The 230,686-nt window shown below is 51.4% G+C and carries 170 protein-coding genes, 2 tRNA genes and 7 pseudogenes (1 of these 179 running past the window's edge); 131 read left to right on the top strand and 48 right to left on the bottom strand.

Going from position 1 to position 230,686, the window contains the following annotated elements; all coding sequences use genetic code 11:
• Nucleotides 1-1,345 carry the 3' portion of a hypothetical protein gene (locus METMA_RS0101210; protein WP_156830435.1) on the top strand. The gene continues 98 nt to the left of window position 1, outside the view, so only the last 1,345 of its 1,443 coding nucleotides appear in the window; its start codon lies beyond the left edge, outside the window; its stop codon occupies nucleotides 1,343-1,345.
• A 425-nt stretch (nucleotides 1,346-1,770) separates the two neighbouring features.
• Here METMA_RS0101210 and METMA_RS0101205 read toward each other — a convergent pair whose 3' ends face one another.
• The 10 genes from METMA_RS0101205 to METMA_RS0101170 form a co-directional block, all read right to left on the bottom strand.
• Nucleotides 1,771-3,267, bottom strand: a complete 1,497-nt coding sequence (locus tag METMA_RS0101205; RefSeq protein WP_051114316.1) for a SpoVR family protein — start codon at nucleotides 3,265-3,267, stop codon at nucleotides 1,771-1,773.
• A gap of 2 nt (nucleotides 3,268-3,269) precedes the next feature.
• Entirely contained in the window at nucleotides 3,270-4,535 is a 1,266-nt protein-coding gene (locus METMA_RS0101200) for a YeaH/YhbH family protein (RefSeq protein WP_020157228.1), read from the bottom strand.
• A gap of 17 nt (nucleotides 4,536-4,552) precedes the next feature.
• The gene (locus METMA_RS0101195; protein WP_020157227.1) at nucleotides 4,553-6,475 is read right to left on the bottom strand and encodes a PrkA family serine protein kinase; all 1,923 of its coding nucleotides are present in this window, start codon (nucleotides 6,473-6,475) and stop codon (nucleotides 4,553-4,555) included.
• 307 nt (nucleotides 6,476-6,782) lie between these two features.
• Nucleotides 6,783-7,091: a hypothetical protein gene (locus tag METMA_RS26140; RefSeq protein WP_081917967.1), complete on the bottom strand. Its 309-nt coding sequence runs from the start codon at nucleotides 7,089-7,091 to the stop codon at nucleotides 6,783-6,785.
• Between the two features lie 125 nt (nucleotides 7,092-7,216).
• Nucleotides 7,217-9,616: a fatty acid cis/trans isomerase gene (locus tag METMA_RS0101190; protein ID WP_020157226.1), complete on the bottom strand. Its 2,400-nt coding sequence runs from the start codon at nucleotides 9,614-9,616 to the stop codon at nucleotides 7,217-7,219.
• 134 nt (nucleotides 9,617-9,750) lie between these two features.
• The gene (locus tag METMA_RS0101185) at nucleotides 9,751-10,350 is read right to left on the bottom strand and encodes an MBL fold metallo-hydrolase (protein ID WP_020157225.1); all 600 of its coding nucleotides are present in this window, start codon (nucleotides 10,348-10,350) and stop codon (nucleotides 9,751-9,753) included.
• Nucleotides 10,351-10,420: 70 nt separating this feature from the next.
• Complete coding sequence (locus METMA_RS0101180) at nucleotides 10,421-10,828, bottom strand: 4a-hydroxytetrahydrobiopterin dehydratase (protein WP_020157224.1); 408 nt, start codon at nucleotides 10,826-10,828, stop codon at nucleotides 10,421-10,423.
• 67 nt (nucleotides 10,829-10,895) lie between these two features.
• A complete protein-coding gene (locus tag METMA_RS26135; RefSeq protein WP_036295246.1) occupies nucleotides 10,896-11,093 on the bottom strand; it encodes a DUF1289 domain-containing protein in 198 nt (65 codons plus the stop codon).
• Nucleotides 11,090-11,707, bottom strand: coding sequence for a CDP-alcohol phosphatidyltransferase family protein (locus METMA_RS0101175; RefSeq protein WP_020157223.1), 618 nt, complete (start codon nucleotides 11,705-11,707; stop codon nucleotides 11,090-11,092). Before METMA_RS0101175 ends, METMA_RS26135 begins: the two co-directional genes overlap by 4 nt.
• Nucleotides 11,704-12,456 carry an endonuclease/exonuclease/phosphatase family protein gene (locus METMA_RS0101170; RefSeq protein ID WP_020157222.1) on the bottom strand — a complete coding sequence of 251 codons (753 nt, stop codon included), beginning with the start codon at nucleotides 12,454-12,456 and terminating at the stop codon, nucleotides 11,704-11,706. The genes METMA_RS0101175 and METMA_RS0101170 overlap by 4 nt, the downstream gene beginning before the upstream one ends.
• 197 nt (nucleotides 12,457-12,653) lie before the next feature.
• Here METMA_RS0101170 and METMA_RS0101165 point away from each other — a divergent pair, with 197 nt between their 5' ends.
• Together METMA_RS0101165 and METMA_RS0101160 are read left to right on the top strand one after the other, a co-directional pair.
• Nucleotides 12,654-14,021: an NfeD family protein gene (locus tag METMA_RS0101165; RefSeq protein WP_027146937.1), complete on the top strand. Its 1,368-nt coding sequence runs from the start codon at nucleotides 12,654-12,656 to the stop codon at nucleotides 14,019-14,021.
• Nucleotides 14,021-14,761 (top strand): slipin family protein, encoded by a 741-nt coding sequence (locus METMA_RS0101160; protein ID WP_020157219.1) that lies wholly within the window; start codon nucleotides 14,021-14,023, stop codon nucleotides 14,759-14,761. The genes METMA_RS0101165 and METMA_RS0101160 overlap by 1 nt, the downstream gene beginning before the upstream one ends.
• A gap of 51 nt (nucleotides 14,762-14,812) precedes the next feature.
• On the opposite strand, the gene METMA_RS0101155 is transcribed toward METMA_RS0101160, so the two are convergent.
• Entirely contained in the window at nucleotides 14,813-15,076 is a 264-nt protein-coding gene (locus METMA_RS0101155; RefSeq protein WP_020157218.1) for a DUF2024 family protein, read from the bottom strand.
• A gap of 273 nt (nucleotides 15,077-15,349) precedes the next feature.
• Here METMA_RS0101155 and METMA_RS0101150 point away from each other — a divergent pair, with 273 nt between their 5' ends.
• Nucleotides 15,350-15,910 (top strand): MarR family winged helix-turn-helix transcriptional regulator, encoded by a 561-nt coding sequence (locus METMA_RS0101150; protein ID WP_020157217.1) that lies wholly within the window; start codon nucleotides 15,350-15,352, stop codon nucleotides 15,908-15,910.
• Nucleotides 15,911-16,090: 180 nt separating this feature from the next.
• Here METMA_RS0101150 and METMA_RS0101145 read toward each other — a convergent pair whose 3' ends face one another.
• Both METMA_RS0101145 and METMA_RS0101140 read right to left on the bottom strand, forming a co-directional pair.
• Entirely contained in the window at nucleotides 16,091-16,519 is a 429-nt protein-coding gene (locus tag METMA_RS0101145; RefSeq protein ID WP_020157216.1) for a VanZ family protein, read from the bottom strand.
• Entirely contained in the window at nucleotides 16,506-17,834 is a 1,329-nt protein-coding gene (locus METMA_RS0101140; RefSeq protein ID WP_027146936.1) for a pyridoxal-dependent decarboxylase, read from the bottom strand. Before METMA_RS0101140 ends, METMA_RS0101145 begins: the two co-directional genes overlap by 14 nt.
• A gap of 432 nt (nucleotides 17,835-18,266) precedes the next feature.
• Between METMA_RS0101140 and METMA_RS0101135 the strand changes: the two genes are divergently transcribed.
• Nucleotides 18,267-23,390 carry a diguanylate cyclase domain-containing protein gene (locus tag METMA_RS0101135; RefSeq protein WP_156830434.1) on the top strand — a complete coding sequence of 1,708 codons (5,124 nt, stop codon included), beginning with the start codon at nucleotides 18,267-18,269 and terminating at the stop codon, nucleotides 23,388-23,390.
• 224 nt (nucleotides 23,391-23,614) lie between these two features.
• Complete coding sequence (locus tag METMA_RS0101130; RefSeq protein WP_020157213.1) at nucleotides 23,615-25,054, top strand: hypothetical protein; 1,440 nt, start codon at nucleotides 23,615-23,617, stop codon at nucleotides 25,052-25,054.
• Nucleotides 25,055-25,106: 52 nt separating this feature from the next.
• Here the strand turns inward: METMA_RS0101130 and METMA_RS23645 are convergent, their stop codons facing one another.
• From METMA_RS23645 to METMA_RS0101110, 3 genes are all read right to left on the bottom strand, one after another.
• Nucleotides 25,107-25,403 (bottom strand): hypothetical protein, encoded by a 297-nt coding sequence (locus METMA_RS23645; protein ID WP_020157212.1) that lies wholly within the window; start codon nucleotides 25,401-25,403, stop codon nucleotides 25,107-25,109.
• 69 nt (nucleotides 25,404-25,472) lie between these two features.
• Entirely contained in the window at nucleotides 25,473-27,071 is a 1,599-nt protein-coding gene (locus METMA_RS0101120; RefSeq protein WP_020157211.1) for an alkaline phosphatase D family protein, read from the bottom strand.
• 757 nt (nucleotides 27,072-27,828) lie between these two features.
• Nucleotides 27,829-29,271 carry a flavin monoamine oxidase family protein gene (locus METMA_RS0101110; RefSeq protein ID WP_020157209.1) on the bottom strand — a complete coding sequence of 481 codons (1,443 nt, stop codon included), beginning with the start codon at nucleotides 29,269-29,271 and terminating at the stop codon, nucleotides 27,829-27,831.
• Nucleotides 29,272-29,535: 264 nt separating this feature from the next.
• On the opposite strand from METMA_RS0101110, the gene METMA_RS0101105 reads away from it, so the two are divergent.
• The 3 genes from METMA_RS0101105 (at nucleotide 29,536) to METMA_RS23640 (ending at nucleotide 33,440) form a co-directional block, all read left to right on the top strand.
• Nucleotides 29,536-30,918 carry an ethanolamine ammonia-lyase subunit EutB gene (locus METMA_RS0101105; protein WP_020157208.1) on the top strand — a complete coding sequence of 461 codons (1,383 nt, stop codon included), beginning with the start codon at nucleotides 29,536-29,538 and terminating at the stop codon, nucleotides 30,916-30,918.
• Nucleotides 30,915-31,670, top strand: a complete 756-nt coding sequence (gene eutC, locus METMA_RS0101100) for an ethanolamine ammonia-lyase subunit EutC (protein ID WP_020157207.1) — start codon at nucleotides 30,915-30,917, stop codon at nucleotides 31,668-31,670. The genes METMA_RS0101105 and eutC overlap by 4 nt, the downstream gene beginning before the upstream one ends.
• An 843-nt stretch (nucleotides 31,671-32,513) precedes the next feature.
• Entirely contained in the window at nucleotides 32,514-33,440 is a 927-nt protein-coding gene (locus METMA_RS23640) for an HvfB family MNIO-type RiPP peptide maturase (RefSeq protein ID WP_232216302.1), read from the top strand.
• A gap of 353 nt (nucleotides 33,441-33,793) precedes the next feature.
• Here METMA_RS23640 and METMA_RS28160 read toward each other — a convergent pair whose 3' ends face one another.
• Nucleotides 33,794-34,039, bottom strand: coding sequence for a sigma factor-like helix-turn-helix DNA-binding protein (locus METMA_RS28160; RefSeq protein ID WP_408605827.1), 246 nt, complete (start codon nucleotides 34,037-34,039; stop codon nucleotides 33,794-33,796).
• Nucleotides 34,040-34,408: 369 nt separating this feature from the next.
• Here METMA_RS28160 and METMA_RS0101085 point away from each other — a divergent pair, with 369 nt between their 5' ends.
• The 11 genes from METMA_RS0101085 to METMA_RS0101035 all read left to right on the top strand — a co-directional run bounded on the left by METMA_RS0101085 (nucleotide 34,409) and on the right by METMA_RS0101035 (nucleotide 48,060).
• Complete coding sequence (locus METMA_RS0101085; RefSeq protein ID WP_020157204.1) at nucleotides 34,409-35,104, top strand: response regulator transcription factor; 696 nt, start codon at nucleotides 34,409-34,411, stop codon at nucleotides 35,102-35,104.
• A 385-nt stretch (nucleotides 35,105-35,489) separates the two neighbouring features.
• Nucleotides 35,490-37,235 carry a multicopper oxidase family protein gene (locus METMA_RS0101080; RefSeq protein ID WP_156830432.1) on the top strand — a complete coding sequence of 582 codons (1,746 nt, stop codon included), beginning with the start codon at nucleotides 35,490-35,492 and terminating at the stop codon, nucleotides 37,233-37,235.
• 45 nt (nucleotides 37,236-37,280) lie between these two features.
• Entirely contained in the window at nucleotides 37,281-37,955 is a 675-nt protein-coding gene (locus tag METMA_RS25620; RefSeq protein ID WP_051114315.1) for an SCO family protein, read from the top strand.
• Nucleotides 37,956-38,014: 59 nt separating this feature from the next.
• Nucleotides 38,015-39,646: a hypothetical protein gene (locus METMA_RS0101070; RefSeq protein WP_020157202.1), complete on the top strand. Its 1,632-nt coding sequence runs from the start codon at nucleotides 38,015-38,017 to the stop codon at nucleotides 39,644-39,646.
• Between the two features lie 93 nt (nucleotides 39,647-39,739).
• Nucleotides 39,740-40,438, top strand: coding sequence for an SCO family protein (locus tag METMA_RS0101065; protein WP_020157201.1), 699 nt, complete (start codon nucleotides 39,740-39,742; stop codon nucleotides 40,436-40,438).
• Nucleotides 40,439-40,576: 138 nt separating this feature from the next.
• On the top strand, nucleotides 40,577-42,241 hold the full coding sequence (locus tag METMA_RS0101060) for a type 1 periplasmic-binding domain-containing protein (protein WP_232216301.1): 1,665 nt from the start codon (nucleotides 40,577-40,579) through the stop codon (nucleotides 42,239-42,241).
• Nucleotides 42,242-42,541: 300 nt separating this feature from the next.
• A complete protein-coding gene (locus METMA_RS0101055) occupies nucleotides 42,542-44,689 on the top strand; it encodes an FAD-dependent oxidoreductase (RefSeq protein ID WP_027146935.1) in 2,148 nt (715 codons plus the stop codon).
• Nucleotides 44,690-44,709: 20 nt separating this feature from the next.
• A complete protein-coding gene (locus METMA_RS0101050; protein ID WP_020157198.1) occupies nucleotides 44,710-45,822 on the top strand; it encodes an inorganic phosphate transporter in 1,113 nt (370 codons plus the stop codon).
• Between the two features lie 166 nt (nucleotides 45,823-45,988).
• Nucleotides 45,989-46,552 carry a sigma-70 family RNA polymerase sigma factor gene (locus tag METMA_RS0101045; protein ID WP_020157197.1) on the top strand — a complete coding sequence of 188 codons (564 nt, stop codon included), beginning with the start codon at nucleotides 45,989-45,991 and terminating at the stop codon, nucleotides 46,550-46,552.
• A 15-nt stretch (nucleotides 46,553-46,567) separates the two neighbouring features.
• Nucleotides 46,568-46,837: an anti-sigma factor family protein gene (locus tag METMA_RS27345; RefSeq protein ID WP_020157196.1), complete on the top strand. Its 270-nt coding sequence runs from the start codon at nucleotides 46,568-46,570 to the stop codon at nucleotides 46,835-46,837.
• A 176-nt stretch (nucleotides 46,838-47,013) separates the two neighbouring features.
• On the top strand, nucleotides 47,014-48,060 hold the full coding sequence (locus tag METMA_RS0101035) for a methyltransferase domain-containing protein (RefSeq protein WP_020157195.1): 1,047 nt from the start codon (nucleotides 47,014-47,016) through the stop codon (nucleotides 48,058-48,060).
• A gap of 83 nt (nucleotides 48,061-48,143) precedes the next feature.
• On the opposite strand, the gene METMA_RS0101030 is transcribed toward METMA_RS0101035, so the two are convergent.
• From METMA_RS0101030 to gcvT, 6 genes are all read right to left on the bottom strand, one after another.
• On the bottom strand, nucleotides 48,144-48,647 hold the full coding sequence (locus METMA_RS0101030) for a lipocalin family protein (RefSeq protein WP_020157194.1): 504 nt from the start codon (nucleotides 48,645-48,647) through the stop codon (nucleotides 48,144-48,146).
• A 3-nt stretch (nucleotides 48,648-48,650) separates the two neighbouring features.
• Nucleotides 48,651-50,027, bottom strand: a complete 1,377-nt coding sequence (locus METMA_RS0101025) for a cryptochrome/photolyase family protein (protein WP_020157193.1) — start codon at nucleotides 50,025-50,027, stop codon at nucleotides 48,651-48,653.
• Between the two features lie 265 nt (nucleotides 50,028-50,292).
• Complete coding sequence (locus METMA_RS0101020) at nucleotides 50,293-51,420, bottom strand: PhnD/SsuA/transferrin family substrate-binding protein (RefSeq protein WP_020157192.1); 1,128 nt, start codon at nucleotides 51,418-51,420, stop codon at nucleotides 50,293-50,295.
• A 2-nt stretch (nucleotides 51,421-51,422) separates the two neighbouring features.
• A complete protein-coding gene (locus METMA_RS0101015; RefSeq protein WP_020157191.1) occupies nucleotides 51,423-54,119 on the bottom strand; it encodes a SpoIIE family protein phosphatase in 2,697 nt (898 codons plus the stop codon).
• 1,434 nt (nucleotides 54,120-55,553) lie between these two features.
• On the bottom strand, nucleotides 55,554-58,448 hold the full coding sequence (gene gcvP, locus METMA_RS0101010) for an aminomethyl-transferring glycine dehydrogenase (RefSeq protein ID WP_027146934.1): 2,895 nt from the start codon (nucleotides 58,446-58,448) through the stop codon (nucleotides 55,554-55,556).
• A gap of 4 nt (nucleotides 58,449-58,452) precedes the next feature.
• Entirely contained in the window at nucleotides 58,453-59,541 is a 1,089-nt protein-coding gene (gene gcvT, locus METMA_RS0101005; protein WP_020157189.1) for a glycine cleavage system aminomethyltransferase GcvT, read from the bottom strand.
• A 291-nt stretch (nucleotides 59,542-59,832) separates the two neighbouring features.
• Between gcvT and METMA_RS0101000 the strand changes: the two genes are divergently transcribed.
• Both METMA_RS0101000 and METMA_RS0100995 read left to right on the top strand, forming a co-directional pair.
• Entirely contained in the window at nucleotides 59,833-60,549 is a 717-nt protein-coding gene (locus tag METMA_RS0101000) for a helix-turn-helix transcriptional regulator (RefSeq protein WP_020157188.1), read from the top strand.
• Nucleotides 60,550-60,839: 290 nt separating this feature from the next.
• Nucleotides 60,840-61,451 carry a DVUA0089 family protein gene (locus METMA_RS0100995; RefSeq protein ID WP_020157187.1) on the top strand — a complete coding sequence of 204 codons (612 nt, stop codon included), beginning with the start codon at nucleotides 60,840-60,842 and terminating at the stop codon, nucleotides 61,449-61,451.
• Nucleotides 61,452-61,524: 73 nt separating this feature from the next.
• Here METMA_RS0100995 and METMA_RS0100990 read toward each other — a convergent pair whose 3' ends face one another.
• Complete coding sequence (locus tag METMA_RS0100990; RefSeq protein WP_369798170.1) at nucleotides 61,525-62,172, bottom strand: TMEM165/GDT1 family protein; 648 nt, start codon at nucleotides 62,170-62,172, stop codon at nucleotides 61,525-61,527.
• A gap of 83 nt (nucleotides 62,173-62,255) precedes the next feature.
• The gene (locus METMA_RS0100985) at nucleotides 62,256-63,206 is read right to left on the bottom strand and encodes a ZIP family metal transporter (RefSeq protein WP_020157185.1); all 951 of its coding nucleotides are present in this window, start codon (nucleotides 63,204-63,206) and stop codon (nucleotides 62,256-62,258) included.
• A gap of 315 nt (nucleotides 63,207-63,521) precedes the next feature.
• Between METMA_RS0100985 and METMA_RS0100980 the strand changes: the two genes are divergently transcribed.
• A complete protein-coding gene (locus METMA_RS0100980; protein WP_020157184.1) occupies nucleotides 63,522-65,834 on the top strand; it encodes a TonB-dependent receptor in 2,313 nt (770 codons plus the stop codon).
• Between the two features lie 451 nt (nucleotides 65,835-66,285).
• On the opposite strand, the gene METMA_RS0100970 is transcribed toward METMA_RS0100980, so the two are convergent.
• On the bottom strand, nucleotides 66,286-67,740 hold the full coding sequence (locus tag METMA_RS0100970; RefSeq protein ID WP_020157182.1) for a beta-barrel assembly-enhancing protease: 1,455 nt from the start codon (nucleotides 67,738-67,740) through the stop codon (nucleotides 66,286-66,288).
• A gap of 171 nt (nucleotides 67,741-67,911) precedes the next feature.
• On the opposite strand from METMA_RS0100970, the gene tusD reads away from it, so the two are divergent.
• Both tusD and tusC read left to right on the top strand, forming a co-directional pair.
• Complete coding sequence (tusD, locus tag METMA_RS0100965) at nucleotides 67,912-68,301, top strand: sulfurtransferase complex subunit TusD (RefSeq protein ID WP_020157181.1); 390 nt, start codon at nucleotides 67,912-67,914, stop codon at nucleotides 68,299-68,301.
• 5 nt (nucleotides 68,302-68,306) lie between these two features.
• On the top strand, nucleotides 68,307-68,663 hold the full coding sequence (gene tusC, locus METMA_RS0100960) for a sulfurtransferase complex subunit TusC (protein ID WP_020157180.1): 357 nt from the start codon (nucleotides 68,307-68,309) through the stop codon (nucleotides 68,661-68,663).
• A 61-nt stretch (nucleotides 68,664-68,724) separates the two neighbouring features.
• On the opposite strand, the gene ettA is transcribed toward tusC, so the two are convergent.
• The 3 genes from ettA to METMA_RS26125 all read right to left on the bottom strand — a co-directional run bounded on the left by ettA (nucleotide 68,725) and on the right by METMA_RS26125 (nucleotide 71,479).
• Nucleotides 68,725-70,389, bottom strand: a complete 1,665-nt coding sequence (ettA, locus tag METMA_RS0100955) for an energy-dependent translational throttle protein EttA (protein WP_027146932.1) — start codon at nucleotides 70,387-70,389, stop codon at nucleotides 68,725-68,727.
• A 64-nt stretch (nucleotides 70,390-70,453) separates the two neighbouring features.
• On the bottom strand, nucleotides 70,454-70,927 hold the full coding sequence (locus tag METMA_RS0100950; RefSeq protein ID WP_020157178.1) for an SRPBCC family protein: 474 nt from the start codon (nucleotides 70,925-70,927) through the stop codon (nucleotides 70,454-70,456).
• A gap of 342 nt (nucleotides 70,928-71,269) precedes the next feature.
• Nucleotides 71,270-71,479: a cold-shock protein gene (locus tag METMA_RS26125; RefSeq protein WP_020157177.1), complete on the bottom strand. Its 210-nt coding sequence runs from the start codon at nucleotides 71,477-71,479 to the stop codon at nucleotides 71,270-71,272.
• Between the two features lie 743 nt (nucleotides 71,480-72,222).
• Here METMA_RS26125 and METMA_RS0100940 point away from each other — a divergent pair.
• Nucleotides 72,223-74,616 carry a caspase family protein gene (locus METMA_RS0100940; RefSeq protein ID WP_020157176.1) on the top strand — a complete coding sequence of 798 codons (2,394 nt, stop codon included), beginning with the start codon at nucleotides 72,223-72,225 and terminating at the stop codon, nucleotides 74,614-74,616.
• A gap of 40 nt (nucleotides 74,617-74,656) precedes the next feature.
• A complete protein-coding gene (locus METMA_RS0100935) occupies nucleotides 74,657-76,153 on the top strand; it encodes a serine/threonine-protein kinase (protein WP_020157175.1) in 1,497 nt (498 codons plus the stop codon).
• A gap of 67 nt (nucleotides 76,154-76,220) precedes the next feature.
• On the opposite strand, the gene METMA_RS0100930 is transcribed toward METMA_RS0100935, so the two are convergent.
• Complete coding sequence (locus METMA_RS0100930; RefSeq protein ID WP_084254065.1) at nucleotides 76,221-79,031, bottom strand: autotransporter family protein; 2,811 nt, start codon at nucleotides 79,029-79,031, stop codon at nucleotides 76,221-76,223.
• A 288-nt stretch (nucleotides 79,032-79,319) separates the two neighbouring features.
• Between METMA_RS0100930 and METMA_RS0100925 the strand changes: the two genes are divergently transcribed.
• Entirely contained in the window at nucleotides 79,320-80,534 is a 1,215-nt protein-coding gene (locus tag METMA_RS0100925) for a glycosyltransferase (protein WP_020157173.1), read from the top strand.
• Here METMA_RS0100925 and tssJ read toward each other — a convergent pair.
• A complete protein-coding gene (gene tssJ / locus METMA_RS23630) occupies nucleotides 80,518-81,021 on the bottom strand; it encodes a type VI secretion system lipoprotein TssJ (RefSeq protein ID WP_198014445.1) in 504 nt (167 codons plus the stop codon). The genes METMA_RS0100925 and tssJ overlap by 17 nt on opposite strands.
• A gap of 351 nt (nucleotides 81,022-81,372) precedes the next feature.
• On the opposite strand from tssJ, the gene tagH reads away from it, so the two are divergent.
• From tagH to METMA_RS28300, 21 genes and pseudogenes are all read left to right on the top strand, one after another.
• Nucleotides 81,373-82,884: a type VI secretion system-associated FHA domain protein TagH gene (gene tagH / locus METMA_RS0100915; RefSeq protein WP_020157171.1), complete on the top strand. Its 1,512-nt coding sequence runs from the start codon at nucleotides 81,373-81,375 to the stop codon at nucleotides 82,882-82,884.
• A 73-nt stretch (nucleotides 82,885-82,957) separates the two neighbouring features.
• Nucleotides 82,958-84,295: a type VI secretion system baseplate subunit TssK gene (gene tssK / locus METMA_RS0100910; protein ID WP_027146930.1), complete on the top strand. Its 1,338-nt coding sequence runs from the start codon at nucleotides 82,958-82,960 to the stop codon at nucleotides 84,293-84,295.
• A 6-nt stretch (nucleotides 84,296-84,301) separates the two neighbouring features.
• Nucleotides 84,302-85,642, top strand: coding sequence for a type IVB secretion system protein IcmH/DotU (icmH, locus tag METMA_RS0100905; RefSeq protein WP_020157169.1), 1,341 nt, complete (start codon nucleotides 84,302-84,304; stop codon nucleotides 85,640-85,642).
• 17 nt (nucleotides 85,643-85,659) lie between these two features.
• Nucleotides 85,660-89,205 carry a type VI secretion system membrane subunit TssM gene (gene tssM / locus METMA_RS0100900; RefSeq protein ID WP_020157168.1) on the top strand — a complete coding sequence of 1,182 codons (3,546 nt, stop codon included), beginning with the start codon at nucleotides 85,660-85,662 and terminating at the stop codon, nucleotides 89,203-89,205.
• Nucleotides 89,206-89,207: 2 nt separating this feature from the next.
• A complete protein-coding gene (gene tagF, locus METMA_RS26120) occupies nucleotides 89,208-90,749 on the top strand; it encodes a type VI secretion system-associated protein TagF (protein WP_020157167.1) in 1,542 nt (513 codons plus the stop codon).
• 89 nt (nucleotides 90,750-90,838) lie between these two features.
• Entirely contained in the window at nucleotides 90,839-91,894 is a 1,056-nt protein-coding gene (tssA, locus tag METMA_RS0100890; RefSeq protein WP_020157166.1) for a type VI secretion system protein TssA, read from the top strand.
• Nucleotides 91,895-91,945: 51 nt separating this feature from the next.
• Complete coding sequence (gene tssB, locus METMA_RS0100885) at nucleotides 91,946-92,476, top strand: type VI secretion system contractile sheath small subunit (protein ID WP_020157165.1); 531 nt, start codon at nucleotides 91,946-91,948, stop codon at nucleotides 92,474-92,476.
• 3 nt (nucleotides 92,477-92,479) lie between these two features.
• Nucleotides 92,480-93,976 (top strand): type VI secretion system contractile sheath large subunit, encoded by a 1,497-nt coding sequence (gene tssC, locus METMA_RS0100880; RefSeq protein WP_020157164.1) that lies wholly within the window; start codon nucleotides 92,480-92,482, stop codon nucleotides 93,974-93,976.
• A gap of 97 nt (nucleotides 93,977-94,073) precedes the next feature.
• Nucleotides 94,074-94,559, top strand: coding sequence for an Hcp family type VI secretion system effector (locus tag METMA_RS0100875; protein WP_020157163.1), 486 nt, complete (start codon nucleotides 94,074-94,076; stop codon nucleotides 94,557-94,559).
• Between the two features lie 97 nt (nucleotides 94,560-94,656).
• A complete protein-coding gene (locus tag METMA_RS0100870; RefSeq protein ID WP_020157162.1) occupies nucleotides 94,657-95,451 on the top strand; it encodes a type VI secretion system accessory protein TagJ in 795 nt (264 codons plus the stop codon).
• 29 nt (nucleotides 95,452-95,480) lie between these two features.
• On the top strand, nucleotides 95,481-96,518 hold the full coding sequence (locus tag METMA_RS23615) for a M35 family metallo-endopeptidase (RefSeq protein ID WP_020157161.1): 1,038 nt from the start codon (nucleotides 95,481-95,483) through the stop codon (nucleotides 96,516-96,518).
• Between the two features lie 10 nt (nucleotides 96,519-96,528).
• Entirely contained in the window at nucleotides 96,529-96,855 is a 327-nt protein-coding gene (locus METMA_RS0100860) for a hypothetical protein (protein ID WP_152564971.1), read from the top strand.
• Between the two features lie 14 nt (nucleotides 96,856-96,869).
• On the top strand, nucleotides 96,870-97,262 hold the full coding sequence (locus METMA_RS0100855) for a hypothetical protein (protein WP_020157159.1): 393 nt from the start codon (nucleotides 96,870-96,872) through the stop codon (nucleotides 97,260-97,262).
• A gap of 34 nt (nucleotides 97,263-97,296) precedes the next feature.
• A complete protein-coding gene (tssE, locus tag METMA_RS0100850; protein WP_020157158.1) occupies nucleotides 97,297-97,800 on the top strand; it encodes a type VI secretion system baseplate subunit TssE in 504 nt (167 codons plus the stop codon).
• Nucleotides 97,801-97,802: 2 nt separating this feature from the next.
• Nucleotides 97,803-99,680, top strand: a complete 1,878-nt coding sequence (gene tssF, locus METMA_RS0100845) for a type VI secretion system baseplate subunit TssF (protein ID WP_020157157.1) — start codon at nucleotides 97,803-97,805, stop codon at nucleotides 99,678-99,680.
• Nucleotides 99,644-100,657 (top strand): type VI secretion system baseplate subunit TssG, encoded by a 1,014-nt coding sequence (tssG, locus tag METMA_RS0100840; RefSeq protein ID WP_027146928.1) that lies wholly within the window; start codon nucleotides 99,644-99,646, stop codon nucleotides 100,655-100,657. Before tssF ends, tssG begins: the two co-directional genes overlap by 37 nt.
• Nucleotides 100,658-100,713: 56 nt before the next feature.
• The gene (gene tssH / locus METMA_RS0100835; RefSeq protein WP_020157155.1) at nucleotides 100,714-103,446 is read left to right on the top strand and encodes a type VI secretion system ATPase TssH; all 2,733 of its coding nucleotides are present in this window, start codon (nucleotides 100,714-100,716) and stop codon (nucleotides 103,444-103,446) included.
• Between the two features lie 123 nt (nucleotides 103,447-103,569).
• A complete protein-coding gene (locus METMA_RS0100830) occupies nucleotides 103,570-104,598 on the top strand; it encodes a M35 family metallo-endopeptidase (protein ID WP_020157154.1) in 1,029 nt (342 codons plus the stop codon).
• A gap of 146 nt (nucleotides 104,599-104,744) precedes the next feature.
• Complete coding sequence (locus METMA_RS0100825; protein ID WP_232216300.1) at nucleotides 104,745-105,224, top strand: hypothetical protein; 480 nt, start codon at nucleotides 104,745-104,747, stop codon at nucleotides 105,222-105,224.
• 475 nt (nucleotides 105,225-105,699) lie between these two features.
• A complete protein-coding gene (locus METMA_RS0100820) occupies nucleotides 105,700-106,551 on the top strand; it encodes a hypothetical protein (protein WP_020157152.1) in 852 nt (283 codons plus the stop codon).
• Between the two features lie 108 nt (nucleotides 106,552-106,659).
• Nucleotides 106,660-107,039 (top strand): annotated as a pseudogene (locus tag METMA_RS28300) (IS982 family transposase); the annotation flags it as partial.
• 178 nt (nucleotides 107,040-107,217) lie between these two features.
• Here the strand turns inward: METMA_RS28300 and METMA_RS26805 are convergent.
• Nucleotides 107,218-107,361, bottom strand: coding sequence for a hypothetical protein (locus tag METMA_RS26805; RefSeq protein ID WP_156830431.1), 144 nt, complete (start codon nucleotides 107,359-107,361; stop codon nucleotides 107,218-107,220).
• 186 nt (nucleotides 107,362-107,547) lie between these two features.
• Here METMA_RS26805 and METMA_RS0100805 point away from each other — a divergent pair, with 186 nt between their 5' ends.
• A complete protein-coding gene (locus METMA_RS0100805; RefSeq protein WP_020157149.1) occupies nucleotides 107,548-108,120 on the top strand; it encodes an OmpA family protein in 573 nt (190 codons plus the stop codon).
• Nucleotides 108,121-108,129: 9 nt separating this feature from the next.
• Here the strand turns inward: METMA_RS0100805 and METMA_RS25615 are convergent, their stop codons facing one another.
• Nucleotides 108,130-109,581, bottom strand: a complete 1,452-nt coding sequence (locus METMA_RS25615) for a serine/threonine-protein kinase (RefSeq protein WP_020157148.1) — start codon at nucleotides 109,579-109,581, stop codon at nucleotides 108,130-108,132.
• 556 nt (nucleotides 109,582-110,137) lie between these two features.
• Here METMA_RS25615 and METMA_RS26800 point away from each other — a divergent pair.
• From METMA_RS26800 to METMA_RS0100750, 10 genes are all read left to right on the top strand, one after another.
• Complete coding sequence (locus METMA_RS26800; protein WP_156830430.1) at nucleotides 110,138-110,500, top strand: hypothetical protein; 363 nt, start codon at nucleotides 110,138-110,140, stop codon at nucleotides 110,498-110,500.
• A gap of 28 nt (nucleotides 110,501-110,528) precedes the next feature.
• The gene (locus METMA_RS0100795) at nucleotides 110,529-110,906 is read left to right on the top strand and encodes a hypothetical protein (RefSeq protein WP_036247058.1); all 378 of its coding nucleotides are present in this window, start codon (nucleotides 110,529-110,531) and stop codon (nucleotides 110,904-110,906) included.
• A gap of 77 nt (nucleotides 110,907-110,983) precedes the next feature.
• Nucleotides 110,984-111,475: a hypothetical protein gene (locus METMA_RS0100790; RefSeq protein WP_156830429.1), complete on the top strand. Its 492-nt coding sequence runs from the start codon at nucleotides 110,984-110,986 to the stop codon at nucleotides 111,473-111,475.
• Between the two features lie 27 nt (nucleotides 111,476-111,502).
• Nucleotides 111,503-112,729 (top strand): caspase family protein, encoded by a 1,227-nt coding sequence (locus METMA_RS25610; RefSeq protein WP_051114314.1) that lies wholly within the window; start codon nucleotides 111,503-111,505, stop codon nucleotides 112,727-112,729.
• Nucleotides 112,730-113,116: 387 nt separating this feature from the next.
• Complete coding sequence (locus tag METMA_RS0100780) at nucleotides 113,117-113,419, top strand: hypothetical protein (RefSeq protein ID WP_020157144.1); 303 nt, start codon at nucleotides 113,117-113,119, stop codon at nucleotides 113,417-113,419.
• 352 nt (nucleotides 113,420-113,771) lie between these two features.
• Nucleotides 113,772-114,689 (top strand): lysozyme family protein, encoded by a 918-nt coding sequence (locus METMA_RS25605; protein ID WP_051114313.1) that lies wholly within the window; start codon nucleotides 113,772-113,774, stop codon nucleotides 114,687-114,689.
• A 24-nt stretch (nucleotides 114,690-114,713) separates the two neighbouring features.
• The gene (locus tag METMA_RS0100770) at nucleotides 114,714-115,316 is read left to right on the top strand and encodes a DUF1176 domain-containing protein (protein ID WP_198014444.1); all 603 of its coding nucleotides are present in this window, start codon (nucleotides 114,714-114,716) and stop codon (nucleotides 115,314-115,316) included.
• 246 nt (nucleotides 115,317-115,562) lie between these two features.
• Nucleotides 115,563-116,513 carry a hypothetical protein gene (locus METMA_RS0100765; protein WP_020157141.1) on the top strand — a complete coding sequence of 317 codons (951 nt, stop codon included), beginning with the start codon at nucleotides 115,563-115,565 and terminating at the stop codon, nucleotides 116,511-116,513.
• Between the two features lie 659 nt (nucleotides 116,514-117,172).
• On the top strand, nucleotides 117,173-118,855 hold the full coding sequence (locus METMA_RS0100760) for a DVUA0089 family protein (RefSeq protein WP_156830427.1): 1,683 nt from the start codon (nucleotides 117,173-117,175) through the stop codon (nucleotides 118,853-118,855).
• 137 nt (nucleotides 118,856-118,992) lie between these two features.
• Nucleotides 118,993-120,345 (top strand): tetratricopeptide repeat protein, encoded by a 1,353-nt coding sequence (locus tag METMA_RS0100750; protein ID WP_020157138.1) that lies wholly within the window; start codon nucleotides 118,993-118,995, stop codon nucleotides 120,343-120,345.
• A 19-nt stretch (nucleotides 120,346-120,364) separates the two neighbouring features.
• Here the strand turns inward: METMA_RS0100750 and METMA_RS0100745 are convergent, their stop codons facing one another.
• Nucleotides 120,365-122,266: a serine/threonine-protein kinase gene (locus METMA_RS0100745; RefSeq protein ID WP_020157137.1), complete on the bottom strand. Its 1,902-nt coding sequence runs from the start codon at nucleotides 122,264-122,266 to the stop codon at nucleotides 120,365-120,367.
• Nucleotides 122,267-122,304: 38 nt separating this feature from the next.
• On the bottom strand, nucleotides 122,305-123,768 hold the full coding sequence (locus tag METMA_RS0100740) for a type VI secretion system contractile sheath domain-containing protein (protein ID WP_020157136.1): 1,464 nt from the start codon (nucleotides 123,766-123,768) through the stop codon (nucleotides 122,305-122,307).
• A 170-nt stretch (nucleotides 123,769-123,938) separates the two neighbouring features.
• On the opposite strand from METMA_RS0100740, the gene METMA_RS0100735 reads away from it, so the two are divergent.
• From METMA_RS0100735 to METMA_RS0100720, 4 genes are all read left to right on the top strand, one after another.
• Complete coding sequence (locus tag METMA_RS0100735) at nucleotides 123,939-125,879, top strand: type VI secretion system Vgr family protein (protein ID WP_027146924.1); 1,941 nt, start codon at nucleotides 123,939-123,941, stop codon at nucleotides 125,877-125,879.
• Nucleotides 125,880-125,892: 13 nt separating this feature from the next.
• Nucleotides 125,893-126,477: a DUF6931 family protein gene (locus tag METMA_RS0100730; RefSeq protein ID WP_020157134.1), complete on the top strand. Its 585-nt coding sequence runs from the start codon at nucleotides 125,893-125,895 to the stop codon at nucleotides 126,475-126,477.
• A gap of 32 nt (nucleotides 126,478-126,509) precedes the next feature.
• Complete coding sequence (locus METMA_RS0100725) at nucleotides 126,510-126,803, top strand: PAAR domain-containing protein (RefSeq protein ID WP_027146923.1); 294 nt, start codon at nucleotides 126,510-126,512, stop codon at nucleotides 126,801-126,803.
• Between the two features lie 491 nt (nucleotides 126,804-127,294).
• Nucleotides 127,295-127,606, top strand: a complete 312-nt coding sequence (locus tag METMA_RS0100720; RefSeq protein WP_020157132.1) for a hypothetical protein — start codon at nucleotides 127,295-127,297, stop codon at nucleotides 127,604-127,606.
• Nucleotides 127,607-127,718: 112 nt separating this feature from the next.
• Here the strand turns inward: METMA_RS0100720 and METMA_RS23600 are convergent, their stop codons facing one another.
• Nucleotides 127,719-128,441 carry a DUF2231 domain-containing protein gene (locus tag METMA_RS23600; protein WP_020157131.1) on the bottom strand — a complete coding sequence of 241 codons (723 nt, stop codon included), beginning with the start codon at nucleotides 128,439-128,441 and terminating at the stop codon, nucleotides 127,719-127,721.
• Nucleotides 128,442-128,886: 445 nt separating this feature from the next.
• On the opposite strand from METMA_RS23600, the gene METMA_RS25600 reads away from it, so the two are divergent.
• The gene (locus METMA_RS25600) at nucleotides 128,887-131,469 is read left to right on the top strand and encodes an EAL domain-containing protein (RefSeq protein ID WP_020157130.1); all 2,583 of its coding nucleotides are present in this window, start codon (nucleotides 128,887-128,889) and stop codon (nucleotides 131,467-131,469) included.
• 124 nt (nucleotides 131,470-131,593) lie between these two features.
• Here METMA_RS25600 and METMA_RS0100705 read toward each other — a convergent pair.
• A tRNA-Leu gene (locus METMA_RS0100705) sits at nucleotides 131,594-131,680 on the bottom strand.
• A 94-nt stretch (nucleotides 131,681-131,774) separates the two neighbouring features.
• Between METMA_RS0100705 and queA the strand changes: the two genes are divergently transcribed.
• The 12 genes from queA (at nucleotide 131,775) to galE (ending at nucleotide 144,909) form a co-directional block, all read left to right on the top strand.
• Complete coding sequence (gene queA / locus METMA_RS0100700; RefSeq protein WP_020157129.1) at nucleotides 131,775-132,809, top strand: tRNA preQ1(34) S-adenosylmethionine ribosyltransferase-isomerase QueA; 1,035 nt, start codon at nucleotides 131,775-131,777, stop codon at nucleotides 132,807-132,809.
• A 129-nt stretch (nucleotides 132,810-132,938) separates the two neighbouring features.
• A complete protein-coding gene (mfd, locus tag METMA_RS0100695) occupies nucleotides 132,939-136,400 on the top strand; it encodes a transcription-repair coupling factor (protein ID WP_020157128.1) in 3,462 nt (1,153 codons plus the stop codon).
• Between the two features lie 207 nt (nucleotides 136,401-136,607).
• On the top strand, nucleotides 136,608-136,832 hold the full coding sequence (locus METMA_RS0100690) for a DUF2845 domain-containing protein (RefSeq protein ID WP_232216298.1): 225 nt from the start codon (nucleotides 136,608-136,610) through the stop codon (nucleotides 136,830-136,832).
• Nucleotides 136,833-136,838: 6 nt separating this feature from the next.
• Complete coding sequence (locus METMA_RS0100685; protein WP_020157126.1) at nucleotides 136,839-137,057, top strand: hypothetical protein; 219 nt, start codon at nucleotides 136,839-136,841, stop codon at nucleotides 137,055-137,057.
• A 140-nt stretch (nucleotides 137,058-137,197) separates the two neighbouring features.
• Entirely contained in the window at nucleotides 137,198-137,716 is a 519-nt protein-coding gene (locus METMA_RS0100680) for a CsiV family protein (RefSeq protein ID WP_020157125.1), read from the top strand.
• Nucleotides 137,717-137,719: 3 nt separating this feature from the next.
• Nucleotides 137,720-138,781 carry a glycolate oxidase subunit GlcE gene (gene glcE / locus METMA_RS0100675; RefSeq protein ID WP_020157124.1) on the top strand — a complete coding sequence of 354 codons (1,062 nt, stop codon included), beginning with the start codon at nucleotides 137,720-137,722 and terminating at the stop codon, nucleotides 138,779-138,781.
• Nucleotides 138,782-140,005 carry a glycolate oxidase subunit GlcF gene (gene glcF / locus METMA_RS0100670; protein WP_020157123.1) on the top strand — a complete coding sequence of 408 codons (1,224 nt, stop codon included), beginning with the start codon at nucleotides 138,782-138,784 and terminating at the stop codon, nucleotides 140,003-140,005.
• 197 nt (nucleotides 140,006-140,202) lie between these two features.
• Nucleotides 140,203-141,558, top strand: coding sequence for a tRNA (N6-isopentenyl adenosine(37)-C2)-methylthiotransferase MiaB (gene miaB, locus METMA_RS23590; protein WP_020157122.1), 1,356 nt, complete (start codon nucleotides 140,203-140,205; stop codon nucleotides 141,556-141,558).
• A 12-nt stretch (nucleotides 141,559-141,570) separates the two neighbouring features.
• The gene (locus METMA_RS0100660) at nucleotides 141,571-142,542 is read left to right on the top strand and encodes a PhoH family protein (protein ID WP_027146921.1); all 972 of its coding nucleotides are present in this window, start codon (nucleotides 141,571-141,573) and stop codon (nucleotides 142,540-142,542) included.
• Entirely contained in the window at nucleotides 142,542-143,003 is a 462-nt protein-coding gene (gene ybeY, locus METMA_RS0100655; protein ID WP_020157120.1) for an rRNA maturation RNase YbeY, read from the top strand. The genes METMA_RS0100660 and ybeY overlap by 1 nt, the downstream gene beginning before the upstream one ends.
• Complete coding sequence (locus METMA_RS0100650; protein ID WP_020157119.1) at nucleotides 143,000-143,854, top strand: HlyC/CorC family transporter; 855 nt, start codon at nucleotides 143,000-143,002, stop codon at nucleotides 143,852-143,854. Before ybeY ends, METMA_RS0100650 begins: the two co-directional genes overlap by 4 nt.
• Nucleotides 143,855-143,859: 5 nt before the next feature.
• Nucleotides 143,860-144,909, top strand: a complete 1,050-nt coding sequence (gene galE / locus METMA_RS0100645) for a UDP-glucose 4-epimerase GalE (protein WP_020157118.1) — start codon at nucleotides 143,860-143,862, stop codon at nucleotides 144,907-144,909.
• A gap of 295 nt (nucleotides 144,910-145,204) precedes the next feature.
• On the opposite strand, the gene METMA_RS23585 is transcribed toward galE, so the two are convergent.
• Complete coding sequence (locus tag METMA_RS23585) at nucleotides 145,205-146,326, bottom strand: D-alanyl-D-alanine carboxypeptidase family protein (RefSeq protein ID WP_152564965.1); 1,122 nt, start codon at nucleotides 146,324-146,326, stop codon at nucleotides 145,205-145,207.
• A 927-nt stretch (nucleotides 146,327-147,253) separates the two neighbouring features.
• On the opposite strand from METMA_RS23585, the gene METMA_RS0100630 reads away from it, so the two are divergent.
• The 15 genes from METMA_RS0100630 to METMA_RS0100560 all read left to right on the top strand — a co-directional run bounded on the left by METMA_RS0100630 (nucleotide 147,254) and on the right by METMA_RS0100560 (nucleotide 160,700).
• Nucleotides 147,254-148,858: a protein adenylyltransferase SelO gene (locus METMA_RS0100630; RefSeq protein ID WP_020157115.1), complete on the top strand. Its 1,605-nt coding sequence runs from the start codon at nucleotides 147,254-147,256 to the stop codon at nucleotides 148,856-148,858.
• A 334-nt stretch (nucleotides 148,859-149,192) separates the two neighbouring features.
• Nucleotides 149,193-150,545, top strand: a complete 1,353-nt coding sequence (locus tag METMA_RS0100625; RefSeq protein ID WP_020157114.1) for a Na(+)-translocating NADH-quinone reductase subunit A — start codon at nucleotides 149,193-149,195, stop codon at nucleotides 150,543-150,545.
• Nucleotides 150,545-151,747, top strand: coding sequence for an NADH:ubiquinone reductase (Na(+)-transporting) subunit B (locus tag METMA_RS0100620; protein WP_020157113.1), 1,203 nt, complete (start codon nucleotides 150,545-150,547; stop codon nucleotides 151,745-151,747). The genes METMA_RS0100625 and METMA_RS0100620 overlap by 1 nt, the downstream gene beginning before the upstream one ends.
• On the top strand, nucleotides 151,740-152,588 hold the full coding sequence (locus METMA_RS0100615) for a Na(+)-translocating NADH-quinone reductase subunit C (RefSeq protein ID WP_020157112.1): 849 nt from the start codon (nucleotides 151,740-151,742) through the stop codon (nucleotides 152,586-152,588). The genes METMA_RS0100620 and METMA_RS0100615 overlap by 8 nt, the downstream gene beginning before the upstream one ends.
• Nucleotides 152,585-153,265: an NADH:ubiquinone reductase (Na(+)-transporting) subunit D gene (locus METMA_RS0100610; RefSeq protein ID WP_020157111.1), complete on the top strand. Its 681-nt coding sequence runs from the start codon at nucleotides 152,585-152,587 to the stop codon at nucleotides 153,263-153,265. The genes METMA_RS0100615 and METMA_RS0100610 overlap by 4 nt, the downstream gene beginning before the upstream one ends.
• On the top strand, nucleotides 153,265-153,873 hold the full coding sequence (gene nqrE, locus METMA_RS0100605) for an NADH:ubiquinone reductase (Na(+)-transporting) subunit E (RefSeq protein ID WP_020157110.1): 609 nt from the start codon (nucleotides 153,265-153,267) through the stop codon (nucleotides 153,871-153,873). Before METMA_RS0100610 ends, nqrE begins: the two co-directional genes overlap by 1 nt.
• 12 nt (nucleotides 153,874-153,885) lie before the next feature.
• A complete protein-coding gene (gene nqrF / locus METMA_RS0100600) occupies nucleotides 153,886-155,106 on the top strand; it encodes an NADH:ubiquinone reductase (Na(+)-transporting) subunit F (RefSeq protein WP_020157109.1) in 1,221 nt (406 codons plus the stop codon).
• 61 nt (nucleotides 155,107-155,167) lie between these two features.
• Complete coding sequence (locus METMA_RS0100595) at nucleotides 155,168-156,217, top strand: FAD:protein FMN transferase (protein WP_020157108.1); 1,050 nt, start codon at nucleotides 155,168-155,170, stop codon at nucleotides 156,215-156,217.
• Nucleotides 156,218-156,221: 4 nt separating this feature from the next.
• Nucleotides 156,222-156,401, top strand: a complete 180-nt coding sequence (gene nqrM / locus METMA_RS0100590) for a (Na+)-NQR maturation NqrM (RefSeq protein WP_020157107.1) — start codon at nucleotides 156,222-156,224, stop codon at nucleotides 156,399-156,401.
• 94 nt (nucleotides 156,402-156,495) lie between these two features.
• The gene (locus tag METMA_RS0100585) at nucleotides 156,496-156,894 is read left to right on the top strand and encodes a CBS domain-containing protein (protein ID WP_020157106.1); all 399 of its coding nucleotides are present in this window, start codon (nucleotides 156,496-156,498) and stop codon (nucleotides 156,892-156,894) included.
• Between the two features lie 23 nt (nucleotides 156,895-156,917).
• On the top strand, nucleotides 156,918-158,369 hold the full coding sequence (gene sbcB / locus METMA_RS0100580; protein WP_020157105.1) for an exodeoxyribonuclease I: 1,452 nt from the start codon (nucleotides 156,918-156,920) through the stop codon (nucleotides 158,367-158,369).
• Nucleotides 158,370-158,527: 158 nt separating this feature from the next.
• Complete coding sequence (locus METMA_RS0100575; RefSeq protein WP_020157104.1) at nucleotides 158,528-159,091, top strand: SRPBCC family protein; 564 nt, start codon at nucleotides 158,528-158,530, stop codon at nucleotides 159,089-159,091.
• A 20-nt stretch (nucleotides 159,092-159,111) separates the two neighbouring features.
• A complete protein-coding gene (locus METMA_RS0100570) occupies nucleotides 159,112-160,062 on the top strand; it encodes a YVTN family beta-propeller repeat protein (RefSeq protein ID WP_027146919.1) in 951 nt (316 codons plus the stop codon).
• Nucleotides 160,063-160,067: 5 nt separating this feature from the next.
• Nucleotides 160,068-160,397 (top strand): YqcC family protein, encoded by a 330-nt coding sequence (locus METMA_RS0100565; RefSeq protein WP_020157102.1) that lies wholly within the window; start codon nucleotides 160,068-160,070, stop codon nucleotides 160,395-160,397.
• Between the two features lie 15 nt (nucleotides 160,398-160,412).
• On the top strand, nucleotides 160,413-160,700 hold the full coding sequence (locus METMA_RS0100560) for a hypothetical protein (protein WP_020157101.1): 288 nt from the start codon (nucleotides 160,413-160,415) through the stop codon (nucleotides 160,698-160,700).
• A 33-nt stretch (nucleotides 160,701-160,733) separates the two neighbouring features.
• Here the strand turns inward: METMA_RS0100560 and METMA_RS0100555 are convergent, their stop codons facing one another.
• The 5 genes from METMA_RS0100555 to METMA_RS0100535 all read right to left on the bottom strand — a co-directional run bounded on the left by METMA_RS0100555 (nucleotide 160,734) and on the right by METMA_RS0100535 (nucleotide 166,344).
• Nucleotides 160,734-161,162 (bottom strand): YcgN family cysteine cluster protein, encoded by a 429-nt coding sequence (locus METMA_RS0100555; RefSeq protein WP_020157100.1) that lies wholly within the window; start codon nucleotides 161,160-161,162, stop codon nucleotides 160,734-160,736.
• Nucleotides 161,159-162,178, bottom strand: a complete 1,020-nt coding sequence (locus tag METMA_RS0100550) for a M14 family metallopeptidase (RefSeq protein WP_232216297.1) — start codon at nucleotides 162,176-162,178, stop codon at nucleotides 161,159-161,161. The genes METMA_RS0100555 and METMA_RS0100550 overlap by 4 nt, the downstream gene beginning before the upstream one ends.
• Nucleotides 162,175-163,608, bottom strand: coding sequence for a hypothetical protein (locus METMA_RS0100545; protein WP_020157098.1), 1,434 nt, complete (start codon nucleotides 163,606-163,608; stop codon nucleotides 162,175-162,177). Before METMA_RS0100545 ends, METMA_RS0100550 begins: the two co-directional genes overlap by 4 nt.
• A gap of 94 nt (nucleotides 163,609-163,702) precedes the next feature.
• Nucleotides 163,703-164,539, bottom strand: a complete 837-nt coding sequence (locus tag METMA_RS0100540) for a PHP domain-containing protein (protein ID WP_027146917.1) — start codon at nucleotides 164,537-164,539, stop codon at nucleotides 163,703-163,705.
• A 2-nt stretch (nucleotides 164,540-164,541) separates the two neighbouring features.
• On the bottom strand, nucleotides 164,542-166,344 hold the full coding sequence (locus METMA_RS0100535) for an ABC transporter ATP-binding protein (protein WP_020157096.1): 1,803 nt from the start codon (nucleotides 166,342-166,344) through the stop codon (nucleotides 164,542-164,544).
• A 122-nt stretch (nucleotides 166,345-166,466) separates the two neighbouring features.
• Here METMA_RS0100535 and METMA_RS0100530 point away from each other — a divergent pair, with 122 nt between their 5' ends.
• From METMA_RS0100530 to METMA_RS0100500, 7 genes are all read left to right on the top strand, one after another.
• Nucleotides 166,467-168,341: a transglycosylase SLT domain-containing protein gene (locus METMA_RS0100530; protein ID WP_020157095.1), complete on the top strand. Its 1,875-nt coding sequence runs from the start codon at nucleotides 166,467-166,469 to the stop codon at nucleotides 168,339-168,341.
• A gap of 80 nt (nucleotides 168,342-168,421) precedes the next feature.
• A complete protein-coding gene (fabA, locus tag METMA_RS0100525) occupies nucleotides 168,422-168,937 on the top strand; it encodes a 3-hydroxyacyl-[acyl-carrier-protein] dehydratase FabA (RefSeq protein WP_020157094.1) in 516 nt (171 codons plus the stop codon).
• Between the two features lie 11 nt (nucleotides 168,938-168,948).
• Entirely contained in the window at nucleotides 168,949-170,169 is a 1,221-nt protein-coding gene (gene fabB, locus METMA_RS0100520; protein WP_020157093.1) for a beta-ketoacyl-ACP synthase I, read from the top strand.
• A 75-nt stretch (nucleotides 170,170-170,244) separates the two neighbouring features.
• Nucleotides 170,245-171,099 (top strand): tRNA 2-thiocytidine(32) synthetase TtcA, encoded by an 855-nt coding sequence (gene ttcA, locus METMA_RS0100515; RefSeq protein ID WP_020157092.1) that lies wholly within the window; start codon nucleotides 170,245-170,247, stop codon nucleotides 171,097-171,099.
• 5 nt (nucleotides 171,100-171,104) lie between these two features.
• Nucleotides 171,105-171,836, top strand: a complete 732-nt coding sequence (locus tag METMA_RS0100510) for an SAM hydrolase/SAM-dependent halogenase family protein (protein ID WP_020157091.1) — start codon at nucleotides 171,105-171,107, stop codon at nucleotides 171,834-171,836.
• Between the two features lie 18 nt (nucleotides 171,837-171,854).
• Nucleotides 171,855-175,460: a hydantoinase B/oxoprolinase family protein gene (locus tag METMA_RS0100505; RefSeq protein ID WP_020157090.1), complete on the top strand. Its 3,606-nt coding sequence runs from the start codon at nucleotides 171,855-171,857 to the stop codon at nucleotides 175,458-175,460.
• A gap of 85 nt (nucleotides 175,461-175,545) precedes the next feature.
• Nucleotides 175,546-175,636, top strand: a tRNA-Ser gene (locus tag METMA_RS0100500).
• 381 nt (nucleotides 175,637-176,017) lie between these two features.
• On the opposite strand, the pseudogene METMA_RS28295 reads toward METMA_RS0100500, so the two are convergent.
• Nucleotides 176,018-176,239: pseudogene (locus tag METMA_RS28295) on the bottom strand (IS982 family transposase); the annotation flags it as partial.
• Between the two features lie 51 nt (nucleotides 176,240-176,290).
• Here METMA_RS28295 and METMA_RS26105 point away from each other — a divergent pair.
• From METMA_RS26105 to METMA_RS28155, 5 genes and pseudogenes are all read left to right on the top strand, one after another.
• Nucleotides 176,291-176,638 carry a DNA topoisomerase gene (locus METMA_RS26105; RefSeq protein WP_456297451.1) on the top strand — a complete coding sequence of 116 codons (348 nt, stop codon included), beginning with the start codon at nucleotides 176,291-176,293 and terminating at the stop codon, nucleotides 176,636-176,638.
• A gap of 60 nt (nucleotides 176,639-176,698) precedes the next feature.
• Nucleotides 176,699-177,767: pseudogene (locus tag METMA_RS27670) on the top strand (transposase); the annotation flags it as partial.
• A 20-nt stretch (nucleotides 177,768-177,787) separates the two neighbouring features.
• Nucleotides 177,788-178,279 (top strand): DUF5710 domain-containing protein, encoded by a 492-nt coding sequence (locus METMA_RS28290; protein ID WP_232216296.1) that lies wholly within the window; start codon nucleotides 177,788-177,790, stop codon nucleotides 178,277-178,279.
• Nucleotides 178,276-178,941, top strand: coding sequence for a toprim domain-containing protein (locus tag METMA_RS28285; protein WP_027146913.1), 666 nt, complete (start codon nucleotides 178,276-178,278; stop codon nucleotides 178,939-178,941). Before METMA_RS28290 ends, METMA_RS28285 begins: the two co-directional genes overlap by 4 nt.
• Nucleotides 178,942-179,276: 335 nt before the next feature.
• A pseudogene (locus METMA_RS28155) lies at nucleotides 179,277-179,378 on the top strand (IS3 family transposase); the annotation flags it as partial.
• 757 nt (nucleotides 179,379-180,135) lie between these two features.
• Here METMA_RS28155 and METMA_RS0100460 read toward each other — a convergent pair.
• The 4 genes from METMA_RS0100460 to METMA_RS0100445 all read right to left on the bottom strand — a co-directional run bounded on the left by METMA_RS0100460 (nucleotide 180,136) and on the right by METMA_RS0100445 (nucleotide 181,987).
• Nucleotides 180,136-180,999, bottom strand: a complete 864-nt coding sequence (locus tag METMA_RS0100460; RefSeq protein WP_020157084.1) for an AraC family transcriptional regulator — start codon at nucleotides 180,997-180,999, stop codon at nucleotides 180,136-180,138.
• Between the two features lie 284 nt (nucleotides 181,000-181,283).
• Nucleotides 181,284-181,415 carry a hypothetical protein gene (locus tag METMA_RS27955; protein WP_020157083.1) on the bottom strand — a complete coding sequence of 44 codons (132 nt, stop codon included), beginning with the start codon at nucleotides 181,413-181,415 and terminating at the stop codon, nucleotides 181,284-181,286.
• 12 nt (nucleotides 181,416-181,427) lie between these two features.
• Complete coding sequence (locus tag METMA_RS0100450) at nucleotides 181,428-181,727, bottom strand: type II toxin-antitoxin system RelE/ParE family toxin (RefSeq protein WP_027146912.1); 300 nt, start codon at nucleotides 181,725-181,727, stop codon at nucleotides 181,428-181,430.
• Nucleotides 181,715-181,987 carry a CopG family ribbon-helix-helix protein gene (locus METMA_RS0100445; protein ID WP_020157081.1) on the bottom strand — a complete coding sequence of 91 codons (273 nt, stop codon included), beginning with the start codon at nucleotides 181,985-181,987 and terminating at the stop codon, nucleotides 181,715-181,717. Before METMA_RS0100445 ends, METMA_RS0100450 begins: the two co-directional genes overlap by 13 nt.
• A gap of 304 nt (nucleotides 181,988-182,291) precedes the next feature.
• Here METMA_RS0100445 and METMA_RS0100440 point away from each other — a divergent pair.
• From METMA_RS0100440 to METMA_RS0100290, 27 genes and pseudogenes are all read left to right on the top strand, one after another.
• Nucleotides 182,292-182,587: pseudogene (locus METMA_RS0100440) on the top strand (transposase); the annotation flags it as partial.
• A 61-nt stretch (nucleotides 182,588-182,648) separates the two neighbouring features.
• A pseudogene (locus tag METMA_RS28280) lies at nucleotides 182,649-183,581 on the top strand (IS3 family transposase).
• Between the two features lie 587 nt (nucleotides 183,582-184,168).
• The gene (locus METMA_RS0100425; protein WP_020157078.1) at nucleotides 184,169-184,414 is read left to right on the top strand and encodes an MbtH family protein; all 246 of its coding nucleotides are present in this window, start codon (nucleotides 184,169-184,171) and stop codon (nucleotides 184,412-184,414) included.
• Between the two features lie 391 nt (nucleotides 184,415-184,805).
• Nucleotides 184,806-185,981: a cupin-like domain-containing protein gene (locus METMA_RS0100420; RefSeq protein WP_232216294.1), complete on the top strand. Its 1,176-nt coding sequence runs from the start codon at nucleotides 184,806-184,808 to the stop codon at nucleotides 185,979-185,981.
• A gap of 10 nt (nucleotides 185,982-185,991) precedes the next feature.
• The gene (locus tag METMA_RS0100415; RefSeq protein ID WP_020157076.1) at nucleotides 185,992-196,254 is read left to right on the top strand and encodes a non-ribosomal peptide synthetase; all 10,263 of its coding nucleotides are present in this window, start codon (nucleotides 185,992-185,994) and stop codon (nucleotides 196,252-196,254) included.
• A 148-nt stretch (nucleotides 196,255-196,402) separates the two neighbouring features.
• On the top strand, nucleotides 196,403-198,586 hold the full coding sequence (locus tag METMA_RS0100405; RefSeq protein WP_152564963.1) for a TonB-dependent receptor family protein: 2,184 nt from the start codon (nucleotides 196,403-196,405) through the stop codon (nucleotides 198,584-198,586).
• Between the two features lie 133 nt (nucleotides 198,587-198,719).
• Nucleotides 198,720-200,039: a PepSY-associated TM helix domain-containing protein gene (locus tag METMA_RS0100400; RefSeq protein ID WP_020157073.1), complete on the top strand. Its 1,320-nt coding sequence runs from the start codon at nucleotides 198,720-198,722 to the stop codon at nucleotides 200,037-200,039.
• 52 nt (nucleotides 200,040-200,091) lie between these two features.
• A complete protein-coding gene (locus METMA_RS0100395) occupies nucleotides 200,092-201,534 on the top strand; it encodes a cytochrome P450 (RefSeq protein WP_020157072.1) in 1,443 nt (480 codons plus the stop codon).
• Nucleotides 201,524-206,230 carry a non-ribosomal peptide synthetase gene (locus METMA_RS0100390; protein ID WP_081917699.1) on the top strand — a complete coding sequence of 1,569 codons (4,707 nt, stop codon included), beginning with the start codon at nucleotides 201,524-201,526 and terminating at the stop codon, nucleotides 206,228-206,230. Before METMA_RS0100395 ends, METMA_RS0100390 begins: the two co-directional genes overlap by 11 nt.
• Nucleotides 206,231-206,276: 46 nt before the next feature.
• A complete protein-coding gene (locus tag METMA_RS0100385; protein WP_020157070.1) occupies nucleotides 206,277-210,683 on the top strand; it encodes a non-ribosomal peptide synthetase in 4,407 nt (1,468 codons plus the stop codon).
• A complete protein-coding gene (locus METMA_RS0100380) occupies nucleotides 210,655-213,084 on the top strand; it encodes a penicillin acylase family protein (protein WP_084254057.1) in 2,430 nt (809 codons plus the stop codon). The genes METMA_RS0100385 and METMA_RS0100380 overlap by 29 nt, the downstream gene beginning before the upstream one ends.
• Nucleotides 213,085-213,162: 78 nt before the next feature.
• Nucleotides 213,163-214,860, top strand: a complete 1,698-nt coding sequence (locus METMA_RS0100375; RefSeq protein WP_020157068.1) for a cyclic peptide export ABC transporter — start codon at nucleotides 213,163-213,165, stop codon at nucleotides 214,858-214,860.
• Nucleotides 214,861-215,074: 214 nt separating this feature from the next.
• On the top strand, nucleotides 215,075-216,505 hold the full coding sequence (locus METMA_RS0100370; protein ID WP_020157067.1) for a diaminobutyrate--2-oxoglutarate transaminase: 1,431 nt from the start codon (nucleotides 215,075-215,077) through the stop codon (nucleotides 216,503-216,505).
• Between the two features lie 204 nt (nucleotides 216,506-216,709).
• Entirely contained in the window at nucleotides 216,710-217,120 is a 411-nt protein-coding gene (locus tag METMA_RS0100365) for an ExbD/TolR family protein (protein WP_027146906.1), read from the top strand.
• 280 nt (nucleotides 217,121-217,400) lie between these two features.
• Nucleotides 217,401-218,762: an efflux transporter outer membrane subunit gene (locus tag METMA_RS0100360; protein ID WP_020157065.1), complete on the top strand. Its 1,362-nt coding sequence runs from the start codon at nucleotides 217,401-217,403 to the stop codon at nucleotides 218,760-218,762.
• On the top strand, nucleotides 218,762-219,955 hold the full coding sequence (locus METMA_RS0100355) for an efflux RND transporter periplasmic adaptor subunit (protein WP_020157064.1): 1,194 nt from the start codon (nucleotides 218,762-218,764) through the stop codon (nucleotides 219,953-219,955). The genes METMA_RS0100360 and METMA_RS0100355 overlap by 1 nt, the downstream gene beginning before the upstream one ends.
• On the top strand, nucleotides 219,952-223,026 hold the full coding sequence (locus tag METMA_RS0100350) for an efflux RND transporter permease subunit (protein ID WP_020157063.1): 3,075 nt from the start codon (nucleotides 219,952-219,954) through the stop codon (nucleotides 223,024-223,026). Before METMA_RS0100355 ends, METMA_RS0100350 begins: the two co-directional genes overlap by 4 nt.
• Nucleotides 223,020-223,525, top strand: a pseudogene (locus tag METMA_RS0100345) (transposase); the annotation flags it as partial. The gene METMA_RS0100350 and the pseudogene METMA_RS0100345, both read left to right, overlap by 7 nt.
• A 40-nt stretch (nucleotides 223,526-223,565) precedes the next feature.
• Nucleotides 223,566-224,492 carry a DMT family transporter gene (locus METMA_RS0100340; RefSeq protein ID WP_020157062.1) on the top strand — a complete coding sequence of 309 codons (927 nt, stop codon included), beginning with the start codon at nucleotides 223,566-223,568 and terminating at the stop codon, nucleotides 224,490-224,492.
• A complete protein-coding gene (locus METMA_RS0100335) occupies nucleotides 224,493-225,155 on the top strand; it encodes an HAD-IA family hydrolase (protein ID WP_020157061.1) in 663 nt (220 codons plus the stop codon).
• A gap of 376 nt (nucleotides 225,156-225,531) precedes the next feature.
• Nucleotides 225,532-226,176 carry a glutathione S-transferase family protein gene (locus METMA_RS0100330; protein ID WP_020157060.1) on the top strand — a complete coding sequence of 215 codons (645 nt, stop codon included), beginning with the start codon at nucleotides 225,532-225,534 and terminating at the stop codon, nucleotides 226,174-226,176.
• 181 nt (nucleotides 226,177-226,357) lie between these two features.
• Nucleotides 226,358-227,236, top strand: a complete 879-nt coding sequence (locus tag METMA_RS0100325) for an O-acetylserine/cysteine exporter (RefSeq protein WP_020157059.1) — start codon at nucleotides 226,358-226,360, stop codon at nucleotides 227,234-227,236.
• Between the two features lie 144 nt (nucleotides 227,237-227,380).
• Nucleotides 227,381-228,076 carry a CTP synthase C-terminal region-related (seleno)protein gene (locus METMA_RS0100315; RefSeq protein WP_020157057.1) on the top strand — a complete coding sequence of 232 codons (696 nt, stop codon included), beginning with the start codon at nucleotides 227,381-227,383 and terminating at the stop codon, nucleotides 228,074-228,076.
• Between the two features lie 37 nt (nucleotides 228,077-228,113).
• Nucleotides 228,114-228,419: an NIPSNAP family protein gene (locus METMA_RS0100310; protein WP_020157056.1), complete on the top strand. Its 306-nt coding sequence runs from the start codon at nucleotides 228,114-228,116 to the stop codon at nucleotides 228,417-228,419.
• Between the two features lie 124 nt (nucleotides 228,420-228,543).
• Nucleotides 228,544-229,164 carry a LysE family translocator gene (locus METMA_RS0100305; protein ID WP_020157055.1) on the top strand — a complete coding sequence of 207 codons (621 nt, stop codon included), beginning with the start codon at nucleotides 228,544-228,546 and terminating at the stop codon, nucleotides 229,162-229,164.
• Between the two features lie 388 nt (nucleotides 229,165-229,552).
• On the top strand, nucleotides 229,553-230,104 hold the full coding sequence (locus METMA_RS0100295) for a class IV adenylate cyclase (protein WP_020157053.1): 552 nt from the start codon (nucleotides 229,553-229,555) through the stop codon (nucleotides 230,102-230,104).
• A gap of 32 nt (nucleotides 230,105-230,136) precedes the next feature.
• Nucleotides 230,137-230,538: a thioesterase family protein gene (locus tag METMA_RS0100290; protein WP_020157052.1), complete on the top strand. Its 402-nt coding sequence runs from the start codon at nucleotides 230,137-230,139 to the stop codon at nucleotides 230,536-230,538.
• The last annotated feature ends 148 nt before the right edge of the window (nucleotides 230,539-230,686 follow it).

Here is a 230,686-nt window from a genome sequence, read left to right as displayed (position 1 = left end):
AGAAACATCGAGTGATTTGGTAATAACAGTCTCAATTCCCGACAGTGTGCCTTTGTATAGCCTTGCCAATGCCAGCAGCGAAACGTATACGAGGGCGGTTAGCACCAGCACAGGCCAGCAGACATCCCCGACAATGCACAGCGCCATAGCGTCAGCCATGGTACAGATTCCTAATGACGGGGAAACGACAGCAACATTTCATAATACCTTTCACACTGCGTCTGGAGCATTTTCGGCCGAGCCTCTTTTTTCAAAAGGGGCAGCCATTGGCCATGGTTCGGTAGTCAATCTCACAAACACAACATCCTCTTTTCTAAACCTTAACTGGGACTTCACGAAATTTAATTTAAAGACAGAGCCTGTTTCTGCTTTTGCTTATATTAGCGATACGATCAATATCACACAGCTGTCGGCATCGGGTTTGCGTACAACGTCCAGCTACGGATTTTTTACTTTTGTGGAAAACGGGAAACACACAACGGAATTTTTAGGTGATTTTAATGTAGCCGACTCTCTGAGAAACTGGTTTGACGACAATATAATGCATTTTCAGAATCAACTCATGTTAAAAGAAGATGCGCAGGCTCTGAATGTGGATATTCCTTTACTGACCCACAATGGTTTAGTGGTGCTGGGTATCGATAATACCCATACCGAGATATCATATGAAGCACCTCCAGCAGCTGCCTATCAGGTCGAAGACAAGATAGGGCATTTTGCACCAGATAGTAAAAGCGGCCAGGTTCATTGGGATGCGGACCGCAAGATATTATCGTTTGATGATTTATCCATTAATACGCTTACCAATGAGTTCAATCAACATTACGAAAATGATCCACTAAATGGCGGCATGCTGGAGATTGATCCGTTACAACTCATAACCAGTTATGACGGTCGCGAGTATTTTGCCGGTAAAGAGCTAAGGCTTGTCGATAAAAACGGGAATGTCTTGTATAGGGCTAGTCTGCCGAATCTGGTTTTCGATGATCGATTATTCGAAAGCCAAGGGTTTAATATGTTTGCTCCGATACTTAATATTCTTGAAGCCGATGAAAATAACTCAAATTGGTTACGTGACTATCTTAGCAAGACTGGACTTGATTCTCTTTTATTGCCTGAGTTATTTATCGGTTTTGATCCGGTTGATAATGCCGGAAATATCTGGAAGCATAATTTCAATGCTGCCGCGAAAACCATTCTGTCTTTCGGCGGCGCACCTTTAACAGCCCCGACAGCGGTTCCTCTGCCAAATAGCTTTATTTTGTTTGCTTTGGGATTAGCGGGTTTATCTATTATAGGCCAAAGCCGAAAACGTAAATTTTCTTATTCAGTCAGTATTAGCTGATAAACCACGGAGGGCGTTTTTATAATTAGATGGTTGAGCGCGGTTTTGTATGTTGGATAGAGTCCTTTGCGAAAGCCTGATGCGCTTAAAGCTTTGCAATCGGCTGTCGTAACCAGCGCTGGCTATTTATAGACCATATTTTGCCAGCGCACTGTTGCTGTTGCTACAGTGCGCTGTATGAAGCGATAAATGCCAGGGTATCTGTTGTCCTAATACTCAGTCAGCCTTGTTCTGACGAGTAAAATTTGCGGAGTATCCATAGCATGCGAATAGTGCGAATACCCTGAAGGGCACAAGTACCCATAGGGCATAAATGAATTCGCACCTACAGTTTATCCGCCATAATTAAATTGACTGAGTACTAGAAGAGGGCTGCAGGTTGTCGCAGGCTCTTGAACGAGCCTGTTCAGTACTCGAGATTTAAGTTACAGATTGCATTCAAATGCAGTAAACACAGATCCATCCTCTTCAAGTGTTTCAAGACGGACATCGAATCCCCAGAGTCTTGCGACATGTTTCAGCACCTCATCAGCATTTTTAGCTAATGGCATTCGGTGATACTGGGTATGACGTAAAGTCAATGAGCGGTCGCCTTTGCGATCAACATGATAAACCTGGATATTGGGTTCATTGCTGCCCAGATTGTATTGTTCAGATAATGCCTGGCGGATATATTGATAACCGTCTTCATCATGGATGGAGGTCACTGCAATCTCTCTTTCCCTGGAATCATCCAGGATAGAAAACAGTTTGAGGTCGCGAATGACTTTAGGCGACAAATACTGGCTGATAAAACTTTCATCCTTAAAATTTTGCATGGCAAAATGTAACGTTTTATTCCAGTCGCTACCGGCTATTTCCGGGAACCAGTGTTTATCTTCTGGCGTCGGGTTTTCACAGATCCTGCGGATATCGCTCATCATGGCAAAACCCAGCGCGTAGGGGTTGATGCCTGAGTAGTATTTGCTGTCGAAAGGTGGCTGATAAATTACATTGGTATGCGATTGCAGGAATTCAATCATAAAGCCATCCGTCACCAGCCCTTCATCATAAAGCTGATTCAGGATCGTGTAATGCCAAAACGTGGCCCAGCCTTCGTTCATTACCTGAGTCTGTCGTTGAGGATAAAAATACTGGGAAATTTTGCGGACGATACGGATAATTTCGCGTTGCCAAGGTTCCAGGAAAGGTGCATTTTTCTCGATGAAGTAAAGGATATTCTCCTGGGGTTCTTCGGGAAACCGGGCTTCTTCTTCAATTTCATCACGCAACACTTCCTTGGTGGGGATAGTGCGCCATAATTCGTTAACCTGAGATTGCAGATAGGCTTCACGATCCCGTTGCCGGGCTTGCTCTTCCTGCAGCGATAATTTCGATGGGCGTTTGTATCGATCCACGCCAAAGTTTTTTAAGGCATGACAAGAGTCGAGTATGGCCTCAACCTGTTCTTCTCCGTAACGTTCTTCGCAGTCCGCAATATAGTTTTTGGCAAACAGCAGATAGTCGATAATGGAGTCCGCGCTGGTCCAGGTCGTGAATAAATAGTTCTTTTTGAAAAAGGAATTATGCCCGTAGGCGGCATGCGCGATAACCAGCGCCTGCATGGTCATGCTGTTTTCTTCCATTAAATAGGCGATGCAAGGATTGGAATTGATCACGATTTCGTATGCCAATCCCATCTGGCCTCTTTTATAACGCTTTTCGTTTTTAGCGAATTCCTTGCCGAATGACCAATGACTGTAACCAATGGGCATGCCAACTGAAGCATAGGCGTCCATCATTTGTTCGGCTGTAATAATTTCCAGTTGAACCGGGTAGGTATCCAATCCGAAATTATTGGCGATACGGGCTATTTGTGTGTGATATTTTTCTATCAGCTCAAATGTCCATTCCGATGTTTCCGAGAGGGGCTTTCTACTCATGCTCATGCGCTTTGCTTCTCAAAAAGTTTGCGGAATACAGGATAAATATCAGCGACTCCTGCGATACGCTGCATGGCGAAATTGCTCCATTTGCTTTTCAGAGTCAGATATTCATGCCAGAGGTTCTGATGCCTGTCTTCGGTAATTTCAATATAAGCATAATATTGCATATAAGGCATGATCTGCTCGGATAGTATTTGCGTGCAGTCTTTTGAGTCGTTATCCCAGTTATCGCCATCTGAAGCCTGCGCGGCATAAATATTCCATTCGGAAGTTGGAAAACGTTCCTGAATAATCTTGCCCATCAGATTGAGCGCGCTGGATACGACCGTACCACCGGTTTCCCTGGAATAAAAGAAGGTTTCTTCATCGACTTCGCTGGCTTCGGTATGGTGGGAAATGAAGACAACCTGGATTTTTTCGTACGTTCGGGTCAGAAACAGATATAACAACATGAAGAACCGTTTTGCCATGTCTTTTTCTTCAGGCCCCATGGAGCCCGAGACATCCATAACGCAGAACATGACTGCTTGAGTCGTGGGTTTGGGCCTGTCTATACGGTTGTCATAACGCAAGTCAAAGGTATCGATAAAAGGAATCTGATCCACTTTTCTCTTGAGCCGATTGATTTCCTCGCGTAGCGCAATAACCACGGCATCGGTCTCACTATGGCGCTTGAGCAAATCCTCCAGTTCCGTTTCGGCTTCGGCAATACTGTTGATATGAGGGGCGCGTAGGGCGATGCGCCGACCCAAGGCCCCTCGTAATGAACGAAGAATATTGATATTGGTGGGAATTCCTTCGCTGGTATGTCCTGCCCGCACCTTTTTGGTTTCGTGTATAGTCGCCAGTTTGGTCTTGACCAGATTAGGCAATTCAAGATCTTCAAAAAAGAATTGCAGAAATTCTTCACGGGTCAGCTCAAAAACGAATTCATCCAGTCCTTCGCCGGTGTTGGAGGCTTGACTGCCTTGACCTTGTCCGGCGCCATCCTCGGGGCGCGCGATTTTATCGCCCTGCCGAAATTCTTTATTGCCTGGATGAATGCTTTCCCGATAGCCACCCTGACCATGATGGAAGAAAGGTTCAGAGGTGTCTCTTGCGGGGATAGAAACCTTTTCACCTTTATCCAGATCGGTCACGCTACGCTCGGTTACAGCGTCGGCAACGGCTTTTTTAATCTGGTTGCGAAAACGGCGAATAAATTTCTGCCGGTTAACGGCACTCTTATTCTTTCCGTTCAGGCGTCTATCTACAATTTGAGTCACAAATTTCTCCTCATGGTTTAAGACGATTTACGTACTCTTAAATACCATTCGCTGAGTAAGCGTACCTGTTTTTCTGTATAACCTTTTTCAATCATGCGATCAATAAACTCTTCATGTTTTTTCTGATCTTCAGGCGATGCCTTGGCATTAAAGGAAATAACCGGTAACAGATCTTCAGTGGTTGAAAACATTTTCTTTTCGATTACCGTGCGCAGTTTTTCATAACTGGTCCAAGCCGGGTTTTTACCTCCGTGTTTGGCACGCGCTCGCAAGACAAAGTTCACAATTTCGTTGCGAAAATCTTTTGGATTACTGATGCCCGCAGGTTTTTCGATTTTTTCCAACTCCTCATTCAAGGCGCTCCGATCGAACATTTCGCCGGTATCGGGGTCCCGGTAATTGGTATCCTGTATCCAGTAATCGGCATAAGTGACATAACGGTCGAAAATATTCTGACCGTATTCCGAATAGGATTGCAGATAAGCCGTTTGGATTTCCTTGCCGATAAACTCTATATATTTCTGTGTCAGGTAGCCTTTAAGATAAGACAGATACCTTTCTTCAACATCCGCAGGGAACTGTTCACGCTCGATTTGCTGTTCGATGACATACAACAGATGAACCGGGTTGGCCGCGACTTCGGTATTATCGAAGTTGAAAACCTTGGATAGAATCTTGAACGCAAAACGCGTGGACAGCCCCGTCATGCCTTCATCGACACCGGCATAATCGCGGTATTCCTGATAGGACTTGGCATGGGGATCGGTATCTTTGAGGTTCTCGCCATTGTAAACCCGCATTTTGGAGAAGATGTTGGAGTTTTCAGGTTCTTTCAGTCGGGATAACACGGCAAACTGCGCCATCATTTGCAGCGTGCCGGGTGCGCATGGGGCATCATGCAGAGAGCTGTTTTCGAGCAGTTTGTTGTAAATCTTTATTTCTTCCGAAACGCGCAGGCAGTAGGGCACTTTGACGATATAAATGCGGTCGAGAAACGCCTCGTTGTTTTTATTGTTCCTGAACGCCAGCCACTCCGATTCATTCGAGTGCGCAAGAATAATGCCCTGGAACGGAATTGCCGGGAACCCTTCAGTACCTTTGTAGTTGCCTTCCTGTGTTGCCGTCAACAGGGGATGCAGAACCTTGATAGGAGCCTTGAACATCTCGACGAATTCAAGCAAGCCCTGGTTGGCCCGGCACAAACCGCCGGAATAGCTGTAGGCGTCGGGATCATCCTGAGAATATTTTTCCAGTTTACGGATATCGACTTTCCCTACCAATGATGAAATATCCTGGTTGTTTTCATCGCCCGGCTCGGTTTTGGCAACGGCAATTTGTCTCAGGATGGATGGGCGTATGCGAACGACTCTGAACTGGCGTATATCGCCATTGAATTCATGCAGGCGTTTAGTAGCCCAAGGCGACATGATTGTGTTGAGGTAGCGTCTGGGAATACCATAATCTTTTTCAAGAATGTCGCCGTCCTCCTCGACATTAAATAGCCCTAACGGCGATTCGAACACAGGGGAGCCTTTAATAGCGTAAAAAGGCGTTTGCTCCATCAGCGACTTAAGCCTTTCAGCCAGGGATGATTTGCCGCCGCCGACCGGGCCGAGCAGATAAAGGATTTGTTTTTTCTCTTCCAGGCCCTGTGCCGCGTGCCTGAAGAAAGAGACTATTTGCTCAATCACTTCTTCCATGCCATAAAATTCGCGGAAAGCGGGGTAAATTTTTATGACTTTATTGGAAAAAATCCGACTGAGTCGGGAGTCGTTATGCGTGTCCAGCAGTTCCGGTTCGCCGATAGCGGCCAGCATTCGCTCTGCGGGACTCGCATAGGTTAGAGGATCTTTTTTGCACAGATCCAGGTATTCCGGAAGCGTTAATTCTTCCTCCTTCAATTCTTCAAATTTTGATGTATAGCGCTCAAATATACTCATCACAACCCCCACAATGGTTTGTCCTGTTTTATAAATACAACACCAATATAGACCATGTATTTGCTCATTATCTCCATGGGCGCAATTAATTTAAGCTGAACGGGAGGTCTATGGTTCAACTCGTGCCATGAAAAGAATGCTACAAACTCATGGTAATGGTTACATATACAAGAAATAGTTACTCACGTGTAGTTCTTTACGGAGTTCCTCTTCATTAGAGACTCAAAGATAGTCTTTCGGTGAATAAACGGCCGCTTTAACGGAACCTGCTTATAGTCTTTCAGCAAGACCTTCCGGCAAAAGTCGGCTATTCCATATCGTTTAAGTATAAAGATTTAATCAACTCTCTTTCTTCGGGAGCAAGCAAGAGCCACGGGTGCTCTTTTTCGTAGCGGCTACGATCGGGAAGTGGCTGTTGCCTGCGATCCAGTACGCGCCGGTCTTCGGTGCGCCTTTCCTTCATACGGCGATCAGACTTTGGCCATGCCAGATAATTCTTCTGTATATTTTCCACCCATTCCGGTGAGCCGAATTGATAAGGACAGGTACGTCTGTCAGTTATGCGTCGGTTTGCCAAGGTGCGCCGTGAGCCTCTGCGCGAATCAATTATGTCCATTGTTTTCTACCTTCAGGTACTGAGCGATTTTTATCAAGGACAGGCTGATACATTAGAAAGTTCAACTAATCCAGGCGGCTAAGCCGACAGGAATAAGACAGGTCAGCTTGCCGGTTTATTTACTGTTACAAATTTTCATACCGGTTCATATCGAAAAGTCCGGCGGTTTCAGGCTGTTCATTCAGGTACTTCTGATTAAACCAATCATAGTATTGCCAAATCCGCGGATTATTGCGGCGGATACCATAACGCCCGTAAAGCAAGTCTTTTTCTGACTCGGTTCGGGTATGTTTCAGTTGCTCGATGAAATCCGGCAACTGCTGTTTTTGCACGCTCAAAAATATATTCGGATAACTGCCGAGAAACCCGGGTACAACGGTCAACGTATCTTTCTCAGGCTCTCGCCTCAGGTTTTCAGCAAATATAAACGAGACGTTCAAAAGTTTTTGGTTGCGGATCAGCGTGTAGACGAGGTCCTTGTCAGGGTTGTCTGTTGTTACGCGCAAAAATGATACTTCAGGCAGGGCTTGAATTTCATGACCTTTTAAATTGGCTAATTGGCGTATCATGGCATCTGTTTGTCGCTGATCGTCAGTGCTGTTCTTTCTGATGCAGGGCTCTTGCATGCAGCGATTAATCAAGTCGGGCTCTCCGGCCGCAGGGCCCAGGCGTTGCTGGATTTTTTCAAAAAACTCCTTTTTGTAATCATTGGTCTCATAACTGATAGCCGTTTCTTTGCTGATGCCATACAAGGGCTTTTCGAAGAAGCTGAACAGTTTGGCATCGATGCCTTGATACCAGGAATCACGCATCGCTTTTCGGTACTGCACTGGCATAAACCGGAGGAAATTATTTTCAGCCTCCATGCGTAATGAATCCATATACAAGCGCGTGGTTACCTGGTGTCCTGCCGTGCCGTAGACGTTGAAACCGGCCACGAGCAGATAATGAATGCGCTCAAACAGGGGGTAGTCGACGACCCAGGCTGTCAGCGGTGTTTTGCCCACCAGTCCCTTCACAACAGTCGCGTTGTCAAAATGCCGAAAGACCGTTAGCAGGGCATTATCATTATGACCGTCGCCATCCCATATCAGATTGAAATCGACATCATGATGCCTTAGCAAGGCCTTATGAATAAAGGTTTCTTTCTTATCGACATATTGCTGCTGCAGCTTATTAACGTCGAGCCATGAGATTAAGCCGATCTTTTCGCCTTCGGAAGCGGGCATGCGCAGGTAGTGATTGTTTTCGGCCAGGAATTCAGTGCTTTCCTGCATAAAGTCGTTTTGAGGTTTGATGAAGGCTATCCAGAACTGATCACGGATAACATTAACCGCGGCCTGCCCCCGGCAAACCGGGCCTTTGATGAAACCGGAGAAAAAATACTGGGCATCGTCGAGCAGGAATTGATAGCGCGAAATAGCCGGCAGTTCGCTGAAGGTATTAAACGGATTGGCGGCTGACTGAGGGTCATACCCTGGCAGTTTCGTTATTGTGAAGTCGGGTTTGAAAAATAGCTCCTGTAAGCGTCGCATCCTATTGTCGCTCAATTCATAAACAAAATGGTTTTTGTCGACAATAGTGGAGGTAATGGGGCGCAACCGATAATAAAACCGGTCGATGCCGGGATCATCGAATGGACGAATGCTTTTCAGTTCTTCTATGGCTTGTCCCGGCGGCGTTTTGGAACGGACCAGCTTATAAAATTCGTTAGCCGGATGACCCTTAAAATGCATGTCACCGATATACAAATGTTCATAAATATAGCGGGCGACCAATTGCGACTTTAATGACGGGGCATTAAAAAATAGTTCCCATTTTTCAATCTCAGCTTCGGCCGCGGAAGATAAGACATGCTGAACATCAGGTTTAGTTCCAGCCTGTAACCAGCTTAAAAGCGTATTTTCCTGATCCCGGGTAAGCGGAGGCAGGCCATAGGGCATCCCCCAAAGCGGATGATCTTGCCGGTATTTTTGAAATTCATCGGGACTGGGGCATTGTAATGATCGCTCCAGATCAAGTTCAATGGACTTTGGCAATTTGCCGCTGGATGGCAAGGGATTGTCACGCTTTAACTGTAATAATTTAGCAATCAGCGAGTTGTTCAGGTTGGTCTCGGGCGATGGGGCTTGTTCGTTCAGAACGGGAAAAAAACCTTTTTCCCGCCAGCCTGCGGTCGTGGTTTCGTCAATGTATAGCCTGGACGGTTCCTGGGCGATTAATCTTTCATGATCATATACCGTTTTTTTGCTCGCGCCTCTGTCTACCCCTTCAAACGAACTAAGCTTAAGCTGGCAAGGCGAGTCATAACAGGAATGACAAGCGACGCAACGCGAATCCAGGATGGGCTTGATGTCATTATAGTAGGAGACCTGGCGAAATGACTGGGGGGGTATAAGTATTTGGGATTGGGTCGCCGTGTTGCCTGTAGTTGCAAGATTGACATGGCTATAGATAATAATAAAACAGCTTAAGAGGATAAAAAACAAAAGACTGTATAACTTTAGGCCAATAATTCTAACCATTACTAGATCACTGAATTCCGTTGTCAGGGGCTAATGCATAACGTGTGGGGTTGGGTTCTGCAGGAACTCTTGTTTTGGTACAGCCAAGACAAGCCCGGTCAAGCTATAAAATTATGCCAGGTAGACGATTGATGTTAAAGGGATCTGGCCAGGCGATGCAACGCTTCGGCGCCATGGTTGAACAGCGGCCAGCCATCGCCGGTTAACACGGCTTTAATGCCTGGCAAATCAGCCAGGCGTTTGACCGAATGAATAGCCTTGTCCACGTCCGTCAGCTTGCTTTCCGGCAACAGGCATAATTCACCGCCGACATGACAGCGAATCAAATCGCCTGTTATCAGTGTAGTATGTTCCAGAACCAAGGCAAGCTCTCCCGGTGTTTTAGAGCCCTCAAGCTCATAAGCAACCAAACCGGGAACGATCTCTTCGTTATCATAAAGCCAGCGACTGCAGGACAGAGGGAATGTATCTTCCTCGGCAGCGGGGCCGCAAAGCACAGCGCCTGTAATGCTGGCAATATGTTCGGCATCGCGGCAATGGTCGCTATTGGTAATGACGATGAAACCGGCACCGCCCAGTCTTTGTAGATGGCTGTGATCATGTTCGGATAAGGGCAAAGGGTCGATCAGAACATTGCCGTCATCGCGTATCCAAAGCACACTGTGAAAGTCCAGATTGCGTTCTGGATCAAAAACCGACCAGCCAAACAGGTCTTTTCGATGTAATTGTTTCATGATGGCGCTCTTGTTTACTTCAAAAATTCCGATTATCGATAATGGCTATCTGTCCGGCATGGGGCATGGTTTACCAGAAATTAAGTCCCAGGCCCAAACCCTGCCGGTACTTATTTTTAATTGCATTGTCTTCATGCGCGGGTTGAGTAAGGGTATCAGTTTTAGAGGCCATTATAAAATCATTAAGGTGCAGGCCTTTTATCTTTCGAGACCACCAGCAGACCGTTACTTGTCCCCGCTCCGTTGTAATAGAAGGATGATGGCCTTCCAGTTCAGCCAGAGTGCCGACCTTATTGGTAAAAGACAAGGCTTCTTTAAAGTTGTTAAACCTGAATGTCCGGGACAGATGCCGGACGCCGTCCGTTTCAATTATTATCCAGTTCTTCAATTGCGGCATAAGTTCGTCAATTTCTTCATGAGTCAATAAAGGCGCACCAATTTCGCAGGCTTCACATTTTTTACTGGCCAGGACATTCATAGGTAATCCCCTTTTTTATAATTAACCAATAATAATGACAAGATAACGCTTGTTTGGTTGCGCACTCTTAAAAACAATTGCTGTTCTTGCGCTGCTGTTGACGAATTTTTGCCTTTTCAAGCAACTGCAGGCGGGTTTTCTCGTCTAGTTGGGTCCAGATGATAATTTCATTGAGAGCACGAAAACAACCAAGACAGATATCATCATTATCCAGGCAGCATTTGCGGATGCATGGTGAGTAGATGCATTCCTGGGATGAGCTCATTGATTGTGCCGATTGGGTTGTGAAGATTTCCGGGTTAAGTTTTTTAAAACATTCCAGAGGGACGAAATGTTTGAGCGCTTCTCGGAGAGCAGCAGCGTAATGGCAATTTCTTCGGCGGCGGCAAGCACACAAATGATGGATGCGATTCGGAATGGCCAGGCCGGACCACCCAGAAACAAGATATACAATGTCAGCGCCATCGTCGCCGCCGCGAATTTGACCATCCATGTATGGTAGCTGGTAAAGGAGCCGAATTTGATTATGCCTACGATGGCAGGCAGCAGATAGCTGCTGATTATCAGAATGACATAAATCAATTCACGCTTAACCACATTGGGCCACAGCCACCAGGCACTGATGGCGATAATTAAATAGATGATGACATCGGCCCAGCTGTCGAGCATGGCGCCAAATTGAGTCACTTGCCCGGTCAGGCGTGCGGCGATGCCGTCCAGTGCATCGGAAAGAAAAGCGACCGCCAGTAAAACCAGAAACGGGTTTTCGTAGCCGTGCCAGGCCAGCCATAACAGCACCGGTGCGATCACAAACCGGAAACAGGTCAACAAATTGGGCAGGGTTAATAATTCCGGGTTCGGCTTCAGGTTCATAGTCATAACTGAAAAGTTGCAGACAGCGGGGCATGATCCGACAGCAAACGCCAGGGCAACTGGCCCAGCCGGTTGCAGACAACCGGTTCAAGGCCTCGATAATAAATTCTATCCATCGGTAAAAAAGGCATCCAGGCAGGAAAAGTTCGTGCATGACGCCCATGTAAAGTCCGAAATACCTCTTTTAATTTCAAATGGTCATGAAAATGGCGCTCGATCAACCCCATCCAGTCATTAAAATCGCCGGCTACGATCAACGGCGCATCATGCGGTATATGGCTGTCTATGCGGTTACATAATGTTTCGACCTGACGCCGGCGCTCAGTTCCCATAAGGCCGAAATGAATACAGACGATATGGACGGTTTTATTGACAGCGGGAACGTTGATAACGCCATGCAAAAGACTGCGACTGGCCCAGGGATAAGGTGAAACATTCACATTTTCCCAGAACTCCAGATCATATTTGCTGAGAATGGCATTGCCATGATGACCCGCGCTATATATGGCGTTTTTACCGTAGGCAAAATGCGGCCAGCCGCCATCGGCCAAAAATTCCGACTGGGAAAGGTCAGGCCAGTCCAGTATCTTTTTTTCATGTAAGCTGTGTTCGCCCTGTGTTTCCTGTAGAAACAACAGATCGGCGCCTGTGCCAATCAGTGCTTCGCGTATCTGGTGCAGAACGAATCGACGATTGCCGATATTGAAGCCTTTATGGATGTTGTAAGTCACCACGCGTAACTGGTTTTTACTCATAAAATCCTGTGGGATAGAGGCAGTGCATGGCTAAACATTTACCCCGATTAAAACTAAAAATCAAGCCCATGTTGATAGGCGCCGGTTTATTCGAACTAATGCGGCTTTTTTTGTTCAATGCTATAGTGTTGAGGACTAGCAAAAATACCGAATCCACTTTGCTTTTAGGTATCAGATGGTAGAGGAAAACAATGATTATGACGATGATGAGACAGGCTATCTTTGTTTTCCTGATGATTCTGGCTCCCATGCTGCAAGCCGAAACAGACGACGACATCCAGCCAGACAAAGCCGCAACCGTTATCCAGCTTGAGATTAACGGGGCGATAGGCCCTGCCATCACTGACTATATCAGTAGAAATCTCGATAAAGCCGCCGAAGAGGGCGCTGTTTGTGTGCTTTTTCGCATGGATACGCCCGGCGGACTGGATACTTCCATGCGCGACATCATCAAAAAAATCATCGCTTCGCGGGTCCCTGTTGTCACTTATGTTGCTCCCGGCGGCGCTCGGGCCGCCAGTGCCGGTACCTACATTCTCTATGCCAGCCACGTTGCCGCCATGGCGCCTGGCACCAACCTGGGGGCGGCCACGCCGGTGCAAATGCTGGGTCCAGGCGGTTTTGATGATAAGGATGACAAAGATGCCAAGGATGAAACGCCAGGCGCAGCAAGTTCCATGACGCACAAAATTGTCAATGATGCCGTGGCTTATATCCGCGGATTGGCTCAGATGCGCGGAAGGAATGCGGACTGGGCCGAGCAGGCGGTGCGCGCGGCCGTGAGTATTCCCGCCGAAGAAGCGCTGGCCAAGCAGGTCATTGAAATAATCGCAACCGATCAGGTTGATTTATTAAAGCAACTGAATGGCCGTAAAATCAATGTGTTGGGCCAGGACGTCACATTATTGACCGATGGGGCTGTGATAAAACGGATAGATCCTGATTGGCGCAGTGAACTGTTATCTGTTATTACCAACCCTAATATCGCCTACCTGCTAATGCTGATCGGCATTTACGGGTTGATTCTGGAATTTTCCAATCCCGGTGCCATCGTGCCGGGCACAATCGGCGGCATCTGTTTATTGCTCGCATTATTTGCCTTTCAGTTATTACCGATTAATTATGCCGGCGTGGCGTTGATTCTGTTGGGAATCTCGTTAATGGTTGCGGAAGCCTTCGAGCCCAGTTTCGGCATTCTAGGCTTTGGCGGTTTACTGGCTTTTATCGTGGGTTCGGTGATTCTTATCGATACCGACCAACCGGGGTTCGGTATTAATCCGGCTATTATCGGGGCTGTTGCCCTGAGCAGCGCCGCCTTTTTTATTCTTACTTTGGGGTTATTGTTTAAGTCCAGGCAGGTGCCGGTCGTCAGCGGCAGGGAAGGGTTAATAGGTGAGACAGGCATGGCTCTCGAAGACTTTACCGGCGCCGGCATGATTCGTATTCATGGTGAAATCTGGCAGGCCCGTAGCGCCAGCGCGATAGGCAAGGAACAGAAAGTCAAGGTGACGGGTCTGGATGGCCTGACTTTATTGGTTAGTCCGATTAAAGAGGAGTACAAATAATGTTTGCATATTTCTGGTATATCGTCGGCGGTATCGTATTGATTTTTTTAATCAGCGCCTTCAGGGTTCTGAGAGAATACGAGCGCGGTGTCATTTTCTTCCTCGGGCGTTTTTATAGTGTGAAAGGCCCCGGGTTGATTATCGTAATCCCATTGATTCAGCAGATGGAGCGTGTGGATTTGCGGACTATCGTCATGGATGTGCCGTCCCAGGATGTTATCTCCCACGATAATGTCTCTGTAAAAGTTAATGCCGTGGTCTATTTCAGGGTTATCGAGCCCGATAAAGCCATTATTCAGGTTGAGAACTTTCTTGAGGCGACCAGTCAGTTGGCCCAGACGACATTGCGTTCCGTCCTGGGGCAGCACGAACTGGACGAAATGCTGGCACAACGAGACCGGTTGAATATGGATATACAAACTATCCTGGATCAGCAGACCGATGCCTGGGGCATTAAGGTGGCCAATGTGGAAATCAAGCATGTTGACCTTGATGAAAGCATGATTCGGGCGATAGCCAAACAGGCTGAAGCCGAGCGTACCCGTCGCGCCAAAATCATTCATGCGGAAGGTGAAATGCAGGCATCGGAAAAACTTTTGTCCGCGGCTAATATCCTTGCCCAGCAACCACAGGCCATACAGCTTAGGTATCTGCAAACCCTGACTGAAATTGCCGGGGATAGATCATCGACGATTGTTTTTCCGCTGCCTATAGATATTGTCAATAATCTTAAGAAATAATAAAAATCAAGGGGGGGATACGCTCAGAAGGCGTAGCTGAGCCCTGTATTTTTATTTCGGACAACCTTCCAGTTTATAAATTGCATAGCCCTGTTTGTCGATTTGCGCTCTTAGATCAGCAGGCGCTTCCGCGCTGTGACAAAAGCAGCAGTTCGCTTGCGTGACGGTAGCGTTTTCTTGACCTATGCTTTGCAGCCATTGTTTGGCATAATTCAAGGCCTTCTCTTGATCTTTCTCATCAAGGACTACATCGAAATGCATAATCCTGCCTTTCTCCGTTTTTGCATAAGTGTCGAATACATGTGAAATAGACATAACTTCAAGTCCTATAAAAAAAACCGGCGAACAGTCGCCGGTACAATAACTATGCTTAAAATTAGGATATTATAATCATCCTTGAGGAGTGAAACTCCTAAGTCGGTATTTATGCGGTTTGGCAACACATAAATAATGGCTTTTGATTGCATAACAAAAAAAATCAGGAGACATTCTCGCTTAAATTTATTATGGTATCGATTCGATACGGGGCAAGAATATGTTAAGATATCTTTCGTTGTCAACTGTGTGACAAATGTTTATATGGGTTCTATGGAAAAAGTTGATGTATTTGAACTGATTGAACGGATGGCGGCGCTGATTCGTTCCGAGGAGCGCAAGAAATGTACGGAACTGGGGCTCCAGCCTGTGCATTTACAAGTATTGGATTATTTATCGCGCTGCAACCGGTATAGCGACACGCCCGCGGCTGTTACTAATTATCTGGGCATGACGCGAGGAACAGTCTCACAAACACTGCTGTTGCTGGTAAAAAAAGGTTTCATAAAAAAGACGCCTGATGCGAATGACCGGCGCATGGTGCACCTCGAGCTTCTGCCGGAGGGCGAGTCCATCCTGAAGCAGGCCCGGCCTTCGGAATTATTCAATCAAGCTTCGTCTATATTGAAAGAGATTGATTTCAGTAGCCATGAAGAAGTTTTTGTCAAAGCGCTTTCGGCACTGCAAAAAGCCAATCGATCGCAATCCTTTGGCCTGTGCAAAACGTGTAAATATTTCATGAACACTCCGGAAGGTTATCGCTGTGGTTTAACGAAAGGACCGCTAAGTCAAAGCGATAGTGAAAAAATCTGTCAGGAGCACGCTGTTTCGTAGATCACCCTATTTTGCCACATCCTACTAAGGATTTGGTCGTCAATAATGTCCCTGTTTAAACATAGGATGTGCCGCCTAGAGCGCCTACTTTTGGTCAGCACATCTCATGTAAGATTCCAGTTTCAGGAAGTCATTTTTAGCCAAATCCCACGATCGGATGTGGCTATGTGACTCTGTGTTTTATTCTTCATCCGGCTCACGGCCTTTATTAACGGAAACCCACGCTTTATAGGCCAGCACTCCCATAATCGCACCGATAAAGTTAAAGCTGACATCAGTCAGAGAACTGTAACGTCCCGGTACGAAACTTTGGTGCCACTCATCCAGCAAGCCATAACCCATCGTTACGATCAGCGCGGATCGAGTTCTGCAAACAGCATTGGAAACCCAATCACGCAAGCTCCAAAGCCACAACCAGGCAAGTCCGCCGTATAGCGGCAGATGCAGAAGGTTCTGAAAATTGGGTGATATCCAAACAAGCGGACTTAAACCATTGTTTGCTGTGCCTTGGCCTGAAATAGAGGAAAGCCAGAAAATCCCGGCCATATAGAGCAATGGCCAAACAATGCAGGCACGCGAGTTGCCGGCATTGAAATCAAGCCCAAGCATCTTGCTTCAAGTCATTCAGGAAGCGATCGAGCACAGCCTTCCTGGCATGGGGCATGACCACTACATGCGCGTAAGCTTCACGTTTGCCGGCCATTTCCAGTTCCATCGTTGCCAGCGAGTACCGGTTGACAATATCGTCGCTCGGTTTTCGAAAATAAACCGTATTAGACCGATCGTTTGCGCGCATTGGTTGAAGCTGGGCAAAATGAGATTCCAGCTCTTTCATAAGATAATCCGTATTGCGAAGCATTGCGCGAGCATCTTCCGCTTGCTTGGCAAAGGCTGATTCGGAGCTGAAAAAATAGAACTCGGCTGGTTTGACCCCATCTCGGGAGCAAGTGATAGTGCCGGGAATATGGCGGATGTATTCGGGGTCATGCACTTTGCTGAAAGAAGCATGGAATTCCTTGAAAATGTGTGACCCCGTCATAAACAGGCCTGCGGGCGCGGGGAAGCCAAAAAATTTATGACACGATACAGCAAGCGCGTCATAGCGCGGCTGTCGCTTACCGGACGTGTCGGGGGCTGTCATATAAGACATGTCGGCCGCGAATTTTGTATGCGGAAGATAGCCGCCGAACAACGCCGCGTCCAGATGGAGAAAAGCTTCCCGCCCTTTCAGCTTGGCCCGGATGGCATCAATCGGATCTATGGCGCCTTTAAATGTGGTCCCTATGGTTGCCACGACCAAGGCCGGATAATTCCGATACTCATCAAGCTGCTGCGCGAGAGATTCAACGTCCATGCTGCCGTCGGGATTAGTACCGACTTCTACCCAATCGAGTAATAGAAGATCCCTCAGGATTTGAATGGAGTAATGTGCTTCCTTGGTAAAATATATTTTTGGCACCAAGCCAGTGCGGTTCTTGAGAATGGTGCGGCCCATATACAATCCATGCATATTGCTGTCTGTGCCGCTATTGGTGAGAAATCCCCAGGTCTTCTCCGGGTTAAAACCATAGATTCCAGAAAAACGGCTTATGAGTTCTGTTTCCATCGGGTGGGTGTTAAATGGAATGGGACTTTCCTCATAAGGATCGCCGACATTGTTAAACGCAAATTGATTAATGCCTGCATTGAACAATTGTCCGCGCCAATCGAAAAATGCCTTCGGCGGCGTGTTCATGTTGACGGGGTAGCCCAGAAGAAGATCCTTGTTCCGGGAAAGGTCCTGCATGGCTTGCAGGTCGGTTGATGCAACTTGCGCCTCTGAGGAGGCAAGCGGGTGGGCGGTAAGATAGGCATTAGGACTGCAACCTGCCAGTATCGCACTAGCTCCAGCATAACCGAGAAATCTACGCCGAGTAACCATCATACAATGCTCCTCAAGAACTAAAGTTCAAGTTTACCTGAATCTGTGCCGACGGAAACAGGAGATTTTAATAACCGGGCGTAACTAGCCCGGATATTTCATAATAACCACAGAGGACACAGAGAACACAGAGAACACGAAGGAAATCAAGTTGTTGCCATTTTCTTCCCGTGACTTCATGAATTACTACGGAAACATAGGCAAATATTTGAATTTCAAAGCCTTCGTGGTGAAATATTCAAGCTAGTACTCAGTCAATTTAGTTACTGATGTTACGCGGCCAGCTGAAGTTAGATCGATTCAATTTACACGCAGCATCAGTCAATAACTCATCTCCGCCATGCCCCCTGAATAAGGGCCAGGCTGCATCAGCCCCGCGCTTTCAAGCGTCAAACTCCCGGTTGTTTGCTCAATGCCGGCAAGGTTTTGTTTTTTATGGATTATCTGCTACGCTTGTTGATTCAATCATGTCATTTACAGAGCTCACTTTTGCCGGCCATGGATCGTTATCAAATCAAGGAATGCATACACGATAGAGGCTGGTACCGGCTCTATCGGGCTGTGTGCCGGCGGCACTGCCATGAAGTGATGCTTAGATATCTGGCCGACAGCCATCCTGGGCCGGCCATGCTGGCCTGTTTCCGTTCGGAATATCAAATCTTGCGGCACTTGGCCCTGCCGACCGTGATCAATGCCCTGGCCCTGGAGGACCACGGCCGGCAGCTGATACTGGTGCGCGAATATTTTCCGGGACAATCCTTAAGGGAGTACGCGGGCGGGCAGGCATTGCCGATGGATGCCGTTTACCGCTTGATGGCGGCGCTCGCCGAAACGCTGGACGCGATCCATCGGCGCGGCATCGTCCACGGCAATCTCAATCCCGACAATCTGTTGCTCGATCCGGAGCAGATGCAGCTAAAGCTGATCGGCTTCAGCTGCGCGAAATTCATCGACCAGCTCGATGAGGAAACGAATCCGTCCGCGCTGCCGGTGCGATGCATCGATTATCTGGCGCCGGAACAAAGCGGACGCATGAACCGGCGCGTCGACGGCCGCGCCGACATTTATGCGCTGGGGATCATCCTGTTTGAATTGTTGACCGGTCGAACGCCGTTTGCATCGGACGATTCCATCGGCCTGATTCATCGCCACATTGCGCAAAGCATCCCCGACCCCCGCCAGTTCCGCCCGCAACTGCCGGAAAGCCTAGCGCGGGTCGTCATCACCATGCTGGCCAAGGATCCCAATGACCGTTATGCGACGGCGGCGGAGTTATTGGCGGATATTGCCGGCTGCCGGCAGGCGATGCTCGCCGGCGGGGCTGTCGACTCCGACCGGCCGGCGATCTTGAGGATTTCCGATCGTTTGTACGGGCGCGACGCCGAGCTTGCGCAATTGGCTGAAGCATTTGCCGGTTCGCGGCGCGGCCAGGCCGTGTTGTGCCTGGTCGCCGGCCGGTCCGGCGTTGGCAAAACGCGGCTGTTCGAGGCCTTCGGCCGGCAGGTGCTGCCGACCGACAGCTATGTTGTCGCCGCCAAATGCGATCAATACCAAGCCAATCCCCCGGCGCGGATTTTTCCCGCGGCTTTCCGGGGATTGCTCCAGCAATTGCTGGGCGAGAACGAGGAAACGCTGGCTGACTGGCGGCGGCGACTGGTTGACGGATTAGGCGGGGAAGCCCAACCCGTCGTCGAACTGGTCCCGGAACTGGAACTGCTGCTGGGGCCGCAGCCGGTCCTGCCGGAGCTGCCGGCCGGCGAGGCCAATACCCGGCTGAAGCGGCTGTGGGTGCGGTTCGTGCAGACGTTTTGCCGGCCTGACCGGCCATTATGCCTGTTCCTGGACGATGTGCAGTGGGCCGAGCCGGCCTTGTTTGAGTGGCTGGAGTCCATGCTGTTCGACATCAGGCATTTACTGCTGATAACGGCTTACAGGGACAATGAGGTAACGCCGGATGGCGCGCTGATGGCCCTGGCGGATAAATTGCGCAACAACGGCCGTCCGGTCGAGACTGTCGAGCTGGCGGAGCTGCCGGCCCCGGCGTTGGCGGAGATGATCGCTGATTCCATCCCGCTCGGCGAAGGTTCGGCCGCTGAACTCTGCGACGCGATATACGCCAAGACCCAGGGCAACCCGTTCTTTTTCGTCCAGTATCTGCGTGAGTTGCAGCAAGATGGCGTCTTGACCTGCCAGGCCGGGTCCGGCAGCTGGCGCTACGATAGCGATAGGATCAGCGCCATCGGCATCAGCGACAATGTCGCCGAATTCATGTTGATGCGTTTCGCTTCGCTGGACGAGCCGGTGCGTGAGCTGCTGAAAATAGCCGCCAGCATCGGCAGCGACTTTGACGCCGGGTTGATCGACGCCGTGTTCGGCGGACAAACCTCTCCGCGGGAGAATCTGGCGGCCGCCGAGGCATTGGGGTTGCTGGTGAAACTGCCCGGCGACGGCAAAACAGGCAAGGAACGTTATGTTTTCTCGCACGATCGCGTGCAACAGGCTGCCCATTCATTGTTGGCCGGGCATGAGTTGTTGGCCAACCGGTTGAAATTAGGCCGCTATTGGGCCGGCAAGGCTTTAATCGGCCATGACCGGGAATTGCTGTTTCGGGCGGTCGAGCATCTCAATGCCGCGCAGGTGTTGATTGTCGAAAGCAAAGAGAGGCGCCGCCTGGGCGTCGGTAACTTCAAGCTGGGCCTGTGGACCAAGCGTCGGGGCGCGTTCGAGCAGGCGCTGTCCTTTCTGCGGCATGCCTCGGCGATACTGGCCGAGAATTCGCTGGACTTCGGCGGGCTCGCGGCCGTGATGCGCCATCGCGCCGAATGCGAGCATCTTTGCGGTCATCATCAAACGGCCTTGCAGCTTTTCGGGCAGGCCGTCGAGTTGGCCCGGTCCGACCTGGAAAAGGCGCGCGTCTTTGAACTGACGATCCAGTTTCATGCGGATCTGGCGCAGTTCGACCAGGCCTATCAGGTCAGCCGGCAGGCGGCGGCCTTGTTCGGTATCGATCTGCCGGCACGCTTCAATCGCCTGGCCTTTTTGGCCGACTTCCTGCGCCTGAAGTACCGCTTGCGGGCGTTCACTGTTGATGATTTGCTCGCGCTGCCGGCCGTGCACGACGCCAGAATGGACATCGCCATCCGCTTGCTGTCGGCCACTTTAAAGGTGGCCTATCAGTTGCAGCCGGAATTATGCGCGGCGATATCGGTGAAACAGGTCGGTCGCTGCCTGCAACACGGCAATAATGCCGAGGCGGTGATCGGCTACATGGTGTTCGGCGTGATTTTCCTCGGCGGCGTGCTGGGCAATCATCAGGCCGGCTACGACTACGGACGTTTGTCGCTGGGCCTGTTGGACCGCTACGCCAATCAACGACAAAAAGCCGAAGTCCATTTCGTCTACGGCTATTTCGCCCATTCCTGGACGCATCCGGCGGCGGATACCGAAACCTACTGGCGCGTCGCGCTCGAATCGGGATTGGAAAGCGGTGACTGGTTCCATAGCGGCTGCGCCTGTTGCGGACTGGCGCAAAGCCAGTTCATGCGCGGGGTGCCGCTGGATACGCTGTGCCATGACATTGACCACATGCTGGCGACGCTGAAACGCATCGACAGCCGCGAGCATGCGGGCGTGCTCCGGGGCATACGCCAGGCGGTCCGGAACCTGCGCGGCCATACCGATGCGCCGGATTCGTTCGGCGATGCCGGTTTCGACGAAGCCGCGTTTGTCGAGTCCTTGGCCGAGTACGGCTCTCGGCATTTCGCGCATTATTATTTCGTCAATAAAATGCAGTGCCTGTATTTGTGGGGCGAATACGACCGCGCCCTCGAACTGAGTCGGATCTCCGCCGGTTATCTGAAGGATTCGGCGGGCATGCTGCATGCGGTCGAACATCATTTCTATACGGCATTGATCCTGGCCAGGCTGTATCCGGGCAGGTCGCGCGACAGTCGCCGCAAAACCTTGCGGACTGTTCGCCGCACCGAAAAAAAACTGCGGCGTTGGGCGCGGCGCTGCCCGCAAAATTTCCTCAGCCGCTGGCATTTGCTCGGCGGCGAGATTCATCGCCTGCGGCAGCGTCCGGCCCTGGCGGTGGTGGCGTATCAGCAGGCCGCCATCGATGCGGAAGCGAACGGGCAATTGCATCTGGAAGCCCTGGCCAATGAACTGGCCGCCGGGGTGTACGCGGAGTTGGGCCAGGACAGGCTGGCGCGCTTTCATTTTGAAGAGGCCGGGTATTGTTACCGGCGCTGGGGCGCGAGCGGTTATTTGCAGCGCTTCAATTCCGTCCACGGCCAGGCCCGGTCTTCGTCTCATGCCGCGCCGGCCCGGCAAGGCACCGCCCATGTTCTGGATACCGTGACATTGATCAAGGCCGCCGAAACCATTGCCGCGGAGCGGCGCATGCCGCTTTTGCTGCAAACCCTGATGCATATCGTGATCGAAAATGCCGGCGCCCAGCGCGGCGTTTTGCTGTTGCAGGAAGAGGGCGGGCTGATGGTTCAGGCCGAAGCGGAGATTGACGTGCGGGACGTGACGGTGCTGCAGCGGCTGCCACTGTCGGCTGCCGCCAGCCTGCCGCATAGCGTGATCAATTTCGTGGCGCGCAGCCGGGAAACCGTGGTGCTGGAAAATGCCGGGCAGAGCACCGTTTATGGTCGTGATCCGGCTATCGTCGAGCGCCGGGCACGCTCGCTGCTGTGCGCGCCGCTGCTGCTGCGCGGCGAACTGCGAGGCGTGCTGTATCTGGAAAACAATGCCGCCGATGCGGTGTTTACCGGCGAGCGCGTGTTTCTGTTACAGCACTTGAGCGGCCAGATCGCCATTTCCATCGACAATGCGCAAGGCTACCAACTGCTGGAAGACAAGGTCGCGGAACGCACCGCGCATATCGAAACCCAGAAAGCGGCTCTGGAGGACACAAATCGCGAACTGCAGGCGCGTAATGCCACGATTTCGGCGCTTAACCAATGCCTGCAAAGCGAAAACCAGGAGCGCCGGTTGGCGGAACGGGAATTGCAGAAAGCCAATGAGGAGTTGCAGCGCCTGGCGACGGTGGACGGCCTGACCCAAATCGCCAATCGCCGCCGTTTCGACGCCTGCCTGGAAAGCGAATGTCTGCGTTTGCAGCGCGATAAAACGCCGCTGGCGCTGATTTTGTGCGATATCGACTATTTCAAGGTGTTTAACGACCGCTACGGGCATCAGGCCGGCGACGCGTGCTTGCAACGCGTCGCGCAGGCGATTGCCGACGCGTTGCGGCGTCCCGCCGATCTGGCGGCCCGTTACGGCGGCGAGGAGTTCGCGGTGATCCTGCCGCAGACCGATGCGCAGGGCGCGATCCAGATTGCCGATTCAATCCGCCAGGCGGTGACCAGTTTGCGCATCCCGCACCAAGGCTCGCAGGTGGCCGAATGCGTGACCGTCAGCATCGGTATCGCCAGCGCAATGCCCGCGTATCAAATTTCTCCGTCAGCGTTGATCAAGGCCGCCGATGATGCGCTTTACCAAGTCAAGAAAAGCGGCCGCAACGGCATCGTTCAGATAGCGCTCGCCTGACAGGCCGCGCGCTGCTTTCATGCGCAATGGCCAAATCATGACGCTTAATCTGCTATTTTCCCGATTGTTGCTAAGCTTAGGAGCGTGAATGTTATAACTCCCGAGACTGACTTGTCCTGCCGTCCATCCTCAGCAATGGCGGGTTTTATTTCATTCTCGTTCCTTCTCCGGCAGACGCTAAGTGCCTGCCGTCGCCCATTACATGCAATTATCGGGAGTCAGCGATGCAGTTCAGAAACAACAGGCCATTGATCATATTTTCGGCAGGATTGGCGTTACTGCTGGGGGCGGGAGCCGCCCAGGCCCTGCAGCAAAAAACGGCGGCAATGGTGGACCCGTTCGCGGTCAATAACGGTCAGATTCCGTCCAGGGTCGAATACGAGGGGCCGCTTTGGCGGTTCAATCACGCCTATCCGCAAACGCCGCCGAATGCCGAGCAGCCGTGGCAAAAAGTTTTGAATGGCAAGCCGCTGACCAAGGATAACGCCCATGCCTATATCGAGGCGCTGAAAGAAGCCGTCACCCGGGACATGCGGGTGATGGTGACGCGGCCTAAGGAATGGAACGCCACGACGCATGAGTGGTACAGCATGCCGTGGGCCGGCGCTGCCGTGGATAAAACCGGCTGGGAGGGCAGGGAAGCGATTTACGGTACTTATACCGGGCAGATCCTGCCGGCTTCGACGTATGCAGAGTCCGGGCTGAAAGTCGATATCCGCAATTACGCCACCATTTATTACAACGATGTTGCCGCTTACACGCTGCACCGCGTCTGGCAAAAATGCCGGTCGGGGCAGGGACGTTGCGTGCCGACGCTGCACAACAATGCCGCGCAATTCGATGAAGGCTCGCTGGTGGTCAAATCCGCCGGCGTTAATGCTTCCGGCGAACAATGGCCGGTGATGCAGGGGGCGGCGAAGTGGCAAATCTATCGTCCGCCGTTCAACCTTGACGGCACCGTTCCCAACGAACCGCCGGTAGTGAGCGATATTTATGTCGGCATTTTCGACATCATCGTCAAGGATAGCGTCGCCGCGCCGGAAACCGGCTGGGTGTTCACCACGCTGGTTTATGACAAGGACGCGTCGGGCAAGGATGCCTGGGATAAAATGGTGCCGCTCGGCGCGATGTGGGGCAATGATCCTGAGGTTAATTCCGCGCGGAATCCCGGGCAGCCATTGTTGGAAACCTATATCAATCCCGCGGCGCCGGCTTATGCCAAAGTCACCCTGGGGTATGGCGGCCGCATGTCGGGGCCGTTCGACATCGCCGTTAAAACCAATGTCGAGGTCGATGGCAAGATCGTCGCCAAACTGCCCAGTTCCTCCTGCCTGAGCTGCCACGGCACCTCCAGCTTCCTTCCCGGATCATTTCAGCCGCTGACCTTCTTTTATCCGGTGAAAATGCCGGTGATCGAGGGCCAGCCCTGGAACATGTACACGCCCGGCTCGGACGAGTGGAACGAATGGTTCAAGAATCGGCCGGGGACCGTGCCGCAAAGCCAGAAGCCGGGCGCGGTGGCGCTGGATTACAGTACCTTCATGGAAGCAGTGCTGATGAACTATGCCGCCGTCGAATCCGAGAAAAAACCTCAGATGCTGAAAAGTATGGGAGAGGATTTCTGGGCGACCTGGCGTAACTGGCAGAAAGCGAGAAGGCATTGATACGATGACGGATGTTACGCGCGGGGTGGCGTAACATCCGTTCCATGGATATCTACGGCTTTTCCTCGAATGCGTCCGCCGTGGCCGGGTCGGGCTTATGGGGGCGATGCGTGAGGTTGGGGCAGAAGCGCCGTTTTTTGCCTTCAAACTCCCGGCTGCAGTCGGTCAGCCGGTGCTGATAACATAAAACACAGCGGTTCAGCCGGCGCTGGTATCGGCAATAAGCCCACATGACCAGATGGTCAAGGCGGTCGAATTCGGCTTTATTGCCTATGGCAAGCACATATTGCTTGACGTGTAACACGGCATAAAGGCGCCGCGCTTGGTTTATCAGCGTGTCGTTATCCATGTTTAATCACTTCTCCAGTCGGGTTCGTCAAGTTGTCGCCAGCGCCCATCGGTTTCCACGCAAGCCGTTTCAGGCTGACGGATAAATGTCCTGCGTGAACAGGGTGTCGCCTTCGATGTCTTTCAAGGCGACTGTCATCACCCGGCTGTCGCCGTCGATATCGACCTGGCCGAAGAACTGGAGTCCCGACAAGGGCGACTGGTTGGGGCTGGGCGAGGCTTTTTGAAAGATCAGTTGCGGCCCGAACGTATCGTCAAGCGGATGCGGACAGAAACTTCCGGCATTCAGCGGGCCGGAAACGAACTCCCAAAACGGTTCGAAGTTTTTGAACCGGGCTTTGCCGGGATCGTAATAATGCGCGGCGCAATAGTGGACGTCGGCGGTAAACCAGACCGTATTGGCAATGCCTTCCTGTTTGATGAAGGCCAGCAACTCCGCGATTTCAAACTCGCGCCCCAAAACGGGTCCGTCGCCATTGGCGAAGTTTTCAAACTGGCGCCGGTTTTGTTCATCGAGGCCGTCCGGCAACTGTAAGCCGATCGGCATGTCCGCGGCAATCACTTTCCATACGGCCGTCGAATTTTTCAGCCCGGCTTTCAGCCAGTCCAATTGCTCGCGGCCCAGATAGGCGGTATCGGCGTCGGGTTGCGTCTGGCGGTTATAGTTATTGGGTCCGCGATAGGAGCGCATATCCAGCACAAACAGTTCCAGCAGCGGGCCATACGGCAGTTTGCGGTAGATCCGCTGGCTTTGGCTTGCCGAATAGTAGCGGATGGGCGCATATTCCAGGGCCGCGACGGTGCCTTGCGTCTTGAGTTCGGCGATATTCTTTTCGACATAGCGGGCATCGCCCTGCAAGTTTTTCGAGGGCGACCAGTTGTTGGTGATCTCGTGATCGTCCCATAGCCAGACGCATGGGACTTCGGCATTAAAACGGCGCAGGTTATGGTCCAGCAGGTTATATTTGTAACGGCCGCGGAACTCGTCCAGCGTCTCGGCAACCTTGGTGACTTCCGGAATGACGATGTTGCGCCAGACGTCACCGGTCTCATGGACGGGCTGGGATTCCGAAATAGGGCAGTCGGCATAAATGCTGTCGCCGCAATGGATAAAAAAATCGGGGTCGGTCAGGCGCATGGTTTCATAGATTCTCATGCCGCCGATGTCGGGGTTGATGCCCCAGCCCTGGCCGCAGGTATCGCCGGACCACAGGAAGCGGATGCTTTTCATATGCGCCGGGGCGGTACGAAAATAACCGTGGCCGGCCTGGCTCAATGCCCGGTGATTATTGCTGTCATGAAACATGACCTGAACGAAGACATCCTGTCCGGCAGGCAGTCCGGTTAAATCGATGCGGGCGGTATAGTCGTTATGTACGGTGGCTAAGGGGCCTTGTATCAGCTTTGCATCGTTAAAGTCGGGATTAAAACTGTAGCCGACAAGCATCCGGCCGGGGCGGTCGGCCCGGCTCCAGACGATCGCCCGGTCCGACAGCACGTCTCCAAATTGAACGCCATGCGTCAATTGGGGTTGGACGGACAATGACGTCGGATTCAAGGCGGCGGCAATATTGCTTAATCCGGTGCATGAAGGGGCAACGCCGGCGCCCACGGCAAGACCTGCGTTTTTGATGAAGTTACGGCGGGATTTTTGATAGTCATTCAACATAACACAAGCTCTGAATTTGAAAATCAGGCTGTATTATTCAAGCGGGTTATGACAGGGTAATGACGGTTGAAAATAAAACCGGGACGTGGTGTGGTGTTTCGGGTCGAATGAATTCGCTCTCACAGAGAGCTGCAAACGCCTTGGTATCAACCGATATCTGGAATAGCGGGCAGAAACGATTATAACCTGATGTTACGCACGGACGGTTTCATCCCGTTTGCCGCGCCGAGCACCGGAGCTTTCGCCGAGAACAGCCCGAAGGGGCGCGGCAGGGAAGCCGCGCGTTGCCAAAGGGACAGGAGTCCCTTTTGGCAACCCTCGGCGAAAGCGAGGAGCACAGGGAGCAAGCGGCAACGGGCGGCCTTTTCTTTGGTTACTTTCTTTTGGCCGCGCAAAAGAAAGTAACTCGCCTTCGGGTGCGATAAACCCGATTAAATAAAACCGTCGCGCTAGCGACACTTTATTAAATTGATCTAAATTCAACTGGCCGCGTAACATCAGTTATAACGACAATTTCAGGCTTGAGCAGTAGACCAGGTTCAACCATGGGATTGGGCTAAAAATGACTTGCTGAAACCAGAATCCTGCATAAGATGTGTTGACCAAAAGTAGACGCTCCAGGCAGCATAGTGAAGCGCATCGCCCGCGAACGATGCGTCTCCTGTCGTCTGCGCATCCTGTGTTTAAACAGGGATATATTTACGGCCGGATCCATAGGCCGTAAAAGCGCGAACGTAACCCCGAGGCATCGTTGGTATCAATCTTGCCGCAAAATGTCTTTCACCGCGCGCATGGCGGCATGGGTTGCGCCGTTGGAGTGGGTGTCCTCGGTGAAATCACCGGCAAAATAAATGCGGCCCTGGGGCTGTCTTAACGAATCGGAAAGGCTGTCGTAGCGCGAGCGGCCCACAGGCCAGGACGCGATGGCGCGGGGATGATAGCGGTAAAAGGTCATTTGCCTGAACGCTTGCCGGAAACCGGGCCACTGTTTCTCGAAGGCGTCCAGCAAGGTAGCCTGAATATCTTCCGGGCTGCTGAGCCGGGAATTGAACCGTTCGGCATAAGCGCCGGTGACCAGTAGGTTCAATAGCGCATCGTTGCCGTTTTCAAAGTTGCCTTCATAAATCACGCCCAGGGGGCCATCGGAAAGGATAGGCAGAACGCTCTCGCCGTCATGCGTCCAGAACCGGCTGGCCTGGCGGTCTACCCGCACATGGGCGGTAAAGTAGGCGCCGCCTGCCTGCGTTTGTATCGCCTGTTGCCGTTCCGCGGACAGCGACGGGCTGAACTGGATATCGTTGAGCCTGAATAAGGGCACCGCGACAATGACGTGACGGGCGCGGTAAACATATTGCTGAAAGCTGCCCTGGTCGGTCGCGGTGACTTCGACGCCGGAGTCGGTCGATCTGATGTGGGTAACGAGCTGATTAAGCCGTATAGTGTCCTTGCCGATAAAGTCGGCGATCGCTTCCGCGGCGCGCTGGTTGCCGCCTATGACGTGATAAGGCGCCTGTCCTTGCCCTGAAAAGATATGCCATTCGGCGATGCCGTCGAGCGCGCTGATTTGATCCCATGAGGTGGCATACTCGGGTTCGGTTTCGATGCGGACAAATTCCAGGGCCTTGGGGGACAGCCCGCTGGTGGCTTGCATCCAGTCGGCGAAAGATATGTCCTTGAGCGCCAGGATTTCATCGGGCAGAGGCCGGCTGTCGAGCTGCTTATAGAGCGAGGCCATTTTCCGGTCCCAGTGTTGGTAGGCGGCCATTTCCCCGGCGCCAATCACCGATTCAAGGAATGCCAGGTTGGAATCGTGCAGGAAAGGATACAGTTTGCCATGATAGTAAAAGCTTGAAAAACTGGTGTAGAAAGTCTCCAGCGGAATATTGAGCTCGCGCATGATGTCAACGGCCGGGTTGCTTTCCCAGAATTCCTCCAGCCCTATCTCCGCATGGGCATTGTCGGCGTATGTGGCGGTGCGGATGCGGCCGCCGATATGCGGACTCATCTCGAGTATGACAGCGGATTTGCCGGCTTTTTTCAGATAATAGGCCGAACTCAAGCCGGACAGGCCGGCCCCCACGATCAGCACGTCGGCGCTATTGTCCCCGGCCAGCGCCCAGCCGGGCCGGAAACCGAGCGTGAGAATCAAAACAGCTAATAATGTAAAGCGGTATACGCGGGAGGGGAATTTAACCATCATTTGCATCGCCATTTGGGTTGGAATTAAAAACAGTCTGTAATTATGCACTCAAATGACTGAATGTGTGACACAGCGGCTGCAAGACCGATTGAATAGTTGGCTTAAATGTGGCTGCCTGATTCGGGCGCCAAAAGACTTGTCAGGGACGGGGAAAATTCAATTTCGCGGGGGCGCGCTATTCAGGTTGTCACATTCGAGTCATATTGTTGTCATATGCTCGAGGTTTATCGAATGACAAGGTAAAGGTCAACAACCGGGCAAGACATGAACTATTCCACGACCGTGCACGCTAAGAATTTCAACTTCCGCAATCTGCGGACCTTGATGGCCAAGGCCTCGCCCCGGCGGGCGGCCGACGAACTGGCCGGCCTGGCCGCGGATTCCGATCTCGAGCGGGCGGTCGCCCAGCGGCTATTGGCCGAAGTGCCGCTAAAGACTTTTATTGAGGAGCCGCTGATCGCGCCGGAACACGACGAGGTTTCCCGGCTGATCCTGGACCGGCATGATGATGAGGCCTTTGCTCCCGTCGCGTCCTTGAGCGTCGGGGCATTTCGCGATTGGCTGCTGGCGGACCGTGGCAATTTGTCGGCGCTGGCGGCCGGGCTGACGCCGGAGATGGTCGCTGCGGTCAGCAAGATTTTGCGCAATCAGGACCTGATCGCCGTGGCGCGCCGCTGCCGGGTGGTCACCCGCTTCCGCGACACGATCGGCCTGCCCGGGCGCCTTGCCACGCGCCTGCAGCCGAATCATCCCACGGACGATCCGCGCGGCATCGCCGCCAGCATCCTGGACGGCTTGCTCTACGGCAGCGGCGACGCCGTTATCGGCATCAACCCCGCGACCGATCATCTCGACAATGTCCATACGCTGCTGAACCTGCTCGACGAGATCATCAGCCGTCATGAAATCCCGACACAGTCCTGTGTGCTGTCCCATGTCACCACCAGCATGGAACTGATGCGGCGCGGTGCGCCGGTCGACCTGGTGTTCCAATCCATCGCCGGCACCGAAGCGGCCAATCGCGGTTTCGGCATCGATCTGGCTCTGTTGCGGGAAGCCCGGGCCATGGCCGAGTCGCTGGGGCGCGGCGGCCGCCATCTGATGTATTTCGAAACCGGCCAGGGCAGCGCGTTGTCCGCGAACGCTCATCACGGCGTCGATGCCCAGACTTGCGAAGCGCGGGCCTACGCCGTCGCCCGGGAATTTTCGCCGCTGCTGGTCAACACCGTCGTCGGCTTTATCGGCCCCGAGTATCTGTACGACGGCAAGCAGATCATTCGCGCCGGCCTGGAGGATCATTTCTGCGGCAAGCTGCTGGGGCTGCCGATGGGTTGCGATATTTGTTACACGAATCACGCCGAGGCGGACCAGAACGACATGGACAACCTGCTGACCCTGCTCGGCGTTGCCGGATGCAGTTACATCATGGGCGTTCCGGGCGCCGACGATATTATGCTGGCCTATCAGAGCACCTCGTTCCACGATGCCCTGTATCTGCGGCAAGTGCTGGGCCTGAGGCCCGCGCCGGAGTTCGAGGACTGGCTGGAGAGGATGGGCATTTTCGATGGCCGGAACCGCCTGGCGGATGGGCAGGCTGCCACGCCATTGTTGAGTCATTTCCCGGTGCTTTCGGAGGAGCCGACATGAATGATTCCTGGCACACGCTGCGTCGGTATACGCAGGCCAGGATCGCCCAGGGCCGGTCCGGCTGCGGCCTGCCGACCTCGTCCTTGCTCGATTTCCAGCTCGCCCATGCGGCGGCCCGGGATGCGGTGCGCCAGCCCTGGGCGATCGACCGCTGCGTGCGGGCGGTCGAAGCGCTGGGGCTGGAAGCGCTGAGCCTGGCGACGCCGGTCGCCGATCGGGTGCAGTATCTGCAACGGCCCGATCAGGGGCGCCGCCTTGACGAGGCGAGCCGGGAGCGGCTCGAGACCCGCAGTCGCGAGGCGATCGATGTGGCGCTGGTCATCAGTAACGGTCTGTCGTCGACCGCGGTCGACCGCCACGGCCCGGCGCTGCTGAACACGATCGTCGAGGCGTATCGGCGCAACGGTCTGCGGCTCGGTCCGGTCTGCCTGGTGCCCAACGGCCGGGTGGCGCTGGCGGATGAGATCGGCGCATTGCTTGGCGCGCGCCTGGCCGTGATCATCGTCGGCGAGCGCCCCGGACTCAGCGCCGCCGACAGCCTGGGCATCTATTTGACCTACGCACCCCGGATCGGCAATACCGATGCCGAACGCAACTGCATCTCCAATATTCATCCGCCCGAAGGCCTGTCCTGCCAAGATGCAGCGGCGAAACTGGCTCATCTGAGCCAGGAAGCCCTGCGGCGTGGTCTTTCCGGCGTAGGGCTCAAGGATGACATGCCGAAATGGCTGCCTGATTCAACATTCACCTGAGAGCCGGTCTCCCGGCTTCTGGCCGATGGTTTAAGATTCGAGCCCCTGACTTTTGCCGATTGATGAGCGGTGATTTTTCGTCGTGATGTTCAACTATAGCCGTGCCGCTTTCAATGAAGTTACTGGTATTTGTCTGCGGAAATCCTTCGATATTCCTGGTTTCGGCATGATTTTGCGTTTTTAAAAAATTGTAAGTAATCGCTTCCGGGTTCGACTGATGCATTAGAAAAGCGATTTGTCTCTCTATAGCGGTGCATGGGCACGGTCTTAGGATTTAGCTAAAAATGACTTCCTGAAATTAGAACATAGGATGGGTTGAGCAAAACCAGGCGCTCCAGGCGGCGCAGTGAAGCGCATTGCTCGCGAACGATACCCTAAAGGGCACAAGTGCGCCTCCTGTCGTCGGCACATCCTATGCTTAAATTAGGGAAATGATTGACGACCCAATCCTTATTGGCAGTTTTTTAGTAGCGCACTGGCTGAATCCAGTCCGTTTAGTATGCAAAATTAGCGGAACGCAAGTACCGGCTCAGGTCAATCAACAAATGAACGAATGCGATATAGCGGTATGAAGGCGTCAATTGAATGGTTTCGCATCAATACTTTGGATTAGGAAGTGGATTTGGTTTTTCAACGAATATTTTTGTTATGGTGATCATTGAATCATTCATTGATAAAGATGTCTTTGATCTTAAAAATTGATCGTAAAAGTTATGTTGTTAACAACCGTTGCCTTCATGAAAAAAAGCGATGGCTGTGATTTTCGCTGGAAAAGTCGCCGTTGAGTACAGGTTATCGTGCTTAAATTATTAATTAATAAGCATTTTTACATGGATCATAATTATGAAAAAAGTCATGTCTTCTTTGCGTTCATCCGGGGTTACTGGTGCTGGACTAGGTTTTCGGCGAGAGTTCTTGAGTGATCTTGAAAACGAGGTTTCGCCTGTCATTGACTTTTTTGAGGTATCACTGGAAAACTGGATGGATGTCGATGGCAGGCTTGGTATGATTTTTCGGGATTTCACCGAACGGTATACTTTTGTAGCGCATGGTCTTTCGCTGTCTTTGGGCGGTTCGGCTCCGCTGGATGTCGATTTTTTGCGCCGGATGAAAAATTTTCTAGACCAACATCAGTTTGCGTTTTATACGGAACATCTGAGCTTTTGCAGTGATGAAGGTCATTTGTACGATCTTTATTCTATTCCCTTTACCGAAGAGTCCGTGCAATACGTGGCTAACCGGATTCGCTTGGCACAGGACATTCTCGAGCGGCCTATTGCGATTGAAAATGCGGCATATTATGTTAAGCCCCCGTTAGCGGATATGAATGAATTAACCTTCATCAACGCGGTTTTGGAGGAGGCCGACTGCGTTTTTCATCTGGATGTCAATAACGTTTATGTTAACAGCATCAATCATGGCTATGATCCCTACCTGTTTTTGCAAGGCTTGCCCGGCGCACGTATCGTTTATGGCCATATTGCCGGGCACGAAACAGATAGTTCCGGCGCTCTTGTTGATACGCATGGGCAAAAAGTGATCGATCCGGTTTGGAAACTATTGGCTCTGGCTTATGAGTCTTTTGGCGTATTTCCTACCTTATTGGAAAGAGACCTCAATATTCCGCCGCTTGCCGAATTATTGACCGAGGTTGAACAAATCGCCGCGCTACAGGATTTTTATAACAGGGACTTAATAGGCGGTTTGTTAAAAACTGATAACGGAGGATATGCGGCCGAACTTAAACTCCGGTTTCAAGCCTCGCAATGACGTTTTCAATACGTCCGCGCCGCTGGCCCCATTCCCTTGTCAAACGGCTTGTCGGCATGATACATGACGCGGCATGCCCGGTTACTCCGCAACTGATTCATCAACCGCTTGGCCGTCTGGTTAATAAATGCCAACCAGCGGATTGTCTTGCCTGGTTAAGCTGAGGCGCTTCGACGCGGCGACCACGCGAGCATAAAAAATGAATAAATCGAGCGGTATTCAGGCTTTAGGTGTTGAGCTAAGGTTCAGGCTGTTTTTGCAAGGTTGCCAACTTTGCTTGAATACGGTTGCGGACATCATCCGGCATTAAAATATCCTGACAATGCCTATCGATGGCGCCTCAGCATTTGCCTTTACGCCTTATCAATCCAATGAGTTTCCAGACATAATCCGAGTTTCATCCGAGTGCGCGATAATGCAACATATAATTGGTTTATCGTAGCGATATTCAAAATCTTACAACAATCTTCATTGGTCAATCCGTCAACGACGCGCAGTATAAATAAATTAGCCATGGTTTCCGGCAAATGGGTGAGACATTTGTGAAAGACTTGCCGGAATTGCTCTTTCTGGACTAAATCTTCCGCTACCGCACTCAGAACGAACTCTGATTAGCACAATTCAGGTTAATCCGTCTTGAACCGCCAGGTCCGGGTAACGTTTGATGCGAATGTTGATTCCTTGGGCAGCCTTTGCACGGCAGCTAATTAATGGCGATCGAGCTCATGATAGTATAAGGCGTTTATGCGTCCTTTATTTACGCAATCCATTCTGACTGACATTGATTCTTTAAGCTTGAGAATGTTCGGTTTAATCAGGTTGTAAGCAGTGTCAGTCAATGGTGCCGTATAAAGACCAATAATATTTTCTACATATTTTTGTAAGATTTTAATGATTGATGCGACCAATTAAACTGGATTAGCAAATTTTTATTAATGTTATCTTAAGTTCGTCCCAGGTCGATAAATATGCATGCTGATAATGATAGTATCACCCAAAAACAAGCTAAAACGGTCATGCTGGTTGATGATCAGACATTGTATAGGGAAGCCTTGGCCAGCCTGATCATCACATGCCCTCATCTGGATGTAATCTCTCAAGTTGGGTTTAATGAACAAACCTTGGAGACAGCCGGCGATTTGAAACCTGATATCATTTTAGTGGATCCTTGTTACAACCACGAAGATAACATTCCATTCATTCATCGGTTAGTGTCAGGGTGTAAAGAGAGCCATATTTTGTTGATTTCATCGCCTTGCCGCAGCAATGTTTATTTTGATTTTATTCGGGCCGGTGTATCAGGCATTGTATTAAAAACCCAGAGCGCCGGAATTTTGCTCAAGGCAATAGATAGAGTTTTATCCAATGAGTTATGGTTTGATCGAACCTTATTAACTTCCGCCCTGCAAGAAATTGAAAAATCGAATCAGATTGCAGAGTTGCAAGAAAATGGCCTGGCTTGTTTATCGAAACGTGAACGGGAAATCGTTAACCTGGTTGTAAATGGGCTTAATACATTATCGATCGCGAAAACCCTGCATATCAGTGAAAAAACGGTTCGCAATCATATTTACTCGGTCTATGGAAAGCTTGAAGTCAGGGATCGACTGGAGTTGGCCCTTTTTGCAACCCGCAACGGAATCTCTCCGGCATCCTCTCAATAAATAGTTTTATTAAGGGCATGATGTTTGCGCTCTATCGATAATGCATCGCTTGATTCCTGCTATCGATTTCTCTGCTGAATCCTCCTCAATCTCGACTTTTGCTTGCCTGAATAAAACTCAAGTTGTTCTCCAAATCTTCAACTGGCGTTTGAAAAATAGGTGAATAGCACTCAGTACATTAGGTTATCTATCATGAAAATAATGGGTAATCTATCCTAAAAAAAATGAGCCAAATCCCTCAAGACAACGGCTAAACCAAAATGTTAGATTGCTAGTGACCGGAATCAGCTTCACGTTCCGGTCTTAAAAAATCAACAAGAAAAAGCGCTTTTCGGGAATTTGAAAAGCAAATAATTTTATTGAAAAGATTGTGGGGGGAATGTTTATGGCAACAAGACGCGATGTTTTAAAGTTTGGAGCGGCCGGCGCCGGTTATAGTCTTCTGGCGCCTAAAATGAGTAAGGCTGATCTGGTATTTCCCGACGGGTTTATCCCGAGTATCGTGGAAGCGCCCAGTCCACCGGTAAGGCCATTTGTCGTACCGTTGAATGTGATGCCGATAGCCAAAAGCGTGAGTAAGAATTTTTTATCGACCGCGGCGGGTGGCGGAATGGCGCCCGATCCCCAACGTCATCAACGGTATCATGAATTTGAGCCGAAGCAGTTTTACGTCAATTATCTCGAAGAATTCCTGTGGCAGTATCACACGGATTTTCCTTACAATCTGGGATCCTGGTCCTGGGGCTTCCGCGAGCCGGGCATGTCGAAAGGCATAACTCCCGGCATGACCTTTCATTGTAAGTATGGCGACCCGGTATTCGTGCGGCGCATCAATAATTTACCGACGGTAGGCGCGGGAAATGTGCGCTTTGCCCTGCCCAGTCCAACGATACATTTGCATAACGCCCATACGGCGTCGGAAAGCGACGGAATACCACAGGATTATGTCAACCCCGGCGAATTTTGGGATCACCAATACTGCAATTTCCCGGCAGGTTTCGACAAGCGTGAAACCCTGTCCACCCTGTGGTACCACGATCATCGCCTGGATTTTACCGCTCCTAACGTGTATGCGGGTTTGAACGGTTTTTATCTGCTTTTCGATGAAAAGGATGCCAATGATGAGACAAAAAAGGGCACCTTCCGCTTGCCCAGCGGCAAATACGATGTGCCGCTGATTCTGCATGATGTCCAGTTCGACCAGAACGGGCAGGCCGTCTGGGACTTTTTCAATCCCGAGCCGACCGGTAATGACCTGCCCAGCGCGCTGTATACAACGCACGGCATGATAGGCGACCGCTTTACCGTCAACCGGATCATCCAGCCCTATTTCACCGTCGAGGCGCGGAAATACCGTTTCCGTGTTCTGAACGGCGGCCCGTCCAGATTATATGACTTGTATCTGCAAAAAGAAGGCGGCCCGGACAAGGGTGAGCAATTCTTTGTGATTTCAACGGACGGCAACCTGCTTCCCCAGCCGATAGAAACCGACAAGATCAGGCTCGGCGTTGCGGAGCGGCACGACATCATCATCGATTTCTCCAAATACAATCCCGGCGACTCTATCTACCTGGTCAATCGCATGGAAATACGCGAGGATGGCGCGGGTTGGACCGGAAGACAGCTGGACCAGGGCGATCAAATCATGCGTTTCGATGTCGTCGCGGCCACGGGCCCCGATCCCAGCCGCATACCCGACCACATGCGCACGCTTCCGCCCATCAGCATGGGTAATGTCAGAAGGGAACGCCTGTTCGTTTTCGATTACGACAACGGTTTGTGGACGATCAACGGCAAATTGATGGACCCTAACAGACCCGACGCCTTGATCGAACAGGACAGCGCCGAGATCTGGACGTTCAGAAATGCCGGGAACACCTGGATGCATCCTATTCACAGCCACTTCGAAGAGTTCCAGATACTGGAAATAAACGGAAAACCGGTGGATCGCAATGATGTTCGGCATGCCAGAAAAGACGTGGTCATGCTGGGACCTAACGAGGAAGTGAAATTTTACTCGCGCTGGCGGGATTTTCTCGGCAAACACGTCATGCACTGCCACAACGTCGTGCATGAAGATCATGCGATGATGATCCGGTGGGACATTGTACCTCCGGGTGAGGGCGATTAACTATGCCTGTTGTAACTCACAGAATTTGACTCGCACGAGGTATTTATGAATAACAAAAAAGACCAGAAAGTTTCAGCCCATCCGATTTCCAAAATGGAACTCAGAGACCTGCTAGTAAAAGCCCTGTTGCCGCCTCCGACCCAGGGCAGGGGCGGTAATCAGTTTCCTGATGTGGAAGTGACTTCGCACACCGGCAAGGCTTACCGTTTTTACAGTGATCTAATACGCGACAAGGTTGTATTGGTGCAATTCATGTCCATCGACAGCCAAAAGCATTTTCCATCGCTCGAACATATTTCTCAGATAGCCCAGCGCTTGGGGGATAAATTGGGAAAAGAGTTCAGTATCTATTCGATTACCACCGATCCTGAAAAAGATACCGTGGAGAGGCTTGCCGCCTATGCCGGGGAACATGGTATACCGGCGGGATGGCATCTGCTTCGTCCCTCGGAAGATGATTCCAAAACAATCAGCGGCCGGTTTGCCAGGCACCTATCCAGACACCATCACCATGAGGGCATTAATATGCGCATGGTTCACTATGGAAACGGCAGCGTGGGCTTATGGGGCGCTTTTGCCACTGACGCGGACCCGGATATGGCGGTAACGCGCCTGGGCTGGCTGCAAAACGGCAGCCCGGCAGGCAGTGGGATTAAGCGCGCCGGGCCCGTGGACCTGACCCGGCTCAAAAAAGACAAACACAGCAACCGCGATGTTTAAATCATCTTCGTCTTATCAATCCGCGATTCCAGAAGTACTTTAAGGAACGGAGTTCAACTATGTCAGAACAAAAATTCAGTTACAGCCGTCTGCTGTTAGCCATGACGGTTTCCTTAGGCAGTGTTGCCGCGGCGAGCGCCGCGGACTGTCTCATGCCTCAACCGATGCCTCCCGAAGCTCAGGAATCGGTAACGGTAACCGACGGCGTGAAAACAACCACCATTATCACTCCGGAAAATACTATTTTCCCGAGTCAGGACCCTTTCGCCGAGCCGCCGGGAAGCAATCATCTGCCCACCGTCTACAAGAACGTTTGCGATAGCAACGGCGTCGAAGTGCCCAATACCCTGCCGTCCACGCCGGAGCATCCCTATAACCTGCATCCCGATCCTGTCGTTTCCGAAATCGATAAAACCTCGCCTACGGACGACTTGGCCATGGCTTTCAAGAAGATTAAGGACTCGAATGGGTCAAATGCCGCTGCCGTGCAGAAGGCTATCGACGTACTGGAAGGCAATCCGATTCCGGGTCGGAATTATAGCGGCATGCCGATGTTGCATTACAACGGCCCTGATAAAGTAAAGCATGTTCAGCCCATCTTTGAAAATGGCGTCAAAGTTGGCGGTATTGTCGAGATTCATCAAATCTGGTTCGACAGCCATATCGAATCCGACACCAACATGATCGATCCCAGCGATGTGTTGGACGTGCCCTGGACCATACACTATAAAGTCGATACGCTGAACCGCGGACATGAGGATTTCGCGCCCATGGTGATGTATTTCGACGACCCGGCTCTGAGTCCGCCGGGGATGCCACCGATGCCCAATGTCTTGATGGACCAGACATTTTTTCCGATGGAGGACGGCACCCGGACCGAGTATGAAATAAAGATGGCGCCGGGCAAATATTATAATTTGAGCTATCACTGGGGCTGGCGCAGGCATCCGCCAAGGGTTCAGGTTGCCGAAAACGCCCGAAAAATGTTAGCGGGCAAGACATTGGTGCAATGGGAAACCTCTGTTTTCGGCGAACATCCGACGGCGAGCGAAGCGGACAAATTGGCGGCGATCGCTAAAATTGGCGATCTTGCGCCCGCCAAGCGCATGTGGAACACCTTGCGGTCAATTAAATCGAATGGCAGTGCTTCGCCAGAGGATATCGCGGCGCTCGATCGCGCATTCTATCAATGGCAGGACCGGAATAAACTGCCGGACGGCGTAACAGCCGATCCGGATAGCGACTGGACGCTGCTATTCGTCAACAATACTATCTATGGCCAAATGAAGGGTATTACCGATGACAGCGCTGTCATCTATCCCGATTGGAAACTCAGAGGCAAAACAGTAAAAATCAAATTGCTGAACGGGGACCATTTCGACCATGCCTACTTCAATGTCGATTTCGGCGGCAGGCGCGGTTGGGAAAATACCTTCCAGTCCACCGAAGCCATCGGAGGGGCTGGACAATGGTTCACTTTCGGACGCGCTCACTGGTGGGTTAATGCCGGCATGCCCACATCAGGCAAGCCGAGCCTGATAATAACACCGCCCGCAACGGGTTCAGGCGACAGCACTGTCGTCGGCGAGCATAATCTGGTCATGCAAATGAATTTCGAACCTTCGCGGCGCATACGCTGGTATCAATTCGACCCTTTGCATCACGATATTGCGGTGTGGTCGATTCATTAACCGTATGATTTAAAGCTATAACATAACCGTTGGAAATCGGCGGCGCTCTTGTATTGAACAAGGCGCCGCTTATCTGTTTTTATAGGGGGGATAATGCATTTACGATATCAATGGTTTCTTGGAATTGTCTTTTTATGGCTTTATGGGGAAAGCGCATTAGCCGGCGATATCATGCAGGGCTGGATGCTATCCGATCCCAAGCCCATGGCCAGCGAGAACCCGACTCGACAATCCAGCGAAGAGCATGCAAAACCTTCGGTTAAAAACTATACGCGTAGCGAGGCCAGGTACGACATACCTGACTTGCAAATGGTTGATAAGGAAGGCAGCGCTGTCGACCTTCGCCAATTGATCGATTACGGCGGGCCGGTCATGGTACAGTTCATCTTTGCAACCTGTTCCACCATTTGTCCGGTGCTAAGCGCTTCTTTCGCCAGCGCCCAGCCCGAACTGGACGCATTGGCCGGCGATGAATACCGCCTGATTTCCATATCGATCGATCCCGAACAGGATACGCCCGAGAGACTGTTCGAATACGCCAAACGCTTTAAAGCCGGAAAAAACTGGCATTTTCTGACCGGCAGCCGTGACGATGTCTCCAAGATATTGAAAGCCTTCGAAGCCTCTTATACCGGAAATAATAAAATGTACCACAAGTCGCTTACTTTCATGCGCTCCGGGCCCGGTGCCAACTGGATACGAATCGAGGGGCTCCTGGGCAGGAACGATATGGTCATGGAATATAAAAGCCTGATCGGGTTACCCGGCCCGTCTAAGGAACGGGAGTTATAAAATTCACGTTCCTAAAGATTAATGGCCAGTCGTTTTTCGGCATTATTTCTCTATTCAGCAATAACTAAATTAATGGACGCCAGATTGACATCATCCTCGCTCATAAAAAAGGGCTTAAAACTTTTTTTTGTAATTTTATTGCCGCTCGGTGGCTTATGGATTGCGCACCATTATTTTAATGTCTTCCGATTCGATAATTCAGCGATCGGTGAACGGATTTATAATCAAGGCATCGACTCTTCCGGCAAGCCGCTGCAAGGCCAAACCGAGGGCGACATTGAATTTAAAGATGCCCATTTCAATTGCGCTCAATGCCATCGGCGCAGCGGTTACGGTTCCAGTGAAGGCGGCAACTATGTTTTGCCGGTAACCGGCGCCAGCCTTTTCAATCCCCGCCGTTTCGATCGTGCCGATCTGTTCAAAAAATTATTCAAGGAAAGCCAGTCCAAACTCTTTTGGGCAAGAATGCGTTCTTCTTACCAGCGGCCGGCCTATACGGATGAATCCTTAGCGCTTGCCATACGCGAGGGCATCGATCCTTCAGGAAGAAAATTAAGTTCCTTGATGCCGCGTTATAAAATCAACGATCACGATATGGCGGGCTTGACGGCCTATTTAAAGAATCTTTCTTCGCACAACGATCCCGGCGTGGACGAAAACACGATTTATTTCGCGACTGTGGTCAGTCAAAACGCCAATGCCGACAATAAGAACGCGATGCTATCGACCATCGAAAAATTCGTGGAATGGTTGAATCTGGAAACCAAAGGCAATCTGGATCATCCCAATTTTTCGCCGAGTTATCGTTCCGATTTCGCCAAGGCCTTCCGCATCTGGAATCATGAGGTTTGGGAGCTTTCCGATAACCCCGCGGAATGGCCGAAAGAATTGGCGGCGCACTATCAGAAAAAACCGGTATTTGCCTTAATCGGCGGCATGGCGGAAGGCAACTGGGCGCCGATACACGAGTTTTGCGAAAAAAACAGCGTGCCTTGCCTGTTTCCGTTAACCCAGTTACCGCCGGTTGAACAACCGGGCCATTATTCCATTTATTTCAATCAAGGGCTTTTATTGGAAGCCAAAGCGATCGCCAAGTATCTGCTGAAAGAAAAAAAACCGGATCCGGCAGCGCCTATTGCCGTGCTTCATGCGGACGATGCGGAAGGAAGCAAACCGGCGCGGGTTTTTATCCAAACGCTTAGTGCCGACAAGGCGCTCGCCGTTGAAAGCATTCCTGTAAAGGATATGGAAAGTTTTCGGCTTGAATGGACAAAATATATGGAGAGCCACCCCCGGATCGGCAAGGTTGTCGTTTGGCCCGGCAAACTGGGAAGCGCGATTTTAAGCGAACTGGCAGCCCGGGCTCAGACGATAGAGCAAATTTTTCTGCCGTCGGAACTCTTGCAGGCAGATTTGACCAGCGTTTCAAAAGAGCTTGCGCCAAAACTCTATTTCAGCTATCCCTATGAACTGCCCACCGCCTATCATCCACGCGCATTCAGAGTCAGAGCGTGGATGAATACCCGAAGACTGCCAATTTCCAATGCCAGAGTTCAATTCAACACCTACTACGCATTAAATTTATTGCAGTATGGGCTCGAACATGTTGTCGATCATTTTTCGCGCGATTATCTGCTTGAATACATTGAACATGAAGCGGAAAACGCGCTAAATCCCGGCACATTTCCGAGATTAAGTCTTGGCCCCGAGCAACGGTTCGCTTCCAAAGGCGCTTACCTGGTGCAATTGGATGCTTCGGGAATGCAGCCGGTTAAACCTGTCAGCTCCTGGATCGTTCCATAGCAATCAAATGCTCCGAGAGCGCTTCTTGCATTACGCGATCAAAGTCATATTTTTGACGTCTTTAACGTTAAAAAAGGTGTCAAGCCGCCGCATAAATTCAGGGCAAAGGCGAAGACATATCGCTCAATTTTCTCGTCTTAATTTTTTCGTTCTGTAAGCAAATATCTTATTGATCGACTAACAGGCATCATTCATTGTTATGCAAAGGAATCCACGCTTGATTATTCAATTAGAGAGAGCCGGCCGGTTACAAACATCAGTATTAATAAAGCCGTCATTCGAACGGGCAGGGAGCGCATCTTGAAAGCATCAAGAATTGTGTTGCTCTTGGTCATCGCGGCTTTGATGGCGGCTTTTTTCATCTTCGATCTCGGGCAATACCTGACTTTGGAAGCCTTGAAATCGCGGCAGGCGGCCATTGAATCCTACCGCAGTGCCCATCCCGGTTTATCTGTCGTGATTTATGCCTTGCTCTATATCGCCGTTACCGGCCTGTCGCTGCCCGGTGCCACGGTATTGACCCTGGCGGGTGGGGCCGTTTTCGGTTTACTGTGGGGCACGGTGATCGTGTCCTTTGCCTCGAGCATCGGCGCGACGCTGGCTTTTCTGGCCGCGCGGTTTTTGTTCCGGGATGCTGTTAAATCGCGTTTTGGCACCCGTCTGCAAGCGATCGATGAGGGCATTAGCCGCGACGGTCCTTTTTATCTGTTTACCCTGCGCCTGGTGCCGCTTTTCCCGTTCTTCATGATCAATCTGGCGATGGGGTTGACGGCGCTTCGTGGCTGGACATTCTACTGGGTTAGCCAGGTCGGCATGCTGGCCGGGACGCTCGTCTACGTCAATGCCGGTACCCAGTTGGCGAAAATCGAATCGCTGTCCGGTATATTGTCGCCAACCTTGCTGGGCTCATTCGCGTTATTGGGACTGTTTCCGTTGCTGGCCAAAAAAATCGTCGAAACCGTTAAAGCGCTTAAGGTTTACCGTCAATGGCATAAACCCGAACGTTTCGATAATAACCTTATCGTGATCGGTGCCGGTTCCGGCGGACTGGTGACAGCTTATATCGCGGCGGCCGTGAAAGCCAAAGTCACGCTGATCGAAAAGCATAAAATGGGCGGCGATTGCCTGAATACCGGTTGCGTGCCGTCGAAGGCGCTGATCCGTTCGGCCAAATGGCTGTCTCATCTGAAGCGCTCCGAAGAATTCGGCATCAAACAGGCCAGCGCGGAATTCGATTTCGCCGACATCATGGAACGGGTGCAGTCGGTCATTAAAACCGTCGAACCGCACGATTCGATCGAGCGTTACACGGAACTGGGTGTTAATGTCATCGAGGGCGAAGCCAAAATCATGTCGCCCTGGGAAGTCCGGATCAAAACCGCCGATGGCCTTCAAGTCCTGAGCACGCGATCGATTGTCATTGCCGCGGGCGCGCGCCCGTTTGTGCCGCCCATCCCCGGTATTGACACTATCGGCTATGTGACGTCGGATACCATCTGGCATTTGCGGACATTGCCGCAACGCCTGCTGATACTCGGCGGAGGTCCGATCGGCAGCGAACTGACCCAAAGCTTTGCCCGTTTCGGCAGCCAGGTCACCGTGGTCGAAATGGCGCCGCGCCTGCTGATGCGTGAAGACCCCGAAGTATCCGAAGCGGTCATGGCGCGTTTCAAACGGGAAGGCGTCGATTTACGCCTGGAACACACCGCGAGGGAATTTATTGTCGAAAACGGCGAAAAAATCCTGATCGCCGAGTACCAGGGTAAGCCGGTCAAAATTCCGTTCGACCAGGTGTTGGTCGCGATCGGCCGGGCAGCCAATATTAATGGCTACGGCGTCGAAGAATTGGGTATTACCTTGTCGCCTCGGAAAACCATCGCCACCAATGGCTTTCAGGCAACTAATTATCCGAATATCTACGCCGTCGGCGATGTGGCGGGACCTTACCAGTTCACCCATACGGCCGCGCATCAGGCCTGGTATGCCGCCGTCAACGCCTTGTTCGGCCAATTCAAAAAGTTCCGTACCGATTATTCGGTGATTCCCTGGTCGACCTTTACCGAACCTGAAGTGGCTCGGGTTGGCTTGAACGAACAAGATGCCAGAGAACAGGGCATTCCTTATGAGGTCGTGACTTACGGCATCGACGATCTCGACCGAGCCATTGCCGACGGCGAGGCGCACGGCTTTGTCAAAGTCCTGACCCGGCCCGGCAAGGACAAGATTCTCGGCGTTACCATCGTCGGCGAACATGCGGGCGACCTGATCGCCGAGTTCGTCCTGGCGATGAAACATGGTATCGGACTGAACAAAATGTTGGGCACGATCCATATTTATCCGACCTTGGCCGAAGCCAACAAATACGCGGCAGGTGCCTGGAAACGCGCGCATGCGCCGCAAGGCGTGCTGCGCTTGCTGGAACGCTTACACGCGTGGCGGCGCGGGTAACTCAACCGGGAGGTATTGATATGACACTGTTATTGCTGATGATGGCTGTAGGTTTCCTCAGTTTCGCCAATGGCGCCAACGATAACTTTAAAGGCGTCGCGTCCTTGTACGGCAGCGGCGCGGCCACTTACCGCGTGGCTTTGTTCTGGGCCACGTTGACCACTCTGGCGGGTTCACTTTGTGCCTTGTATTTAGCACAAACGCTATTGATTAAGTTTTCCGGCAAAGGCCTGGTCATGGATAACCTGATCCAGTCGATTCCTTTCATTACCGCGGTGGCCGCGGGCGCCGGATTGACTGTGATTCTGGCGACTCGCGTCGGCTTTCCCGTATCCACGACGCATGCCTTGCTCGGGGCCATGGTCGGCAGCGGTTTGCTGGCCTCATGGGGTGAAATGAATCTCACCGCGTTGCAGCATGATTTCGTGCTGCCGTTGCTGTTAAGCCCATTGGTTGCTGTAGTGCTGGCGATGTTTGTCTATCTGGCGTTAAAGCAGGTCCGGCAACGGTTGGGTATAGGCGAGCCGCTCTGTTTATGCGTGGAAAATGAAGCAGCTTTAAACAATGGCGTGGGAGCCATGACCATGGCGCAAAATCCGTCGATTAATCTCAGCATCGACACCGAAGCGGCCTGCGCCGACCGTTATTCGGGCAAGGTGCTGGGCATCAATGCGCAAAGCGTGGTGGATAAACTGCATTTTTTGACTGCGGGTTCCGTCTGTTTTGCCCGCGGCCTTAATGACACGCCCAAAATCGCGGCATTGTTATTGCTGGCGCCCTCGCTAAGCATGCACTGGGTCATCATTTTGGTCGCCGCGATGATGGCTTTAGGCGGTGTCATCAATGCGCGGCGCGTCGCCGAGACCATGAGCCACAAAATCACCGAAATCAGTCACGGGCAAGGTCTGGCCGCCAATTTGACGACCGCCTTGCTGGTGATTTTTGCCAGCCAATTCGGCATGCCCGTTTCCACCACGCATGTGTCGGTGGGCTCGCTGTTCGGTATCGGTCTGACCAACGGCAAGGCGCATCATCGAATGTTTGTATCCATTATATTGTCCTGGCTGTTGACCTTGCCCTGTGCCGCCTTGTGCGCCGCTGCTGTTTACGGCATGACCGGCGCGTTTGGCTGATCTATGAGCGGTCGGTTAATGGCGCGGAATGAGAAGTGCAATTATCCGCATGAGAATTGCTGTGGATAATTATTTAATTGTTTTGCCTTATACTTGGCATTCAATTTTCAACATTGTCTTCATTAGGAATGGATCAAATAATTTTAATAACAACGGGGTTAGTAAGATGACGCATAAATTGTCAACCCCTGATCAATGGTTGGATTTGCATGGGGATATTCTCTATCGCTATGCCTTTGCCCGGGTTCGTGTTCCCGAGATTGCTGAGGATTTGGTGCAGGAAACGCTGCTGGGTGCTCTAAAAGCCAATGCCGGCTACGCCGGAGAAGCATCCGAGCGGACCTGGCTGATCGGCATCCTGAAGCATAAGATAATCGACCATTTTCGAAAAGCCTCCAGGGAAAAGACGCAGGGATTTGCGGATCAATTTTCAGAGGATGCTAACAACGATTATTTTGACCGGCAAGGCGGTTGGCAAATCGATTTATCTTCCTGGTCCAAACCGGATGTCTCGTTGGAGCAGGAGCAATTCATCGACATTTTGCAGCACTGCATCGACCGGTTGCCGACCAAAATGGCTCAATTGTTTATGCTGCGTGAACTGGATGGCATGGCGAGCGAGGATATCTGCAAAATGATGTCCATTTCGACACTCAACAATTTTTGGGTGATTTTGTCGAGAGCGCGGCTTCAATTACGCCATTGTCTTGATCTGAAGTGGTTCAATTAAATAGAGGCTAATGAAATGCTAACCTGTAAAGAAGCCAGTTTCCTGGCTTCAAAAAAACTGGATGGTAAACTCGCTTGGCGTGAGCATTTAGGGCTTTACTTGCATATTTCGCTTTGCAGCCTGTGCCGACGTTATCTTCAGGATGTTAAAAAGCTGCGTTCAATCATGCGGGCAGCCGGAAAATACGATCAACTGCTATTGCCTGAATCGGTCAGGCTTTCCGCACAATCCCGAGAGCGCATTCAACAGGCTTTAAGAAACGTGTTGCAGAAAATGGAGCAATAATACTTACAGTTTTTGCGCTTTTTTATCATGATATTTAGAGTTAGCCGGGCCAGTGTAAAAAATATTTGCCCACGCTTGTAAGTAATCTTGCGTTTAAACGACTCAAAAAAACATGCGATACCCTGTGCCATTTACGGGTTATTGCAGAAATAACCCGATTTATATCCGGAGCCCATATGACCGATGCCGCCATCAGTGAATCTGTTCAAAATTATTACGGGGAGGTGCTTAAATCCAGTCAGGATTTGAAAACCAGCGCCTGTTGCACCGTCGACGCCATGCCCACGCATTTGCGTTCCTATCTCTCCGACCTGCATCCGGAAGTGGTTTCACGCTTTTACGGCTGCGGTTCGCCGCTGCCCCCGGCGCTTGAAGGCCGTACCGTATTGGACCTGGGATGCGGTTCAGGGCGCGATTGTTACTTGTTGTCCCGGTTGGTAGGCGAAACCGGTCGGGTGATCGGTGTCGATATGACACAAGCGCAGCTCGACGTTGCCAGGCGCCATTGCGACTGGCATGCCGAGCGTTATGGCTACGAGCGTTCCAATGTCGAGTTCCTTCAGGGCCAGATCGAGGATCTCGCATCGATCGGCATTGCCGACAATGCCATCGATGTTGTCGTGTCGAACTGCGTTATCAATCTGTCGCCGGATAAAAAACAGGTGTTGGCGGAAATTTTCCGCGTGCTCAAACCCGGCGGCGAACTTTACTTTTCCGATGTCTATGCCGACCGGCGCATTCCGGCTGCGCTCAAACTGGACCCGGTTCTGCTGGGCGAATGCCTGGGCGGCGCTCTGTACTGGGAGGATTTTCGTCGCATCATGCAGGATCTGGGCTGTCCCGATGTCCGTATCGTCAAGGACAACCCGATCGCGCTCGACGATCCGGAAGTCTCGGCAAAAATCGGCATGGTCAATTTTCGTTCGATCACGGTCAGGGCTTTTAAAATGCCGTTGGAAGATCGTTGCGAGGACTTTGGGCAGGTCGCGGTCTATAAAGGCACTTTGTCTGAACAACCCCATTTTTTCGATCTGGATGACCATCATCATTTCGAAACCGGCCGGCCCTTGCGCGTCTGCGGCAATACCGCCGACATGCTCGGTGCCAGTCGCTATGCCGGGCACTTCGACATATGGGGCGATAAATCCACGCATTTCGGCCTGTTCGATTGCGCGCCGCCCAATAAAAGCCTGTCCGTCGAGTCTGGAGCAGCCTGTTGCTGAAGCCCGCGCACGCCCATGGTAGAACCGGTACGGACGGAGCGGTTCAACGGTGTCAACAAAGCCGGAAAAGAGGCTTTAAGTCATCAGGGATAGATTAAATTCTCGGTGGCGAAGCCCATCGATTGCGCCTGGTCGAGCAAGGATTGCAGGATGTCCGGGGCGAGGGTAGGTTCGCGCGCGAGGATCCACAAATAATCAAAACTGTTACCGGCAATCATGGCATAGCCGTAGTTGGCTTTGTCCAGGGCAATGATGTTGTAGCCGCCGTAGAACGGGCCGAAAAACGAGACTTTCAAGCGCCCGACATCCGTCGATTCGATAAAGTAGGCTTTGCCCTCGGCCGATTGGCGCTGCCCCGTGTCGGCGTTGTAACCGCTGTTCAGCACCCGCAACCCGCCATCGTCCCTGAGGCTGTATTCGGCCGTGACGTCGGTGAGACCGCGTTCAAAACTGTGGTCGAGGCGGGCAATTTCGTGCCATTTGCCGAGGTATCGGTTGACTTCGAAACCGGTGACGGGTTTGACGCCATGCGGCAGGCCGGTGCAACCGGAAATCAGGATCAGAAACAGCAATAGTAAATAAGGCATGGTTTAAGCTCCGGGTTTTTGAAGACTCTGAAACAGCGCTTTTGTCTGCCGGCTGCGCAGAGTGTGATCGATGATCGGCGCCGGGTAGTCGCCAGGCTGAGGTTGTCGGTGCCAGTCATGAATGACGGCGGCCGGGAAGGGCCGCAGTTCGGGCAGCCACTGCTTGATGTAAAGGCAGTCGGCATCGAATTTTCGCTGTTGCAGCCAGGGATTGAATAGGCGGAAATACGGTTGCGCATCGCAGCCGGTGGAGGCCGCCCATTGCCAGTTGCCGTTATTGATGCTTGGGTCGTAATCAAGCAGGTGCCGGGCAAAATAGCGCTCGCCCCATCGCCAGTCGACGAGCAGGTCCTTGGCCAGGAACGAGGCGGTCAGCATGCGCACGCGCGTGTGCATCCAGCCGGTTGCGTTCAACTGCCGCATGCCGGCGTCGATAATCGGAAAGCCGGTGCGTCCGCAGGTCCAGGCCTGAAAGTCATCGGGATTATTGCGCCAGGGCAGCGCGTCGTATTGCCGGTGGAAAGCCTGGCCGAAAACATGCGGAAAATGGAAGGCAATATGGGTAAAAAAGTCGCGCCAGTACAGTTGTCTGAGTAATGGGTGCTCCTCGCCCAAAGTTTCCATGATGCCGTAATAAGCCTCCCTGATCGAACAACAGCCGAATTTGAGGTAAGCCGATAAGCCGGTCGTGGCCGCCAGGGCCGGAAAGTCGCGCCGCCCGGCATAGTCGCGGTGTTGATCCATGTCGTCCAATAGCGCCAGGGCGGCTTGGCGTCCGCCGCGTTGCGCATTATGGTGCGGTTTTTTAAGCGTCTGGGCCCAATCGGCATTGCTGTCGATGGCGGTCGAGTTCGCCAGCCGTCCCGGACTCAAGGCGCGAGGCAAGGCGACGGGGAATTGTCGGGCCCGTTTATAAAACGGCGTGAATATCCGGTAGGGCTCTTGATTGTCTTTGCAGACCTGTTCCGGTTCGGTTAATAACAGATCGCTGGCGCTGTAAAAGTCAAGTTCAAGCTGTCGGCAACATTGCTGCAGTTGGGCGTCGCGCTGCAGGCTGAACGGGGTGTAATCGCGATTGACAAACACGGCCTCGATCGACTCCGCGATTTGCAGCCGGCTGATCACGTTTTCAGGCCGGTCATGGAAATAATACAAGGTGCCGGCCTGTTCGGCGATTTGCTCTTGCAAGTCGTCCAGCGCCTGCAGCATGAATTGCAAGGCCGGCTGGCTCTGGTACGGATGCGGTTCGATTTGCCGCGGATCGAAAACAAACGCCGGTATGACCCGTTCGGACTGCGCCAATGCAGCGCTCAGGCCGGTGTTATCGAACAGGCGTAAATCGCGGCGAAAAATGAACAGGGCTTTTTGATATCGTGCCATCTGGAGTCTACAGGTTTTTCAGGATACCAAGGTAGACAGTTTTCAGCTGCATTTCGTGAACTGCCGGAGAAAAATTGTTTTTTACCGGTGAAAATGCCTGTGAATGGATGAGCCACAGGCACGCTGGCATTCAGCCGGACCGGCTATGGACAGGGAGGATAGCTTCATGGCGCGGAACGCGCGTTGACGGGGGCCGGGTCCAGGCGGAGGCAGGCGCCTGGCCGTCCAGGCGTTTACCCGCGCCCGGACGGCCATTGAGGCGTGTTTAGCTTTCTACATAGCGGTCGAAAACCATTTGCAGCATATTCAATTCGCCTTGCTCCGGTTTGCACCAACCTTGAAATTGAAGGTCCTGCAATATTTGTTTGCCCTGCTCATCGTTCTCCATGTCTTGCAGGATAGGGCCTAAAACATCGCCTTCGGCCTGCAGGTAAGGGGCGATGCTGAATAAATGAAAGGTAAAGTTGGTGTCGCTGGCATCCAGTTGCCGTACGTTTTTGCGGCTTAGCGATGACAGGTTCTCGTAGGTTTTTTTCAGTACAAACAAAAGATCGGCCTGTTTCCTGATCAGCATTTGCAGCGCCTTGATTTCGTTGCCGGAAAAATGATAGTTGAATTTTGCCGAATCAACACCGCTTTCATCGCATAAAAACCGGCCCAACAGATAAACGAAACTGGCTTCCGTGGCGGTGACGACATTGGCGGCTTTCATATCGGACAAGGTCCGTTTATCGTCGGAACGGCTGAGTATGACGACTTCATCCGCCTCGGCGATCGGCCGCATCAACGGAATAAAGCCTTTTTTCATCATGGCGCAGGCTTCGAAGGGCTTGCTGAACAAGATATCAGGCGTAATATTTTTAACATCCTGGGCTTGTTCAAAATGGATGACTTTTTGCATGCGCCGTTGCAGATAGGTATTCAATAAATACCAGCCGCTCAATTGGCTGCCGGTCTGCAGACTGGCGACAAAATTCAGTTTTGATTTGTTTGCCGGCGTTTCGCTGTCGGCATCGGCCTTGTGAATATGCGCGGGCGGCGCCGGATCAATCATTTTGGTGCCGGAGGTCTCCTGACCTGTGGCACCTTCGACAAAGCGTCCCAGGCCGGTGATTTTAAACAGCATGCTGACCATTCGGTTGAGATTCTGCACTTGTACGCGCGTGCCGTTATTTTCCCATTCCTCGAAAAGCTTCAGTAATAACGACAAGCCCATGGAATTGACACGTTCAATATTGCTGAAGTCGAGCATGACAGAGGCGTCGGCAGGTATTTCGACGAACACGCTGAAGGCGGGCGTGGCATGCGCGTCGATGGAGCCCGCGCAATCAAAGCGGTATTGGTTGTCGTTCTTGGAAGTCTGTTTGATTGTTAGTGAAGATGAAATTGTCATTATTAGACTCCTACCTTGTTTTCAGCATCGTATTTGCTGTGGTATAGAAACTGAAATCCGGAACTGGTATCCATGTTAACCGGACTGCTCAGATCCCATAATGTGGTGACTTGTGTTTTTTGTTGTGGAAAGATGCGCACTTGAAAATAATCCGACAAACGCCACAGCATATACAGCCCGGCGCCGCCTATGCCGGCTTCAACGCCTGAATCCATGGCATGGGAGATGCTTTTCAGGAATACGGCGGGCGTCAGTGTGCCCCAGTTATCGGTCACCATCAGGCCGATATGTTTATCGGTCAGGACGACATCGATGCGCACTTCTTCATGTTCCGAGAGTTCGCGCGATACGCCTTTTTGATAATAGGGCACGCCTTTGCCGTCGCGTGGCGCCGCATACAGGCTGTTTTCAATCATCTCATCCATGGCCACGACCAGGCTTTCCAGGTGCTCTTCCTGAAGTATTTGCTGGTCGGCCAGCCAGGCCTGTATTTCCTCCATGATAAACAGCTTGTCTTCAGTATGCGTTAATTGAAAATGTTTTTTTAGTGGGGAGGTAGGCAACAAGGTATACAAGTCATCGTTAACCGAATAGTGATGCTGATTCAGCAATTTTTCCCAGCCTATATCCACGCAGATCTTGTTATGGCGCGGCAGGACGCGGCAAATGCCATCCTGGCTGAATCGGGACAGAAGGTCGGCATATTCCTGCTCGGCAAAAAACACCACAAATTCACGGGAAATGCGCGGGATGGGATGATCGCCGCGACGATAGAAGGTATCGGAGAGACGGATGATGTCGCTGGCTTCTTCCGACGAACTGGCTACCGGCATAATGCGGTCACTATGGCTGATCAGCATGATGGTGATGTCGTCGGTAAAGGCTTGTCCGGCGCAATGCTGGTTCAATGCTCCCATCAGGCGGCTGCGTAAAACTTCCGGTTCGGCATCGCCGCACTGGTTAAGAATGTGCTCCAGCCTGTCGTATCCGAAGGCCTCGCCATCCGGCGATTCCTCTTCCACCAGACCGTCGGTAAACATGAAAATCCGGTCGCCCACTTCCATCTGCAATTCAAGGGAAGGCGTGAAATAATCGGAATCGATGCTTTTGCCCAGCGGCAGGCCCGACGCTTCCAGTATTTCCCAGCGTTGCTGCTGGTGCCGCCAGAGATAAGGCAATACATGCCCGGCATTGGCAAAAATCAGTTTGCCGGTAATAGCGTCGAGCGTGACACAGGCCATTGTCATCAATAATGATTGATGCGCCGTGGCCAGCATGGTTTCGTTTAACGATTGCAGAATTTCAGCCGGGTTGCTGACTCCCGTGTGTATCAGGGGATAAACACCGGCCTTCGCGGCACTCACCATGGTGCCGGCCGCAACCCCGTGGCCGCTGACATCACCGACCAGCAACACAGTCTTGTGTCCGTCGACGACATAATAGTCATAATAATCACCGCCTACTTCACTGGATGTCAGCAGGTTGGCTTCTCCCAGGATACCGGGCAATTGGATGGTGGGGCTTGGCAAAATGGAGCGTTGCAATGTCGCCGCAAGGTCGACTTCGCCTTTTAAACGGGCGCTCATCTGTTCCAGTTCGGCGTGTGTCTGATACAGCTGGAGTTCTGCCTGTTTACGCTCGGTAATATCCAGTCCCGTGGCCAGGAACATGATCGGCCGGCGGGATCTTGAGTCATGAACGACCGTCGCGTGCCAAACAACATTGATGGTCTCGCCGCTACGAATCATCATCTGCGTTTCAACTTCATCCGCGAATTCGATGGAACCGTCCATCATGCCGTCAAACAGCTGCCTCAAAACCGCTTGTTCATGCTCTGGAATGAACTGCCCGAAGAAGTCCTTGCCCTTGATTTCCTCTTCTTCCCAACCAACGCTTTGTTCAGCATGATGGTTGAACAAGGTTACTTTGCCTGCCGGATCAAGGCCGATAATCAGCGCTTCCGCCGTGTTGATCACGTTGTCGGCGAAGTTCTTTTCTTCCTGAATTTTAAACGTGGTTTCCTGCAGTTTTACAATCAGAGGCCTGAGTAATACGGAGCCCACCAGCGCCAGGGTACCTAATGCGATAATAAAGATGATGTTTTGCAGACTCATCGTGTTACGCAGTTTGTGTTCGCCCAGCTTTTGATAGGCCGTGGTTGCTTTTTCAATGCCGTCCAGTACGCGTGGCGACAATTCGTTGTGCAGTCTGAACAGGGTCGCCTGATTCAGTGGTTCTTTCCTGGTCGAGGCATTGACTATGGCTTTTGAAGCTTCGAGATAATTGTTAATCCGGCGGCTCAGTTCGATGGGTTCTTCAAAAAATATTGAATTCAGTTCCGCCGGTAATTCACCTTTTTCACGCACCAGTTTGGCGCCCCTGCGCACAAAACGGTCGCCATTTTGCAACGTGGCAAGATTGTCTCTGAGTAGAACCTGATCATTGATAATCTGGCTGCGGATAGCGTTAATCTTACCGGGATCGGTGACGTGGTTGAGTTGCAGGGTTAAAAAGTTGATGTCGCTGACTAAATGGTTTTGATCGCTGCTCAGCCTGACCAAAGCGATATTCCCTTCCTGTTCTAATAAATCCGTGGTCAGAATGAAGTAGGTCAAACAGTTAACTAGCGCCAGAACCGACAAAACGGTGATGTACTGGCTCAGCAAATAAGTGATTATTCGTCGAAAAGTTTGTTGCATAAGGGTTCCTCATTTTTTTATTATTATTTCTTTATCTGTTTTTTTAATGATTTCTAATTAATCCAGACAATGAGTGCCCGACCTCAAAAGACGAGGCAGGTAAATATCCCGGCACACTGGTTTTAACTGGCTATATGCATGTCTCGAGTAAAGGCGACATTCACAAGCCGGTATTTGGCAATAAATATAAGTTATCAATATCATTATATTTATTTTAAAAACATCTGGTTTTCATGCCGATTTGGAGAGGCATCCGGACGGCAAATTTGGATTCAAATTATTAAAAAACAATGTATGCGTGGACCCTTCAATACCACGGAGGCGTTTAAACGCTCATATCCAGACGCTTCCGCACTGATAAAAATCAGACTGTTTCCGGTCTTTAACAAAGCGAATACGGATACTCGCCAAAAAATTCAGCTAAATTGGCATGGGATGCCAGTGATGACAAACCGATGGCGGCTAACTGCTTACCGATAGCATTTAATGCTTAGGGCAGTTTTACGAGCCTATATCGTGTAAAAATGTAACCCTGCATGTCTGGCGCTAGAGCGATTACCATGCAACGCGAATACACAACTCAGACTTCACCCCTCTGCCGGCAATATTGCCGAGCAAAGCAAGGACTTATGTCTGCGTACCCGATGGGGTCAGTCGGTTCGAAAAGCCTTTGAATCAAGTGCTGTTATCTGGCCATGCGGGAATTCCGGTTCCACTAGGCGCTCTGGCATTCTAGAGCCAAAGTTGGCGGTCTGATCCAGCTTGATGAAGACTTTTAAAAATTGTCGGAGTTTATCTCTCTTTTTATTTGAGGCTAATTTGTGAGCAAAACCCTTCTTGTCGAAATGGTTGTGTTTTATTTCACTACTTTAAAGCGTTAGGCAAGCACTTCTGTATTTATCCGCATGCAGGTGGAAGCTTCTTATCAGCGCTTTTTCCGTGTATGGATTGGCTTCGCCTTAACTTTTTGACAGCCCTGTCGGCTCTTAAGCCCGGGACTTAAGACGCATGGATTTAACGGGCTGCGTTTCATGTTGTTGAAACAGAGCATAAACCCAAATGAAGATATTTTCTAAAATGGTTGTTGAGAAATGTGAACCGCATCACAAATTAAGAGTGGGCTCAGTCATTAATCCTGGTCGGAAACAGCGGCTGAACAGGCGAGGGAGAAACGGGGCAAACCCGTTTAATGGCAGGTTATTTTCTGGTAGTTCGGTCGGCGGAATAGGTGCTTGTTATTAACCTTACTGATTATAATGTTTTTATTGCGGTAAGTGTAGTAATAAATTTCTTGGCTTACACGGTGCATACCTCGGTCTATTACGGATAATGCTGCTTGTCAATAATGACTGAAAATGCTTAAAGATTCCTTAAATTTTTAAAACGCTTCGGTGTGGCTTTTAAATGGCGCGCAAACAATTCAGCCAATACCGTTTACTCATAATCCTCTAAAGGCGGGCAGGTGCAGACTAGATGCCGGTCGCCATAAACGTTATCGATGCGTCCCACCGGCGGCCAGTATTTGTCGTCGTGTTGGTGGCCGGCCGGGAAGAAAGCCTGCTGTTTGGAATAAGGCCGCGTCCATTCCTCCAGCAACAAGCGATGGGTATGCGGAGCATTGCGCAGAATATTGTTTTCGGCGTCGGCCGTGCCGTCCTCAATGGCTTTAATTTCCTGACGGATCGTAATCAGCGCATCGCAAAAGCGGTCGATTTCGGCTTTATTCTCGCTCTCGGTCGGTTCGATCATCAGGGTTTCGGGCACCGGAAACGAGACGGTCGGCGCATGAAAGCCAAAATCGATCAGGCGCTTGGCGATATCATCGACGGTAATATGGCACGATTTCTTGAAAGCACGGCAGTCAATGATGCACTCATGCGCGACCCAGCCGTTTTTGCCGGTATACAGGATGGGGTAATAAGGTGTCAGGCGCCTGGCCATGTAATTGGCATTCAAAATGGCCGTCAACGTCGCCCGTTTCAGACCGGCCGCGCCCATCATGGCGATATAAGCCCAGGAAATGGTCAGGATGCTGGCCGATCCCCATGGCGCCGCCGATACTGTGCCGATCGTGCCGTGTTTGCCTTTGGCCGGATTGACGCCCTTGACCACCGGATGCTCGGGCAGGAAAGGCGCCAGGTGCGCGCGCACGCCGATCGGGCCGACGCCGGGACCGCCGCCGCCATGCGGAATGCTGAAGGTCTTGTGCAGATTGAGATGGGCGACATCGGCGCCGATTTTGCCGGGCCGGCTTAAACCCACCAGGGCGTTGAAATTGGCGCCGTCCAGATAGACTTGACCACCATGCTGGTGGACCAGATCGCAGATAGCGCGGAACGATTGCTCATAGACGCCGTGCGTGGACGGATAAGTAACCATCAATGCGGCCAGCTTATCGGGATGCTCGGCGATTTTTGCCTGTAGATCGTCCAGACTGATATTGCCGTTTTCATCGCAGGCCACGACCTCGACTTTAAGCCCGGCCATGGTGGCGCTGGCGGGATTCGTGCCGTGCGCGGAAGCCGGTATCAGGCAGATGTTGCGCTGGCTTTCGCCGGTAATCTCATGGTATTTGCGGATGACCAGCAGGCCTGTGTATTCGCCCTGGGAGCCGGCATTCGGTTGCAGCGAAATCGCGTCGAAGCCGGTCAGATCGCAGAGCATATCCTCCAGTTCTGCGAACATCTGCTGATAACCGTGGGTTTGATACAGCGGCGCGAACGGGTGCAGGCTGTTGAATTCGTGATAGGAAATGGTCTGCATCGCGGTGGCCGCATTCAGCTTCATCGTGCAGGAGCCTAGCGGGATCATCGAACGATCCAGGGCGATGTCGCGGCGTGCCAATTTGCGCATGTAGCGCATCATTTCGGTTTCCGAATGATAGCGGTTGAACACAGGATGCTCGAGAATGGCGTCGGTGCGTAACAAGGTTTCGGGAATGCATTCGGTTATGGCCGCATCGAGCGCATTGATGTCGGGCAACGTGGAAACAGGCGATGCAAAAACCTGCCAGAGCGCTCTTAAATCATTGCGCGTGGTGGTTTCATCCAGCGCAATGCCGACATGGTCGGGATCGACGATGCGTATGTTGATATTGGCTTCGGCGGCATGCGCGGCGATGCGTTTGGCCCGATTCGGCGTATGCACCAGCAGCGTGTCGAAATAGCATTCGCTGATGACGTGGTGGCCGAGTTGCCTGATGCCGGCCGCCAGAATCTCCGCATAGCGGTGCACGCGTCCGGCGATCAGGCGCAAGCCGTCAGCGCCGTGGTAGATCGCATAAAAGCCTGCGATAACGGCCAGCAGCACCTGCGACGTACAGATGTTGCTGGTGGCTTTATCGCGGCGGATATGCTGTTCGCGCGTTTGCAGGGCCATGCGCAGCGCCGTCTGGCCGTGGCTGTCTTTGGATACGCCGATGATGCGGCCCGGCACGGAACGTTTATAGTCGTCCCGGGTGGCAAAAAACGCGGCATGCGGCCCGCCGTAACCCATCGGTACGCCAAAGCGCTGCGAATTGCCGACCACGATATCGGCGCCGAAGGCAGAAGGCGGCTTCAGCAGCACCAGGCTCAGTAGATCCGCCGCGACCGTGACCAGCGCCGATTTGCTGTGGGCGATCGAGGCCGCTTCGCCGAGATCATGGATTTCCCCATGCGAGCCCGGATATTGCACGATCAACGCGAAGAAGTCGTGACTCGCCAGACCATGATGCGGATCGCCGACGATAACGTCATAACCCAGGGAACGAGCACGGGTCTGAATGACGGCGATGGTCTGCGGATGGCAGTCCTGATCGACGAACACGCTGTTGGCCGCGCTTTTCGACAGGCGCCGGGACATGGTCATGGCTTCGGCCGCGGCGGTGGCTTCATCGAGCAGCGAAGCGTTGGCCAGTTCCATGCCGGTCAAATCGATCACCATTTGCTGAAAATTCAACAAGGCTTCCAAGCGACCCTGGCTGACTTCGGACTGATAGGGCGTATAGGCGGTGTACCAGCCGGGATTTTCCAGCATGTTGCGTTTGATCACGGCCGGCATGATAGTGCCGTAATAGCCCATGCCGATCATGGATGTGCAGACTTTGTTGCGCGCGCGCATTCTACGCAGGTATTTGAGCACGGCGCGCTCGCTGATCGTTTCCGTTAGTTTCAGCGGTTCGTCGTTGAGAATATCGTCCGGAATGGCTTGCTCGATGATGTCATCCAGTTCGCTCAAGCCGAGTTCGGCGAGCATGTCCTGAATTTGCTGTTGATCGGGGCCGATATGGCGGTGGATGAAATTACCGCGCATTTCCAGTTTGTCCAGGCTAAGACGAGGTGAGGGCATGGTTTTATCTCTTGTAGCGATGAGGGATAAAAGGCAATTCTGTAAGCGTGACCGGAACCTGATGATCACGGACCCGTGCGTATAGTATGCTGCCTGCATCCGGCGCCGGATTGTGCAGCATCGCCATGGCGATCGGCCGGCCGAGGCTGGGGGAAAAACCGCCGCTGGTGACATGGCCGATGGCATCGCCGGTTTCATTGGTAATAATGCAGCCTTCGCGCACCGGTATTTTGCTTTCGACCAGTAGGCCGACACGGCTCTTTTCCGTGCCCTGGCGTAGTTGCGCCAGAATTCTGCCGGCACCTGGAAACGTGGTGTGACCTTTTTTAACCAGCCAGCGCAAACCGGCTTCCACGGGCGTGATCGTTTCATCAAGCTCATGCCCGTACAGGCAAAGTCCTGCTTCTAGTCGTAAGCTGTCGCGTGCGCCGAGGCCGACGGCTTCCACCGTCTCTTGAGCTAGCAGCAAGCGGGCCAGACGTTCTGCCTGCTCGCTGGCCACCGAAATTTCAAAACCGTCTTCGCCGGTATAGCCGCTGCGGCTGATCGTACATTTGACATCATGGATTTCGGCTTCACAGGCGTGCATGAACGATAAGCCGGCCGCCGTCGTGGAAAATTTCTGTATGACTGCTATTGCGGCAGGTCCTTGCAGGGCAAACAGTGCCTGATCGTTCAACTCCTTAAAATGACAGCGGTCAGTTAAATGAACTTTAAAATGTTCAAAATCTTTGTCTTTACAGGCTGCATTGACAATGACCATGAGCCCGGAAGTTAGACGTGTTGCGACAATGTCGTCAATAATGCCGCCATTGTCGTTGGTCAAAACGGTATAGCGTTGCTGATAGGGGGCAAGTCCGGTGATGTCGCTGGGTGTCAGTTTTTCCAGTTCGCTGGCGGCTGAATCCCCCAGAATCAGATATTGGCCCATGTGGGAGATGTCGAAAAAACCGGCATAATTGCGGCAGTGCCGGTGTTCATGCAGGGTGCCTTTGCGGTAATGCACCGGCATTTGGTAGCCGGCAAATGGCACCATTCTGGCGCCCAGTTCAAGATGAAGATTGTAAAGCGGCGTTTGATTTAACGTGGTCACAATTATGTCTCCGCGTGTCGGCAATAACCTTAGTGTAACGCCGGGGGCAGGTGAAACCAAGATAATCAGCTAAACTTATAATTCCATGATGTCGATTCAGAGTTTTACGATTACAATAGCTCTAACCCATCAATTTGAGTTGACTCATAAATATATTGCCTTCTTCCGAGGCCTGGCTAAGGACGAGTTGATTAGCCTATGCATGTGTCAAATCGCCTGAGCATGATTAGAACAGTTCGCTACCTTATGGCAGCGAAAAAATAAACAATAATACGCAATCGTAATATACCTATGACCAACAAATCTGTACCTCCTGATCCGGCAAATGCAAATAATCCGCCGCGAGTCGAGCGCCGTAGGCAATTTCGTCGTGCTTCCGATTACCAGGCCGAACATTTTCAGAATATCTTCTCTTCGTTCGAAACTTTCGGCCGCCATGTCGTGTTGTTAGATAGCCAGGCGCGGGTGCTGTACCACTCGAAAAAAGTTGACGAGCTTCTTGAAGACGATGCGGTACCTCTGCGGCTAGAACCGAAATTCACTTTGCTAGACTCGCATAATGCGAATCAATTCAAGGCATTTCTCAAAGGGTTGGCGGAATCAGTTCCCGGCACTGTCAATTCCTCCCAGTCAGACAATCTTCGGCGGACCAGAAGTTGTATTCTGCTGTTGGAACGTAGCGACAGTTCGCCGTTGTTATTGAGTTGTTTTCCGATGCAGCCATCGCCAGTTGATGAAGACGGACTGAAGATCATGGCGATATTATGCGATCCCGGTTGTTATTCCGAGGAACAATGGCGGGCATTTCAGGATTTATTCAGTTTGACGGCTGCTGAATTAAGGTTATGCCTGGCCTTGGCTGACGGTTTATCGCTGGCTGAATACAGTCAAAAATACGATGTCACCGACAATACCGCCCGCAGTCAGTTGAAAAAAGTTTTCGAGAAAACCAATACCCGCAGGCAAGGGGATTTAATGCGTTTGATATTTTTGCTGACAAGACTGTAAAAAGGATGGTTTTTACGGTTTGCCGCTTATTTTATAACTCCTGCAACTGACGGGTCTTTCCGTCCCTCTTCGGCGTTGCCTACAGGAATGTAGGTAAGGGGTGTGAGCACGACTGCATTAACAGAAATACTGCCTCGATTGCGAGGTATATTTCTTTCCCGTTTTTAACGCTAATAAAATAACCATTTTTTTCACTATCTGCTAATATTTTTCCAGGATCTGCCAATAATAAAACTAAAAACAAAATAGTTAACCGGCGGACTTTTAGGTGTTGTTTAATTGGGGGTTTTGTGAAAAAAACTTTGCGTTCCGTTCTGCTATGTTTAACCCTGCTCGGGGCTAATGCGGCGAGTGCTGCGTCGTTCAAATTCAGTTTCGATGGCAATTTTGAAAACCATAACGATATTGCAAGGATAAATTTCTCGCTCGTTAATGAAGCATATAACGTAAAGCTATGGACTGATTCGTTTCAGGATGGGGCTAACTTTGATCCAATAACAGCGTTATGGAACCAAGCTACGGGCGAGTTGATTGATGAGAATGATGACAATCCTGCAATTGCCCGGGATCAAACCAGATACGATTCAGGATTGGCGTTTTTCTCTCTTCCTGCGGGTGATTATTTTTTTACTGTCGCGGCATTCAGCAATTGGGCGCAAGGGGACAATATTTCAGCTGGTTTCCTGTTTGATGGAGAAACGCCAATTGCGTTAGCTGACTGGGACCAGCCAGCGAACTTTCAGAATATGGGAGCATTTTGGCGGGTTAATTTAACCTATGATGATAAAGTTGTTATCAGCGGAGTTCCTGTGCCAGCGGCTGTCTGGCTGTTTGGCTCGGGTCTAATGGTATTGATGGGTTTCAATCGCAAACGCGCGCAGGCGTTAGCGGCATCGGTTTAACCTGTTATCTTCCCACGCAAAACCGCCTTTCGGATAAGCCAGAAGGCGGTTTTTTTTATTGCCTTTTTTGTGGTCAGCCGGTGTAACTGACATAGGCCCTGTAGCCCGCAAGCACAGCCAGTATCAGAAAAATGGCACCACTGATTTTGTGCAGCAGCACTAATGGGATTTTTTGCAGAATGGTACGGCCGGCCAGAATGCCCAAGGCCGATGTAGAGGCCAGGGCGATGGTGGAACCCAGCCATACGGCAATCGGAGAAGCGGTGCTGCTTAAGGCGACAACGGCCAGTTGCGTTTTGTCGCCGAATTCAGCGAAGGTGATCAACAGGAACGTGGTGAAAAAAATGCTGTGACCGCTTTTTTCCTTGATTTCTTCATCGTCATCATCTTCGTCCACGCGCAGTGCATGGATGCCAAAGGCGGCAAACAGGAAGGCGACAGAAGCAGCGACGATATATTCAGGCAACCACTTGGCGATGGCTATACCGAAAACCACGGCCAGTGTGTTCAAAAAAGCGAAGGCGCCAATGGCGCCGAACAGAACCGGCATGGCTCTATGTCTTGATGCCAGGGTCATGCAGACCAGTTGGCTTTTGTCGCCGATTTCGGCCGCCACGATCAAGGCAAAGCTGGCAGTGGCTGTTGCCGAGATTTCAGCGAAATTGCTGGAAGCCAGTAAAGACAAAAAGTGCTGTAAATAGTTTTGAAGAAGGTTTTGCAGATTGTCCAATTTTTGTCTCTGTGGATAGCATAAAGGCGACCGGCGGATCGCCTTTATAGTTTATGGTGGATATGGAGTAGTTATTAGCCGAGTAAATTATCCAGCACCATCATGATGATGAAGCCGATCATTAAGGCAAAAGTCGCATAACGTGAGCGGCCATTAGAATGCGATTCCGGAATGATTTCCTCGCTGATGACAAACAGCATGGCGCCGGCGGCAAATCCCATGGCAATTGGCAATACCGGTTCAAACAGGGTGACCATGGTGATACCCAGCAGGCCGCCGACCGGCTCTACCAGGCCGGTGACTGTTGCGATGCCGATGGCTTTCCAACGGTTATAACCGAGGCCTACCAGCGGTAAGGCAACGGCCAGGCCTTCAGGAATATTTTGCAGGGCAATGGCGACAGCCAGAATCACGCCGTTTTTGATTTCCCCTGAACCAAAGCTGACGCCGACCGACATGCCTTCAGGAAAATTGTGAATCGTTATGGCGATAATAAACAGCCAGATTTTATTTAATGACGTCAGTTGCGCATCGGCAATGGTATCAAAATGAACATGAGGCAATTGACGGTCGGCATAATGCAGAAATAGCCCGCCGACCAGCATGCCGATGGATACAACGTAGATGCCGTTGCCGGGCCAGATCAAGTTGCCATAGTCCATGCCGGGAACCAGCAGGGAAAAGGCCGTTGCCGCGAGCATCACGCCGGCCGCCGCGCCAAGCATGGTATTGAACAGATTGGTTGAAATATTTTTGAAAAACAGGGCGGGAAGGGCGCCAAGGCCAGTTGCCAGACCAGCCAGAATGCTGGCGAAAAAGCCGATGACTACGATTTTGTCGAAAGCTAAATACAAAGCGCCGAATATAACTAGCTGGGATAACAAAAACAGCCCGGCGACAATAGCCCAGCGCTTTAATGGCGGCATGGCCTGCAGCTTTTGATAATTTTCGCTGGATTTTATACGAGCTATTTGATGTTCAAGAGAGCGTTGCAATTTTGTGACAGTATTAATAGTGATTGTCATAAGCTTTGCCTAGGGTAACTGGTCGGAATAATTGTAGTTATTGTGTTTGGCATTATATCTAAATACCTTAAGGTTGTGTGGTTGTTAAAAATCAATGGTTAATCCTACGGCTCGAGGTTAATTTTTATTAGCCGTTATTGACCTATTCATGCAACGATGTAGAGGCGTTATGAAGGCAATAAATTGATGCCTATAGATACTACGGCAAATCTTCACATAACGCATTGACTAGGAATATTTCCTTTTTTTCAAGCCCCCCTATAACTTATCCATTGGTTTGACTATCATTTCGCGCTCAACTAATTTGGGGGTGGAATGAAAAAAATTATTTACGGAGCGGTGGGGCTGTTTAGCTTGTCCTCACTGACTGCTGTTATGGCGGAAGAGCAACCGAAAATCAAGCTTGAAACCGTTGATGTAATAGGCGTTACGCCATTGCCGGGCAGTGGCGTCGATGCCGATAAGATACCGGCCAATATCCAGACAGTGACATCCGAGCAATTGGAAAAGGCGCAGAGTCTGTCACTGAATGAATACATCAGCCGCTATCTGGGCAGTGTGCATATCAATGAAGCGCAGAACAATCCGCTGCAGCCTGATGTTTATTACCGCGGCTTTGTTGCCTCACCTTTGCTGGGCTTGCCGCAAGGCTTGTCGACTTATTTGAACGGAGTCCGGTTTAATGAGCCTTTCGGCGATACGGTTAACTGGGACCTGATTCCTAAAGGTGCAATCGATACGATGACACTGGTGCCGGGTTCCAATCCAATATATGGTTTGAACACGCTGGGCGGCGCCATAGCGGTCAAAACCAAAACCGGCTTTACCGCGCCCGGCCATCAACTGGAAATCTATGGCGGGTCATGGGACCGGCATTCGGAAGAGTTAACCAGCGGCGGCAACAACGGTACCTGGGGCTATTTCCTCGACGTGCACAATTTCGGCGAACAAGGCTGGCGTGATTTCTCTCCCACGCGCGCCAAGCAGGTGCTGGGTACATTAAGCTGGCAGAATGATCGGGGAGAACTGGATCTGACGCTGGCCGCCAACGATAACGACATGAAGGGTAACGGCGCGGCGCCGGAGCAGTTGCTGGAGCAAGGCAGAAAAGCCGTGTTCACGCATCCCGATCAAACCATCACCCGCCTGTTTTTTTCCGAACTGGCCGGTAGCTATGATGTGACCGATGAAATCGAAGTGAGCGGCAACGCCTATTTTCGGCAGAACCGGATCAAAACCTTTAACGGCGATGACAGCGATTTTGATGGCTGTGAAGATGACAGCGGTTTTCTGTGCGATGAATCAGGCGAATTTCCGGTTATCGACATCAACGGCAACCTGGTGACCGAAGATGAAAGCGTTGAAGGCGCCACCAACAATACCAGCGCCACCAATATGCGCAGCCGTGGCGGTACTCTGCAGTCGATGTTCAAGCATGATTGGTTTAATCATGAAAACAATTTGATTGTCGGCGCCAGCTATGATTACGCCGATGTGCATTTCAATTCCGACACGGAACTGGCGCGTCTGACCGATGACCGCGGTACGGTGGGCAGCGGTATTCTGGTTAAGGATGCCCGGGTGCGCTTGAACACCACTACCGAGACTTATGGCTTTTATCTGAGTGATACCTTCTCGGTAACTGACGATCTGGCCGTTACCCTGGCCGGACGTTATAATCATGTCGGCATCACTATGGCCAACCAGTTCATCGACGGCGAAGACAAATTGAGCGGCAAGCATAGCTTCGAGCGCTTTAATCCTTCAGCCGGCTTTACTTATCAGATTCTCGACAACGTCGGCATGTACGGCAGTTACAGTGAGTCTTCACGGGCACCGACGCCGATGGAATTAAGCTGCGCCGATGAGGACGATCCTTGCCGTCTGCCGAATGCGTTTGTAGCCGACCCTCCACTGGATCAGGTTGTCGCTAAAACCTGGGAAGGCGGTTTTCGTGGTAATTTCGATCAGTTTCTGGAAAGAGGCGATATGAAATGGAATCTGGGTTATTTCCATACCGTCAACCATGACGATATCATCTTTAACCGTGGCGGCGACAGTATCAGCGAGGGGTTCTTCAGCAATGTCGGACAAACGCGTCGTTACGGCATAGAAGCCGGCACTACGCTTAACTATGCGCAATTATTCAGTAATATTGATGACTGGCATTTTGCGACCAACTACACTTATCTGAATGCACGCTTTATGGACGGTTTCACTATTCAAAACCCGCTGGATAATGACGAGGCGGCTCAAGTGAAGCGCGGCAATCGGATTCCGGGCATGCCCGAGCATATCTTCAAAGCGTCGCTCGGAGTGGATTTATGGAAGCGCCTGTCGTTGGGTATCGATGGTCTGTATAGCGGCGATCAGTTCTTTAGAGGCGACGAGGCGAATACCACTGCCAAGTTGGCCGGCTACTGGCTGTTCAATGCCAAGGCGGAGTATAGGGTCAACAAACACCTGGCTTTGTTCGGCAGGGTCGACAATATTTTCGATAAGGACTATGCCTCTTTCGGTGTCTATGGGGAGGCTGATGAAGTATTGGGTGATGCTTTCGATAGCGGCCGCTTCGTCTCGCCTGGCGCACCAAGAGCCGGATGGATTGGCGTGCGTTTGAGCATATAAGGTTCCAGATTGAGCAGGGATGCTCGGAACTTATGGCAAGGATTTTTGTATAAGTTACAGGCAATAAAAAGCCCGCATGAAGCGGGCATATTTGAGCTTTATTATTTTTATTATCTTGTTGCGCGTGGCACAACTTTACTCAAGCAGAATTACTCATTTTATTATTGTTATCAATAGCCTGAAAGGCTAATCCTCCTCTTGGCCGGTGATTAAACCGGGCTCACTCCGTTAAGCTGGTGACGATTCTATATCAAAAAAAATAGTAGTGTCTATCAAAAATAATGATTTTTGCGGATAAATAGTATCGCCTCGAAAATACTTAATGAATACAGGAGGTTATACTATTTTAGAGATTGCTGATAGAGAAAATCACTGGCAAAGAGTGCTTTTTATTAAGCAGCCGTTAAGGATGTCTATGTTCGACCTTTATCGGCATGTCTCATTGAGTATTTCACTGGCGACGGGCTTCCTCTTCCTCGTTCATAAAAAAATTCAGCCGCTCGTTAAGAATAGAGGACAGATAAAAATTGAGTCCTTTTGATTTTTGGGCCAATTTGATATGCAGGATGGCGTCCCTCGTTTGTCCTGTCGTATAGTAATATTCCGCGAGGTATCGGTGTGACTCGGCCGGTTGATCCAAATCGCTATAGATTTGCGCCAGGAGTTGCAAATACATCGGTTTTTGCTGGGTTTTAGGCGTTAACGCCAGCAGGTTTTTCCGGGCCGACTCGGCTTTGCCGGCTTTCAACAGGGACGTTATATACTCAAGTTTGATGGCGTCGTTATTGGGGAATCGCTGAACCGCCTTTTGATAGAGGTCGAGTGCTTCGGGGTATTGCTTCGCCTCAAGCAGCGTGCGGGCCAGTGCCGCCGCGTATTGGGGCTGATTGGGGTGGTCATGGATCAGTTGTTGAAAAATGGCTTCAGCTTCATTGAATTTCTGCGCATGAAGCTGGGCTAAACCCATGCCATAACGGGCAACGGTACGTTGCTCTTCGGTACCTTGCGTTAGGCGCGATTGAAAATATTTGCCGGCAGCGGCAATATCGGTTGCTGTTATTACGCGCAGTTTGGCTTTGGTGAGCTGATAGCCGAGCGAATCCGGATATTGTTTATACGGATAAGTTTCCGCGCGGCCTCGGGTATCGGAGATACGCGAAGTGGTCACCGGGTGGGTTCTTAAAAATTCCGGAACATCATGGCCATAATAACGGCTTGACTGTTGTAAGCGCTCGAAGAACGTGGGCATGCTGCGAGGATCATAGTGCGAACTGGCCAGTGTCTGCATGCCGACCCGATCGGCTTCCGCCTCGTTTTCGCGGGTAAAATCAATTTGAAACTGAACGCTGCCGGCCTGAATGGCCATGAGCGCGGCTTGCCCGAGAGCCGGTGATTGCGTGCCTAATAAAATGGCGGCCAGTGTCGCGGCGGCGGTAGGAATCGATAAACGGCTGGCGGCCTCAAAGGCGCGGTATAGGTGGCGCTGGGTGACGTGAGCAACCTCATGCGCCATGACCGAGGCCAGTTCGCTTTCGGCTTCAGTCGTTAAAATAAGTCCGGAATTCACGCCGATGTAGCCCCCGGGACCGGCAAATGCGTTGATCTGATTTTCCATGACCACAAAGAAATGGAAAGGATAGCCCGGGGTATCGCTATTGGTGGCGAGCCGTTGGCCGATGGACTGAATATACTGCTGTATTTCAGGATCCTGGCTGATAGTGATCTGGCTGTGCAGACTTCTGAAAAAGGCCGCGCCGAGTTCTTGTTCCTGTGCCGGGGTAATCAGCGTGCCGGAAGAATCGCCCATGTCAGGCAGTTCAATTTTATCAATCTCAACAGCTTGCTGGGCTGCGGGAAACAGGGCAAGGCCCAAGGCTAGCGTTAAAGCAGATGGTTTAAATTTCATGGCGATGAGACTGAGTAAGGCAGGATTGGTTCCGGTAACAATGAAATGACGGCTTGTCAGCCAGCGATTGGTATTTTATAAGATTATAATAGGCGTGGGTTACCGCTATCAACAGCACTCTCTGATAGAACTCAGGACCTATTTGTTCCATGTTTAACCATTTCTTTAATCATGAAATTCGCCATTCAAATCAATAACAGCCCTTATCAGTCAAATACAGGTCATACGGCTTACCAATTTATCAAGGCCGTGCTGGCGCAAGGACACGAAGTATTTCGGGTGTTTTTTTACCAGGACGGTATTTATCACGCTTTTAAATATGCCACGCCACCCGATGACGAGCTTCAGTTTACGGCGCAGTGGAGCGAGCTGGCGCGGCAGTACCAACTGGATTTGGTCGTTTGTATCTCTGCCGCGCAACGGCGCGGATTATTATGTGCCGATGAGGCCAAAAGGCAGGGCAAGATGGATAACGATCTGGCCGAGGGCTTCCGCATTTCAGGATTGGGGCAGCTGGTTGAAGCCACGCTGGAAGCTGATCGCTTTATTGTCTTTGGTTGAGAAAAATGAAGAAATATTTGTTCGTATTGCGCAAGCCGGCGCACAGCGGCGCTCAGGTTCAGGAAATGCTGGATATTATCCTGACGACGGCGGCATTCGATCAGCAGGTCGGTATACTGCTACTCGATGATGGTGTTTTTCAGTTAAAAAACGGCCAGCAGCCCGATATCGCCGGCATGAAGGATATCGCGGCTATCTTTAAAGCGCTGGAGATCTATGAGGTGCATGATGTTTATACGGAAGTCGAATCTCTGCGGGAGAGAGGATTAAAACCAAAGGATTTGTGCTTGCCGGTTCGGGAGTTTTACAGAAAGGATATAGCCAGTTTGATGAAACGGTATGATGTTGTATTTTCGGGCTAGGCAATCAATCGAACACGGAGCGGGGTAGTGATCCCGCTCCGCGCTGTTAAGGGTTGATCGATCAGGCTAGCTTTTTGTATTTCAACCGGTGAGGGTTGTCGGCATCGCTTCCCAGGCGGCGATGGCGGTCGGCTTCGTAATCTTCATAGTTGCCTTCAAACCAGACCACATTACTGTCACCTTCAAATGCCAGCATGTGCGTGGCGATTCTGTCCAGGAACCAGCGGTCATGCGAGATAACCACGGCGCAGCCGGGGAAGGCGAGCAGGGCTTCTTCCAATGCGCGCAGGGTTTCAACATCGAGGTCGTTGGTCGGTTCGTCGAGTAGCAGCACGTTGCCGCCGGTTTTCAGCAGCTTGGCCAAATGCACGCGGTTGCGTTCGCCGCCGGACAGATCGCCGATGCGTTTTTGCTGATCGGCGCCTTTAAAGTTAAAGCGCCCGACATAAGAGCGCGAAGGAGTTTCATATTTGCCGACCGTGATCATGTCCAGTCCATCGGAAATTTCTTCAAAGACGGTTTTGTTCGGGTCCATGTCGTCGCGTAATTGGTCAACATAAGCCAGTTCCACGGTTTGGCCCATGGTCAGAGAGCCGGAGTCGGCTTGCTCCAGGCCTGCCATCATGCGAAACAGCGTGGTTTTACCGGCGCCGTTAGGTCCGATAATGCCGACGATGCCGCCCGGCGGCAGTCTGAAGTTCAAGTTGTTGAACAGCAATCGATCGCCGAAGCCTTTGCTGATGTTGTCGGCCTCGATTACGACATCACCCAGGCGCGGACCGGGCGGAATGTAAATTTCCTGGGTCTCATTGCGTTTCTGCACCTCTTGCGATGACAGTTCCTCGAAGCGTGCCAGACGGGCCTTGCTTTTGGCATGACGGCCTTTAGGGTTCGAGCGTACCCATTCAAGCTCGGCTTTCATGGCTTTTTGGCGGGAGGATTCCTGCTTTTCTTCCTGTTCCAGTCGCCGGCCTTTTTGTTCCAGCCAGCTGGAGTAATTGCCTTCCCATGGGATTCCCGAGCCTCTGTCCAGTTCCAGAATCCAGCCTGCGACATTATCTAGAAAATAACGGTCATGCGTCACCGCGACAACGGTGCCGGGATAGTCATGCAGAAAGCGTTCCAGCCAGGCGACCGATTCGGCGTCCAGATGGTTGGTCGGTTCATCCAGCAGCAGCATGTCAGGATTAGATAGCAGCAGCCGGCATAAAGCGACACGCCGTCTTTCTCCGCCGGATAATTTTGTCACATCCGCATCCCAGTCCGGCAAGCGTAGGGCATCGGCGGCGATTTCCAGTTTTCTGTCCAGTTCCCAAGCGCCTGCAGTCTCAATTTTTTCCTGCAGATCGGCCTGTTCCGCCAGTAAGGCATCGAAATCGGCATCGGGATCTGCAAAGGCATTGCTGACTTCGTTAAAACGATCCAGAATCGCTTTGATTTCGGCAACGGCTTCTTCAACATTGCCGCGTACGGTTTTATCAGGATCCAGTTGTGGTTCTTGCGGCAGATAGCCGATATTGATGCCTTTTTGCGGAATCGCCTCGCCTTCGATTTCCTTGTCGATACCCGCCATGATTCTCAGCAGCGTTGATTTACCGGAACCGTTTAAACCCAGCACGCCGATCTTCGCGCCGGGAAAGAAGGATAAGGAGATATCCTTGAGTATGTATTTTTTGGGCGGGACAATTTTGCCTACCCGATTCATTGAGTATATGTATTGCGCCATATTTTTGCGTATCAGTTGTAAATTGATAAAGGGTAACCTGATGCGGCCTATTATTCCATTTTATTTATGAATTTTTAACCGTTGCCAAATGCCGAATTAAACTTTCTTCCCCAGACTTCATCACGCGTGCATGGTTCCATTCAAAAATCGGCGCGGCTACTGCCGCAAGCCGGTTCATCCAGGGTTTGCAGGTTTGCACCTGCCATTTAAACTCGACTCTGGTCTGGCGGGTAACAGAATCCGAATATAATTGGCAGCGGCCACAACCTTGTAAATCTCCGCTTACGTTTACAGTGACAAGACGGAGAGGCTGTATTTCGGTAACACGTAAATTTACTAACAAGCTGTATGGCAGGCTGGTACGCCAGCAATACTGTCTGACATTATTGAGGCCGGTTGCATCCCCCGGTTCTATTTCTTCAACGGATGCCACGTATTTCCACCAGGACGGCCAGTTCTCGGTATCGATCAGGCGCGACCAGACCGCTTCAACGGAAGCGGGAATCAGCCAGGTTGTGTTTAAGGAAAACTCGGGCATGGCAAAGGCTCTGTAATTGGATATTGATATAGTATGATTTTTCAGTGATAACACAAATAGCCGCACGGCTTGGAAAAGCCGGTAATCGGAATGTGATTCGATCAGTTTGGATCAGCGATAACATAAAATGGTAACGCTAAAAGATAAGGACGTAGCAGCCTTGCCGGGGCAAAAATGCCGGCTATGGCTTTGAAATATGCGGAGTACCCGTTAATAAACCTAAGTGATCTTTGGGTTTGCTGACGGATGACCGGTAGATTTTACCGAGAAAGGGGTTGCATTATTGCTATTTACTAAACTAAAGCCCAAAAGTCAGGCGACTCTTGGGCCGATTTAGATTTGTTACGCTGGGGTTACATTTTCAGCTTGCGGGCCTTTTTGGCCTTGGGTTACCTGCATGGTAACTTTTTGGCCTTCGCGCAAGGTTTTGCGGCCGGTGCCGTTAATTGCACTGTGATGAACAAAAACATCTTTGCCACCTTCTTGTTCAATAAATCCAAACCCTTTTTCATCATTGAACCACTTAACGGTACCTACGACTTGCTCTGACATATTACACTCTTAACTTAAAAAAATCGCCAATTTCAGTTGGCGTTATAAATCCCAGCCTTAACAATAAAGCCGGCTCAAACTTTTTACCGCAGCCAATAGTAGCACTAAAAATACTGGCAGAGCAAAACATAAAAAATTAATATTTTGATCAAATTGAAGACCGCTGTTATCCGGGCTGAAAAGCGGGATGCAGAAAAAATCCGGACCAGTAAAAAATGCGCATAAAAGCTGACTACAGTATAGATAAATTAGTATTTTTAGCAATGTATTTAATGCTCGAGGCATATATTTTTCAATATCAAATTTGCATTAAATAGCCTTCATGCGACTTTAAAACCAAGCGATGAATTAGCCGTATTTACAATTTTTAAAAATTAATAATCAACTTTCTAACTAAAAAGCTCGATTAAAGCCAAATCAGCTGTTAAGTATCTAACAGTTTTTCTATGTCTCTGTTCCCATCTCTTGTCATGGATGCTATAAACAAATTCGACTGATTTAAGGGCCATTCGGGCTTGGTCGGCCGGATGAAAATATATCGCATCTGAATCATTTTCATGCGGATCCCGGTATGGTCGAACAGCTGAAGCTGATCTGCTGAAGGGCTTGGCTGAAGGAGATGTTAAGGGGGGGTGTTGTGATGGTTAACCATATTATTAGCCAGCCACATGATATACAATCTTGTCGGGGTTTATTATCTGTTTGTGCGAGTCAATCGCTAATAATATCGGGGCAATTGAAAAATGATTCCTATAAAAAAAATAACCACTTCCGCAGTCTGTGTTGCACGGACTGCAAAGCCCAAATATTTCTTTCTGTTTTTGTTTTTTACCGTGCTGATCGGTTGCCAGGCCGGTCCCGGCAGTGACCTTAACAGTTCGAAGGCAACAGAAGGCTTTTCGCCTAAGGACACCGACAAGCTTTTCATTGTCGATTGCTTGTTGCCGGGGCAGGTTCGCAAGCTCGGCACGCAGATGACCTACATTTCCAGCCGGCGCCCCATCAGAACGACAGCCGGCGAATGCGAAATTCGCGGCGGCGAATATGTGGCTTATGACCGCGCCAATTTCGCCTCGGCGTTGAAAGTGTGGTTGCCGCAGGCGCAACAGGGCGATGCCGAAGCTCAGGTGACACTGGGGGAAATCTATGAAAAAGGCCTGGGCGGCGCGGCCGATCCTGCTATGGCGGCGCAATGGTATTTAAAAGCGGCCGAGCAAGGCAATTCCAGGGCTCAGGTTAACCTCGGCTATCTTTATGAGAAAGGCCTGGGCGTAAAGAAAGACATTCCGACCGCGTTGAACTGGTACCGCAAAGCCTCAGGACTGGAGAACTCGGACTTGCAATTTGCATCGGTGACTGAAGCCGCCGTGGCCGATACTTATAAAGGACAATTGGAAGAATTACGCCAGGAATCGCAAAGTTATGCGCAAGAGGCCAAAAGCCTGCGCAAGCAGTTGGATGAGACCCGGCGGCAGTTGTCCGGGCAGCAGCGAAAATTGTCCGACCTTCGCAGACAACTCAACAACACGCGAAATAAACTGGAGCAGGAACGCGGAAAATCCAATCGCAATGATGTCCTGATCCGGTCGCTGGAAAAGGATTTACAAGAAAAACTATCCAGCGTGAGCGATCAGCAAACCAAAGTTTCCCAACTTGAAACAAAGCTCAGCACGGAACAGCAGCAGGCCAAGGCTGGGAAGAATGGCAGCGTTTCGGCCCCCGATTCCGGGCATCAACAACAGGTGGCGAAATCCAGACAAAAACTGGAGCAGTTGCAAGAGCAGCTGAAATCGCTGGAAGCGGAATACTACAATACATCCGTCCGCATCAAAATGGATATGAATGCCATTGAAAATAAAACGCCGCAAACAGGCTCCACGCAGGAAAAACTTGCCTTCGAAAAATTACGTGGCAAACTCAAACAGGACAAAGGCGAATTGCTGGCTCAGGGGTTGCAAATCAAGGAACTGAAAAAGACGATCGGACAAGAGCGGCAGACCCTCGCAAGTCTTGAAAAGGCGCCGGACGAGATGTTAGCGAAAAACGGCCCGGTCATCGACATCATCGATCCGCCGATGACGCTGACCCGCGGCATTCCAAGCTATCAGCTAAGATCCATCGACCGCAGCAAAAAAATTGTCGGCAAGATCGCTGTTGCCGATAGCCTGGAAACGCTGCGCATCAATGACCAGGTAACACCGGTCGACGCCGACGGCATATTCCGTTCCGATATCGCTATTGACAATGCCTTGACGCCGGTGAAGATCGTGGCGGTCGATAAACAGGGTAAACGCAGCATCGTGACGTTCAACTTGCTGGCTAAAAGCCAGGCCGTGGCCGCCGATGAACAAGCCTTGCCGGTCAAGGCCAGTTCCAAAACTTATCCGTCCGTCGACTTTGGCCGGTTTTATGCGCTGATTATCGGCAATAATGATTATTCGCAGCTGCCGACGCTTAAAACATCAATTAATGACGCGAAAGCGGTCGACGACATGTTGCGGACGCGTTACGGCTATAAAACCACGCTATTGATTAATGCCAGCCGGCATCAGATTATGACAGCTTTCAATGATCTGAGAAAAGTGCTGACCGAAAAGGATAATCTGCTGATTTATTATGCCGGTCACGGTGAGATCGATAAGAGCGATCAAAGCGCCTACTGGCTGCCAGCCGATGCGGAAACGGACAATAGCGCCAACTGGCTGTCCAGTCATAATATCACCCGGTATTTGAGCATTCTTTCGGCCAAGCATATCCTGGTCATCGCCGATTCATGTTATTCCGGTGCCATGACCGAAACGGCAATCGTGCGCCTGCCCGATGAAATGGCTGAGGAGAAACGCGAGAAATGGCTGAAATTCATGAATAATCGAAAAGCCAGAACCGTGATGACCTCCGGAGGCGTCAAACCGGTACTGGACTCGGGCAGCGACGGCCATTCGGTATTTGCCAATGCTTTTCTTAAGGCGCTGGGAAGCAATAACGGCTTGCTCGAGGACTATGAGCTTTACAGAATCCTCTCCGCTAAGGTCAAGCAGTCCGCATCACAGATCGGTTTTCAGCAAAGTCCGCAGTATTCCGCCATGCAGCATGCCGGGCACGAGGGCAGTCCGTTCTTTTTCGTGCCGCGCAGCTAAAAAGGATAGATTGTTTTATTTGATTTAGAGATATGTAACCATGAATCCAGATGATTTAGCCGATGACGCGACGCAAATCGCGCCGGCAAGAACGATGCGTCGGCCATCCGATGCGTTAGACACATTAAGGCATGCGCCCGAGCAAAATGATGATGCGACGGTTCTGGCCCAGCCGGCAAAAAAGCCGGTTCCGGTCGATGACGCCACTGTCCTGGCCACGGCCACTTTCAGAGAGACAAACAGGGAGGAAAAGTCCGAAGCCTTGACAGTAGGCGCGGTACTGAACAAGCGCTTTGTGCTCAAGGAGGTTCTCGGCAGCGGCGGCATGGGTACCGTGTTCAGGGCGACCGATCTGCGCCGCCAGGAAGCCCAGGACCAGCAGACCGATATTGCGTTGAAAGTGTTGAACGAGGAATTCAGGGATGACCCCGAACTGTTCATTGCACTCCAGCGTGAAACGAAAAAATCGCAGATGCTGGCCCATCCGAATATTGTCAACGTTTACGATTTCGATCGCGACGGCCGCAATATTTTTATGGTCATGGAAATTCTGGAAGGAAAGTCGCTTTCTCAATATATACGCGAGATCGCTCCTCAGGGCGGCATTCCGTTCACCAAGGCCTGGCCTATCATTAAAGGGCTGGCCTTGGCGTTGGGTTATGCGCATAAAAAGAACATCATCCATTCGGATTTCAAGCCCGGCAATATCTTCATCACCGACAGCGGCGAGGTCAAGGTGCTGGATTTCGGCATCGCCTGCGCAGCGGTAAGATCGGACCGGCAAGGCCATGACGAGACGGTTTTCAATGCCCGCGACTTGGGGGCGCTGACGCCGGCTTATGCCAGCCTGGAAATGTTTGAAAACCGCGAGCCCGATCCGCGCGACGATATTTACGCGCTGGCTTGCGTCAGCTATGAACTGCTGGCCGGTAAACACCCTTTCGGAAAACTGTCCGCCCAGAAGGCGATGGAAGTCAACCTGCAGCCGCCGGCGATTCCGGGGCTGAAACGCCGGCAGTGGAACGCCCTAACGCATGCCCTGGCGCTGAAAAGAGAGCAGAGAACCGTTTCCATCACGCAATTCTTTGATGAGATAGAGCCCAAATCGCCCTGGCCGCGTATCCTTGGGGCGGCATCGATTGTGGCGTTGATTGCGGCGGCCGGCGGTTATGTCTATGTTTATCAGAATCTGGATACCTTGCCGGAAGTGGTTGAACTGACACCGGAGCAGCAGCTCCAGGTCAAGGATCTGCTCGAACTGGCGGAAATCCATTTTGAAGTCGGTTACATTACCGCGCCTTCAGGCAGCAATGCCTTATGGGCGTATCGCCAAGCGCTGTCCATCGATCCTTATAATAAAGAAGCCAAGCAGGGACTGGAGAAGATTGCGAACTTGATCGAAGAACAGGCGAACGAATTATTCGATCAGCAAAAGTTCGATGAAAGTTTGGCAAAAATTGAAGAGGGGCTGGAGGCATTGCCTAAAAAACAAGGCCTGCTGGCATTGAAAGAGCAGATATTGCAGATGAAGCGATAACAATAGGGCTAAAGTTTGAGCATGATAAACCTTAGGGGCGACCGGTCGGGCCGCCCCTTGTGCTTTCCTAAAAAGGAATCCTGACCCCTAATTCCAACAGATGATAGGAAAGGTCGGATTGCCCTACGCGGGTTTCATAGCGGAAAAAGGCCGACCGGCCTTCAGGCAGGGTTGCCGCAATTGAAGCGCCGAGGTTGAAGTAATCGCGGTCGGGGCTGTCGGTCAGGGTCGTGAAATAACCCGTGCCGGCCGGCGCGCTGACAAACTGGGACTGGATGGCGCGCGCACTGTCTTCAAATTGATGCACCCATTCGAAGCGGGCGCCCGGCGCGAGAATGCCCCAGGGCATGCTGATCGACTGGCTGAACTGGCTGCCCAGCGTCGTCGTCAACGATGAAATCGATTGGTCCGCCACACTCAGGGCAAATCCCGCGCCGCCCTGTTCGTTATATTGATCGATCGTGGTTTCGATATATTCGCCGCGAATATAAGGGCTGATAAAGAAATTAGCTATATAGATATCCTTGCCGAAGCCCACGCTGCCACCGTACTGGTCGCCCTGCGGGTTGCTGGTCGCCGAACTGATCATGCCGGGATAAATGATACGCCGGTCCATTTCGTAATCATGAATGGCATAACTCATGACCCAGTCGACATAAAAATCCTTGGGCAGAAAATAACTGCCATAGATAGCGAAGTCGCCGGATTGCGTGGTCATGTCGCCGCCGTTGTTATCAAAATCCGTATTCGTATGACCGTAACCGGCCGCCATGCCCATGATCAATGCGTCGGTAAACCGATAATCGACCCCCAGCGTAATGCCTTTGGTTTCAAGTTCAAATCCCTTTTCGCGCCCGGTCTTGTTTTTATCGCCGACTTTGATCTGGCCTTTCAGAAAGAAACCTAGCGGGCTATCCCTGAACGGCTCGTCGCCGGCCGCGCCACCTAACGCATTGTTGAAGGCATGCTGCGCCAATTTGCCTAGCGCCACGTTTTCGCCGTCGACATCCATGGAGAAGCCGAGCACGGAGATGCCGCTGCCATTTTGCCTGTTTCGCAGTTCAACGATGCGGCCATGGATAACCTGTAGCTGTTGCGACCCGAAATCGACGGCAGCCGATCCCTGGGAGGCTATTTGCTCGGGGGCGATGGCATCGAGAATTTGCCGTATTTCATCATTGCTCAGTCCGGACAGATACAATTCGTCGCAACGCTGCCTGAATTCGCCGGTTGCCGCGGCGCATGACTGATCCAATGCCGCGGCGATCGACCGTTGGTTGGGCGTGAGGTTGTCGAGCGCGCTCAGCTGCGGCGTGGTATTGGTTATCGTGACATTGATTGTGTCAATGGCGCCGAGCGCGGCGCCTGTCGGGTTGGACAGGCTGATCGAAAACAATTCGTCCTGTTCGGTCGTGTCGCTATCGGCGGCGGTATCGATCGTGATTGTTTTCGGACTGGCATCGCCATCATTCCATATCAGCGTGCCTGATTTCCCGGTATAGTCGCTGCCGGCAAGGGCAGAGCGGTCCGTGGTGGCGTAATCAACACGCACCTCGCCGTCGACGCCGCCTGATCTTTCCACCGTTACCGTGATCGCATTGCCTTCGGTTACCGTATCCTGCGCTACGTTGAATGCTACGGTGCCCGGCGCCGTTTCATCCATTATCGTAACGGTTGAACTGCTGGTGCCTAATGTCAGGGCATTGGTGGGATTGCTTAAATCAATGCTAAAGCTCTCGTTCGGCTCGGTTATGGAATCGGCGCTGATTGGAATGTCGATGGTTTTTGTGCCGGATTCGCCGTCGGCCCAGCTCAGGGTGCCGGAGACGGCATCGAAATCCTGGCCGGTAACCGCCGTGCCGTTATGAGTGTTATAGTCGACAGTGACGCTACCGCTCGAACCATTTGAGCGCGTGGCCGATACGGTGACATGCCCGGATTTCTCATTGACGCTGTAGGTCGCGCTGTCGAGATTGACGACACCGGCATTGTCGTCATCGAGGATCGTCACGGTCGTGCTGCTGGTGCCTAGACTGAGGCCAGTGCTGGGATTGCTCAGATTCAAGGTAAATGTCTCGTCCGATTCTACGGTCGAGTCGGGGGTTATCGGGATAACGATGGTTTGGGTGTTGGAGTCGCCGCCGGCCCAGTTCAGGGTGCCGGAGACGGCATCAAAATCCTGGCCGGCAACCGCCGTGCCATTCGTTATTGAGTAATCAACGGATATGGGGACTCCACTAGGCGCAACGGAGTTGACTGAGCGCGTAACCGAGACAATGATATTACCGTCACTTTCGGTAACGCTGTATGAGGCGCTGTCCAGGCTTACCGTGCCGTAACTATCATTATCGGCAATGTTGACAGTGGCGGTACTAGTGGAGGTCACCAGGGTTTCCGGGCATTCAAGACCTATTTGTCCAAGACTTAACTGGATGTCTTCAGGCCCCTCTACTAAACTATCGTCAATAATGTTGAGGCTAACGTTTGCCGTAGCTGTTGTCAGTCCATTCGGATCAGCACTTTCCGAAAAAGAAAACGTACCATTCAAATTGTAATCACTGCCTTCCTCTGCCGTTCCTCCTGCAGTCATGACGCTGCCTGAAATCGTACCGCAGCCATAACCGTAATCGCCCGATTGCTGAGTAAGGGTAATGCCCACTTGCAGCGTTCCATCCGCCTCATTTACCGTATAGGAGTTAGGCGTAAAATCCAGCGTCCAAGCCTCCACGGACAGCGGCGTCAACGCCATCATACTCCAGGCGGCCAATATTAACGGCTTGGAACCATACAAACGTAGCGGTTGATAGACAGCATTTTTCGAGTCCGGTTTCTCAGGGTAAACGGACGGGTGCTTAGGGTATGCCAAGGGCAATTGCATAATAAGGGTAGCTCCTCTATAACAGGCGGAACGTCATCCGCCGACAGCGTTATTTTTTTTATTCATCGCTGACGAATATAATGAATCTTAGCAGAATACTGACAGCTGAGCATGACTTATATATGATGCCGGCAATTGCAAAAATCCCATTGATAAATTTTCGTTAACGAAGATTGGCTGTCTGCAAAGGATCATTGCCTGGATCTTTCTCACGGTTGGAAAAAATAAAAGAATGTCACTAAAAACAAGCTCTTTTTCGTCGCTATTGTTGTTCCGGGCTGTCAGGACATGAGCAAAATTCTCTATGCCTGGGAATTGGGCGCGGGGTACGGCCATATCGGAGCTTTTCTTTCCGTGGCAAAACAATTCCAGGAACGCGGGCATGAGGTCATTTTTGTCCTGAAGGATCTTGCGCATGCCCATACGCTGCTCGGTAAGTACGATTTTTCCTATGTTCAGGCCCCCATGCGCTGGCCGGGGGGCGCCGCCGTGCCGCCGGCGATAAACTATGCCGGTATCTTGCGCAACACGGGTTTTCATGAGCCGGCAGGGCTTTTGGCCAGAACGCAAGCCTGGAAAACGTTGATAGCGTGTCTGAAACCGGACATTTTGCTGTTTGACCACGCACCGACGGCGCTGCTGGCTGCCCGCGGCCTGGCGATTCCGCGTGCTTTGTTCGGCACCGGCTTTTATTCGCCGCCCCGGCTCAGCCCGATGCCCACGATGCAGCCCTGGCTGCACGTGCCGGAACAAGAACTGGTCAACAGTGAAGCGCTGATCGTAACGATGATAAATTCGGTGATGGAGCAGGTCGGTGGGCGGAGGCTGACGGTTCTGGCGGATTTGTTCGAAGTCGAGGAGAATTTTCTCTGTACCTTGCCGGAACTTGATCATTATCAGGGACGCAAGCAAGGCGGATATTGGGGGCCGTTCTTTACTGGGTCGGAAGGCATTGAGCCGGTATGGCCTGGCGTGGGGGATAAACGCCTGTTTGCCTATCTGAACAGGGACTATGCAGGCCTGGAGCCGTTGCTGCGGCAATTGCGGACTTCGTCCTGGTCGGTGCTGGCCCATATACCGGGTACGACCCCGGCGTTTATACAAAAAAACAGCGGCGCCAATCTGCATATCTCGGCGCAACCGGTGAACATGCGGCAAGCGGCGTCACAGTGCGAAACGGTTATTTGTCATGCCGGCGCCGGCATTGTCGCGGCCATGCTGCTGGCCGGCAGGCCGTTGCTGATGTTGCCGATGCATCTGGAACAAGCGTTGACGGCAAGAAATGTGGCCTCGCTCGGCGCCGGCGTGTGTATTCCGGCCGAGACGAAAAAGCCGAATTATCGTTCAGCGGTTATGGAAATTTTATCGAACGGCAAATATACGAAAACGGCGGAAAAATTCGCCGGTAAATATGCGGGGCTGGTTCCCGAGACCCAGGCGCTTCGTATTGTCGAACGCTGCGAGGCGCTAATAACGGGTACCCGGGCTATCGGGCAATGCTGACGCTGGTTTTGTCGAGATTGACAGTGAACACTTCATTCTGGTCGGCCTTCATTTCGATAAAGGCTTTCCATTGCGCCTGATCGAGATCGCGGAAGGCCGCAAGCACGGCTATATAACGAGCGCCGGGTTGTCGCTCCTGTTTGTCGCTGATTTTTTGTCCGGGCCTGATTTCCAGTTCTTCGCGGTATTTGATATCCTTGCCAACCTGAGCCTGATCATTTTCATATAAAGCGAAAAAATCGCTATTATTAAAGGCAGCAATGCTTTCAAACTGATAAATGCGTATGACCAGCGGTGATGCCCGGCCTTCAATATCCGGATTCAGCTCGTTAGTGGCGGCAAGATTAAGCTCAACCATGAAGGGCTCCGGCGTTGCCGTACTCGAGACATCTTCCTGGAATAAACTGCATCCGCTTAGAATGAGTAGACAACAAATAACCAGACAGGGCAGCGAACCGCTGCGTGTAAAACTGTTAATGCCAAGCACGATTTAGCCTCGAGTTCATCAATGAACGGTCAGGGTGAAGTCCGCTTCTGATCACAAATTAGATGAATTTGTAATGCTTAGGAACGGAAAAACAAGGGATTTTGAATGCGTTCGATTCTAGCGTTAAAGCAGCCAGCCTGCAAGGTTTTGCTGGCGGACCTCCTGGTCAAGACCCCTGCGTTCAGGGTTTTTTTCCGGTATCGATGGCGGATAATTTGATTTAAGGCGGCTTGGAAAAATTATAATAATCACGGTTCAGGTTGTATATTAGCTTTCCCGGAAGGTTTTTGATTATCTACGGTTAGAGTTTGTTAAACGGATAAGCATCATAAATTCAGGAGTAGGGTAGGTATGTCGTTATCGCTAAAAATAATATCATTCAAAGGGCAGCCCTTCGGCGCCGGTACGGAGGTTGTTTTCGACAGCAACGGGGGAACGATCGGGCGTGCCGACGAAAATACATTGGCGCTGCCGGATCCTGAAAAGTTTGTGTCCAGGCGACATGCGTCCATCCTGTTTGAGAATGGTCAATATCTGTTCAAGGACTCCAGTTTAAGCGGCACCTATATCGACGATCAGGAATCGCCGCTCAATAACGCGACCCAGGTGCTGGCCGACGGCATGCGCCTGAGGATAGGCGAATATGAAATTCTGGTTTCCATGACGCAGGAACAGCAAGCGGACGACTTGGCTTTCGAGCCGGACGTATTCGCTTCGTCGTTTACGGACTCGCCTGTCGCCGAAAATCCATCCTACGAGCCCGCCCCTTTCGCACCGGTAGACGATATTTTTAACGCTACATCCCAAGACGATCCGCATCTGGACGCGTTTCTTGGCAACACGGCCGACACGCCTTTCCCGATATCCGATAACCTGTTGCAGCCGGACCCTGATGACCAGGGGCAACCGAAATTCGACAGCCTGATGCAGGCTAATATAGCGACAATCCATGACAGCTATATTCCGCCCGCCCCGTTCGCGGCTCCGCAAAGCGCTAATGAAATCCCCGACGACTTTAATTTCGAGGAATTATTCAATTCCGAGCCAGGTGCGCCAGCCGATGAGCACAGCTGGTTTCAAGGGTTTGAGCCGGAAACAGCCGAGCAATTGCCGCCGGAGACAGCGGAAATCGAACCCGTGTCCGAGGATCTGCTCGGCAAGATGCTGGAGCCGGAAGTGCCGGTGTCCGGGGCCCCGGTCCCGGACCGGGATTTTACTCAGGACAAGCCGGCGGCGCCTGTGCAGGCCCCGGTTATGCAAACCTCGGCAGCCGTTCAGCCCGCTGGCTTGGATGAGTTGTTCAAGGTATTTTTGCAAGGTGCCGGAGTAGAGAAAAAAGACTTGCTGGAGCAGGCGGCACCGGAAACCATGCTCCGGATCGGCTTGATGTTCAGAAAACTGGTCGAGGGTACCGTGGCGGTGCTCAGGAGCCGCGCGGAATTCAAAAGCCAGTTCCGCGTCAGTATGACGACCATAAGAACAACCAATAACAATCCGCTTAAATTCGCCGTGACCACCGAGGATGCCTTAACGCATCTGGTCAAAAACGGGCAGGGCGGGTTCAAGGGTTCGGTCGAGGCGATCGATGAAGGCTTCAATGATATCATGAGCCATCAGATGGCCATGCAGGCCGGCATCCAGGCGTCCCTGGCGCAAATTTTAAGACAGTTCGATCCGAAACTGATCGAAAAACAGTTTGAGGAAGGGCTGGTTTTGCAAAAAAAATCAAAATGTTGGGATAAATATACTAGTCTTTATCCACGGGTGGTCGAACAGGCGATGGAAGATTTTTTCGGCGATGCCTTTGCCGAAGCCTATGAAAAACAAATGAAGCAGTTGAGCAATCTACGGACGGAAAAATAAAAATAACAATATTCCAAATTCAGGGTTTTTGGATATGATATTTGCAGTATAAGTGCGGGGGGCACGAAAAATAATGTCAGAGAATAATAGAGTAATCTGGTCGCAGGGGATGTTCTTGCGCCCGCAACATTTTCAGCAGCATGACCGCTATATCGAAGCCTTGGTGCGGGGGCGGTGCGGTGTGGGCCGGGTCTATGACTGGGGCATTGCCCGACTGAAAATCGACCAGCGGCAATTGGCGATGGGCAAGTTTGCGCTGGCCGAATGCAGCGGAATTTTCCCGGACGGCACGCCTTTTAACCTGCCGGCCGATGACGAACTGCCCCAGCCTATCGACATACCGGTCGATGTGCAAAACAGCATTATCTATCTGTCCCTGCCGGCGCGCCTTGAAGGATCCATCGAAGTCGACAGCGCTGAAAAGCCCAATAATCTGGCGCGCTATCACGCCGTGGAAACGGAAGTCAGGGATCACAATACCAACAGCAACGAAGTTTCCGAGGTCATGATTGGCCGGTTGCATACCAGCCTGATGCTGGAAAAACAGGAACGTGCCGGCCATATCTGCATAGGCGTGGCCCGGGTCATCGAATCGCGCGCCGACAAGAACGTGATTCTCGACGAAGAATTTATCCCTCCCAGCCTTGATTGCCTTGCCAATCCGAAAATCATCGGCTTTATCAAGGAGATCTGCGGTTTGCTGCATACCCGGGGCGAGGCGCTGGCCGGCAGGGCGTCGGAAGCGGGGCGCGGAGGCGTTTCGGAAATTTCCGACTTTTTATTGCTGCAGGTCATCAACCGGCTGGAACCGCTTTTCGAGCACCTGCAGCATCTGCCCGGCATGCATCCGGAGGATTTCTACCGCATTGCGCTGCAAGTGGCCGGCGAGCTGTCGACTTTCTCCAAACCCAAAAAGCGTCCCGTCAGTCTGCCTGTTTACAAGCACGATAACCTGCAACTCACCTTCAGCTATGTCATCGAGGAAATACGCGACTGCCTGAGCCTGGTGCTGGAGCAAAACGCCATACCGATCCCGCTGACGCCGCCAAAATACGGCACACGCGCGGCGAAAATACCCGATTACAACTTACTGAAAGACGCCTTCTTCGTATTGGCCGTGAATGCACAGGTGCCGGTTGAATTGTTGCGCAGCCAGTTTCCGACTCAGGTTAAAATCGGCCCGGTCGAACAGATTCAGCAACTGGTCAGGTCGGCGCTGCCCGGCATCACCGTGCATCCGTTACCGGTCGCGCCCCGGCAGATTCCCTATCATGCGGGCTTTTCCTATTTTGAATTGAACAAGCAGAGCGAGTTTTGGCAGCAAATGCGCAAGTCCGGCGGCTTTGCCATCCATATCGCCGGCGAATTTCCGGGTCTTGAACTTGAATTTTGGGCAATTAAAAACGGGTAACACAGCGTGAATAATGGTGATCCTTTCGGCAACTTTCTAGACGACGACAAAACTGTTCTGAAACCTTCGCCGGGTCTGCGACGAAAACCCGCTTCGGAGCCCCCGCATCCGGAACAGACGGCACCGGCCTTTGGCCCCGGTGCTGCCGAGGTACTGACCCAGCGGATCAATCTGCAATCGGGCGACAATCCGCTGGTCGGCAGCGCCATGGCGCTATTGTCGCTGGTGACGCAGCTGCGTAACTCCGCATCGCATGCCGACATACCGGGGCTTAGAAATAAGCTGATCAGCGAGGTAAGAAACTTCGAGACCCAGGCCCTGCAGGCTGGCTGCCAGCCCGAGCACGTGCAGGCCGCGCGTTATGCGCTGTGCTCGCTGCTGGACGAATCGATACTCAATACGCCGTGGGGCTGCAATAGTCTCTGGACCACACAGAACCTGCTGGTCACCTTTCATAAGGAATCCTGGGGCGGCGAGAAGTTTTTTCAGATACTGAAGAATTTGATCGCGCAACCCGGCACTTACCTGCATTTGCTGGAGTTGTTTTATTTTTGCCTGAGTCTGGGTTTCGAGGGCAAGTACCGGGTGCTGGAGCACGGCTCGACACGGCTTGAAGAAGTGCGCGAAAACCTGTACCTGGTTATTCGCCGGCAAAGAGGCGACTTTGAAAAGGAATTGTCCGCGCACTGGCGCGGTATTACCGACAAGCGCAATGTGCTGGCCAAATATGTGCCTTTGTGGGTTGTGGCCTCGCTGACCGGCTTAATCCTGATGCTGGTATTCCTGGGGTTTCTGTATGCTGTCAATCAGGCTTCCAATCCGTTGCTGAGCCAGTTGTATAAGATTAAGGACGATCTCGATGCCAGGGTGGCCGCCAACAAACCCCGGCCGCAAGCACAGCCGGAAGTCGTGCCGGTCAGAAATATTATCGACGATATCAGCGCGTTTCTGGCGCCTGAAATTCAGCAGAATAAAGTCACTGTAGACTCGGTTAACGGCAAAACCGTAATCAGAATCATGGCCAAGAGCTTTTTTGCCTCCGGCAGCGACCAGGTTCAGACCATGTATTATCCGTTGCTGGAAAAAATTGCCCAGGCGCTGGCTACCGTCACCGATCCTATCACCGTGGTCGGGCATACCGATAATGTGCCCATTTTCACGGCCCGCTTTCCTTCCAATTGGGATTTGTCCAGTGCCAGAGCCCAGACCGTGGCGGCGTTTTTAAACAGCCGGGCCCGGTTTAGCCAACCGATTGCCTCGGAAGGGCGCGCGGATACGCAAAGTTTGGTTCCTAACGACAGTCCGGAGCACCGGGCCATGAATCGGCGTATAGAAATCAATTTTTAAGAATTTTAAGGTCAATCGTGAAAAAAATTATCGATTTCTTCAAGAAAAAATGGGTGATACAGCTCATTGGCATTATCGCGCTGAGTCTGGTGTTATGGTTTTTCGGTCCATTGATCGCGATAGGCGGCAAGGTTCCGTTTGAATCCGAGGTGTCGCGGTTAATCGCCATTCTGGTTATCGTGGTGCTATGGGGCGCCAATAACCTGCGTATTCAGGTCAAAGCCAACCGCGCCAACACGCAGATGGTCAATGAACTGGTGGAGACAAAAGGAGCCGATCCGTTGCTGGTCGATCATGAGTCGGCCGAAGAAATCGGCGTGCTCGGGCAAAACTTCGATGCCGCCTTGCAAACCCTGAAGCAGACCAAAAACAAGTCGTCGCAAGGCAGGCAGTATCTCTATGAGCTGCCCTGGTACATCATTATCGGTCCGCCGGGTTCCGGCAAAACCACGGCCTTGATCAATTCCGGCCTGGAGTTTCCATTGTCGGACCGCTTCGGTAAAAGCGCCATCCAGGGGGTCGGCGGCACGCGCAACTGCGACTGGTGGTTTACCGATCAGGCGGTATTGCTCGATACGGCCGGCCGTTATACCACCCAGGACAGTCATGAAGCCGTCGACAAAGCGGCCTGGTTGGGCTTTTTGGATCTGTTGAAAAAACACCGGCCGCGCCGGCCCGTCAACGGCGTGCTGGTCGCGATGAGTCTATCCGATCTGCTTCGCCAGACCGAGGAAGAGCGCACGCTGCATGCACAGGCTATCCGGCAGCGCATCCAGGAATTGAATGAGCAACTCGGCATTCGCATCCCGATCTATATGCTGTTCACTAAAACGGACCTGATCGCGGGCTTCACCGATTTTTTCGCCGATTTCGGCCATGACGAGCGCACCCAGGTGTGGGGCGTCACCTTTCCGGAAGAGAATGAACAACAGCCGGCCGATGTTATCGCCCGTGTGGGGCTGGACTATGACGAGCTGTTGGCGCGATTGAATGACCGCATGCAGAAGCGCTTGCAGGAAGAGCGGGATCTTCAGCGCCGCAATCTGATTTTTGGTTTTCCGCAGCGCATGTCGTTGCTGAAGGAACCGATGACCAGCTTCCTGCAGCAATGCTTCGGCGTTAACCGCTATCAGGCGCCTGCCTTGCTGCGCGGCGTTTATTTCACCAGCGGCACGCAGGAAGGTACGCCGATTGACCGGCTGATGGGCATACTGGCCAGTACTTTCAAGCTCGACCGTTTTTCGGCGCCGGTGTTCAGCGGCAAGGGCAAAAGCTATTTTCTGACGCGTCTGCTTAAGGAAGTGATCTTTGGCGAGGCGGAAATCGTCGGTTTGAACCAGCGCGTGGAACAGCGCCGCACGCTGATGCAAAGATTGGCATACGGAGCGGCCATGGCACTGACGATCGGCATGGCTGCCTTATGGTCGACCAGTTTCACGCGCAATCAATTGGCGATTGCCGACGTGCAGGATAAAAACGGACAGTACGAAAAAATAGTTGCCGATACGCCCGAATGGAAAAGCGATTTCGCCGCCTTGTTAAAACAGATGGATGCGCTTTACGCCGTGCGGGACGTTTTTCCGGAAGACGCGCCCTGGTCCATGCAGTTCGGACTTTACCAGGGCGACAAAGTCAGGCCCCTGGTCGAAAGCGCCTACGGCAAGCAATTGGCGAACCGTTTTCTGCCGCTCATCAAAGCCAGGCTGGAACAGCGCCTGGTCGGCGAGGAATCCAGGAATCCGGAGATTTTATATGAACTGCTGCGTGTGTATTTGATGCTCGGCAATCGGGATAAAATGGACGCCCGGATTTTCCGGCCCTGGATCGCGCTGGACTGGGAAAACAACTATCCGCAGGCTGTGCAGGAAGGGTTGCTGGTGCATCTGGACAATCTGTTGAAGTTGCCGCCGGAAGCCCAGCAGCTGGACGATCAGCTGATTGCCGACACCCGGCGGATATTGACGCAAATACCGGTGGCGCAACAGGTTTACATGCGTATCAAGCGCGAGGCCCTGCAGCGCCATGACTATGATTTCAAACTGATCGATGCCTTGGGTTTGGGCGGAAGCCGTGTGTTCTCGGCCGTCAACGGCACGCTGGAAGAACAGCTGATCCCCGGCTTTTTTACTTACGACGGCTTTTATCAGGTTTTTTTGAAGGAAAGCAAGGATCTGGCCAAGCAGACGGTCGAGCAGCGGTGGGTGCTGGGCGAGGATAACATGGCCGGCGTACAGGATTCAGCTGAACTGGAAGCCAAGCTGCGCAGTTATTATTTCATCGAATTCATCAAGCGCTGGGATGACTTGCTGAACAATCTGAAGATCAGGTCAACGGCCAACCTGCAGCAATCCATCGAAGTGCTGGAGGTGGTTTCCGGCAGCGATTCGCCCTTGCGCAAACTGTTGCAGGCGCTGGATCAACAGACGACGCTGACGCGTGTTTCGGCCGAAGCGGGCGCCCTGGATAAATTGAAGCAGGGCGTCGAGGCGGCCGGCGGCGATGCGCGCATGCAAAAACTGTTGAATACGGCCAAAGTGGCCGGCGTCACGACCGAGGCCGCGGGCGATTCAGGAAAGGAAGTCGAGCGTCATTTCGAAAGGCTGACCGCTCAAATCAGGAATATCGGCGGCGCCGTCGCTATCGATCAGATTATTGCCGATCTGGGTCAGCTCTATGGATACATGGCCGATCTGGGCAGTACTTCCGATGCCTCGGCAGCGGTCAATCTGGCGATGCAGCGCAGTTCGGGCGGCAACGATATCATTGCCCAGATTCAACTGCACTCGGCACGCTTGCCGGATCCTTTGCAGGATTGGGTCAGAACGCTGGCTTCGGGTAACTGGGGCATTATTCTGGGAGGAGCCAAGAGTCAATTGAATCGCAGCCTGAAAAGCGAAGTGACCACGATCTGCAAAAGCGCGCTGGAAGGCCGCTATCCATTGTCAAAAGCCAGTCGCACCGATATTACCCTGCAGGATTTCGGCAGATTTTTTGCGCCGAACGGGGTTTTGGACCAGTTTTTCAATACCCATCTGAAGCCGTTTGTCGATACCAGCGGTGTGCGCTGGAGGTTGATTGCCCAGGACAATCAATCGATCGGCATATCGCAGGGCGTTTTGAGCCAGTTCCAAAATGCGGCTAAAATACGCGACGTGTTTTTTCAGGGGGGCGGCCAGTTGCCGGCTATCTCGTTTGAACTTAAGCCGTTGCTGCTTGATTCGAATGCCTCGCGTTTCTGGCTCGACATGGGCGGACAGCAGATCAGCTACCGCCATGGCCCGGCGCGGGCCACGCAGTTCCAATGGCCGGGCACGGGCGGCGGACTGGTCCGGTACGGTTTCGAGCGGCTGGACGGCAGGCAGGTCAGCCGTTCGGAAGAGGGCGCCTGGGCTTTGTTCCGGGTACTGGACAAAGCTGACATACAAAAATCCACTCAGGATAGCTATGCCGTGACTTTCGACATCGAGGGGCTGAAGGCGAAATACGAGTTAAGAGCCAACAGCGTATTCAATCCGTTTGCATTCGATGCATTGAAAAATTTTCGCTGCATAGCCGGGATTTGATTATGGAAAACCTGTCCGCTCCGGGGTTTTATGGAAAATTACCGGTACTTGGTGATTTTGTTTCCCGTCGCCTTACGCGCGAGTTTATCCAGCCGTGGGATAAATGGCTGCAAAGTGCCATCGCCGTGAGTCAGCAGCATCTTGGCCAGCACTGGTTGAAGGCCTATCTCTCCAGTCCGGTCTGGCGTTTCGCATTGAGCCCGGGATTATGCGGCAATACCGGCTGGATCGGCGTGCTGATGCCCAGCGTTGACCGGGTCGGGCGTTATTTCCCGTTGACCGTTGCATTGCCTGCGCCGACTGGCGCCAATTTGTCCGATCTGTTCATGGCCAATAACGATTGGTACGGGGCCGTCGAGTCAGTCGCGCTGACGGCGTTGGAGGAAAATCTCGACCTGAACGATTTCGATGGTTTGCTCAACAGTATGCCTTTAGTGGTGAAACCGGATATGCGAACCGTCGACAGAACGTTGCAGCGCAATACCGATTCGGAGAAAAAGGCCCTATGTATCGGCATTGATCATACCGGCCCTGCTGAAGAGGCGCTGGCGGATTTCAAAACCGATCTGCTCGATGTTTTTACCTCCGGCTACAGTTTGTGGGCGACACTCGGCTGCGAGCACATCAAGCCGTTTCTGTTTGGCTGCGATGGTCTGCCGCCGGTAAATGCGTTCGTCGGCCTGCTGTCCGGCGATATGTCGTCCCGCGGCTGGCAGCTTGACACGACCACCTTGTCAAGCAGCGCCGAAGACGCTGACCCGGACAAGACGCTGCCGCCCCGGCGCAGCAACGGTCAAGCGAATAGCGGAAGCGCCGGTTTAATATATGGCGGACCGGGACTCAAATGGCGGTCTTGTGCCGGAACCGATGTCGGGCTGCGCCGAAAATGCAATGAAGATGCGATACTGGATCGCCCCCAGGCCGGCATATGGGCGGTAGCGGACGGCATGGGCGGTCATCAGGCCGGCGATGTGGCGAGCCGGATGATTGTCGAGGCCCTAGGCAATCTGGAATATTCAGACGATCTGGATGCCTCGATAAAAACAGCCGACACCTGCCTGAAGCAAGTCAATGAAGATCTGCGTGATCTGGCGGAAAGCCAGTTTAACAAACAAATCATCGGCAGTACGGTTGTGGCGCTGATAGCGGGCGTTAAGCATTTTGCCTGTCTGTGGGCCGGCGATAGCCGCCTTTACCGGCTTAGGAGCCGGCAGCTGGCACAGCTGACCGTGGACCACTGTGCCGAGGAATATCCTGTTAATGGACTGATACCTGCAGATAGACCGCTGAAACAGTCCAATATCATTACCCGCGCTATCGGCGCTGACGATGATTTGGTGCTGGACTGCGAGATCGTTGAAGTGCTGCCGGGCGATATTTACCTGCTTAGCAGCGACGGATTGGATAAAGAGGTCGGCTTTCACGAAATTGAGTCTATACTTAATGACTCTACCTGTGAGTCCGGTGTAAAGGCCTTGATTGATCTGACGCTGGAACGTGGCGCCCGCGATAACGTCTCGGTGGTGGTCGTGGAAATTATATAGACGCTAAGAACTATAGGGTTTTAGCATCTTTAATGATGTGATAGAGTTTGCATCAATAATAAAAAAATAAAAAAAATCAGGGGGAGCCATTGGCTGTCGATTTAGAAAGTTATTTGGAAGCGATAGATCCGGAAAATGTCTGCGGCGATGATCTGGAATACGATGCCGATTTTATTGCGCTTGAGCAGGCGATTAAGGGCAAGCCGGAGCAACAGGTCGGGGATACCATTCAAGAAGCGGAACCGCCCAACTGGCGTGAAATAAGAAAAAGCGCGGAACAGCTATTGACCCGTACCCGGGACCTGCGGGTACTGATCAGTTTGCTGCGGGCCCTGATCGCAACCGAAGGCTTCGCAGGCTTTAACGACGGCATATCCCTGATCAAGGCGCTGGTCGAACAGCGCTGGGACAGTATTTACCCTCAACTCGATCCGGACGATGACAACGACCCGACCGAACGGGTCAATATTCTGATGTCCTTGTGCGACCATGAGACCATTCTGCGTCCGCTTCAGCAAACGCCGCTCATTGAATCAAAAGGCCTGGGCCGGTTCAATCTGCGCGATGTTTCTATTGCCACGGGAAAAATAACCGTGGCCAACAACGACAGCGGCATCAGCTCATCGACAATAGACGCCGCCGTTCAGGACAGCGATCCGGAAAACCTTCAGCATACATTCGAGGCAATCAGCGCCGGCCTTGACAGCCTTAATGGCCTGGAGCGCTTTGTCACCGAGCAGGTCGGCATCAACGACGCACCTAACTTTGGCGACTTGAGAAATCTGCTAAAGGAAAGCAGAGCGCTGTTGACGGACTGGCTGGCAACACGAGGCGGCGTAGAAACGGTCGTTACCGACGAGGCTGAAAGCGCCAATGACGACGATGCCGGCAAAGCCGTGCCTGTTGCCGCTGAAAAAAAATCAGCACCGGGCGCCATCAACGATACACGCGATGTACTTAACGCACTGAACCTGGTCTGCGAGTACTACAAGAAAAATGAACCGTCCAGTCCGGTGCCTATTTTCATAGAGCGCGGTATGAGGCTGGTTGGCAAAAGCTTTATGGAAGCACTAAAGGATATCGCGCCTGACGGCCTGGATCAGGCCAATGTCATCAGGGGCATTCGTGATGAAGATGAATACTGAAATCAAGTAAGGTTTGGCAATTTAAACGTTAAATTTAAGGGGCATTATTAAATGGCACAAAGTAGTCAAAAGTTTATCGCACGCAATCGTGCGCCAAGAGTCCAGATCGAATACGACGTCGAATTATACGGAGCGGAAAAGAAAATTCAGTTGCCGTTTGTGATGGGCGTGCTGGCCGATCTGTCAGGAAATCCCGCCGAGCCTCTGGCTCCGGTCGCCGAGCGCAAGCTGCTGGAAATCGACGTCGACAATTTCGATGAACGCTTGAAATCCATGAAGCCGAGAGTGGCATTCAATGTGCCGAATACCATTACCGGCGAAGGCAATCTGAACGTGGATATCACTTTTCAGAGCATGGACGATTTTTCTCCCGCGGCTGTAGCCAGAAAAGTGGAGGGACTCAATAAACTGCTGGATGCCAGAACGCAACTGGCCAATCTGGTGACCTATATGGACGGCAAGGGCGGCGCGGAAGAATTGATCGCCAAAGCCATCAACGATCCCGCCTTGTTGCAATCGCTGGTCGCGGCGCCTAAGCCGGATGCCGAACCTGCATCAGAAAACCAGGACGCAGGAGAATAAGCCATGACTGAAGTAGCAAGCGCACCAGAAGCTCAGGCGGGGACGCAGGTACAGGAAACCAGCGATTTTTCATCCTTGCTGAACAAGGAGTTCAAGCCCAAGTCGGACCGCGCCAAGGCAGAGGTTGAGAACGCGGTTCAGACCCTGGCCGAATACGTCTTGAAAGATGCGTCCATCGTTTCGGAAGACGCCATCAATTCGATAGAAGCCATCATCGCGCAAATCGACAAAAAGCTGACCGAACAGGTTAACCTGATCCTGCACCATGAAGATTTTCAGAAGCTGGAAGGTTCATGGCGCGGCCTGCATTATATGGTTAACAATACCGAAACCGATGAGCAGCTGAAAATCAGGGTCATGAACATCACGAAAAAGGAGTTGGGCAAGACGCTGAAGAAATTCAAAGGCACGGCCTGGGACCAAAGTCCGCTGTTCAAGAAGCTTTATGAAGAAGAATACGGCCAGTTCGGCGGCGAACCGTTCGGCTGCCTGATGGGCGATTATTACTTTGACCATTCGCCGCAGGATGTCGAATTGTTGTCCCAGATAGCACAGATTTCCGCCGCTTCGCATGCGCCGTTCATTGCCGGTGTCTCGCCTTCGACGCTGCAGATGGATTCATGGGGCGAACTGGCCAATCCGCGCGACCTGACGAAAATATTCTCGACGCCCGATTATGCGGCGTGGCGCTCATTGCGCGAATCGGACGATTCCAAGTACATCGGCCTGGCCATGCCGCGTTTCCTGTCCCGTCTGCCGTACGGGTCCAAAACCGACCCGGTCGATGAGTTCGATTTCGAAGAAGATACCGAGTCGGCCAACAGCAGCAATTACGCCTGGTCGAATGCCGCCTATGCCATGGCGACCAATATCAACCGGTCGTTCAAGCTGTACGGCTGGTGCTCCAGAATCCGCGGCATTGAATCGGGCGGCGCGGTGGAAAATCTGCCCGTGCATTCTTTCCCGACCGATGACGGCGGCGTGGACATGAAATGCCCAACCGAAATCGCTATCAGCGACCGCCGCGAAGCGGAACTGGCCAAATCGGGCTTTATGCCGCTGGTGCATAAAAAGAACTCCGACTTCGCCGCATTCATCGGTGCGCAATCTTTGAATAAGCCGGCTGAATATGATGATCCGGATGCCACGGCGAATGCCAACCTTGCGGCCCGCCTGCCTTATCTGTTCGCGACCTGCCGTTTTGCGCATTACCTGAAATGCATTGTGCGGGATAAGGTCGGCTCTTTCAAGGAAAGAGAAGATATGGAGCGCTGGCTTAATGACTGGATCTTGAAATATGTGGATGGCGATCCGGCAAACTCCAGCGAAACAACTAAAGCGCAAAAGCCGCTGGCGGCCGCCGAGGTTGTTGTCGAGGAGATAGAGGGAAATCCCGGGTATTACTCGTCCAAGTTTTTTCTTCGCCCGCACTATCAGTTGGAAGGTCTGACAGTGTCGTTGCGATTGGTTTCCAAACTGCCCTCCGCGAAAGGCGGATAGTATTTTGGTGCTTACGAGTCATGGAGCCTAGCACTTATTAAGGACGACGCTTCTGGCTTTTTTTTTGATGTCTTAAAGTAAATAAAAGGAGAGACAAATGGCTGTAGATATGTTTATTAAAATCGGCGATATCAAAGGTGAATCGCGCGACAAAACTCATAAGGATGAGATTGACGTTTTGGCCTGGAGCTGGGGGATGTCGCAATCGGGCACCACACATACAGGCGGAGGCGGAGGCGCGGGCAAAGTCAGCGTACAGGATATATCGTTTACCAAATATGTTGATAAATCCTCCTCGCCTTTAATGATGGCTTGCTGCAACGGCAAGCATTATCCGGAAGCGACGCTGGTTGTTCGTAAAGCCGGAGAAACGCCTTTGGAATATATCGTTATTAAATTGAAGGAAGTGCTTGTTACTTCCGTCAGCACTGGCGGCAGCGGCGGCGAGGACCGATTGACAGAAAACGTCACGCTGAACTTCGCTCAGTTCGAATACGCCTATCAGCCGCAAAAAGCGGACGGTTCGAAAGACGGCGGTGCAATCGAAACGAAATGGAATATCGCCGAAAACGTTAAAATCTAAAGCGATGGAATGCGAAGAAGGTGCAATGCCTTCTTCGCGTCTTTCATGGCTCAAATAATAAAAATCCAAAGCGTTTTTTTAAAAGCAGAGCAAATTTATGAAGCTTGCGGAACAGCATTTACAGGAAGGCCAGCTTCAGGAAGCGCTGGTTGAACTCCAGAACCAGGTTCGTAAAGATCCTGCCAATCCTAAACTCAGAACATTTCTATTCCAACTTTTGGTTATTCTCGGCGAATGGGATCGCGCACTGACGCAGTTGACTGTGGCGGGCGATCTTGATGCCGCGAATCTTCCCATGGTACAGACCTATAGAGAGGCGATTCGTTGCGAGGTCTTGCGCAAGGATATCTTCGCCGGCCGTAAAACGCCGGTGGTTTTTGGCGAGCCCGCGCAGTGGATCGCACTATTGCAGGAAGCGCTCAAGCTGATCGCGGATAATCGTTTCGCTGAAGCGCGAAATCTGCGCGATCAGGCTTTCGAACTGGCTCCCGCCACACCCGGAACAATCGACGGCACGGCCTTTAACTGGATCGCGGACGCCGATACCCGACTAGGCCCTATGCTGGAAACGGTGGTCAACGGCCGTTACTACTGGGTTCCCTTTAACCAGATTCGCGAGATTCACATTGAGGCACCTGCCGATCTGCGTGATTTTGCCTGGATGCCGGCGCATTTTATCTGGGCCAACGGCGGCGAAGCCTTCGGCTTGATTCCCACGCGTTATCCGGGCTCGGAAACCGCCGATGACTCGGCAATACGCCTGGCACGCAAGACTCAATGGCAGGAACAGGCGGAAGAGACTTTCATCGGCCTGGGTCAGCGCCTGCTGAGCACGGATGAGAACGACTATGCGGTGATGGATATTCGCGAAATCAAGTTCAATGCCGATTGACGCCGGTTTGAGTCATTGAGAAAGATAGCGTGAAAAAATTTTCCGAAGCATACGAAAAAGCGCTGCATGTGATAACGGCACAAAAGTTTGCCGACGATTGGCAGGGGTTTCTGCAAAATCAGGCTCGGGTCAAGGAATTGCTTAAGCCGGACGGCCCGGATTCAACACAGGCGGACGGTCTGGATAAAATACGCAAGAAAATCAATGACGCCAGCCATCACACCCTGGTGGCGTTCTTTGTCGGCGGCGGTTCAGGCGAAAAATTTGTCGAGGCGAGCAAAAATACGGCCTCGGCGGGAAAGCTGGAGGACCGGGCGGCGACATTGAAGATGCTGTATCATTTTTATCTGGCCAAGCAACGAGGCGCGCAGGATGTGTGGGTGTATTCGCCACCCAAGGCGTTTGCACAGTGGATCTATGACGAGATCAAACCGCCCGAAAAAACCATGGTTGCCCGGTTGGGCAAGGCTAAGGAAGTCTACTCGGCGGGCGAAAGGAAAATCATGGGCGAGGCGCTGCTGTTGGCATTGAACTGGTCTTTGAACGTGGTTGCCAAGTTGGGCGATGCGAAAGACGATAGCAAAAAAATCATTCGCAAATGGTTCGCGGATGAAAACACGACCGATCAGCAAATTAATGAAGCCACCGAGAAACTGAAAACCGGCTTCCAGAAAATAGCCAACGTTGCCAATTCCAATAAGCTGATTTTCTCGGATGAACCGCTAGACCGCAACAAGGGCGGCTGGAAGGATTGGGCTTTTGTCTATAAAACCGAACCGCTGGAAGTCATTTACCTGCAAGGCGCTTTCTTGAAATCGGGCAACAGCGGCAAGCTATGGATGTGCGCATTGACCATCATTCATGAATTATCGCATCGCGCGGTCAACACCCGGGACCATCGTTACGATAGCGATGGCTTGAAGCCTTCGACGGGCGGGCTGCCGTATAGTAAGGCCCTGGAAAACGCCGACACCTGGGCTTACTTTGCCACCGATCTGGCCGGCAAACTATCGAATTCCGATTCCGGCAGGGTCCTGGCCAGACCGGTGTCTCACTTTTATGGGTAACGAGGGCGCGATGGAAAAAAAAAGGAAGGGGCCGGAGCCTGTCAAACCGGTCAGCCATAACGGTGTGCGTTATGAAGCCGTGCATTGGGGAAAAGCCAGGGGGCTGGAACAGAACGGCGGCTATATTGCCGCCTACGACGACAACAGCGGCCAGGAGTTGTGGTTGTTGAAAGTGTACGACGTACCTTATGACGATGACATGGAAGACGATAAGCAGGATGTCTTTATCACCGATATGCGGCTCGGCTGGTTCAGGAAGCAGCGGTTATCGGTTAAAAACGAACGCAATCAGAAATATTATGTTGATCTGACTGATAAAAGCGTCAGTCCGGCCTGATGGGGAGAGTCTGTATGTTCAGATATTTGGCGCTAGGCGGTTTATTGCTGTTACTGCTCAATGACAGCGTCGCGCTGGCCGGGGAAATGTCGAAAAAACGTGCAGGGCCTGCCGCTGCCGCGCCGGTCACCATCGGGCAGGTGCGTTACGAAGCGGTACCCTGGGGCAGAATACGCGAGCTTGATCAAAACGGTGGTTACATCGCCGCGATTGATGAAAACAGCGGCCAGGAGTTGTGGATATTGAAGGTTTACGATGTGCGGTATGACGGCGATATGGAAGATGACAAGCAGGACCTGTTTATTACGCGCATCGAGTCCAAAGACAACCGCACCCTGCTGATTGAAAACGAGAATGGCGAACGCTTCATCGTCGATTTACCGACACGCACCGTTAAGCCGGAATGACCGCCGCATTTGCACGGGACGACAAATAAAAACCATGGCCGAACTTACCCAGAAAGAACGTTTACAGCCCTCGCTCCTTGACCGGTTAACCGACGATGCGCCCGATAAAACGCAGGAATCGCGCGACCAGCGCGTCCTGTCGCTGAGCCGCCTGCGGCAGGGGGTATTGCGGGACATGGGCTGGCTGCTGAATACCGGTAGTCTCGATGCGGTCGAGGATTTTGCCGGCTTGCCTCTGGTCGCGGGCTCGGTAATCAATTACGGCATTCCGGATCTGGCCGGCACGACGTTATCGGGCGCCGATGTGCTGGAAATTGAGCGCCGCGTCCGTCAGGCCATTTGGGATTTTGAACCGCGCATCCTGCGCGATTCGGTCAAGGTCACGGTAACCGCGTCGGAAGACCAGATGAATCATAACGCCATGTCCTTCGACATAGAAGGCGACCTTTGGGCGCAACCCCTGCCGTTGCGACTCTACCTTAGAACAGAACTCGATCTTGAGACGGGCAACATGGAAATTATGGATAGAGGCGGCTAGTTATGGACCCTCGATTACTGAAATACTATCACCGCGAACTGCAGCACATCCGTGAAATGGGCGGCGAGTTTGCGCGTGAATTCCCTAAAATTGCCGGCAGACTGGGCCTGGACGAATTCGAATGCGCGGACCCTTACGTCGAACGTCTGCTGGAAGGGTTCGCTTTCATGGCGGCGCGCGTCCAGCTCAAGGTCGATGCGGAGTTTCCCCGTTTCACCCAGCATTTGCTGGACATAGTCTATCCGCATTATCTGGCGCCCACGCCCTCCATGACGGTCGTGCAGTTTCAGCCGGATTTGTCGGAAGGGGCGCTCAATGAAGGCTTTCCGATTCCCAGGAACACTTCTTTGCGCAGCCAGATCGGCAAGGGCGAGCAGACCGCTTGCGAATACCGTACCGCGCACGATTTGACGCTGTGGCCCCTGGAACTGGTGGAAGCCGAGTATCTGGCCGGCGCCGGTGCCGTCGCCAATATCGGCGCACCCAGCCTGCCCGGACTGAAAGCCGGCATTCGGTTGCGCCTGAGAACGACGGCGGGACTGAAATTCAACCAGATCGCACTGGATCATCTGCCGCTTTACCTGCGCGGCGTGGGTGAATTGCCCATGCGGATTTACGAGCAGATGCTGGCCAATGCCATTGGCGTGGTGGTGCAGCCCACGCAACGGCCGGTCGCCTGGCAACAAGTCATCAGGCACGCCGGTGTCCGGCCCTTGGGCTTTGAAGACAATCAGGCGCTGTTGCCGTATGTCTCGCGTTCCTTCCAGGGCTACCGGTTATTGCAGGAATATTTTGCCTTTCCCGAGCGTTTCATGTTCGTCGAATTGACGCAGTTGCAGGAGGCGGTTCGGCAATGCCCCGACAACGAGCTGGATATCATCATCCTGCTCAACCGCAGCAACCCTCAGTTGATCAATTCGATCGATGCCTCACGCTTTGCCTTGTTCTGCTCGCCGGCCATCAATGTCTTTCCCAAACGAACCGACCGAATCCATTTGACCAACCAGACCGCCGAATACCATGTCGTTCCCGACCGGACCCGGCCATTGGATTACGAGGTTTATCAAGTGACCGAAGTCACGGGCTATGGCAGCACGGCCGATGACAAGCAGGAATTTTTGCCCTTTTATCAGGCCAGCGCCGATGCCAGCCACAAGCGTAAACGGGCTTACTATACCCTGATCCGGTCGCCGCGCGTCGTTTCGTCCAAGCAGCGACAATACGGGCCGCGCTCCAGCTACACCGGCAATGAAATATATATTTCCCTGGTGGATGCCAATGAGGCGCCGTTTAAAAGCGATCTGAGGCAGCTCGGTCTTGCCACGCTGTGCACGAATCGCGACTTGCCGCTGCAATTGCCGATTGGCGTCGGAACGACCGATTTTACCATTCAGACCGGCGCGCCGGTTCAGTCGATACGCTGCCTGTCAGGTCCGACCCGGCCGCGTCCGTCCAACGCCCATAAGGATACGGCATGGAAACTGATCAGCCATCTGTCGCTGAACTATCTGACGATCGTCGATAACAACGACAAAGAAGGCGCCATGGCGTTCCGGAATCTGCTGTCATTATATGGCGAAAACAGCGATGCGGGTTTTCGCAAGCAAATAGAAGGGGTGTTGTCGATTCAATCCAAATCCATCGTCCGGCGCATCAATACCAAGGGGCCGATCGTGTTCGGGCGCGGCCTGGAAGTATCGGTCAATGTCGATGAAGCCGCCTTTGAAGGCAGCGGTGTGTTTTTGCTGGGGACGGTGCTGGAGCGGTTTTTTGCGCAATATGTGTCTATCAATTCATTTACGGAAATGGTGTTGAAAACCAGTGACCGGGGCGAGGTAATGCGATGGCCGACGAGAATCGGGCAGCGTCATCTGATCTAGAAGCATCGCTAGGCAGGGAGCCGTATAAATACGGCTTTTTCCAGTTGCTGCGCCTTATGGAATGCGCCTACAAGGATAAACCGCGGCTGGGCCGTTCGGCCAGGCCCGCCGATGATCCGGTCAGGCTGGGGCAGGAAGTTTCGCTGACCTTCGAGTCCTCCACGCTCAGCGCGTACACGCCGGGCAAGGACGGGCGTCCGCCGCGCCTGACGGGGCGCTTTTTGGGCCTGTTCGGTACCAACGGACCGTTGCCCCTGCACCTGACCGAATACGTTCGCGAAAGAATTTATCATTACCGCGACCACACCTTGGCGCGTTTTGCCGACATATTCCATCATCGCATGATGTGCCTGTTCTATCGCGCCTGGGCCGATACCGAGCCGGCCGTCAGTTTCGATCGGCCCGAGTCTGACCGGTTTTCCGGCTATGTCGGCTCGCTGGCGGGCCTGGGTCTGGAATCCCTGCGCGAGCGTGATGCCATGCCCGACCTGGCCAAGTTCTACTATGCCGGTTATTTGTCCAGTCAGGCCAAGAATGCCGAAGGGCTGCGGGCGCTGCTGGCGGACTATTTCAGATTGCCCGTCACCATCGAGGAATTTGTCGGCGAATGGCTGGATATTCAGGATTCCGATCTGACGCGGCTGGGCGAGACGCCGCGCACGGGCGAGCTGGGCGTATCGGCGATTCTGGGTTCACGGGTCTGGGCGTGCCAGCATAAATTCCGCATCCGCTTCGGCCCGCTGAGCTTGCCGGAATATCAGAGTCTGTTGCCGACCGGTAACCGTATCGGGCAACTGATCGCGGTAGTCCGCAATTACATAGGCGATGAACTGGTCTGGGATGTCAATCTGGTCCTGAAAAAAGAACAAGTGCCCGGCACCTGTCTGGATGGGCAGACAGGCCTGGGCTGGACCAGTTGGCTGGGCGACCGGCACGAGAATACGGACGCTGACGATTTGATGCTGAATCCTTTATAAAACAGCCGAACGCAGCGCAAAGCACAATAAAAAACAAAATTTACTAGGGGGGAAAAATGACCGACATCAGTCGTGTGGCACTGTTCGGGAAGCTGAACAGCGTATGTTACAAAGCGATAGAAGGCGCAACGGTATTTTGCAAGATGCGCGGCAATCCTTATGTGGAGCTGGTGCATTGGCTGCATCAGATTCTGCAGCTGCAGGATTCCGATCTGCATAAGATCATCCGCCAGTTCAATCTCGACCCATCCCGGCTGGCCAAGGATTTCACCGATGCGCTCGACCGGCTGCCCCGAGGCTCCACGTCCATTTCCGACCTGTCCTCGCACGTCGAGGAAGCGGTCGAGCGCGGCTGGGTTTTCGGCACGCTGATGTTCGGCGAATCGCAAGTCCGCTCGGGCCATCTGGTCGTCGGCATCCTGAAAACCAAGGGCCTGACGCATGCCCTGCAAAGCATCTCCAGGGAATTCGACAAGATCAAGCCCGATACCCTGACCGAGCGTTTCGCTGAAATCGTCAGCGGTTCGCCGGAAGAAGGCCTGCACGCCAGCGACGGCTTTCAGGTCGGCGGCGGCGCCGTGCCGGGCGAAGCCAGCGGCGCCATGTCGCCGGCGCAGATGGGCAAGCAGGAAGCGCTGAAGCAGTTTACCGTCGACCTGACCGAGCAGGCGCGGCAGGGCAAAATGGACCCGATCGTCGGGCGTGACGAGGAAATCCGCCAGGTTATCGACATCCTGATGCGCCGACGCCAGAACAACCCGATCCTGACCGGCGAGGCCGGTGTCGGCAAGACGGCCGTGGTCGAAGGCTTCGCCCAGAAAATCGTCGCCGGCGACGTACCGCCGTCCTTGCGCGATGTATCGCTGCGCACGCTCGATGTCGGCTTGCTGCAGGCCGGCGCCAGCATGAAGGGCGAGTTCGAAAACCGCCTGCGCCAAGTCATAGAAGAAGTTCAGTCATCGGAAAAGCCGATCATCCTGTTCATCGATGAAGCCCATACGCTGGTCGGCGCCGGCGGCGCGGCCGGCACCGGCGATGCGGCCAATCTGCTGAAACCGGCTCTGGCGCGCGGCACCTTGCGCACGGTGGCGGCGACGACCTGGGCCGAATACAAGAAACATATCGAAAAGGATCCGGCCCTGACGCGCCGGTTCCAGGTTGTGCAGGTGCACGAGCCGAGCGAGGAAAAAGCCATTCTGATGATGCGCGGCGTGGCCTCGGTTATGGAAAAACACCATCAGGTGCAGGTGCTCGACGAGGCGCTGGAAGCGGCGGTCAGGTTGTCGCATCGCTATATTCCGGCCCGGCAATTGCCCGATAAATCGGTCAGCCTGCTCGATACGGCTTCGGCCCGCGTCGCGATCAGCCAGCATGCCGTGCCGGCCGAGGTGGACGATTGCCGCAAACGCATCGCGGCGCTGGAAACCGAGCTGGCCATTATCGGCCGCGAAAAAGCGGTCGGGGTCGATATCAAAGACCGCGAAAAACTCGCGGCCGAAAAACTCGGCACGGAAAAAGACCGTTTGAGCAAACTGGAAGCGCGCTGGAATGCCGAGCGCGAGCTGGTCAAGAGCATACTCGATATCCGCAGTCAGCTGCGCGATCAGACCGGCAAGGTGGAAGGCACGGACAGTCCGCTGGAAAAAGCCGCCGACCGGATCGCCGAAACCGAAACCGCCCCGGCAGCGGCCGATGTGCCGCGCGAACAGTTGCTGGAGGAACTAACAGCCTTGCAGGCCAAGCTGCATGAACTGCAAGGCGAGACGCCGCTGATTCTGCCCAGCGTCGATGCGCAGGCCGTCGCGTCCGTGGTCGGCGACTGGACCGGGATCCCGGTCGGCCGCATGGTCAAGAACGAAATCGAAACCATCCTGAACCTGGCCGATAACCTCGAACAGCGCATCATCGGTCAACGCCATGCGCTGGACATGATCGCCAGACGCATCCAGACCTCGCGCGCCGGCCTCGACAATCCCAACAAGCCCATCGGCGTGTTCATGCTGGCCGGGACTTCCGGGGTCGGCAAGACCGAAACGGCGCTGGCCCTGGCTGAAGCGTTGTACGGCGGCGAGCAGAACGTCATCACCATCAACATGAGCGAATACCAGGAAGCGCATACCGTCTCGACCCTGAAAGGCGCGCCTCCGGGCTATGTCGGTTACGGCGAAGGCGGCGTCCTGACCGAAGCGGTCCGGCGCCGTCCCTACAGCGTCGTGCTGCTGGACGAAGTGGAAAAAGCCCATCCCGACGTGCACGAGATCTTCTTCCAGGTCTTCGACAAGGGCTGGATGGAAGACGGCGAAGGTCGGGTCATCGATTTCAAAAACACTCTGATTCTGCTGACCACGAACGCGGGCACGGACATGATCATGAACCTGTGCAAGGATCCGGATTTGATGCCCGAGCCCGAAGGCATCGCCAAAGCCCTGCGCGAACCCTTGCTGAAAGTGTTCCCGCCGGCCTTGCTCGGACGCGTCGTCGTCATTCCTTATTATCCGCTCAGCGACGAGATGATCGCGGCGATTGCCCGGTTGCAACTGGGCCGTATCGGAAATCGCATCGCCGAAAGCCATAAAGTGCCGTTTACTTATGATGACGAGGTGGTCAAGCTCATCGCCGAACGCTGCACGGAACTGGAAAGCGGCGGCCGCATGATCGACGCGATTCTGACCAATACCGTGCTGCCGAAAATCAGCCAGGAATTCCTGCACCGCATGATGGAAGGCAAGCCGGTCGAGCGCGTGCATGTCAGCGTGCAGGACGGGGAATTCGGGTATGGGTTTGAGTGAAACCGGGGTTAGTAAATGGAAAATGTTCTCCTGCCAGACCTGTTATGTCAGGGCATGGAATTTTCCAGACGCTTTCAGGCTTCGTCCTATTTACGGCATAAATGAATCCGGCAGGCATAAAACATGAAAATTTTTACTGAAGCATATAAAAAAGCGAAAGATGTCATTGAAAAGAAGGAGTTTACAGGCCCGGAATGGCAAAAATTTTTAAAAGAGGACGCGAAAATCAAAGGCTTGTTTGGATCGGACGGGTTTAGCTCCGCCCATTTCAAAACGCCCGATAAGATAAGAAAAAAAATAAAATCCGAGACAACCAATGCCTTGATCAGATTTGTCATCGGCGGCAAAAAAAGCGGTGACGTTGTTTATGAGGCGGCCAACAACACGAATGATCTTGCCGGATTGAATGACAGAGCCGCCGCCTTGAAATTCGTCAAGCATTTATATCGAGCTCAAAAACGGGGTGGGCAGGACGTCTGGATTTATTCGCCTCCGAAACAACACGCAGGATGGATTTTTGATGAGATCACGGGAGGCAAGGAATCGGTTATAGCCAAGCTAAGCATGGAAGAGGAACTGTTTTCGGAAACCGACATGAAGAATATGTGTTCAGCGCTTTCCCTGGCCTTGAAGATATGCGAAGACAGCAAAATAAAGCTCGCGGATAAAAATGACAACACAAAAAAAATTATCCGGCGCTGGTTTATGGATCAGGATTGCGGGGAAACAGAACTCAACGGCGCTATCGCGAAATTGAGTGACGGCTTCAAAAAGATAACCGACTGCTGTAACTCAAACACGCTGGTTTTTACCGATTATCCTGATTGGCGTACCCGCAGAAACACGCTTATGGGCGGCGCGATACCAGGCGGCGAGGGAGGCGGATTTCCGATTATTTATATAGAAGGGGCATTTACCGAACTGGCCAACCGGAGTGGAAATCTTTGGACCTGCGCCCGAACCATTATCCATGAGTTTTCTCATCATGAGATTAAAACCAAGGACCATAAGTACAGGCATCAAGGATTAAAACCGGACAAAGCGAAATTGCCTTATGCAAAAGCCATCGATAATGCCGATAGTTGGGCCTGTTTTGCCGTGGATCTGGCCGGCTACATGCCGGAGTCCGACCGAAACAGTTTTCTTAAATAACTGATGTTACGCAGTCAGTTGAATCTGTAGCGGTTTAACGCCAACCGGCGATCCGGCCGATTCAACGCACCCGAGGGCGAGTGACTTACTTTTAACGCCAGCACAGGATGAAATTACCCGTGCATAACATCAGTTAAGTGATTTACATGGAAATTTTTTTGTTTTTTTATCGACATTTTTTAGTACGCGCTCTGTTTGTGGCAGTAACGCTTTTTATTTTCCTGTACGGGCAGGTGAAATATTCGTACGCGCAACCCGATGTGGAAACAAGCCTGAATAATTCAGAAGAGGTTAAGGTTATGATGCAAGCTGATAGACTTCCACCCGCGGAAGTAGCGCCTGTTGTAATAGACGACACGCGCTACGAAGTTGTCCATTGGGGGAAAGAACGGGGGTTGGAGCAAAATGGCGGCTATATCGCTGCAATTGACGTTGCCAGCGGACAGGAGCGTTGGCTGTTAAAAATCTACGATGTCCAATACGATCCCGTGATGGAAGAGGATGTACAGGATATTTTCATTAAATCCATGAGCAAGTCTTTTTTCGGCAAAAAGCTGAAAATCGTTGATGAGCTTGGCCGAAAGTATATTGTGGATATCACCGATCGATCGATAAAACCGGAGTGACAGGCTGGCGCGAGCCGCGGCGGACAGTGCTCCCGCCGCCTGCCAGGATGCGGGGTCGTGATTTTTTGCTGTTCGCCCAGCGTCGGTATGATCGCAGCGCTTGCCCGACTGCTGCCGAGCCGGATCGGAAGACAAGCCGGTCGAGCACCTGCCTCGGCGTGCGGGATGAGGGGGCTGGACATGAGTTTGAATGGGGTTGGAGGATAAACCCGATGAAAACGTGAGGCATTCCATGTTCATGGTTAAGAAACGTGAATGATATGCCGCTCGCAACCCTTGTCTTTCCGTCCTACGGCACTGCGCAAACAGAGACATAGCCTGCCAGGCACCTGTCAGCACGCCAGGAGCATGAACGGAAATCCTGCCTCAATCTCGGGTCTTGTTTCATTCCCGTTCCTGAGGATGTGCTGGTGCAGGGCCTGACTGTTTATGCTTTTTGACCTTATTTTTTTCTAATTTTGTATGGAGTATTGTTATGCCGAACAGCCCAATTCTCGATGGCCTTGATAGACCGGATTCTCCGAACCATTGGACTCGAACCGATTGGAAAATCCAGGACGCGCGGGCAGCCGGATTATTCCCGCCTCCCGCCCCGGTCAATCCGACCAACGGTAACCTCGCGTATGACTTCACATGGCATCACAACATTCCATGGAAAACGCTTAGAGATTCTTTCAAGGTTGCCATTGTCTTTTGCGAGTGGGATGTTGTGGAAATGCTTCTGGATCTCTATGGCATGCGTTTGAGTCCTTTAATAAAGAGACGCATAAAGCTCACTAAAGAGGCGATTGGCCCGACAGCACAGAATGCCAGTGGCGCCACCTATGAAAAATGGGTAAACCGGTTTAGTGGAGGAGGGGAGTCTCATCTCGACAATTTGTCTGTTGAGAAGCAATTGACGAATTTGCAGGTCGATGAGATTGCCCAAGGCGTAGCGTGGCAGCGCTGGAATATTGTTGAAGGCCCGAAAGAGTCTATCAGGGTAGAAGACCCGGGATCCGATGGCTTCGATGACTTCAGTCGGGCCGACCCCGCCCGCATCAATCGCTACATGGCCATCGAGAGTCTGTATCATGTACTTGTGGATATAACGGCTGACTACGAAGCGAGAAAAGCTAATTTTGCCAGTTTTAATCATATGACCGGGGTATGGAGCCTCAAGCTTCGGGGACCTGTCCGGAATGCACAATTTCTGATCAATCAGCCGCTGGTGATGTTCAATCCTTCGCATTGGCGTGTGATGCACTGGGGAGGGCAAGCCTTAACCAAAAATCTTTCCGGAAAAGTTTATTATCAAGTGCGCACCCGCCGCACTGATGATTTATGAGCATAGGAGAGAAGGACAAAACTTTAATGCGAATTAAGAGCTAAATAGAAGCCAGTTCATCGATACCGTTAAACTATTGAGGAAGACATCACTCACCCCAATACATCTAAAGCCTGCGTTGCGAAAGAGTTGGCGGACTCAGGCTATTGTGCCACCAAGAAGCTGTACTTTTATGGCGTGCGTGTGCATGTGATCGGCAGCCGGCAACCCGATGCCGAAGCCGTCAGGCAGGCCAAGAACCTGACTGTCTTGACACCGGTTAAAAAACAAAAAGGGTAGCGCTATCTGGAACCTCAGGATCAATGGTAGCCCACAGCCGTTTCTCGTGTCTGGCACCAATTGAAGCCTTATTTGCCTGGATTGAAGAAAAGACAGGCATTGAATGAGCCAGTAAAGTGCGTTCTTACAATGGACTGATGGTGCACGTCGTCTTCGGCAAACTCGCGGCGGCTTTGTTTTTCTGGAATTTTTTACGAACCAGCTCTTAATTCACATTTAGAGAAGCTTGGCGAGATAAGACCAGGTTTTATTGGTATTCCCGTCGAGGAACTGTGCTTTGGGCCGAAGGTTTTTCTACATGTGGTTGGAAAAAAGAATAGCGTCTATTCGGGGTGTGGTGGTTTGATGCTGACGTTTTAATTGGTTTGGAAAATGCATTTCGAGAATTTATTTCTCAGCTTCTGATAAGAAAGAGGCAATCAGGAATTTATTGCGGGAATTACTTGCTATTTCGAAGGAATGGAATTTGAAAGAAAAAGTATGGGCATTGGAAGTTCCTCCAGGACAAGCGGTAAAAGCTTTTAAAGCCATGGACTCTCCTCAAAAGTTATTCAATGACATACCTTTATCGGCTATGGGCAATCGCATGTTGGTAGACAGAGCGTAACAATACTTTCTGCCGGTAAAGAACTCTTTTTGGATTCAAAAATATACACAGCTTTCTGTTTGACTGAACGGTTGAACGAATATTTATCATAGTTTTGTGAAGAGTAAGATATGGGTATTTTAAAAAAAACAAACGGTATTACTCTGGCCATAGGATGTTGCCTGACCTCAGTTAACGTTCTATGGGCGGAAGATTTAAACGTCGGAGCCAGAGCGCCTACAAAAGAGGAAATTATTCAAGCTTTTAAGCCTCATTCTGAAAGGGGCGATAAAGTGCTGACAAGAGGCATTCGTATTCGCCCAACCGGACAAGCAGGATTGTCTTCTTCCTTGGCTTCAACTCCCCAGGCAATCTCCCTGGAAGTCCGTTTTGCATTTAACTCCGCTCAATTGACAGAAGAAGCCATCAGGCAATTAACTCCAGTTGCGGAGGCCTTGGTATCTGGTGAGCTTGGCCGATTGAACTTTCATGTGGAAGGATATACCGATGCAAAGGGTAGTGATGAATACAACAAGGATTTATCACTAAAGCGAGCCTTTACCGTTCGCAATTTCTTTGTTAAGAGGCATGGGCTGAACGCATCAAGAATAAAATTTTCAGGACTCGGAAAGAGCAATTTACTGGATCCTGATAACCCGTATAGCGAGGTAAACAGACGCGTGCGAGTTGTAGCGATTCCATAGCAGCAAGATTTATAGAACCGGTATGGTTAAACTAACTCTTGATGAGATATATGATTTTAGCTGAGGGTTTAGTTCACCGTTTGAGTTAATAATCTTCTCCGTTGGAGGTAGAGGTTCAGCACTTCCGAAGGCCTCTATGCGGTCTATTCCGGGTGGGCCTGATACAGTCAGTTCATAGCTCGCATTTTCCTTTGGGAGGCTGACTGTCTTTCCGGCAGTCAGCCAGTTATCCGGTTCGTAGGCATTAGGGAAAATTGTAGAAATTTGCCCATCTGTACTTATATGAACAATGGTTACATACATCGGTTTTTCCGTTTCCAGCAATAACGTCATGGATTCTCCGATACGGTAATTCGCTGCGGACGATCGCAGTTTCAATGACTCATGAAAGGGCATAAGCATTTTTTCTTGATGATGCTGATCTGTTGTCATATCAGTTTGAATAGAACTGGTCTCCACTTTTTTCAAGGGATTCTGTTTTGGCGTATCAGTGTTTGCTGCATCATAGCCGGTGCCGTTTTTACCATAGAACAGCCACAAAATAACCGTAAGTAGACCAATAGAAAATATCACTGAAAACGCGGAGATTGATCTTGATTTATTGGCTTTTGCCGGAGAAATTTCTTTTATGAACTGGTCGATCGTTTCACAACGGCTTTCCTGTTTCAGCGCCAAGCCATGTAACAATCCTTTCCATTGCGATCTTGTTATCGTGGTTATGGAGGTGGGTTGCACTTTTAAATCGAAGGCTTGCTGAGCGTTCGATCGCGAAAAAGGGTGTTTACCTGACAGAAGTTCATAAGTAATACAGGCAAGGGCATAAATATCATCTCTTGGATCAGGTTCCAGGCTATTAAGCATCTCCAAGCTTGCGTAAGCGGGCGATAGTGCATTTAATGAACGGGAATGGAACACGGTGGTGTCGTCATCACTTTGCCCCTTTCTATTGAAAGGACAAGCGATACCAAAGTCCAGGACTTTTGCCTGGCCTTTATCGTCTACAAAAACATTACCTGGTTTGAAGTCGGAGTGGACTATGCCATTTTTATGTGCATGAGACAATGCCGCCGCCATGTCCTGTATAATTGGCCAAGCTTTTTTAAATGGCATACCTGACGGATATTCTTTAATCAAGGAACTGAGGGGGCGTCCTTTGAGAAGTTGCATGCTTAAATAAATGTTACCCGCATCACGATCAAAATCATATACTGTAATAATATTCGGATGGGCAAGTGACTTGGCTTTTTTAGCTTCTCGTTGCATCGCCACGAAAAATCTGGGGTCATCAAGCAGTTCAGGATTAAGAAGCTTTATAGCGAGGTAGGGATCTTTATCACGTGCTTCCCGGGCCACTAAATCCAATGCTTTATATACGGTCCCCATACCTCCCTGACCGATAACCTCTTGTAGCACAAATCGCCCCTTTAAAACTGTTTTATCCTCAATACATGATTTTTCCATTGTTTCTACCTAAACTAATTAAGAATCTATCCCAGCAAATAATTGATGTTTTTAAGCTGATTTTTTGAACTAAGATTTTTCTCTGCGTCCAGAACACATCTGTTAAAGGAGAACTCCAGCTCTTATAAAATATCTCGAATTATTCGGATATATTCTAAGTTAGCTTTGACTGATTCGATAGCATTAAAGATGATTCCGTTCTGGTTTCTAAGTCATGAAAGATACTTTCAAAAATACCCGTTTAATAATACTCACTAACAGGAATAGTTAATATTTGTTTGCCAAATGGCAGTTTCGCCTGATTAGATATACTTGACCTTGATTTATTAGATCATATTGATCTACTATTACTCGCCAATCAATACCGCCAAAACACTTCTACCGTAGCAGCATTAAACAGGGAATAACTAAATGAAAGGAATAACGGTAAATTCATCTTGTCTGCCTAAAATATCGATTATTTGGAAATATATTAAGCAGCCATAATCCCCCCAGCAGTATGTAATACGCTTTACAAAACTTAATAATAATTAATTTTCCAAGGTTTGGAGAACCCATGAAAAAATCACTTTCATTAATTATGCTGTCTTTATTAGCTACAGGTTGCACGCAAACTTATGTAGCGAAACTGGCGCCTCAATCACATTTCGATTATCCCAATAGTAATGTTTATCCATTGGGTTATGTTCAAGGACAGGCGAGTAAAACATCCTTTTTTGTTCCACCTGATAAATCTTCCAGTCTTGAATATGAAGCCATTACCAAGGCAATTGAGCAAAGCCCTAGCGCAGACATGCTGATTAATACTCTTCATTTTATGGATATCACTCAAGTTCTTGTTTTACCGATATACACAGTTACCTATCGAGTAGAAGGCACCGCCGCACGAATGAAAGCCGGCACGCAAGTCTTGAAATAATCTAACTAATTATCCAATGAGGAATATCATGCGTTTACAATTAATTACCAGCCTTGTAGCTCTTGCCTTGTCTCAGATTGGTTGCTCTACCACTCATGGGACTTTTGAGCCTACGGCACATTTTGCTTATCCAAATTCTAACGTACAACCCATGGGACATGTTAGTGCGACAGTCAAAGAAGGGATGTTCTTGATTCCGCCTACATTGAATAAGGAGAAGGTTTTGAAACTGATGAGCGATGCGTTAGCGCAACAACCCGGTGCCGATGCAATTATAAATTACCGTCTGGACACTACTTATACGATGTATCCTTTCTATTACGTCCAAACTGTAAAACTAGAAGGCTCCGCCGCAAAAATGCAGGTAGGTGAGCAGGAGCTTCTTGAAAAGTCCAAATATCAGTAATAACCCAAAAATATAACGCTCGTTGATATGTTTCTAGGCGATGAGCGTTTGTTTATTTCAGCACACTGGAGAAATGAATGAAGTATTCTGGATGCACAACCACCGTTGCAGTGATGATGATTGCAATGTTTAGTGTGGGTTGCGGAACAAAATTTGCGAGAGAGTTTGAAAAGCAAGTCGACAACACCAAGGCAGGTATTTTCGATACCAAAACCAATATTGAAGAAGGTTTATCACAAACTTGCGCTAATGAGCCTAAAGTATCGGAACAAGCGGATGAGGTTTTACGTTTGGTTTCTAGTGAAGAGCAAACCCTGTTTATCGTCGATGGTAAGGAAATGGGGCGTGCTAAACAGTTAAAGGTATGTATTGATAGTAAAGGCGAACACTCTGTGACTGCCGAAGCTCCGGGTTGTGAAGCAAAAATTGAAAAACTGAAACCGCCTTATGATTTTCCTGTTTATCAATTTCAATTCATGATGGCCGAATGCAAAACAGCAGTAAGCCAAGCGCCACAACCGATGCCGAAACCTGTGAAAAAACGGGTCAGCCGCAAATCAAAGCGGTAGAAAAATCAACCTGTGGCTATGGCTAGAATGATCAATAAATACGTCGCAATAATAGTGTACATGTTCTGTCTTGCTGGATGCGCTACGGCACTGCAAGGCAGCAAGTTTTCCGCACAAGACAAGTTGAACTATCCGAAGGCATCGGCTGATGCTGATCGGGTTGTTACGCTTATTTCCAACAAAGACAACACCCGTTTTTTTGTCGATGGTAACGCGATTGGTAGTCCGATTAGTGCTGGGGGGGAGCTCAAAATTCTGGTGAATGGGCAGCGTCACGATATCATCGCCGAAGCACCTGGTTATAAAGCCAAGCCACATCATACTCAGCCACCTTACGATGAGCGATCGCCGATCTCGTTTAGTTTTATTTATAAAGATAAGCTAACGGATGATGAAAATCCGATGGCTGTAGCGGTCATATCGCCGATTGTGGCTATCCAGGAGACACCTGCTTATACTGATCATAGAAGCAAGCCACAGAAATCAGCACCCTCTTCAAATCAGGCGTCATCGCCTGAAGCTGTCAAGCCCACTAGTTACAATACTATTGTCCTGAATAATAACAAGCATGAGCCCAGGGTGGCCTTAGTTATTGGTAACAGCGCTTATCAATATACGGCACAACTGGCTAACCCAACTAACGATGCCGAGGATATTGCTCAAGCGCTTAAAAAGTTCAATTTCCAGGTGATCTTGAAGACCAACGCAGATCTTGAAACGATGGCCGATGCGGTTTATCAATTCGGCGAGAGTTTGAAAGGCGGTGGTATTGGCTTATTTTATTATTCCGGGCACGGTTTGCAGGTTAAAGGTGAGAATTATTTATTGCCCGTTGATGCCAATTTGATGCGAGAAGACGACGTCAAACGCAAAGCGATCAGTGCCAATGATGTGGTGGAAAAAATGGGTGAAGGCAATAGTCATTTGAATCTGGTTTTTCTGGATGCCTGTCGCAACAATCCATTTCCCAGTAGTACCCGTGCTGTTAACCGGGGACTGATCGGCATGAATGCCCCTAATGGTACTTTACTGATCTTTTCAACAAATCCTGACAATGTGGCTTTAGACGGCAGCGGCAGAAACGGCACTTATACCAAACACCTGCTGCAACAAATCGATCAACCTGGACTGGAAATCGGCATGATGTTACGCAAGGTACGTACCGCCGTTAAGGAAGAAACGGGTGGCCAGCAAGTGCCGTGGGAAAATGGGTCTATTGAGGGAGAGTTTTATTTCACGATGGATTCGCCTTAGGAATGCGCATAAAATGACTTCCTCAAGTGCGAGGAATTTCCGGTGTAGGCGCGGATTCGCCTAGGGCGCCTACTGTTGGTATCCGCACAGTGCGAATGACCCTGAAGGGCACAAGTACCCATAGGGCATAAATGAATTCGCACCTACAATTCCCTGATTTATTCCATGCCCATTACTTAGTTCATACTAGGCCAATGACGGTAAATTCGTAACAAGTAGTCTGAATGTAGCAAATCGGAATTCCGGGTGATCAAAGATCACAAACCAGTAATCATCACAGCGCCTGTATTGCTAGGCATCTCGTATGTACCTCTGTAGAATAATCGTTCGCCATCCATGATTAAATCTCTCAACCGTTTATGTCCATCCTTCGCATGGGCTTAAACGATGTCCGTATCAGAACATTGGCGTAATCATATTGAAACATTGCTGCACAGCGCTTTAATTGACGTGAAGAACGGGCTACGCCTGCGGATGCTGAAAGTATATGAAATATCGGATCCGTCCGAATCCGGTGTTCAGTGCATAGGTATTTATTTCAAAAGCATGGCCCTGGTGCCGAAGCGCGATGCGCTAGAAATTGAAGATGAAACTAGCCGGTGCTTTATTTCTGATCTCATCGATAAAATTTCAACTCAAGTTTTCGAGCGTCCAATCAATACGTTGCGGCCAATCAAGATTCCTCAATAGAATGAGCAGCATGCTGCTGACATCAGGAGTCGAATCGTTAGTGATATAAAATGAATTAATAACTGAATGCCGCTGAATTTGCATACCACAAAAGCCCTTGCACACGAATACCGGGATGATAAGACTGGGTACCTGCCTTTGACTGCAGAGGTTCAGGGGGTAAAGCCAATTGCCTCTTAGCGTGCAGAAGTGGGTAAGGTTATGATGCAAATCAGTCGGGCACCTGCATATTAAAGAACAGGATGACACAGTTGAGTATGAATTTAAGTTTAGCTAAAACTTAATGAAATATGATAAAGAATCAATAATAAGAAATGAGATGATGACAATCGCCTAAAATTCGGGAGTTGATATGGTAACGATAGCGGAATCAGTGGGTTTGAACGGCGCCAACAAAACAGTCGATGTAATCAAAATACAAAATCTTATCAACAATAATGCCAGGCATACGGAACTCGTTTCCCCCTTAACGGTTACTGGCAAGATAAACGGGGAGTTGATCGATGCAATCAAGGCTTTTCAGGCTAATCACCCGGATCTGAGGTTTAGTCGTCCGGACGGGCGAATTGACCCGGATGGTAAGACTCTGGCGATGTTAAGGGAGAGCATAAAAACCCATGAGAGTTATCTGCCGTCGGGTTTTAGCCGCAATCATTTCACATCTTTCGATAGCGATGCTTTTGTCGAGCTGTATGAATCACAGTATTCATATCCCAGGTTGGGCGTTGCGGCAAAACAGGGCCTGCAAAATCTTTTAAAGCAATTGAACGCCGATTCGGATGTCACGGATATCCGCTGGGCAGCTTACATGTTGGCAACGGTTAAGCATGAATGCGCCAATACCTGGCAGCCTATCGAAGAGTACGGCAAGGGGCGCAATTATGATTATGGACATCCCGTCAGGGTACTTGACCCGAGCGATAGCACGGGAAGAAGAGTGCATCTGAATACTTATTACGGGCGCGGGTATGTGCAGCTGACATGGGCAAGCAATTACAGGAAAATGGATGCCGCTCTCGGCTTGAGCGGAAACGGCAGTTTGTACCTGTATCCGCAAAACGCTCTCGACCCCGATACGGCCTACCGGATTATGTCGTATGGCATGCGCAACGGAACATTCACCGGCAAGAAACTGGGCGATTACATCAGAGGCGACTACGTCGATTACAGAAATGCACGCAGAATCATCAATGGAACGGACCAGGCGCAGATCATCAAGGGTTATGCCGATAATATCGAATTCCTGCTGCGTTTTTGCAATAGTATTTAAGAAGGCATCATGGAAATGGCACTCATGAGCGGTGTAAGAGAAAACAAGTGCCGCTTGAGACGGTTTCTGGCAATAATCCTTTGCTACGGCGTTATGGCCTGCGCTATCCGCCAGAGCGAAAATGCCGGTATTAACGCCGAAACCCAATTAACCCGGGCACAATGGCACGCCCGACTAAACTGGGATGTTTCGGATTGCCCATTGGCATCGCCGGATGAGGCCGGCCCCGGTGTCGTCATGCACGGCTTCGGCGCCGATTCCCGCATTATTGAAGTACAGTGCGAGCGCTGGGCTTACCAGGGTTCATACTTATTTTATCTGGACAAGGACGGTGCAATAACCCAACTGAGCTTCGAGCAGTTCGAAGCCCCTGATGCCGGCCGGTTGGAGCGATATCATTCCGCGCTGGTCACGGGCTTGCCATCGGTGATAGCGGATGAGCAAGCGCTGGACGTGTTTAGAAAATACCGGGGTATCGGCGATTGCGGCCAATTTTTGCGATATCGGATTGAAGCACATGCCGCCGTACTGAAACAACTGAGAGTGCGCGATTGCGAGGCGCTGCCGGCCGATAAACCTATAGATACTCAGGAGTGGCCCTTGAAGAATCCCGATGAAGAAAAATAAGCCGAAATTTCGATTGATAAGCGGCGCCAGAATTGAGCCGGGTGAGCGGACGTTTTTCGCAACCGCCAGTCCATGAACTCAAGATGAGCGCTTAGTAATGGGCATGGAATAAATCAGGGAATTGTAGGTGCGAATTCATTCGCATCTACACCGGAAATTCCATCCGCACACTTGAGGAAGTTATTTTATGCGCGTTCCTTAGTTGCCGATAAGGCGAAATCAGCCAGCAGGATTTTTGGAGAATCAATGAAATATAATAAATTAGAACAGTACAATGCCCGGGCAAGCCACCTCAGCCAGATTCACAGAGAGCCGTTCAGGCACGCCCAGCTGTCAGGGAAAATCAAGCCCTTTGACTGGAGCGACAATCAATTGGGCATCAGGCGGGGCGACGTCAATGTTTTTAAAGCGGCGGCCCTGGCTTTCAACCATATTATATTGGTCAGGGCGACCAATCCCGAATCGCTGAAATACATAGGCAACAGAAACATGTATCCGAAGCCGATAGACTGCAAGGCGAAAACCGCCGATTCCGATGCTTATATACCGTTTGCCTATGGCCATATCTATGCCAAAACCGCCGGACTGGTTGTCGACCCCACGCTGGTGGGCGCAAAAGCCTTCAAGGACGGCAAGTATGCAAAAGCCATGGATGCCTGGAGCGAGTTCCTAAAGGATAAAACCCCCGATGAAAGAGCGAAAAAAGTATTCAGGCGGCACGGCAGCGATAAAGGCTGTTTCGCCGTGGATACCGATGTCCACAGTGAATACTATGGATGCCTGATGATTTCCAGAGAGGAGGCGCCGGCCAGTTTTGACGAAACGGCGCTGACGGCAACGCCGAAGTGGAGAAACAGCCATGCCCGGCTGGAGGGCGTCCGATATTGCACGCGCATGCAATATATGCACGGCGATTATGACTTGTATGCCCTACTGAATCTGGATAACCCGAATGAGTTGCACCTGGAAAACGTAGTGCATGGCGTCAAGAACTATTACAGCCCGAAACTTGAAGCCATACAGGAATTCGTCAACAAGGGCATAGGCGTACCCATGATCCAGCATGGCGAGCAATTCCGCTACAAGCATCAGGGCGATAAAATCTACGCTTTCTATCCCAATAACAGTGCCTATATGATTGATGAATCAACCGCCTCAATTGAAGAAATCTTTGAGATTGTCTATGGCGTTGTGTGATGTTAAGGAACGGGAATGAGACCCCGCGATTGAGGCAGGATTTCCGTTCCTGTCCATGTAGTCCTGCTCACGCCCTTTACCTACATCCCTGTAGGCAACGCCGAAGAGGGACGGAAAGACAAGTCAGTTGCGGGCGATATAAAATTCACGTTCCCAAGTGGTGTAGGCTGGGTTGATAAACCCAGCATTTCGAAGCCCCCTATGCTGGGTTTCCGCAAAGCTCCAACCCAGCCTGCCCGCTAAGCCGCAGGGATGTGGCGAATGTCGAAAACGCATAACGCCATGGATGGCGTGTAGTAGAGCACCAACAGTAGGCGCTTTAGGCGCAGCTTCCGCTCCTGCTCACGCTAAGTACCTACATCCCTGTAGGCAACGCAGGAGCAGTTGCCGAGGAGCAAATATCTGTCCCTGGGGTCGTCTGTGGTTCCATAAAATATCCGGGCTAAGCATCGCCGGATGCGATAAGGCAAAAAATACCCTTGTTGATATTGAGCGTTGCGGGCGCTCAAGATAGGCTACGCCAATTTTAAATTGGCGCCGGCTATTGAAGCCGGTAAAATTCCCCATCTTCCTTCTGAAGACCATAAAAATAATAAATTTAAGCCTCCTTTTTATCTCCGGAGGCCACTCATTTAAAAAATAATAATAACTGGAGCACCATGTTAAAGAAAACAATCACCCTATCGGCATTGCTGATGTCGCCGCTGTCTTATGGTGAGGAAATAGCAAGTCAGGTATTCAATATTACGGAGTCAGGACAAGGGTCGATAGGCTACTTGCCCTTTACTCTTTCGAGCGCCATGCCCGTCGATATCGCGACCAGCGGACCGACGATCGATCCTCAGATTTATCTGTTCAGCGGTACGGGCAATTTTACTTCCTCCATTGCCTCTGATGATGATGGCTGTGATCAGATCGATTGCGGCGCGGCTGGCATCAGTCCTGATTACAATTCATTGATTGATAATATGAGCTTGTCTCCGGGCACTTATACGGTAGCGGTTTCCGATTATTATTTTTCGCAAGAAGATGCCATCCTGGGCACAAAGGTAAATGACGCCACAGGCGAAGTGCTGGTGATGGTCGGCGATTCCAATATGATTATCCCGGGCACCGGCACCGGTACCGGCACCGCCAGGCTGGTTTCATTCGCCGGAGGCAGTACCAGCGACGGCAGTGTCATAGGTTCTTCGCAAATAGAGGCTTTAACCTCGAATATGGGGTCTACGGCCGAGGCCGTCAACGATTTGTGCGGTTCGGCGTCAACACGCTCGCTGATTGCCGACTGCGCGGCTATCGCCGGCTTGAGCCCCGCGGCGCAGGCGGAAGTCCTTGAGCAGATTACGCCCGAGGAGATCAATGCGATAGGCGCGACTACCGTTGCCACTTCCAGCGCGAATTTCAGCAGTATTCAGGACCGCATAACCACCTTGAAAACCGGCGGAGGCGGAGGATTTAACATCGCCGGACTGAACGTAGGCGCGGCCAGTTCCGATGACATGCCCGAACTGTTCAAACGCCTGGGCGTTTTTGTAAACATCGAGGGCGGCTTCGGGGACAAAAACAAAACCGTCAATGAACAAGGCTACAAATTCGATACGCAAGGTGTGACAGTCGGCGCCGATTATGCGGTGACGGATTCTTTCTTTGTCGGCGTGGCGTTTAACAACACCCATAACAAGGCCCGCTTTCTGAATGGTGCGGGCGAGTTGTACACGGCTTCCTATACGGGTTCCGTATACGGTAATTATAATATTGATGACTTCTACATCGACGCGATTGCCAGCGTCGGCGGCCTGGATTATGAGTCTGAACGCCACATGAGCTTTTTCAGCCGTACCGCCAAAGGCACTACAACCGGTATGCAATATGCCTCAGGCATCAGCGCCGGCTACAATTATCGCCATCAAAACTTCATTGTCAGCCCTTACGTCGGCTTTGATTATACGAAAACGGAAGTCGATGGTTTTCGCGAAAACAACGGCGTCAATTTTGCCGTCAATTATGGCCAGCAGGACATTGAATCCATTATCACCAAAGTCGGCGCGCGCTCGTCGTACACCCATAGCGCGTCCTGGGGGGTGGTGACGCCTCAACTGAATCTCGAATGGGTTCATGAATCGAGCTATAACGCCAGCCTGAGCCAGGTTCAGTTTGTGCAGGGCACTACATCCTTCGGCATTCGCTCGGATGCGCCTGACCGCGATTACATGCAGTTAGGGTTTAATGTGGCTGGGCAGTTTGCCGATGGCCTCGCGGCTTTCGTCGCCTATAACACGATGATCGACCGGCAGAATGTGACTAACCATGCTTTTGCCACGGGAGTCAGGCTGGAGTTTTAAACGGCGGATTCTGTTGTCCCCGAATATACCCGACATGACGGCGCCTTTACAGGCGGCTATGGCTTGCAGTAAAGGCACCGGACAGGGCCTGGCAAGTCATGGCGGCCTGATCAGCCAGATATATCAATCACACTGTTATGAATCGAACTGAACGACGGCTTGCAGCCAAGAACAACAAGAAGCGGCAAAAACGGGGGAATCCGGGCAATGTCCTGTCGTCAGCGATCAGCCTGCATCAGAAAGGGCAATTGGCCGAAGCCGAGAAAATCTATCGCTCGATTGTGCAAAAGCAGCCGGACAATCCCGATGCACTGCATTTCCTTGGCGTGCTGCTGCATCAGACCGGCCAGAGCGACAAGGCTATCGCCAACATCAAGCAGGCATTGCAAATCAATCCGGCTTACCTGGATGCCTGCAACAACCTAGGCAATATCTACAAGGAAACAGGCGACATGCAACAGGCCGCCGAAACCTACCGGCGAGTGATCGACATGGCGCCCGACCATGCCGGCGCCTGCAACAATCTGGGCGTGGTGCTCCGAAACCTGGAGGCCTACGAGGAGTCGGAGCGCGTGTTGCTGAAAGCCGCCGAACTCAGCCCTGACAATGCCGATGTTTTCCAGAATCTCGGCAATACCTATCAGGAGCAGGACGAGTGCCGGAAAGCGGCCGAGGCTTACCGACAAGCCATTGTCTTGAGGCCGAATCACAAATATGCCTACGAGAGCCTGTGGAAAATGCTATTGAAAACGGGCCAGTCCGAGGAAGCCAGAGAGGTTTTGCACAACTGGCTTGCCGCCGATCCCGGCAATCCGATCGCCAGGCATCATCTTTCCGCCTGTCTCGGCGAAGACGTTCCCGACCGGGCTTCCGAGGCTTATATTCAGGACATCTTCGACAAGTTTGCCGCCAGCTTCGACACCGTGCTGAACCGCCTGGATTATCGGGCGCCCGAACTGGTCACGCAGGCCGTTGCCACGCTTTTTCCCGAGCCCCGCCAGGATCTCAGGGTGCTGGACGCAGGCTGCGGCACCGGGTTGTGCGGACCTTTGCTGCGGCCTTATGCCGGCACGCTGGTCGGCGTCGACCTGTCCTCCGGCATGCTGCGTAAAGCCAAAGGGCGCGAAATTTATGACGCACTGGTCGAAGCCGATCTGGTGGCATATTTAGGCCGGGAAAAAGCCGCGTTCGATGTGATTGTATCGGCCGACACGCTGGTTTATTTCGGCGATCTCGCGCCTTTACTGAAGGCGGCCGCGGGCGCGCTGAAGGCGGCGGGGAGCCTGGTTTTCACCGTGGAAAAAAGCGACGAGGAGAGCGGCAACGGCTTCAGGTTGAATCCTCACGGCCGTTATGCGCATGCGCATGATTATATCAAAGCCAGCCTGGCCGCTTCGGGCTTCGACCTGCGCGCGGCGGAAACGGTAGTGCTGCGCAAGGAAGCCGGGCAGCCGGTAGTCGGCCTGTTGGTGACGGCGGTTTTAAACTAGCGGCCGTTCGCCGGGGCTGTCAGAACAGCGGGCGCGGGGTTACCTCTTTACGCATATAGGTATAGTTGACGACCACCTTCCAGCTTTCGTCAGAGCCGAAGTTAACGGAATCCCAGGCGGCGATTTTATAGGTTTCGGTATTGCCTTCGATGTAGGAATAATAGCCGATGCTGTCGTCGTCGATCAGCATCAGGCGGCCGAACGCTTGTAAGGACGGCGATGGATTGCTGGTCGTGTCAATAAACAAATTGCTGGCGATATATTTGGGCGATTCGTCGAAGACGATCAGCCCGTCGTTGCGCATAATCCAGACATCGCGCGGATGTGTCTCGGATTTGGCGCTGAGCGGGAAAAATTCAGGCAGCACTTTTTCCGGATACATGCGGGCCTCAAGGTAATTGATAATCTGGCCGTCTTGCAGTACAGGCACGCGATAAACCAGGATCAATCGCTGGTTTTCTATTTCGGCTACCGGTTTTAAATCTTGTTGAGCAGGATTGCCGCCCTCTTTGTTGAAGGCGGTTGAAATTTCGGAGGCGTTGCGCAGGGAAAAAGACTCGAATTTCGGGTATTGGCTGTGCAACCGGGCGAGCAATTGCCGGGCCGATTCCTGGTTCGAAACGTCGAGCTGGACCGCGGCTTGGTTAAGGTCCGAGAACAGGCGGCCGGTTCCGGCCGTGATGGCCCGGGCTATCGCCCGCGCCTGCTGTTGCGACTGTTCGCCGAAGGCCGTCACCATGACCAGGGATTCCTCGGCTTGCGTTTTAGCCTGTTCCATCTGCCTGGCATAATAGACTGAAAAGCCGGCGCCGCCGATGACGGCCAGCGACAGTAAGCCGGCCATCATGACCATGGTTTTGTTCTGCGTCAGGAAGCGGCGCAGCAGCTCCTGTTTGGAATAGGCATAAATATTGACCATGCGGCCATCCCGAAAGGCTTTTAACTGGGCGGCCAATTCACCGGCATTGGCGAACCGCTCCTCGGGATTCTTGTGCATGGCTTTTTCACAAATGGCCGCCAACTCAGGCGGCGCGGATGGGTTGACCAGTTTTGCCGAAGGCGATGCCTTGCGTGCCTCGATCTGTTTCTGAATGCTCGACAACGAGCCGCGATAGGGCAGTTCGCCGGCGAGTATCCGGTACAGGATAACGCCGAGGCTATAGACATCGCTGGCCTTGCCGGCAAGGCCGTTGAACTGTTCCGGCGCCATGTAGGCCGGCGTTCCCAGGACTTCGGATGTGGTATTGTCGCTGAGCGTGTGGCGCTGGTGCGTCAGGACTTCGCGATAGAAATAGGTATTGTCGTGATCGTCAAGGACCTGGGCCAGCCCCCAGTCGAGAATAATCGTTTCGCCGAAGCCGCCGCTGATAATATTGCCGGGCTTCAGGTCCCTGTGTATGACGCCTTTGGCGTGGGCATAGGCTATCGTGTCGCAGACGTTGATCAGGCTGTCCAGCAGTTTGATGCGCCGCGCGAATGCCGTCTGGGCTTCAGCCTGTGCGCATTTTTTAAGCGATTGCTCCAGCGTTTCGCCCTTAACGTAGCGCATGACGTAATAAGGTCGCCCGTCATTGCGCCGACCCAGTTCATAAACCGGCACGATGCCGGGATGCTCGAGCTTGCCGGTGATTTTGGCTTCGTGGATGAACGAGTTGGCGACTTCTTTATTGGTCGTGTTATTCGCGGCGAATTCATCCAGCAGTTCCTTGACCGCGACACGCCTGCCGATCATTTCATCATAAGCGAGATTGACGCGCCCGACGCCGCCCTGGTCAATCATATCCAGAATCGTCAAGCGATCGGGATAGCCGAAGTTGCTTTGTCGCGTTGCCTTATTGGCGTTGGCCGGACTTTCCGGGCGCAGTATCGTGACATCATCGTCAGCTGATAAAGTATCCGAAACGGGTCTATTGATGCCCATAGTGTGTCTTGGTTATGAGTTGAGGTTGATAAAGCTGATCAATGCGCCGGGCGCCAGATTCCCGCAAGTCCGGAAAGGGGCGCGGCTACCGATTGGAAGCGCAACAGGCGGGCGCTATTACGGTTACGGTAACTCGACAACGTCATGATGCCGCGCTCGAGTATCGCTTCGGCCGTGGTTTCCGGCAGATACCATTCGGCGCAGGCCTGCATCAGTGTTTCGCTGTCTTCCTTGTAACTGTAGGCGGGCAGATCGTCGATATTCAAGTGCTGGCCGGGCGACATCGACCAGCCGGCATCCTGGAAATTTTCCGCCAGCAGCCTGGCGCAGGCAAAAGCCGGGTTTCCCCATAAAAAAGCCTCGTGCTCGTCCGGCGTCGCCAGTTCCTCGAATTCAAAGCTGTCCAGCGGATCGGTTTGCTTGCCGTAGGGCAGGCGCAACAGAACACGCGGCAGCGCCAGGCCCAGCCATTGCGCGTAAGGACTTGCGCGCAGCGCTCGCCATGCGGGCACATCGCCCCAGGTGGAGGGGTGGAGGGATTGAGACAGCGACGCGCAACCGAGAAGGCTGTTGTCGGCGGCGGCCAGGAACGGCGCGCCGAGGCTTGCGGCCATGGCGCCCAGAGCCGCAAGCACTTGCATATCCGCCTGGGTGTCGGCAAAAGTATAAGCGCCGACCAATACCGACCAGGGCTGACTTATGCCTTGTCCGGCCAGCAATTGGTAAATGGCCGAGGCTTCCAGGTTGTCGCCGGCATCAAGAACCGTCCGCGCCAGTTCGTTCCGCGACAGGTTCAGCAGCGCCAGTTGCAGCGACTCGCCCGTTTCCAGGCGAGAAACCAGTGCGTATGCCGATCGCCATAGCGCTTCCAGCGCCTGGAAATCGGGATGGTGCAGCAAGGTCCTCATCAGTTCGCTCGTTGCCCGGTCGACTTCGGCCAGCAGTTCGGGCTGGCGCGGATCGGTTTTCTCGACGATATGGGGCGCGATCATGTCCCCAAGCAGCCGGTCCAGCGAGGATTGTGGCCGCACCTGTTGCGCGGGCGCTTTCCCGAGCAGGCGCTCGAACATTGCCTCTTGCCCGTCAACCGGCGGCGCCTCAACAGATGGGTCGGCGGCGTCCTTTAAATTGATTGTCTGCCGAAGCTGCGCGACCGCTTGTGCAAAGGTTGCGGGATTTTGCAGGCTTTGCCGCAACTGGCGCAGCTGATGAAAAACGTCCAGGGCCGCATAAAGGTGATCAGGGTGAAAGTCGTCGAGGCAGTGAAACTCAAGGTCCAGCCGAGGTTCCTGCAAACTCAGGCTCGGCTTCAATCTCGACAGGACGTCATCGAAATTATCGATATCGACGGTCATTATTTTCCGGTTTTCCGCTCCGGCATCCAGGTGCCGGTGTCCGCTGAAGTTGCCCATCATCAGTATGCGCATGGGTAAATCATCGGACGCAGGCTGCGGGTCCGCGGCAGTACTGAAACGAAAATCGAACTGTAAATGTCCGGGCATGAAAGGCTCCTGAAGCGGGGAAAAATTAATGTATTTGCTTAAGATAGTTCGATGTTTGCCGGTATGCAAGTTTCCGGTCGAGCTTGTGTTCCGGAATCGCTTTGAATAGTCAGATACATTTTGATAGTATCAATGGCATTTTTTGATTCTATACGGAAGTACGTTGGAATATGGCCACACAAGACACTCGATTTGGATCCGTTACTTCACCGTTAGGCCCTGATGTTTTGCTTTTCAGCCGCATGAAAGGCTATGAAGAAATGGGTAGGCTTTTTGAATACGAAATAGATCTGCTCAGTGAGGAAAAACAGATCGATGCCAAAAAAATTCTCGGCCAGGCCATGACCCTCGCCGTGGAGTTGCCGGCCGGGGGCATACGTTATTACCACGGTTTGGCGACGCAATTTCGGCATCACGGCACGCAGGGCGAGTTTTATCTTTATCGCGCCGTGCTCCGTCCGTGGCTCTGGTTTCTGACGCGTACATCCAATTGCCGGATCTTTCAGGAACTGTCTGTTCCCGACATCATCAAGAAAGTATTCGAGCTGAACGGCTTCAGCGATCTTAAGGTCGAATTGAGCGGCGATTACAAGCCCCGCGATTACTGCGTGCAATACCGGGAAAGCGATTTCAATTTCGTCAGCCGCCTGATGGAAAGCGAGGGCATTTACTATTTCTTCAAGCACGAGCAAAGCAAGCATACGCTGGTGATCGCCGATGCCGTCAGCGCTTACCAGACTGTCGCCGATTACGCCGAGATTCCTTATTTCCCTCCTGAAAATGCCGTTCAACGCACACGGGACCATATTTTCGAGTGGCATAACCACCATGAAGTGCAGTCAGGCTGCTACGTGCTGAACGATTTCGATTTCGAGAAGCCGAAAGCCAGCCTGTTGGCCAAATTCACCGAAAGCAAGGCCCATGCCCATGCCGACGGCGAACGTTACGATTACCCCGGCGACTATACGGAATCCGGAGACGGCGAAAGCTATGCCAATATCCGCCTGGATGAATTGCAGACCAATTACCAGGTGATTCGCGGCAAGGGCAATGCCAGAGGCCTGACGCCCGGCATGCTTTTCACCTTGAAAGACCACTACAGCGCCCAGGAGAATGCCAAACACGTGCTGGTATCGACCGATTTTCTGATCGAGTCCAACCAGTACCGCAGCGATGGCGCGCCGGCGGAACTGCTGTTTGACTGCGCTTTTACGGCCATCCGGGCGGAACAGCAGTTCAGGCCGCGGCGGAGCACGTCCGTGCCGTTCGTCCAGGGGCCGCAGACGGCGATTGTCGTCGGCAAGGCCGGCGAGGAAATCTGGACGGATAAATACGGGCGCGTGAAGGTGCAGTTCCACTGGGACCGGGAAGGCAAGAATGATGAAAACAGTTCCTGCTGGGTGCGCGTGTCATTCCCGACCGCCGGCAAGAACTGGGGCTGGGTTTCCTTGCCGCGTATAGGCCAGGAAGTCATCGTCAGTTTTCTGGAAGGCAACCCGGACCGGCCTATCATCACCGGCAGGGTTTACAATGCCGACCAGATGCCGCCTTATGAGTTGCCGGCCAATCAAACTCAAAGCGGCATCAAGACCCGCAGCAGCAAGGAAGGCACCGGCGACAATTTCAATGAGATCCGGTTCGAGGATAAAAAAGATGCCGAGGAAGTCTATGTGCATGCCGAAAAGGACTTCAATTGCGTCATCGAAAACAATGAAACGCGCAAAATCGGCCTGGACAAAAAGGATAAAGGCGATCAGACCATCGAAATCCAAAACGACAGGACCGTGACACTGAATGAAGGCAACGATACGCTGACCGTCAAAACAGGCAATCGCGTGACGACGCTCGACCAGGGCAATGATACGAAGCAGCTCAAAATGGGCGATCACTCGGTCAAGGTCGATGTCGGCAAGAGCACGACCGAAGCGATGACCTCGATCGAATTAAAAGTCGGCGGCAACAGCATCAAGATCGATCAGTCCGGCATTACCATTAAAGGCCTCATGGTGACGGTGCAGGGCGACGCGAAGCTGGACGCCAAGAGCCCCATGACCACGGTCAACGGCGACGGCATGCTGACGCTGAAAGGCGGCATCACCATGATCAATTAGTGTGGATTTAGATATGACAGAGATAAATTTCGTCAAGATCAAACAGCCCACGGCAGCCGCCGTTTGCAGCCTGGTCGAGCTGGATGAGGAAGCCAGGCAATTATTGCGGGATGATACCGCGCCCGCGCAATACCTTCAGCAACTGATAGAAAAAGAGCTTTATCCCGATGCGGTACGCTTTCTGGCCGTTGCCTTGCCCAAGCGGGAGGCTATCTGGTGGGCCTGTTCGTGCGCGCGCCTCACTTTGGGCGAATCACCGTCTCCGGTTGACGTTAAAGCCATTGAGGCGGCGGAAGCCTGGGTCTATAAGCCGACGGAAGAAAATCGGCAATTGACCAGACCGACGGCCGAAGCCACCCAATTCAAGACGCCGGCCGGCTGGGCGGCCATAGCCGCATTCTGGAGCGGCGGCAATATTTCTCCGGCGGAAGGGGCGGTCGTTCCGCCCGCCGAGGAGTTAACCGGCAAGGCGGTCATCGGGGCGGTCATGCTGGCGGCCGTGCGGAGCGGCGCGGACAGGATCAAAGCCAACTATCGGCTGTTTCTGAAAAAAGGCCTTCATATCGCCAACGGCGGCGATGGCAGAGCCGTCCAATAATTTTCACTGATAAGTAAAACCGGAGCAAATCAATGGGACAACCGGCCGCAAGAATCTCTGATATGCATGTCTGTCCGATGGTCAATCCCGGACCTGTGCCTCATGTGGGCGGGCCTATAGCCATGGGTGCGCCGACCGTATTAATTGGCGGAATGCCGGCTGCCAGAGTCGGCGACATGGCTGTGTGCGTAGGGCCGCCTGATTCCATCATTAAAGGCTCCGCCACGGTCATGATTGGTGGCATGCCGGCGGCCAGGATGGGCGATTCAACCGCGCACGGCGGCACTATTGTGATTGGTAATCCCACAGTACTGATTGGCGGCTGAAAAATAGCCGCGGATATTTGGCCGGCTGCCCCTCAGCGTATTTTCATAACCGGATATTGTGTAATCCAGCTTGCGGTTTGTTCTTGCCGCTGAAGCGGTTGCGGCATTCAAATAACACTTTCCCTACGGCCGTAAGCTAGCCAACTGACTGGCCGGCCGATTGCGCCCGGCGCTCAAAACCAACGCTGAACTAATAAAAAAGCCCTGTGTCCCATTTTAGTCAGTCAGCCACGAGGAATGACGGTCGTTTTTAGTATTCCAATAATGCCGAACAAGTACGACCTGATTTCCGTGGAATTAACCTTCGGAGTGGTTTTAACTCCTGCTTACGTTGATTCAGTGCCTTCCGGTATTTTCGTTTTCGTTGAAGCGGAAGGAGCTATTTATCCAGTATTAAGAATTTGGCTAAAAATGACTTCCTGAAATCAGAATCTTGCAGCCTATGTTTAAACAGGGAAATTATTTACGGCCAAATCCTGAGGAGAGATTTCATGTCGAAAAATAAACTGTTTATATCATTCCTGGCCTCTTTACTGACGATTACCTATTCCTTGAACTCTAGTGCACAGTCCGGGGTAGAGCAACAAGAGGAGTCTTTTAGCGAACCGCCTCAAGAGTTAACCGGCAGAGTCGGCGACGTGCCTGTTTATTCCCATATCTATGGCGCCGAATTCATGACTGAGCAGGAACGGTGTGACTATTTGCTGACACTGGACGGAATGAAAACGAAGGAAGAAAGGGATGCGTTTCGGGCTAAACATCAGGAAAAAATAGATATGCTTCGCAAAGAGAAGGGGGGGTAAATGGCAAACTGCTGTATCCGTTAGCATGGGCTGCCGGAGATATTCATAATGCCCGCCGGACGCATAGGCGGCGGGCGGGCTGGTCACTGGCGAGAACGGCTCGGTACGCAATTTAATTGCCGCTTCTGACCGGTTTGGCCAATCCCACGAGTATGTAGTTATACAATTCACGCGCTTGCTGATCGGTTAATCGGGAGGTTGTAAAAGCCGGCATTGGGCCTTTCGAACCATCAGGAAGCCGCGGATTCCTGACAAATTCAATAAAAGTCTCATAGCTTTCCAGTTGAGGCGCCGAGCGTAGCGGCAGATTCGGATAGAAAATATTGCCGCCGTTGGCGTGGCACCCCGAGCAGTGATTGATAAAAATTCTCCGTCCCGGCAGCAGTTCATCGCTTACAGTCGGAAGTCTGCCTTCATACACCAACTGGCCGCCGAAATAGCCAAGGCTAATGCCATTAACAAGGCAGAGCGTGAACAACAGAACCATGGAAAATGGGCGAACAGTCGATCTTCGCCCCGCGATCAGTGTGATGGATAACAGGATAAGCAATAAAATTGCCAGGCCGATCTTCATTCTTATCGGGTTTATCCAGGCGCCGGAATAATAATATTGCCAGTCGATGATGCCGGCCGCCACGGTAGGGAAAAGTAACACAAACGCCACTATGACAGCGTAATAGGCGGATAACAGCAGAACGTGTCTGCGCAGGATCCAGCCGGCCAGGCCCAAGCAAAAAGCCACGATCAGTGCACCGATGGGGCCATGGGTAAAGGGCGGATGGAGCGGATGCGTGTAGCCTATTTTCGCAAGCAGATCATAAAGCGTATCAATCATGGCATTTTTTCTTTAAAGATCAGATGTCCATATAGTGTAAAGTTGCCAGCTTTCCAAATGGAATTCAAAAGCCATGCTTGTGCGGTATCAGTGATTTTAAACTACACTTCAGATGCCGGGTATCTGATATTTATACTGATACTTGATCCGTTATCCGGGAAAAAATTCATGCCTGTGGCATTAGATTTGAATCATTTATCCACCTTACTGAATTGTTTATATTTCTATGAGCGGTATGGTGAATAATTGCCGAAAATGTCGCTGCATGGCATTGTAAATAATCGAAATTTGCCGTGCAAACACTATATACTGATACGCCCGACAAAATTGACGGAAGCTAATTGACTAAGGTAAAAATGTTCTGCCAGCATTTGATTAATATGCCGATGGCGTGATTATGGAAATGGCTGGTCACCATCTATGGCATAGATATCTGATACGGAAAATGATCAAAGGAAACCAGCTCCCCAAATACTTTAGTCTTGTTGCGCAATCCGAAAGTAGGGAACCTTGCTTATCCAGTGCCGCGCTGACGCTGATCTTTGCCGCGGTTGTCGTGACCATGCCGGCCGCTAAACTATTCGATCAGCCGGCTTCCTATATTCCTTTGCACACAATTCTGGAATTCATCTCGATTGCTATTTCAGTCATGGTGTTCAGCCTTTGCTGGAATATTCGCAAAGAACCCATGGCAGGGAAACTGCCTGCTATCGGCGGCGTGTTTTTATCGGTTGCCGTCATCGACATGTTGCACACTTTGTCTTATGAAGGAATGCCGCCTCTCGTAACACCCGCTTCGGTTGAAAAAGCCATCGGTTTTTGGCTATATGCGCGCATTATATCCATCCTCGGTTTATTGGTGTTTGCTTTTTCCCGGCAGCAGGTGAGCGCCGGGTATGCGGAAAAATCCTTATTGCTCAATCTGTTGGTTTCGGCCGGTATAGCCTATATTGGTTTATATCATCAAGATCTTATGCCCCGCACCTTTGTTCCGAATGCAGGGTTGACCGCTTTTAAAATTCGGATGGAATATGGGCTAGCCTTTTTATATCTGGTAGCGGCCTGGAAATTCTGGCAGCGATCAAAAGAAGATACCCAGGCTTCATTCGGATGGCTTGCAGCGGCTTGCTGGGTGCTGGCTCTTAGCGGCATTTTTTTTACTTTGTATCAGAACGCCAGCGATTTGATGAATGTGATGGGGCATATTTATAAATCCATAGGCTATCTGATCGTTTACCGTGCGATTTTCGTTGTCGGTGTTCACTATCCTTATAAAAAATTTGCCGCCACACTTGCCAGCCAACATGAACGAGAACTTTTTTATAAAACGCTGGCCAGCGTAAATCCGGTCGGCATTTTTCGTAGCGACAAGGAAGGCAATTATATTTATGCTAATGCGAACTGGAGCAAGATCGCCGGCTTGCCTGTCAATCAGGCGCTTGATAGCGGCTGGAAGCAAGGCATTTATCCGGCTGACCGATTGAGGGTTGAGCAACAGTGGAATACAGCGGTTTCGCAGGCGCGCCCGTTTTCGCTGGAATACCGGTTTAAAAAACCGAATGGAGAAATAGCCTGGGTTTATGGCCAGACGGCGGCTATCAAAAATGAGACGGACGAGATACTGGGTTATGTAGGGACCATTACCGATATAACCCGGCGTAAGGCGACGGAGGAAGAAATCCACCGATTGGCTTATTATGATTCACTCACTCAGCTGCCGAACAGAAGCATGATGATCGATCGTATCAGTCAATCATTGGCATCGCGGCAGCGCAATAAAATTTATGGCGCCATCCTGTTTATCGATCTCGATAATTTCAAGCAGATAAACGCCACCCGAGGCCACACCGTCGGCGACCGATTATTGATCGAGGTCGGCAACCGTCTGCGCTCCTGCGTTCGTGCATCGGATTCAGTGGCACGGCTTGGCGGCGACGAGTTTGTGGTGTTGCTCGAGGATCTGGGCCAAAATCACGAACAAGCCGCCATGAAAGCCGGAAAAACCGCGGAAAGAATACTTGAGGCGCTTAACAGTCCGTACCAACTGGCCGAACAGGAATATATCGGTTCCTCCTGTATTGGTATTTCACTGTTTATTGATGGTAATGAGACACCGGAAGATCTGCTTCGCCGATCGGATACGGCTATGTATAGGGCTAAAAGCAATGGCCGCAATATCCTGTGTTTTTTCGAACCCGCCATGCAAAAGGCATTGGAAGAGCATGCCACGCTTGAATCCTGGATGCGTACCGCCCTGCGGGAACACGAGTTCAGACTTTATTATCAGGTTCAGGTGGATCATAACCGGCAGCCCATCGGCGCGGAAGCGCTGATTCGCTGGAAGCATCCGATACAAGGCTTTATTTACACGCCCGACTTTATTAATGTTGCCGAGGAATCCGAGCTTATCGTGGCTATCGGGCAATGGGTGCTGGAAACCGGGTGCGCGCAGATCAAGGCTTGGGAAAGCAATCCCGCGATGCGCTCGCTTTCCCTGTCCATCAATGTCAGCGCTCGACAATTCGGGCGGCCGGATTTTGTTGAAACCATCAAGGCCGTTATCGCCCGCTCAGCGATTGCTTCCGAAAAGCTCAAATTAGAGATGACGGAAGGCCTGTTGATTCATGACGTGGACGATACGGTTGCCAAGATGACTCAGCTTAAATCGATTGGCGTACAGTTCTCGATGGATGATTTCGGGACCGGTCATTCCTCATTGAACTATCTGAAGCGCCTGCCGCTCAGTCAGTTGAAAATAGACCAGTCGTTTGTGCGAGATATTACTGTCGATGCCAACGATGCGGCTATCGTGAAGACGATTATCCGCATGGGGCAGACGCTGCAAATGAATGTTATTGCGGAAGGCGTTGAGACCGAAGAACAGTTGCGGTTTTTAAAGGAAAACGGCTGCACGGTATTCCAGGGGTATCTATTCGGTAAGCCACTGCCGCTTGAAGAGTTTGAGCGGCTTATAGCATCATGTAATGAGCGGAGGCTGGTCGACAGAAAGTCAAATGCGCCTGGCTAAGTAATGCATTCTTGTAACTTTTTTACAGGCTTAGAGTTACTTCATTTCGTCAGGCAATAAAAAACCCGCTAAATCTTACGACTTAGCGGGTTTATGATTCTTTGCACTGCTCAGAACCTGAATTTGGTACCGAGGGTCGGAATCGAACCGACACTGAGTCACCCCAATTGGATTTTGAATCCAACGCGTCTACCAGTTTCGCCACCCCGGCAAAGAGCGCATATTATATTTACACTTTCCCAATCATGTCCAGTTTATTTTTTTAAAGTATATTCGTCAGCTTAAAACTGATAACATCGCGCGCCATGAAGAAAAGCGACTTTAACTACCATTTACCCGATCATCTGATCGCCCAGAAGCCCTTGCCGGATCGCAGCGCCAGCCGTCTGTTATGCATAGACAGGGATACGGGCCGGATAGACGACAGGCAATTTACCGATTTTATCGATTTGATCGATGAGCGCGATCTGCTGGTTTTTAACGACACCAAGGTTATCCCGGCTCGGCTGTTTGGCAGGAAGCAGACCGGCGGCAAAGTCGAGATTCTCATCGAGCGCATTCTCGATGCCCATAACGCCATTGCCCATGTCCGCGCCAGCAAAGCACCGAAAGCCGGCGCGGTGATCGAATTGGATCACGGTTATTGCTGCATTGTGCTGGGCCGGGAAAACGATTTGTTTCAACTGGAGTTTGCCGATGCGAATTTGTTCGCATTATTGGAGCAAATCGGCCATATGCCGTTGCCGCCTTATATCACGCGCGCCGATGACGAATCCGATCTGACCCGTTATCAGACGGTTTTCGCCCGAGAGGCGGGGGCGGTTGCGGCGCCGACGGCCGGCCTGCATTTTGATCAGGCGATGATGGACAGGATCAACGCCAAAGGCGTGCGGACGGCTTTTGTGACCTTGCATGTCGGTAGCGGTACGTTTCAGCCGGTCAGGGTCGAGGACTTGTCCGAGCATTTGATGCACAAAGAGTTTTTCTCCGTGGCATCAGGTACTGTCGAAGCGGTGCGCCAGGCCCGGGAGCGAGGCGGTCGGGTCATTGCCGTCGGCACGACGGCGGTCAGGGCGCTGGAATCGGCTTCTAAAAGCGGCTGTCTTGAACCCGGTTTTGGCGATACCGACCTGTTTATTACCCCGGGGTATCAATTCAGGTCCGTCGATGCGATGCTGACCAATTTTCATCTGCCGGAATCGACCTTGTTGATGCTGGTGTCCGCTTTTGCCGGGTATGAGTCTGTTATGAATGCTTATCGGCATGCCATCGATCAGTCTTACCGATTTTTCAGTTATGGGGATGCGATGTTCTTGGGGACATTAAGGAACACGCATTAAATAATCTTCCTCAAGTGGACAGATGACACTCTTATGCAGGTCGAATTCATTCGCACCTGCGGATTTATTTTGTGATTATTACTAAGTAATTGTTATATAATGCGTTTTATATTAACTGCTCATTAAATAATGGCTAACGATCCCGACTTGATTTTCTCACCCGCTGTTCCGCAAAAAGATAATCCATCCATGGTCTGGTCCGGTTTGGCCGGTTGCGGCGACGCGCTGGCCCTGGCTTCCGCCATTAAAAATGAAAACCGCCTGTTCGTTGTCGTCACGCCGGATAATCAGACAGCCTTGCGTCTGGAGCATGAGCTAGCGTTTTTTTTACAGGATGAACATCCCATTCTGCATTTTCCCGATTGGGAGACGCTGCCTTACGATGTGTTTTCGCCGTTGCCGGAAATTATCTCGGAACGGCTGAAAACCCTGGCGCTGTTGCCGCAGGTCAAACGCGGCGCGCTGATCGTATCGGTAACCACTTTAATGCACCGGCTGGCGCCGCGCGAGCATGTCCTGGCGCACAGTTTCGTCGTCAAGGTCGGCGATACTTTCAATCTGGAACTGAACAGAATCAAGCTCGAAAGTGTCGGTTATCAATGCGTGCCGCAGGTTTATCAGCATGCCGAGTTTGCCGTGCGCGGATCGATAGTCGATTTGTTCCCGATGGGCAGTAAGGTGCCGTTCCGGATCGAATTATTTGACGAGGATATTGAATCGATCCGCACCTTTGATCCTGAAACCCAGCGATCACTGGACAAAATAGATCAGATCGAACTGTTCCCAGCGCGCGAGTTTCCGTTGACCGATGAGTCGATCAAACATTTCCGGCAGGCTTTCAGGGATTATTTCCCCCAGGCTTCGCCTAAAAATCACTTGTACCTCGATGTCAGCAAAGGCATTACGCCGGGCGGCATCGAATATTATCTGCCGTTGTTTGTCGAACAGACTGCCACATTGTTCGATTACCTGCCTGGCTCGGCGACTGTCGTCGTGCCCGCCGCTTTTGCTGATTTGTCGCAGGCTTTTTTTGCCGAAGCCGAAGAGCGTTTTCAGCAACGAAAATACGATGTCGAGCGGCCGTTGCTGGCGCCTGAGCTATTGTTTTTATCGGCCCGGGAACTGGCGCAAAGAACGGCGGCGTTTGCCCGCATTACCATTGAAGGCCAAGGGGCGGTTATTGAAGGCAGCCGCATCGATTTCGACTGCCATGCGCTGCCGGATCTGACGATAGATGCGAAACTGAAAGAGCCGGCACAGGCTCTCCTGCGGTTTGTGCGCGAGTTTGCCGGCAGGATACTGTTTGTGGCCGAATCGGCCGGTCGCCGCGAAGGCTTGATCGAAAAGCTGCGGCAATACGGTATCAAGGTCAGGCAGGTGGACAGCTGGCGGGGCTTCCTGGGCAGCGAGACATCGCCATGCATTGTGGTTGCGCCCATGGATCAGGGCTTGCGGCTGGAGAGGCCGCCCATAGCCGTGATTACCGAAAGCTTGTTGTCCGGCGAAAAAGCACAACAGCGACGCCGGCGGCGCAAATCGGCGGCCCGCGAGCTGGAAAATATCGTCAATAACCTGAACGAATTGACGATAGGTTCGCCAGTCGTGCATCAGGAACATGGCGTCGGCCGCTATCTGGGCCTGCAGACCTTGCAGATCGGCGGCATAACGGCCGAATTTCTGACTCTGGAATACGCCAATAACGACAAGTTGTATGTGCCGGTGTCGTCACTGAACGTGATCGGCCGTTATACGGGCATGAGTCCGGAAAACGCGCCATTGCACAAGTTGGGCGGCGATCAATGGAGTAAAGCCAAGAAAAAGGCTATCGAGCGCATCCGCGATGTCGCGGCCGAACTGCTGGAAATTCATGCCAAGCGGGCGATCAAGCAGGGCCATGCGTTCGATGTCGACAATGCCGAATATCAGGCTTTTGCCGATGCTTTCCCGTTTGAAGAAACGCCGGACCAGCAAACCGCCATCGAAGCCATCCTGGACGATATGGCCAGCCCGCAGCCCATGGACCGTGTTATTTGCGGCGATGTCGGTTTCGGTAAGACCGAAGTCTCGATGCGCGCGGCGTTTATCGCCGTGCAAAGCGGCAAACAGGTGGCGGTGCTGGTGCCGACGACCCTGCTGGCGCAGCAGCATTATCAGAATTTCCGCGACCGTTTCGCCGATTGGCCGGTACGCGTGGAAGTCATGTCGCGGTTTGTGACGCCCAAGCAGCAGAAAGAGATCGCGGAGGCTCTGGAGCAGGGCCAGGTCGACATCGTGATCGGCACGCATAAACTGCTATCGAACGAGATCAAATACAAGGCGCTGGGCCTGGTCGTAATCGACGAGGAACACCGTTTCGGCGTGCGTCAGAAAGAGCATTTCAAGAAATTGCGCAACGAACTGGACATGCTGACACTGACCGCGACGCCGATTCCGCGTACCTTGAATATGGCCATGTCCGGTTTGCGCGATATTTCCATTATCGCCAGTCCGCCGCCGAACCGGCATGCCATCAAGACTTTTATCAGCGAATGGATGGATTCGCAGATCAGGGAGGCTTGTCTGCGCGAGATCAAGCGCGGCGGTCAGGTTTTCTTTCTGCATAACGACGTCAAGTCGATGGAGAAAATGGCACTGGAACTCGGCAGGCTGGTGCCGGAAGCGCGCATTGAAACCGCACACGGCCAAATGCCTGAGCGCGAGCTGGAGCGCATCATGCTGGATTTTTATCATCAACGTTTCAATCTCCTGGTGTGCAGCACGATTATCGAAAGCGGCATCGACATTCCCAGCGCCAATACCATGATTATCAACAGGGCCGACAAACTGGGCCTGGCGCAGCTGCACCAGTTGCGCGGCCGCGTAGGGCGTTCTCATCATCGCGCTTATGCCTATTTGATCGTGCCGCCTAAAACCCTGCTGAGCAAGGATGCCGTGAAACGGTTGGAAGCGGTTGAGGCATCGGGCGATTTAGGCGCCGGTTTCATGCTGTCTTCACACGATCTGGAAATTCGCGGCGCCGGCGAATTGCTCGGGGACGATCAAAGCGGTCAAATTCAGGAAATCGGCTTTACGCTGTATACCGAGCTGCTGGAACGCGCGGTCAATGCGCTGAAATCGGGCAAACAGCCGGAACTCGAGGCGCCAATGGATGTGGGGCCGGAAGTCGATCTGCAGACGCCGGCGTTGATACCGGAGGATTATCTGCCCGATATTCATGCCCGGCTGGTGTTGTATAAGCGCATAGCCAGTGCCGAGACGCAGGATGATCTGCGTGAACTGCAGGTGGAAATGATAGACCGGTTCGGTCTTTTGCCGGAACCGGTAAAAACCCTTTTCAGCGTTACCGGGTTAAAACAGCAGGCCGAAAAACTGGGCATCAGGAAGATCGAGGCCAGCGCCGCCGGCGGTCGTCTTGTTTTCGGTGCTGAGCCGGCTATCAATACCGACCAGCTGATCACCTTGATACAAACCGAGGCCCAGATTTACAAGTTCGACGGCGCGGATAAATTAAGGTTTGTGAAAGCGTTCGCCACAACCCAAGAGAAGCTGGAATTTATCGCGGCGCTACTGCAACGGTTGACGATCGGGTAAAGTTTGGGCGATAGTCGGTTATCCTGACTGGTATTATTCACGTCGTTTTCAACGGTCAGGCTAAGATTAGCGCTCATATCAATTTAATGGTCAAACAGGATGAAAAAAATATTGCTGCTGTTGGGTTTTCTCTTCGTCGCCGGCGTAGGCACGGCCGATGCAGCTTTCAGGTGCGGGAACAGGCTTGTCCAGATCGGCGATCATGAAATGGAGGTTCTGCAAAAATGCGGCGAGCCCGAATTCAAGGATGAACGAATAGGGTATACCGGGGAACGCTTGCGGCATCCTCGCGGCGCACTCGAAATTGAAGAATATGAACAAATTATCATACATGAGTGGATTTACAATTTCGGGCCGAGACGGCTTAAGCAGCGCTTGTTGTTTGAAAACGGCATATTAAAAGAAATAAATGATCTTGAGCGTGGTTACTGAAAATAAATGATCGTCCCCGTTGTCAATTTGTCGAAAATAGCCATCGCCCTGTCATGCTGTCTGCAGTTATCAGCCTGTGCCGAGGTTAAAGAGGCCGGCAGAACCATAGGTCATACCACGCGCAATGTCACCACGGAAATTGGCCACGGCACGCGCGATGCCGCCAGGTCGATCGGCAGAGGCACCCGAAGAGTGGTCGAATCGGTGACCGCGGACGGAGAATAAAGACTAAATGGATGTTACGCTTCTTTATCGACTGACTGGATGTAAGCCGCCGATAGGTTTACTATCTTCGACTGGTTGAAACATTGACGGGGTAAGCTGAACAAATGCCGCGATTGCAAGTTGGAAAGATAAGGAACCTAATGGCTTGTGCTTTGGCGATGCTGTTGATTTTATTCAGCGGCCGGGTTTTGTCGGAAGGCAATGACTATCGGATTGAGCTGATGATTTTTTCGCAAAATATGCCCAACACCGAGGTGTTTGAGCAAACCGAGAGTCAAATTCAATGGCCGGCCGGTCTGACTGATCTGTCAGCTTATAACAAAGCCGATACGTTGGCGCTTGCCGATGCTTATGCGGCTTTATCAAAAGATCCGGCTTATCGAGCGATTATGCACGTTGCCTGGCTTCAGACCGTTGCAGAGGGGGCGCTGAGCCGGCCTGTCCATATTCAGAATCCGGAGGGAACATTGAACGGTTTTGTGCGCATCCAGCGCGGTCAGACGCTGCAGTTGATTGTCGATCTGGAATATGCGCAGAGGCAGGATTTTAACGAGGCGCTTGTTTACCGGTTAAATGAAAGCCGGCGCATTAAATTCAATGAGGTTCATTATTTCGATCATCCCAAATTCGGCGTTGTTGCAAAGGTAAGTCCGCTATAGACCATGCAGGAGACGACCGAAGCCATTCTACAGCAAGCCGTTCGGCATGCCGTTGACACCAAGACACCCGTGAACATCACCGGCGGCAACAGCAAGGCTTTTCTCGGCAGGGAATTGGACGGGGTTCCGCTAAGCACCTGTGCGCATCAAGGCATCCTCAATTACCATCCCTCGGAACTGATCATTACGGCTCGCGCCGGCACGCTATTATCGGCTATGGAACAAACCCTGGCTGAACATGGCCAGATGCTGGCATTTGAACCGCCGTATTTTGCCGACACGGCAACATTGGGTGGTACGATCGCGTGCGGGCTGTCCGGTCCAAGACGCCCGTTTACCGGGTCTGCGCGGGATTTTGTCCTGGGTTGCAAACTCATTAACGGCAAGGCGGAAATCGTATCGTTCGGCGGCGAGGTCATAAAAAATGTGGCCGGTTACGATGTGGCGCGCCTGATGGCCGGCGCCATGGGCACGCTGGGAGTGCTGTTGGAAGTGTCTTTGAAAGTGTTGCCATTGCCCATACTTGAATTGACGAGCTGTTTCGAACTGGAGCCATCCGATGCGATCAGTAAAATGGCGGCGCTGGCTTCGCGATCGCTGCCGGTTTCGGGCTTAAGTTACGACGGCCGTATCTTGTATGTCAGATTATCCGGCTCGGAAAAAGCCGTCAAAGTCTCCGCCGATAAAATAGGCGGCGATGCGGCAATAGCCGACCGCTCGTTTTGGCGGCAGTTAAATGAGCAGCATCTGGATTTCTTTCAAGAGGACATGAATTTATGGCGTATCGTCGTGCCTCCCGCCACAGCGCAGCTGGATTTGGCCGGCACTTGGTTTTACGACTGGTGCGGCGGTTTGCGCTGGTTGAAATCGGACGAACCAGCGCAACGTATTTTTGCGGCGGCGGAAAAGGCACAGGGGCATGCGGATTTATTCAAAGGCAAGGACCGCCGCGGCGATGTCTTTCAGCCATTGACCGGCACGTTGCAACAGCTCAACCGGAATATAAAGCGGGCGTTCGATCCAGCCGGCATCTTCAACCCGAACAGACTGTACCGGGACTGGTAAATGCAGACTAATCTGGCCGAATTCGTTAAGAGCAAGCCCGAGCACGAGGAATTGGAGAGTATCCTGCGAGCCTGCGTGCATTGCGGGTTCTGCAATGCGACATGCCCGACCTATCAAGTGTTAGGCGACGAGCTTGACGGCCCGCGCGGACGCATTTATTTATTGAAACAGCTACTGGAAGGCGGGCCTGCCACGCGCGTCACGCAGCAGCGTCTGGATCGTTGCCTGAGCTGTCGAGCCTGTGAGACGACCTGTCCTTCGGGGGTTCGTTACGGACGCCTGCTCGATCTGGGGCGGGTCATGCTGGATGAACGGGTGGGGCGCGCAGTCGGGCAAAAAATGCTGAGGGGATTGATCAAAACGGTTTTGCCTTATCAGAACCGCTTTGCCGCCTTGCTGCAGGGCGCCCGGTTGGTCAAGCCGGTTTTACCGCAAGCGTTAAAAAATAAAATCCCGGCTAGCGCCAAGGCGGTTATCTGGCCTGAACCGGTCCATGACCGGAAAATGCTGATATTGCCGGGCTGTGTGCAGCAGGCGCTGGCGCCGTCGATCGATGCGGCAACGGCCAGGGTTTTGGATAAACTGGGCATTTCGTTAATTCCGGTCAAGGCGGGCGGTTGTTGCGGCGCCCTGGATTATCACTTGTCCGATCATGAAAAAGCGTTGGCGTTTGCGCGCGGAAACATCGATGCCTGCTGGCCTTATATTGAGCAGGGCGCCGAAGCCGTTGTCATGACGGCAAGCGGTTGCGGCGTCATGATGAAAGACTATGGCGAGTTATTGAGGCATGATTGCAACTATGCTGAAAAAGCTGCTCGATTCTCGGCGCTGGCCAAGGATGTCAGTATCGTGTTAGTGTCGGAAGACCTGTCCGTGTTTAGGGGGGATGGCCGAAAGGTTGCTTTTCAGTCGCCATGCACGCTACAGCATGGGCTGAAAATAACCGGGGTTGTGGAAGTGATACTCGAACAAGTCGGCTACCAGCTGACGGCGGTTGCCGATGCGCATCTTTGCTGCGGCTCGGCGGGTGTTTATTCGATACTGGAGCCGGCCTTGTCCCGGCAGTTAGTGAACAACAAGTTACAGGCGCTACAGGCGAATGAGCCCGATGTTATTGCAACAGCCAATATAGGCTGTTTAAATCATCTGCAATCGGCCAGTTCCAAAAAGGTCTTGCATTGGATTGAATTGTTGCTTTGCGAAACAGTCTTAGAAAATAATTGAAGCGAGCGTGGTAATTGGCTATGGTACGAACTGTTTGTTTGCAGGTTATTCAGGTTATAATGGCAGCTTTTCGTTAAGCTCTTGTTAATATTCAAGGGCTTTTTTATTATTATCAGGCGCGTAAGTCGCTGTTTCATCGCAATAAAGCCAGGTCGGTTCCGGGCTTTTTATTTACGGGTGATTGACTAATACACTATATGACACAAAAACTTTATATTCAGACCAATGGTTGTCAAATGAATGAGTATGATTCCGATAAAATGCGGGATGTACTCAAAGCTTCACATGGTCTTGAACTGATTGATGATCCGAAACAGGCCGATGTCCTGTTGCTCAATACCTGTTCAATACGCGAAAAAGCGCAGGAAAAAGTCTTCTCGGCATTAGGCAAATGGCGCAAAATCAAAGATCAGCGTCCCGATGTCATCATTGGCGTCGGCGGTTGCGTGGCCAGCCAGGAAGGGGCGGCGATCCAGAAACGCGCGCCTTATGTCGACATCGTGTTCGGTCCGCAAACCTTGCATCGCTTGCCGCAATTGCTCGATCAGGCCCGCACGAAACAGGAACGTGTGGTCGATGTGTCATTCCCCGAAATCGAAAAGTTCGATGCCCTGCCGGAACCCCGGGCCGAAGGCCCGAAAGCGTTTGTTTCGGTCATGGAAGGCTGCAGCAAGTATTGTACGTTCTGCGTCGTTCCTTATACGCGCGGAGAAGAAATCAGCCGGCCGCTGGATGATGTGATCGCAGAGGTCACCGCGTTGGCGGCGCAGGGCGTGCGTGAAATCAATCTGCTAGGGCAGAATGTCAATGCCTATCGCGGCGAGATGGACGATGGCGATATCGCCGATTTCGCCTTGTTGCTGCATTATGTCGCGGCCGTGGATGGCATAGACCGCATTCGGTTTACCACGTCCCATCCGGTTGAATTCACCGACAGCCTGATTGAAGCGTTTGGTGAAATCCCGCAGCTCGTTGACCATTTGCATCTGCCGGTGCAAAGCGGCAGCGATCACATTTTGAAACTGATGAAGCGTGGCCATGCGCGCGCCGACTATATTGAAAAAATTCGCAAATTGCGCGAAGTAAGACCGAATATTTATCTGTCTTCGGATTTTATCGTCGGTTTTCCAGGCGAATCCGATGCTGAATTTGAAGAAACCATGTCGCTTATCGAAGAAATCGGTTTCGACCTGTCTTACAGTTTTATTTACAGTCAACGCCCCGGGACACCTGCGGCCGATATGCCCGATGATGTGCCCGAGGAAGTCAAAAAACAGCGTCTTGACCGTCTCCAGCAACGAATCAACGAGATGGCGGCCGCGATTTCAGAAAGCATGGTCAATACCGTTCAGACTGTTTTGGTCGAAGGCCAATCCAAAAAGAACCCGCTGCAGATGCAGGGCAGAACCGAAAACAACCGTGTCGTCAATTTCATAGCGCACCCAAGACTGACCGGACAGTTTGTCGACGTATTGATCACCGAAGCGTTAGCTAATTCTTTGCGAGGTCGTATTGTGGATACTTCTGTCGACAAAATTATTCAACACAATTGATCGTTGACTGATATGACAACTCAGGAAATTACCCTGTTGCCTGCCGATAATGTCAGGCTTTCCAATTTTTGTGGTCAGTTCGACTCTCATCTGCGGCAAATAGAAGCCCGCCTTCAGGTTGAAATCGCCAATCGCGGTAACCATTTTAAAGTCACCGGTCCGGACAGTTCGGTAAAAGCCGCTTGCGCGGTCATGCTGAAGCTATTCGAAAGCACCGAAAAAGAACCGCTGACCTCGGAATTGATTCATCTGGCCATGCAGGATGCTTCGGTCGAACAGATTTTGGCCGCACCTGAAGATCAGGATAAGCCCATTGTCCTGATCAAGACCAAGCGCGGCATTCTGAAAGGGCGCGGTGCCAATCAGCAGGAATATCTGCGCAAAATCATGTCGCATGACATCAATTTCGGCGTGGGTCCGGCCGGAACCGGCAAGACCTATCTGGCTGTGGCTTGCGCGGTCGAAGCGCTGCAAACAGAAAAGGTCAGAAAAATCATTCTGGTGCGTCCAGCGGTGGAAGCCGGCGAGAAACTTGGTTTCCTGCCCGGCGATATGGCGCAAAAGGTCGATCCGTATTTGCGGCCTCTTTATGATGCCTTGTACGAAATGCTCGGCTTTGAACGCGTCGAAAAATTGATCGATCGCGGCATTATCGAAGTGGCGCCGCTGGCGTTTATGCGCGGCCGGACGCTCAACGATGCCTTCATTATTCTGGATGAGGCGCAGAACACGACGACCGAACAGATCAAGATGTTTCTGACGCGTGTCGGTTTCGGCTCAACCGCTGTGGTAACGGGCGATGTGACTCAGATAGATTTGCCGTCGGAAAAAATGTCCGGCTTAAGGCATGTGCTTGAGGTATTGAAAGATGTCGAAGGCATCAGTTTTACTTTTTTCAATGCGCGCGATGTAGTCCGGCATCCTCTGGTGCAACGCATTGTTTCCGCTTATGAAGCGTACGACAAGAAAAACAAGGCTAATTAATGAGCCAAATTGAGATTCAGCGCGTTTTTGAATCGGAAGGACAACCGGATCAGGCGCAAATTCAGACATGGATCGATGCGGCGCTTGAGGATGTCGATCAAGATTTCGAAATTGTCGTTCGCATTGTCGATGAAACGGAAAGTGCCCAACTCAATGAACAATATCGGCATAAAAAAGGCCCGACCAATATTCTCAGCTTTCCTTTCGAGGTGCCTGACGGCTTTGAATTGAATTTATTGGGCGATCTGGTGATCTGCGCGCCGGTAGTCGCCAGGGAAGCGGATGAGCAGGGCAAGATGCCGGGTCACCATTGGGCGCATATTATTGTACATGGCGTATTGCACTTATTGGGCTATGATCATATCGACGATGATGAAGCCGAACAGATGGAAAGCAAAGAGATGGAAATTCTGAAGAAACTGGATATAAATAATCCTTATACAGAGGTAATAGAAGCATGAGCGATGAACACCCCCCAAGTAGAAACTCCCCGCAGAAAAGTTGGGTCGATAAAATCAGCCATCTGCTGACCGGGGAGCCGCAAGATTTGGATGACCTTCTTGAAATATTGAGAGAAGCTAGGGAAAAACGATTACTGGATACCGATGCCCTGTCCATGATTGAAGGGGTTCTACAAGTATCCGAAATGCGGGTCAGGGATATTATGATTCCGCGTATTCAAATGGTGGTAGTGCCGCGTGACGCAGAGCTCGACACCATCTTTCCGCTGGTTTTGGAATCGGCGCATTCACGTTTTCCGGTTATTGAAGATGATCGCAGTAAAGTTGTCGGTATTTTGCTGGCAAAGGATCTGTTGGCGCACGCCTTGCAAAATAAGCATCTAAAAGTTGAAGAAATCATGCGTCCGGTCAATTTTGTTCCGGAAAGCAAACGCTTGAATGTTTTGCTGAAAGAATTCCGCACCAACCGCGATCACATGGCGATTGTGATCGATGAGTATGGATTGGCGGCCGGTTTGGTCACCATTGAGGACGTGTTAGAACAAATTGTCGGTGAAATCGAGGATGAATACGATGAGCAGGAAGATGAAGGCTATATCTCCCAGCGCAGTGAAAATGAATTCATGGTCAAAGCCTTAACGCCGATAGAAGAATTCGATGACTATTTTTCCACGCATTTGGAAACGGACGAGTACGATACCGTTGGCGGATTTATTGTCAGCCAGATGGAGCACATGCCCAAAAAAGGCGAAAGCCTGGTTGTCGATAATTTACGTTTCGAAATAATCAGGGCTGATAATCGGCGTTTGCACCTGATTAAGTTAAAAAAAACGACTAATGGAGGAGGATAGCAGGTGTGAGCAAACAAACGGTATTGGTCACCGGCGGAGCCGGTTATATTGGCAGTCATGCGTGTGTTGAACTGCTGGAGGCTGAATATCAGGTTGTCGTTGTCGATAATCTGTCTAACAGCAAACCGGAGTCTTTGCGCCGGGTGGAGCGGATAACCGGCAAATCGCTACAGTTTTATGAGGCGGATATTCGCGACAAGCAGGCGCTGGCAGCGATTTTCAATCGGGAGTCCATCACTGCCGTTATGCATTTCGCCGGATTAAAGGCGGTGGGCGAATCGTGTGCACAGCCGTTAAATTACTATCATAACAATGTATATGGCACACTGGTGCTGGCTGAAGCCATGTCCGAGGCCAATGTCAAGCAACTGGTATTCAGCTCTTCCGCTACCGTTTACGGGGAATTCGCATCTGTCCAGTATGCCGAGGATTTTCCTTTAGGCGCGATCAATCCCTATGGGCGGTCCAAATACATGATAGAGGAGATTTTGCGCGACCTGTCGGCGGCCGATAGTGTCATTGGGGCGCAATCTCCCTGGAAAATCGCCTTGTTGCGCTATTTTAATCCGATCGGTGCGCACGAAAGCGGCTTGATCGGCGAAGACCCCAATGGCATTCCCAATAACCTGATGCCTTATGTTTCGCAGGTGGCCATCGGCAAACTGAAGCAATTATCCGTATTCGGCGATGACTATCCGACTCATGACGGCACCGGTGTCAGGGATTATATTCATGTGGTCGATCTGGTCAAAGGCCATCTCAAGGCATTGGACGTGCTGCAGAGTGAAAAATTCGAGTTGGGCGGATGCAAAGCCTATAATCTCGGTACAGGCAGAGGTTATAGCGTGCTTGAAATCATAAAAACCTTCGAAGCGGTTACCGGGCGAAAAGTCGATTACAAAATTGCTCCGCGCCGGGCGGGGGATCTTGCCGAATGCTTTGCCAATCCTGAGTTGGCATATAAGGAACTTGGCTGGAAGGCAGAGAAAAACCTTGATGATATGATTGCGGATACCTGGAACTGGCAGTGCCAAAATCCGCAAGGGTATGTTTAAGAGTAACTTTCGGATAAGGTCGAAACCCTGTTAAAGTTGATCATTATTCCTTGCTGGTTTTAGACCTCGGCCTTCAGGCTGAAAGGAGCGCCCGCAACAAGCGAAGCGAAGTTGTTTTCTTGGGCGCGGATTGGGAAGGGGATGCAGCCCCTCTTCCCAATCATTGGCGTCATCCCGCAGGGATGTTTCCTTATTGCTTGGCATTATAAAGCAGGGTCTTGCATGATTATTCTATAAGGAAATTAATTGCATGCTTAATAAGCGGTTTTTAAAGTAACGAGGCAATTCCTTATAATTATTTGCTAGTCGTTTTCTTGGCTGTTTTCACGCTTTTCTTTGTTTTGATCACGGATTTGATTCTGCTAGTGCTTTTTGCTTTAGCCGTTCTCCGGGGGGTGCGGATCTTCTTTGCTTTAGCCGTTCCCCGGATTTTGCGGGCCTTCTTTGCTTTGCTTGCTTGCTTGGTTTTATTTAATCTTTTGATCTGTCTGGCTTTGCTCTTGTTAATGCCATCGCCCTGCGCCAGTCGAGTTGAAGTAGCCGGATGACTGCCGCAGCCTAGCTGATAAGGCGGGGTTCCGACAGATCTGATTTGTATGGAATTAATGTTTTTTGATGAGGGAGGGGCAGGTTCTTTGGCGAACCCGGCATCCATTAACTGAGTCATGAGTTGATAGCGTTCCTTGCTGGTCATTCCGCCTAATACCACTCCGATCAATCGGTGACCATTCTTATGAGCCGAAGCCATCAAGTTATAGCCCGACCCGCAGGTGAATCCTGTCTTCATGCCTTCCGCGCCAGGGTAGTTTTTTACGAAAGCATTGATGCTGCGTAAAGTGGTTCCTTTGTAATCAAAATTTTTAGCCGAGAAAAACTCATAATACCGGGGAAAGTCACGTTGGATTCGCCAGGCCAAAACCGCGAGATCTCGTGAAGTGGTGACTTGCATGTCATTGGGAAGTCCGGTCGCATTCATGAATCGGGTGCTGCGCATTCCCAATGCGTGCGCCTTGGCTGTCATCATCGCTCCAAAGTTTTCTTCAGTGCCTCCCAATTCTTCTCCAAGAACAACAGCCACATCATTGGCGGAGCGCGTGATGACCGCCAAAACAGCCTCTTTGACGGTTAATTTTTCTCCCTGCCTCAAGCCCAGCTTGCTATTCGGTTGCTGAGCAGCGTGCCTGGAGGCAGTCAATTTATCATCCAGACTGATTTGACCTTTTTTTAACGCGTCAAAGGTCATGTAAAGCGTCATGGTTTTAGTGAGGGAGGCTGGAAACCAGAGATGATTTGCCTCCACCTCGTGCAATATGCGGCCGTTATCGGCATCTATTACGATGGCGGCGTATCTTCCGTAACTGATTTCAGATACGAAAAATAACAAAACAGGCAGCAAAATAAGTCGAATGAATTTCACGTTTAGTAATAGGAAGTTGGTTTATTAAAAATTTGATTGATAGCTAAAGCACGGTTACGAGCTAATTTTGCATTTGTTAAACCTAACGAATAGTACAAGTGAAATTTAAACGCGCATTATACCAATTGAATTAGTGATACGCTGCCGGAATCGATATGAAACCTGTCCGGTTAAGTACTGCCACTATCCGCGGAGTTGTGAAAAATAAGTTATAAACCATTTGACATTTTTGTATTTTTTTATCATTGGCAGTCTGGTTGCGACAGGCTGATCTACATACAAACTAATGTTCAATTTTAATTGAACATTAGTCTTAAGCATAATCAGTGCTATTGCTAATAACAACTTAATCATTCCGCGTGGAATTTTTTATCTAAAAAATTAACGCGTCATTAAATTCATCATTAAGAATCGCGTGAAATCTTGCCGATTACGAGAAACAATGAATCCTTAATAACTGGGTTAATCAGGGATGGTTTCTTATTCTGTTTATCATACTTTGTCAAAGGGCAAGGAATTCGCATCATGCCGGTTGCCGGATATGAGTAACATTGAGCGTATGGGCAATGGCAATTAAAAAATTATTCCGAATACTGGCAAAATACAAAACAACCAATATTTAATAATTATTATATTAGAGGATAATAATAAAGATGATATATTGGGTTTAGGCTGAATTACAAAGCTACTTTGATGCTCATCATGAATATGGATATGTCGGACAACTCTATTGCCTGTTGGTTAATTTATTATTTCAATAAATAAAATAATATTTATATTCAATAGGATAGCTTGGCTATAGATGAGTGTGTTGCTAATCTTATAACTTATATAAATTAAACTAAATCAGTACAATAAACCCAGCCTAATTTATCGAGAGCATAGAATTGGTTGATGATTCCGGTCTCTCTTAGCAATTGCAATATCATGAATTCTCAATCAAAAATTACTCACCTTGATGCGCTGGCGTTCGATAATCGTTTTATACGGGAGTTGCCCGGCGATCCGGAAACCTTGAATAATCGACGTCAGGTAATCGGCGCCTGTTATTCTCGTGTGTTGCCGGCCAAAGTTGCGAACCCCAAAATGGTTGCCTATTCCAGAGAGGTTGCGGAGCAACTGGATCTGGCCCCGGAAACCTGCGAATCCGACCATTTTACTGAAGTATTCACAGGCAATCGGTTATCGGCTGGCATGGAGCCTTATGCAGCCTGTTACGGAGGGCATCAGTTTGGTAATTGGGCAGGGCAGTTGGGCGATGGGCGCGCTATCAATCTGGGCGAGGTGCTGAATCGACAGGGTCAGCGCTGGGTTTTGCAGCTTAAAGGCGCCGGCCCTACGCCTTACTCGCGTACAGCGGACGGTTTGGCGGTATTGCGCTCATCAGTGCGCGAGTTTCTGTGCAGCGAGGCCATGCATCACTTGGGCGTGCCGACCACGCGGGCGTTGAGCTTGACACTCACTGGAGAAAGCGTGATCCGGGATATGTTCTACAACGGCAATCCCAAGGCTGAGCCGGGGGCTGTCGTATGCCGGGTTGCGCCTTCCTTCACACGTTTCGGCAGCTTCCAGATTTTCGCGGCACGCGGCGATATCCCTTTGCTCAAGAAGTTGACCGACTATACGATTCAAACTGACTTTCCACACCTAGGCGAGCCTTCTCCGGCTGTCTATCAGGCCTGGTTTGAAGAAGTTTGCCGCAGAACGGCCGAAATGATTGTGCATTGGCAGCGCGTGGGATTTGTCCATGGCGTTATGAATACCGACAACATGTCGATCCTCGGACTCACCATCGACTACGGGCCTTACGGTTGGCTGGAGAATTACGATCCTGACTGGACACCCAATACGACCGATGCCTCAATGCGTCGCTATCGTTTTGGTAATCAGCCCCAGATTGCTTTCTGGAATCTGGGGCAACTGGCCAATGCCATTTATCCGATGATTGAACAAGTCGAGCCGTTGCAGCAGGCGATGAATGTATATGCTGAAAGCTTCGAGCAAGGTTGGCAGGATATGATGGCCAAGAAGCTGGGCTTGAGTGCATTTGACGATGAGTTAAGTACGGAATTACTGGCGATTTTACCGCTGGTGGAAACGGATATGACTATTTTCTACCGCAAACTCGCCGAGCTGGAGCTTGATAACAAGCCGCTGGACGATATGGATGAGGCACTGATCATGCCACTGATGGAAGCTTATTATGTGCCGGAGCAATTGACCGTTGACTATAAAAAACGCATGGGCGATTGGTTAAGAAATTACATGCGGCGACTGCGAGAGGAGGGTATATCCGATCAGGCCAGAAGGGTGCGCATGAATGCGGTCAATCCTAAATACGTGCTGAGAAATTATATGGCTCAACTGGCCATCGACAAGGCGGAATCCGGCGATTACTCAATGATTGATGAGTTATTGGAACTGTTGCGCCGTCCCTACGACGAGCAGACCGATAAGGAGGCGTTCGCTGTGAAACGTCCCGAGTGGGCACGGCAAAGAGCCGGTTGTTCGATGTTGTCGTGCAGTTCTTGAGCAAATATGCAGGTAATAATCGTTGGTTGTGTTTGATATTCATAATTTTTAAGAGGTTGCGACAAATATATAAAAATAATATTAACTTTGAAAAAGTAGAGCGATTCAAGTAGGGGTACAGGTATTTCGTTGTGCTTAGAGGAATAGGGTTGCTTATGATTCTATGGCATGACACAGGTCGAAAAGCGCATCGGTATGCGCTTGTCTCAGTTGAGAAAACATCGCTTTTATGATGTAATGCCGCTGTTTTACGTCTTAATACGCCGCTTGTTTTGCCGTGCTTAAAATAAGGGGAAGGTTTCGCTGCATTGTTTGGAGAATAGGCTTATTAACTATGCAATTTACAATTAAAAAAGGTTTGGATCTACCCATAACGGGAGAGCCCAAACAGGTTATTGAGGATGGCAATGCGGTTAAGTCCGTTGCGATTCTGGGGATGGATTATGTAGGCATGAAGCCTACCATGATGGTCAGTGAAGGGGATACGGTCAAGCTGGGCCAGATACTCTTTAGTGACAAGAAAAATCCTGGTGTCAATTTTACTTCACCAGGAGCGGGTGTTGTAAAAGCTATCAACCGTGGAGCCAAAAGAGTTTTACAATCTGTTGTGATTGAGCTGCAAGGAAATGCGGAAGAGTCGTTCGCTAAATACGAAGAGTCCAAGTTAAATGATTTAACAACGGAACAGGTGAAAGAAAATCTGTTGGCATCGGGACTGTGGACATCTATGCGTACACGCCCGTATGGCAAAATTCCAGCGGTCGACGGTATACCGCATTCTATTTTTGTAACTGCAATCGATACCAATCCGCTAGCGGCTGATCCTGCCGTTGTCATTAAAGCCCGCGGTAATGATTTTGCTAATGGCCTGGCGGTTATTTCCAGGCTGGCCGGTAAAACTTATGTTTGCAAGGCTACCGGTACCGATATCGCCACAGGCAATAACGCTTCAGTTGTCGTTGCCGAATTTTCCGGCCCTCACCCTGCCGGTCTGCCAAGCACCCATATTCACTTTATTGATCCTGTCAATGCGGAAAAGTTTGTCTGGCATCTGGACTATCAGGCCGTGATGGCGATTGGCGCCTTGTTTACAACTGGCAAGCTCAATGTTGAAAGGGTTGTGTCATTGGCAGGGCCAACCGTTAAGAATCCAAGACTGATCCGTACCCGGGTTGGTGCCAACACCGATGATCTGGTCGCCGGCGAACTGGACGATGCTGTTGAAAACCGCGTGATTTCCGGTTCTGTCTTATATGGGCACCGTGCCGCGGATTGGGCGGCTTATCTGGGCTATTACAATAATCAGGTTTCGGTTCTGCAAGAAGGGCGTGCCCGCGAATTATTCGGCTGGATCGTTCCCGGTAAAAACAAATATTCCGCATTGGATGTTTATACCTCAAGCGTTGATCGTAAAACCGGCCGCAAGTTTCCATTAACAACCAGTAAAAATGGCAGCAACAGAGCCATCGTTCCTGTTGGCGTTTATGAAACAGTAATGCCAATGGATATCTTATCCACGCCGCTGCTGAAAGCATTGGTAGTGGGCGATACGGACCAGGCTCAGTTATTGGGCTGCCTGGAGCTTGATGAGGAAGATGTCTCCTTATTTACTTTTGTTGATCCGGGTAAACATGACTTTGGTCCTGTGCTGAGAGCGAATTTAACTAAAATCGAGAAGGAAGGATAATGTCGGCTAGAGACTTTTTAGATAGCATAGAGCCGCATTTTACAAAAGGCGGCAGGTTAGAAAAGTATTACGGTCTCTATGAGATGGTGGATACTTTTATTTATACACCCGCTGATGTAACGCGCGGTACAACGCATGTTCGTGATGGTAACGATCTGAAACGAACCATGACTTTTGTTGTGATAGCAACATTTTTCTGTATCCTGATGGCCATGTATAACACAGGCTATCAGGCCAATTTGGCCATGGAAGCCATGGGATTGGAGAAAGCGGACAATTGGCGCAGCATCCCGATGATGATCTTCGGTTATAGCCCCTATAATCCATTGTCTAATTTGATCCATGGCGCTTTGTACTTCCTGCCTATTTATATCGTAACACTGGCGGTCGGCGGCGTTTGGGAAGTCTTGTTTGCAACTGTCCGCGGCCATGAAGTCAACGAAGGCTTTCTGGTTTCGTCAATGCTCTATGCATTGATTCTGCCGCCCGACATGCCTTGGTGGCAAGTGGGCCTGGGTATTTCATTCGGTATAGTTATCGGTAAAGAAGTATTCGGCGGAACCGGTAAAAACTTCCTGAACCCTGCGTTGACCGGTCGTGCGTTTTTGTTCTTTGCCTATCCGGCGTCTATTTCAGGCGATGCGGTCTGGGTAGCGGTTGACGGCTACACGGCGGCGACACCGTTAGGCCTTGCCGCAACAGGCGGTATGGAAGCCATTCAAGCAGCTAATTATGGCTGGTTTCAAACCTTTTTCGGTTTCATGCCGGGCTCTATGGGGGAAACATCCACGTTCGCCATTTTACTCGGCGCGGCATTCCTGCTTTATACGCGCGTAGCCTCTTACCGGATCGTGGGCGGTGTCCTTATCGGCATGGTGCTGTCTTCATTACTGTTTAATATTATTGGCAGCGAGACTAATCCGATGTTTGCGATGCCTTGGTATTGGCATTTGACATTGGGCGGTTTTGCTTTCGGAATGGTGTATATGGCAACCGATCCTGTCACTGCGGCTGTGACCGATACGGGGCGGTGGATTTTTGGTGTGCTGATTGGTGTGATGGTCGTATTGATTCGTGTCGTCAATCCTGCTTTTCCTGAAGGCATGATGCTGGCGATTCTGTTCGCCAATATGTTTGCGCCGATTATTGATTACTTTGTCGTTCAGGCAAATATTAAGAGAAGGATGAAACGTCATGCCTAACGCAGTCAAAAAATGTGAACATTACGAAAAATTCAAGGTTTACCGGGACAAGATCCTGGCTCTGCATAACGATAGTCTGGAAAAGACTATTGCTATTGCATTATCGCTGTGCTTGCTCTGCGCGGTTTTGGTTTCATTTGCGGCTGTCGCCTTGAAACCTTTGCAAATCGGCAACAAAGAACTCGACATGAAGAAAAATATTCTTGATGTGGCAGGGTTATTGGACGCTGATACCGATATCAACCAGGCTTTCGATGAGCGAATCGAGGCCAAGCTGGTCGATATTGAAACCGGTGATTATGTCGAGAATATGGATGTCGCGGCTTATGATCAACGCAAAGCGGCTAAAGATCCGGCGCAACGCCTGGCCATTCCATCGGAAAAAGATATTGCCAGCATTCGCGCCAAAGCGAAAATTGCCAAAATTTATCTGGTTAAGAAAGACGATGTTATTCAATCCATTATTCTGCCTGTGCATGGATACGGGCTATGGTCGACGATGTACGGGTTTCTTTCATTGGCGGCTGATGGTCAAACCGTACAAAGCATCAACTTCTACGATCAAGCCGAAACACCCGGGCTGGGCGGTGAAGTTGTCAATCCCAACTGGCGTGCGTTATGGAATGGCAAGAAAGTCTATTCCGAATCCGGAGAACCTGTTTTAAGGTTGATCAAAGGCGTGGTGGACACTAGTAAACCAGGCTCCGAATATCAGGTGGACGGTTTGGCTGGTGCTACCTTGACCAGTAATGGTGTAACCAATCTTATTAGATACTGGATGAGCAATGAAGGTTTTGCGCCATATTTAAATAAAGTAAGAGCTGGGGAGAATCAGTCATGAGTGCAATATTAACTAGCGAAACAAAAAAAGTATTGACCACCCCATTGGTCAACAATAACCCCATTACTTTGCAGGTTCTGGGAATTTGTTCGGCCTTGGCGGTAACGTCGCAGATGTCCACGTCGCTGATCATGGCGCTCGCGCTGACATCCGTGACAGCTTGCTCAAGTGCGGCGATCAGTGCCATCAGAAACCACATTCCAAGCAGTATCCGGATTATCGTGCAGATGATCATTATTGCGTCATTGGTAATTGTGGTCGATCAAATCCTGAAGGCCTTTGCTTATGAAATCAGCAAGCAGTTGTCTGTTTTCGTGGGTCTGATTATCACCAACTGTATCGTTATGGGGCGTGCTGAAGCCTATGCGATGAAAAATCCACCGCTGGCAAGTTTCATGGATGGTATCGGCAACGGTTTGGGTTACAGCCTGATTCTTGTTCTGGTGGCCTTTTTCAGAGAAACGCTGGGTTCGGGAAAATTATTGGGTATCGAAGTATTCCAATTGGCCAAAGATGGCGGCTGGTATGACCCTAACGGTTTGATGCTGTTGCCTCCCAGTGCGTTCTTTATCATCGGCTTGCTTATCTGGGCGATTCGACAATGGAAACCGGAACAAAATGAACAGCCGGATTTTAAAATCATGTCGATTGCTCATGGTGAAGGAGGGCATCACTAATGGAAGCATACATTAGCTTATTTATAAAAGCGGTTTTCATTGAAAACCTGGCGCTTGCATTCTTCCTGGGGATGTGTACATTCCTGGCGGTTTCCAAGAAAATTTCGACAGCTATGGGATTGGGCGTGGCGGTCATGGTGGTGCAAACCATTACGGTTCCGGCCAATAATGTCATTTACCATACATTACTAAAAGAAGATGCGCTGGCCTGGATGGGCATTACTGGCGTGGATTTGAGCTTTTTAGCCTTGTTAAGCTGTATCGGCATGATTGCCGCCCTGGTTCAAATTCTGGAAATGATTCTGGACAAGTTTTTCCCGGCCCTGTATTCGGCATTGGGTATTTTCTTGCCCTTGATTACCGTGAACTGTGCCATTCTGGGGGGCAGTTTATTCATGATAGAACGTGACTATAACCTCGGTGAGAGTGTTACCTATGGCATCGGCAGCGGTTTCGGCTGGGCATTGGCTATTACGGTAATTGCCGGTGTGCGCGAGAAACTGAAATACAGTGATATTCCGGCCGGTCTGCAAGGCTTGGGTATTACGTTTATTACTGCGGGTCTGATGTCGCTTGGCTTCATGGCTTTCTCTGGAATCCAACTATAAGAAGGTAGCATAATGCTGGAAATTGCATTAGGGATTATTATTTTCACGGTGATCGTGATTGCGCTGGTGTTTATTATCATCGGTGCAAAAAATAAACTGGTTGCCTCGGGGGATGTAGAAATTCTGATCAATGATGAAAAGAAAATTCATGTACCCGTAGGTTCAAAATTATTAACGGCACTGGCTGACAACGGCTTGTTTGTGCCCTCAGCTTGCGGCGGTGGCGGTACTTGCGCCCAATGTCGGGTAAAAGTACATTCAGGCGGCGGTGAAATTCTGCCTACCGAGACGTCGCATATTACTAAACGTGAAGCGGCTGAAGGCGAGCGTCTTTCTTGTCAGGTTACAGTTAAAAATCCTATGGAAATTGAAGTCGAAGACGATGTTTTCGGCGTCAAGAAATGGGAGTGCACGGTTAAATCCAATCACAACGTAGCGACTTTTATTAAAGAGCTGGTACTGGAATTGCCTGAAGGTGAAGAAATCAAATATCGCGCCGGCGGTTACATCCAGATTGAATGTCCTCCGCACGTGGCAAAATACAGCGATTTCAATATCGAAGAAAGATTCCACGAGGATTGGGACAAATATAACTTGTGGCGTTATGTGTCCGAGGTAAAAGAACCGGCTCTGCGCGCTTATTCAATGGCTTCTTATCCTGAGGAAAAAGAAATCATGCTGAACGTGCGTATTGCGACACCGCCTCCGGGGGCTCCCGACAGCGTGCCGCCAGGTATCATGTCCTCTTACATCTTTAACTTGAAGCCCGGTGATAAATGTATCGTTTCCGGTCCTTATGGCGAGTTCTTCGCTAAAGACACCGATGCCGAAATGGTCTTCATCGGCGGTGGCGCGGGTATGGCACCTATGCGTTCCCATATCTTCGACCAACTGCGCAGGCTGAAGTCCAAACGGAAAATGACATTCTGGTATGGTGCTCGGAGCAAGCGCGAAATGTTCTATGTGGAAGATTTCGATATGCTGGCCAGAGAAAATGATAACTTCGAATGGCATGTTGCCTTGTCGGATCCATTGCCTGAGGATAACTGGGAAGGTTATACCGGTTTCATTCACAATGTACTTTTTGAAGAGTATATCAAGAACCATCCGGCGCCAGAAGATTGTGAGTTCTACATGTGTGGGCCTCCGATCATGAACTCGTCAGTCATTAACATGCTATTGGAAAATGGCGTTGAACCAGAGAATATTTTCCTGGATGACTTCGGCGGTTAAGTAAGACCTTGTATCTCGCCCCGCAAGGCCAGTCCTTGCGGGGGCGGGTGAGCGGAATAACATGAAATTTATCAACCAGCAACGAGGAGCATGGCTTTGTCTGCTTCTCGTTTTTTTATTGTCCGCATGTGGCAATAAAGCAGAGCAGCAGCAAGAGTACCCGTTTACTTATTCAGGATTAACCGAGGGTACCAGCTTCCACATCAAAGTGAGCCGGTTGCCTGAACCGGTGCTCCCGGAACAACTAAAGAATCAAATTATGGAGGTTCTGGATCAAATAGACGGGCAAATGTCCACTTATCTAAAAGATTCGGAATTGTCCCGTTTTAATCAAAATACCTCAATTGATTGGGTGCCTGTTTCAGCTCCTTTGTTCACGGTTTTGAAAGAAGCGCAAAGAATTAGCCATTTGACTGGCGGCGCCTTTGACGTAACCGTGGGGCCACTGGTTAATCTATGGGGATTCGGTCCGGATCCGATGAAGTTTGTCGCGCCAGATAATGTATCGATACAGGAGCGATTGAACAAAACGGGCCATAACCATCTAAGTATTAAAGAGGATTTATCCGCTATAAAAAAAGCGATTCCGGAGTTATATGTGGATTTGTCGGCTATAGCAAAAGGTTATGCAGTGGATCAGGTTGGCTTATTATTGGAAAAAAACGGCATAACGGACTACATGGTCGAGATCGGCGGAGAAATAACAGTCAAGGGAAAGAATATTAACGGCGGCCCATGGCGGATAGCTATTGAGCAGCCAACCGCAGAAAAGCGGACGGTAGGGAAGGTGGTTGCCATTACCGATATTTCCATGGCGACTTCCGGCGATTACCGGAACTTTTTTGAAGTGGATGGCGTACGTTTTTCCCATACTATTGATCCAAGATCGGGGAGGCCTATAACGCATATGCTTGCATCGGTCACTATCCTGAGTAAAACGACAATGGAGGCCGATGCATTGGCAACGGCTATTATGGTGCTCGGTCCGGATGAGGGCTATACATTTGCCGAGCGAAATAACATAGCGGCATTTTTTATTATTAAAGCAGCCGAGGGCTTCGACAAAAAAAGCACGCCAGCCTTTACTCGCTATACAGAATTAAAAGGGTAATATCATGACTTATTTTTTAGTGACTTTTGTATTCATGCTTATCGTTATTGCAATAATGGCGATAGGGGTTATTTTCGGCAGACAGGCGATTAAAGGCTCATGTGGCGGCGCTAATAATGGGAATTGCGTCTGTGTTGAGAAATGTGATAAAAGAAAAAAACTGGAGGCCGAAGGGAAGGTCTAGGATAGCTGGCTTGGCATGCATTTGCCCGAGATAGGGATACGTGCAAAAACGGCAAACTCCAGATGAAATAATTAATAACAATGAGGAGTCCGTTATGTTAGCTAAAATTACTGTTGCAGATTACATGACCAAACGTTTGGTTACGTTGACCAAAGAAACCGACGTTTTTGATGCCATAAAGAAATTGTTGGCTCATAAGATTACCAGCGCTCCGGTTATTGATCAACATGACCACTTGGTAGGTATGTTTTCGGAAAAAGACGGGATGCGGGTTGTCGCGGAAAGTGCTTATAATCAAGGTATGAGCGGCAAAGTGGGCGAATATATGACGACAGATGTGATTCGCGTTGACGCGGATTCAACCATAGTCGATTTGGCGGAAAAATTTCAGCAAGTTGAAGCTCGGAGTTTTCCCGTTTTTGAAGATACTGAATTGGTGGGCATAGTCAGTCGCACTGATGTTTTAAGAGCATTGACTTCGACTGCTGAATAAGATTAGGGATTGATCTTCACTGGATGAAAAATTGCACGTTTTTTTGGCATGACTATGAAACCTTTGGAGTAGATCCGCAAAAGGACAGGCCTGTTCAGTTTGCCGGTATCCGCACCGATTATGATTTCAATATTGTAGACGATCCCTTCGTCGTTTATTGCAAACCATCGGCAGATTCACTGCCTCACCCTGATGCCTGTGTTATCACGGGAATTATTCCTCAGTTTGCCGAACAGAAAGGCGTTTGCGAGGCAGAGTTCACGCGCCTGATTCATCGGCAGTTGTCTCACCCAAATACTTGTACTGTCGGCTATAACAGTATTCGGTTTGATGATGAAGTAACACGCAATTGTCTTTACCGTAATTTTTATGATCCTTATGCACGTGAATGGCAGCATGGCAATTCACGCTGGGATCTGATCGACATCGTCAGAGCCGCAAGAGCACTGCGCCCTGAAGGCATACAATGGCCCGTTAACGAAGATGGAAGGCCCAGTTTCAGGCTGGAAGAATTAACGCAAGCAAACGGTATCGAACATTTGTCTGCACATGACGCTCTCTCTGATGTCTATGCCACTATAGCCATGGCCAAGTTAATCAGAAAAGCCCAGCCAAAACTGTATCAATTTCTGCTGAATCATCGATTTAAAGCCGAGGCGCTAAACTTGCTGCAATTCGGCAGCTTTAAGCCTGTCGTGCATATTTCGGGCAAATTTGCAGCAGTTAGGCATTGCCTCGCAGTGGTCTTACCCGTGTGTAAACACCCGACCAACAGCAACGGCATCATTGTTTATGACCTTTCTGTCGACCCTGAACCAATGCTGTCTTTATCTGTCGAAGAAATCCAGCAAAGGCTTTTTACTTCCACTGAAGATCTGCCGGAAGGCATCGAAAGAATACCTTTAAAAACAGTCCATATTAATAAATGTCCGGTATTGGCACCAGTGTCCGTTATCAGACCGAATGACGCCCAGCGGCTAGAGATCGATCTGGCCTTCTGCCATGCCAATCTCGAAAAGATCAAAACGGCAACCGATCTGGAAGCGAAACTATCGTCCGTTTTCAGTCAGGCCTATCCGGAGCGGGAAATTGACCCGGATCTGGCGCTTTACAGTGGGGGGTTTTTTCCTGATTCCGATAAACAGAAAATGGCAAAAATTAGAGCCATGCCTCCGGAGCAATTGACTCAAATAGCCTTTGAGTTTACCGATGTCCGTTTGCCTGATATGGTTTTCAGGTATCGGGCGCGTAACTATCCTGAAACACTGAGTCTTGAAGAGACGCAAAAATGGTATGAATTTTGTAGAAACCGGTTAACAGGCCTTCATGCTGGCGCCGGCATTTTGCTGGATGATTATTTTGATCGTCTGCATGCGCTGAAAAACAATAAAAATATCAATCGGGATATGCTCCAGGCACTGGAGTTATACGCTTTGGATAAAATGGATCTCTTTGGGCTTAAATTGATGCAGTGAAAAAACACTGTAAAATTCATTTTATATTCAGTTGCCTCAGGCAAGATGGGGCCGCGCTCACAAGATTGGGTTTAGAACGCGCTAACGGATGCTTGCAGCACATAGTTGGCATATAATGGGCGGTTCAGTTTTTATGTTTCCATAAGGAAGTTAATATTATGAAGAAAATTATTTTATTTATTTCAGCTTTATTGTTCTTTTTTACTTCAGTTGTCAATGCGCATGGTCCCGTGCGTCAAAAAAATAAAGAAGAAATCACCATCAATGCTCCGGCCGATAAAGTCTGGAATATCATCAAGGATTTCGGTGACATGTCCTGGCATCCAGGCATCAAAAGCGTGACGGTTGACAAAGGCAATGAGAAAGGCTCGGTTCGCGTCCTGACGTTGGCCGACGGCGGCACGATTACTGAAGAGCTGAAAAAACATGATGACAAAAAAATGTCGTACGCTTATAAAATTACCGAAATGAGTACGGCAAAAACCATTACTCATGCCGGTGCCGAAGAAAAAGTGCCTGTGCTGCCTGTTGACAACTATTCTGCTAGTATTGAGGTAAAAGGCAAAGGCGATACCTCTATTGTGACTTGGAAGGCCGCTTATTACCGCGCTTACATGAATAACAATCCGCCGGAAGAAATGAATGAAGCAGCGGCTAACACAGCCGTAACAGCTGTTTTAAAAGCCGGTCTGGACAATCTGAAAGTCCTGGCTGAAAAGTAAGGGTTATTAAAGTGTTCCGAGTGAACTATCTGGCTGTAGCGATGGCGGTCGCTACAGCCTGCTTATCAGCACAGCTTGCGGCTGAACCTTTCGCGTATATCAGTAATCAGTTGGCGGATAGCGTTTCCATTATCGATACGGAAACGGGTGCCGTAGTCGATACGATTGCCGTAGCCGGTAAACCGGCCGGCGTTGCCGTTGCATCTGGCAGTAACAGAATTTATGTCAGTGCGCCGGAAGCAAAGGGTTTTGCCGTTCTGGATGCAATAGACCGTCGGGTTATTTCCAAAGTCACAGTCGGTGACGGGGCCTTAGGGATTGCTACAGCACCTGACGGCAAGCGTATTTACGTGGCGGACTGGTATAACAACACGGTATCGGTTATCGATGCCGATAGTTTGAAAATCATGGCAACCATTGTTGTGGGACAGTCGCCGTCTGGATTAATGGTAAGCCCTGATAATCGGTGGTTGTATGTCGCGAATCGGCTCGACAATTCAGTGTCGCAGATTGATCTGGATAAACTGACAATCAGAAATACCACCAAGGTTGGAGAGCACCCTTTTGGTCTGACTGTTGACGACAAAGGCGAACGCATTTATGTCGCTAATGTCGAAAGTGACGATATAACAGTATTGGAAAACAGCCATCTTAAACGGGTCGCAACGGTAAAAGTGAACAGCCGCCCCTATGCCGCAACATTAGCCCAGGGCGACAGTCTTTTGTTTGTCACCAATCAGGATGACGGTTCGGTTTCGGTCATTGATACCGCCTCATTAAAGGAAATCGCTCTGATTGATGTCGGCGATAAGCCTGAGGGGATTTATACTCATCCGGACGATCGTCATGTTTATGTGGCCAACTGGTTTGACAATAATGTTTCCGTGATTGACGCGCAAACGTTGGAAGTCGTTAATACGATCCAGACCGGGGAGGGCAGTCGTGCATTCGGGCAGTTTATCGCCAGGTAAAGTTGTTGGTTTGTAATAAACGTCAGCGGGTCGCCGAGCTGTTATTAGACGTGGAAGTTCAGTTGCGCCGATTAAATTATTGGCAGGTGACAGCTCCTTCAATTGAGGCGCTTTCGAGCGGGTTGCCTTTTAGTTGCGATACCTTGACATTTCCTCAATGGCTGCAATTTATATTCCTGCCGAAAATGCACAATTTGATTGAATGCTCGGCCCCGTTGCCGACAGCTTGCGCCATAACACCTTATGCGAAAGAATATTTCAAGCGAACCGATGATGGCATACAAACCTTGTTGGCGCATTTGAATGAAATTGATACACTGCTCACCGATTTATAATAACGCGGAGCTTATATGGCTGAAACTGTAGATGAATTGACGGTAACGTACGAGGAAGGCGGTATCGAAACCGTCAAGGAACTGGATAAAAAAGTACTGACTAAAGGTGCCTGGGCTACGGTAATGTACCGTTACCGGGACTGGGACCGTGCTAAAGAGGCATACGGCCCTGATAAATATACCATCCGCCGTTATCAAAAACGTAATGGCGAATACCAGCAAAAATCAAAATTCAATATTTCCAGCAAGGAGCAGGCGAAAAGCATTATCGCGGCGCTGGAAGAGTGGGTGGAAAAAGAATAGTTTTAGGATGACCTGTTGTCGTCTTATTGAATATCAATCCAGCCATTCAATAATATGATCTTCGAGGTCATCAACTTCCGATTCCTTCATCGCATAACTGCTGATTGAAACGCCTGCTTCCTGTACGCTGTCGGGATTTCCCGACACCAGAGGATGCCAGGCGGGAAGCTCTTTACCATCGGTAAGCAGACGGTAGGCGCAGGTTGAAGGCAGCCAGTTGTATTCAGCAAAATCATGTTGTTTTAAATCGATGCATTCGGGCACGATAGTGCAGCGCTCGGCATAGCGTGTGCATCGGCAGGTCTCCAGGTCGATCAAGTCACAGACGGCACTGGTAAAGTAAATTTCGCCGGTATCTTCATCTTCCAGCTTGTTCAGACAGCATTTGCCGCAGTTGTCGCATAATGACTCCCATTCTTCGGTTGTCATTTCAGCCAGTGTTTTGGTTTTCCAAAAGCTCATAAACGGATTCTCTCCATTAAATAGCACAAACAGTCTTGCCTGATCACGCGTTCGTCCAACGTCAGCATGGACGGCATGATGTTGTGCCGGTTTATCAGCAAATTGCCGTTTTGAATGGAAAAATAATCATCAGTGACATTATTGCCGCACTCATCCTGAGCGATGATCGGCATCAGCGAGTCATACTTGGACGTTCCCCAGACGGTACCGGCCGGGATCTCGGTGAAATTCATGCGCTCAAGGTCTTCATTCAATAACAGGTCGGCATCGGCCTGGTTAAAACTGAAGCTTATTTTTTCATGCACTTTGACCTGGGCAACCGTATGAAAAAGATCAATATCCTGATGTTGAACCTGATGCTGGGGCAATGCGGTCAGGTGCAGGCAACTGCTGAGGTACTCCAGGACATGTTCGACGCCATAATGTTGGCCGGGCCGGCCGCATTCCAGGGTAACGGCCGGGCATATCTCGGCGAATGCAGCCGATTGTACGCCTTTAGGACGGATAAAGTAGACAATCAGGCGGCCGAATAAGGACGCCAGTTGCAGAAACTGGTTTTCCAGTTTGTTAATGCAGGCGTAATGCGGATTCAATCCGGTATTATTGTGCACATCGACGCTGGCAAAAACATGGCGCTTTTTCATGATTGACACAATTTCCCGCGCCATTTCGGTTTCCGCGCAATTCGGCAGCTCGGTGCCGGGCCAGATGCGATTGTAATCGGGCTGGTTATCGAGTCTTCTTAGATTCTTGCTCGCAGCGCTGACATTGCCGAAAAAGATAGACAATGAGCGAGGTAGTGGCTGGCTTTGATATTTTTTAAGCAGTAATTGCAGCGATAGCAGTCCTGTCGGTTCATTGCCATGCAGTAATACCGAAACAAACAGCGGCTCTGCCTGCCTGCCCGGTAAATGGATCAGGGTCGGGCCAGGCAATATCCGCTGCAGGTTTCCCGGGGTGGCTTCCAACAGGCCGTCAGGTAAATAATCGATCTGGTTAAGGCTCAATATGTTCACGCCATTGTCCATGTGCTGACAGGATTGCCGATAACTTGGTTGTTAAGATAATGTCGGGTCATATCGGTGAAATCATGGTTGTGTTCATTGATGTATTGACGCTGCCATTGGCAGCCGTTTTGTTTATTATCGATACGTTGCCGGATAATATCCAGGTAATAGTCAATATCCGCGTGACAAACGCCCAAGGATTCCAAGCCTGAAATCGCTTCAGGCAAGAGTTCGGTCAAAAGCAAATGCGGCAGGCGCTGCTTTCTGCCGTCGAACCAAATGATACTGCCTTCCAGGCCGTAACGTGCGGCCTGGTAAAAATTATCCTTGGCCTGGGCGAACGGCAGCAGTTGACCCTTGGTCATGATCTCATCACATAGGCTTTTTGCCAAGCCGTAGTAAAAGGCTGCGTTGGCAATCGAATCGATCACGCTGGGGCCTGCGGCGGGCGTTCTGTGTTCTACCCGGATGTGAGGCGTGCCGTCTTCATCAAAGCCGACTAATGGTCTGTTCCAACGCCAAATGGTTCCGTTATGCAGGCGCAAATGCCCGAAGGCTTCGATAGCGGAGTTTTGCTCGACCGGCAACAAGACCGGAAAATGATCGAGATTTTCCTGAAAACATTCCATGATGGAATGTCTGACATAGCCGGATCCGAAGCTAACGCGTCTGACCGGTCCTTGCGAGGCGCCAAAATAGCCTCCGGATTCAACAGCCTGCTCGAACAGGGGGATTCTCGATTCATGCCAGAGTTCCTTGCCGAACAGGAAAGGGGCATTAGCGCATAAGGCGACCATAGGGGCCGATGCGATGATCGAGGCATTATAAAAATGGTGGGCCATTTTTAGCGGCAGTTGGATATGCAGTTGAAAAGACGTGGTCGCCGATTCAAGCATGACGTCGTCATGTTCGAATTTCAGATGTTCCATACCAGTGATATCAATACGTATCGGTTTGCCGCGCGAATGCAGGACCTGTTCATTCAAGGCGCGGTATCGGTTCATATTTGACATGTTGTTCAGGTTCAAATCTGACGGCTTCAGGGTCGGCAGGATGCCAATCATAAGAACATTGCTGTCCAGGGTCTGCGCGTGCTGATGCGCTACATTCCAAGTGTCCTGCAACTGTTCGTGCAGGCGGCTGAAAACGTCGTTCGTCAGCGGAGTAGGCGTACTGTTGAATTCTATATTGAATTTGGCCAGCTCCGCTGACGCCAGCGGGTGGTTAAGCGTAGTCAAATAATATTCATTAATCGGCGACGGACGCATGCTTTGGTCGATCAGCCAGGCTTCTATTTCAAAACCGGCCACAGGTTGACGAGTTGAGCAGGCGTTCTGTTCAATCAGCTGGTTGAGCAGATTCGTCTCTTGCTTGAGTTTTTGATAAAAACATTCAAAATCGCTTTCATCAAATTGCGATAAAGAGATTTCTTGGCCCATGATTGCACCCAATTTGGCAAAGTTGTGTCATCATACGGCCGTTCAGAAGCCGCCGTCAACGCTATTGGTGTCAGATGCAACATGTGTGCTTGGCCTAAAATTCCAGCAGTTCCCATACCGGTTTGATGGCTGAAGGCAAGGGCGCCAGCCGGCCTAATTCAACCCATTGATTTTCGGGATTGTGAAAGTCAGAGCCTTTTGAACCGGCCAGACCAAAACTAGCAGCGTAACCAGCGATCAACTTAATTTCATCGGCGTTAATCCTGCTTGTCACAACCTCAATGCCTTGCCCGCCTGCTTCCTTGAAAGCAGTAAGCAGCCGTTTCATCCAGTTGGCTGTCAGTTTGTAGCGCAGCGGATGAGCCAAAACGGCAACCCCGCCGGATTCGGTAATCCACTTGATTGCCAGGCTCATCTCGGCCCACGACGTCGATACATAAGCCGGTTTGCCCTGGCCCAGATAACGGTCGAACGCTTCCTGCTGAGTGGATACATGATGCTGTGACAGTAGAAAATCGGCAAAATGCGTGCGCGTGATCATGCCATCCCCGGCTGCGTGCTTGACCGCCTCCAGTGCGCCGGGAATGCGTTTTTTCTCGAGTTTATGAGCGATTTTTTCAGCACGTTCCACCCGGACGGTTTGCAGGTCTTGTGTGGCTTGAGCCAAGGGCGGGTAATCGGGGTTGATTCCCAGACCGACGATATGAAAACACTTATCATGCCAACTGACGGAAAGTTCTATGCCGGGTATCAGCCTGATGCCTTTTGCTGTGGCGGCAGTCCGTGCCTCAGCGAGGCCGGTCGTTGTATCATGATCGGTTAAAGCCATTGAGGTAACGCCTTGCTCATGTGCGCGTGTTACTAATTCCGTAGGCGATAATGCACCGTCGGAAGCTGTTGAATGACAGTGCAAATCGTATATTTCAGCCATGATTATTGATAGTCTCCGTAAAGTTTGGCATAAAGACCCTTTTGGTTAATTAAAGTTTCATGCCGACCTTGCTCACAAATTCTGCCGCCTTCAAAGACATAGACATGATCGGCTTGTTTTACGGCGCTCAGGCGGTGCGCGATAATGATGGTCGTTCGACCTTTCAGGAACTCGGAAAGCGCCCGGTGCAGTTTGTGTTCCGTTTCGCTGTCCAGCGCGGAAGTGGCTTCATCGAGTATGACGATTTTGGGTTTGGCAACTACCATCCTGGCAATGGCCATGCGCTGTCGCTGGCCGCCCGAAAGTCTCATGCCATGACGGCCGACTACCGTATCCAATCCGTTTTCCAGGGCGCCGACCGTGTCTTTTAATTGCGCGATTGCCAATGCATTCCATAATTCGGCATCAGCGGCCGGTCTGCCCAGCGTGAGGTTGGCGCGAATGGTATCGTTAAACAGAATGGGTTGTTGCAGCACGGTCACGACATTTTCCCGAACAACTTCAAGACCGATACGGTCAATGGCAACATCGTCAAAATAAATCTGGCCACTGCTGGGCGGATAGAGACCGATGATCGTTTGTATCAGCGTGGACTTGCCGCCGCCGCTGGCGCCGACCAATGCAACTTTCTCGCCGGCTTTGATTTCCAGATGGATGCCGTTCAGTATTGGCTCCTCGGCGTAACTGAAGTGCAGATTGTCGACACGTATGGAAACGGCTTTCTTGTTCAGGAAAGGATTCTCCAGGTGGGGATAATAGGGTTCCTGCTTCAGTTCATTCAGACGGTTGATGCGCCTTAAGGCCGCTTTGGCCGCATAAAAGGCATATTGAATGTTCAGGACCTCCTGAACCGGCGCCATCATGAACCAGAGGTAACCGAACACGGCGAGCATCTGGCCTATGCTGAGGTCGGAATAAAAGACCATGAGCATGGCGCTGGCCCGAAAAATATCGAAGCCGAACAGAAACACCAGAAAGCTCATGCGTCCGGCCGCATCGCTTTTCCAGGCAAAAGTCGTTGAGTAATCCTTCACCGATCGGGCGGATTCGATCAGTTGCCGGCAGTAATGCTTCTCGCGATTGCTGGCACGTATTTGATGAATCGCTTCCAGCGTTTCGGTTAACGATTGCTGAAAGATTTCGTAAGCTGAGTTTTCCTTGGCTTTAAGATCCTTGACGCGCGAGCCGATGACGCGCGTGAAATAAATCACGACTGGATTTAACAATAAGATAAACAAGCCCAGTTGCCAGTGCATCCATAATAAAACGACGGCGGTGCCGATAATGGTCAGGCCGGCTATCAGCAACTTGCTGACGGTAGAGCCGATAAACGTGTCGATCGTATCAAGGTCAGTCACCAGGTGCGTCACCACGGTACCGGTCCCGAGGCTTTCATATTCGGACATGGAAATCGTTTGTAGCCGCCCGATCAGGTTTTTACGGATACGAAAGATGATGTCCTTGGAGATGAAGGAGAACTGACGAGCCTGGATAATGTTAAAAATGATTGCGATAATACGCAGCAACAAGCTGGCAAGTAACACAACCGCAATGTAAAGAATAGGTGTTTGCCATTGAGCCGGGGCCAGCGAATTGATAATTTCAATGGTTATACCAGGCTTATTCAGCAAAACCTCATCGACCAGCAGCGGCATTAACAAAGGGACTGGTACGCTGGCGATTGTCGCCAGAATTGCGATCAGATGCGCATGGATCAGCTGCTTTTTATGCTTTAAAACGATTTGATAGATATAATCCCAGCCGTAAGATTGTGAGGCCTGCTTTGAGGGATACTTTATTTGCACGATAGAATTGGGATGTTTTCTGTGGACTTTTCATTATATCGGTCTGAAACATCTTTAGGAAAATAAATAAAAACCGTTGTAAAAATATGAATAAGAAATACTGGTGTGGCAATTTGTTGTTAATGTGTCTGTTTGTTTTGCCGGCTGCCGTGTCAGGAAATACGCTGGAGCGGCAACGAACTGATTTTCTACAGGCGGAAAAACTGATTGCCCAGAGAAAGGACCAGGCATTTTTGAATATCAGTCAGTCGTTAACAGGCTATCCGCTGTATTCGTATCTACAATACCAATGGTTAAACAATAACTTGCATGAGACAAGCAGGGTCTTGATGTTTCTGTCGGAGCATAAGGATACGCGTTATAGCAGCTTGTTAAGATCGCAATGGTTGAGTTTTCTGGCTCGGAATGAACGCTGGTATGAATTTCTTCAACATTATCGGGCTACCGGCAACAGCGCCCTGGAATGTCAGTTTTATTGGGCTCAATATCAAACGGGCAATAAGCAACCGGCATTGAATGAAGCAAAGCGCTTATGGACGGTAGGGTATTCGCGGCCTGAAGAGTGTGATGCATTGATATCGGCGTTGATTGCGTCGCCTATGTTTACGCAGGATCTAATCTGGCAACGTCTTGAGTTGGCATTAAAGAAGGATAATGTCCGACTCGCCGAATATTTAAAAGGTTTATTAAGTGAGAAACACCAGGCTGCTGCCGATGTTTGGCTGCGGATTCATAAAACCCCTGCCTTAATCAAGGATACTAGTGTGTGGATCAACCCCGACCAACAAGGTGGGCGGATATTCGCGCATGGCATCGACAGAATGGCCAAAACAGATCTGGAATCGGCAATCCAAATCTGGGATGGCAAGAAACGTCATTTTCCTATCGATACGGTAACGGACCAACGGATCGAGAAAAGGCTTGCACTGGCCCTGGCATTCAAAAAGGATAAAAGAGCTTATCAGCGTCTGAATCGCCTGATTAATGCGGACACAGTAGTCAGGGAGTGGAAAGTCAGAGCCGCTTTACTGGAACAAAATTGGCGTCATATTGCCGATGCGTTGGCCGGTTTGACGGATCAGGAGCGTCTGGAGCCGCGATGGCGGTACTGGCAGGCTCGAGCGCTGGCAGAGAATGGCGATATACTGCAGGCGCGGAATATTTATAATAGTCTCGCCCAGGATCGGGGGTTTTATGGATTTCTAGCCGCGGATATTGTCGACAAGCCTTATTATTTAGCGGACAAGCCTGTTCTTGTGGCGGAAAGGGAACTGGCGGCACTGGCCGAGGAAAATGATTTTAAGATGGTCCGTGAGCTCAGATTTTTTAACCGGGAACAGGAGGCGCGTCGGCAATGGTGGTTTGCAGTCAATAAACTCAGCAAGGAGCGGCTGATGACAGCGGCCAAATTGGCTCAGCAATGGCAATGGGATCAGGTGGCCATTTTTACATTAGCCAAGTCTGAGTACTGGGATGATATGGGGTTGCGATTTCCGGTTAATTATTTAAACGAGGTCAGCAATAATGCGTATAGACATAATCTTGACCCGGCGGTAATTTTTGGCCTGATTCGCCAGGAGAGCGTGTTTGACAGTCACGCCAAGTCACCGGTCGGCGCCAGGGGGCTCATGCAAATCATGCCGAAAACGGGCCAGCAAATTGCGCGGGAACTCCATGAAAAATGGCAGTCTGAAGCCAGTCTGTTTAATCCGGATATCAATGTTAAATACGGCACTTTTTATTATAAGAAATTACTCAATCGTTTTAACGGACATTTCGCCCTGGCAACCGCCGCTTATAATGCCGGGCCTGGGCGGGTAGGGCAATGGTTGCCCAATGAAACCGTGCCGGCGGACATATGGATAGAAACCATCCCGTTTAAGGAAACCCGTAAATATGTATCAGCCGTTTTTTCTTACATTATGATTTATCAGGAGCGCATGCATAGGAAGGCGCTCAGAATAAAAGATTTTATGCTGGATGTGCTACCCGGCTAAAAATTGAGCTGATTTTTTTTAGTGTCTGTAAGATAATGGGCGTTTGGTGTAAGAATAATTAAATTAGGTACATAAATATTATGGAGAAACAGCATAGTTTTACGCGCGAAGAATTGTTGAAGTCCGGTAGAGGGGAGCTATACGGGCCGAAAAATGCGCAATTGCCTCTTCCAAATATGCTAATGATGGACCGGATTACCCATATATCGGATGAAGGCGGCGCTTACGGGAAAGGCGAAATTATTGCTGAATTGGATATCACTCCTGATTTATGGTTTTTTGCTTGTCATTTTCAAGGCGATCCAGTGATGCCGGGTTGTTTGGGCTTGGATGCCATGTGGCAACTGGTGGGGTTCTATTTATGCTGGATGGGCGGTCCAGGTAAAGGACGGGCTTTGGGGGTCGGTGAAGTTAAATTTACTGGGCAAGTTTTACCAACCGCTAAAAAAGTCACTTACCGGATCAATTTAAAAAGAGTCATAATGCGTAAGCTGGTGATGGGGATCGCTGATGCCACTATGGAAGTTGACGGTAAAGTAATATATGAAGCTACCGATTTAAGGGTTGGTTTATTTACTTCTACAGAAGATTTCTAGGGGCTATAGTAATGAAAAGAGTTGTGGTAACCGGTTTAGGGATAGTTTCCAGCATAGGGAATAACCGAAAAGAGGTTGTCAGTTCCCTAAAAGAAGGGCGTTCTGGAATTGTATTTGCCGAGATTTATAAGGAACTGGGTTTTCGTAGCCATGTTCATGGGCTTGTCAATATAGATCAAGACGAATTTATCGACCGTAAAATAAAACGTTTTATGGGGGATGGCGCTGCGTTTAACTATATTGCCATGCAGCAGGCTATTGATGATGCCGGTCTGGCTGAGTCAGAGGTATCGAATTTCAGGACCGGGCTGGTGATGGGTTCAGGTGGACCTTCTACCTCAAACCTTGTGGACGCGGCAGATATTTTACGTGAAAAAGGTATCAAAAAGGTAGGGCCCTATATGGTGACCCGCACCATGTCCAGCACCAATACGGCCTGTCTGGCTACACCTTTTAAAATCAAGGGCGTCAATTACTCCATCAGTTCCGCCTGTGCGACCAGCGCTCATTGTATCGGCCATGCCATGGAATTGATCCAGATGGGCAAGCAGGATGTCGTGTTTGCAGGCGGCGGAGAGGAAGTTCACTGGACGATGTCCGTTTTGTTTGATGCGATGGGCGCTTTGTCCTCCAAATATAACGACACTCCGTCAACGGCTTCACGACCTTACGATGAAACCCGGGATGGTTTTGTTATCTCGGGCGGCGGCGGTGTTTTGGTCATTGAAGAGTTGGAACACGCCAAGGCACGCGGCGCCAAGATATATGCCGAGCTGATAGGTTACGGCGCGACCTCCGACGGTTACGACATGGTTCAGCCTTCCGGCGAGGGCGCGGTGCGCTGCATGCAGCAGGCTATGGAGACAGTGCATGCCCCGATCGATTATATTAATGCGCATGGCACCAGTACGCCGGTTGGCGATACCAGGGAGCTGGAAGCGTTACGCACGGTATTCGGTGCCGGCGATGTGCCGCCGGTCAGTTCAACTAAGTCGTTGACGGGGCACGCATTAGGCGCCGCCGGCGTTAACGAGGCTATTTACTCATTACTGATGATGGAAGAAAACTTCCTGAGCGCTTCAGCCAACATTACCCAGCTGGACCCGAATGCGGAAGGCATTCCCATCGTGCGCGAGCGTCAGGATAATGTTACGTTAAACACAATCATGTCGAACAGTTTCGGTTTTGGCGGAACCAACGCAACATTAATCTTCCAGCGTTATAACGGATAACGCGTTTCATTCCGGGGTTCGACATTGGCGAACCCCGCTTTCCATTCCTAAAATCAGGTCAACAGCCTTCTGACCATGTCAGATTCAAGTAAAAAATCCAGAACTCAATTCAATAAATTGCAAAAACGTCTGCGGCATTGTGTCGGCGATGCGATTGCCGATTACAACATGATCGAAAACGGCGATAAGGTCATGGTGTGCCTGTCCGGGGGCAAGGATTCCTATACCTTGCTGGATATCTTGCTGAATTTGCAGAAGACGGCGCCTGTCGATTTCGAGTTGATTGCCGTCAATCTGGATCAAAAACAGCCCGGTTTTCCAGAGCATGTTTTGCCCGAATACCTGGCATCAATAGGCGTTCCCTATCATATTATCGAAAAAGACACCTATAGCGTCGTCAAGCGCGTTATTCCCGAAGGCAATACAACCTGCGGGCTTTGCTCAAGACTGAGGCGCGGCACCTTATATGGCTATGCCGAAGCCAATGGCGTAACCAAAATAGCGTTAGGGCATCATCGTGACGATATTCTCGAGACTTTTTTCCTGAATATCTTCTACGGCGGCAAGCTGAAGGCGATGCCGCCCAAACTGCTCAGCGACGACAAAAAAAATATCGTAATCAGGCCGTTGGCTTATTGCCGGGAAAAAGATATCGAGCGGTTTGCCGCGTTTAAAGACTTTCCGATCATTCCTTGCAATCTATGCGGTTCTCAGGAAAACCTGCAAAGGCAGGCCATGAAAGTCATGCTGAAGAGTTGGGATAAACAGTTCCCGGGGCGGCTGGAAACCATCTTTACCAGTTTGCAGAATGTGGCGCCTTCACAATTGGCCGATACGCAGCTGTTCGATTTTGCCGGACTGAAACGGAGCGATAGCCTTGAGGAGCAGGTTATTGCATTTAATGCCGGTCTAGAGGTGTTGGCTCAATAAGGATTATGCCAATTATTGTCCTTTTTACCGATTTCGGTCCGTCCGGGCCTTATACCGGGCAGATGGAAGTGGTATTGCGGCAATTGGCGCCGGCCCATCCGGTTATTAATCTGCTCAGCAATGCGCCTGTTGCCAATCCCCGCGCAAGTTCTTATCTTCTGGCTGCGTTGCGGCACAGTTTCCCCGAAGACAGTATTTTTTTGACGGTAATCGATCCCGGCGTCGGCAGCGGGCGTAAAGCAGTTGTTTTGCGCGCCGACGGCCAGTATTTTGTCGGCCCCGATAACGGATTGCTCAATACCGTCGCCGTACAATCCCGGCAGGCGCAGTGGTTGGAGATTATATGGAAGCCAGAGCAGTGCTCGATGAGCTTTCATGGCCGGGATTTATTCGCGCCGGTTGCGGCCAGACTGGCCTGCAATACCGCTGATGATTTATTGAAGCCGTTTGCCAGGCATGATCTGGCGGCCTGGCCCGAAGATTTGCCGGAAGTGATCTATTTTGATCATTACGGCAACGCCATGACCGGCTTGCGTTACCACGAAGATCTGGCGGGCAAACGGCTGACAATTAACGGAATCGCCATGGCGCAGGCCAATACTTTCAGCGCCGCCGCCGAGCACCAGGCTTTCTGGTATAAAAATGCCAACGGTTTGGTTGAGATTGCTGTTAATCAAGGCAGTGCGCGGCAACAGCTTGGTCTTGAACTGGGCGATGGCATTTCTTTCGTTCTGTAAGACATTGTCGTTATCTTTATGGCCGAATCATCGAATCGCTGGCAATTCTGGATAGATCGGGGCGGGACCTTTACCGATATCGTGGCGCGCAGTCCAGAAGGCGTGCTGGTTAGCCGAAAGCTATTGTCCGAGAATCCGGAACGCTACCAGGATGCCGCTTTGCAAGGGATTAGAGAAATATTGGGCATCCCGGATGAAGCATTGCCGGGCGAAATGATTGAGTCGGTAAAAATGGGTACGACGGTAGGGACTAATGCCCTGCTGGAACGTCGGGGCGAGCCGACTGCTTTAGTCATTACTCGCGGTTTCAGGGATTGTTTGCGCATCGGTTATCAGAATCGTCCCGATATTTTTGCCCTGAATATCCGCTTGCCGGAATTGCTCTATCAAAGCGTCACGGAAATCGATGAACGGGTTAGCGCACGGGGCGACATTCTGTTATCGCTCGATAAACACCGGGCTAAACAACAGTTGCAGGCTATCTATGATGCCGGTTTTCGCGCCATCGCCATTGTGCTGATGCATGCCTGGCGCTATCCCCTGCATGAACAAATCTTGCAAGAATTGGCCGAAGAAATCGGCTTCCTGCAAATATCGGTATCGCATCAGGTCAGTCCCTTGATGAAAATTGTCGGCAGAGGCGATACCACAGTCGTGGATGCCTATCTGTCGCCCTTGCTCAGGCGTTATGTCAAGCAAGTGGCCGACGGCATCAATGGGATCAGCGGCGGCCGGCGTGCGGTCCGGTTGCTGTTCATGCAGTCAAACGGAGGATTGACCGATGCGGTAAGTTTTCAGGGCAAGGACAGCATCTTATCGGGGCCTGCCGGCGGCATAGTCGGCGCCGTCGCCGTATCGGCCAAGGCCGGTTTAGACAAGATCATCGCCTTTGATATGGGAGGTACATCCACCGATGTCGCCCATTATGCCGGCGAATACGAACGCAGTTTTGAAACGGAAGTGGCGGGCGTAAGAATGCGCGCGCCGATGATGCATATTCATACCGTTGCCGCCGGCGGCGGCTCCATCTTGCATTTCGAAACGGGCCGCTACCGCGTAGGCCCCGATTCCGCCGGAGCCAATCCGGGGCCGGCAGGCTATCGTCGCGGCGGGCCTCTGACCGTCACCGATGCTAATATCCTGCTTGGAAAATTGCCGCTGTTTCCCCCTGTTTTCGGGCCGGAGGGCAATTTGCCATTGGACCGTCACCGGGTCAGGCAGTTGTTCACCGTACTGGCGGAACAGATCAATGCAGAAACCGGAAGCCATAGAACGCCGGAACAGGTCGCGGAAGGTTTCCTGGCTGTTGCCGTTGAGAATATGGCGGCCGCGATTAAAAAAATATCGGTACAGAAAGGCCATGATGTCTCCTTGTACAGTTTATGCTGTTATGGCGCCGCGAGTGGCCAGCATGCCTGCGCGGTCGCCGACAGGCTCGGCATCCGGCGCGTTCTTTTGCACCCCTTGGCCGGCGTATTATCGGCTTACGGCATGGGGCTTGCCGATATCAGACTGATGAAGGAGCAGGCGCTGGAGCTGCAGTGGCAGACAACATCTCTGGCCGACTTACAGATGGTCATGGCCGACCTTGAACAGCAAGGCCGTCAGGAAATGCGGGCTCAACATATCGATACCGCTAGGATCACCTCAATCGGTCGCTTGCATCTGCGTTATCAGGGGACAGACACGGCCTTACAGGTCGAGTTTTCCGGTAAAGAATCCATGCTTAATGCGTTTGAAAGCAAATACCGGCAGCAATTCGGTTTCCTTTACCAAGATAAACCATTGGTGATCGAAGCGGTCTCAGTGGAAATTATCGGCGTAACCGAGCGGGCTGAAGATCAGCGGTTTTATACGAACCATCCGCATGACCGGCCGCTGCGGATTGCGCGCGTATTCATGCACAATGCTTTTCACCGGACGCCGGTTTACGGTAGAGAGCAATTGCAAGCCGGCAGACCGATTCCGGGACCGGCCATTCTTGTCGAGCCGACCTCGACTATCATTATCGAGCCGGGTTGGCAGGGTGAAATAACCGCTCGGCAGGAGCTGATTTTAACCCGTGCGCAAACGAAAGCCCGCCAACATATCCAGGTGTCGTCGATGCCGGACCCGGTGATGCTGGAGATATTCAATAAATTGTTCATGTCCATTGCCGAGCAAATGGGCTTCGTGCTGCAAAACACCGCGCACTCGGTCAACATTAGGGAGCGGCTGGATTTTTCCTGTGCGATTTTTGACGGACAAGGGCAACTGGTCGCCAATGCGCCCCATATCCCCGTGCATCTGGGCTCCATGGGGGAAAGCGTTCAGGCCTTGCTGCTGGCGGAGCGTGAGTCCATGCGGGAAGGCGATGTTTATTTATTGAATTCGCCTTATCATGGAGGCACTCACTTACCGGATATCACAGTCGTCACGCCGGTTTACAAGGAGAGCGAATTATTGTTTTTTGTCGCCTCGCGCGGGCATCATGCCGATGTCGGCGGCATTTCGCCCGGTTCCATGCCTTCCGATAGTCATTATATAGAAACGGAAGGCGTGCTCAGTAACGGCATGAGGATCGTCAGTGCCGGGCATTTTCAGGAGCAGCAGGTTCGAAACTGGCTGCTCTCGGGCGCATACCCGGCACGAAATCCGGACCAGAATATCGCCGACCTGCAAGCCCAGATTGCCGCCAATCATAAAGGGTTGCTGGAACTTAAGAACATGGTCGAGAGCTATTCTTTGGCTACCGTCCGGGCCTACATGCAGCATGTGCAGGACAATGCCGAGGCGGCGGTGCGTCATGTCCTGAAATCACTTTCCGGCGGACAGTTTGTGTACAGCATGGATGACGGCTCCGAGATTGCCGTTGCAGTTACTGTAGACCAGCAGGCAGGAACGGCGACAATCGATTTCAGCGGCACTTCCGCGCAGTTGGCCAGCAACTTCAATGCACCGGCGGCCGTTTGCAAAGCCGCAGTGTTGTATGTATTCAGAACGTTGGTGCAGGATGATATTCCTTTGAATGCCGGCTGTTTGAAGCCATTGGAGATTATCGTGCCGGAAGGCTCGCTGTTAAACCCGCATTATCCTGCGGCTGTTGTCGCGGGCAATGTCGAAACCTCGCAATATATCGTCGATGCCTTGTATGGGGCATTAGGCGTATTGGCTGGTTCGCAAGGCACAATGAACAACCTGACCTTCGGTAATGCCCAATATCAATACTATGAAACCATCTGCGGCGGAGCAGGAGCGGGCGCTGACTTCGACGGTTGCGATGCGGTTCATACGCATATGACCAATTCCCGGATAACCGATCCTGAAGTTCTGGAGTGGCGGTTTCCGGTCTTATTGGAAGAGTTCTCGATCAGGCAGGGGAGTGGCGGCAGCGGCAGGCAGAAAGGCGGCAACGGCGTGCGGCGAAGAATCAGATTTAACGAGCCTATGAGCGTCAGTATCTTGTCCAGCCATAGAATCAAGCCCACGTTCGCAGTGAACGGCGCCGCCCCCGGAAAATGCGGCCAAAACAGTCTGATGCGACTAAATGGCGAGAAAGAAAACCTTCCGGGCTGTGCTCAAATTGACGTGCAAGCAGGCGATGCGGTGCAAATTGAAACTCCAGGCGGCGGCGGTTACGGTTAATCAGCATTGATGAGATGGGATATGAGTAAAAAAATCAATAAATAAGTTGCTTTTAAAATTCGTTCGGTTATCATACTCGGATCGCGGAGAGATGGCTGAGTGGTTTAAGGCAGCGGTCTTGAAAACCGTCGTGGGTTTGTAGCCCACCCAGAGTTCGAATCTCTGTCTCTCCGCCATTTCAATACTATAAGTTATTGTTTTTTTTTAAAAAAATTAACTTGCATTCAATATCTACCGTACTTCTTAGCGTGCTTGTGGATTCCGGATAAGAATTCATAAATTTCTGTTTTCGCGCTTTATTTTTCCGCAGCAACTGCCTATTTAAAATAGCAAGTTGGATAGTTTACCCGGATGAGCATCAATCTTTTTTGATTTAGGCACAAAAGGATTGATATTATCCATTCTCGTATTTTGTGGGATTGCATGTACCATATGCTTCCAAATAAATTATTTAACGCTTACCTTCCTCTTCAGCGTCTAAACTGAACAAATAAAGTTGCATCGCTTTGTTTCCTCAATATTTTAATGTGAATTAAGAGCTGGTTCGTAAAAAAAATCCAGAAAAACAGAGCCGCTGCGAGTTTGCCGAAGACGTGCACCATCAGGCCATTGCAAGAACGCACTTCACAGGCACATTCCATGCCTGTTTTTTCCTCAATCCAGGCAAATAACGCTTCAATCGTTTGCCGGACACGAGAAATGGCTGTGGCCAGTCATTGATCCTGAAGCTCCAGATAACGTTGCCCTTTTTGTTTTTTAACCGGTGCCAGAACTGGCAAGCCCGGCATCATTGCCGAGTATAAGCAAGAAGCCAAGAAACAGACCAGCCGCTGGCTTTCGCGCTGTCTGACATTACCCTCCTGGCGTCCAACAAATTCGGCTACAGTGCCGAAGATGTGCTGAACGTCTGCCAGGCACTTTATGAAACCCACAAACTGACTTCCTATCCACGCACGGATTGCGCCTATCTGCCGGAATCCCAACATGCCGACGCAGCCGATGTGCTGGCAGCGATCAAACACGTCAATCCCGAACTGGGCGGGATAGTGGACAGTGCCGATCCAAGCATCAAATCCAACACATGGGACGACTCGAAGATCACCGCGCACCACGGAATCATCCCGACGATGCACAAGGGCGGTAGGGCGAGCCTCACTGACCCCCCTGTGTCAGGATAGTTGTCACCCTCCCGCTAACGGGATAATTGGAAATCAGACAGGGGACGGAAAGAGCATGTAATGTCGCATTATTCAGCAGAACGCAAAGCGTCTGTATTAAAAAAACTGTTGCCACCCCATAACCGCTCAGTACCGGAAGTTGCCAGAGAGGAAGGGATTTGTGACCAGACGTTATACAATTGGCGCAAACAAGCCAAAGAACAGGGGTGCCCGTGCCTGGCAGCGGGAAACAAACAGAAGACTGGTCGCCGGAGGCAAAATTTGCCGCCGTGGTGGAAACCGTGGCCATGACCGAACTGGAACTGAGCGAATACTGCCGCCGCCAGGGCCTTTATCCCGAGCAGATCCGGCGTTGGAAGGACACCTGCATTCAAGGCTCCCAGAAGGCCGGAGCGCAACAGCAACAGCAGCGACTGGAAGCAAAGCAGGACAAACAGCGCATCAAGGCGCTCGAAAAAGAGCTCAACCGCAAGGAGAAAGCCCTGGCGGAAGCCGCGGCTTTGCTGGTGCTGCGAAAAAAGTTGACAGCCCTCTGGGAGGCAAACGAGGCCGACTAACCTCGTACCCGGAGCGGCAACAATTAGTGGCCTGGATTCGCGAAGCAACCTCTGCGGGCGCCCGGAAGCGTTTGGCCTGCGCAGAAGCCGGGCTCAGCCTGCGCACCTTCCAGCGCTGGACACAGGAAGCCGGCCAGATTAGTCAGGACCAGCGCGCGCAAGCGCAACGCCCGGAGCCGGCGAACAAGCTGTCGGAACAGGAGCGGGCTCAGGTATTGGCCATCTGCAACCAGCCGGCCTATGCCAACCTGCCGCCCAGCCAGATCGTGCCGAGACTGGCGGACCAGGGCCTATATCTAGCTTCGGAGTCCAGCTTTTATCGCATTCTGAAGGCAGCGGATCAGCTGCATCATCGGGGGCGTGCAAAAGACAGACAGAAATCCCGGCCTCCGACCACACATCAAGCCCGAGCGGCTAATGAAGTCTGGACCTGGGACATCAGTTATCTGCCGAGCGGCGTGCGCGGACGGTTCTTTTATCTGTACCTGATCATGAATATCTTCAGCCGTAAAATCGTCGCCTGGGAAGTGCACGAGCAGGAGTGTGGCGAAGCGGCGGCCGCTTTGGTACAGTGAGCGGTCTTGGCCGAGCATTGCTGGCGCAAGCGCGGTCATGGTATATCCCGTCGGGTGTTGATACCGCTCCCTTTGTCAAATGGACGCAGGGCGCCCGCCAGGCAGCGACAGAACAGCAATCAATCAAAACTCAGGGCCAAGACCCGCGTACCTATCTGGCCGTACCCTATGGCGAGCGTGTCGCAGCCAAGGCGGCAGGCGCTCTGTGGGATAAGGCGGCGAAGTCCTGGTACGCAGGCCCTGATGCTGATATGGCAAAGCTCGAACGCTGGAAGCCCGACAACATGCCAGACCAGCAAGGACCGGCGATGACACCAAAAGAAGAATTTGCCGAGGCGTTACAGTCCTTGGGTTGCATCCTAACCGGCGAACACCCGATCATGGATGGCAAGAAGCACCGGATCGGTGTCGAAGGCGATAAAAAGGGCGAAGAGGCTGGCTTCTATGTTGGCCACCTGGATGGCCATCCTGCAGGCTACATCAAGAACAACCGCACCGGCACGACATGAAATGGAAATCAAAAGGCTATACGCTCGATCCGCAAGAGAAAGCAAAACTGCAGGCCGAAGCCGCAACCAAGCTGGCCGAACGGGCAGCCGAGCAAGAACGACTGCATGAAGCCACCGCGCAACGTGTCAGCCGCCAAATGGAAATCTTGGTACTAATTGACAAGCCGACCCCATATCTGCAAGACAAAGGCATCCAGGCGCACATCGGCGCTCTGACGGATAAGGAAGGTCAAACGACCTACATCCCCGCCTTCGATGTGGACGGCAAGCAATGGACAATGCAGTATATCCAGGAGGACGGCACCAAGCGGTTTGCCAAGGACAGCCGGAAGGAAGGATGTTTTCATCCGGTTGGGGGCATGGACGCTATAGCAGTAGCTCCGGTATTAGTCATTGCCGAGGGCTATGCCACGGCGGCCACTCTATCAGAGGCGCTTGGCCAAGCTACTGTCGCGGCTTTTGATTCGGGCAATCTACCTACTGTTGCCCGCGCACTGCATGAGAAGTTTCCGGATAAGCCGATCATCATTGCCGGCGACGATGACCGACGGTTGGAGGCGACTCAAGGAATCAATCCCGGCCGGACGAAAGCTAAAGAAGCGGCCAAGGCCGTAGGGCAAAGCGACTTTTCCAATCTTCGCACCTGGAGAGCAAGAGAGTAATCCCAAGAGTTTTACTGATTTTAATGATCTTGCCACCAAGAGCGAGCTGGGGCGGAGTGGAGTTGAGCGCCAAGCTATGGCGGCTGTAAGCAAGGCGCTTCTTGAAAAGGAGGAACGCCAAGAACGGATACTACAGCTCGAACAGGAGCAGAAACAGAATGTTCAGCAAGAGCAGCGGCCGCGTCGCGCTATGAAAGTCGGATAGTGCAAGTCATTTTGTAAAGGTGTAAAAGGTTATCCACAAATTCTGTGGATAACCTTGTCAATATTTCGTCATAATTTCAGCTAACTTCTTGTAAAGTATGAAATTTAGTTAAATTGGCTAAAAACTTATCATCGCTATGTTTTATAACACTCATCGCCTGCATTCGTACCTGGGTTACAAAAGCCCCAATCAGTATGAAGAAGAAATGAATCAACTACAGAATGTTGCTTAACTGGATTGGTTGATTTTACTTGACCATTTCATTTTGAGAAATTTCACCAGATAAAATCACTTAATGTGAGAAGACTAAAAAACAGGGACAGCTAATGCGAGAAAAACTGATTTTATAAAATCAATTAATCCGAGATAAAAAAGCCGGATAAGTGCAAGAAATCGCGATTATGAAATCAAGAAACTACAATTAATAGATATGTGTGGGGGCCTGCAAATATAAACCACAGGACCTGCAAACAGCCATTTTTTCGCCCCGGATTAACTGCCAATAGCCGATGCGTTCGACCCGAATTAAATGAGAATAGACCGGCATTATTTGCCAACAGCCTGCAAACATCGCTCAGGGCCCACATTGTGTGCCAATAAGGAATCAGAGAGGAATCCCAATCGCCAACAGGCAGTTCTGCAATTCCTGCGTCCGGGCTGGAGTCAGGTTGCCCTGCAAGAATAACCGTATTTCAGCGGGTTTGGTATCGAGCAGTTCAGCCAGGGCCTTGGCATTGTAGCCATGCCGGGTTAGTCGAGGCCCTAACGAATTGAGTATTCCGACCAAAAAACAGCTGTGTAAAATGTAGTGTAGGGGAATGCACAAAAACGGGCGGAGCTGTTTGGGTCCCGATACAGCCTATTGTTATGTGCACTTTCTGTATACCTTATTGCAATGTATAAGGTCACTTTAATTCATAAAAACAAGAAGAGGCAGCACAAAACTAGCCGCCTCCCCAGTTATGCAAACTCACTGAGAACTAGTCCAGCTACTTAACAGGCACTAAATAATCCATTTCACTCTCATGTGAATCCAAGCTAAAACGCTCGTCATATACTTCAATTTCTGGCGATTCAATAACTTCCAAGCCCGATTCCGGCAAATAACGGGTCCAAACATTCATAATAAACGCCTGAAAGCCAGATATTGGCCCATTGTATGTATACTTTGCATATTTTTGAGCAGGAACGGTCAGCTTGATCATCCCTGCGGGTACCATTTCTCCTTTATCTGCTTCCTTTGCAGCCATGTACCGGAAGACCCCGGAACAATCATTTTTTTGCCGTGTCTTAGTCGGCACCACTGTTAGGCCATAATAGCAGTTGTTTTCTTTGGACTTAACCTCGTTACTTCTAGACCATAACTCTTGCCATTGAGATAACGCACCAGAAAAATCTGGGGAGTCATAGTCCTTTTGTATACCAATTACTTCAAAGCCATTACGTTCAACAATTTTATGTTTCATAAGCTCTCCTATATGGATTTCAAAAGCTGATTTCAATCCAATAAAACCTTCGTTCGGGCTTCTCACCTTATTCCGAAACTTACTCGGTGTAGTATTAAATTGGAGCTTGAAAGCCCTACTAAAGCTCTCTTGGGTTTCATAACCAACATCCAAGGAGATATCTAAGATACGGCGCTTCGTGTTTAGTAATTCCATCGCCGCCCATTCTAATCGTCTTTTGCGTATAAAGCTGGCGAAATTTTCACCAACCACAAGCATAAAAACACGATGAAAATGATATGGTGAAAAGGCGGCTATCTGAGCCACATCATCAAGTTCAACATTTTCAGGAAGTTTTTCCTGAGCATAGTTCAAAGCCCGATTTATCCTTACACCATATTCGCTCATCGACATCTCCTCAAAGAAGGTGAATTCATCATGCCAACAAATGAACTACTTGTTTTGACATTTTTTGCGAAGAAACTCGGTAGGGCGTATACCCATTTTCGCAATGGAGGAGGCTATTGTTTCGTCCCATGAATACTGGCTAAACAATGGTTATGATCACGAGAAGCAGTGCGACGACTCGCGTCTGATCCAGACGAAGACCTATTCTTGGCAGGATAACCTATGGCGGCGAATATCCCGGTGTCTATTCCATCTTATCTCATAACAAATTACGGGCTACAAGGTCAAGAATCCTGACCACTACCGGTATCCGAAAGCATCCAGTCTCTGACCATTTCCTCATCGGAGAAATCCTGCGGCAGGGTAACTGGCTGATAGCGCTGGCGTTGGGGCAGAAATTTTTCATGGGCGGTCATGCTTGGCTGTGTTCATGAGCTGTAACCCGCTTCTTTCTGGTGCCGGAAAGCCAGCACATAGACGGCATCGGCGCTTGAATCAACGCGGTAGAGCGCGACATAACCTGAATCCCCAAAGGGAATGATCAGCTCGCGCAATTCGGGAAGCTCATCGATCGGTCTGCCTATGCCCGGTTCTGTTTCCAGCAAAGAAAATCGGCTGGCGATTACTTGTCCAGCCCTCATTGAGGCCTGAGGATTCTTTTCCGCCAGAAAACGCCGACAGCGCTCCAAGCCCTGGACCGCTCCTTCCGTGACGATCACTCGTGGCACGGCGGAATCTCGGCCTCTTTATCGGTTCCCCAGGTCTTCAACCAGTCACATACTTCCTGGCCAGTCAAGTGCTGTCCGGTTTCTTGATAAGCTGTCCAGGATGCCAAGGCCTCTTGTTTGAAAGATTCCCTCGCTTCCTCGCGTTCGACGTAGTCGCGGATCGCTTCACGCATGATCCAGTGCGCTGAACGGTGCCGTATCTCAGCCAGGTGCTGGATACGGTTTTTCAAATCGTCGTCTAGTTTGACCGATGTCGCCATGCTGAAACCCTCGTTATTACTAGGTATTACTTTTTGATACTATACCATTATTTTACCGGTCTACAAGACAAGCGGTTATTTAATGCGTTCCCGCCGCAGCCGCCTGCGTTATTTTCAGAATGACGACTGCTATTGCCACTTTTCAAAGTGGCTGTCAGTAGCGTTTAAACCAGTTGGCAACACGTTGCAAATCTTCGAGGTCGAAGTCAGCATGTCGCAAAACTCCTAAATTCTGCGACTGATATGGCTACATTAAACCGGACACACAATTTAAAAGAAAGTGAACAGAAAACGTGTGCCCAAAATGAATCAAGAAAAACAAAAAGTCTATAGTGCGGAATTCAGAGCGTCAGCCGTTAAACTGGCGAACGAGTCGGACCAGTCGATTGTCCAGACCGCCAAGGATCTCGGTATCAATGTCTATACGTTGCATACCTGGATCAGCAAATATAGCCGGCCCAAAACCAGCGACAAAGCGGTACGCACTGACGAGCACCTTTACGATGAATTAAAGCGGCTGAAGAAAGAGGTCGCTCGACTCACTGAGGAGCGCGATTTACTAAAAAAGGCGGCGGCGTACTTTGCCAGGGAAACCCGGTCGACTGCATGGATGCAGGAGGTAGAGCACCAACAGTAGGCGCTTTAGGCGCAGCTTCCGCTCCTGCTCACGCTAAGTACCTACATCCCTGTAGGCAACGCAGGAGCAGTTGCCGAGAAGTACGCCTGGATCAAGCAACATACGAATGACTTTTCAGTGGATGCGATGTGTCGATTCCTGAAGGTGTCCCGTAGCGCTTATTATGCCTGGTTACAGCGCGGGCAAACAGAGGCCGAGAAAGACGATGCCGCTTTGACGAGCCTCATCCGCACCGAGTTTGACAAAAGCCGGGCGACCTATGGCACTCGGCGCCTGAAGCATATATTGCTCGGCCATCAGCGGGCGGTGAGCCGGCGGCGCATAGGCCGTTTGATGCGGGAAGCCAATCTGGCCTGTAAATCCAAACGCAAATTCAAGGCGACTACGAATTCCCAACATGATCTACCCATTGCACCGAACCATCTGGACCGTCAATTTACCGTGAATCAACCTAATCAGACTTATGTCGGCGACATCACCCACGTTCATACTCAGGAAGGCTGTCTGTATCTGGCGGTGGTGATTGATCTGTTTTCCGACTAGTGGCCGGTTGGTCGATTACCCATAGGGCACAAGGGCCGAGCATATGCGGGCCAAGCTGGTGAATGATGCGCTCTTGATGGCTATTTGGCAGCGCAAGCCCGACAAAGGCTTGTTATGGCATACCGATCGCGGCAGTCAATATGCCTCGGAAAGCCACCGGGCACTATTAGCCCGGCATGGCGTAAGGCAAAGCATGAGCCGTAAGGGCAACTCTGCTGGGATAATGCGGTTTCGGAAAGCTTCTTCCATACCTTGAAAACCGAGTTGGTGCACCATCAGACCTATCAAACCCGGACTGAGGCTAGACAGGCGATATTTGAATATATTGAGATCTTTTACAACCGCGAGCGATTATATTCAGCCAATGGCTATAGGTCGCCCGTGAATTACGAATTGCGGCATAAAGCGGCTTAACCGTGTGTCCGGAAAAGTGTTGACACATCAATTTGAACGCCATCCCTAAGCTGGCCTTCCGATTGCCGCACTGCTTGGTTTTTGGTCGTTCTAAGGAACCGATGATCATCAGAGGAATCCCCTGTTGAGATGCCTCCGAGTAAAGCTAAGGCAGAAGCTCCAGTTTCAGCAGGTACCACAAATTCAGCAGAATGGCCGGAGCCGATAATCCACTGGCATTGCCGGCACTGGCATAAAAATAATCATTACAGTGTTAACCGCAATGATTGCGGTTTGTAAAAATATTTTTTTAAATAAAAATACAGCTGATTTTTATAAAGTGCGGCATATGCCATAAAAAATTTTGGGAGTTGTGTCATATGACATAGTTCTTACTTTTTAAGATGCGACAATTTATCCTGCGACATTTTGTCGCATTTTGTTTCCTTTCTTCGCTGCCTAACATCCCTCCCGACTCTTTGAAGAGTTCATAGACCTTTTCCAAGCGGCGTTACCTCATGGCCGCTCTTTTTGGGAATTTTGTTCAACGAAGCCTGGCGCGGTCAACTCAGCGCCAGTCTTGGATGCTAATGCAAAGTGGGTAGAGTATGGCTTGGGACGAAGAGGAAGATACGACGATCTATCATGTGGTTGTTAATCACGAGGAGCAATACTCCATTTGGCCGGAGTACAAGGCGGTGCCTAAAGGCTGGAAAACTGTCGGCAGAACCGGAAAGAAACAGGAATGCCTGGATTACATTAAAGACGTTTGGACGGATATGCGTCCTTTGAGTTTGCGCAAGGCAATGGCGGAAAACGCAGAGCTTAGCGACATCGGTGCAACGAACTGTTAATGGCAACGCTCATCCAAGCTGCCGGACGGTTAGAGGCCGGGCAAGCTGTTCGCATCTTCTATGGTTCTTTGTCGCTTGAAGGAGAGACTAAAAAGTTCCCGAAGCTCTGTAGAGCCGCTTAACAAGGGCCTAGCTTAGTTGAAATTGTTGCGGATCGTGTTTTCTGTGAGGGATCAGGCGAAACTGGACTAAATCCTGAAAGATGAAAAAAGCGGAAACCTTCTTACATAGATGAACACGTAAGAAGCCCCTTATCAAAGGGTGCGGCGCATATTTTTAGTTAGACGCCTTTGATGTGCTTTTGGGATGGTTTGAAAATCCGACTCCCGTTCGGCTATCGAACAAACAGCCTGACAGCGGGTGCTGTGTCGGTCGATCGGATTTCGTGGCTATGCTAACCGTGAACGACGCGCCGCTGCTGTGCAGTATAGCCAATCGCTGGAGCGGTGCCTCCGGCGCGATTAGAGAGAACTCCGTTGGAGGTAAAATGGAAAATTTAATGGGATTAAATTCAACTGCCAAGGATGGAGAAAGCGTAGCAATCGGTACGACAGCATGGGTGCAGGAGGTAGGGCAACGCATGGAGCGGTTGCCGAGGGAAACGATGGGGTCGACCGCTGATTTACCGGTAGTGCTGCCTTTGGAGTCGGCACTATTAAAAAAACGATATCCAGTGGTAGAAAGCAGGGAGAACCTATCTTCGACAAATTTCTTTTCCGATTTTGTGGTAAAGAATCGTCCTGTGGTGGTCCCCAAAGCGTTAAAACATTGTCGGGCGCTCTCCTGCTGGACGGACGATTATCTTCGAGAGGTTGTCGGCTCCCGCACCGTCATACTCAAGCAAGGCCTGAACGAGGAAGGAGTCACCGGGCTGAAGACCATCACATCACAATTGAGTGATTATCTGGATTGTATGGCGCTTTTCGAAACCCGGCTGCAACGGAATGAGGTATTGGCCAAGGATAGGCCCCCTTATTTGCACGATCTGCCGTTGTTGTCGGTATTGCCGGATGCGGCGGATGATCTTGACGGATTTCCTTCCGACTATTTTCCGGACTGGTATCGGGCCGATTGGCTTAAATTCGCCCAATTCTTTCTTGGGCCGAGCCAGAGTTTAACGCCCTTGCATTTCGATTGCCTGCTCACTCACAACCTGTTCTTTCAGGTCAGAGGGCGCAAACGCTTCATTTTATTGCATCACGATCAACTGCCGTTCTGTTATCGCTACAAATGGCGCTGGTGCGAGGTGGATGCCGAAACGCCCGATTTTATACGCCATCCTCTTTACCGGGACGCGCAGATTCAAGAATGTATTGTAGAGCCCGGAGACATGCTGTACATGCCGTCGGGAATGCTTCACCACGTCCGCAGTCTCGACTGCTCGATGTCCTTCAATGTGGACTGGCATACGCGCGGCAGCGCTTTTCAGGGGGTTTTGGCATTGAAACGGGGAATGCCCCTCAAGAACGTTTATTACAATGCGGTCATCGCCCTTGGGCAATGCACCGGACAACCGGCCAGACGCGTGCTTCCCTGGTACCGGTCATATCTGAACTACGTCTCATAAGGAGATCATTGTGCGTTTCATTGAAGAATCCGGATTGACGGGTAGTGTTCAAATAAGCTGTTCCAACTTTGTTGAATTGACGTGTAGTAGGGCGGATGAAAAGCCCGACCGGACGGCCTACGTTTTTCTACAGGACGGTGAAAACGAAAGCGGTCGATTAACGTTTGCGCAACTGGATCGGCGCGCCCGTGCTGTTGCCGCCAAGCTTCAAAGCCTGGGCATGACCGGCGAACGGGCCTTGTTGCTGTATCCGCCCGGGCTTGATTATATCGTGGGTTTTTTCGGCTGTTTATATGCCGGCGTTGTCGCAGTTCCTGCCAGCCCGCCCGCGCGTCGGCAGAGATCCCGGCTTTTGGCCGTGTTTAACGACGCCGCACCGGCCGTTATCATGACCACAACGGATCTTGCAGTGAAATTCCGCAATGAATTCGCCTGTGGGAGCGACGCCTTCGTCGCGACTAAAGCCGCAAGTCGCGACGAAGGCGTCGCTCCCACGATACCGGAACCCGCATGGTTCGCCACGGATAACCTCGAAGCCGAATCTGCCGGAGATTGGGTCAAGCCTGCACTCAACGCCAACAGCCTGGCTTTCCTTCAATACACCTCCGGTTCTACCGGAGATCCTAAAGGGGTGATGGTCAGCCACGGCAACCTGATGGCCAACCAGAAGGCGATAAAACAAGGTTTCGAGCATACCGAACACACCACAGTCGTCGGCTGGCTGCCCTTGTATCATGATATGGGATTGATCGGAAATTTGCTGCAGCCGCTTTATCTGGGAACCACCGCCATCTTAATGCCGCCTATGGCGTTTCTGGAAAAACCCGTCCGCTGGCTCAAGGCCATTTCAAACTACCGGGCGAACACGTCGGGCGGCCCTAATTTCGCTTACGATCTTTGTCTTCGCAAGGTGACTGCGGAACAAATGCAAGAGTTGGACTTGAGTGCCTGGACCTTGGCATTCAACGGTTCGGAACCGGTGCACGCCGCTACAATGGAGCGTTTTGCAGAAAAGTTTGCCGACCGGGGTTTTCGTAGGGAAAGCTTTTTCCCTTGCTATGGTTTAGCCGAAGCCACGCTGTTTGTGTCAGGCGCGCATCTGCCCTCCGAAGGAGACGCGCAGCACGCCGAAGACAAGCCGATAAACCGCCCGGTTTCTTGTGGTGCAACGTCCCATCATCACGAAATCCGCATTGTCGACCCTGAAACAGGCAGTCTTTGCCGGGAAGGGCATGTCGGTGAAATCCGGGTGGCCGGACCCAGTATAGCCCAAGGCTATTGGAATCGGCCCGATGAATCGGAACACACGTTTCGAGCGCGAACGATCGATACGGAGGACGCAGATCATCAAAATATCGGCGCTCGATTCTCTACGGAAAAAAACACCGAGCAAGCTTTCCTCCGTACCGGCGACTTGGGTTTTCTCCACAACGGCCGACTTCATATAACCGGCCGTATCAAGGATTTGATCATCATTCGTGGCCGGAATGTCTACCCGCAAGACATCGAGCAAGCACTGGTCGAGGAAATCCAGGCGCTTATCCCCGACGGCTGCGTAGCTTTTTCGATAAACCATGAAGACGAAGAGCAACTGATCGTCGTCGCCGAGATAACGCGTGCGGCAATGCGCTCGGGCGACTACGAGGCGATTGCCGCTGCAATGCGAAAAGTTCTTGCCGAAGTCTGCGAACTGGCCGCCGCCGAATGTGTTCTGGTACAACCCGGTACGGTTCTCAAAACATCCAGCGGTAAAATTCGTCGCCAACCCTGTAAACAAATGTATTTGGAAAATTCATTGCCTGTGTTGTTTCGTTCGGGTGAGGGCGGAGCTACTCATTCTAAAACCATGGTAGAAAGCGGCTCTTTGTCGTCACAGCTCCATTTCGCCGGGAGCGAAGTGGGGCGCGTAGCGGCCGTCCATGGAGGGATCCCTCAATTTCAAATTCTGCAACAGGCGCTATTAGCTGTTCCTCAAGCGCAACGTACGGTATTAATTACCCGTTTTCTTAGCCAGAAAATTGCTCTGTTGTTAAAAATTGAAGCATCGGCCCTGCCTGCCGATTCATCCTTACGCGCATTGGGACTCGACTCGCTCAAGGCGGTCGAGCTTAAGCACGAGGCAGATGAGTTGTTAGGCATCGATGCGCCTTTGTCGTTGTTTCTATCTGATGATTCGCTGGAAAAAATAGCCGAAATACTATCTGAAATCGCCGAATTTACAGCAGGGGATTCCACCGCGCAGGTTTCCATGGGACATACCGAGATCAGTGTACATTCCCGCTCAGGACTGTCCGCAACCCAATTTTCCATGTGGACGATGCAGCAATTGGAGCCGAACAGTATCGTCTACAATCTCCATCTGGCACTTCGCATCGCCGGGACTCTCGATCAGGAACGCTTAAAACATGCTTTTCGTTACCTGATGGATCGTCATCCCCTACTGCGCACGTTATACCGTGCCGACGCCAATAACGAAATCATTCAACAGGTGCTGCCGACGTCCGAGCTACCGGAATTTTTTACAGCCATCGACGCATCCGCTTGGACGGAATCTCGACTTCAGGATGATATGGCCCGGCGGGCTAGAGAACCTTTTGATCTGGAAGCCGGGCCGCTGTTTCGTACCACATATTATCAACAGGGAAAGACAAGATCGGGTCGAGATACCGATGGTCAATCTTTACTCACTGAAACTGGCAACATTCTTTTAATCTGTGCCCACCATATCGCTGTCGATCTATGGTCCGTGCTCATTCTCGTCAGCGAACTGAAAACAATCTATGCCGATTTGTCCCTTGGACAGGAGCCCAGATTAAACAACCTCAACTCAAGCTACACCGATTTTGCAGTCTGGCAACGGCAGTATCTGAAAAGTCCGTCCTGTGATAAAGCCTGGACTTACTGGCAACGGCAATTGACCGGAGAACTCCCGCTGCTTTCTCTGCCGACCGACCGCCCAAGACCGGTGGTTGCGGAGTCATGCCGGGCTGTCCTGCCCGACACCCTGCGGGTAAATACAAATTCGCTCCCGGCGGATTTGTATCGCGGTGCTTCGGTAGCGTTCCGGTTGGACCGTGACGAAACCGAACGACTCAAAAAGCTGGCTGGACAGCAAGGTGTGACACTATTTGCATTACTGCTCACCGCCTACAAAGTATTGTTGCATCGCTATACCTACCAACAGGATCTGATCGTCGGCGTTCCCGCCAGCGGACGCCCTCAAGCACGTTTCGCTTCGGTCGTTGGCAATTTTGTCAACCCGCTGCCCTTACGCAGCAGCCCTTCCGGTAACAAAGCCTTTTCGGCCTATTTGGCGGAAGTCAACGGTGCTTTGTTAGGTGCGCTGGAACACCAGGATTTCCCATTTTCCCGGCTGGTGGAACGCCTGCAACCCGAACGTGTCGCTGATCATTGGCCGATTTACCAGACGTTGTTCGTGTTGCAGCAGGCTCAGGCCGGTTTCGATACGGACTTGGCGCAACTCGCTTTGGGGGAGGATGGCGAATTTTCGGATTGGGGAACGATGCGGGCCGGTCCGTTGGCGATACAGCAGCGGGTCGAGAATTTCGATGTCAAACTGATGGCGGCAGAATGCCAAGATGGCTTGCAGTTTTCCTTCCAGTATCGCTGCGATTTGTTTGAGAAAGACACGATTACCAATTGGGGAGGGCATTTTCAACGATTGCTTGCCGGTATCGTAGCCGATTGTGATATGAAATTGGACGATTTGCCGTTGCTTTCGGCGGACGAACGGAACCGGCTGGTTGCATGGAATGCCACGGAAACCGACTATTCAGGTACGTGTTGCTTGCATCGCTTGTTTGAGGCACAAGTGGAAAAAATCCCGGATCAGATAGCCTTGATCTATCAGGATCGGCAACTCACTTATCGGGAATTGAATGCCCGCAGCAACCGTTTGGCCAATGCATTGATTGCGGCAAAATTCGGGCCGGATACCCCGATCGGTATTTGCGCCGAGCGGTCATTGGAAATGGTGGTGGGTTTGTTGGGTATACTGAAGGCGGGCTGCGCCTACCTGCCGCTCGATCCCGAATATCCGCAAGAACGCCTTTCGGCTATGTTGAACGACGCCGATGCGCCGCTGATTTTGGCCCAGCCGGAATTCGCGCCTATCTTTTCGGGTTTTACCGGAGCGATTTATCGCCTCGATGCCGGGCTAACGGATTTTACCGGCTATTCCGAGCGGAACCCGGATGTGCGAATCGGCGATGAGACTTTGGCCTATGTGCTGTTCACGTCCGGCTCTACGGGGCGGCCTAAAGGCGTCGGCGTGCCGCACAAAGGCGTTCGTAACCGTCTCCTGTGGATGCAGGACTACTTCGGCCTTGATGCGGGCGATGCCGTGCTGCAAAAAACGCCTTATACCTTCGATGTTTCGGTGTGGGAATTTTTCTGGCCGTTGCTGTCCGGTGCACGACTGGTCATGGCCGCACCCGGCGACCACAAAGATCCTGAACGACTGGTGGAGCTGATCGAACGGCATGCTGTCACGACACTGCACTTTGTACCTTCGATGCTGGGCGCCTTCCTCAACGTGGCCGATTTTGACCGCTGCGGCTCCTTGGGCCGGGTCATTTGTAGTGGCGAGGTGTTGACGGCCGATTTGCAAAAACGCTTTTACCAATGCATCGATGCCGGACTTTTCAATCTTTACGGGCCGACCGAAGCGTCCATTGACGTTACCGTATGGCGCTGCCGGCCCAGCCAATCCGAAACCCCGATGCCGATCGGCCGTCCCATTGCCAACACACAGGTTTATCTATTGGACAGTCATTTGAATCCGGTACCGGTGGGTGTTGCCGGTGAGATTTACCTCGGCGGCATTCAATTGGCGCGTGGCTATTTGAATCAGCCCGGTTTAAGCGCCGAACGATTTGTGCCGAATCCATTCGCCGAAACGGGTGAGCGTTTGTATCGCACCGGCGATCTGGCTTGCTATCGCCGGGACGGCGTCATCGATTACTTGGGACGCATCGACCACCAGGTAAAGATACGCGGTTTCCGGATTGAATTAGGCGAAATCGAAGCCCTGCTGCTGCAACACCCTGCCGTTAGCGAAGCTGCCGTAATCGTCCGCGAAGACGGCCCCGGCGACAAGTATTTGGCGGCATATTGGGTGAGCAACCAGTCATCCGTGCCGGACATGGACGTATTGCAAGACTTTCTTAAGGCGCGTCTGCCCGATTACATGATTCCGACGGTATTGATGGAATTGGAGCGCCTGCCTCTGACAGGTAACGGCAAGCTGGATCGTAAAGCCTTGCCGGCACTGGATTTTGACCTGCAATTCGCCGATCAATATGAGGCTCCTCGGAATGAAGCGGAAAAAGTTTTGGCTCGGATTTGGTCGGATGTGTTGAGGATCGAACGGATCGGTATTCACGATAATTTTTTCGCCCTGGGCGGGGATTCCATTCTGGCGATCCAGGTCGCTGGACGGGCGCGGCAGGCGGGACTGGCATTCGTGCCGCGTCAACTGTTCGAGCTGCAAACGGTCGCTGAGCTGGCGGAAGCGATAACGCAAAGCAGGCCGAGGAATTTTGAGCAAGACGATACCTACGACGATGCGCCATTGACGCCGATTCAACACTGGTTTTTCGAACAGAACTTTGCCAATCCCAACCATTGGAATCAATCGGTTCTGTTGGAAGTGAAAACGACTTTGGATATGGCCTTATTGGAAAAGGCTTTTGATTGCCTGGTTTCTCATCACGATGCGTTAAGGCTTCGTTTCAACCGGAAAGACGGCGTCTGGCATCAGGCGAGCGGGCAGAATAAGGAACATTCGTTGTTACGGCGAGTGGATATGAGCGCGGTGCCCGAAGCGGATAAGGCCGGCTTTATGGACGCGGAGTGTAACCGCAGCCAAGCCAGCCTGGATGTGAGTCAAGGCCCCTTGTTGCAAGCGATTTGGTTCGACCGGGGCGAGCATCAAAGCGCCCGTCTGTTTATCGTTATCCATCATTTGGTAGTAGACGGGGTATCCTGGCGCATCCTGCTGGACGATCTGCAAAGCGTTTATTTTCAATTGTCGACGGCTAAAACAGCCGTATTGCCGGCCAAAACCACTTCCTTTAAACACTGGGCGGAGCAACTCAATGCGTTTGCCAAAAGCGGAGCTTTGCAAAGCGAGGCCGACTATTGGCTCGATAGCATTGCGGCGAATCCCGCCTCTTTACCTGTCGATCACCCCGAGGGAGCGCGCCTCGAAGGCGTTACCGCAAGCTGTAGCGATGAATTAAGCGAAGCCGGTACGCAGGCTTTGCTGCGCGACACCCTTATTACTTACCGCACCAGCGTTGACGATTTGCTGTTGGTCGCATTGGTGCAAACCCTATCTGAGTGGTGCGGTAGCGACAGCGTGTTTTTTGATCGTGAAGCCCATGGGCGGGAAGCCTTGTTTGACGATATCGACGTATCATCGACGGCGGGTTGGTTTACCAGTGTCTATCCGCTTTGCCTTCGCTTGCCCGAAGATGCGTCGATCGGCGATACGATAAAATCGATCAGGGCGCAGTTATCTCGTATTCCAGGCAAAGGAATCGGCTACGGCTTGCTGCGTTACGCAAGTTTGCCGGATGTCTCGTCGAAACTGGCGGCAGCGCCCAAAGCGCAACTGCTGTTCAATTATCTTGGCCGCCTCGACGAAGCATTCATCGATGCGCCCTGGCATCTTGCTTCAGAGGCACAAGGAGCATCCCGCGACGCCGATAATTCAAGGGCTTATGAACTGGAAATCAACGCCTATGTGAGCCGGGGGAAACTGCGGACCGAATGGCGGTACAGCGCAGAGCGTTATCAAAAGGAAACGGTTGCAGGGCTGGCCGGGCGATTTACCGAAATATTGCAAGGACTGGTCGATCATTGTCTTGCCGCTGAGCCTGCAGGCTTGATGCCGTCCGATTTCCCTTTGGCCGCTTTGGATCAGGAAACGCTTGACACTTTGCCGTACGCCGCCCGCGAAATCGAAGACATCTATCCGCTTTCGCCGATGCAGGAAGGCATGCTGTTCGATACCTTGATGGCTCCCCGGTCGGGAATTTATCTGATGCAGGATCGTTTTGACGTACACGGCGTAATAGATGAAACATGCTTTCAACGCGCCTGGCAGATGATAATTGACCGTCATACCGCCCTGCGCACCGGCTTTTTATGGGAAACAAGCCCTCATCCGGTACAAATCGTGCATCGCCATGTCGATTTGCCTTTCGAATATCACGATTGGCGATTGTTAAACTCCGCGGATAGGCAGGATCGGCTGGAAACTATGCTGGCTGAGGAACGCCAGCAAGGTTTCGATTTTCTCAAGCCGCCATTGATGACCGTTCGTTTGATACGCTTGGCGGAAGAGCGATACTGTTTCGTTAGAAGTTATCACCATATATTGATCGATGCTTGGTGCATGTCTTTGATGCTGGTCGAATTGATGGCTAACTATAAAGCCTTGTCCCTAGGGCAATTGCGACCTCAACTGCCGGCGCCTCGATTTCAGAGCTACATCGCCTGGCTGCAAAAACAAGATAAGGACGCTGCAAAGCAATTTTGGCAACGCTATTTGCATGGAATGACCGAATCGACGCCGTTTAACGTCGATAAATTGTTGCTTGACGCAGAGAAAGGCAAAGCGAGCGTCGCCGATGCGATTGTTTTTCTGTCGGCGCAAAATACCAAGAAATTGAACGCAATGGCCCAACAATACCGGGTCACGCCGAATACCTTTGTGCAAGCGGCCTGGGCAGTGATGTTGAGTCGATACAGCGGGCGCGGGGAAGTGGTCTTCGGCGTGACCGTATCGGGACGTCCTCCAGAATTGCCTGGCAGTGAAGACATGCTGGGCGTGTTCATCAATACTCTGCCGCTACGGGTCGCCGTCGATATGGCGCTGCCGGTAGCGGAATTTTTGAGCGGCCTGTTGCGGCAAAATATCGAACTACGGCAGTATGAATATAGCCAATTGGTGCAGATACAAAGTTGGAGCGAAATACCACGTGAACAGCCTTTGTTCGAGAGCCTGCTGGTATTTGAAAATTACCCCGTTGATCCCAGTCTGCGCTCAAACGAAAGCGCGTTAAACATTGTCGATGTGGCTACACGCACCCATACCAATTATCCGCTTAATGGCATGGTCATTCCGGGCGAGCGATTGCATTTGCAGATTACCTATCATACAAACAGGTTCGAAACGGCAGCCGTGGAACGTATGCTCGGACACTTCAGGAATCTGCTGGAAGGAATGATCGCTAATCCCGAGCAGCGGATATGTGAAATTCCGCTGCTCGCGGAAGAGGAACGCCGGCTCATGTTGCAACAATGGAACCGAACGGTGCATGCCTATCCGGAACCCTGCGATACGATCACCCAGTTCGAGTCGGTAGCGGCGCGCAAGCCCGATGCCGTTGCGGTGGCTTATTTAGAGAAACAATTGACTTACGGAGAACTCAACAAGCGCGTCAACCGGGTCGCCCACGCGCTTATGTCCGAAGGAGCGGATCCCGAGATGTTGATCGCTCTGTTTAGCGAGCGCGGCATCGATTATCTGGTCATGATGCTGGGCGCCTTTAAAGCGGGCATGGCTTATCTGCCGCTCGACCCGAGCCACCCCGACGGTAGGATCGCCCAAGTGCTGAAAGAAAGCGGAGCCGCCTGGGTATTGACCTGTGAATCGAATTTTGACCGCGCGTCGGATTTGGCGGACAGGGCGGGAGAGACGGCGGGTGCGGTTCAGCAGGCACCCAGATCATTGGGCCTTCAACTGCTGTCTCGGCCGGATGTCCTCGTTCTGGAGGAATTGGAATCGGGCGAAAACGGCACGGAAAATCCACCGAAACGTCATGGCCCCGACAATCTGGCCTTCGTCATTTTCACCTCCGGTTCAACGGGCAAGCCGAAAGGTGCGATGGTTGAATATAAGGGCATGTTCAACAACCTGATCACCAAAGTACCGGCCCTGGACTTGACCGAACAGGATGTCATCGCGCAAACGGCCGGGCAATGTTTCGACATTTCCGTTTGGCAGCACCTGACCGCATTGGTATGCGGGGCGCGGGTCGAAATCCTTCCGGACGAAATTGTCAAGGAGCCTTACCGGCTGCTGGCGCAATTGGGCGAAAGCGGCGTGACTGTTTTGGAAGCCGTGCCGTCGATGATCCAGGCCTTGCTGGATAGCGTGGATATTCTCGGGCTTCCCGAGTTGCGATGGCTGATCGCCTGCGGCGAGGCATTTTCGCCGGAATTATGCCGCCGCTGGATGGAGCGAATGCCCCATGTCAAGGTGCTCAACGCCTACGGTCCCGCCGAATGTTCGGACGATGTGTCTTACTACGAAGTTCCGGCGATACCAAGCGACGCCGAAACCATCGTTCCGATCGGCCGACCGGTGCACAACACAAGACTGTATCTTTTGAATCGATGGCTGGAGCCTGTGCCTGTCGGCGTACCCGGAGAAATCTGCGTGACCGGTATTCAGGTTGGGCGCGGCTATCTGGATCGCCCGGATTTGACCGCCGAAAAATTTATTCCGGATACTTTCGATGAAACCGGCTGCCGCATGTATCGCACCGGCGACCTCGGCCGTTATCGCGAGGACGGCGCCATCGAATTTCTGGGGCGAATCGATCATCAGGTCAAAATTCGCGGTGTTCGCATCGAGCCGGGTGAAATCGAAGCGCAACTGCTGACTTTTCCTAACATTGAACGAGCCCTAGTCACGGTCCGGGAAGGCGGCGCCTCCGGTAAGATGTTAGTGTCTTATGTCGTATGCAGCAAACGATTCGTCAACAACGATGCCGAGCTATTCGCAAAATTACGAGAACACTTAGCTACCCGGTTAACCGATGCGATGATGCCGCAGGCTTTCGTTCGGCTGGATGTCATGCCGCTCGGTGCCAACGGCAAGATCGACCGCAAGGCATTGCCCGCGCCCGATATGTTGGGGCAAAGCGACCGTGCCTATATTGCGCCGCGCAATCCCGCGGAGGAGGCATTAGTCGATATATGGAAAGAAGTGCTGGGCATTGAACGAGTTGGGGTGGCGGATAACTTTTTCGATCTGGGCGGCCATTCGCTGTTGGCCGTGCAGGTATTGTCGCGGCTGCGCAGAGCATTCGGTATCGAAGTGCCGCTGCGTCGGCTATTCGAAGCGTCCACTATCGAAGCCTTGGCGTTACTGGTCGAAGAATTGCTGATCGCGCATTTGGATAATCTCTCGGACGAAGAAGCTGAGGCCTTATTGCTTGATGATGAAACGTTTTGATGAATTTCAAATGGCTAAAGGACAAGAAAAAATAATAACCGTTGGAGCTTCTCAATGCTTTTGAAGCCGGGCCACTTGGTCAGCAAAGCCAGGTTCAGAAAACATTGCTGATAAATAATTATAAAAACCTTAAAAACAATCTTAAAAAATGACAAGAAAAAAAAACATATACAACCTTTTACATCCAACCTCATTGGCGCTAGCCTTACTTATATCAGACTCCTGCATGGCGGCCGAGGAGTTAAATGATAAAAAAACGACTGCCAGGAATACCGGTGGGAGGGTATCGGCTTCCGAAACATCCGATATCATAGAACTGCAAGCGTTAACGGTGGTGGGGGAAGATTCAGGTGACCCGTCTTTGACAACGCCCTCCATAGCTGACTCTAAACGTGAATTAAGCCAGGTTCCCGGAGCTACGACGGTCATTGACGCCGAACGTATTAAAGAAGGCGCGCCGCTGACTGTCAGCGATGCTCTCGCCAATACCGCAGGCGTTTATGTAGGAGACCTTGGCAGTGGCATTGCTGGAGGATCACGCATTTCCATCCGGGGTTCTGACGTCAATTCGATCATTTCTCCAATTCGGGGACTGAAATTTCTTCGAGACGGACTGCCTTATACTAACGCTAGTGGTGCAACTGATACCGAATCGCTCAATTTTTATGCAATTGACCATATCAATGTTTACCGGGGCGCTAGCGCCCTTGAATATGGCTCTAGCAATTTGGGCGGGGCTATCAATTTCATCACGCCCACCGGTTATACGGCTGACCGGCTTAGGCTGGGCATGACCTATGGAACTAACGGTTATGTGATGCCCAGCATCAGCGCAGGCGGAATATTGGGAAAAGGCTTTGATGCTTATGGGTCGTTCTCCTATATTGACACCAATACCACCCGTAATCTCAACGACCAAGAACATTTTTTTGGCTATGGCAATATTGGCTATCGCTGGAACGAGAACCATGAAACCAGACTTTCCGTTGATATTCAAAATCATAATTACCTGTATCCCGATCCGATAACCAAGCAACAAATCAGCGAAAACCCCAACCAAAATACTACGACATCCGTACCACCGACCGGTTTTCCTGTTTATCGTGTCGATTTACGCCATTCGATAAGGCTGGCCGATGGCGATCGCTTTGATATGGGGGCTTATTACTTCAACAAAAACTTTTCCTTCTCCTTTCCTTTCGGTTTTTTCCGGGATAACTGGCAAGATGCCGGTTTTTCATGGCGGCATGAGATCAACGGCGGGTTGCTTGGCTTGAAGAATAAAGTGGTGTGGGGAGGGTTAAATCAATGGATGTGGATTAAGGACCGCAATTTTGATGGCACCACAAATCCAGATGGAAGCGTCCGGAGAGGGGCCTTGCTTAACCAGGAGCGGGATCACTGGATTAATACAGAAGTCTATCTGGAAGATCAATTAAGCCTCACTGACGCCTTTAACTTGGTTGTTGGCGCGCAAATCAACTATCGCAAGGTCGACTATGAAAGGACGGTAGGCTATGAGCCTAGCCCGGATAGGCCGAGTAATCAGGCTGACCAGGACTTTTTTAACTTCAATCCCAAGCTGGGCTTTACTTGGCAAGCCACCAAGGAAGCGCAGATTTATGGCAACTTGAGTCGCAGTTCGGAGCCGCCCCCTTTAATTGATTTAATTAGTGTATTTCAAAAACCAACCCTGACCAGCCAGACAGCTAGCACCGTGGAAATCGGTACCCGTGGTCAAGCGGATTGGCTGAAATGGGATTTGGCTTTTTACCATGCGTGGTTGAATGATGAACTCCTTGTCATCCCCACACCACCTTTTGGTAGCGGAGATTTCACGACTGCCAACGCCGGGAATACCCAGCATACCGGCATTGAATTGGCTCTTGAAAGTACAGTGCCGCTAGATGTCATTGCATCGGGCGACCAAATCAGGCTGAGTGGAAATTACACCTGGAATAACTTCCATTTCGATAGTGATGAGCGGTTAGGCGATAATCGTTTGCCCGCTATTCCTGAACATGTTGCGCGTGTTGAAGCGCTCTATCAACATCCCAGTGGTTTTTACATAGGACCGAATGCACAAATTGTTAGCTCCAATTGGGTGGATTTCACTAATACCTTAGCCGCCAAGCCTTACGCTTTATTGAATGCCAGAATGGGTTGGGACGACGGCGAGCATTGGAAAGTATTCGTAGACGGACGTAATCTTACCAACGAGTATTACACGGCTTCAGTTTCTGTTACTGGCAACGCCGGAGGCGCAGATACCGCACTGTTCAATCCAGGCTCTACGCGTACAGTGTTTGGTGGCTTCGAGTATCGATACTGAGGTGTTAGTCGAATCGCTTGCGGTTTGGCGCACCCATTTTTCGGTAATGGATTGGTTTAACGATTAAATGCTTGGTCAGGCCAAGCTGCCACTTTTCCCAATACCTTGAGACGAGATTCTATCAGAAAAAGCCATGAAAAAATTTGATCAACATTTAACGGTGATTAAGGCAATGAAAGCATCTGATGCCGACTTCAGACTTATAAACCTAAAAGCTCGCCGGAAAAGATGGTTGTCCATACATTTGTGGCTGGGACTCACCCTCGGCTTCTTGCTCGCCATTTACGGACTGACGGGTAGCATCCTGGTGTTCCATGATGAAATCGACGAATGGCTAAACCCTGAATTATTAACGGTTGTGCCACCGAATGGTAATCAGCCCTACAAACCACTGACGGAAATCATTGAGGCGGGCCAACAAGCCATACCCAAGCAAGCCGTGCATGTTTACAGCGATTATCCCCGCAATGACAGCTCCGTTTTTAAGCTGTCCTACCCGATGCCGTTAGCGGGGGTGACTGAAAACTGGGAGATATATGTGAATCCTTATACCGCTAAAGTATTGGGTAAGCGATTGATGAGTTCTTCCGATAGCGCCATTCCCAAAACCTTTATAGGCTTTATTTTTGAATTACATTATGACTTGCTGTTAGCCCCCGAAATAAGCCCCGCCATTGTGGGATTTTCCGGCGCGCTGCTGATTATTTCGGCACTGACCGGCTTGATTGTCTGGTGGCCGTTGACCGGGCGTTGGCGACAGGCTTTAACGATTAAACGTAAAGCAGGAACTGAACGCTTAAACTTCGATGTGCATAAAACATCCGGGGTTTATAGTTCGTTGATCATGATCCCAGTGCTGTTTTCCGGGGTTTATATGGTGTTGCCTGAACGCATCGTACCTGTGGTCGAACTGTTCTCGCCGGTCACTTACCGCTACTGGTTCAGTTCCACACCGGAACCTAGCCTGGAACCCATCAGTATGGCTGATGTGGTGACTATTGCCAGACAACGTTATCCAAAAGGACGCCCGCACTGGATCTATGGCGCGCCTGGCAGCACCGACACCTATACGGTGTGCCTGAACAGTGTCGACCGGCCCGGCAGTTGGCTGCAACGGGTGTGCGTGGTGATGGACCGCTATACCGGTAAAGTGCTCGATATAGACGATCCAGCTGAAGTCACAGCTACTGCGGGTGAAGTGCTTACGCAATGGCAATGGCCGTTACACTCTGGACAGGCCTTTGGCATGATCGGAAGACTGTCGGTGTGCGCAATGGGTTTGGCTTGTCCGGTGCTGTTCGTCACAGGCGTTATCCGCTGGCGGCAAAAGCGTCGGGCTATCCGAAAAAAACGGTATAAGATCGAAATCGGCATTAAAGCTCGCAAAGCTTCAGGCATAAGAATTGAAGATCTTGATCCTAAACATGCCAGTCCCTTTGAGCAACACCGATAAACATGGATCAACAGATGTTATTAATCCTTCAACAACAGAGGACTGCTACATCATGAGCATTATCAAAAAAATTTCCGAACTTCCCAGCCATCCTGACCCGGTGATAATGGAACCCGACTTAACTCGGGTTCATGAGATTTTTGAGAAATTGGCGGACCGCCATGGAAAAATGTTTACGGTTCAGTTTGCTGACCAACTTATGATGGTGGTGGCGGACGCTAAAATACTCAATTTTATTGTTTGCAAAAGGCCGGAATTGTTCGGCCCTTATCGCAGAAACAGCAGAATTCTCGAAGCCATAAAGACAGACGGCATCGAAACCGCAGACGGCCATGACTGGAAGCGGCAACGGGAGATTATCGCCGCATCAATGGAGTCCATTTACTTGGCGCAATACTTCGAGACCATCAAGGCGGCTGTTGAAGCGTTAAGAAATCGCTGGATCACTTATGGTGAAAATCTTGCCGAAACCAATTTGGAAGCCGAGATTTTTGGTTTTTCCATTTCGGTGTTTACATCCATCATGTTCGGTGATATGGCCGATATGCCAGCCGACGAACGGGAGGCTGCCGAAAGCCTCATGTTTAATCTGGTTTCCGTCTTAGGCAAGCGCATTGATGCTCTGCTGCCGCAGATGCACTTGGAAAACATCTCTGAAGATAAAGATTTCGAAGAGGCAATAAAGAAACTGTTGACTGTTATTGAAAACCGAATTGCGCATAGCAGAAATATTTTGGCCGGGAACAATAAAACCGGCAAAATCCGGAGCCAGCTTCAGGTTCTCATGGAAACCATCGAAAAAGAGGGCTTGGCTAACCACGATGTAAAACTGACCGAAAATATCTTGCAGCTACTGCTCGCTGCCGAACCTACTACGGCAGACACCCTGCTTCGGGTGCTGCATTGCATAGCCGAAAATCCCCAAGCGCAAAAGGACATTCAGGATGAAGTCTATGCCCTGTTGGGCGATTGCAGCCATATCGAGGACTTTAAAGATATTAAAAAGCTTAAGTGCATTGACGCCGTTATTTTAGAAACGATGAGGATAGCGTCGAGCTCCCGCCTGGTTCTCGTAGAGGCGAAAACGGATTTATTACTGGAAGACATTGAGGTGCCAAGCGGAACGCCATTGGTATTGCTTATTGCATATTGCGGCCTAGATGCAGAAAATTTTCATCAAGCTGCCGTCTTTGATCACCGGCGGTGGCAACGCGAAAGCAAAGCGGAATCCGAGCCACATAACAGCAAAGCGGCTTTAGGTTTCGGCGCCGGACCACGGTCCTGTCCAGGACGAGGTTTGGCGATGCTGGTTATGAAAACAGTCTTAGCGATGATTTGCGCAAATTTTCAAATCCGGCGCGTACCCGAAACACCGCTATCTAATGAAACAATGTCTAAGCACCAGCCATTTTCCTTAGGTTTTACCCTCAAATTTCGCGATAGACACCACGACTTCATAGCGATTGAAAGCAGAGAGATTGATAATGTTTATTGACTTACAGCATTCAGGACAAAAGCCAAACCTTTCGCCAGCCAAAAAAGCACTGCTTGAAAAGCGTTTACAAGGGAGAAATTCGGAGAACTTGGATTTAACCATTCAGAAACGGACAAGCGATTTCTCACCTTTATCTCCGCCACAATTGCGTTTGTGGTATCTATACCAAATGGACCCGGAAGACCCCGGTTACAACTATTCGACCGCGATTCGCTTGATCGGCAATCTGGACATTCCGGTATTACAAAAATGTATTAACGAAATTGTTCGCCGCCATGAAAGCCTTCGCACTACCTTTCTGGAAAGAAACGGCCAACCTGCGCAAATTATCACCGCTGTGCTGAATGTTTCGCTGGAAACGCATGATTTGAGCTATTTGACGAAACCGCTGCGCGAAGCTGAGTGTATCCGTTTAGCTAAAATGGATGGAAAAAAGCCGTTTGATCTATCGAACGGGCCATTGCTCAGGGTGACTCTAATCCACGCTGGTGACAATGAGTTTGTCTTGCTGTTTACTGTCCACCACATCGCTTTCGACGGCTGGTCGGCAGGCGTCTTGCTCAAAGAGTTTGCCACTCTCTATCGGGCTTTTGCCAAAGGCGACAGGTCTCCTTTACCAGAACTGCCTATCCAGTATGCCGATTTCGCTTGCTGGCAATATAACAAGGGCTTGCAATGCCAGCAATTCGAACGGCAATTAGCCTATTGGAAGCAGCAGCTTAAAGGCATCCCGGAACTGCTGAGTTTGCCTTCTGACCGGCCCCGTCCCCCGGTAATGAGTTATAAAGGCGCCATTTATTCTTTCTCCCTGTCATCTGCGTTGACTGAGCAACTGCATAAAATTGGCCGCTCATTGGACTGCACGCTTTTTACTCTATTGCTCAGCGCATTTACTATGCTGTTGCATCGTTATAGCGGCGCAAATGACATCTGCATCGGCATACCTGTTGCCGGCAGAACCAAGGTGGAACTGGAGAGTTTGATCGGCTTTTTTGTTAATACGCTGGTGATACGGACACAAATTGACAGTAACGCTACTTGCGCCGGGATCATTAAAAAAACCCAAGAACGGGTGCTGGATGCCCAATCGAATCAGGATGTGCCTTTCGATAAGCTTGTCGAAGAGCTAAGGCCACAGCGTCATGCGGGCTATAACCCGATTTTTCAGGTTATGTTCGTCTTGCATGATGTGCCATCGCAGGCGCTGGATCTTCCCGAACTTAGTCTGGAAAAACTAGAGCTGGATTATGAAATTTCTAAGTTTGATTTGATTCTTCACGCCACCGAAACGAACGGCCTCGAACTGGCATTTGAATATAGCACGGAACTTTTTGATCCTGAGCGTATTGAACGCTTAGCAAATTATCTGAAATTAATTGTACAGCTGTTCGTTAATAATCTAAACGCTCATATCGGCAATTTTGCCTTGCTATCCGAACAGGAACGCAACGAAATTGCAACATGGAATGCAACGCAGCGCCTGTTTCCGCGCCGACAATTTTTGCATACCGGTTTTGAAAATCAGGCACAAGCCCGGCCTCAATCGGTGGCTGTCAGTTGTGGCCAGCAAATGCTTAGTTATTACCAGCTGGATCGCCGCGCTAATCAACTGGCCCATTGGTTGCGTTTGAAGAACGTAGGTGTAGATGTGCGGGTCGGCATTTGCCTGGAACGCTCAGTGGAAATGATTGTTGGGGTTTTAGCTATCCTGAAAGCGGGCGGCGTTTATGTACCGATTAATCCAGCTTATCCCAAGGAGCGGATTGCCGATATTTTGCAATCCTGCGGCGCGTCAATTCTCTTAACTCAAGATCGGCTATCTTCAGACTTGCCATGCACCGGCCTGAGCGTTTTTTGCATGGATAGCGCTTGGCAGACAATTTCAAGCTTGCCTGATGATCATCTTGCCCTTGCGTATCAGAATTCCGCCGCCTATGTCATCTATACGTCAGGCTCTACAGGAAAACCCAAAGGAGTCATCGTTACTCATGAAAATGCTGTTGCTTCGACATTGGCTCGCTTTGATTATTACTCGGAACCTTTAGAGGGCTTTCTGCTGATGTCGCCGCTGGCGTTTGATAGTTCAGTCGCTGGTATATTTTGGACCTTAAGCCAAGGTGGACGGCTCTGCATTCCAACAGAAGCGGAAACACATGATATAGAAGCCCTGATAGACAAAATAGAACAACACCAGCTAAGCCATCTGCTTTGCCTGCCTTCGCTATACAGCATTATCGTAGAGAATATTAGCCCACAACGGGCGGAGGCTTTACGCACAGTCATTGTCGCGGGTGAAGCGTGTCCGCCCGACTTGGTTGCCAAGCACTACGCACGCTTGCCCACTGTGCAACTTTACAATGAATACGGTCCCACCGAAGGCACGGTATGGAGTAGCGTTTATGCAGCGCACAACGCCGATTCAGTGTCCGGTACATCGCTTTCTATAGGCAAACCTATCGCCAACAGCCAACTCTATTTGCTCGACCGCTATTTGAATCCCGTTTCTGTGGGTGTTCCGGGCGAACTTTATGTTGGCGGGCTTGGAGTGACCCGAGGCTATCTTGGCATCGCCGATTTGACCGCCGAACGTTATCTGCCCGACCCGTTTGGGCCAGCATCCGGAGGCCGATTGTATAAAACCGGCGACTTAGCCTGTTATCGGCCGGACGGTAAAATCGATTTTCTTGGCCGCATCGACCATCAGGTCAAGATTCGCGGCTTCCGAATAGAACTCGGGGAAATTGAGACTAAGCTTCGTCAATATCCGGAGATTCAGGATGCCGTGGTTACTGCGCATGAAGATGCCACTGGCAACAAACGGCTGGTGGCTTACTGGGTCAATGACCCGAATTGTTTTTCCGAAACAGAAGAGCTACGAGCATTTCTTAAGGCGGCCTTGCCCGATTACATGATTCCTGTGGCTTTTGTCCGTCTGGATAAGCTGCCGCTGACGCCCAACGGCAAGCTCGATCGTAAAGCGCTGCCCGACCCTGATTTCAATGGGCAATCCGGGCAACCGTATGCAGCGTCGCGTAATATGGTCGAACAACAGCTGACCACTATTTGGCGCCAGGCTTTAGGTCTTGAGCGGATTGGCGTCCATGACAATTTTTTCGCTTTGGGCGGCGATTCCATAATAGCCATTCAGATGGCTGGCAAGGCGCGTCAGTTTGGTTTAGTCGTAGCGCCCCAGCAACTCTTTCAGCATCAGACCATCGCTGAGTTGGCGCTGGTTGTAGGTGGCCTTGCCAATAGCCAAAACGCCGAACAAGGGCTGGTAAGCGGCTCAGTCCCGCTCACCCCTATTCAATGCTGGTTTTTCGAACAAAACCTGCCAGACCCAGGGCATTGGAACCAGGCTGTTTTATTAGAGATAACCGGCGCTGTCGACGCATGGGTTTTTGAACAGGCGCTAGCGCATCTGCTTGCTCACCATGATGCTCTGCGTTCGCGTTTCAGCTTGGACAATGGGCGTTGGTCGCAGACGATTCTGGAGCAGGAGTTTAATGTACTCTTTCACCGGATCGACCTTAGCGAACTTCGGCAAATAGATCACGCCGACCTCATAGAGGCCGAATGCAGTCGCTGGCAAGCCCGTCTGAATCTGGCTGAAGGCCCTTTATTGAGGATGGTCTGGTTCGATCTGGGCATAACAGGTAAGCCGCGTCTTTTAATAGTCATTCACCATTTGGTTGTGGATGGCGTGTCCTGGCGTATTTTGCTGGAAGACTTGCAGACCATCTGCCTGCAATTGATGCAAAGCGAAACCGTTATGCTACCCGTCAAAACGACCGCTTTTAAGCATTGGTCGGAACGCTTGCAGCAATGGGCGCAACGTGAAGACTTGCAAAAACAGATGGCTTATTGGCAGAGCGTCAGCGAGGCCGGCATGGCGCCTTTACCCGTAGATTGGCCTGACGGCTCCGCTAAAAACGGCCATGCTGCAACGGTTATGACAGCTCTAAGCAAAACTGAAACGCAGGCATTAGTGCATGAAGTCGGCGCCGCTTATCGGACTGAAATTAACGACTTGTTGTTATCGGCGCTGGCCCAGACTGTGGCGGCTTGGGCTCATGGTGCTGATATTTTGATCGATATGGAAGGTCATGGCAGAGAAGGGCTATTCGATGAGGTTGACTTATCGCGTACGCTAGGATGGTTTACCAGCCTATATCCGCTACGCCTCACTTTACCTGGCGATAATAACCCCGGCGCCGTCATTAAAACTATTAAGGAAACTATCCGCCGGATTCCCGATAAAGGCATTGGCTATCAGGTACTGCGTTATTTGCAGGCCGATGGCAGCGCCGGTTCTTTGCGTGCCCATTCCGGCGCGCCAATCTTATTCAATTATCTCGGCCGGTTCGATAGAGTGCTGGCTGAAGACGCATTGTTTATCCTGGCACAAGAGTCGGCGGGGCAAGCGCTAGATGCTGAAGGTTTGCGCTGCTATGAGTTGGAAGTTAATGCCCATATCGCCAATGAGCAGCTGCATGTGCTATGGACTTACAGTAGCGAACGCTACCGGCGGGATACCATTGAAGGCCTGGCGGCGTCGTACATGCAAGCGTTAACGCGGCTGATAGAGCATTGTTTGCAGCCCAAAGCCGGCGGTTTTACACCGTCTGATTTTCCCTTGGCAAACATTGGGCAAGCCAAGTTGGATTCTCTACTATCAAGATTGGCAAAAAAATAAATGCTGTCAACAGCCAGATCCCAATCAACAAGCGATGCGAGAAATTATGAATAAAAACGAAACGGCACCTATCTGCAAGCCGGACACGATTGCGTCTATTGAAGACATGTACCCACTCACCCCATTGCAACAAGGATTGCTATACCACAGTTTGGCCGCCCCTGATTCCGGTGTTTACACCGAGCAATTGACTTGCATTTTTGAAGGCGATCTTGATGTGGCCGTTTTTTTTGAGGCATGGCGACAGGTAGTGGATGCCAACGCCATTCTGCGTACTGCTTTTGTCTGGGCGGATCTGGATCAACCCTTGCAGGTGGTGTTGAAAAGCGTGCAGCTGCCGTTTGCTCAGCAGGATTGGCGTGAGCTTGCCATTGAAACCCAGGCGACGCGTTGGTCTGAGTTTCTGGAGGCGGATCGCAAGCGGGGCTTCGATGTCGATCATGCGCCGCTGATGCGGATGACCTTAATCAGGCGCTTAAAAACCAGCTATTATTTTGTTTGGACGCATCACCATGCCTTACTTGATGGCTGGTGCCTATCGCTGATCATCAAAGACCTGTTTGCATTTTATGAATCCTTACGTCGCGGACAGGCTGTGCATGCGATGTTCCGGCGACCCTATCGGGATTATATCGCCTGGCTTAGCAAACAAGACAGGCCTGCAGCGGAACACTATTGGCGTAACCGACTGAGCGGCTTTGCCAACCCGACTACACTGACATTAGGCGCTTCGGGGTCGAACCGGACTGAAGGGGCAAAGCCTGAAGAAAAGCGACTGTGTCTTGCCCAAGCGGATAGCTTGTTGCTAAACGCCATGATCAAGCAGCACCATCTGACCTTGAACACATTGGTGCAAGGCGCATGGGCCTTGCTTCTCGGCCGTTACAGCGGAGACCACGACATCCTGTTTGGCGTGACCGTAGCGGGACGCCCGGCCGAATTGACGGGCGTCGAAGAAATGTTAGGACTCTTTATTAATGCTCTGCCATTGCGGCTACAGATCAGACCGGATGCTTTAGTTAAGGACTGGCTACAAGCATTGCAAAACCAGAACCTGGAAATGCGCCGGTTTGAATACGCGTCATTAGTTGATATTCAGGGATGGAGCGAAATAGCGCGAGGGCAACTGATGTTTCAGAGCCTGCTGGTCTTTGAAAATTACCCGCTGGACAAAATGGTCAACGACGCGGTCAGTAGTCTGGCGGTAACAGAGATTTGTTTTATTGAACAAACGAATTACCCGTTGACTCTTGTCGTGCACCCCGGTGAACAATTGGAAGTTCGTATCATCTATGATTCGGTGATGTTCGAAGATACGTCAATTGACGGACTATTGAATCATTTGGAAATTCTGTTGAAAGGAATGATAGCCAGTCCTGACTCCCCGCTTTCAGAGTTGCCGCTAATGGCATCATCTGAGTATCATCAGATTGTCCATGACTGGAATGACACACTGGCGCATTATCCTCAAGGCCAGTGTATTCATAAGCTTTTTGAGGCGTACGCTGAACATAGCCCCGAATCTGTAGCGTTGGTTTTTGACGAGAAGCAATTAAGCTATGGTGAATTGAATGCGCAAGCCAACCAGCTGGCGCATTACCTGCTTGGACAAGGCGTGAGTCCTGATAAGCTGGTGGGAATTTGCGCGCGTCGCTCCATCGAACTGATCGTAGGCCTGCTCGGTATCATGAAGGCGGGCACGGCTTATCTGCCGCTTGATCCGGATTATCCGCAAGAGCGCTTATCTGTTCTGGTCAAGGATGCCGGGTTGCAGTGGATTTTATTGCAAACTGAATGCGCAAATGCATTGCCGCCATCGGATGCGCGGCTGATTCATCTGGATCAGGAGTTGACAGAATTTGTGTTATCGTCGAAAGCCAACCCTATCATCAATATTGCCCCCGACCAGCTGGCTTATGTGCTTTATACCTCGGGTTCTACCGGGCGGCCCAAGGCGGTAGGCGTACCCCACAAGGGCTTGTGGAACCGCCTGCTTTGGATGCAGGAGCGTTTCAACTTAAGCGCTGCGGATGCCGTCTTGCAAAAGACGCCATATAGCTTCGACGTATCGGTATGGGAATTTTTCTGGCCGTTGCTGGTTGGCGCACGGTTAGTCATTACGGCGCCGAATGATCATAAAAACCCTGATAGACTGATTGCTCTCATCAACATGCACTCAGTCACTACCATTCATTTTGTGCCTTCGATGCTGCGCGTTTTTCTGGAAGCAAGCGCCGTCAATTGCTGCCCTACGCTCAAGCAGGTTATTTGCAGCGGCGAGGCACTGACAGCGGAGCTTCGCCAATTATTTTTTGCGCGCCATAACGCCGAACTGCACAATCTTTACGGCCCGACCGAAGCCTCCATCGACGTCACCGCGTGGCAATGCCAAAAAGCCGATACTGACCCTTGTGTGCCTATCGGACGCCCGATTGCCAATACCCGTACCTATATCCTTGATCGCCATTTCAATCCTGTGCCGGTAGGCGTCCCCGGCGAACTCTGCTTGGGCGGGGTGCAATTGGCGCGAGCTTATCTAAACCGCCCCGACCTTACAGCGGAACGTTTTATCCCTGACTCCTACAGCGGGCTTGAAGGTGAACGGCTGTACCGGACCGGCGATCTGGCCTATTACCGCGCCGATGGCAATATCGATTATCTGGGCCGCATTGACCGCCAGGTTAAAATCAGAGGCTTTCGAATCGAGCTTGGCGAAATCGAAGCCTGCTTGCTGCAACACCCCCTCGTCAAAGAAACCGTTGTGATCGTTCAAGAGCAACCGTCGATCGGCAAACGTCTGATTGCTTATGTTGTAAAAAGAGCGTCATCTGTTGATAGTGATGCGCTTCGAGCACATTTAAAAGCCATGCTTCCCGAATATATGCAGCCCGCCCTGTTTATATTCCTGGAAACCCTGCCCTTGACGGTCAGCGGCAAGCTGGACAGAAAAGCCCTACCTGTTGCTGATGGCAATCAGTTAGCAAGCGCCGGTTATATTGCTCCAAGCAATCCAACAGAACAAACACTGGAAGGACATTGGCGCGATGTCTTGGGCATAGAAAGGATCGGCATAAACGACGATTTTTTTGCCTTGGGTGGACACTCCATTTTGGCGACGCAGTTATTATTCAGAGTCAGGGAGGAGTTTAGCTGTGCAATACCTTTGCTGGATTTGTTTCAGACACCGACCATAGCCGCTCAAGCCCGCTTATTGGCTATGGATGAGGCTAATGAACACGCGAATGCGGGTTCTATCGATTGGCAAGCTGAGAGTGTGCTTGATGAATCTATTCGTCCGCTTGCTGCGTATTGTCCGGAAGTTGCATTAAAGTCGGTTTTTTTAACGGGCGCCACCGGATTTCTTGGCGCTTTTTTGTTGCAAGAATTGTTACAACAAACCCCGATGGTCATTTATTGTCTGGTGCGCGCGACCAGCACCGCCCAGGGTTTTGAAAAAGTCAGACATAATCTGGATAGTTATGGCTTATGGCGTAACGATTTCAGCTCCAGAATTTATCCCGTATGCGGCGATTTAACCAAGCCGCTTCTTGGCATTCAAGCCAGCCAATGGCAACAACTGGCCCAAGACATTGATGTCATTTACCACAACGGCGCATTAGTTAATTTTACTTATCCTTATTCAACCTTAAAACCCGCCAATGTGTTAGGGACTCAAGAAGTATTGCGGCTTGCCTGTACAACCAAAAACAAGCCCGTGCATTATATTTCCACCGTGTCCGTGTTCGAAGATAATTTGGATCTCAGTTTAAATACCGTGATGGAAGAAGACTTCCCTGAAGACGGCGCTACCTTAGTAGGCGGTTATGCGCAGTCGAAGTGGGTGGCGGAAAAATTGGTTAGAGAGGCGTCTTGCCGAGGCTTGCCGGCATCCATCTATCGTCCGTCCATTATTACCGGTGATAGCCGCTCAGGGGTTTGGAATACCGGCGATTATTTGAGTAAGGTGATCGGCAGCTGTTTGTTATTAGGCAAAGTGCCGATGCAGGAAGCATTGTTTAATGCCGTTCCTGTCGATTACGCTAGCCGGGCGCTGATCTTTTTGTCGGGGCAATCTCAAGGCATAGGTAAAACCTATCATTTAACGAATCCTAGTCCGCTTTCCAGTAACCAACTGTTTGCTTGGGCGTGTGCTGCCGACTTAGCGCTGGAAAGGGTCGACTTTAATGATTGGCTGAAAGAGTTACGTAATCTTGTCGGCAATTCATCTGACCATCCGTTTTTCTCCTTAGTGCCCATGCTCGATCAAGAACGGGCTAATTTAACAAACAATAACGAATCACCTGAGCGTGTGCTTATCTTTGACCATCGTCATGTCAGTGCTGGATTAAGCGGAACAGGGATTAGTTGTCCAATACCTGACCAGCATTTATGGCAGTTGTATTTTCATTATCTTCAAAAGGCTTATGCCGGATATTCCTCTGTGGCGGTTTAGAAATAGGGGGCAATGGATGAAGCAAAAAAAGTTCTGGCGGATATTTTTTATCATGCTTGTAATGCTAATTGGTAGTGGGTGCATTGGCGTCTATTGGTTCCTACAATCCACATTGTCCACTATGGGGGGGCAACATTATTTGTCGGGTCTTTCTTCCAAAACTACCGTGGCCTTTGATGAAAAAGGAATCCCGGTCATTTCGGCAAAGTCGCGTGAGGACGCATTTCATGCGTTAGGCTTCTTAACCGCCCGCGACCGCTTGTTTCAGATGGATTTAATGCGCCGACATATAGCGGGGAACTTGGCCGAAGTGATGGGGCCTGAATTAAAAGAGACCGACCACTGGCATCGGGTGATGGGTTTTGAGCAAGTGGCGCAGGCCATTGTTCAGCGTCTTCCGTCCGATCAACGCCGAGTCTTGAAAGCCTATGCTCAAGGCGTCAACCAAGCGATGGCCACATTAGCAGTATTGCCGCCCGAGTTTTTGCTATTGGCTTATCGTCCTGCCGCTTGGCGGCCTGAAGACAGTGTGCTGGTAGTGCTGGGTATGGAAGAAGATTTGGGTTGGACAGGCGACGCCGAGCGCCGGGCCAGCGTCATGGAGGCGGCATTGCCGGGAGCGGTCAGAAAATTTTTCATGCAGCCCGTTGACCGCTATACCGCGCAACTGCTGAACACCAACACTACGGAAACACCTGGGTATTCTATTCCGAAGGCAGAGCTATCCGCGTTACTGAATGATCCCGGCAATCATCAGCTGCACACCGCTCTGGTAGCCGACGCTGCGCCGCCTAAAGGCTCGAACGGCTGGGTGGTCGGGCCGTCAAAAACCTGGGATGGTAGGGCTATTCTGGCTAATGATATGCACTTGTCGCTACGCGTGCCGAACATTTGGTATCGGGCTGAAATCCGTTACCGCAATGTGCGCCTTACCGGCTTCACCCTGCCCGGCGTGCCTCTGATGGTAGTCGGCTCTAATGGCAAAATGGCTTGGGGATTTACCAATATTGAAGGCGATTTCGTGGATTTGGTGGTGTTGGAGCTTGATCCTAAAAAGCCCGACAGTTACCGCACGGCCAAAGGCTTTGTTCGCTTCGGCGAGCGCCAAGAAACGGTGCATGTTAAAGGCGAGCCGGATTTAACCTTCAAGGTGCAAACGACTGAATGGGGACCGGTACTGCCCGAACCCTTACTCTCCAAACAGGTCGCTGTACATTGGACGGCGCTGGACCCCGCCGCTACTGATTTAAACCTGCTGAATTTGGACGCCGCCGACACGGTGATGGCGGCGCAAGCGGTGTTTAACAAGGCGGGCGGGCCGCCTTTGAATGCACTGGCGGCTGATGATCAAGGCAATATCGGCTGGACTTACTCCGGTAAAATCCCTAAACGCTTCGGATTGGACGGTTCGGTGAGCCGTTCCTGGGCCGATGGTGCAAAAGGTTGGGCCGGTTATATTTTGCCTGAAGAGTTGCCGCGCTTGCTCAATCCCAAGGCAGGTTTCATCGTCAACGCCAATCAGCGTATGCTCGGCGACGATTATTCTTATGTGATCGGTCATGATTTCGACCAAGGCCATCGCGCTTACCGGATCGCCGAACGTCTGAGCGAGGCAAATAACCTCAGCGAGCGCGATATGCTGGCTTTGCAATTGGATACCCGAGTCGAGTTTTACCGTTTTTACCAACGGCTGGCGTTGTCTCTGCTACACAATAGTAATGATAAAACCCAAATGCGGCTTAAACAGGATTTAACCGACTGGGACGGTTTTGCCGAACGGGAGTCGGTGGGATTCGCCGTTCTGGTCGAGTTCCGCAAACGGTTACTGGAAGCCGTGATGGCGCCTTTCATGGCGAAATGCCGGAACTACGATGCAGCGTTCCGTTTCATCTCGCCGATGATAGACACACCTTTACAGCAACTGTTGGCGACCAGACTGCCGGAGCTATTGCCCGATAAGCGCCATTACCGGGACTGGGATGAGTTTTTGCTTAATCTGCTGATGCAGGCATCTCACAAGCTATCTGCAAACGATAGCGCCGGTTTTTCGGAAAGCTTGGCTTGGGGTGCGGCCAATCAAGTAATTATTTCGCATCCTTTCTCAGAGGACTTACCGGTGTTGAAGCGCTGGCTGGATATGCCGCCAGTGGAGCTACCCGGCTGTGCGCAATGCGTACGCGTAGCAACGCCCGGTTATGGCGCCAGCGAACGGCTGGTGGTCGCGCCGGGCCATGAAGGTAATGGCATTTTGCAGATGCCCGGCGGTCAATCCGGCCATCCGCTGTCGCCGCATTATCGTGATCAACAGCAGGCTTGGGTGGAAGGCATTGCCGTGCCGCTGGAAACCGGAACTGGCGTGTACCGGCTGGAGCTGGTACCGGCGCCAATAAATCGGGACTAGAGAGCTGATGCCGATGATTTTACTGGTCATTTTTTGCACCTGCAAAAATGCGGACCTAACCCATGGTTTACTAAAAATATGATGCTTTTTTTATTGCGTCACTCCAGTTGGCTGCTGGTCTTGTCGATAATCGCCGGTGTGTTCAGCGGCATAGTCGGCGCCGGTCTGATTGCCGTGATCAACATGGCTTTGAATAACGGGCAGGAGGCTTTAACCCAACTGGGTTGGCTGTTTGCCGGTTTGTGCATGCTGCTGGTGCTGGCCCGAATGATTTCGGCTTTTTTATTGATGCGCCTTGGTCAAAAGGTGATTTTCGATTTGCGGATGAAACTGAGTAAGCAGATTTTACGCGCCTCGTTTAAGCGTTTGCAGGCCATTGGACCGGCGCGAATATTGGCCTGTCTGACACAGGATGTCGCCACGTTGGCGGAAGCATTTCGATGGTTGCCAATACTCTGCGTGAATGCAGCTATTGTGGCCGGCTGTCTGCTGTATTTGGGGTGGTTGTCCGGCGTATTGTTGGTTCTTGTGCTATTGGCGATAGTGATGGGAGTGTGTGGTTTTCGGCTAATAGAAAACCGGGCGCTGCATGGGTTGAAAATGGCGAGGGAGTCTGACGATAGGTTGTACACGCATTTTCGCAGTCTGACGCAAGGGATGAAAGAACTGAAATTACATGAACTACGACGCAACGCCTTTATTTCCGAATATCTGGAAGTTGCCGCCTTAGACTATCGGCTGCATTATTTAAAAGGTAGCGGTTTCTATATTCTGGCCGGAAATTGGGGCAACTGTTTGTTTTACCTAATCATCGGCGCAGTGCTTTTTTTACTGCCCAATGCTCAGGAAGCGACTGCCCGATTAGCGGCAATTGCCGGGTTGAACCTGGCAGGACGGGCAATTTGGTTTGAAATGACGCCTGAGATTATACGCGGTTATTGTTTGACCATCCTGTACATGATGACTCCATTAACGGCATTAATGGACGGCTTGCCCGTTTTTGCCAATGGAGCTATCGCATTAAAAAAAATCGAAGCACTACGCTGTGATGCCAGCGAACCTGAATCGGCAAAGTCAAATGACGCCCTGCCGTTTGCGCATCCGGCGGTTTTGCAGCTCAGCTCTGTAACGCATCGTTACCACCGTGAAGATGAGGACCGTGCTTTTACCTTAGGCCCGCTCGATCTGACCTTGCAACCCGGTGAGCTGGTTTTTCTTACCGGCGGCAACGGCAGCGGCAAAACCACATTGGCGCTATTATTGGTCGGTCTTTATGCGCCGGAGCAAGGCGACATCCGATTGGGCGGACAGCGCATCACCGACGCCAATCGGGAAACTTACCGACAGCAATTTTCAGCGGTTTTTTCTGATTTCTATTTGTTCGATAGCCTGCTCGGCTTTGCCGGCAAAGAGTTGGACGCCGAAGCGCGCATTTATCTGGCGCGTTTGCAGTTGGACCATAAAGTGCGGATCGAAAACGGCGAGTTTTCGACCTTGGACTTGTCGCAAGGTCAGCGTAAGCGACTGGCGCTATTAGTCGCTTATCTGGAAGATCGGCCTTTTTATCTGTTCGATGAATGGGCGGCCGATCAGGATCCGGTATTCAAGAAAATATTCTACACGGAACTATTGCCCATGCTGAAAACCAAGGGCAAGACTATAGTGGTGATTTCACACGATGACCATTATTTTCATGTGGCCGATCGGTGTTTAAAAATCGAGGACGGGACGTTCAGTGAAATCGTTGCTGCGAAAAACAAGCACGAGAGTGTCTGAAGCTTCAGGGTGATTGTCATTGCCGTTAAGCTAAACAGCTTGATCACTCTTTCTATTGTTTGAAGAAAACCCTTTTTAGTAGCAGAGTTTTTTGTAATAAATGTTTATGTAGATTAGCTTTTAAAGGGCTAAATCACTTGTTGAAAGTTTGGATATATGGGGCCCGGAAGTTCAAGAAGGGTAATAATTGAAAAAATAATGTAGAGATATCGCCATGGAGCAAGAAGTTATTCAACCTGAAATGAGTTACGCTTTCGATGGAGAGCCTTTATTACAGCCGTTTATCGATGAAGAAACGGTTGTTATTGAAGCTCAGGGCAACGACTATTACCTGGATCGGCAGTCGGGGTTCGAGTCTAGCGCTCGAAGTTATCCTCGCCGTCTTCCTATCGCTATTCGCCGGGCGGAGGGTGTGTTTGTTGACGATATGGATGGCCGTCGTTATATCGACTGCCTGGCGGGAGCGGGGGCGTTGGCGTTAGGTCATCATCACCCAGTAGTCGTGGAGGCGATTAGGCGGACCTTGGCGGATGGCGTGCCTTTCCAAACGTTGGATCTGACGACGCCGGTTAAAGACCGGTTTGTCGAGGCGTTATTTTCCAGTTTGCCTAAGGCGTTCGCCGATCAGGCCCGCATTCAGTTTTGCGGCCCGTCCGGTGCCGATGCGATTGAAGCCGCCGTTAAACTGGTGAAGACGGCTACCGGGCGGCGATCGATCCTGGCTTTTCACGGCGCCTACCACGGCATGACGCACGGTGCATTAGGGTTGACCGGCGAAATCGGTCCTAAACTGCACGTATCCGGGTTGATGCCGGATGTGCATTTTCTGCCTTTTCCGTATCTTTACCGATGCCCTTTCAGCTTGGGCGGCGAAGTCGGCTGGCGCTCATCGCTAGCCTATATCGAACGGCTCCTGGATGACAGCAACAGCGGTATTACGCCGCCGGCCGCAATGATTTTGGAAGCGGTGCAGGGGGAGGGCGGCGTTATTCCCGCGCCGGATGAATGGCTGCGGGAAATCCGCCGAATGACCCGGAAGCGGGGCATTCCGTTGATTATCGATGAAGTACAGACCGGTATCGGGCGGACCGGACGCATGTATGCTTTCGAGCATTCCGGTATTCAGCCGGACGTTCTGGTGCTCTCGAAAGCCATAGGCGGCGGATTGCCGTTGAGCGCCGTGGTATACCATAAGGAATTGGATCGCTGGCAACCCGGCGCTCATGCAGGTACCTTTCGCGGCAATCAGCTTGCGATGGCCGCAGGGACCGCGACACTTCAGTACGTAAAAGAGCATAGGTTGGATCTCCATGCCCATGAAATGGGCGAACGGTTGATGGCTATTCTTCGAAATATTCAAAAAGATAAACCACAAATCGGCGATGTGAGAGGGCGCGGGCTGATGATTGGCATCGAGATAGTCAATCCGGTTGACCCGCCGGATGCGCTAGGCGTCTATCCGCCCAATCGGAAATTGGCTTGCCGCATTCAGACCGAATGTTTGAAGCGGGGGTTAATTGTGGAGTTGGGAGGACGCCAAGGCAGCGTGGTCCGAGTTTTACCGCCCTTGATTGTGACGACCGATGAAATCGATCAAATCGGTACTATTTTTGCCGAAGCTGTTCGGGTATCGATTGTTACATAACCGAGAGTACTTTTTTGGGGGGGGGCTGACCTTACATCCGCCAAAACCTTGCCGATAAGCGTAACCCGAGGCCCGCAAGCACGTACTGCACGGCAAGGTTTTACCTGGCTGGACGGCCATCGGCAAGCATCTGGCCAGCGCCTTAAATATCGCGGCAATCCTGCGGAAGTACTCGAACAATCCTTACTGGCGCATAGAATAATCATGGCCTTTAAACCGCAATCAGATAACGAAGACGCTATGAGTGAAATCAACGTCACGCCGCTGGTCGATGTGATGTTGGTATTGCTGATTATCCTGTTGGTGACCGCTCCGCTATTGACGCAATCCGTGCATGTGCCCCTGCCCAAAACCGCCGAGACTACAGCTGATGTGGAAAAGCAGCCGTTGCAACTGGGTATCGACGAGCAAGGGATGATTATCCTGAATAAATTTCCGATGGCCGATCTCACTGCATTAGAAACAGCTTTGATGGATGAACTTGCGAAAAATCCGGAAGTCGCTTTGCATTTATACGCCGATCAAGCCGTGGTTTATGCCAAGGTAGCTGAAGTCATGGCAACTGTTCAGCATGCGGGACTCACAAAAATAGCTTTTGTGACAGTGGAGCAGTAGTCTACATGTTTTACGGAAAGCCTATGCGCCTGCCAAAGCGAATGCTGGATATGCGTCATGCCTGCACCTCAGTATGGAGCTATGTTCATGTGGACGGTGAGAATGATGAAAATATAAAGATGAGTTCATTTGTCCAATGGGCGATTAAGACCACCTCCACAACTGTTACAGGGTACGAACTGTGTACCTTTGTTAGGCTCGGGATAGAAAAACGGTACGCGATGCGTACCTTACATGATGTATTCGGCATCTGTCCTCATCCATAGGTCGGCAGGCGAGCATGAGTAAAAAGACAAGCATCTCAGCCTTGTTGACGGCATTGCTTCTGGATGCATGCAGCGATACACCGGAGCGCCATTCCACCGATGTGGGGGGGTCGGTGCCATCCCATTGGAGCACGGCCAGCGGCCCCAAGGGTCCGGTAGCCGAACAATGGCTGGGGGATTTCAATGATCCGGCACTGTCCCGCCTGGTCAGGGAAGCCTTGTACGGCAATTACGATCTGAAGGCGGCGGCAGCCCGTGTGAAGGCCGCGCGTGAGCAGTCGCTGATCGAAGGGTCCGCACGCTGGCCGCAGCTGTTTTTCATAACGGACGTCAACCGCGAGAAGGATTTCGAGACTGCCGAGTCCGGTTCATTCGACGCCTTGTTCAATCTGAGCTGGGAACTCGATGTCTGGGGCCGCATCCGCGCGGCGCAGCGGGCGGCCGAGCAGGAAGCCGATGCCACGCAGGCCGACTTTGACGGCGCCCGCCTGTCTCTGGCCGCGCGCACGGCCCAGACCTATTTCGAACTGGCCGAGGCGCGCCAGCAGGCCGACGTGGCGGCGCAGTCGATCCGCGACCGCCAGACCATCGTCGAGCTGGTGCGCGGGCGCTTCGCGCGAGGCCTGACGCGCGGCCTGGATTTGCGTCTGGCGCTGACTGATCTGGCGAATGCCGAAGCGCAGCTGGCACAGGCGCGCAATCAGGCGCAGAACAGCACGAAGCAGTTGGAATTGCTGCTGGGGCGCTATCCGGGCGGCTTATTGAAGGAAAATTCAAATCTGCCGGCGCCGCCGGCCGCAATACCGGCAGGACTGCCATCCGAGCTGCTGGAGCGGCGGCCCGACATCATCGCCGCTTTCGCGCGGCTGCGGGCGATGGATTATCGCGTGGAAAGCGCGAAAAAGGCGTTGTTGCCGCGAATCACCCTGACAGCGAACGGCGGCACCAGCAGTCCGGCCCTGACGGATCTGGCCGACCCGCGCGCCGCCGCCTGGAACTTTGCCCTGGGATTGGTGCAACCTTTGTTTACCGGCGGCCGTCTGAAAGGCGACATCCGGCTGAACGAGGCGCTCACGGATGAGGCGCTGAACCGGTACCGCGGCACGGCGCTGAACGCGTTCCGGGAAGTGGAGCAGGCGCTGGCCGCCGAACGCTGGCTGCGGGAGCAGGAGCAGGCGCTCAAGGAAGCCGTCGAGCAGACGGAGGCCAGCCGCAAGCTCGCCGTGTATTCGTATCGCCAGGGACTGATCGAGATTTTGACCCTGCTCGACAGCTATCGCAGCACCCTGAACGCGCAGAGCGCCTATCTGACGGTCAGGCGGCAACTGCTCAGCAACCGCATTAACCTGTATCTGGCGCTGGGGGGCGGCATTTGATGAGGTCGACAAAATTTCTGAAAATCCTGCTGCCCGTCGTGGTGCTGGCCATAGGCATCGCATCGGCCTGGGGTATCGTCGCTTACAAGCCATCCCTGGAACAGCAGCCAGCCAAGGCCGAACCGCCGCGGGTCACTGTCATCCGGGCCGAGCCGCAAACGGTACGGCTGAACATTGACTCCCAGGGCGTCGTCAGGCCCCGAATGGAGATCGATCTGGTGCCGGAAGTGGCCGGCAAGATCGTTCACCTGAATCCGGTTTTTTTCACCGGCGGCGCCTTCGCCAAGGATGAGCTGTTGGCCGCCATCGACCCGCGCGATTACGATCTTGCGATCGCGGAAGCCGAGGCGCGGATCGCCGAAGCCCGGCGGCAACTGGCGATGGAAGAGGCCCAGGCCGAGCAGGCGCATGACGAATGGCGCGCCTTGGGCGACGGACAGCCCACGCCGCTGGCCATGCGCGAACCGCAGCTGGCGGAAGCGCGCGCCAAGCTCAAGGCGGCCGAAGCCGACCGGGCCAAGGCCCGTCTCAGACGCAGCCGATGCGAACTGCGCGCGCCGTTCGCCGGCATCGTGCATGCCCGGCACATGGGCGTGGGCCAGTATGTCCAGCCCGGCGAAAAGCTCGCGCACCTGTATTCCATCGATGCGGCCGAAGTCCGCCTGCCGCTGTCCACCGATCAGCTCGCCTTTCTGGACTTGCCGCTGGGCACGGGCCGCAGCACGCCCGCGCAACATGTCAAAGTCACGTTGACGGCCGATTTCGCCGGCGCGGCCCGATCCTGGGAAGGCCGTATCGTGCGCACGGAGGGGATGCTGGACGGGACCAACGGGCAGTTCTATGCGGTCGCGGAAGTGCCGGCCCCGTATGCGCAAAAAGACAGCCAGCCGCCGCTGCTGGCCGGCCTGTTCGTCAAGGCGGTCCTGCAGGGCAGGGAAATGCGCAACCTGTTCGTCCTGCCGCCGACGGCGCTCAATGCCGCCCAAGAGGCGCTGCTGGTCGACAGCGAACAGCGCCTGCGCATCCGCCGGTTGAGTGTGATCCGCACTGAGTCGGACCGCATTCTCGTGGCTGGCGGGCTCAATGCCGGCGACCGCGTCATCGTTTCGGGCGTTCAGGTGCCCGTTGAAGGCATGCTGGTCAAGGTGGATCCGAATCCGCCGGCCGAGCCGTCCAGGACGGCCGCCCGATGATGTCATCCCGCCAGCCTTCCGGGCTGATCGCCTGGTTCGCATCCAATCCCGTGGCGGCCAATCTGCTGATGCTGCTGATCGTCATCGGCGGCCTGTACGGCCTCAGGACCACAGACACCGAAGTGTTCCCGCGCTTCAAGCCGCACCAGATCGAGGTTATGGCGCATTATCCGGGCGCCGGGCCGCTGGAAATCGAGGAGTCGGTGTGCGTGCGCATCGAAGAGGCGATTTATGATGTGCCGGGCGTCAAGCGCCTGAATACCGAAATCTGGGAAGGCCGGTGCCGGGTCATGGTCTCGATACTGCCCAACCATGACAAGGAAGTCATGATGAGCACGCTGCGCGGGCGCATCCAGGCGATACAGCGCTTGCCGAAGGGCCTGGAGAAGATCGAGGTGCAGGAGGCTTCCCGCGCCAACGACGACGGCGTCATCTGGGTAGCGCTGCACGGGCCGACCGACCCGCTGACCCTGAAGCATCTCGGCGACCGCATACAGGAAGAGCTGGCGGCCATTCCCGGCGTCACCAAGGCGCTCAATTACAACGACATTCCCTATGAGATCGCTATCGAGGTATCGGCCGAAAAACTGCGCCAGTATCGCCTGTCTCTGCATGATATTGCCGAGGCCGTGCGCCGGGCTTCGCTGGATCTGCCTGGAGGACTGGTCAAGACACCGAACGGCGAACTGTTGCTGCGAGTCAAAGGCAAGGCGTCGGATGCGGCCGCCATCGGCGCGCTGGTGCTCAGGGCCGAGCCGGACGGCACGCGGCTTCGGCTCGATGCGGTCGCCCGGATCAAGGACGGCCTGGAAGAGCGCCTGTCGGAATGGCATCACAACGGCGAGACCGCGCAGGGTTGGGAAATTCACTCCGAGCACGATACCGTGGCCGTCGCCAGGCGCGTCAAGGACTATATCGCCGAGATGCGGCCGAAACTGCCGGAAGGGCTGGCGCTCATCACCTGGTGGGACGATTCCCAGGCTTACGACGAGCGGGTCAGGACATTGGTCGAGGACGGCCTGAGCGGATTCGCGCTGGTCTGCATCGTGCTGACCCTGTTTCTGCGCCTGCGCGTGGCACTGTGGGCCGGCGCCGGCATCCTGACCTCGATTTTCGGCGCGCTCTGGCTGATGCCGGCATTCGATGTATCGCTGAACATGCTGTCGCTGTTCGGCTTTCTGCTGGCCATGGGTATACTGGTGGACGATGCCATTATCATCGGCGAGAACGTGCACGCGCATCAGATCAGCGGTGCTCATGCTTCAAGCCTGGCCGCGACGATTTTCGGCGTACGCGAGGTGGCGCTGCCGGTGGTGCTGGCGGTCATGGTGGCGCTGACGGCTTTCCTGCCGGGGCTGTTTCTGCCGGGCTGGGCCGGCCAGATGATGCGCCCGATTTGTCTGGTGATGATGCTGACGCTGGTTTTTTCGCTGGTCGAAGCCATGCTGATCTTGCCCGCGCATCTGGCTCATGCATCTGTCCGCCGAGGCGCGCCTTCCCGGCTGGAGCGGCTGCGGGACTGGCTGAACGCAGGGCTGGAGCGGTTCGTAGACCGGTTCTACCGGCCGCTGCTGAACCAGGCGCTGGAGTGGCGTTACCTGACCATCGCCTGCTTCATGGTGCTGCTCATGATCAGTCTGGCGCTGGTCATGAGCGACCGCGTCCGCCAGTCGCTTAATCCCGATGTCACCAAGGACAGTTTCTGGGTCAACCTGACCGTGCCCCAGAGCGCGCCCTACAATGAAGTCCGCAAGCTGTCCGCGCAGGTCGAGCGGGCATTATTCGATTTGCGCAGGGAACTGGACGCGCAGCAGCCCGACAAGCCTGGCGTCGTCATCGGCCTGGAAACGCTGATCTGGGAGCATGACGCCGGGTTCTGGATCGAGCTTTCGGAGGAAGGCCGCAAGCGCATCGTTGTTGACGAATTCGTGCGCCAGTGGCGCAGGCGCATCGGCGACATAGGGCGCGCCAAGATCGATTTTCTGTACAAGGAAGGCGATGTGCCTTACGACATCGAGCTGGATCTGGGGGCCGCCGATCCCGCTATGCTGGCGCCCGCCGCGGAACTGCTCAAGAGCTGGCTGGCCGCCTATCCCGGCGTTTACGACGTCGTTGACTCAAACGAGCCGGGCAAGCCCGAAATCCGCCTGAACCTGAAGCCGGAGGCCGAGCGGCTGGGCTTGCGGCTCGAGGATCTGGCCGAGCAGGTCCGTTACGGCTATTACGGGGAGGAGGTCCACCGCTTGCAGCGCGGCCGCAGCGAAGTCAAGGTGATGGTGCGCTATCCGCGCGAGGAACGGCAATCACTGGAGAATTTACGGACCTTGCCGGTCAGCCTCGCCAGTGGCGATTCGGCGCCGCTGGGATCCCTGGCGACGGTGACGCCGACGCCCGGCTACGCCAAGCTGATCCGGCAGGACCGCCACCGCGTGCTCAAAGTGCAGGCGCGGGTCGATCCCAGACAGGCCGACGTCAACGCGATTTATGCGGCCTTGGAAGAAAGGGATCTCAAGGAGCTGAAGCAGCGTTTTCCGGGCTTGAATGTCAGCATTGGGCAGGACCGCCTGGAGCAGGAAGCGATGGCCGAAACGCTGGGCCTCAATACCTTTATCGCGCTGGTCGTGATTTACGCCCTAATCGCCGTGCCGTTCCGGTCTTACCTGAAGCCGCTGATATTTCTATTGGCTGCGCCAGTGGCCTGGTGCGGCGCGGTGCTGGCGCACTGGCTGGCCGGCTTGCCGCTGTCCATGGAATCCCTGGTTGGCATGATCGCGGCCAGCGGCGTGGTCGTGAACGACAGCTTGGTATTGCTCGATTACATCCGGGAACGCGGCGATTCCGAACTGCCGGTGGCTGATCTGATCAGCGAGGCCTGCACGGCACGTTTTCGGCCGATTCTGCTGGCGTTCCTGACCAACTTTGCGGGTTTTCTGCCCACGCTGCTGGAAACCAGTCCCCAGGCCCAGTTCCTGATTCCGATGACATTGTCCCTGTCGGCCGGCCTGCTGCTAGGCATGGCGGCCAGCCTGATCTTGACGCCGGTCTGTTATGCCGTGCTGGGGCGAAAATGAGGCTCTGCAAGGAACTGGCGAACTCAGGCTATCGTGCCACCAAGAAGCTGTACTATTATGGCGTGCGTGTGCATGTGATCGGCAGCCGTCAACCGGGCAGCTTGCCGGCACCTGAATATATTGGGATGAGGGGCGCCAGCATTCATGATGGCAAGGTGCTGGATCAGATTCGTCCGTACGTGCATGACCAGGATCTGTACGGCGATAAAGCTTATCAGCGGCCCGATGCCGATGCCGTCAGGCAGCCCCAGAATCTGACTATCCTGACACCGGTTAAAAAACAAAAAAGCAACACTTTCTGGAGCCGCAGGATCAATGGCTGTCCACCGCGGTTTCTCGCGTTCGCCAGCCGATTGAAGCGTTATTTGCCTGGGTTGAAGAAAAAACAGGTATCGAATGTGTCAGTAAAGTACGCTCTTACAATGGACTGATGGTGCACGTCTTCGGCAAGCTCGCGGCGGCTCTGTTTTTCTGGAATTTTTTACGAACCAGCTCTTAATTCACATTTAACATTAGATCAATGAAGGAACAATTCTCTTATGCGCCACTCAGTAGTTATTGCCGCCGCTTGGATGGCTGGTGCGTTGATCTCGTTTTCCGCAATGGCCGTGGCGGTACGCGAGCTCTCAGCTGATTTTGGCACGTTCCAGCTTCTAGCCATCCGCAGCTTTATCGGTTTGCTAGTTATCTCGGCCATACTCACAAGAGTGGGCTGGACGCAGGTCTCAGTGCGGAATATAAAAACGCATTTTGCTCGTAACCTTGTTCACTTCGGTGGGCAGTTCGGTTGGTTCTATGCTATTGCCCTTATTCCACTGGCCGCGGTGTTTGCTATTGAGTTCACCGTGCCTCTTTGGACAATGATATTTGCGGTGCTTCTTCTGAATGAGCGCATCAGCGCGACTCGGCTGCTAGCCATTGCCCTCGGCATAACCGGCGTCGTCGTTATCCTCCGTCCCGGTTGGTCTGTGGTGCATCCAGCCGCCTTTGTCATGCTGTCCGGCGCCTTTGCGTATGGTCTTTCTCATACGCTGACTAAGAAACTGGCAGAGCAGGACACGCCGCTATGCATCCTCTTTTACATGATGTTGATTCAACTTCCTCTGGGTTTAGTCCCTGCAGTCTTTAATTGGGTCACTCCCGCAGCAGCGCAGTGGCCCTGGTTGATTGTGGTCGGCATTACGGGGCTCAGCGCGCACTACTGTATGGTGCGAGCTCTTTCCTTGGCAGATGCATCGGTGGTGGTGCCCTTGGATTTTCTCCGGTTGCCACTTATAGCGCTCGTCGGGTATGCACTTTACAGCGAGCGCGTAGATGAGTTTTTGGTTTTGGGTGCTGGCTTGATAATGGCAGGCAACTTAATTAACCTGCTTTGGGAGCAGAAGAGAAATCAGTCTTTGCAACTCGTCCAGCAGGTAAACACCAATTCTGACACTAGGCCAAGCCGGCGTTGGACATTTCGGTAAATGCCCAGGATCTGCGTCATATTTGATTTGGACGGTACGCTCGTCGATAGCGAGGGGCTGTGCAATCAAGCGTTTCTCGATCTGCTTCCTCAGTTGAACGAGACGGTGGTGTCATTGACCCAACGGTACCGAGGCAAAAAATTGGCCCAAATTCTTGCCGATCTTGAGCGCCGTCTCTGCCAGACATTGCCTGATACTTTTGAACAACAGTATCGCCAGCGTGTGGCGGAACTCTTCTCTCATGAACTGAAGCCGATGCCCGGCGTTCTTGAAATGCTCGATGTCATGAACTTCCCTAAGTGCATCGCCTCAAGCGGGCCGCCATTGAAAATCCGTCAGGCGCTGCAAGTCAGCGGCCTCGCACCTTATTTTGGCGATAACCTCTTCAGTTCGTATGAAATGGGTTCTTGGAAGCCGGAGCCTGGGTTATTCCAATATGCCGCCGAGGCGATGGGGTTTATGCCTGGCCAATGCGCGGTGATAGAAGATAGTGATGTGGGGATTGAGGCGGCCGCAGCAGCCGGCATGAGAGCATTCCGGTATGTGCGAAATGGCGAAACCTCGCCGCGGAAAGCCGGAGAGGCAGTGCTATTTGACGATATGTTGCAGCTGCCTCAATTGCTCACTCTTACCCAACTTATTGATTCAAAGGACGCGGGGTGATAAGGCGGCGTCGCGCATGGCGGCGTGATCTGAATTAGGTCCCATTTGCGAGCTAAATCAACATAAGATGGGCTGAATAGTGCGAAACAAGGGATTAGGTTTATAGTCAATGGCATGGTGCCGCTTCTGCACTTGAGCGGGACACTGCATTGAGGGGTAGCCGCAGTATTCGGGAAATATTGTACGTTAAGACTGAATCTGTCAGATTGAACTTTAAGAATTTATGCGAGTTTTGTCAGAAAACACCGGAACATATCCTATTCTGACGTAATTTTCAGCCCATGCCTGACGTCTTGGTTAAGGTATAATCCAAATAGACAGTTATTTGATTTTACTGAATAACTATAAGCATCGAAATTCAAATGGAATAGAAGAAATGATTAAAATTTTGGGCCGCCGCAATGCCTATAATGTTCAAAAGGTTTTATGGACTTTGGGCGAACTGAAAATTTCTCACCAACATATTGATGCCGGAGGCAGCACTGGTGGACTCGATCATCCTAAATTTATCGAAATGAATCCTAATGGCCGTATTCCTGTGCTTTTAGATAGCGATGTCACCATATGGGAATCCAACAGCATAGTAAGGTATTTATGCGCAACTTACAGCGCTGGATCTTTGTGGGCAGAAGCGCCTGCCGAACGCTCCCTTGCTGAGCGTTGGATGGATTGGGAGTTGGCCTCACTGCAACCAGTCTTTCTAGACTTGTTTTGGGGGTATTACCGCACACCAGAACCGCTAAGAAATCAGGATGCAATACAAAAAGCCAGTCAACGTTGCGAATACTTGTTTTCAATCCTAGACAATCATCTAGGCCTCCACGCTTTTATAGCTGGTGATAGGTTTTCAATGGGTGATATTCCGGTTGCAACTTGTTTATACCGTTACTTTGAAATGGGGCTTGTGACTCCCGCAGTACCCAATATACGTCGCTGGTACAACGATTTAGCGCAACGCAAAGCTTACCGTACACATATTATGACGCCATTTGATGAATTATTTGGTCGGCAATCATTTTGAAGATAGGTCAAGGCTTGAGCGAAGATTACTATACTAAAGACGGTGCGGTTGGTTCGAACTAATCAATTCCAATCAATTTGGCTCAAGTGCGTGGCTTAGCGTACGATTTTTTCCGAATTCTGTGGTTACCCCATTGATGCGTATCTCTTTTTATTTTTTAACATTAGGCATGGAGGCAACAATGCATCCGCGACACATCGCGCTGGCCATCTTGGTAGTGGCCATTTGGGGATTCAACTTCGTCGTTATTAAAGTGGGTCTGAAAGAAATTCCGCCCATTCTGCTTTGCGCGCTCAGATTCTTTCTCTCCGCGTTCCCAGCGGTCTTTTTTATCAAACGTCCCGCCGTACCTTTCCGTAGCGTTATGGCCTTCGGACTGGTGATGTTCGCCTCTCAGTTCGCGCTGCTGTTTTCCGGCATGTATGCCGGAACAACGGCCGGCATGGCGTCTTTAGTGCTTCAGGTTCATGTGTTTTTCACGGTTGCATTGGCTGTCGTATTTCTGGCTGAACAACCCTCTGTCTGGCAGATCATTGGCGCCTTGACGGCATTCTCGGGCATCGGGCTGGTTGCCGCCCATACAGGCGGCGACATCTCGGCGCTGGGCCTGATTTTAATTGTTGCTGCTGCTGCCTCATGGGGCATAGGCAACCTGATTGCCAAGAAGCTCGGTAAAGTCGATATGCTGGCACTGGTGGTTTGGGGAAGCCTGGTTGCCTGGCCGCCGCTTTTGCTGCTGTCGTATCTACTGGAGCAAGACAGCTGGAGCCTTGAAGGCATGGCTCATCTTTCATGGCCCACTATCGGGGCAATCGGCTATATCACCTATCTGTCAACCCTGCTGGGTTTCGCCGTGTGGAGCTGGCTGCTGAGTCACTATCCCGCGGCGACAGTGGCGCCGTTTACGTTGCTGGTGCCGGTATTCGGCTTTACGAGTTCAGCGCTGGCCTTGGGGGAGCCGCTCTATCCGTGGAAGCTAGCCGCCGCCGTTCTGATTATCGCTGGGCTGTGCATCAATCTGGCTGGCGCTCGTATCGCCATGCGCCTCCGTCCGGCATGAGCAACCTGTCACTGGAACCGTCCGAGAAGCCGTATTGGCCAAGTTTGAACAATCAGTTCATGGAAAATCAAATACATATGATCCCGCTTTTGGCTGGCGGGTTTTTCTACCACATCATCAGACCACTCAAAGGAGTTGAACGTAATGCGTAAATCGATAGCCCTGCTTGGTGAATATACACCGACATTTCCACCCCATGCTTCAACCGATGCGGCCATCAAGCATGTCCGAAACTTTTTGGCTATAGACATAACAGCGGAATGGATTTCAACGGAAGATATTGACCAAAGCCTGTTTGATCGCTATTCCGGCATATGGGTGGCGCCTGGCAGCCCGTACAAGAACATGGAGAAGACTCTATGGGCCATTCGCTATGCGAGGGAAAACAAGATTCCCTGTTTGGGCACTTGTGGCGGGTTTCAGCACATTGTGATTGAATACGCCCGTAATATCCTGGGCTTTAAGGAGGCGCAGCACGCCGAATACGATCCATACGCCTCATGCCTGTTTATTTCACAATTGGCTTGTTCACTCGCTGGCCGTGAGATGCAGCTTAGTTTTGTACCGGGATCTCAAGTGGACGTAATTTATGGCAGTTTGTCGGCGAAAGAGCGGTATTACTGCAATTTCGGCGTCAATCCGGATTGCATCCCTCTATTGAAGCAAGGGCCGATGATTATTTCCGGCTCAGATGCCGAGGGTGAAGTGCGCGTCATTGAGTATCCGAATCACCCCTTTTTCATTGGCACATTGTTTGTCCCGCAGGAGCGTTCTACACCTGAACAGCCACATCCGCTGATTACAGCTTTCTTAGCCGCTGTAGTGAGTTATTCAGTTTAACATCCCTAGCGTTCAACATTAGCCATCAAAGACCTACATGATCACTTGCTATCTACGTTACATCATTGACCCCTACAAGCTTAAAGAGTTTGAGCATTACGGGAAGCTGTGGATTCCTCTCGTGGAAAAGTTCGGCGGAAAACATCATGGCTATTTTATGCCTTCGGAGGGTGCGAACAATGTTGCGCTGGCTCTGTTTACCTTTCCGAGTTTTGCACGCTATGAGGAATACCGAGCCCAATCGCTCCAGGACCCAGCGTGCCAAGCCGCGTTCGAATACGCCGAACAGACACGTTGTATCCTGAGTTATGACCGTAGCTTCTTCCGTCCGGTTTTTGAATGAGCTCAAACGCTATGCATCAATCCGACCGTTCGCATCGCCTTAAACATCCGTTCGGCATCACGGCGTACCTCATCCATTAGTTCATCGAAGAACCAACGTTTGACATCACTAGGGAGACTGAATCATGTTTGACATCCAGAACTACGCGAGCTTTATCGCAGCAATTCTTATTTTTCAGCTGATTCCTGGACCAGGCACACTGGCGATTCTCACGGCCACGGCACGCCACGGTATCGGCGCGGGATTCGGTGCCGTTATGGGTACCTTGCTCGGTGATTTCATATACATGAGCGGAGCGGTTCTCGGCCTGGCCGCCGTGATGCATGCGTACCCGCTTGTGTTCGAGGCACTGCAAGGGGTTGGTGCTGTTTACTTGGGCTGGCTGGGCATTCAGTTACTCAGGTCGCCTGCTGCCAACGTAGCGAGCACACCCCCACAGAAAAAGAGCAGCTGGCGCTATTTTCAACAGGCCTTCCTGGTCAGCCTCACCAATCCCAAAGTTATTCTGTTCTTTCTGGCCTTCTTCCCGCTGTTCCTGTGTGCGGATGCATCGTCTATTACGCTGGGTGGCCTGATGGCGCATGTTACGCTCATCAGCTTTTTGTATCAGGCAGGCCTCGTGCTCGTTGGCAACGCGTTGGCTCGCAAGCTGTCGCCATTGCCATCGGTGCGTAAAATCGCGGCCCGGCTTGCGGGCGTGGCGCTCATTGGCTTTGGCGTAAAACTGGCGGCCAATAACCGATGAAGTTAGATCCCATCCCTTATTTCACTAGATAAGCCGCTGAATTCGGCATCAAGCATTTTATTACTTACTGTTGTTACGCACGGAAGATTTTATCCCGTTTGCCGCGCCGAGCACCGCAGCTTTCGGCGAGAACAGCCCGAAGGGGCGCTGCATGGATGCAGCGCGTTGCCAAAGGGACAGGAAGTCCCTTTTGGCAACCCTCGCCGAAAGCGAGGAGCGCAAGGAAAAAGCGGCAACGGGCGGCCTTTTCTTTGGTTACTTTCTTTTGGCCGCGCAAAAGAAAGTAACTCGCCTTCGGGTGCGATAAACCCGATTCAAATAATCGTCGCGCTAGCGACACCTTGCTAAACCGATCTGAATTCAACTTACTGCGTAACATCAGTTACTTATGGCTAGAAATATTGAAATCAAAGCTCGAATTGAAAGCGTCGAATCACTGCAGTCGGTGGCAGCGGAAATCGCCGATGAAGGGCCCATCGAAATACACCAGGACGATACGTTTTTTGCTTGTCCCAACGGCAGGCTGAAACTTCGCGCTTTCTCTGAGCATGATGGACAGCTGATTTTCTATCAGCGCCCAGACGGCGCAGGCCCCAAGGAATCTTTCTATGTCATCTCTCCGACCGCTTCCCCTGATTCAATCCGTCAGGTGTTGTCGCTGGCCTATGGCGAAATTGGACGTGTGCGCAAACACCGCACCTTATTCTTGGCAGGGCGAACGCGAATCCATTTGGATAAAGTGGACGAATTGGGAGACTTTCTGGAACTGGAAGTCGTCCTGGCTGAAGGCGAACCTAACGAAGCCGGTGTATCAGTGGCTCATGAATTGCTGGAAAAGCTAGGTATCTCCCCGCAACAGTTAGTAGAAGAGGCCTATGTGGACCTACTGGCAAAATTGCCCAATAAAGCGATCCTTTCTCCGACTTCTGTCGGCAGGTGAGTTGAAGCGCTAAATACTATAAAGAGACAATCATGAATTCCGCCATCAAAATAACTGTCGGGGCCGAAGCAGGGGCAACTACAGTAGTAACAAAGGAGCTGACCGTGTGCCACTTCCATTCAAACATGCCGGAGGTCTATGCGACTCCCTGCATGATCCACTTGATGGAAATCGCGGCAAGTAACGCCGTCCAGCCTTACCTGCCAGCCGGGTGGGTCTCTGTTGGCGTCGACGTCAATATACGTCACTTGGCGCCTACGCCAGTTGGCCGCACCGTTACCGCATATGCTAGAGTTACCAAAGTCACGCACAAGCTAATTGAGTTCGAAGTGCTGGCGCACGACGGCAAAACTCTAATTGGGAAAGGTACACATTCCCGTGCACCAGTCAACCTTGCGCGCTTCGAACAAACCCTTTCAGGTCTCTCTGCATAAACGTAGCATATAATCCTATGGCCAAACGGAACTGTGCGAAAAGCCACGCAGCTCAGTTAGCCTCACCTTAGGATTTGGCTAAAAATGACTTCCTGAAATCAGAATCTTGCATAGGATATGCTGACCAAAAGTAGGCGTTCCAGGCGGC

The organism is Methylobacter marinus A45 (assembly GCF_000383855.1).
GTDB lineage: Bacteria > Pseudomonadota > Gammaproteobacteria > Methylococcales > Methylomonadaceae > Methylobacter > Methylobacter marinus.
This window is presented reverse-complemented; position numbering and strand designations above follow the sequence as displayed.

What these genes read in the sequence shown, in the direction of transcription:
- METMA_RS0101205 (WP_051114316.1), bottom strand. Translation starts at nt 3,267, where the DNA reads ATGAGTAGAAAGCCCCTCTCGGAAACATCGGAATGGACATTTGAGCTG.
- METMA_RS0101195 (WP_020157227.1), bottom strand. Translation starts at nt 6,475, where the DNA reads ATGAGTATATTTGAGCGCTATACATCAAAATTTGAAGAATTGAAGGAG.
- METMA_RS26140 (WP_081917967.1), bottom strand. Translation starts at nt 7,091, where the DNA reads ATGGACATAATTGATTCGCGCAGAGGCTCACGGCGCACCTTGGCAAAC.
- METMA_RS0101190 (WP_020157226.1), bottom strand. Translation starts at nt 9,616, where the DNA reads ATGGTTAGAATTATTGGCCTAAAGTTATACAGTCTTTTGTTTTTTATC.
- METMA_RS0101185 (WP_020157225.1), bottom strand. Translation starts at nt 10,350, where the DNA reads ATGAAACAATTACATCGAAAAGACCTGTTTGGCTGGTCGGTTTTTGAT.
- METMA_RS0101180 (WP_020157224.1), bottom strand. Translation starts at nt 10,828, where the DNA reads ATGAATGTCCTGGCCAGTAAAAAATGTGAAGCCTGCGAAATTGGTGCG.
- METMA_RS26135 (WP_036295246.1), bottom strand. Translation starts at nt 11,093, where the DNA reads ATGAGCTCATCCCAGGAATGCATCTACTCACCATGCATCCGCAAATGC.
- METMA_RS0101175 (WP_020157223.1), bottom strand. Translation starts at nt 11,707, where the DNA reads ATGACTATGAACCTGAAGCCGAACCCGGAATTATTAACCCTGCCCAAT.
- METMA_RS0101170 (WP_020157222.1), bottom strand. Translation starts at nt 12,456, where the DNA reads ATGAGTAAAAACCAGTTACGCGTGGTGACTTACAACATCCATAAAGGC.
- METMA_RS0101165 (WP_027146937.1), top strand. Translation starts at nt 12,654, where the DNA reads ATGACGATGATGAGACAGGCTATCTTTGTTTTCCTGATGATTCTGGCT.
- METMA_RS0101160 (WP_020157219.1), top strand. Translation starts at nt 14,021, where the DNA reads ATGTTTGCATATTTCTGGTATATCGTCGGCGGTATCGTATTGATTTTT.
- METMA_RS0101155 (WP_020157218.1), bottom strand. Translation starts at nt 15,076, where the DNA reads ATGTCTATTTCACATGTATTCGACACTTATGCAAAAACGGAGAAAGGC.
- METMA_RS0101150 (WP_020157217.1), top strand. Translation starts at nt 15,350, where the DNA reads ATGGAAAAAGTTGATGTATTTGAACTGATTGAACGGATGGCGGCGCTG.
- METMA_RS0101145 (WP_020157216.1), bottom strand. Translation starts at nt 16,519, where the DNA reads ATGCTTGGGCTTGATTTCAATGCCGGCAACTCGCGTGCCTGCATTGTT.
- METMA_RS0101140 (WP_027146936.1), bottom strand. Translation starts at nt 17,834, where the DNA reads ATGATGGTTACTCGGCGTAGATTTCTCGGTTATGCTGGAGCTAGTGCG.
- METMA_RS0101135 (WP_156830434.1), top strand. Translation starts at nt 18,267, where the DNA reads ATGGATTATCTGCTACGCTTGTTGATTCAATCATGTCATTTACAGAGC.
- METMA_RS0101130 (WP_020157213.1), top strand. Translation starts at nt 23,615, where the DNA reads ATGCAGTTCAGAAACAACAGGCCATTGATCATATTTTCGGCAGGATTG.
- METMA_RS23645 (WP_020157212.1), bottom strand. Translation starts at nt 25,403, where the DNA reads ATGGATAACGACACGCTGATAAACCAAGCGCGGCGCCTTTATGCCGTG.
- METMA_RS0101120 (WP_020157211.1), bottom strand. Translation starts at nt 27,071, where the DNA reads ATGTTGAATGACTATCAAAAATCCCGCCGTAACTTCATCAAAAACGCA.
- METMA_RS0101110 (WP_020157209.1), bottom strand. Translation starts at nt 29,271, where the DNA reads ATGATGGTTAAATTCCCCTCCCGCGTATACCGCTTTACATTATTAGCT.
- METMA_RS0101105 (WP_020157208.1), top strand. Translation starts at nt 29,536, where the DNA reads ATGAACTATTCCACGACCGTGCACGCTAAGAATTTCAACTTCCGCAAT.
- eutC (WP_020157207.1), top strand. Translation starts at nt 30,915, where the DNA reads ATGAATGATTCCTGGCACACGCTGCGTCGGTATACGCAGGCCAGGATC.
- METMA_RS23640 (WP_232216302.1), top strand. Translation starts at nt 32,514, where the DNA reads ATGAAAAAAGTCATGTCTTCTTTGCGTTCATCCGGGGTTACTGGTGCT.
- METMA_RS0101085 (WP_020157204.1), top strand. Translation starts at nt 34,409, where the DNA reads ATGCATGCTGATAATGATAGTATCACCCAAAAACAAGCTAAAACGGTC.
- METMA_RS0101080 (WP_156830432.1), top strand. Translation starts at nt 35,490, where the DNA reads ATGGCAACAAGACGCGATGTTTTAAAGTTTGGAGCGGCCGGCGCCGGT.
- METMA_RS25620 (WP_051114315.1), top strand. Translation starts at nt 37,281, where the DNA reads ATGAATAACAAAAAAGACCAGAAAGTTTCAGCCCATCCGATTTCCAAA.
- METMA_RS0101070 (WP_020157202.1), top strand. Translation starts at nt 38,015, where the DNA reads ATGTCAGAACAAAAATTCAGTTACAGCCGTCTGCTGTTAGCCATGACG.
- METMA_RS0101065 (WP_020157201.1), top strand. Translation starts at nt 39,740, where the DNA reads ATGCATTTACGATATCAATGGTTTCTTGGAATTGTCTTTTTATGGCTT.
- METMA_RS0101050 (WP_020157198.1), top strand. Translation starts at nt 44,710, where the DNA reads ATGACACTGTTATTGCTGATGATGGCTGTAGGTTTCCTCAGTTTCGCC.
- METMA_RS0101045 (WP_020157197.1), top strand. Translation starts at nt 45,989, where the DNA reads ATGACGCATAAATTGTCAACCCCTGATCAATGGTTGGATTTGCATGGG.
- METMA_RS27345 (WP_020157196.1), top strand. Translation starts at nt 46,568, where the DNA reads ATGCTAACCTGTAAAGAAGCCAGTTTCCTGGCTTCAAAAAAACTGGAT.
- METMA_RS0101035 (WP_020157195.1), top strand. Translation starts at nt 47,014, where the DNA reads ATGACCGATGCCGCCATCAGTGAATCTGTTCAAAATTATTACGGGGAG.
- METMA_RS0101030 (WP_020157194.1), bottom strand. Translation starts at nt 48,647, where the DNA reads ATGCCTTATTTACTATTGCTGTTTCTGATCCTGATTTCCGGTTGCACC.
- METMA_RS0101025 (WP_020157193.1), bottom strand. Translation starts at nt 50,027, where the DNA reads ATGGCACGATATCAAAAAGCCCTGTTCATTTTTCGCCGCGATTTACGC.
- METMA_RS0101020 (WP_020157192.1), bottom strand. Translation starts at nt 51,420, where the DNA reads ATGACAATTTCATCTTCACTAACAATCAAACAGACTTCCAAGAACGAC.
- METMA_RS0101015 (WP_020157191.1), bottom strand. Translation starts at nt 54,119, where the DNA reads ATGCAACAAACTTTTCGACGAATAATCACTTATTTGCTGAGCCAGTAC.
- gcvP (WP_027146934.1), bottom strand. Translation starts at nt 58,448, where the DNA reads ATGCCCTCACCTCGTCTTAGCCTGGACAAACTGGAAATGCGCGGTAAT.
- METMA_RS0101000 (WP_020157188.1), top strand. Translation starts at nt 59,833, where the DNA reads ATGACCAACAAATCTGTACCTCCTGATCCGGCAAATGCAAATAATCCG.
- METMA_RS0100985 (WP_020157185.1), bottom strand. Translation starts at nt 63,206, where the DNA reads ATGACAATCACTATTAATACTGTCACAAAATTGCAACGCTCTCTTGAA.
- METMA_RS0100980 (WP_020157184.1), top strand. Translation starts at nt 63,522, where the DNA reads ATGAAAAAAATTATTTACGGAGCGGTGGGGCTGTTTAGCTTGTCCTCA.
- METMA_RS0100970 (WP_020157182.1), bottom strand. Translation starts at nt 67,740, where the DNA reads ATGAAATTTAAACCATCTGCTTTAACGCTAGCCTTGGGCCTTGCCCTG.
- tusD (WP_020157181.1), top strand. Translation starts at nt 67,912, where the DNA reads ATGAAATTCGCCATTCAAATCAATAACAGCCCTTATCAGTCAAATACA.
- tusC (WP_020157180.1), top strand. Translation starts at nt 68,307, where the DNA reads ATGAAGAAATATTTGTTCGTATTGCGCAAGCCGGCGCACAGCGGCGCT.
- ettA (WP_027146932.1), bottom strand. Translation starts at nt 70,389, where the DNA reads ATGGCGCAATACATATACTCAATGAATCGGGTAGGCAAAATTGTCCCG.
- METMA_RS0100950 (WP_020157178.1), bottom strand. Translation starts at nt 70,927, where the DNA reads ATGCCCGAGTTTTCCTTAAACACAACCTGGCTGATTCCCGCTTCCGTT.
- METMA_RS26125 (WP_020157177.1), bottom strand. Translation starts at nt 71,479, where the DNA reads ATGTCAGAGCAAGTCGTAGGTACCGTTAAGTGGTTCAATGATGAAAAA.
- METMA_RS0100940 (WP_020157176.1), top strand. Translation starts at nt 72,223, where the DNA reads ATGATTCCTATAAAAAAAATAACCACTTCCGCAGTCTGTGTTGCACGG.
- METMA_RS0100935 (WP_020157175.1), top strand. Translation starts at nt 74,657, where the DNA reads ATGAATCCAGATGATTTAGCCGATGACGCGACGCAAATCGCGCCGGCA.
- METMA_RS0100930 (WP_084254065.1), bottom strand. Translation starts at nt 79,031, where the DNA reads ATGCAATTGCCCTTGGCATACCCTAAGCACCCGTCCGTTTACCCTGAG.
- METMA_RS0100925 (WP_020157173.1), top strand. Translation starts at nt 79,320, where the DNA reads ATGAGCAAAATTCTCTATGCCTGGGAATTGGGCGCGGGGTACGGCCAT.
- tagH (WP_020157171.1), top strand. Translation starts at nt 81,373, where the DNA reads ATGTCGTTATCGCTAAAAATAATATCATTCAAAGGGCAGCCCTTCGGC.
- tssK (WP_027146930.1), top strand. Translation starts at nt 82,958, where the DNA reads ATGTCAGAGAATAATAGAGTAATCTGGTCGCAGGGGATGTTCTTGCGC.
- tagF (WP_020157167.1), top strand. Translation starts at nt 89,208, where the DNA reads ATGGAAAACCTGTCCGCTCCGGGGTTTTATGGAAAATTACCGGTACTT.
- tssB (WP_020157165.1), top strand. Translation starts at nt 91,946, where the DNA reads ATGGCACAAAGTAGTCAAAAGTTTATCGCACGCAATCGTGCGCCAAGA.
- tssC (WP_020157164.1), top strand. Translation starts at nt 92,480, where the DNA reads ATGACTGAAGTAGCAAGCGCACCAGAAGCTCAGGCGGGGACGCAGGTA.
- METMA_RS0100875 (WP_020157163.1), top strand. Translation starts at nt 94,074, where the DNA reads ATGGCTGTAGATATGTTTATTAAAATCGGCGATATCAAAGGTGAATCG.
- METMA_RS0100870 (WP_020157162.1), top strand. Translation starts at nt 94,657, where the DNA reads ATGAAGCTTGCGGAACAGCATTTACAGGAAGGCCAGCTTCAGGAAGCG.
- METMA_RS0100860 (WP_152564971.1), top strand. Translation starts at nt 96,529, where the DNA reads ATGGAAAAAAAAAGGAAGGGGCCGGAGCCTGTCAAACCGGTCAGCCAT.
- METMA_RS0100855 (WP_020157159.1), top strand. Translation starts at nt 96,870, where the DNA reads ATGTTCAGATATTTGGCGCTAGGCGGTTTATTGCTGTTACTGCTCAAT.
- tssE (WP_020157158.1), top strand. Translation starts at nt 97,297, where the DNA reads ATGGCCGAACTTACCCAGAAAGAACGTTTACAGCCCTCGCTCCTTGAC.
- tssF (WP_020157157.1), top strand. Translation starts at nt 97,803, where the DNA reads ATGGACCCTCGATTACTGAAATACTATCACCGCGAACTGCAGCACATC.
- tssG (WP_027146928.1), top strand. Translation starts at nt 99,644, where the DNA reads ATGGCCGACGAGAATCGGGCAGCGTCATCTGATCTAGAAGCATCGCTA.
- tssH (WP_020157155.1), top strand. Translation starts at nt 100,714, where the DNA reads ATGACCGACATCAGTCGTGTGGCACTGTTCGGGAAGCTGAACAGCGTA.
- METMA_RS0100830 (WP_020157154.1), top strand. Translation starts at nt 103,570, where the DNA reads ATGAAAATTTTTACTGAAGCATATAAAAAAGCGAAAGATGTCATTGAA.
- METMA_RS0100825 (WP_232216300.1), top strand. Translation starts at nt 104,745, where the DNA reads ATGGAAATTTTTTTGTTTTTTTATCGACATTTTTTAGTACGCGCTCTG.
- METMA_RS0100820 (WP_020157152.1), top strand. Translation starts at nt 105,700, where the DNA reads ATGCCGAACAGCCCAATTCTCGATGGCCTTGATAGACCGGATTCTCCG.
- METMA_RS26805 (WP_156830431.1), bottom strand. Translation starts at nt 107,361, where the DNA reads ATGGCTTTAAAAGCTTTTACCGCTTGTCCTGGAGGAACTTCCAATGCC.
- METMA_RS0100805 (WP_020157149.1), top strand. Translation starts at nt 107,548, where the DNA reads ATGGGTATTTTAAAAAAAACAAACGGTATTACTCTGGCCATAGGATGT.
- METMA_RS25615 (WP_020157148.1), bottom strand. Translation starts at nt 109,581, where the DNA reads ATGGAAAAATCATGTATTGAGGATAAAACAGTTTTAAAGGGGCGATTT.
- METMA_RS26800 (WP_156830430.1), top strand. Translation starts at nt 110,138, where the DNA reads ATGAAAAAATCACTTTCATTAATTATGCTGTCTTTATTAGCTACAGGT.
- METMA_RS0100795 (WP_036247058.1), top strand. Translation starts at nt 110,529, where the DNA reads ATGCGTTTACAATTAATTACCAGCCTTGTAGCTCTTGCCTTGTCTCAG.
- METMA_RS0100790 (WP_156830429.1), top strand. Translation starts at nt 110,984, where the DNA reads ATGAAGTATTCTGGATGCACAACCACCGTTGCAGTGATGATGATTGCA.
- METMA_RS25610 (WP_051114314.1), top strand. Translation starts at nt 111,503, where the DNA reads ATGATCAATAAATACGTCGCAATAATAGTGTACATGTTCTGTCTTGCT.
- METMA_RS0100780 (WP_020157144.1), top strand. Translation starts at nt 113,117, where the DNA reads ATGTCCGTATCAGAACATTGGCGTAATCATATTGAAACATTGCTGCAC.
- METMA_RS25605 (WP_051114313.1), top strand. Translation starts at nt 113,772, where the DNA reads ATGGTAACGATAGCGGAATCAGTGGGTTTGAACGGCGCCAACAAAACA.
- METMA_RS0100770 (WP_198014444.1), top strand. Translation starts at nt 114,714, where the DNA reads ATGAGCGGTGTAAGAGAAAACAAGTGCCGCTTGAGACGGTTTCTGGCA.
- METMA_RS0100765 (WP_020157141.1), top strand. Translation starts at nt 115,563, where the DNA reads ATGAAATATAATAAATTAGAACAGTACAATGCCCGGGCAAGCCACCTC.
- METMA_RS0100760 (WP_156830427.1), top strand. Translation starts at nt 117,173, where the DNA reads ATGTTAAAGAAAACAATCACCCTATCGGCATTGCTGATGTCGCCGCTG.
- METMA_RS0100750 (WP_020157138.1), top strand. Translation starts at nt 118,993, where the DNA reads ATGAATCGAACTGAACGACGGCTTGCAGCCAAGAACAACAAGAAGCGG.
- METMA_RS0100745 (WP_020157137.1), bottom strand. Translation starts at nt 122,266, where the DNA reads ATGGGCATCAATAGACCCGTTTCGGATACTTTATCAGCTGACGATGAT.
- METMA_RS0100740 (WP_020157136.1), bottom strand. Translation starts at nt 123,768, where the DNA reads ATGCCCGGACATTTACAGTTCGATTTTCGTTTCAGTACTGCCGCGGAC.
- METMA_RS0100735 (WP_027146924.1), top strand. Translation starts at nt 123,939, where the DNA reads ATGGCCACACAAGACACTCGATTTGGATCCGTTACTTCACCGTTAGGC.
- METMA_RS0100730 (WP_020157134.1), top strand. Translation starts at nt 125,893, where the DNA reads ATGACAGAGATAAATTTCGTCAAGATCAAACAGCCCACGGCAGCCGCC.
- METMA_RS0100725 (WP_027146923.1), top strand. Translation starts at nt 126,510, where the DNA reads ATGGGACAACCGGCCGCAAGAATCTCTGATATGCATGTCTGTCCGATG.
- METMA_RS0100720 (WP_020157132.1), top strand. Translation starts at nt 127,295, where the DNA reads ATGTCGAAAAATAAACTGTTTATATCATTCCTGGCCTCTTTACTGACG.
- METMA_RS23600 (WP_020157131.1), bottom strand. Translation starts at nt 128,441, where the DNA reads ATGATTGATACGCTTTATGATCTGCTTGCGAAAATAGGCTACACGCAT.
- METMA_RS25600 (WP_020157130.1), top strand. Translation starts at nt 128,887, where the DNA reads ATGATCAAAGGAAACCAGCTCCCCAAATACTTTAGTCTTGTTGCGCAA.
- queA (WP_020157129.1), top strand. Translation starts at nt 131,775, where the DNA reads ATGAAGAAAAGCGACTTTAACTACCATTTACCCGATCATCTGATCGCC.
- mfd (WP_020157128.1), top strand. Translation starts at nt 132,939, where the DNA reads ATGGCTAACGATCCCGACTTGATTTTCTCACCCGCTGTTCCGCAAAAA.
- METMA_RS0100690 (WP_232216298.1), top strand. Translation starts at nt 136,608, where the DNA reads ATGGAGGTTCTGCAAAAATGCGGCGAGCCCGAATTCAAGGATGAACGA.
- METMA_RS0100685 (WP_020157126.1), top strand. Translation starts at nt 136,839, where the DNA reads ATGATCGTCCCCGTTGTCAATTTGTCGAAAATAGCCATCGCCCTGTCA.
- METMA_RS0100680 (WP_020157125.1), top strand. Translation starts at nt 137,198, where the DNA reads ATGGCTTGTGCTTTGGCGATGCTGTTGATTTTATTCAGCGGCCGGGTT.
- glcE (WP_020157124.1), top strand. Translation starts at nt 137,720, where the DNA reads ATGCAGGAGACGACCGAAGCCATTCTACAGCAAGCCGTTCGGCATGCC.
- glcF (WP_020157123.1), top strand. Translation starts at nt 138,782, where the DNA reads ATGCAGACTAATCTGGCCGAATTCGTTAAGAGCAAGCCCGAGCACGAG.
- miaB (WP_020157122.1), top strand. Translation starts at nt 140,203, where the DNA reads ATGACACAAAAACTTTATATTCAGACCAATGGTTGTCAAATGAATGAG.
- METMA_RS0100660 (WP_027146921.1), top strand. Translation starts at nt 141,571, where the DNA reads ATGACAACTCAGGAAATTACCCTGTTGCCTGCCGATAATGTCAGGCTT.
- ybeY (WP_020157120.1), top strand. Translation starts at nt 142,542, where the DNA reads ATGAGCCAAATTGAGATTCAGCGCGTTTTTGAATCGGAAGGACAACCG.
- METMA_RS0100650 (WP_020157119.1), top strand. Translation starts at nt 143,000, where the DNA reads ATGAGCGATGAACACCCCCCAAGTAGAAACTCCCCGCAGAAAAGTTGG.
- METMA_RS0100630 (WP_020157115.1), top strand. Translation starts at nt 147,254, where the DNA reads ATGAATTCTCAATCAAAAATTACTCACCTTGATGCGCTGGCGTTCGAT.
- METMA_RS0100625 (WP_020157114.1), top strand. Translation starts at nt 149,193, where the DNA reads ATGCAATTTACAATTAAAAAAGGTTTGGATCTACCCATAACGGGAGAG.
- METMA_RS0100620 (WP_020157113.1), top strand. Translation starts at nt 150,545, where the DNA reads ATGTCGGCTAGAGACTTTTTAGATAGCATAGAGCCGCATTTTACAAAA.
- METMA_RS0100615 (WP_020157112.1), top strand. Translation starts at nt 151,740, where the DNA reads ATGCCTAACGCAGTCAAAAAATGTGAACATTACGAAAAATTCAAGGTT.
- METMA_RS0100610 (WP_020157111.1), top strand. Translation starts at nt 152,585, where the DNA reads ATGAGTGCAATATTAACTAGCGAAACAAAAAAAGTATTGACCACCCCA.
- nqrE (WP_020157110.1), top strand. Translation starts at nt 153,265, where the DNA reads ATGGAAGCATACATTAGCTTATTTATAAAAGCGGTTTTCATTGAAAAC.
- nqrF (WP_020157109.1), top strand. Translation starts at nt 153,886, where the DNA reads ATGCTGGAAATTGCATTAGGGATTATTATTTTCACGGTGATCGTGATT.
- METMA_RS0100595 (WP_020157108.1), top strand. Translation starts at nt 155,168, where the DNA reads ATGAAATTTATCAACCAGCAACGAGGAGCATGGCTTTGTCTGCTTCTC.
- nqrM (WP_020157107.1), top strand. Translation starts at nt 156,222, where the DNA reads ATGACTTATTTTTTAGTGACTTTTGTATTCATGCTTATCGTTATTGCA.
- METMA_RS0100585 (WP_020157106.1), top strand. Translation starts at nt 156,496, where the DNA reads ATGTTAGCTAAAATTACTGTTGCAGATTACATGACCAAACGTTTGGTT.
- sbcB (WP_020157105.1), top strand. Translation starts at nt 156,918, where the DNA reads ATGAAAAATTGCACGTTTTTTTGGCATGACTATGAAACCTTTGGAGTA.
- METMA_RS0100575 (WP_020157104.1), top strand. Translation starts at nt 158,528, where the DNA reads ATGAAGAAAATTATTTTATTTATTTCAGCTTTATTGTTCTTTTTTACT.
- METMA_RS0100560 (WP_020157101.1), top strand. Translation starts at nt 160,413, where the DNA reads ATGGCTGAAACTGTAGATGAATTGACGGTAACGTACGAGGAAGGCGGT.
- METMA_RS0100555 (WP_020157100.1), bottom strand. Translation starts at nt 161,162, where the DNA reads ATGAGCTTTTGGAAAACCAAAACACTGGCTGAAATGACAACCGAAGAA.
- METMA_RS0100545 (WP_020157098.1), bottom strand. Translation starts at nt 163,608, where the DNA reads ATGGGCCAAGAAATCTCTTTATCGCAATTTGATGAAAGCGATTTTGAA.
- METMA_RS0100540 (WP_027146917.1), bottom strand. Translation starts at nt 164,539, where the DNA reads ATGGCTGAAATATACGATTTGCACTGTCATTCAACAGCTTCCGACGGT.
- METMA_RS0100530 (WP_020157095.1), top strand. Translation starts at nt 166,467, where the DNA reads ATGTGTCTGTTTGTTTTGCCGGCTGCCGTGTCAGGAAATACGCTGGAG.
- fabA (WP_020157094.1), top strand. Translation starts at nt 168,422, where the DNA reads ATGGAGAAACAGCATAGTTTTACGCGCGAAGAATTGTTGAAGTCCGGT.
- fabB (WP_020157093.1), top strand. Translation starts at nt 168,949, where the DNA reads ATGAAAAGAGTTGTGGTAACCGGTTTAGGGATAGTTTCCAGCATAGGG.
- ttcA (WP_020157092.1), top strand. Translation starts at nt 170,245, where the DNA reads ATGTCAGATTCAAGTAAAAAATCCAGAACTCAATTCAATAAATTGCAA.
- METMA_RS0100510 (WP_020157091.1), top strand. Translation starts at nt 171,105, where the DNA reads ATGCCAATTATTGTCCTTTTTACCGATTTCGGTCCGTCCGGGCCTTAT.
- METMA_RS0100505 (WP_020157090.1), top strand. Translation starts at nt 171,855, where the DNA reads ATGGCCGAATCATCGAATCGCTGGCAATTCTGGATAGATCGGGGCGGG.
- METMA_RS28285 (WP_027146913.1), top strand. Translation starts at nt 178,276, where the DNA reads ATGAAATGGAAATCAAAAGGCTATACGCTCGATCCGCAAGAGAAAGCA.
- METMA_RS0100460 (WP_020157084.1), bottom strand. Translation starts at nt 180,999, where the DNA reads ATGAGCGAATATGGTGTAAGGATAAATCGGGCTTTGAACTATGCTCAG.
- METMA_RS27955 (WP_020157083.1), bottom strand. Translation starts at nt 181,415, where the DNA reads ATGACCGCCCATGAAAAATTTCTGCCCCAACGCCAGCGCTATCAGCCA.
- METMA_RS0100445 (WP_020157081.1), bottom strand. Translation starts at nt 181,987, where the DNA reads ATGGCGACATCGGTCAAACTAGACGACGATTTGAAAAACCGTATCCAG.
- METMA_RS0100425 (WP_020157078.1), top strand. Translation starts at nt 184,169, where the DNA reads ATGGCTTGGGACGAAGAGGAAGATACGACGATCTATCATGTGGTTGTT.
- METMA_RS0100420 (WP_232216294.1), top strand. Translation starts at nt 184,806, where the DNA reads ATGCTAACCGTGAACGACGCGCCGCTGCTGTGCAGTATAGCCAATCGC.
- METMA_RS0100405 (WP_152564963.1), top strand. Translation starts at nt 196,403, where the DNA reads ATGACAAGAAAAAAAAACATATACAACCTTTTACATCCAACCTCATTG.
- METMA_RS0100400 (WP_020157073.1), top strand. Translation starts at nt 198,720, where the DNA reads ATGAAAAAATTTGATCAACATTTAACGGTGATTAAGGCAATGAAAGCA.
- METMA_RS0100395 (WP_020157072.1), top strand. Translation starts at nt 200,092, where the DNA reads ATGAGCATTATCAAAAAAATTTCCGAACTTCCCAGCCATCCTGACCCG.
- METMA_RS0100390 (WP_081917699.1), top strand. Translation starts at nt 201,524, where the DNA reads ATGTTTATTGACTTACAGCATTCAGGACAAAAGCCAAACCTTTCGCCA.
- METMA_RS0100385 (WP_020157070.1), top strand. Translation starts at nt 206,277, where the DNA reads ATGAATAAAAACGAAACGGCACCTATCTGCAAGCCGGACACGATTGCG.
- METMA_RS0100380 (WP_084254057.1), top strand. Translation starts at nt 210,655, where the DNA reads ATGCCGGATATTCCTCTGTGGCGGTTTAGAAATAGGGGGCAATGGATG.
- METMA_RS0100375 (WP_020157068.1), top strand. Translation starts at nt 213,163, where the DNA reads ATGATGCTTTTTTTATTGCGTCACTCCAGTTGGCTGCTGGTCTTGTCG.
- METMA_RS0100370 (WP_020157067.1), top strand. Translation starts at nt 215,075, where the DNA reads ATGGAGCAAGAAGTTATTCAACCTGAAATGAGTTACGCTTTCGATGGA.
- METMA_RS0100365 (WP_027146906.1), top strand. Translation starts at nt 216,710, where the DNA reads ATGGCCTTTAAACCGCAATCAGATAACGAAGACGCTATGAGTGAAATC.
- METMA_RS0100360 (WP_020157065.1), top strand. Translation starts at nt 217,401, where the DNA reads ATGAGTAAAAAGACAAGCATCTCAGCCTTGTTGACGGCATTGCTTCTG.
- METMA_RS0100355 (WP_020157064.1), top strand. Translation starts at nt 218,762, where the DNA reads ATGAGGTCGACAAAATTTCTGAAAATCCTGCTGCCCGTCGTGGTGCTG.
- METMA_RS0100350 (WP_020157063.1), top strand. Translation starts at nt 219,952, where the DNA reads ATGATGTCATCCCGCCAGCCTTCCGGGCTGATCGCCTGGTTCGCATCC.
- METMA_RS0100340 (WP_020157062.1), top strand. Translation starts at nt 223,566, where the DNA reads ATGCGCCACTCAGTAGTTATTGCCGCCGCTTGGATGGCTGGTGCGTTG.
- METMA_RS0100335 (WP_020157061.1), top strand. Translation starts at nt 224,493, where the DNA reads ATGCCCAGGATCTGCGTCATATTTGATTTGGACGGTACGCTCGTCGAT.
- METMA_RS0100330 (WP_020157060.1), top strand. Translation starts at nt 225,532, where the DNA reads ATGATTAAAATTTTGGGCCGCCGCAATGCCTATAATGTTCAAAAGGTT.
- METMA_RS0100325 (WP_020157059.1), top strand. Translation starts at nt 226,358, where the DNA reads ATGCATCCGCGACACATCGCGCTGGCCATCTTGGTAGTGGCCATTTGG.
- METMA_RS0100315 (WP_020157057.1), top strand. Translation starts at nt 227,381, where the DNA reads ATGCGTAAATCGATAGCCCTGCTTGGTGAATATACACCGACATTTCCA.
- METMA_RS0100310 (WP_020157056.1), top strand. Translation starts at nt 228,114, where the DNA reads ATGATCACTTGCTATCTACGTTACATCATTGACCCCTACAAGCTTAAA.
- METMA_RS0100305 (WP_020157055.1), top strand. Translation starts at nt 228,544, where the DNA reads ATGTTTGACATCCAGAACTACGCGAGCTTTATCGCAGCAATTCTTATT.
- METMA_RS0100295 (WP_020157053.1), top strand. Translation starts at nt 229,553, where the DNA reads ATGGCTAGAAATATTGAAATCAAAGCTCGAATTGAAAGCGTCGAATCA.
- METMA_RS0100290 (WP_020157052.1), top strand. Translation starts at nt 230,137, where the DNA reads ATGAATTCCGCCATCAAAATAACTGTCGGGGCCGAAGCAGGGGCAACT.